Origin of the sequence: Parabacteroides sp. CH2-D42-20, from assembly GCF_003670185.1 — a bacterium.
Lineage (GTDB): Bacteria > Bacteroidota > Bacteroidia > Bacteroidales > Tannerellaceae > Parabacteroides > Parabacteroides distasonis.
Map to the genome: position 1 here is coordinate 1 of NZ_RAYG01000010.1, position 215100 is coordinate 215100.

The following is a 215100-nucleotide window of genomic DNA, read 5'->3' on the forward strand; positions in this document are numbered from 1 at the left end:
ATTGGTTTGGATGTTGGTAGCATATTCAACTTGCGATTGCAAGAAGTAAAAAGGTGATTCATTGAGTTTGGAGAAGGCCGGAAGAGATTCCGGCTTTTTTTACTGGAACCATTTCCTCATAATTCCATATAATTTGTCTATCTCGATCGGTTTTGCGATATGTTCGTTCATGCCGGCTTCCAGACTTAGCCGTACATCTTCGGCGAAAGCATTGGCAGACATGGCTATAATGGGCATATCTTTGATATCTTGACGGTCGAGATGACGAATTTGCCTTGTCGCTTCGAGTCCATCCATTACAGGCATCTGTATATCCATGATTATAAAATCGTAATAACCTTCGGGTGAAGCGGCGACTTTATCAACGGCTTCTTGTCCGTCGCAAGCTGTCTCGACTTCTGCATGGGTTTCTTGCAGCAATTCATACGCTATCTCGCGGTTTAGGTCATTGTCTTCCACGACCAGTATCCGTTTGCCGGGAAAAGATATGATATGAGTCGGTGTGATAAGGACTTGCTCGTCTTCCTTTTTGTCTGAGGCAAATTTTTTCATTAAATGGAATAGCTTGGATTTCATGATAGGCTTGCTTATGAAGCCGTTGACGCCAGCTTTTACTGCCTCAAATTCGTAACCGGAATAATCGTATGCTGATATGATGATGATCGGAGTATCTGGTTCCACGTATTCCCTTATTTTTATGGTGGTTTCGATGCCGTTCATGCCGGGCATCATTAAATCTATGATAATAGCAAAGTAAGTGTCTCCGTCGATTACTTTTTGTACGGCCTTTTCACCGGAAAGAACCCATTCCGGTTTCATCCCTAATTCTTGGAGGTTTTCATAAGCGATCTCGCAGGATACCTCATCGTCATCTACTACCAGTACTGGTAGGTCTACCAATATATTATTGTCGTATTCATTCGTACTTCCCAGTTTGACATGAAACCTCATGGTGAATTTGGAGCCTTTTCCATATTCACTTTCCACAAGAATGTCTCCGTTCATTATCTGGGCGATATGGCGGCTGATAGCCATGCCGAGACCAGTCCCTTGGATATTGCGAATGGCCTTGTCATCCGACCGCTCGAAAGGTTCGAATACTTTTTCCAGAAATTCTGGTTTCATTCCTATACCGTTATCCGTTACGGTTATTTCAAACTGGCCGTAACCGTTATAGACAGAAGGTTTCTCTTCTACCGTTAGTTGTATTTGCCCGTCTTCCGGAGTATATTTGATCGCATTTGTAAGCATGTTCAACAATGCTTGCTGTATACGTTGCACGTCACCTATAAGGCATTCGTGTTTTATCTTGGTGACATGTATCTGAAACTTTTGCTTTTTCGCTTCAAAGGCCGGTTGCACCATGACGAATAAACTCTCTAATAGCTCGTTGATCTTGAATGCCTCTTCTGTCAGCATGATCTTATCACTTTCCAGTTTAGACATATCCAGTACCTCATTGATCAGATTTAATAAGAGTTTGGAGGAAATGGTTATTTTCTTTAAGCAATCAGCTATACGCATCTGGTCATCCATGTGCAGGCCAGCTATCGCTGTCATACCGACGATGGCGTTGATAGGAGTGCGGATGTCATGGCTCATCCGGGATAGGAAATCAGTTTTGGCACGGTTGGCGGCATTAGCGCTCTGTAAAGCTTCCTGCAACAGTTTTTTTTGTTTTCTTTCTTCTTTGATTTCCGTTATATCAGTTCGAGTCATTAACCATATGTTCTTTTCCCTGTCGTAATAGCTGAATCGCATTTTCTTTTCCCGGTTTACGCCATTCTCTATCATGGTGCCATATACGATATATTCTCCATGTTTCCGTAGTATCGGTTCTATATGAGCGATCTGTAGTTTCTCAGTCATTTCTTCGTGAAGCTCAGGTGCCATATATTGCCGGTTATATGAGGCGACTACTCCATCATAGTCATAGCTGGCGATAGGAGGGGGACTATAGCTCTCCGAGCCGGAGGTATACATGACATAGCTATTTTTCGAAGCTTCAATATAGATTACGTAATCATATTCTGATCTTACGGCGGTTTCTATAATTTGCGCTTTTCTGAAATCGTTGATATTACGGCTAGATAAAAGGATTCTATCAGGGATACCTTCGTTGTTAACAAGAATATCGATAAAAGTTTCGTGCCATTCAAAACCGAAGTGATCGTTGCAGAAACGTAAGTCAAATGTTTTATGAAAACATCCTTCGGCTATCATTCTAAAGAAAGCTTCAAGCGAAACCGTTTCATCCCATAAACTACGGTCTGGAGAATAGATGTCGTTTCTTAGAATGTTGGCAAGGCTGGTATAATCTTGTTTTGTATTAATTAATTCCGGATTCATTGAATATTTAAGTATATCGACGCTTCCGTCTTCCAAATAGATAGTCCAGATCGTATCCATGAGATATTGATAATTAGCTAATAGCTCGTTTTTATTTAACTTTTCTTTTTTGCTTTCGCTTGTCATGTTTGTATTCTTGCTCGTTTATGAATGCACTTATATCCTTGTGCTTTCAAGGATATTCCGCGAAAGTAGGTAAATAATATGTATATAAGAGATAAAATCATTGTAAATCAAAAAGAATTGATCATTTTCCTTTAAGGATTTATATGCTCTGCAACATACTTAACACCTTTTTACATATTTCGTGTCTTGTTTAAATTCATCACTGCTATATTTGGTTCAAATCTGAAATGCAATTTCAAATATGGAAAACACGCTGCCAAATATGGAAAAAGTGGATGAGAGCTACAAAGTGCCTAATTTAGAGAAGGGCATAGCGGTTCTTGAGTACCTTTCCTTGCGGTCGGCGGGAGAAACATTGCAAGATATTAAGTCGGCGCTCGATATATCTCAGACTACGGCTTACCGTATTTTGAATACATTGGTGCGGCTGGAATATCTTAATTTTAGTGAAGACACGAAACGCTATAAACTTTCCCGAAAATTATTGACCCTTGGTTTCAGATCCTTGAATGAACACAATCTCTTAGAGACCGTCTTGCCACATTTGCGTGATTTACGTGATCAAGTGAAAGAGACCGCTTGCTTTGGTGTCTTGGGAGATGAGAAAGGGATTTTTATCGAACAAGCGCAAGGACATCATACGTTCCGCTTCGTCCTGTCGCCGGGAAAGCCGTTTGAGTTGCATTGTTCGGCTCCCGGAAAGGCGATTATGGCTTATTTGCCGAAGACGGTGCGAGATCGTTACCTGTCCTACATGACGTTTACACGGTATAATTCCCGGACGATCACTTCTCGTGAGGCCTATCTGGAGGAATTGGAGAAGGTTGGTAAGCTGGGATATGCCATGGATAATGAGGAGGAGCTGAGCGGCGTGATCTGCGTAGGCGCCCCGATCTTTAATTATACGGGATATCCTTGTGGAGCGATTTGGATCTCCGGCCCGAAAGACCGCTTATCGAAAGAGGTGGTGAAAAATACGGTGAAGGTGATCAAGGAGATTGCCGGGGTGATCTCGAACGAACTAGGATTTAGAAAATAAGGAATACAAAATATACCATGAACACACGAAAATACTTGATAAAAAACTCATTGGTGGCTTGTCTTGTCGGCTGTTGCGTTTCTCTCGCTTCAGCCGGCAACCCACCTTTCTTTACTACGGATGCCGTATTGAATGCGAAGGGGGAGCTATTAATGACACAGAAAGGAACGAGACATCTGGATATTTTTTCAGCGGACGGTAAGAGCTTACTTCATTCGTTTCCGTTTGATGAGATCCCGACCGGGTTGCTTCCGGATGGGGATAAGGTGTATGTGACGACCTTCGAGAAGACCGGCCGTTTACAAGTGCTTTCCTTGGAATCGGGTAGGGTGGAAGCGGCTATACCGACGGGATCGGGAGCCTGTCATCCGATGTTCGGGCCGGATAAGAAACATATATATGTATGTAATCAGTTCGATAATTCGGTGGTCGAGATAGATCCGGTGATGCGTAAGGTAGTCCGGAGCGTGAAAGTGTTGCGTGAGCCTAAATCGGCGGTATTCAGCAAGGATGGCAAGTATATGTTTGTTACGAATTTCCTGCCCGCACAACGGGCGGACGTGGATGTGGTGGCCGCTTGCGTATCAGTAATCGAGATGGAGGGGTTTACGAAAGTGAAAGATATCCAATTGGCGAATGGTAGCAATGCCTTACGGGGGATGTGTATCACGCCGGACGGGAAATATATATACGTGTCTCATAACTTGGGACGATTCACGGTGCCTACTTCCCAACTTCAACAAGGTTGGATGAACACGAGCGCTTTCAGCGTGATCGATGTGGCGAAGCAGGAATTCGTTGGGGCGGTATTGGTGGACGAGCCGGATCGTGGCGCTGCCGGTATCTGGAGTATCGCTTGCGATGACAAGCATATCTTTATCACGCATAGCGGAACGCATGAGGTGAGCGTGATCGATCATCCGGCGATGTTGGCGAAGTTTGAGTCTTATAAGGATAAGAGCCGTCTGGATTACGACTTGAATTTCTTGTATGGACTTCGTGAGCGAGTTACCTTACAAGGAAACGGTCCCCGAAATTTTATATTTTCGGGAGATAAGTTGATAATCCCTACTTATTTCGCCGATATCTTGAATACCGTCGATATAAATACATTGGAGGTGACGGCTACCGACATGAATCCGGGGCGTACGGAAACGCCGGAGAACAAGGGCGAGAAATACTTTAACGACGCAAATCATTGCTATCAAGGCTGGCAGAGTTGTAACGGTTGCCATCCGGGGGATGCCCGTACGGACGGGATGAACTGGGACTTGATGAATGATGGAGTTGGTAACTCGAAGAATTGTAAGAGCATGTTGTATTCGCATGTGACTCCCCCAAGCATGATCTCGGGTGTTCGTGAGAGCGCAGAATATGCGGTACGTGCCGGTTTTAAGTTCATTCAGTTTTTTGAGCCAGAAGAGGAAATGGCGAAATGTGTGGACGCTTATATGAAATCCTTGCGTCCGGTGCCTAGCCCGTATTTAGTAAATGGGGAATTATCGGATAAGGCGAAAGAGGGAAGAAAGGTGTTTGAGAAACTGAAATGTGGCGAGTGTCATAGCGGTCCTTATTATACGGATATGAAGATGCACCGTATCGGCGAGGATATAGAATTTGAGAAAGGGTGGGATACACCTACTTTGATCGAGGTCTGGCGTACGGCTCCTTATCTGTTTGATGGGCGTGCGGCTACCATGGAAGAGGTGTTCGAGGTCCATAAGCATGGCATCGATAAAAAGGTTTCCAAGAAAGATATCGAGGCGTTAACGGAATATGTAAACTCCCTGTAAAATAAAAGGATATGAATTATTGTGAGAAGATACATTATACGATATTAAGCACCAAGCGGGCCGAGTTCGCCGTTATGGTGGACGATCTATTGTCTCAATTGCCTCAAAACGAGGTGATCATGAGGCTGGCCTTTTTCGGTACTCCGGGTACAAATGAGGAATACGTGGCACGCCGGGTTTTGCTGCGGGAGAAGATCCGTCGGTATTATGGGGATTGCGAACCGGCTTTGAGCTATGTCTCCCAACCGCCGCTGAACGCTCCTTTGCTGATGGAGGTACATAGCTATGTGCCCGATGCGCAGGATCGGATTACTTTCCGTCATTATCAAGGTGTTCCTTATGTCTTGTTGGAGAATGCCTCGGGACGTTTCCTTTTTGCCGGCGGTTTTCAAGGGGATGTACTCCATTTTGGTATAGAGCCTCAGTCGGTGGAAGCTTTCCGGTTATTGGGGGATGTGCTTCGTCGGGAGGGTTTTCCGTTGAATAGCATTATCCGTCAGTGGAATTATATCGAGCGTATAACCGCTTTCGACGGTCCGGATCAGCATTATCAAGCGTTTAATAACGCCCGATCTGATTTTTATAGTAAAACGGAATGGGCGAATGGTTATCCTGCCGCTACGGGTATCGGGGCGAATCTGGGAGGTATCTTGATCGATGTGGATGCCGCCGTGTTTACTACGCCGGATGCTTTCGCTACGCCGATCGATAATAAGTTGCAGGTGGCTGCCCATGCGTATTCGGAACAAGTACTGGAAGTTGCCCGACAAAAGAAGACGACCCCTAAGTTCGAGCGTGCCAAGAGCATGACTTTTCAGGATCGTAAATTGATTTATATTTCCGGTACAGCCGCTATCCGTGGTGAGGAGAGCTTGACGGGAGTAGGTCTGGAACGTCAGCTACGGATCACGATGGAAAATATAGCGGAACTGATCGCTGACGCTAAATTGGTTAAGTTACGAGTCTACTTGAAGAATAAATCCGACTATAAGGAGGCTGAGCGTTTGATGAATACCTACGGATTAAATATCCCGATCTCTTATATGTGGGCCGACGTTTGCCGGGATGAGTTATTGATCGAGATCGAGGGAATAGCGATACGTTGAAACAAATAGTACTAACAAATATACACAAAAACAAATGAGAAAAGGTTTGAACATGAAAATGGCGGCTATGGGATTGGTGTTGGTATCTATGGTCGCATGTACGGGAAAGACAACGACAGACGCTACTTGTTGCGCCGCTAACGGGGAGGGCAATTGTCCGGAAGGAACTTGCCGCAAAGAATGCACGAACGCATGTAATACTAACAATCAAAAAAATAAAACAATGGCTTATTCAAAGAAGTACACGAACGCCGATTTTTATAAAGACGGCAAGTTTCAACAAGATGTCGCTATGGAAGCGATGAAAGATATGTTTGCTTTCTACGATGTTCCTTTCACGGAGTTGATGGCGAAAGATATGTGGGTGACAGACTTTGGCTTGGGCGATTTCGAAAATGTAGGTATGGGTGGTATTTTCTGGATCAACGATCCGGAGTATAAGTATTTCGCTCACGCTATCTATTTGTTGCCGGGCCAGATGATTCCGGAACACGCTCACGTAAAGACTGACTTTCCTGCTAAACATGAGTCTTGGATGGTAGAGAAGGGTTGGGTATACAACTTCTCTGAGGTAGGTGACGAGACCCCGAACGCCCCGGCTATCCCTGCTGGACACGGACCGATCAAGAGCAAGAATTTCGTGGTTCAGAAGGTCGGCGACGTATTACGTCTGAAGAAATTGGAGACATTCCACTTTATGATGGCAGGTCCGGAAGGCGCTATCGTAGATGAGTGGGCATGCTATCACGACAACGCTGGCTTACGTTTCACGAACCAGAAGGCCGCTTTATAAAAACCTCTAGGGTTATGCTTCGTAATTCTAAGGGTTGCCGATCGTGATCCTTAGGGTTTCAATAAACAACCTTCTAAATTTAAATTTAATACATGAATAAATACTATATAATGGTATCACTCTTGTTGTCGACCTCTCTTCTTGTTTCGGCAGGTCCGAAGCAAAAGAAGGTGGATAACTGGATTGACGCCTCAGTAAAACAAAAGTCTGAGCTTCGTGCCTCTTTGGTGAAGGCGAACATGCCGATCATGTCCGCTTGGATTAAAGCGAAGCAGAAGGCTGTCCCGATGTCCGCCGATTTGACGGGTCAGGATCAGTTGGTACTTGTTACGGCCGCCGGACCGGACGGTACGGATTGGGATTGGGGTACATGGGCGAATGCCCGTTTAATCAAGGCGGACGGTAGTTCGGTTTGGTTGGATGAGTTAGACCCGGATTATTGGGTTTCCGGTTCGAACAGTATCCGCAAGAATACGGATTTATACGGGAATCCATTGTTGATCGGTGGTAAGAAATACGACCATAGCGTATTATGCCATGCCAATGGCGTGATGGTGTACAATATCAATAAGGAATATGTACGCTTTGAGGCTGAGGTGGGTTTGGCCGATCAGTCAACGGTAGGTAGTGTATTCTTCCGTATCATGAATGTTTTCCCGAAGGAGGAGGCCGCACGCTTGCTAGCCGCTTATCCGAAGGAATTAGGAGCCTTAAACGCTAATATCGATGGGTTGGAGAATTGGTTGACTACTAGTGACGCTTCCGCTGAGCGTGATATTGTCTTGAATCTGGCTTCTCGTCTGAAAGACGCTGCGTATGTAAAGAACGCTGTTAAGCAGATCGAGACAGAAAAAGATATTGATACTCAGATCCGTGAGTATTTGAAACTTTATGAGAAAACTCAACGTATCTGTAATTTGCAGAGCGACTTGAGTTGGTTGAATATGGAGGCGATTCGTCTGGCTTTCAATGATATGAAAAAACTGAAAGGTTTCGATGCCACTAAGTATCAACCGGTTTTGGATGAGCTGGAACAGCAGGTAAAGAAAGGTTTCGATGGCATTTATAGTGGTGATGAGGCCGCTTTGGTTAACGCGGAGAAAGCGATTGCGAATAAACGTACGATCTTGCTGGCGAACCCGTTCTTGGATGGTGATAAAGTCTTGGCTGCCCGCTTTAAATTAGGTGTAAACGCTCATAAGGCAATGGCTCCGGATTTGGGTACGCAGGGTAATAACTGGAGCAACCAAGAGTCCGCCCGCCGTATGGGATTCGACGCTGATATTGTGGAGTTGAGTAATCTACGTGGGGAGGATGTACAGGTACGGTCGATTTATAAACCGGAAAACGGTTCCTCTATCGCTGACTTGCGGATGCATTGGGATGGCGATCGTGCTATGTTTACCCAGACGATGCCCGATAAGCGTTGGAACGTATTCGAGGTGAAATTGGATGGCTCGGGCTTTAAGCAATTAATACATAACGAGGAACCGGATCTGGAGTTTTATGATGGAACCTACTTACCGGACGGACGTATCATCGCCAACTCGAATATCGGTTATCAAGGCGTGCCTTGTGTAAGCGGTGATGACCCTGTCGGTAATATGGTACTTTATACGCCGGATACGAAGAACTTGCGCCGTCTGACTTTCGATCAAGACGCGAACTGGAACCCGGTAGTGATGAATAACGGTCGTGTGATGTATACCCGTTGGGAGTACACGGACTTGACGCACTATTATTCCCGTATCGTGATGAACATGAATCCGGATGGTACGGAGCAGAAAGCGCTGTATGGTAGCGGATCGATGTTCCCGAACAGTACGTTTGATATCCAGCCGTTGCCGGGCCACGGTTCCGCTTTCGTGGGAATTATCTCCGGTCACCATGGTATCGCCCGTTCCGGCCGTTTGATCGTGTTCGATCCGGCAAAAGCCCGTAAAGGCGCCGCCGGTATGGTACAGGAGATCCCGTATCGTAACCGGCCGATCGTGGAGGAGATTAAGGATGAGCTGGTGAATGGCGTATGGCCGCAGTTTATCAAACCGACTCCGCTGAATGATAAATATTTCTTGGTGGCCGCTAAATTAGACCCGCAGGATTTATGGGGTATCTATTTGGTGGACGTCTTCGATAACGTGACTTGTTTGCGTAAGGTAGAGGGTGAGGGCTATATCAGTCCGGTTGCCGTACGTAAGACACAGACTCCTCCGGCTATTCCGGACCGTGTGAAATTGAATGACAAAGAGGCTACGGTCTTTATTCAGGATATTTACGAGGGAGAGGGTTTGAGAGGCATTCCCCGGGGTACGGTTAAGTCTCTTCGTCTGCACGCTTATGAGTATGCTTACGTGAAGACTACCTCCGATCATAACTGGCATGGAATCCAGTCCGGTTGGGACATCAAGCGTATGTTGGGTACGGTACCGGTAGAAGAGGATGGCTCCGCTATCTTCAAGATCCCGGCGAATACGCCGATTTCTATCCAGCCGTTAGACAAAGACGGTGTGGCTATCCAGTGGATGCGTAGCTGGTTGACCGGTCAGCCGGGCGAGGTGGTATCTTGTATCGGTTGCCATGAGGACCAGAACCAGATTCCTATTCCGAAACGTGTGATGGCTTCGCAGAAAGCCCCGCATGCGTTGACTCCGCCGGAAGGGGGGACCCGTTCGTTCACGTTCGATCTGGAGATCCAACCGATCTTGGATCGTGCCTGTATCGCTTGCCATAATGGTGAGGGTAAGGCTTTCGACTTGCGTGGGGGCAAGAAGGATAAATTAGGTTATGGCACTTCTTACTTGAATCTGCATCCGTATGTACACCGTCAAGGTGGCGAGGGTGATATGGTGGTTCTTCAACCGTATGAATATCATCCGAACACGAGTGAACTGGTTCGTATGTTGAAGAAAGGGCACTTTAACGTGCAACTGACGGATAAAGAGTGGAAAACCCTTTATAACTGGATTGATTACAACGCTCCGGATAAGGGTTATTTCAATGCGAATGTGCTTTCGAAGGATATCATCCCGTATCAAGGCTTCGACCAGATCAAGCGTCGTAAAGAGTTGACGGATAAGTATGCGAATGGCGCAGGCGTGGATTGGAAGAAAGAGATCTCCGATTATGCCGCTTACTTGAAGGGTAAAGGTGAGATCAAACCGGAGATGCCGGAGAAATTGGCTCCTGTCAAGGAAAAAGAGTTGAAGGTGAAAGGCTGGCCTTTCGATGCGGACCGGATCAAGGCTATGTTGGCTGACGAGAAGGAAACCCGTAAGGAGATCGAGTTGGCTCCGGGTATCAAGATGACATTTGTTCGCATTCCGGCCGGACAATTCGTGATGGGCAGCTATCGTGGGCAATCCGATACTCGTCCGACGGCGAAAGTGAAGATTGACAAAGCTTTCTGGATGGGTGAGTTGGAGGTTACGAACCAGCAATTCAACGTGATTTTCCCGGATCACGACAGCCGTTTCGTGGATCAGCAATGGAAAGATCACGTGGTTCAAGGATATCCCGCTAATAAACCGGAGCAACCGGTAATCCGTGTAAGTTACAATGACGCTATGGATTATTGTAAGAAGCTGAGTGAGAAAACAGGCTTGAACATCACGCTTCCGACCGAGGCGCAATGGGAATGGGCTTGTCGTGCCGGTAGCGATCAAGATTTCTGGTATGGCGATATGAATGCGGACTTCGGCAAAAAGGATAACCTAGCCGACGTAACCACGCTCCTGCTTGCCGTAAGCGGTATCGACCCGCAACCGATGCCTAAGACTTCTTATTGGTACAAATACTATACTTACTTACCGAAAGAGGAAGGCGTGGATGATGGCAATTTGGTTCAGGTGGGTGGTAAGCAATATGAAGCGAATCCGTTCGGTTTGTATTGCATGCACGGTAACGTGGCGGAATGGACTCGTTCAGATTACTTGCCTTATCCTTACAACGAGAAATCGAAAGAGGTCTCCGAGTATAAGGTGGTTCGTGGCGGTTCTTATATCGAGCGACCGAAATTCTCGACGGCTTATACCCGTAAAGGATATTATCCGTACCAACGTGTGTTCAACGTAGGCTTCCGGGTAATTATTGAGGATTAATAGACAAGGTCTATTTATAGATAGATAACATGGATGCGGCAAATTAATCGCCGATTCTTTCAAAAATGATTAATCTGCGTACATTTGTCGCATCAGTGTTATTAATAAATGAGCAAATGAAAACTCTAGAAAGATTTATCTCTTCTTCCGTGACGACTATCGTCCTTCTATTGATCTACGCCTTTGGCTTGGCTATCGCTACTTTTATAGAGAAGTATCATGGTACTGCCGTCGCTAAAGCGCTGATTTACTATTCTCCTGTATTTTTCTTACTCCAATTCTTATTGGTAGCCAATTTCGTGGCTATCGTTATCAAGCACCAGTTACTTAAGCGGCGTAAATGGGGATTGATGGTCACCCATGCCGCCTTTATTGTCATCCTTCTGGGTGCCCTTATTTCCCACCTTTTCGGCGAGGAAGGAATCCTTCACCTGCGTGAGGGAGAGGCTAGCGATCGTATCATGATCCGTACCTCGGACCAGACTCTCTATCATACGCTTCCTTTTAGCGTAGAACTCGTGAAATTTACCTTAACCCGCTATCCCGGCTCTGCCAGTCCCTCTGCTTATGAGAGTGAGTTGCTGGTACATGTAGATGGACAGACTCGCCATACCCGGGTATATATGAATAATGTATTAGACGTGAAAGGCTATCGCTTCTTCCAAGCCTCCTATGATCCGGATGAGCAAGGAACGGTACTTTCCGTGAACCGAGATGTGGCCGGAAGGAATATTACGTATACCGGCTACGTGATTTTAGTGATCGGCTTTATACTTTGCTTGGTAGGCAAGAACTCCCGTTTCATGAAATTAAGCCGTCAGTTGAAAGATTTAAGAGGGGGCGCTCGTAAAACGACCCTGTTAGTAGCGGTTCTTCTTTCCGTAGGGGGCTTGCGGGCGCAAGGTGCTGCCGCTCCCGAGATGAAGGAGGTTATACAGAAATATGCGATAAGTCCGGAACATGCCGCTAAGTTCGGTGCGTTGCCGATCCAATCGGTAAGCGGACGTATGTTGCCGATCAATACATTCTCTTCCGAGGTACTGCGAAAGTTGCATAAATCGGATCAGTTCGGTTCCTTGAACTCGGATCAGTTCTTGTTGAGTGTCTTGGCTATGCCGGATATGTGGGTCCGGGTGCCGTTTATCGCCTTGTCTAATAGTGAGCTGGCCAATTATTACGACCTTACGGATAAGGAGTGTGCCTATATAGAGGTATTCGATAGCCACGGACGCTATAAATTGCAAGAGAAGCTGGAAGAGGCCTACAATAAAATGCCGGCGGAGCGTACCCGCTTCGATAAAGACTTGATCAAGCTGGACGAGCAGGTGAATATCTTCCATCAATTGATCAATTACCAGATGTTGAACCTTTTCCCGAAAGAGGACGATCCGGATCACAAATGGTATGCGCCGGGCGATGATTTGTCGGCGTTTTCCGGAAAGGACTCCATGTTCGTTACCCACATTATGGGCTGGTATTTATCGGAGGTACAGGAAGGATTGAAGAGTGGTGATTGGGAGAAAGCGGACGAGGTAATCGGAATGATCCATACGTATCAGCAAGCCAAGAATAAGACGGTAGACATTCGCCCTGAGAAAATACAGGCCGAGATTAAATATAATCAAATGGATGTATTCCGGCAATGTAAGAAAGGGTACTTGATTTTGGGAGGCTTGTTGCTGATCTTCGCTTTCGTGGCCTTATTCAAGAAGAAAAAATGGGTTACCTATACGACTTGGTTATTGAGTCTGGGCATTTTGGCCGTATTCGTTTTCCATATGTATGGGATGGGAATGCGGTGGTATATCGCAGGTTACGCCCCTTGGAGCAATTCGTACGAGACGATGGTTTATGTGGCTTGGGCTACGGTGTTCGCCGGGTTGTTGTTCGTACGCAAGAGTACGCTTACGTTTGCGTTGGCTACTTTATTCGGGGGGATCATCTTATTCGTGTCCGGCTTGAGTTGGATGGACCCGCAGATCAATCCGCTGGTTCCGGTCTTGAAATCCCCATGGTTGATGTTCCATGTGGCGGTTATCGTGGGAGCTTATGGTTTCTTCGGTATTAGCTGTCTGATCGGCTTGACGAATTTGGTGATGATGAGCGTAAGCGGGGAGAAGAACAGCGTGATGCTCAAAGAACGGGTACGAGAATTGAGTATCGTGAACGAGATGTCACTTTGGATCGGATTGGCCCTGATGACGATCGGTACTTTCTTGGGAGCGGTCTGGGCGAATGAGTCGTGGGGACGTTATTGGGGCTGGGACCCGAAGGAGACGTGGGCGTTGATTACGATGGTGATATATGCGATCGTGACGCATCTCCGCTTGATACCGAAATGCAATAACCTGTGGTTGTTTAATTTTACGTCTATCTTGGCCTTCTATTCGGTGTTGATGACCTTCTTCGGCGTGAATTATTTCTTGAGTGGCATGCACTCTTATGGCCAGAATGACAACGTGAACGGGATATTTATTTATCTTTATCTATCGATCATCCTAGTATTGGGGGCTGGCTTTATATCCTATCGGAAGAGAACGAATTTTAATAATATAATTGTCTAACTATAAATTGAATAGATCATGAGAACATTTAATCACGTAGGAATTGTCACTACAGAAAGTAAAGAAGGGGCGGTTTATAACGAAGGCCTGAGTGTATGGTTGACGGATTACAGCAAGAGTCCGAACCGGATCGAGTTCTTGAAATTCGAGAAAGGCAGCTGCCTACCGGAGTTGGTACAGACCAATGGCCATATCGCTTATACGGTTCCTTGTTTGGAAAAAGAGTTGGAAGGTAAGAAGGTAATCTTCGGCCCGGCTGTTTGCGACGAGCACTTGACGATCGCTTTCATCGAGGAAGAAGGTATCGCTATCGAGATCATGGAACTAAAATAATTCGTAAATCAAAATTCATAAATCTAAAGGAGGATAATACCATGTCAGACATCAAGACAAAATTCATAAATGATCCTGAGAATATTACGGCTGAGTTATTGGAAGGTTATGCGTTAGCGTATCCGAATCAAGTAAAGTTGGCGGCTGAGAATATCGTCGTACGTGCTAACCCGAAAGGCAATGATAAGGTAGCGATCGTTACCTTAGGCGGTTCCGGTCATGAGCCTGCCTTGAGCGGTTTCGTAGGAGAGGGCATGTTGGATTGCTCCGTCGTGGGTGACGTATTCGCCGCTCCGGGTGCCCAACGTTTGTTTCAGGCACTGCAATTGATGGATCGTGAGGCCGGGATCTTGCTGGTCGTATTGAACCATTCCGGCGACGTGATGAGCGCTAATATGGCTTGCCAGTTGGCTGCTCGTAAGGGTATCAAGGTGATGAAATTACTTACGCATGATGATATCAGCGCAGGTATCGGGGCGAATGTAGATGATCGCCGTGGCTTGGCCGGTTGTGTTCCTTTGTATAAGATATTAGGTGCCGCCGCCGAGGAAGGGAAGTCTTTAGACGAGTTGATTGAGATAGGTGAACGCTATAATAAGAACGTGGCTACCTTGGCTGTCGCTATGCGTTCTTGTACGCATCCCCAGAACGGAGGTACGATCACGAATCTTCCCGATGGAATCATGGAGATCGGTATGGGCCAGCATGGCGAAGGCGGTGGTGGACAGAAACCGTTGGTATCCGCCGATGATACGGCAGCGGAGATGGTAGACCTACTTTGCCAGCAGTTACAGCCAAAAGCCGGTGATAAGATGTTGTTGATCATTAACGGCGTAGGCGCTACTACCCATATGGAATTGAATATCATCTTCCGCAAGGCTTATAAGGAATTAGAGGCTCGTGGCTTGCAGGTGGTGGTAAGCCGTATCCAAGAGATCTTGACCGTACAGGAGCAAGCTGGATTCCAGATGATCATGGCGATCTTGGATGAGGACCATATCGATTATTTGAATAACAAACGTGCGGACGCACCTTATTGGACAACCCTAGGTAAATAAATAATATACATGAAACAACTTACTATCGAGGCCTTCAAGGCCATGTTAGACAATGCGCTGAAACAGATCAAGGCACGTGAGGAGGAATTTTCTAAATTGGATGCCGTAATCGGGGATGGAGATCATGGTACCGCTATCGTTGCCGCTATGACTGCCGTGAATAAAAGCGCTCAGTCTGGAACGGAGTTCAAGCAAATGCTTGGTGATATGGGTATGGACGTGATGATGGAAGTGAGCGGATCGACAAGTACCTTGCTCGGCGCTTTCTTCTTGGGTATGAGCGATCATGCAGAGGGAACCGAGTTGGATGCCGCAGGCGTGAAAGCTATGTTCGCCGGTGGCTTGGCGAATGTGCAACAACAAACCCAAGCGAAACGAGGCGACAAGACGATGATGGATGCCTTGATCCCGGCGGTGGAGGCTATGCAGGCTTGTACGTCGGATGATATCAAGGTGGTCTTGAACGCCGGCGCTAAAGCGGCGCTTGAGGGAGCGGAGGCTACGGTACCGATGAAAGCTAACTTTGGCCGTGCCCGTAACTATGGCGAGCGTTCGATTGGTTTCGCTGATAGCGGGGCTACTTCTTGGAGCTGTATGTTCGCTTCTTTTGCTGAGGCGCTATAAAATAATACACAGCGTGAGACGGGGCGTGCCCCGTCTCTATAAAATATAATAATATAACGAATAATAAATATGGCAGATTTAGATGATTTAAGAGAAGGTGCGGACTTCGGTTTAGGCATCAATTGTGAGAACCAGAGTTTCCATGTGAAGGGAGCCGAGAACTTACCTTGGGGTATGAAAGACCGTTTATCCCGTATCTTCAACCCGAAGACAGGCAAGGCGGTTATGCTTGCTTTTGACCATGGTTTCATCATGGGGCCGACTTCCGGTCTGGAGCGTATCGACTTGAATATCGTTCCTTTGATTGAATATGCGGATTGCTTGATGTGTACCCGTGGTATCCTGCAATCTACGATCCCTGCGAATACGACGAAACCGATTTGTCTTCGTTCGGACGCTGGAACGTCTATCCTTACGGATTTGAATGATAATGTATTGATCGATATAGAGGACGCTATCCGTATGAACGTCTCCGCCATGGCGGTTATGTTGGCTATCGGCGACGAGGCGCATGAGGCTAAGACTGTGGCTAACTTATATAAGGCGGTCGATAAGGCTAGCCGCTACAATATCCCGGTAATGGGTGTTACCGCCGTTGGTAAGCAAATGGCTCGAGACGCTCGTTATTTCGGTCTGGCTTCCCGTATCTGTGCGGAGAATGGCGCTAATATCGTGAAGACCTACTATTGTGAGGGCTTCGAGAAGGTAGCCGCCGCTTGCCCGGTTCCCGTGGTAATCGCCGGTGGTAAGAAATTACCGGAGAAGGAGGCGTTGGAATTATGTTATAATGCGATTAACGACGGTGCGGCCGGCGTGGATATGGGACGTAATGTATTCCAGAGTACTTCTCCTGTCGCCATGATCCAGGCGGTTCATGCGGTCGTGCATCAAGGTATCACGCCAGATCAGGGATATGAGTTGTTCCGTGACTTAGCGAAATAAAGAAGAATGAACCAATGTGTCGTTTCGCTAAATGTGTCAATATGCCAATGCGAATACAACACACATGATCTTTTTTTGCAGGGTGGATCCCATGTGTCCATCCTGCTATAATTGGCATATTATCTAATTAGTACATTATTATATACCATGAAAATCTATACTTTTATATTATCCGCATGCCTGCTACTCGTATGTTCCGCATGTCATGAGGCGTCGCATCATCTTTTATTAGGCGGTTCCGGCTGGGACAAGATCGCCATCGTAAACAAGAACACGAAAGAAATTGAATGGGAGCATCCCTTGGAAAAAGGATGGGAATGTAATTCCGTAGCTGTTACTCCCGATCGGAATATCCTTTTTTCCTATTCGAAAGGGGCGAAGCTAATCACACGGGATCATGAGGAGGTCTGGAATATCTCCGCACCGGAAGGGTGTGAGATGCAGACAGCCCGTGTACTTTCCAACGGTAATTATTTATTGGCGTGGTGTGGAAACCCGGCTACGATCATGGAAGTGAACGCAAAAGGAGAGATCCTGTCGAAAACAGATTTCGATACCCGAATTGAGCAACCCCATGCACAATTCCGTCAAGTAAACAAGAATAAGCGGGGCAATTATCTAGTGCCCTTGTTCGCTACCTCCGAGATCCGGGAAATATCCCCGTCCGGTCAATTGCTGAAAAGCGTGAAAGTAGACGGTAACCCGTTTAGCGTGGCTGCGTTGGATAACGGTAATTATCTGGTCGCTTGCGGTGATGCCCATTGCTTCATAGAGCTGAATTTCGAGACAGGAGATATCGTTCGCAAGATGAATGCGAACGATATCGAGGGAGCCCAGCTTTTCTTTGTTGCCCAGTTGCTCCCTAAACGGGACGGTGGTTTGTATATCTGTAACTGGCAAGGCCATGACGGAGAGGCTGCGAAAGGACATTACCCGCAGTTGATTGAGATAAACGGAGCCGGAAAGATGGTCTGGGATTTGAATGATAACGCTACCTTCGGGATGATCTCCTCTATTTGTCCGATCGATTAAAGATATATCCGGATTATTAATTATATTTGTACACCTAAATTCTAAATAAAGCATGGAAGAGAAAAACACGAATGCTACTAAACGTCGAAACCCTGTAACTTGGGTCCCTAGTGTCTATTTTGCTATGGGATTGCCTTTTGTAGTGCTGAACATGGTTACCGTACTCATGTTTAAGGGATTGGATATATCGGATGCCCAGATTGCGTTATGGACCTCGGTTGTCATGTTACCTTGGACCTTAAAGCCTTTATGGAGCCCGTTTTTGGAAATGTATCGTACTAAGAAATTCTTTGTCGTATTGACCCAGTTGTTATCCGGTTGCTTATTCGGTTTAGTGGCTTTGGCGTTAAACTTGCCGAGTTTCTTTGCTCTATCTATCGCATTATTAGGTATTATAGCGCTTAGCGGGGCTACGCATGACGTGGCAACGGATGGCGTTTATATGAAAGAGCTCTCACCGGAGGATCAAGCCAAATATATCGGTTGGCAAGGTGCGTTTTACAATTTGGCGAAGATCGTAGCCACGGGTGGTCTGGTTTATCTGGCGGGTTATATGATGCAATATTTTACCGGGATAGGATTGGAGAAAGAGGCCGTGATATACGCTTGGATGATCGTTATGTTGCTTTGCGGTACGATCATGATCCTGCTTGGTTTTTATCATATGAAGATGTTGCCTTCGGGTGGGAAAGCCGCTACCAGAGAACATTCGTTGAAGGAAAGTATGGCTGAGCTATGGCTGGTCTTCAAGGAGTTCTTCACGAAGAAGTATATCGTGTGGTATATCTGTTTCATCATATTGTATCGTTTTGCCGAGGGTTTCGTGATAAAGATCGTACCTTTGTTCTTGAAAGCTCCGATAGCTGATCAAGGATTAGGACTAACGGAGCAAGAAATCGGTTTGTATTATGGTACGTTTGGGGCGGCGGCGTTCGTGCTGGGTTCTTTGCTTGGTGGATATTATATCTCGGCCAAGGGGTTGCGAAAGGTATTGTTTACGCTTTGTTGTTGTTTCAATATACCGTTTTTGGTATACACGTTCTTGGCGTGTTTCCAGCCTGATAATGGTCTCATTATCGCTTCCGCCATCGTATTCGAGTATTTTGGCTATGGATTCGGTTTCGTGGGCTTGATGCTGTTTATGATGCAACAGGTAGCTCCGGGCAAGCATCAGATGGCGCATTATGCGTTCGCTTCAGGTATCATGAACCTTGGCGTAATGCTTCCGGGAATGATGAGCGGTTTCGTGAGCGACTGGCTAGGTTATAAGTATTTCTTTATCGTGACCTTGCTGGCGATGATCCCTTCATTCTTGGTAGCCTATTTCGTACCGTTCACGTATGACGATAAAGGTAATAAGTTAGTACAGTAATATTTTAATAGGATTAGTTATGGATAATTTGAAAATCGTAGGCGCTCTGCTGCCTGATATGCCTTGGGAAGATCGTCCCGAGGGTAGCAAAGAAGTATTGTGGAGATATTCGAAGAACCCGGTGATTCCTCGTGATATCCTTCCGACATCGAACAGCGTGTTCAACAGTGCTGTTGTCCCTTTCAAAGGTGGTTATGCCGGTGTGTTCCGTTGCGACGATACGAATCGCCGGATGCGTTTGCACGTAGGTTTTAGCGCAGATGCCATTCATTGGAGTATCTCCGAGACAAAACTCGAGTTTGAGTGCGACGACAAGGAGATCGGCGAGTTTGTTTACGCCTACGACCCCCGTGTATGTTTTATCGAGGATCGTTATTATGTGACTTGGTGTAACGGTTATCATGGCCCGACGATCGGCGTGGCTTACACGTTCGATTTCGAGACCTTCCATCAGCTGGAGAACGCTTATCTGCCTTTCAACCGTAATGGCGTGATGTTCCCTCGTAAGATTAACGGAAACTTCGCCATGTTAAGCCGTCCGAGCGACAACGGTCATACTCCGTTCGGCGATATATTCTATAGCGAGTCTCCGGATATGTGTTTCTGGGGTAAACATCGCCACGTGATGTCTCCGGCTGCGTTCGAGGATAGCGCTTGGCAGTGTACGAAGATCGGTGCGGGCCCTATCCCTATCGAGACTTCCGAGGGCTGGTTATTGATTTACCACGGCGTGCTTCGTTCTTGCAACGGGTATGTGTATAGCTTCGGTTCCGCTATCTTGGATTTGGAGCAACCTTGGAAAGTGAAATTCCGCTCCGGACCTTATTTGTTATCCCCGCAAAAGGATTACGAGTGCATGGGAGACGTTCCGAACGTAGTCTTTCCCTGTGCCGCCTTGCATGATCCGGAGACGAAACGTATCGCTATCTATTACGGCTGCGCGGATACGGTAACAGGATTGGCTTTTGGCTATATTGATGAGATTTTGGACTTTACGAAGAAGAATTCTATCATTTAACAGACTCGAGAAGAACAATATACTTTTTGTTAGGTAAAAGAGTAAGAGTTATGACAAAGATACAACAGTTTTTGGCAGATCTGCCCGAGGAGAAGAAAGCCTTGTTTGTCCCTGTTTTCGGGAGCATGGAGAAATTTTATACGGTAGTTTACTTGATCGCCCGGAATGAGCACGTCACTGATCAGGAGAAGCCAGATCGTTATGAGGATCGTTTACAGGTGATTCGCCAGATACGTAACCGGGTGGAGAAACTAGTTTCCTCGTATGGCTTGGACGGAGGGGAGATCGTAGCCGATATCGCCAGCGACTATTTTGAGGATTATGTCAATTACAAAGAGCCGGAGCTAGACATTACGAATGATGAGTTTATCGCTATCCTCCAGAAAATATAGGAGATAAATATAATTTTATTGTGTGATAGTATCTTTTTGATTGTGAAAAAGCAATCTTGTAAGTCTAAAATGAAAAACAAAAGCTTGTAAGGTTGCTTTTTGTTTTATTATTCTTAACTTGCGGCATCATTATTTAAAAATGTAGGCAGATGATGCAAGAGTTGAATAACTTACTATCCCTTATTGACGCTCATTTTGGAGGATCACAATGGTTTGTTTTTCTATTACTGGGAACCGGATTGTTCTTTACGGTCTATCTTCGGTTTCCGCAATTGCGCTTTTTCGGGCATGCGATCAAGGTCGTGCGGGGGAAGTACGACAATAAGCAAGACATAGGAGATACCTCCCATTTCCAAGCGTTGGCAACTGCTCTTTCGGGTACGGTGGGGACCGGTAATATCGCCGGTGTCGCTCTGGCCATACATCTAGGTGGTCCTTCTGCCTTGTTTTGGATGTTGATGACGGCGTTCTTGGGTATGACTACCAAGATGGTAGAGGTCACCCTTTCCCATAAGTATCGTGAGCAGACGGAAGATGGTACGATTTCCGGCGGTCCGATGTATTATATGAAGCATCGTTTGCATATGCGTTGGTTGGCAGGACTTTTTGCGGTCGCTACTATTTTCTCCTCTTTCGGTACGGGTAGTCTGCCACAGGTAAATAGCATCTCGAACGCTATGTTTTCGGCATTCGGTATTCAGCAATATATTACAGGGGCGGTTTTATCGGTCTTGCTGGGATTGATCGTGATCGGGGGAATCAAGCGTATAGCGCAGGTTACCGAGAAGTTGGTGCCTTTTATGGCGGTCGTCTATCTACTCGGTGCCTTCAGCATATTGGCCTATAATTACCAACATATCCTACCTTCGTTTATCTCTGTTTTCTCGAATATCTTTTCCGGTACGGCGGCTACGGGTGGTTTCTTGGGAGCGACGGTTGTCTGGGCTTTTAACCGAGGTGTGAACCGTGGATTATTCTCGAATGAGGCGGGGCAAGGTTCCGCTCCGATCGCTCATGCGGCAGCCAAGACGGAAGAGCCGGTATCCGAGGGTATGGTCGCTTTATTGGAGCCGTTCATCGATACGATCGTGATTTGTTCGATAACCGGCTTGGTTCTATTGTCATCCGGTACTTGGCTGAAAAAGTTTGAGAATAAGTTTCAGCAGGCGGATACGGTAGTCTTGTCCGGTGCTTATCATGAATTGGACCCGGACGGTAAATCCGCAGTGTCGGAGCATGTACTAGGGAATAAGCCCCTGCCTTTTTATACAGGCTCCTTGGAGGTCCGGAACGGACAGATCCTAAATACGGATATAACGTTACTACACGCACGCTCCTTTGCGGATAGCGTGCGGGTCAAGGAAGGGAAGTCGTTGTTTAGCGGTACGCTCCCAGTACGTGACGGACGTATCGAGTTGCCTATGAATAAAGAGCGTGCGGTGTATTTAACCGGTAAGTCGCTGCTTCATTCCGCCCCCTTGTCTACGGAGGCGTTTAAGAAAGGTTTTTTAGGGGATTGGGGGCAGTTTATTATTCCGTTTTCCCTGTTGTTGTTTGCGTTTTCTACAACGATAGCATGGTCTTACTACGGTGATCGGGCGGTGACCTACCTTTGGGGAACGAAATATGTCCGTGTCTACCACGTAATCTATATTGTCGGATTTTTCTTGGCCTCGTTCACGGATACTACTATTGTTTGGACATTATCCGGTATCACCGTGGCTTTGATGACGCTCCCGAACTTGATTGGTATCTTGCTGTTACATAAGGAAGTGAAAAACTCTGTCAATAAGTATTGGCGACGGATGAAAGAGAAGTTATGAATGTCAATAACATTTTTTGTGTATAATACGCTTTGTATGTGTTTAATAACACCTATCTTTGCTAATTGCCGGAATTTTAGGTTCTGGGTATTCGTTGAGAAGAGTAATGATTGAGAGTTGGCAAAGTTTTATTGAATGAAGTATTTTACAAAGTTAATACGCTGGATATCCTCACAGGAGCATTTATATTTCTTATTTGCCCTGTTATTTATCATCCCAAACTGTGTGTTCTTTTTTACGGAACCGCTTCCCGTTACGGTCGGTATCGCCTCGTTGCTGATACCTTTGGCCTTTTGGATGGGTGTTTTGTTAGTGGCCCGTAAACCGGGGATCGTGGTTTGGTGCCTGTTGCCGAAGGTTATATTAGACGGAGGGCAGTTGGTGCTTCTTTACCTTTTCGGGCAGTCCGTGATAGCGGTTGATATGTATTTGAACCTTACCAGCTCGAACGCTTCCGAGGCTAGCGAATTATTGGGGAATATCATTCTGGTGATCGGTTGCGTATTCTTTTTCTATACATTGCCTACGCTGGTGCTCGCTTATCGTTCGATACGGCAGAAAGAGAAATTGCGAAATTCTTTCCGGAAGAAATGGGCCAAGATCAGCCTAGGCATGTTTGTCATGGGCTTGATCCTTTGCTTCCTGTCTCCTTTGCAAGATCACCGGTTCTCATGGAAGGACGATGTGTATCCGGCTAACGCCCTATACAATTTATATTTCGCCATAAATAAGGCGGAGAGGAACCGTAAGTATCATATTACTTCCGCCGACTTTAAGTTCGACGCCACTAAGCCGGAACAAGCTGAGGGAAAACGGGAGATCTACGTCTTGGTAGTGGGAGAGACCTCCCGTGCTATGGAATGGAGCCTTTACGGATACGAGCGCAAGACGACTCCCCGTATGGAGGCTTTAGACGGATTGGTGCATTTCACGGATGTGGTGACGCAATCGAATAATACGCATAAAAGTGTCCCCATTATCCTGTCCGCTGCCAGCGCCGAGAATTATGGAGTCCTTTACGACGAGAAAAGTATCGTAACCGCTTTCAAAGAGTCTGGTTTCCGTACGCTCGTGATCGCCAACCAGAAACTAACGACCTCGATGATCGGCGCTTTTTACCGGGAGGCAGATACCTTTATCGATATGAGCGCATTTAATACGGGTTCTACGCTAACCTCCTTGCACGATGCGGCGATCCTGCCTTATCTAAAGAAGGAACTGGATAAAGAGGACGGTAATCTTTTCGTAGTACTGCATACTTATGGCTCGCATTTTAATTACCATGAACGTTATCCGAAGGAGTTCCGTTTCTATAGGCCGGATAAGGCGGAGGGAATTCGTGCCTCGTATAAAAAGGAGTTACGGAACGCTTATGATAATTCCATCCACTATACAGATTACGTGCTGGGGGAAATCGTGGATATGTTGGCGAAGACAAATGCTCCGGCATCCATGCTTTACTTAAGCGATCATGGAGAGGATATCTTCGATGATTCCAGAGCCCGTTATCTGCATGCTTCTCCGATACCGACCTATTACCAGTTGCATATCCCGTATGTGATCTGGTTCTCGAAGGCTTACCGGGAGTCATATCCCCAGAAATATCTGGAAGCGCAGGCACACGAGACTTATCCGGTTAGCACGAACAGCGTATTCCATACGATGCTTGATATAGCCGGTGTGCGGACTCCGGTGGCCGATTCCACGTTTGCCTTAACGAATCGTGCCTTCAAGGTACGTGACCGTATGTATCTGGGAGACCATGACGACCCGATCCCATTTTGGAAAGTCGGCTTAAAAAAGCAGGATTTTGAGATGATGGATAAATGGGATATCGCTTATGATAGGAATTAGACTGATCTCAACCGTATATGAAAGAACAAAGCGGACATATTACTAGCAAGGTGATATTAGGCTATATTTTGCTGATTACCATTGCGGTCTGCTCGGTCGCTTACATTTATAATATAGTAGAGAAAGTGGCCGAGGAGGACGAGCCGGATCATCAGGCACGCCGGAAGGTGTACTTGGTCACCAATACGCTCTCCTTGCTCTATGAAAGCGAGGCGTTGGGGCAGTTGGTAGGCATGCCCCAGAACGAGTTCCGCCACTTCAATCGTACGTTGAATAAGGCCCATAATAACATGGATTCGTTGAGGACCTTGGTGACGGACTCCATGCAACTCCTGAAAATAGATACGATCGACATACTGCTGGAGCGTAAGCGATGGAATACCCGTCGTTTGCTTGAGACTTGGCAGGAAGCGAACACGGAGCGTCTTTATACGGAGAATATTGAGAAAATAATTGCCGTCCGGGATACGATCGTAAACGAGGTGCAGGTACAAGAGCGGGTAGAGGTCAAGCAAGATACGGTGGTAGTTCCCCGTAAGAAGCGGGGATTCTTCAAGCGTTTGGCCGACGTGTTCTCTCCCGGCAAGGAAGATACCAGCATCGTGGTGAACACGACCCGGGAGATCGTTACCGATACGTTGGTGAACGCTTATAATCCGACCGATACGATTGTCAGCGTGCTGAAAAGCATCCAAGACAGTGTGGCTTGGCAACGGCAACAACTGATGGATCAGTTGTTGGAAAGGGCTTCTAACTTACGGTATAACAATAGCGTGATTACCCGGGAGATCAACCAGATGCTCCGTAATATCGAGGAGGAGGAGATGGAGGCGTCGCTGGAAAGGGTCTATAAGAAGCAGGTACTATTAAGGGAGACCTCCCATTTGATCGCCGGAATCGCGATCGTCTCCGTGGTAATCGCCTTTCTGTTCCTCTTCTTTATCTCACGGGATATCTCACGAAGTAAATATTACCGTATGCAACTGGAAAAGGCGAAACAGGTCGCCGAGAGCTTATTGCGAAGCCGTGAGAAGCTGATGTTGACGATCAGCCACGATATACGGGCTCCGCTCTCTTCCATCATCGGATATATCGAGCTTTTGCTGCGCCGCCATCCGGACGAGCGTCAGCGATATTATCTGGAGAACATGAAAGGTTCCTCGGATCATATCCTTTCCTTGGTGAACGACCTGTTGGATTTCCAGCGGTTGGAGTCCGGCGAGATGGAGGTGCATAGCGTTCCCTTCCGTGTCCCGGCCTTGTTCGACGAGATCTATACCAGCTTCCGGCCGATAGCGGAGGCGAAAGGCTTGCGGTTTGTCTTGAACCTGAAACCGGAGGAGACCGGGCAAGTCTATATGGGCGACCCGATCCGTATCCGGCAGGTCGTAGGAAACCTCTTATCCAACGCTATCAAGTTCACGGAAGCGGGGCGAGTCGTTCTCCTCGTCTCCCTCCAAAAACTTTCAATTATCAATTATCAATTATCAATTACCGTCAGCGATTCCGGTCCGGGCATCCCGAAAGAGGAACAAGAGCGGGTATTCGGGGAGTTTACTCGCCTTGCCGATACGGAAGAGGCGGAAGGTTTCGGTCTGGGCCTCTCCATCACCCGTAAGCTTCTGTCCTTGATGAACGGTACGCTTGCTTTGGATAGTACCCCGGGGAAAGGCAGTGATTTCACGATCTTGCTACCTCTTCCCTTGGCTGATAACCAATCTTTGCCGGACGTAACGGCGGAGGCTCCGGATGCCGGTGGGGCCGAGGCTTTACCCTTGTTTAGGGGGCAAGATGTCTATTGCCTTCTGGTTGATGACGATCCTCTACAACTGGCCTTGACGGAGGAACTCTTGAAGCAGAGTCACGTGCAGGTGGTAGGTTGTACGAATCCGCATAACGTCCTCGAGCTATTGCGGAACACCGTATTCAACGCCATTATCACCGATATACAGATGCCGACGCTGGATGGCTATCATTTACTGGAGCGGATACGTACGTCCGGTATCCCCGGAACGGATGAGATCCCGGTGATCGCCCTATCTGCCAGTATCGCCAAGGAGCACGAGCATTATCTGGAGGCTGGTTTCACGGGTTTCTTGAACAAGCCGTTTACCGCCGCCCAATTAATCTCCTTGCTGAATGAGTTGCTGACACTTCATCTGGAGGCAAAGAGCGAGTTGAATTTCTCTTCGTTGACCGCTTTTGCCGGAGAGGATCCGGAGGCCTCAGCCTCTATACTGAAAACCTTCTCGGAGGAAACCCGCAAGAGCATCGACTTACTTCGGGATGCGTTAGAGGGAAAAGACCGGGAGGAAGCCTCCCGGATATCTCATAAGTTGATTCCCCTGTTCACGATGCTGGGGGCCAATTCATTGGTACAACACCTGCGGATCTTGGAGAAGAATGATGAGGAACTGACCGATTCCGGCTGGTACCACCTGCTGGGCGAGGTAATCGAGCAAGCGCTTGCTATCGTGAAGGATGCGGAGTCCGCCATCGGGTAATCTTGTGGAATCCGGTGTGGAATAAATACCCATCCGTGGAATGCCTTTCCCCATGCTTTTGAAATAAAATTCCACTTTATAGAAACAAAATTTATCTATTACTTGTTAAAGGATAAGTAGTTAGATATTCATTATCGTGCGTTTCGCTGGCTTTGGCATGATATTCGCTATCTATTTAATGAAATCGCAAGTGGGCGTTTCTACATTTAAACCGTTAAAAACAAAAGTCATGAATTTATTCATGGCGAAAGATTAAGTCCTGAGTATTCAATTTAAGTCTGCAAAAGAAAAAGGCATCCTTTCGAGGATGCTTTTTCTATTTAGTTTCGTTACTTTTGCCACGAAATAATAAAATCTACTGAATCATATCATGGAACACGCACTACAATCCCGACCTCGTATCGAGGTGGTCGACGCATTACGAGGATTTGCCGTTATGGCTATTATCCTATTGCATAATATCGAGCATTTTAACTTGTATAATTTTCCGGAGGCTACTACCGATTTTATGAAAGCCTTGGATAAAGGGGTATGGGATACCTTGTTCTTCCTCTTTTCCGGGAAGGCGTACGCTATTTTCGCCCTGCTGTTCGGTTTTAGCTTCTTTATCCAGTTTGATAACCAAGCGAGGAAAGGGAAGGACTTCCGGCTTCGTTTTTTCTGGCGGTTGGTGCTCCTATTCTTTATCGGTTGCTTCAACGCATCGTTCTTCCCGGGGGAGATCTTGGTGCTTTATTCGATCTTGGGTATTGTGTTGATACCGGTTTGCAAGTTGAGTAATAAGGTGGTATTGGCGATCGCCGTGTTTTTGATGCTACAGCCTATGGAATGGGGTAAATTCATGTATGCCTTGATGCATCAGGAATATGTGGCATCCAAGGAACAATGGCTGGTGCACTGTATGCGGATCTATCCGTATATGGAAGGTACCAGCTTTTGGGAAATGGTCAAGTCCAATCTGTGGGACGGGCAGCTGTATAGCCTTCTCTGGGCTTGGAGCTATGGACGTTTCTTCCAGACATCGGCTCTCTTTATGCTGGGCATGTTGTTGGGACGCAAGGGATTGTTTGTCGATCCGGAGAAGCACCGGACGTTTTGGACAAGGACCTTTGTTATCGGGGTAGTTTGTTTCATTCCCCTCTATTATCTGTCCCTTTCCCTACCCGGTTTGCTGGAGCGTACCGAAGAGCTTCGCCCGATGAGCACGATCGTGTCTTCCTTGCGTAATTTCTCGTTCATGTGCGTATTGGTATCCTCCTTTATCTTCTTGTGGCAGTGGAAGGCGCCGCATAAGGTGCTTCACGGGCTTGTGCCTTACGGGAAAATGAGCTTGACGAATTACCTCACGCAATCGATGGTAGGCTCTTTCATCTATTTCGGATACGGTTTATCCCTGTATGACGATCTGGGGACGACCGCCAGCTTCGCCGTAGGAATCCTTCTTTTCATTCTCCAGCTAGGTTTTTGCCACTGGTGGTTAGCCCATCATAAACAAGGTCCTTTCGAGGGAGTATGGCGTAAAGCTACGTGGATGTTTTCTTGATTCGTTTTATTTATTTACCTTTGTGGTTACTATAAATAATCTGAGTGGGTATGTTGTCGATTCTAATCGTTGAAGATGATATAACTTTTTCCTTGATGCTTACCACATGGCTGGGTAAGAAAGGGTTTGTCGTAAGATCCTCGTCCTCTGTTTCCGATGCTAAACGGAGGCTGGGGGAGGAAGCGTTCGATTTGGTTATATCGGATTTACGCCTGCCGGATAGTGACGGGATCGACTTATTGAAATGGCTGAAGAATACCCATCCTTCCTTACCCCTTATCATGATGACCAGTTATGCGGAGATACAAACGGCGGTTCAGGCGATGAAGCTGGGGGCGGCGGATTATATTGCCAAGCCGCTGAACCCGGATGAGTTGCTGGGAAAGATCAAGGAACTTGTGTACGTGGAGGAGAAGGCTCCGGCGAGAGTCCCGGTTTCTTCGGCCCCGGATCTTTATATCGAGGGGCAGAGCCAAGCGGCCCGCCAGCTTTATGAGCATGTGCGTTTGGTGGCTCCGACGGATATGTCGGTATTGGTGACCGGCGCTAGCGGTACCGGTAAGGAGTATATCGCCCGTCGGATCCACGAGCAAAGTAATCGTAGCAAGGCTCCGTTTGTCGCCGTGGATTGCGGCGCTATCCCCAAGGAATTGGCGGCTTCCGAGTTCTTCGGCCACGTGAAAGGTTCTTTTACGGGGGCGATCGAGAACAAGACCGGGGCGTTTGTGGCGGCTCAAGGCGGTACGATATTTTTGGATGAGATCGGGAACCTGACGTATGAGGTACAGGTTCAGCTATTGCGTGCCCTACAGGAGCGCAAGGTAAAGCCGATCGGGAGCAATCAGGAGATCGCTATCAACGTGCGCTTGATATCCGCGACGAACGAGAACTTGCGGCAGGCGATCGAGAAAGGAGATTTCCGTGAGGACCTGTACCATCGTATCAATGAGTTCACGATCCGTATCCCGGACTTGAAAGAGCGAAAAGAGGATTTGCTCTTGTTCGCCAATCATTTTCTCGATCTGGCGAATAGCGAGCTCCAGAAAGATATCATCGGTTTCGACAACGATACCATGCAATTGTTCCAATCCTATTCTTGGCCGGGTAACCTGCGGCAGATGAAGAACGTTATCAAGTACGCTACCTTATTGGCGACCGGTCGATACATCACCCGCAAGGAACTCCCGGAGGAACTGACGGAGAACCTCTCTTCGCACCCCAACATCCAGCTTAAGAACGTGGAGCATGAACGTGACCTTATCCGTAAGGCCCTCCAAGAGTGCGGCAATAATAAGACCCGTGCGGCCCAGTTATTGGGCATCGACCGGAAGACGCTTTACAATAAGTTGAAGATTTATCAGTTGGATTGAAAATCCCGTGTTTTATGTGAGTGCTTAAGGCCTATTGGAAGCCTCTGGCTTGTATGATGGGTCTGTTGCGAAATAGAAGCTTATTCTGACTATTTGCTTCATATTATACGAATATGTTGACATACCCTTCGTGCGAAAGTGACAAGATAATGAGATAGGCGTGGTAATAAACACGCTTTTTCTTGAAAAAGGGGCCGATTTTGTACACGATAGGTGGCGAAACCTGTTGCGATAGGTCGTATTGCCCAATGCCGATACTCGCATTAGGCATTATGAGCGGCCGTGCATAGGGTTATGAGTACTCATGAATGGGCATTCTTACCGTGTTATACCCCTATTGTAACATCGCTTTTTCCCTTTTCTTGCCTCAAAATATGAGATACGATGAATTGATTTCGCTGGAGCGAGAGGCTGTTTTTCTGTATTCGTCTGTCAACGAGACAAATGCTGCTTTTTCTTCTCGTACTTGGAAACGAGCCGTACCTTTGCCCGAAAAAATCGATTCTCCGAGACTTTAGTTTTCATTTTGTCAAATTGCCAGATGGTATGTTATTGCCAAGAGAAGATCATTAGGGGCCTTCTCCACATCGACACCAACTGCCCTTGCCGGGAACAGGAGCTTTGGCTGATAAGCTGATTGAATGGTTGGAGTAGGGTGAATAGTCTTTTGTTATTCTTTTTTAACATGATGTAAAATAAATATGTCCTATTTATCAAGGATATTTTCTTTAGATTATTATTAATTATAGTTAATTGATGTAATAGTATTTGTGTGTTTAAGAACTTCGCATTATAATAAAACCTACCTTTGTTGTCAACAATGTTCAATAAGTTGATTAAAATATACAACTTCTTTTTTCAAAACGGTGTTATAGGGTAATATTTAATGTTTAAGCATATGAAGAGATGTATTTTTACGAAAGTAAAGTTTATGGCACTGTTCCTGTTTGCGGTGCTGATGACCGCATGTACAGCGGACGTGTACGAGCCGAAGCCGGATCCCGATCCAAAGCCGGGACCGGACGAGAGTACAAATGGTATTCCGAATGATTTTGATTATTCAACAAAGGCTAGCCATAAATTGACTGTTAAAGTCTTGGATGAATATGAGGGGAAACGTTATTATACGATAGAAGTATTTGGTTCGGACCCTATCACTGATCCTAATTCTGTTTTCTATGTTGGAGGTAAAACAAACTCAAGGAATCCATTTATTGTTGATTTGGCTTTACCTAAGACTCAAGAATATATTTATATTAAGAAAACGGATGCGCAAGGGTATAGTACTGTTGTAAGCTTAAAGGTGAAAGAAGGCGATTTATTATTGGATTATACGGATCCAGTTATTACAAAATCTTTTTTGCGTAGTGACAGTGGGGTTAGTGATCAAGAAATAACACGTTGGCTCACCCCGCTTTCGGAGAAGGAAATTGAGAAGTTGGATAAAAAAGCTGAGATGAAAGATGTAATAGAGCTACGGAGTGGTATGACTCTTGATAAAAATAAGAGTTATAAAATTACGAGCGGAAAGGTCAACAATGTCGTTTTCCCTGATAACGAGAACTACACTCTTTATATTTTTAGCGGCGCTACCTTGGATTTAGCTTCTTCAGCCTCACCATTGACAAAAAACAGTCAAATTGTAGTTTTTCATGGAGGTCAGATAATTGGCTCTAAGGCTGTTCTGAAAATTGATGGAAATTCTCAATTGGTTAATATGGGTAAAGTAGATATTAATAGAATAGAAACTCTACCTTCGCCACATAGTTCAATTTATAATCATACGAATTCGGAAATTACTGTAAACTCAATGCATTTGAATGGAGGTGAACTTCATAATCATTGTTTGGTAAAGGTTGGTACTTTCTCTTTTGATGGATCTGCTTCCGGATTATATTTAAATCGGGGTTCTTCTGTAATTTCCGGGAATTTTATATATGGTTATGATACGAAAATATCGATGGCGGAACATTCCTTGTTTGAGACAGATGCGTTGAATCCAGCTCAAACAGGTCCTGTATCCTTAGTTGTAGAGGATGCGGATGCCAATCAATATGGAGATGGGAATAGTGCCAAATTGTTTAAGGTGAATGGTGTATTGGATTATACATCTGTTCAGATAACAGGCTTTTTCTGGAGTGATTTATATACTTATGCGCAAAGTGAAGTAAATTATTCAGCTAATAAGAATGGTGCGTTAAGAGTGGTTGGCAATAAATGCCCTGTAAATATATCCGGTGATTGTTTTGGTGATATCAATTACAGTAAAGATGAGCCTTTTACAGACGAATCCGAGACGCCTGAGTATAAACCTGAATATGATAAGACAGAAGCTTATGTCTATTTATTTGAAGACAATTGGCCTAATTTTGGTGACTATGATATGAATGACTTGGTTATGATTGTCAGCATCATAAATACGACAGAGGCTAGCAGTGAAGGTATTAATGCAAAAACTGTATATTTATCAACAAGTGTTAGGGCTGTAGGTGCAACGAAATCTTTATATGCTTTTGCGAAGATCCAAGGAACAGACAAGGTTATTAATTTATTGGAAGGAAAAGAGGCGCATGAGTTCATGAATAGCGATTTAGGTCAAATAATAAATACATATAATAATACTTGTGAAGCACGTGAAAGCTTGATAGAAGTAGATGTGAATGGCATGAGCGGAGTTGTGAATGCTAACAACTTAAACGTTTTTATTGTTTGGGGTGATCCTAATAAGAATAAAAAGAACGAGGTCCATATAGCTGGTTTTTTAGGGACGGAACAAGCAGCCACGGCCTTAACAAGTGATGAATATTATCGATATAAGTATAATGAGAATATTGATAATTCAACAGAGGAATTTAATAATATGATGTGGGGATTGATGATCCCTAAATCATCTTTTGATTCATATCCTAGAGAAGGTATTTCTATTATGGATGCATATCCTCAATTTATGAATTGGGCCAAGTCTGGAGGAAAAGATGTTTTGGATTGGTATACTTTAGGTGTCAATGATCTTCTTTACCAAGGAGATTCTGCTAAAGATAAGTGATCATAGCATCTAAATGATAATTTTATTTGTCGTAAACAGTAAATAGATTTAAGAATAAAAACGGATTGCGGGAACTTTATCCTTAGCAATCCGTTTTTCATTTCTATTAATCCAGCATCAAACTCATATAAGCCATTCTCCCCTGATAATCCATCAGCTGTCGTGTGAGCGTTTGGTTATCCATTTGTTCCAAGTCTTTTTTGGAGACGGGGCTTTCGTGTTGTTTGGATAGCCAGAGGTGGATCATGCGCTTCGTGTCGATGATGCGGGCCATACCCATAGGTAAGGTACCCGGAGGGGTGGGAGGGGTATTGACCGTCGCTTGCGATATGTTATTTTGCAGGGTAAGCTCTTGCAATAGTAATTCCTTGATCTCTTCCGAGTCGTAAAGAAGTTCCTTGATAAAAAGCATTTTGTCGGACGGCGCTGTACCCGCCTCAAGAGGCAACGCGAAAGCCATGCCAACCACCTTCTCGTTCTCGTCCAAGGCTGTGTACATTCCTCCGTTATCTAATTGCAGATCCCGGAGTATCGTGATGAAATCATCCTGCGAGTGCAAGATACAGGAAGGGCGTTCACGTAATTTGCGGTTGAAATAAGCGAACAATTCGTCGGTTGTCGGTACCTCCGGTTGGATAACCGTTATCTTCGGGAGTTGAACCGGCGTATTCGGGCGGATATACGTCTCCACGGAATAATCGAATGCCTCGGTATAACCCTGTTCCCGGTAATAGTCGAATAGCCAAGGATCGGCAGGGATCAAGGCGGAGATAGCGATCTCACGCCGTTCCATTTCCTCGAATGTCTCTTGCAAGAGTTGTCGCATAAGCCCTTGCCCCCTTTCTTCCGGAGCTGTGCACGCCCCGGAGATATAGCCTACCGAGATCTCGGTACCCAAATAAGTCATCGTATAAGGAACTATCTGCAAGGCAGATACTATTTTACCGTCCTTCTCGATGGTCATTGCGTTCTCGTCCTTGTAAACACGATCAAAATAAAGGCTGATAAATGCCTCAGAATCCCCGAAGCAGGTACGCCATAAGTTTACGATTTGTTGTTTCTTGTCCATAATTTATTTAGTTTGCGTAAGTTGCTTTTTTATTGCGGCACTCTTCTCTAATAGTATGGTAGGCTGATAAGAAAGCTTCGCTTGGCGCAACCCCGGTATGCCGAGATCCTCCTCCCGGTTCACGTATGTATACTGTTCCGGAAGGTGAGAAGCAAACTCTTGGTTAATCACCGTATAGGCACCATCGAAATTCACGTCCGCTTTCTCCACGTGAACCCCGAATGTATTATGATTGATGGGTGCCCCGAAAGAAAAAGCGATAATCTCGTTATCAACCCGGAGAGCGCCACCGATCAGGCCTAGGCTGTCAAAATAATGTAAGGCATAGGTAAGGGAGCGACGTTCGTCATTAAGCTCTTCCTCGTCATTATCTCCATTGTTCGCCTTATACCATTTACATTCCAGTTTCAGGCATTGGGGGACGATATCCGGCGTGATAGGGACATACTCGTACGAATATTGTTTCTTGAAATTATTGATATGATTACGTTTGGATTGGTATTTCTTACCCCGTAAGGTCGCTAAATCCTCCCGTAAATAAATGTAATCGAAATAATCTCGTTCTGGGATATAAAAAAAGCTTCCGGGAAGTGCGCTTTCCAGTTGCTCCTTGGCGTCGGGGGTGATACCCAGCATACAGAGTGGATGTCCATATTTTAAGGAATCCTCTTCCAACAAGCGAACGGCACCCGTTAGATCTCCACTCCCGACAGGCATCATATAGGCGAAACGGCTCTTGTCCTCGATCATGAAACGGATTAATAAATAGCCATCCACGATAGCGAATTCGCTGTCATATAAGAAACGCCAACTGCACATGTTCGCGAATGAGAAATCACAATTGCGATAATCGCTGGGAAATGTAAATGAGGTTATGATCTCTTTGTCTTCTAACCTAATCGGTTTAAACGGTATATCCATAAATTTTCTTGTACTGTTTTACAAACTGCAAATATAAAACTAAAATGCGTGTGCGAATGTTTAGAATGGGAATAATAAAGGTAATATAAATACCATAATGATTCCCATCACGATTTGTAAAGGCAATCCCACCTTTACATAGTCCATAAATGTATATTTTCCGGTGGACTTAACGAGTGCGTTGGGTGGGCGTAGAGAAGGGGGAGGCGAAGCATATTGTTCGTTGTTTTCTTGTTTCGGGAAAAATGGCTAAACTTATAGGTTGAACAGCCATTTTGTAAAATAGGGGCTGGAGCTATTTTTGCAATATGAAATTCGCAACAATTAGGTTAAAACGAATGTTGTTTTAATGTCTAACGAAAAGAAGATAAATCAGAGATGAAAAAGTACGATGCGATTATTATTGGTTTTGGGAAAGGTGGAAAAACCTTGGCGGCGGATTTGGCCAACCATGGATGGAATGTAGCTGTGGTGGAGCGTTCGACGGGTATGTACGGAGGTACTTGTATCAATATCGGCTGTATACCGACGAAAGCGCTTGTACATTACGCTCAAGTGACAGGGTATCGCAGACCTTCTACCTTCGAGCAATATGCGGAGGAGTTTAAACAGGCGATCCTCGCCAAGGAGAAACTGACCTCTTTGCTTCGTGAGAAGAATTTCAAGAATCTGGATGATCGGGAGACCGTAACGGTCTATACCGGAGAGGCTTCTTTTCGTTCCCCTTATGAGATTGTCGTGAAAACGGATACGGACTCTTTCTTGCTGGAAAGCGAGAAGATATTCATCAATACCGGAGCCACGACGATTATTCCTACGATAAGCGGTATCGAGGATAATCCTTACGTATATACAAGTACTTCCATTATGGAACTGGAGAAACTGCCACGGCATCTGGTTATTGTCGGAGGCGGATATATCGGGCTGGAATTCGCTTCCATGTTCGCCGGTTTTGGGTCGAAGGTAACGATCTTGGAGGCAGGGGAGGTATTCATCCCTCGTGAGGACCGGGACATCGCCGATTCGGTGAAGTCTACGCTAGAGAAAAAAGGGATCGCCATTCATTTGAATACGGTCGTGCAGACGATCGAGCAGGATGCCGAGCGGGCTGCGGTGATCTGCCGTAACGCTATCTCGGGAGATACCTTGCGGCTGGATGCTGAGGCGGTGCTTTTGGCTACCGGCCGTAAACCGAATACGGAAAGCCTAAATCTGCAGGCCGCCGGAATACAGACGACTAATCGTGGCGCTATCGAGGTGGATAGTAAGTTGCGTACCAATATCCCTAATATCTGGGCGATCGGGGATGTACATGGCGGATTACAATTCACCTATCTGTCTTTGGATGATTACCGTATTATCCGGGAAGAGCTGTTTGGTAATGGTTTCCGGAGCTTGGACGATCGGGAAGCAGTGGCTTATTCCGTATTCATCGATCCTCCGTTGGCCCATGTCGGGTTGAACGAGACGCAAGCCCGTAAGATGGAGAAAAATATAAAGGTGGCCAGCCTGCCCGCCGCCGCCATGCCTCGTACCCGTACCATCGAGCAGACGGATGGCTTACTGAAAGCCGTGGTAGATGCGGATACCGGGAAGATCCTAGGATGTACCTTATTCTGCGCCGAGTCCAGCGAAGTCATAAATACGGTTAGCTTGGCGATGCGTCTCGGGCAAGATTACACATTCCTTCGGGATTCGATATTCACCCATCCGTCGATGAGTGAGGCTTTAAATGATCTATTTGGATTAATAAAATAAAAACATAAATATGAAAACATCAAATATTGGATTAATCGGCTTGGCCGTGATGGGCGAGAACCTTGCGTTGAATATGGAAAGTAAGGGGTTCGCCGTATCCGTTTATAATCGTACAGCGCCGGGAGAGGAAGGCGTGGTAGACCGCTTCATGAGCGGTCGTGGAAAAGGAAAGAATTTTATAGGAACCCATACGATACAGGAATTTGTTGAGTCTATCGAGCGTCCTCGCAAGATTATGCTGATGGTAAAAGCGGGTGCCCCGGTGGATGAGCTGATGGCTCAATTGATTCCTTACTTATCACCCGGCGACGTGATTATTGATGGTGGTAACTCGGATTTCCATGATACGGAACGCCGGGTGAAGGAGATGGAGGCGCATGGGATGTACTTCGTAGGTACCGGAATCTCCGGAGGCGAGATCGGTGCCTTGTACGGACCTTCCGTGATGCCGGGTGGTTCGCCTGCTGCTTGGCCTTTGGTGAAGGATGTCTTGCAAAGCATCGCCGCCAAGTTGGACGACGGGACGCCTTGTTGCCAATGGATTGGTCCGGGTGGAGCCGGCCATTTCGTGAAAATGGTACACAATGGTATCGAGTATGGAGATATGCAGTTGATTTCCGAGGCGTATTCCTTATTGAAGAATCGTCTGGATCTGGACAATGAGGCCTTGGCTCGTATCTTTGAGGATTGGAACACGGGAGAGCTGGATAGCTACCTGATCGGTATTACGGCCGATATTCTCCGCTTCAAGGACGAGGCGGGGGAGGGCTACCTGCTAGATAAGATATTGGATGCCGCCGGCCAGAAGGGTACCGGTAAATGGAGCGCTATCGCCGCTATGGACGAGAATGATCCGCTGACATTGATTACCGAGGCTGTTTATGCCCGTATGCTTTCTTCCATGCAGGAAGAACGGAAAAAAGCGTCCTCGCTTTATCCGAAGAGTGGCGTGCTGGGGCAGACTTTGATCTCGGAGAAAGAGATCAAGCAGGCTTTGTATGCCGCCAAGTTGGTTTCCTACGCACAGGGATTCTCTTTGTTGTGCCAAGCCTCCAAGCGATATGATTGGCAGTTGGATTACGGTACGATCGCCAAGATTTGGCGGAAGGGATGTATCATACGCTCTGTCTTTTTGGAGAAAATTACGCAGGCTTATGAGAAGAACCGGAATCTGGAGAACCTCTTATTCGATGAGTTCTTTATTCAAAAGATCGAGTCTTCCTTGTTGGCTTGGCGGCAAGTGGTAGCCGAGGGTGCCTTGCATGGAGTGGCTTTGCCGGCGATGAGCTCGGGGTTGAGCTATTTCGATGGACTGTCTACCCCGCATTCCGCCGCTAACTTGATTCAGGCCCAGCGGGATTATTTCGGGGCTCATACTTATGAGCGGGTCGATTGGGAGCGTGGTAAGTTTTTCCATACCAACTGGACGGGTGAGGGAGGAAAGACGGTTTCTGGAACTTATAACGTATAAAGACATGAAGAAAGCAGATAATCAATTATTAGTTATATTCGGGGCGTCGGGCGATCTTACCAGTCGCAAGTTGCTTCCCTCTTTGTTCGAGTTATATGTTCGTGGCTTGCTACCCGACCGCTTCTGCATCTTGGGAGCCGCCCGTACCGCTTATGGCGATGAGGAGTTCCGTGCGGAGCAACATACGCATATCTTGGAGGCACAGAAGGGAAAGACCTACGACGAGGGCTTGATCGATGACTTCTTGGAGAATGTTTATTACCTCGCCTTCGATTCCACCAACGCCGATGAATACTACAAATTGCGTGAGCGCATCGAGTTCTTGCAAGAGAAACATGACTTGCCGGATAAGATCATCTATTACTTGGCTACCCCGCCGGTGATGTACGAGATCGTCCCGCAATGTTTGCTGGAGAGTGGTTTGAACAAGACCGAGTCTCCGGACGGTTTCAGGCGGATCATCGTAGAGAAGCCGTTCGGTACCAGCTTGGAGTCTGCCCGCCAGTTGAATGATCATTTACGACATATCTTCCATGAGGAGGAGATTTATCGTATCGACCATTATCTGGGGAAAGAGACCGTGCAGAATATCTTGGTATTGCGTTTCTCGAACGGTATTTTCGAGCCATTGTGGAATCATAATTATATCGATTCCATCGAGATCAGCGCTACTGAGACCTTGGGGGTGGAGAATCGAGGGAAATATTATGATGGAGCCGGGGCGATGCGGGATATGATCCAGAATCACTTAATGCAATTGATGTCGTTTATCGCCATGGAATCTCCCTCTATATTCGAGCCGGAACCGATTCGTGACGAGATCGTGAAAGTATTCCGCTCCATACGCCCGTATACGGTGTTGGATATGGATAAGATGGTTGTCCGTGGACAATATATCGGTTATCGGGAAGAGAAGAACGTAGTTCCCGACTCGAATACCGAGACGTATGTGGCGATGAAGTTCTTTATCGATAACTGGCGCTGGAGCGGTGTGCCTTTCTATTTCTATACGGGAAAGAAGTTGCCGGAGAAGTCATCGGAGGTAGTGATCCACTTCAAGTCTACGCCCCATCAACTGTTTGTCGGTCAATGTTCGGGAGGTTCCTGCAATAAATTGACCATCCGTATCCAACCGAACGAGAGTATATCCTTGAAGTTCGGGCTGAAAATGCCGGGAGCCGGTTTCGAGGTGAAGCAAGTCAGCATGGACTTCCGCTACGATTCCCTCTCGAAGAGCTATCTTCCTGACGCTTACGAGCGTCTGTTGCTGGATGCCATGCTGGGCGATTCTACCTTGTATGCTCGTAGCGACGCTTTGGAGGCTAGCTGGAAATTTATCGATCCGATCTTGCTCCATTGGAAAGAGGAGGGTTCGAAGAACTTATTCTTCTATGAGCCGGGCGAGGACGGACCGGAGGAAACTGTTATTTTAGGTGCGGAAAAGAAAGTCTGCGCCTGCCAAAGAAGATAATTTTATGGAAATAAAGAGATATAATGAGATGAAAGAGGCGCTTCGGTCGATGACGGAGGACATGATGGCGATGATTCGCCGAAAAGACTTCGCTCCGTTTAACCTAGCGCTCTCGGGAGGGGAGACGGCGAAGCATATGTTTTCCCTCTGGGTAGATGAGTATAAGGATAAGATTGACTGGAATAACATCCGTTTCTTCTGGGTGGACGAGCGTTGCGTTCCTCCAACGAGTCCGGATAGTAATTACGGTCATGCGAATCATTTGCTTTTTAAGCCTTTGTGTATCCCGGCGGATCATATCCACCAGATCAAGGGCGAGAACGAACCGGGTACTGAGGCGATGCGTTATTCATGGGTCGTAAAGGAATTCTTGCCGTTGTTCAATCAAATGCCTACGTTCGATTGCATCATCCTCGGCGTAGGTGAGGATTCCCATACGGCATCCATTTTCCCTACCACCATGGAGCTATTGTCGGATAGCCGTAACTATGCGGTATCCCAGCAACCTTCTACCGGTCAATACCGGATCACCATGACGGGACCGCTTATCTTGAACGGCGCCCCCTTATTGGTCCCGATACTGGGCACGAACAAGGAACCCGTAATCCAGAGGCTCTCCAAGGGTTATTCTCCTTCAAACGACACGCCTGCCGCTTATATCTTATCGCATGCCGTACAAGCTACGATTTATGGGCTGAACCCATGATTTTGCGACATGCCGAGCCCTTCCCAAAAACATGTACGTGTTTTCGAAAAAACACGTACATATACTCCTCTCCTTGGAGAAGATATACTGCAAGTACCCTAGGAGATATACTTCACCGTCCAAGTAAGTACTACTTCTCGTGATATCCTATTAGTATATACAAGACTGTTGCCCACATTTAAAGTGAATGTATTTGTTGGATTCATGTTTTTTTGCGAAGTTTGTTGCTTGAAAAGTAAGCTTTGAGACATGAATACGAGAAATATTGTACTGTGTATATTATATTTGTTTTTGGTGCCGATGGGAGGGTTTGCCCAATCTGAGGTCGTTGTCTTGTATCCCGATACTGAAAATAAGGATTTGGATGAAGCAGTATACCAAAAAATCTTTTTGGCCGGCACGATCGATATGGGGAAAAGTGTGGGTTGGCAGAAGGCTACCTGCGACTGGTTCCGAGCGCTTCCGGAGGGACGGTATCTCTTGTTCAATCCTCGTAGGGATAAAGGGTTGAGCGGGGAGATGTCCGATTTTGAGCATCAAGTGAATTGGGAACTGGAGCATCTGGAGAAAGCCGATCTGATTATCATGAACATTCTGGCGAGCAGCAAATCCCCGATAACTTTATTGGAGATGGGGCTGTTTATGCGCTCCGGAAAGTTGCGGGTGATTTGCGAGCCCGGCTTTTACCGGTATGATAATGTGCGCTTAACTTGTGCGCGCTATGGCGTTCCATTGTATCAGAATATGGACGATTTTTTGAAAACCATGCGCTAATCTATTATTATTTGTTTAACTTTGTATAGTTTTAGGGACGGTGTGGAATCGATCCTAAGCGAGTATTGTCGAACAAAATGGAAAGAATATGAAAGGTATAGTTTTAGCCGGTGGATCGGGTACCCGCTTGTATCCGATCACTAAAGGAGTTTCCAAGCAACTTCTACCTATTTATGATAAGCCGATGATTTTTTATCCGGTATCCGTGCTCATGTTGGCGGGGATACGGGAGATTCTTATTATATCGACCCCTCAGGATTTGCCGGGCTTTCGTCGTTTACTGGGCGATGGCTCCGATTATGGCGTTCGTTTTGAATATGCCGAGCAGCCTTCGCCGGACGGATTGGCGCAAGCTTTCATCATTGGAGAGCGTTTTATCGGCGATGACTCCGTTTGCTTGGTACTTGGCGATAATATCTTTTACGGACAGAGCTTTACCCGTATGTTAAAAGAGGCCGTTGACAAGGCGGAGAACGAACAAAAAGCGACCGTGTTCGGTTACTACGTAAACGATCCGGAACGCTATGGCGTGGCCGAGTTCGATGCGGATGGGAACGTCCTCAGTATCGAGGAAAAACCGAAGGAACCGAAGTCGAATTACGCCGTGGTAGGATTGTATTTCTATCCGAACAAGGTGGTGGGCGTGGCCAAGAATATCAAGCCATCCGCCCGTGGAGAGCTGGAGATCACTACCGTGAACCAGTGGTTCTTGAAGGATGGGGAGTTGAAAGTGCAGCTATTGGGACGTGGATTCGCTTGGTTGGATACCGGGACTCACGACTCGTTGTCTGAGGCATCTACTTTCGTGGAGGTGATCGAGAAGAGACAGGGACTGAAGGTGGCTTGTCTGGAGGAGATCGCTTTCAAGCAAGGATGGATTGATGAGAAGCGACTTGAGCAAGTGGCTTTGCCGATGATTAAGAATCAGTACGGCCAGTATTTGATGAGGTTGATTAATAAGTAGAAGTAGTTCAGAATACGAGATATCGATGGAAAAAGACAGTAAAATATTTGTTGCCGGTCACCGGGGCTTGGTAGGCTCCGCCATTCTGAATAATTTGCGTAGCAAAGGGTATACGAACTTCCTGCTTCGTACGCATGCGGAACTGGATCTGACGGATCAAGCCGCTGTGAACGAGTTTTTTGCCGCTGAACGGCCGGACTATGTGTTCTTGTCGGCGGCGCACGTCGGCGGTATCATGGCGAACAGTCTGTACCGTGCCGATTTTATCTACAATAATTTGATGATCCAGAATAATGTCATTCATGCCTCTTGGAAAAACAATGTAAAGAAATTATTATTCTTGGGAAGCACCTGCATCTATCCCCGTGAGGCTCCGCAGCCGATGCCGGAGGATTGCTTGCTGACATCTCCCTTGGAATATTCCAACGAGCCTTATGCGATCGCCAAGATAGCGGGTATCAAGATGTGCGAGAGTTACAACCTGCAATACGGTACGAACTATATCGCCGTGATGCCTACGAACCTCTACGGGCCGAATGATAATTTCAATCTGGAGACCTCGCATGTGTTGCCAGCCATGATCCGTAAGATCCATCTGGCGAAATGCCTGCATATGGGAGATTGGGAGGCCTTGCGTAAGGATATGGACATTCGTCCGGTAGAGGGCGTGTCTGGGAAGGCCTCCGAGCCGGAGATACTCTCCGTATTGGATAAACAGGGTATCCGTCCGGGCGAGGTGGAGCTGTGGGGAACCGGCAAGCCGCTTCGTGAGTTTTTATGGAGCGAGGAGATGGCCGACGCTTCTGTTTATATCATGGAACACGTGGATTTCGAGGATGTCCGCCAGAAGGAGGGCGAGGTCCGGAATACACATATTAATATAGGTACGGGTATCGAGCTTTCGATCCGTGAGGTCGCCGAACTGATCCGGCGAGAGATCGGGTTCGAGGGCGAGTTGAGGTTTAACTCGTCCAAGCCGGACGGTACGCTTCGTAAGCTGACGGATGTAAGCAAGTTGCATGCCTTGGGTTGGCGCCATACGATCGAGATCGAGGAGGGCGTGAAGCGACTCTATGAATGGTACTTGGAAATTGAAAAATGAGAATTGAAAATTGAAAATTAGAGAAATGGGCAAAGTAGCGTTAATAACGGGTATTACGGGACAGGATGGGGCTTATCTTACTGAGTTCTTGATTAAGAAAGGATATACGGTACATGGTATCAAGCGTCGTTCTTCCATGTTCAATACGGACCGTATCGATCATTTGTATCAAGACCCGCATGTGGAAAACCGTAATTTGATTCTGCATTATGGCGATTTAACGGATAGTTTGAATCTTACACGTATCATTGGCGAGGTTCAACCGGACGAGATCTATAATCTGGCCGCCATGAGCCATGTAAAAGTAAGTTTCGACACTCCCGAATATACTGCGAATGCGGATGGTTTGGGCGTATTGCGTATCCTAGAGGCGGTCCGTTTGCTGAACTTGATCCCGAAGACGCGTATTTATCAGGCATCTACATCTGAACTGTATGGCTTGGTGCAAGAGGTGCCGCAGAGGGAGACTACTCCTTTCTATCCGAGAAGCCCTTATGCGGTAGCAAAACTATACGGTTACTGGATTACGGTGAATTACAGGGAGGCCTATCATATGCACGCTTCCAATGGCATCTTGTTTAATCACGAGTCTCCGTTAAGGGGAGAGACATTCGTGACCCGTAAGGTAACCCGGGCGGTTTCACGTATCGTTTTGGGTATGCAAAAAAAGGTTTATATGGGTAATCTTTCCTCCAAACGGGATTGGGGACACGCAAAAGATTACGTGCGTGCCATGTACGCTATTTTGCAACAAGATGAACCCTCGGATTATGTCATAGCTACCGGGATTACTACCACGATTCGGGACTTTATCCGTATGGCTTTTGAGGAAATTGGCGTGGGAATCCACTTTAAAGGAGAAGGGATAGACGAGGTCGCTATCATAGAGTCGATAGACGAGGGATTGTTCGTCAAGAAGGTTGGTGATGCCTATCTGGAAAACTTTAAGAAACGTGTGGGTGAGGAAGTTGTAGGAGTAGATCCGCAGTATTTCCGCCCTACGGAAGTAGAGTTGCTGATCGGTGACGCTACGAAGGCACGTACTCGTTTAGGGTGGGAACCGGAGTATTCATTAGTGGCTTTAATTGAGGATATGATGAAGAACGATATAAAACTAATGAAGAAGGAGTCTTATCTGAAAGAGGGGGGCTATAAAATTTTGAACTATTTCGAGTGAGTTCAAAACAATTTGAAGATTTTATTTGTTGTAATTACAAAAAGAGTTAATTTTGTGCCAATTTTAAGATATTAGGTAATTGATTGTTTAATTAAAATGTTGAAAATATGAAGACTAAGGTTTTACTTTTAGCTTTGTTATCAGGTTTTGTATTCTCTGTGACAGCACAGGAATATCAACCGCAGGTGGGGTTCAGCAATGAGGCTGGTTATAAGACTAATTTCAAGAAGAATAAAGCTCGCGACAATTGGTTTATTTCAATTGCGGGTGGAGCCAGCGTATTGTTAGGGGACCAAAATGGAGAGGCTGATTTCAAGAATCGTTTAAACTTCGCTCCACAAGTATCTTTTGGTAAGTGGTTTAATCCGTATTTAGGATTCCGTACCCAGTTAAATGGTGGTATTATCCACGGTTTTGAAGGTGATGGCGCACAGTTTATGCAACATAATAAATATGTAGCCGCTCACGTAGATTTGTTGTGGGATGTTACTAACTTCTGGGCTCCTTACAGAGAATCTAAAGTGTTCCGCTTGATTCCTTGGGTCGGTTTTGGTTATGCGCAGCGTTTCAAGACTACAGAGTCTTATGATCGTCCAAGAACGGAGTCTCCTACGTTGAACGCTGGTATCTTAACCGCTTTCCGTTTGAGCAAACGTGTTGATTTGAATGTTGAGATCCAAGGTTCTTTGTTGAACGAGCAGTTTAACCGTGTCGAGATGAATCACCTGACAGATGGTATCGTTCAGTTGAGCGCTGGTTTGACATTCAAATTGGGTAAGACTGACTTCGAGGTATTGGAGCCGATGGATTACGCTTTGTTGAACGACTTGAACGGCCAGATCAACTCTTTGCGTGCTGCTAACGATGAGTTGAGCAAACGTCCGGTTTCTTGCCCTGAGTGCCAAGAGACAGTTACTGAAGTTGTAAATAACTACGTTGACAATGTGGTTTATTTCCGCATCAACAGCGCTAAGATCGACAAGAACCAGCAGATCAATATCTATAACACAGCTGAGTTCATGAAGAACAACAACGCTCCGATCAAGGTAGTTGGTTACGCTGACAAGAAGACGGGTACTTCTGATTATAACATGGGTCTTTCTGAGAAACGTGCTAGAGCGGTCGCTAAGGAACTTATCGATAAATACGGTATCTCTTCTAGCCAGATCACTATCGAGTGGAGAGGTTCGGACGAACAACCTTATGGCGAAAATAGCTGGAACCGTGTAGTAATTATGAGCGCTAATAATTAATTTACGAATTAATACTTTAAAAAGGCCGTACTTCTAAGTGCGGCCTTTTTTTTGCGCCGAAAAATACTTACTTTTGTGAGAATTTATCGAATTGCTATGATATTGAACAAAAAACATGGTTATTTAATCCAATGGCTGATTGGTGTAGGAGATTTGATCGTATTGAATCTCTTGTTTATGGCCGTTTTTCATCTGCTTGGCCCGAAATACACGGAAGCGATATCCTATAATTTGAGAGAGGTTATTTTGTTATTGAATTTCTGTTATTTCTTCTCTTTATATTTTATCCCGATTCAATTGCATCAGGCGGTCGTGTTTATCGACAAGATTGTGCAACGGGCGTTCGGATTGGTTACCGTACTTATCTTTTTATTCGCTACTTGCTTGATCTTCTTGAATGTAGGGGATATTCTGGCTACCTTCCTCTTGGTCTATTACGGGGTTTCTATCATCTTGTTTTCGCTTTGGCGGGTTTTTGTGCGCTTATCCTTAAAGTTTTATAGGCGAAAAGGCTATAACTTTAAGAAGGTGGTGATTGTGGGTGCGGGAAAGAATGGTATGGAGCTTTACCAAGTTATGAAAGATGATTTGAGCTATGGGTTTAGTGTAAAGGGGTTCTTTGATGACAATGACTCGTTGAAAGACGTTTTACCTAATTATTTGGGTAAGACGAGTGAGGTGGAAGCGTATGTGCTGGAGCATGATATCGATGAGATTTATTGTACCTTGCCGGGTACGAACAACGGAAAGATCGTACGGCTTCTGAATTTCGCCGAGAAGAAGATGGTGCGTTTCTATATCGTGCCCGAGTTTTACCGGGATGTAAAGAAGAGTATGGTGATGGAGGTGATGGAATCGATCCCATTGCTGACGGTCCGCCGGGAGCCTTTGCAATCCGCCTATAACCGGTTCTTGAAACGGACGTTCGATATATTTTTCTCTTTGGTGATTTTGCTCACGATTTATCCGATCCTGTACATCGTGGTCGGTATAATGATCAAGTTAAGCTCACCCGGCCCGATCTTGTTTAAGCAGAAACGTACGGGATTGTATGGGCATGACTTCGAATGTTTCAAATTTCGTACGATGAAGGTGAATGCGCAGGCTGATACCTTGCAGGCCGTTAAGAACGATCCTCGGAAGACCCGGATCGGCGATTTCTTGCGCCGGACGAATCTGGATGAGTTCCCTCAGTTCGTGAACGTCTTGCTGGGCGATATGTCCGTGGTAGGCCCTCGTCCGCATATGTTGAAGCATACCGAGCAGTACTCGGCGTTGATCGATAAGTATATGGTGCGGCATTTGGTGAAACCGGGAGTAACGGGGTGGGCGCAAGTCACCGGTTACCGGGGTGAGACCAAGACGCTGGAGCAGATGGAAGGACGTGTGAAGAGAGATGTGTGGTATATAGAGAATTGGACGTTTTTCCTTGATTTAAAGATTATTGTGGTTACGGTACTGAATATGTTCAAGGGAGAGAAGAATGCGTATTAATCCGATTTGTTGCACACTTTTTGCGGATTTGTGTAATCTGTATTTATATTTATGCTATATTCGCGCTCGATGGGAAGAATAATTGCAATAGATTACGGCCGGAAACGTACGGGGATAGCCGCTACGGATATTTTACAAATGATCGCTAACGGCGTGGCGACAGTCCCAAGTGGAGAGGTTGTGAAATACCTGTCGGATTACATATCGCGGGAACCGGTGGATTTATTTGTGGTCGGGCTTCCGAAGCAAATGAACAATGAGCCTTCTGAGAACATGAAGTATGTGGAGGCGTTCGTGACCCATCTGAAAAGGACGATACCAAGTATCCCGGTAACTTATTACGACGAGCGGTTCACGTCGGTCTTAGCTCATAAGGCCATGTTGGAAGGCGGTTTAAAGAAAAAGAAACGGCAAGATAAAGGATTGGTCGATGAGATTAGCGCCGTTATTATTTTGCAAGCTTATTTAGAAAGTAAAAAATATCAGTTATAACTTATGATTTTACCCGTATTTTTATATGGTCAGCCCGTACTAAGAAAAGAGGCTGAGGATGTACCTAAAGATTATCCCGACTTGAAACAGTTGGTTGCCAATATGTTTGAAACGATGTATAATGCCGATGGGGTAGGACTTGCCGCTCCTCAGGTGGGCTTGTCTATCCGTTTGGTGGTTATAGACGGTGATGTGATGGGAGATGACTTCCCTGAATGCAAGGGTTTCAAGCGTGCGTTGATTAATCCCGAGTTCTTGGAACGTAGCGAGGAGGAAATAGCTATGGAGGAAGGCTGCTTGAGCCTGCCGGGTATACACGAGAAAGTGTCTCGCTCGAAAACGGTTCGTGTGAGATATTGGGATGAGAATTGGGAGGAGCACGAGGAAGTGGTGGAAGGTTTCGCCGCCCGTATCGTGCAGCATGAGTGCGAGCATCTGACGGGGCATGTCTTTATCGACAATGTCTCCGCTATTCGCCGTCAATTGAACAAAGGCAAATTAAATAGTATTATTAAAGGGACGGTTCGTTGCTCTTACCGGGCAAAAGCCGTTGGTAAATAATAAATCTATAAATAATCAATATGACAGATTTAAGTAAAAACATTGAGGCCCTCAGGGAAAAGAAAGCCGTTATCGAGATGGGCGGTGGTGAGGCTGCTATCGAAAAGCAAGTGGCGATGGGTAAGCTTACTGCCCGGGAGCGTATCTTGGCTTTGTTGGATAAGAACTCTTTCCATGAGTATGACATGTTCGTGAAACACGATGGCCGTGATTTCGGTATGGAGAAGAAGGTTCTGCCGGGTGATGGTGTGGTTACCGGTACGGGTACGATCTTTGGTGCCCCGGTTTGCATCTATGCGCAGGACTTTACGGTTGCCGGTGGTTCGTTAGGTTTGCAGCATGCTCGTAAGATCACCAAGATCATGGACCATGCGTTGAAGATGAAATGTCCGATCATCGGAATCAATGACTCGGGTGGCGCACGTATCCAAGAAGGTGTTGGTGCTTTGGCTGGTTATGGTGAAATATTCTATCGCAATACGATCGCCTCGGGCGTGATCCCTCAGATTTCCTTGATCCTCGGTCCTTGTGCCGGTGGTGCCGTTTATTCTCCGGCGTTGACGGACTTCGTGTTTGTGGTTGAGAACATCTCTAAGATGTTTATCACGGGACCGAACGTTATCAAGACCGTGCTGGGTGAGGATATCTCTATGGAAGACCTTGGTGGCGCACGTGTTCATGCGGAGACTACAGGTAACGCTCATTTCTATGCCTTGAGCGAGCAAGAATGTTTCGATCAGGTGAAACGTTTGGTTAGCTTCATCCCTTGGAATAATCAGGAGCGTGCGAAAGTGGTTGAGCCGAAAGAGCCGTCCGCTATGCTGAATATCGAGCAAGTAGTTCCGGCGGACCCGAAACAACCGTATGATGTGCGAGACGTTATCAGATGTATCGTCGATGACTCGGACTTCTTGGAGATTCAAGAGTTGTGGGCCGCTAATATTGTGATCGGTTTTGGCCGTATGGCAGGAGAAACGGTAGGTTTCGTTGCCAATCAACCGATGGTTCTGGCTGGCGTGCTTGATTGTGATAGCGCTGACAAGGCCGCTCGTTTCATCCGTTTCTGCGACTCATTCAATATTCCTATCATCACGTTGGAGGATATGCCGGGTTATCTGCCGGGCGTAGATCAAGAGCATGCGGGTGTGATTCGTCATGGGGCTAAGGTTCTGTATGCGTATTCGGAAGCTACTGTTCCTAAGATCACGGTTATCTTGCGCAAGGCGTACGGTGGAGGTTATATAGCTATGAACTCCCGTCACTTGGGCGCTGACTTCATGTTCGCTTGGCCGAGCGCGGAGATCGCTGTTATGGGTCCGGAAGGCGCAGCTAACATCATATTCCGCAAGGAGATCATGGAGGCGGAAGATCAGAACGCTATGCGTCAGGAGAAGGTGAAAGAATATATCGAGAAATTCGCGAACCCGTACGTGGCGGCTTCCAAGGGATTTATCGACTCTGTGATCGAACCGAAAGAAACCCGTTCATTATTGCTACACGCACTGAAGCTTTCCATTCTAAAAGAGGAATACAGACCGGCCAAGAAGCACGGTTTGCCTCCGTTCTAAATTGATGAGAGTATGGAAAAGAAACACCAGCAAGAAGAATATGTAGACTTTGTGGTGACGGCACGTAAATATAAGACGTTGCTGACAGCGAAGTATAAGAGCCGACCGATGTGGCATAAGCCGTCGGCTGGTGACGTGGTTTCTCATCTTCCCGGAACGATTATCAAGATTATGGTAGAAGAAGGACAGGCTGTGGAGGCCGGGCAACTTCTGCTAATCCATGAGGCGATGAAAATGCAGAACCGGGTGGTCGCTCCCATATCGGGAGTCGTTGTCGAGCTCAATGTAAAAGAGGGCGATAAGATAACGAAGAATCATTTAATGGTAAAAATAGAGTCTAAGTAAGATAATTTACTTATTTTTGCCTCTCAATCATTTTTAATAGGATGAAGAAGGCAACACTCTTTTTGATATTACAGATATTTACGATTTCGCTTTTTGCGCAGATTAATACGGACCGTGTATTGGCCATTGGCAGGAACGCCCTTTATTTTGAGGATTATGTTCTTTCCATTCAGTACTTCAATCAAGTTATTAAATCCAAACCTTGGTTGGCGGAACCCTATTTTTACCGTGCGGTGGCGAAGATAAATTTGGACGATTTTAAGGGGGCCGAGGAAGACTGTACTTTATGTCTTCAGCGGAACCCTTTTTTAACACAAGCGTATTACGCTCGCGGCATCGCCCGTCAAAGTCAGGAGAAATACGACGAGGCGATCGACGATTACCAGAAAGGACTTGAGTTCAAACCCGAGGACCGGCAGATGCTGGTGAATATGGCGGTGGCTTTTATCCAGAAAAAAGACTACAACGGGGCGGAGAAGACATTTGATGATTTAATGACCGCCCATCCGAAATATTCCATGAATTATATGACACGGGGCGCTATGTATCTGGAGAAAGGGGATACGTTGAAAGCCTTGGCCGATTATAATAAGGCGATCGAGATGGATCCTTATTATGCGCCGGCGTATGGCAATCGTGCGATCCTTCATTATCAAATGGATGATTACAAGGACGCTTTGGCCGATTTGAACGAGGCTCTACGTCTGGATACCCGTGAGAGCGGATATTATATTAACCGGGGGCTAGTTCGTTATCAGATGAATGACTTGAGAGGTGCGATGGCCGATTACGATCAGGTGATCAGCATGGATAGCCGGAACTTGATCGCACGGTTCAACCGAGGTTTGCTTCGGTTCCAAGTCGGGGATAATAACCGGGCTATCGAGGACTTTGATGTCGTTATCCAGCAAGAGCCAGATAACTATATGGCTTATTACAACCGTGCGTTGCTCCGTTTCGAGACGGGCGACTACCGGGGGGCCGTGCAGGATTACGACGTGGTCTTGAAGCAATATCCTACTTTCCTGCCGGGCTTTGTGAGCCGTTCGGAAGCAAAGCGTAAGCTGGGGGATAACGTGGGGGCAGACCGTGATTATTGGGCAGCCATAAAGATGGAGGAGCAGGCCAAGAACGGACAGCTCCCGAAGACATCGTCTTCTGGCTCCAATACGGCGGTGAACGGAGATGCCAAGGCGGACGATTCGGAGGAGAATACTCGTGAGCAATCCGATAAGAATATCAATAAGTTCAACCGCTTGGTGGTATACGATAAGGAGCAGGAGCGTAAAAGTAAATACCAAAGTGAGGTCCGTGGGCGTGTACAAGACCGGAATGTCCATGTGGATCTGGAACCCCAGTTTGTCTTGACCTATTACGAGAAGGCGGATCCCGTAAAGAAACTTGTTTATTACGACAAGATGGTGGAGGATTACAATGGCCAGATGGTCTTGAAGCGTAAATTGCGTATCACGAACGAGGAGGCCGCTTTGACTGAGGACCAAATCGCCGTGCATTTCGCCTCCATCGACGAGTATTCGGCGGAGATCGAGCGTGATCCGAACAACGCTAACGCTTATTTTGGCCGTGCGATGGACTTCATGTTGGTGCAGGATTTCTCGGAGGCGATCAAGAATTTCTCGGAAGCGATCGAGCGAGACCCGTCGTTCACGATGGCTTATTTCAATCGTGCCGTGGAACGTTATAAGCAATTGATGTACACCCAATCCCAGCAGGCTAGCAAGGATACGTACGACTTGAGTGGCTCGGGAATGAACTTGAATATTGGTAAGTCCGCACAGCCGCAGGTAAACGCCAACACCTCGGTGGACCTCCGGAGCGCTATGCTGAAGGATAATAAGCGAGCCTATGAGCATGAGCAGATCATGAGGGATTACGATATGGTGATCAAGCTGAACCCGGGTTTTGTGTACGCTTACTTTAACCGTGCGAATCTGCGTTGCGCCCAGCGTGATTTCCGTGCCGCTATCGTTGATTACAACGAGGCGATCGAGCGGGACCCTGAATTTGCCGAGGCTTACTACAACCGTGGGTTAGCCCGTCTGTCGCAAGGTGACGTGAACCGGGGCATCGCCGACTTGAGCAAGGCAGGGGAATTGGGTATCTACAACGCCTATAGTATCATCAAGCGAATGACAAGCCGGTGATAACGCAAATTATTCGAGTTAAATGTTTCGCTGATAGAAAAGAAATATTAACTTTGTGGGCTGAATATAAAGAATTTTAGAGAATAGAATATGATAAAGATTACATTTCCGGACAATTCCGTAAGAGAATATGCAAAGGGAACGACTGCTATGCAGATAGCGGAAAGCATTAGTTCTCGTTTGGCACAGGAAGTCCTAGCCGCAAGCGTGAATGGGGAGGTTTGGGACTTAAGCCGTCCTATCAACGACGACGCTACGGTGAAACTTTTGAAGTGGGAAGACGAGGAAGGTAAACATGCGTTCTGGCATTCCAGCGCTCACCTTATGGCAGAGGCTTTGCAGGAATTATATCCGGGTATTAAATTCGGTATAGGTCCGGCGATCGAGAACGGTTTCTATTATGACGTGGATCCGGGCGAGGCCGTGATCAAAGAGGGTGATTTCGCTGCTATCGAGGCTAAGATGCTTGAGCTGGTAGCCAAGAAAGAAGAGATCAAACGTCAGGACATTACCAAGGCGGATGCCATGAAGATGTTCGGCGATAGAGGTGAAGAGTATAAAACAGAGCTTATCAGTGAGTTGGAAGACGGTACGATCACTACCTATACACAGGGTTCTTTTACGGACTTGTGTAGAGGGCCGCACTTACCGAATACCTCTTATCTGAAAGCTGTCAAGATATTGAGCGTAGCCGGCGCTTATTGGCGTGGCGATGAGAAACGCAAGCAATTGGTTCGTTTGTATGGTATCACTTTCCCGAAAAAGAAGATGTTGGATGAGTATCTGACATTGTTGGAGGAGGCCAAGAAACGTGACCACCGTAAGATCGGTAAGGAAATGGACTTGTTCATGTTCTCCGATACGGTAGGTAAGGGCTTACCGATGTGGTTGCCGAAAGGTAGCGCCTTGCGTTTGCGTCTGCAAGAGTTCTTGCGTCGTATCCAAGCTCGTTATAATTATCAAGAGGTAATGTGTCCGCCGATCGGTAATAAATTATTGTATATTACCTCCGGCCACTACGCTAAATACGGAAAGGATTCTTTCCAACCGATCCATACACCTGAGGAGGGTGAGGAATACTTCTTGAAACCGATGAACTGTCCTCATCACTGTATGATCTATAAAAACTCTCCTCGTTCGTATAAGGACCTGCCGTTGCGTCTCGCTGAGTTCGGTACGGTTTGCCGGTATGAGCAGAGCGGAGAGTTGCACGGATTGACCCGTGTACGTAGCTTTACACAGGATGATGCTCATATTTTCTGCCGCCCCGATCAAGTAAAGCAGGAATTCTTGAACGTGATGGACATCATCTCGATCGTATTCAAGACGATGAATTTCGAGAACTTCGAGGCTCAGATCTCCTTGCGTGACAAGGTGAACCGTGAGAAATATATCGGTAGCGACGAGAATTGGGAGAAGGCTGAGCAAGCGATTGTAGAGGCTTGTGAGGAAAAAGGCTTGAAAGCTAAGATCGAATATGGAGAGGCCGCTTTCTACGGTCCGAAACTCGACTTCATGGTGAAAGACGCTATCGGCCGCCGTTGGCAGTTAGGTACGATTCAGGTAGACTATAACTTACCGGAACGTTTCCAATTGGAATATACGGGTGCCGACAACCAGAAGCACCGTCCGGTTATGATCCACCGTGCGCCGTTCGGTTCCATGGAACGGTTCGTTGCCGTATTGATCGAGCACACCGCCGGAAAGTTCCCGTTGTGGTTGACTCCGGAGCAGGTATGTATCATGCCGATCAGCGAGAAGTTTAATGATTACGCTTGGCAAATCGCGCGTGAGTTGGGTAATCAGGAAATCCGTGCTATCGTAGATGACCGAAATGAGAAGATCGGTCGTAAAATTCGTGACAATGAATTGAAAAGAATCCCTTATATGCTCATCGTTGGAGAAAAAGAAGCAGAAAATAGTGAAGTTTCTGTAAGAAAACAGGGCGAAGGTGATAAAGGTTCGATGAAAATTGCTACCTTTGCAGCGCTTTTGAATGGCGAGGTAGAGGAAATGATGAATCGCTGGCAAAAAAGTAATGATTAAATAACTAATAACGAGGAGAATAAATCTTTTTGAATGAAGAATGACAATCTGAAAGAACAGTATAGAATCAACGAACGTATTCGTGTTCGTGAAGTTCGTTTAGTAGGTGACAATATTGAGACGGGTGTTTATCCGATCGCTCAAGCGCTGAAAATAGCGGAAGAGCAGGGGATGGATCTAGTCGAGATTTCACCAAATGCTGCGCCCCCCGTTTGTAGAGTAATCGACTACCAAAAATTCCTCTATCAGCAAAAAAAGCGTCAGAAAGAGCAAAAAGCGAAATCTGTGAAAGTGGTCGTGAAGGAGATTCGTTTCGGGCCTCAAACAGATGATCATGATTACAATTTTAAATTGAAGCACGCTAAGGGATTTTTGGAGGAAGGTTCGAAGGTCAAAGCCTACGTGTTCTTTAAAGGCCGTTCTATCCTTTTCAAGGAACAGGGAGAAGTCTTGCTGCTTCGTTTTGCCAACGATTTGGAGGACTATGGAAAAGTAGAGCAGTTGCCGGTTCTGGAGGGAAAACGTATGATTATCATGCTTACTCCGAAGAAAGCGGGCACTGGTTCAGCCCCGGCTGCGGCCGCAGCTCCGAAAGTTGTAAAGAAAGTGATTACGACACCTAAGCCTAAAAGTGAGGGTGATAAGAAAACAGAAGAATAAAATCCGTCCCTGATAGAAGGGAGGTTAAGTTTAATAATTAAAATATAATTGGAAAATGCCTAAGATGAAGACTAATTCCGGTGCCAAAAAGAGGTTCGCCCTTACCGGATCAGGAAAGATCAAAAGAAAACACGCTTTTAAGAGTCATATCTTAACAAAGAAGACTAAGAAGCAAAAGAGAAATCTTACTCACACGGGTTTGGTAGCTAGTGTTGACGTAAGCAACGTAAAGCAGATGCTTTGCATGAAGTAATCTTTATTCATTAAGCGAGTTTTATAACGATTTTTATTAACCGAATGCATTAGCAATCAAGTTCATCCTACGAGATGACGCTAACATTCAAAACAGATTAGAATTATGCCTAGATCAGTAAATCATGTTGCTTCAAGAGCAAAAAGAAAACGGATTTTAAAACTAACCCGTGGTTATTATGGTGCACGTAAGAACGTTTGGACCGTAGCGAAGAATACATGGGAAAAAGGTTTGACTTATGCTTTCCGCGACCGTCGTAACAAGAAACGTAATTTCCGTGCTTTGTGGATTCAGCGTATCAACGCTGCCGCTCGTATGGAAGGTTTGTCTTACTCTCGCCTAATGGGTGCTTTGCACGCTGCCGGTATCGAGATCAACCGTAAGGTTTTGGCAGACTTGGCCGTTAACCATCCGGAAGCATTCAAGGCTATCGTAGCTAAAGTAAAATAAGATTTTTGCTATATAGTTAATAAAGAGCCTCCCCGAAAAGGAGGCTCTTTTTTTGTTGTTTTTGTTTGGTTATGTCGATACGATTACATATCTTTGTAACAAGAAAAAGATAAACAGGGAATGAGTTAAGCCGCACTTGTTCGATTGGGAAACTCATCAGTTTATTTTAATTCCGAGACATAGCTCTTGTCGCCAATGGCGGGCCGCACCCTTCGGGGTATGCTTAGCACGGCGGATTACAAAGGTGGCAAAGCACTCAAATCCTGTCATACGGAGTTTGTTCATATCTACAGTGCGGCTTTTTCAAATAGGGAAGAGGATCTTTAATTAGATTCTCTTCTTTTTTATGCGGTTCACGCAGATAGTCTCGTTAGCTCATATAAGTAGTCTTCTGAAGATAAAGTGAATTATTTTGAAAATAAATTAGGTTTTATAGTTGGTAATCCAAAAAGAATGCTTTCCTTTGTAGCAACAAACAAAAGATAGTTTGTCTTGCTCTTTATCTTCGAGTTTCTATTCTCAGTAATGATAATATATTCTTCTAGAAATCGATCTTCACTAACATCACTTGTTTTATTATTAATTTATTTTTAATTTTTTTCGTATGAATATTTACATTGGAAACTTGAGTTATCGAGTAAGAGAATCTGATTTGCAACAAGTATTAGAAGAGTATGGTATTGTTGATTCAGTAAAGTTAATTGTTGATCGTGATACTAGACGTTCTAAGGGTTTCGCTTTCGCTGAAATGCCTAACGTTGATGAGGCTCAAAAAGCTATCGAGGAATTAAACCAAGCTGAGTACGAAGGTCGTCAGATGGTTGTAAAAGAAGCAATTCCTAGACGTTAATTTTAGAAGATATACATCTTAAAATAACTCTGAAGCGGGGAGACGATAGTCTTTCCGCTTTTTTGATATTGTCTATTATTGTTGTATATTTACGCACCAAGAATAACACAACTAAAAAATAAGTATTATGACGTTGCCAAAACGGTCTTGCATGAAAGTAACCGGACTTGCTCTCGCTTGTTCCTCACTACTTTTTTCCTGTGCTCCCAAGGAGGTTCCGCAGGTGAATTTAATCCCTAAGCCGGCCCATATCGAGGTGACTGGCGGTTATTTCAAAGTAGATAGTAATCTCATATTCGGGAATGATCAATCGGGTACGATCCGTTACGTGGTCGATGAGTCTTTTAATGGCGGGAATCCGGAAGGATATGCGTTGGACGTGACCGAGAAGGGGATCGAGTTGAGAGCCGCCTCTAAATCCGGATTGTTTTACGGGGAACAAACGTTGCGTCAGCTGTATACGTCGAAAGGGATTCCTTGCGTATCGATCCAAGATAATCCCCGTTTCCCGTATCGTGGCTTGCATCTGGATGTCTCCCGTCATTTCTTCCCGAAAGAGGAGGTGATGAAGTTATTGAACGTCATGTCTTATTATAAATTGAATACGCTTCATATGCATTTGACGGATGCCGGTGGTTGGCGTATCCAGATGGATAAATATCCGAAACTGACTACGGACGTGGCTTTCCGTACGGAATCTGATTGGCAGAAATGGTGGGATGGAAAGGATCGCAAGTATCTGCCGGAAGGAACTCCGGGGGCATATGGCGGTTATTTTACGAAAGAAGATATCCGTGAGATCGTGGATTACGCTACGGCCCGGCATATTAATATAATACCGGAAATCGAATTCCCGGGGCATTCGGACGAGGTGTTCGTGGCGTACCCGGAGTTGAGTTGTGCCGGCAAACCTTATACGACGGGTGATTTCTGCATCGGCAACGAGAAATCGTTTACGTTCATGGAGAATGTATTGTCCGAGGTGATCGAGTTGTTCCCTTCCGAATATATCCATATCGGGGGAGACGAGGCCGGGAAGGGAGCTTGGAAGACCTGCCCGAAATGTCAAGGTTTGATGCGCCGGAACGGGATGAAGGACGTGGATGAGTTGCAGAGCTATATGATTCATCGTGCCGAGGAATTCCTGATTTCCAAAGGCCGCAAATTGATCGGTTGGGATGAGATTCTGGAAGGGGGCTTGGCTCCGGAGGCTACCGTCATGTCTTGGCGGGGCGAGGAAGGGGGAATCAAGTCCGCCCGCATGGGACACGACGTGGTTATGACACCGGGTGGTTATATGTATTTCGATTTCTATCAAGCTGATCCGAAGACACAGCCGTATGCCATCGGTGGTTATACGCCGATTAAGCGGGCGTACAGTTATAATCCGGTGCCTGTGGATTCGTTAACTGCCGAGGAAAGTAAGCATATCCTAGGGGTACAGGCGAATACATGGACGGAGTATATCAAGGATGAGAAACATTTGGAGTATATGATGTTCCCTCGTGCCTTGGCGGTCGCCGAGATCGGATGGACTCCGCAAGAGGATCGTAGTTGGGAGGATTTTAAGCCTCGTATGAATGCGAATATCCCGGTTCTGCAACGGATGGGTATCCATACGTTCACGCTCTCGGACGAGATCGAGACCACGATGGAGGTAGATACCTTGCGGCGAGAGATCAAGGTCATGTTGGATGCGGAGAAATATCCGGCGGAGATACGTTACACGACAGACGGCTCTATTCCCGCCGCCTCTTCCCGGGTCTATAACGGCCCGATCGTGGTGAAAGACTCCGCTGATATCAAGGCCGCTATCTTCCGTGACGGGCAGCTTCAAGGAACGCCTACCGAGAAGAAGGTGGATTATCACCGGGGTATCAATAAGCCTATACATTATAATAGTAAGCTGTATAGCGGTTATATGGCGGGTGGCATGAACGCCTTGCTGGACGGCTACAGGGGAGGCTTGACTTATCTGGACGGTCGTTGGCAGGGTTATTTGAATGACTTGGATTGCGTGGTGGACATGGGCGAGGTGACGGATATCCATAAGGTATCGTCCCGCTTTATGCAATTGATCGGCCCGGGCGTGTACCAACCGGGAGAGGTGGAGTTGCTGACATCGGAAGACGGGGAGAGCTATATCTCGCAGGGAGTTATCCCTACTACGATATCCAATACGGATAAAGACCTGTCTTTTCAGGAATATACGTTTAACGGCGATTGGAAAGCCCGTTATATCCGTATCAAGGCAAAAGAGGCAAATAAGGGTTTCATCTTCACGGATGAGATCGTGATCTGGTAAGTATGAATCAATTAATTATCAACTAAAATACATTTATCAAATGAAGAAACAGTTAATGACCTTCCTGTTGTGTGGCAGTCTGTTCGCTACGGCGCAGCAACCGGTAGATTATGTGAACCCCTTCATCGGTACGAGCAATTACGGTACGACGAATCCCGGCGCGGTTTGTCCACAGGGTATGATGAGCGTGGTTCCTTTCAACGTCATGGGGTCGGAGAAGAACCGTTTTGACAAGGATAGTCAATGGTGGTCTACTCCTTACTCGGCAGACAATAAATTCTTTACGGGATTCGCCCACGGCAGCTTGAGCGGCGTGGGATGCCCGGAGCTGGGAGGTTTGCTATTGATGCCGACGACGGGCGAGTTGAACGTGGACTATAAGGCTTACGGCAGTGAGTACAAGGACGAGGTGGCTCACCCCGGTTATTATAGCAATACCTTGACCAAGTATAATATCAAGGCGGAGGCTACTGCCAGCATGCGTACGGGCTTGAGCCGTTTTACCTTCCCGAAAGGGGAGAGCCATATCCTCTTGAACCTAGGCGAGGGCTTGACGAACGAGACCGGTGCTACGGTACGTATCGTGAATGATACGGAGATCGAGGGGAGTAAGCTTTTAGGTACGTTCTGCTATAATCCACAGGCCGTATTCCCGGTTTACTTCGTGATGAAGGTAAACAAGGCCCCGAAGAAGATGGGTTATTGGAAGAAACAACGTGAGATGAAGGGGGTAGAGGCCGAATGGGATATCTACTCCGGCAAGTATAAGTTATATACCAGTTATACCCGTGAGATGAGCGGAGACGACATCGGCGTATGGTTCGATTACGATACGGACGAGGGCGAGGCTATCGAGGTGAAGATGGGTATCTCGTACGTGAGCATCGAGAACGCCCGCCTGAACATGAATACGGAGCAGCCCGGCTTCGATTTCGACAAGGTCCGTACGGCGGCTAGCACGATGTGGAACAAGGATCTTTCCAAGGTACAAGTGGAAGGAGGTACGAAAGACGAGAAAACGATATTCTATACCGGTATGTATCATTTGCTGATCCATCCGAATATCCTGCAAGACGTGAACGGCGAGTACCCGATGATGGAGAGCCTGAAAGTAGGCCATACCGCCGGAAACCGTTATACGGTCTTCTCCTTGTGGGATACGTACCGCAACGTAAGTACCCTGATGACCTTGCTCTATCCGGAGCGTCAATTGGATATTATCCGTACGATGCTGGATATGTACCGGGAAAACGGTTGGTTACCGAAATGGGAGCTTTACGGACGTGAGACCTTTACGATGGAGGGCGATCCCTCGATCCCGTATATCGTAGACGCATGGATGCGCGGCTTGCGTGACTTTGATGAGCAAACCGCTTATGAGGCGATGCGTAAAGGCGCTACTACCCCGGGAGAGTTCAACCTGCTTCGTCCGGATGCGAACGATTATTTCAGCAAGGGCTATGTTCCTTTGCGTGAGCAATACGATAACTCCGTATCTCATGCGCTGGAATATTATATCGCCGACTGGAACTTGGCTAATTTCGCTCAAGCCTTGGGTAAGAAAGAGGATGCCAAGTTATTCCGTGATCGTTCTTTAGGTTACAAACATTATTATAGCAAGGAGTTTGGAACACTGCGTCCTATCTTGCCGGACGGCACTTTCTACTCTCCGTTCGATCCGAAACAAGGCGAGAACTTCGAGCCTAGTCCCGGTTTCCATGAAGGCAACGCATGGAATTATACGTTTTATGTTCCTCACGATATCAAGGGACTGGCCAAATTGATGGGAGGCGATAAGAAATTTGTCGATCATTTGCAGAAGGTATTCGATGACGGCAATTATGATCCCGCCAACGAGCCGGATATCGCTTATCCTTATTTGTTTAGTTATTTCAAGGGAGAGGCTTGGCGTACTCAGAAGTTGGTCCGTCAGTTGTTGAAGGATTGCTATCATAACGCCCCGAACGGTGTCCCGGGTAACGAGGATACAGGCACGATGTCCGCTTGGGCTATTTTCTCCATGATGGGCTTCTACCCAGCTTGTCCGGGCGACGTGAACTATGTATTGACTTCCCCGACTTTCGATAAGGTTACGATCCAGCTCGACAAGAAATTCTATCCTAAAGGCGAATTGGTAATCGAGTCTAAGCATAGTAATCCGGAAGCGATCTATATCAAGGACGTTTTCGCCGGCGATAAAAAGCTAAAGGGCTACACCATCTCGCAAGAGGACTTGGTAAATGCCGGAACCTTGCGTTATATCCTCGAGGATACGCATAAGTAAGCCAAGATAAAGATATACCGAATTTGATATTTACCGGACGCAGATGACACCGACAAGCACGGGTGATCTGCGTCCGGTTTATTTTTTGATATCCTAAAACCATTTGATCTTCCTGAATATAAAAAAGGCCGTAGCGGATAGCAAGATCGAGAGCAAGATGATAACCACGAAACCATGCGGCATATCCTCCATGTAGATCGGGACGTTCATCCCGTAGAAGCTAGCGATTAATGTCGGAACCATTAAGATAATGGAAAGTGATGTCATACGTTTCATGATCGTGTTCACGTTGTTGGAGATGATAGAGGCGAAAGCGTCCATCGTACCCGTAAGAATATCGCTATAGATATTTACCGTGTTATGGGCCTGCTTCAACTCGATCTCCACGTCCTCCACCAAATCCTTGTCGATATATTCCGGCTCTTGGAAAATATTCTGGAGCTTGGCCAGCATCACCTCATTCCCGCGGATGGAGGTGTTGAAGAATACCATGCTCTTCTCCAGCTTCATCAACGCTAGCAGATCCTCGTTGCGGATGCTTTTCTCCAACGCCTTTTCCGCCTCGGTGACGGCGTAATTGATTTGTTTCAGGTATTTAAGGAACCATACGGCCGATGAGTGGATCAGCCGGAGGATCAACTCATACTTGTTTTTAATCTGGAGTTCCTTCCGTTGGGTATAACGGATGAAATCGGGGATCAAGTCCGTCTTATGGTAACATACGCTTACGATGATCTCATTGTTCGTGATGATACCGATCGGCACCGTATTGAACGGGATGTCATGATCTTGGTTCTGCAACGGGATACGTAAGATGGTAAGCAACCAATTCCCCTCGTACTCGATACGGGGACGCTCGTCCGTATCGGCTATATCGCTCAAGAATGATTCGGGTACGTTAAATCGATCCATCAAGAATTGAAGATCTTCGGGAGTCGGGCACTCTACGTTTACCCAACTGTTAGGAAGCCATTGGTTCTTCTCCACATAACCGGCCTCACAATAAAGAAATTGTCTCATTATTGCCTCCTTTCGTGTTTAATCCGAGCAGAGGATCAATGAAACCCTCCGCCTCGTTAGTTCATACTCTGTTCTGTTTCTAGCGGGATACTGTCGTCCATAATTTGAAAATTACTTTTTACGGGTGCAAAGATAATACTTTTTTACGTAAGTAAAGTTATGTCGCTGTATGCTGACAGCAATATTGTTGCCAGTTTACGTTAGCATAGGCTTACTTCTCTGAGAGTATTGCGATACTTCTGGTAATAGTACTGGAGTACTTTCATGGAAGTACCCGAGTACTGCCTAAGAAGTACTCCAATACTTCTTAGGCAGTACTGGCCGTCTATTCAATCCCGCATTTTCCCTCTTCGTTGAAGTAGAAGAAGAGCCCGGTATCTATGCTGGCCGGGCCATGGATACGGTTTACGGCGGGTTCCCATGCGGGCATCAACTGGAGTACCCGTAAGGCTTCATCGCGGAACTCATCATAGGTTTTCCCCGTATCGCGAGGATACAGTATATTCTCGGGTAGGCTTATGGGATTCTGTAACATTCCTAAGGAATCGATCGTGAAGGAGTAGAAGAGTCGTACCTTCGTGCCCGTACCTTTATAAGATTCGGGATAACGCAGGTTCTGTTCGAAGAAACGGATCATGGCTTCTCTTCCTCCCTTGAACTCGGCCATGGGGCGAGGCTCGTGGAGCCGGCTGGCGAAGCGTGTGTATTCCTCATAATCTTCCGGGTTATCGGATAGGTAGAATGTGGCGGTTAAAGGGTAATGGACGAGGCCGGCGCCATGTCCGGTGCTGACGGTCTTATGCACCCGGTACAATCCCGGTGGATTTTCCTTGAGCTCAGGCATCAAGGTGGCCGAGAAATCGTCTCTTGTCTGGTTAGGAAAGATCGGATAGCCGAGATCGACGAAGGCGTTGGGTTGCGGGACCCCTTTCCATGCCCTCCCGTCGAAATGCTCGATGAAATAACTTTCGCCTCCCATCCCTTCTTGGTTGGTGTGGTTGGTGATGGCGATCTCGATCCGTTCGATGTTGGTTGGGTAGACATTCGGGCTTACTCGCATGGAGAAGTGGGTGGTGTCCTCGCAAAGAGATTCCTCGGGCGACCGGTCGTAAGGGCCTCCGCCGATCCGGATGAGGGGCGAGTCGAATACGTACGTCTTAAATGCTTTTACATACGGGGTTTCCGCTATGATAAGCTGTAGGAAGACGGAGTCGTCCGTGTTCCAGAGGGAGGCCATGTTTCTGCGGATCTTCCGTAGATGCGGGGGAAGGGTATCGTATTCCTTGCCGAAGAACAATTCTATGCTGTCCCGTATCTGCTTGGCGGTCCATCCTTCCGTGGAAACTGAAGATGCGGCATGGGTATCAGTCGGTAACGGTAGGGTATCTTGCCGTGCTATGGATTGGGAGTCGGCTGAGTAGTCGCTACTGTTTTCCCCTTTCTTTTGTTTGGTATGGCAGCCGTATAATAGGCAACCTCCCATGATAACTAATCCGATAAAATACGCTTTCATGATTCGACAGGTTTTAATTCCTAAATATAAAGAATCTTTTTCAGAAATGGGTAAAAGATATTACCTTTGACTCCCCAAATAGAAAGAATGATGGCAGAAGGAACAAGAAATACAGGAAGAGGAAGGAAAAAGCCTGTGGAGATGCTCCCCGATATGGGGCGTCTTCAGCCACAGGCCCGTGAGTTAGAGGAGGCTGTGTTGGGTGCGTTGATGCTGGAGAAAGACGCGTACTCGATCGTCAGCGAGATCTTGAAGCCGGAGTGTTTCTATGAGAAAGCGCATGAGAAGATTTATGCCGCTATCGTAGACTTGGCGTTGAGCCAGCGTCCCGTGGATATGCTTACCGTAACGGAGCAATTGAAAAAACGGGGAGAATTGGAGGATGTAGGCGGACCGTTCTATATCTCTCAACTTACCAGCAAGGTGGCCAGTAGCGCCCATATCGAGTATCACGCCCGGATCATTGCCCAGAAATATCTGGCGAGGGAGTTGATCTCTTTCACGGCGATGATCCAAGGAAAGGCATTTGATGAGACGCTCGATGTAGAGGACTTGATGCAAGAGGCGGAGGGTAAGTTGTTCGAGATCTCTCAACGTAACGTAAAGAAGGATGTCACCCAGATCAACCCCGTCATCAAGGACGCTATGGAGATGTTGCAAAAGGCGGCTCTCCAGAAGGAAGGTCTGAGCGGATTGCGTACGGGCTTCGAGGGGTTGGATAAGATGACTTCCGGTTGGCAGAATTCAGACCTTATCATTATCGCTGCCCGTCCGGCCATGGGTAAGACGGCTTTCGTGCTTTCCATGGCGAAGAATATGGCGGTGAATTTCAATACGCCTGTCGCCCTGTTCTCGCTCGAGATGAGTAACGTACAGTTGGTAAACCGTCTGATCGTGAATGTCTGCGAGATACCGGGCGAGAAGATCAAGAGCGGACGCTTGGAGAGCTACGAGTGGGAGCAGTTGGACTTTAAGATTAAGGAGCTTTACGACGCCCCGATCTTCGTGGACGATACCCCGAGCTTGTCCGTCTTCGAGCTGCGAACGAAAGCCCGTCGCTTGGTGCGCGAGCATGGCATCAAATGTATCATTATCGACTACCTTCAGTTGATGAACGCTAGCGGTATGAACTTCGGTAGCCGTGAGCAGGAGGTGAGTACGATCTCCCGCTCGTTGAAGGGATTGGCGAAGGAGTTGAATATCCCGATTATCGCCTTGTCGCAGTTGAACCGTGGTGTGGAAGCTCGTCAAGGCGTGGAAGGTAAGCGTCCGCAGCTAGCCGACTTGCGTGAGTCCGGAGCTATCGAGCAGGATGCCGATATGGTATGTTTCATCCACCGTCCCGAATATTATAAGATTACGGAAGACGAGCGGGGAAATTCCCTGATCGGTCTTGCCGAGATCATTATCGCCAAGCATCGTAACGGTGCCGTGGGGGATGTCCGGCTGCGCTTTAAGAGCGAGTTCGCCAAGTTTATGAACGTAGAGGAAGATATAGCGGTAAGGGAATTCTCCTCGACCATGAACGGTGGAGACCCGATGCCCCCGATCCCATCGGCGGGAGCTGACTTCTTGAGTCAAGGTAGCAGTAACGAGGTTCCGTTCTAATATAGCATGAATGAGCGAAAGAGGCGAAAACGTTTGCGGTAGATTTTTCGCCTCTTCTTTTCTGTTTCGTTGGCGAATCCGATTCGAAACTTCTATCTTTGTGATTGAAAACAAATTACTGAATCAGCCATGACGAGACACTTAGTTCCGGTATCTATATACCTGTCGCTGTTGCTTAGCTGCAACTCACCGAAAGAATACAAATCCTTTGATGAATACCCTTCCTATGAGGGAGACGATCTGGAGTTGTTCTATTCCCCCACGAAATCCGTGTTCACCCTTTGGGCCCCGACGGCGGAAGAAGTCCGCTTGAATCTTTACGCCTCCGGTGAGGGAGGGGAGCCTATCCGCCAGTTGCCGATGAAATCCTCGGATAAGGGTACGTGGCGTATCTCCGTGAGCGAGGATCTGAAAGGTTCCTTCTATACCTTCCAGATCCGTATCGGCGATAAATGGCTGGATGAGACTCCCGGTATCTGGGCGAAAGCCGTCGGGGTGAATGGAAACCGTGCGGCTGTGATCGATTGGGCGGCTACCGATCCGGAGGGCTGGGAGGCGGATAAATCTCCCGAGTTGAAAAGCTTCTCCGATATTATCATCTACGAGATGCATCATCGGGATTTCTCGATCGCCGCGAACTCCGGCGTGACGCATAAAGGTAAGTTTCTCGCCTTGGCGGAGAACGGCACGAAAGGTCCGGGCGGCGTGGCTACCGGCGTGGATCATCTGAAGGAGTTGGGCGTTACCCATGTCCACATCCTTCCTTCCTATGACTATGGCTCGGTGGACGAGACCCGCTTGCAAGATAATGTGTACAATTGGGGATATGATCCCAAGAACTATAACGCCCCCGAGGGGAGCTATTCCACCGATCCTTACAATCCCGAGGCTCGTATTCGTGAGTTCAAGGAGATGGTGCGGGGGTTGCACCGGAATGGTATCCGTGTGATCATGGACGTGGTTTACAATCATACCTTTGTGGGTGACGGGTCGAATTTCAGCTTGACCGTCCCCGGTTACTTCTACCGTCATAAACCGGACGGAAGCTATTCGGATGCCTCCGGCTGTGGTAATGAGACCGCTTCGGAGCGGGCGATGGTACGCCGCTATATCGTGGAGTCCGTGAAATATTGGGCCGAGGAATACCATGTGGATGGTTTCCGTTTCGACTTGATGGGCATCCATGACGTAGAGACCATGAACGAGGTAAAAGCCGAGTTAGCTAAACTAGATCCTTCCATCTTCGTATACGGCGAGGGCTGGACCGCCAGCGATTCCCCGCTACCGGAGGACCAGAGGGCGATCAAGGTAAACGCCCCGAAACTGAATGATGTGGCCGTATTTAGCGATGACCTGCGGGATGCTTTAAAAGGAAGCGTATTCGAGACTACACAGGCCGGTTTCGCCTCCGGAAAGCCGGAAGGTAACGAGGAGTCTATTAAGTTCGGTATTGTAGGCGCTATCCGCCATCCGCAAATCGACTATAACCAAATATTATATTGCAAAGCGCCTTATGCGAACAAGCCTACGCAAGTGATCAACTATGTCTCTTGCCACGATGATCTTTGTTTGATGGATAAGTTGAAGCTCTCGGCCCCGAAAGACGCTACCCCGGATGAGTTGATACGATTCGGCAAGTTGGCCCAGACCATCATCTTCACCTCGCAAGGAGTTCCCTTCATGCGGGCAGGAGAGGAGTTGCTGCACGATAAGAAGGGCGTACATAACAGCTATCAATCGCCCGATTCAATCAATGAGATCGACTGGTCTTTGAAGGCAAAAAACAAGGATGTTTTCAACTATTACAAGGATTTGATCGCCCTTCGTAAGTCGCACCCGGCTTTCCGTATCGCCACGGCCGAGGGAGTGAGGGAGGCCCTTCAATTCCAAGAAGTGAACCAGCCCGGTGTCGTAGCGTATACCTTAGGGGAACATGCGAACGGGGATAGTTGGAAGAAGATTATGGTTATCTTTAACGGGAACCGGAAGGCGGTAACGGTTTCTCTGCTGGAAGGAACATGGGTTCCGGTTTGTAAGGACGGTCGGATTTATCTGGACGGTAAAGGTTCCGTACAGGGTAAAACTACCGTAAGCGCCTCTTCCGCCTTGATCTTGAAACAAGATTAATACGGAACTAAATCAAAGAAAATCCCCCGGGACATCTCGATGAATACCGAGCGTCCCGGGGGATTTTTTATTAAATCACTTACTTATCTGATTATTTGTAAGCCTCGCCTTTTACAGCTGCGATACCCGGAAGAACCTTACCTTCGATAGCCTCAAGAAGAGCGCCACCACCTGTAGAAACGTAAGATACGCCGTTAGCCAAACCGAATTTGTTAACGCAAGCAACAGAGTCACCACCACCTACTAAAGAGAAAGCGCCGTTCTTCGTAGCCTCAACGATAGCCTCGCCAACCGTGCGAGATCCGTGCGTAAAGTTCTCGAACTCGAATACACCCGTAGGACCGTTCCAAAGGATCGTCTTAGAGTTCTTGATAACGTCAGCGTAGATAGCCTCGGTCTTCGGACCTATGTCAAGACCTTCCCAACCATCAGGAATCTGATCTACCGGAGCGAAATCAGTCTTAGCGTCGTTGCTGAAATCGTCAGCGATCTTAGCGTCAACAGCCAATACCAAGTTTACGCCTTTTTCTTTCGCTTTCTTGATCAAATCAAGAGCAAGATCCAGCTTATCGTCCTCGCAGATAGACTTACCGATCTTACCGCCTTGCGCTTTCGTGAAAGTATAAGTCATACCACCCGTGATGATCAAGTTGTCTACCTTGTTCAACAAGTTCTCGATGATCTCGATCTTGGAGGAAACCTTAGAACCACCCATGATAGCGGTGAACGGACGTTGGATGTCGTTCATAACCTTATCGACAGCCTTCACTTCTTTCTCCATCAAATAACCGAACATCTTGTTGTCCGTATCGAAGTAGTCAGCGATCAAAGCCGTAGAAGCGTGAGCACGGTGAGCGGTACCGAACGCGTCGTTTACATAGCAGTCAGCGTAAGAGGCCAATCTCTTCGTGAACTCTTTCTGGCTTTCTTTAACGGCTTTCTTGGCAGCCTTCTTCTCCTCGTCGGAAGCGTCTTCAGCCAAACCTCTTGGTTTGCCTTCTTCCTCAGCGTAGAAACGAAGGTTCTCAAGCAACAAAGCTTCGCCCGGTTGCAAAGCGGCAGCCTTAGCGCCGGCTTCTTCGCCAATACAGTCGTTTGCAAACTGAACATCTACGCCTAACAACTCAGAAAGGTGCTTCAATATGTGCTTTAAGGAGAACTTATCAGTAGCGCCTTTCGGACGACCTAGGTGAGAACCGATAATTACGCTACCACCATCCGCTAAGATCTTCTTTAATGTAGGAAGAGCGGCACGCATACGAGTGTCGTCGGTGATGTTGAAGTTTTCGTCCAATGGAACGTTAAAGTCAACTCTTACAAATGCCTTTTTGCCGGCAAAATTGAAATTGTCAATTGTTTGCATAACTATTGTATTTAATGTCTGTATTAAAATGTTCCTTTAATCGCTTGCAAACTTACATAAAATATTTTTATTTGACCGTTTGCGCTTGCTTTAAATTTTATACCAATTTGAAACGTAGCCGTAATCTCCCGTCGGCATAGTCGTAATTCAACAGCTTGAAATGTCCTATCTCGGATGTATTCGCCACGTGCGATCCGATACATGCGCAGGCATCGTAATCGCCTATGCGTACGATACGTAATGTATCGCTGGCATCATCGGGCAATTTACTTAAATCCACGATACCGCCGGCCTTTTCTTTTGGCATGAACTCGATGGTTACGGGTAGGTGCCGGTCGATCACCTCGTTTATCTTCTTCTCGACCTCAGCCATGACTTCCGCGCTGGGCTCTTCCGCCAATAGATAATCGCATTTAGACTTCTTCCTCTCTATGTGCGCATTCTTGGATCTGGGACATCCGAACATCCGTACCATTGTCTGGTTTAAGATATGTTCCGCCGTGTGCATAGGAGGATACTCTTGCTTGTTGTGTTCGTTTAATTGGATTTCTTGTTCCATATTAATTATTTTGATTGATTAAATTTACTACTACTTTTACTATGATGTCTTTCTCATGTGCGAAAAGTTCGCTTTCTCCGAATTTATCTTTTAGGCTTCGAATGGCTTCCATCGCATTCTCGTAGGTCGCTTGGAAACGGTCTCCTTTGATTGTCTCCTCTATCGTCAGTTGCTGATAATCATACTTATCCAAAGTATCAAGGGCATAGACATAATCGGTCACGACGGCTAATAAGCCTTTGGACTGATCGGAGGTCAACTGTTCTTGGTTCTTGAGCATATTACCGAGTATACGAACGATATCTTTTAGCTCTTGATAATGTTCTAGTTTTATCTTCTGGTTGATGGCATACCCCTTGATAAGATAGTCTTTCAATATTTTGTTGGCCCAGATACGGAATTGGATACCACGTTGGGATTTTACACGATAACCAACAGATATGATGACATCAAGATTGTAAAGTGTTGTTTCATACTTTTGGTCACCCTCAGAACCCATGTGTGCAAATTTTGCACATGTGATATGTTTTTCTAATTCTCCTTCTTTATATATATTATTAATATGTCGGCCAATGACAGCCCTGTCTTTTTGGAACAACTCACCCATCTGCGCTTGTGTCAACCAAACGGTTTCCTTCTCCATCTTTACATCCAGCTTGATTTCCCCATCTTCCGTTTGGTAAATGATGATATCGTTTAAGGCTGGGTTAAAATCTGCCGTATGCATGGGCGGATACTTTTGCTTGTTGTGCTTGTTCAGTTGGATTTCTTGTTCCATTATTTTATATGTTTTGATTATATTTCTTGAAATCAGGCCAAATGTACGAAATAAAATAGTATCATGCGTGAAAAACGACTTATGAGCATGATATACGGGTACATTAGAGTAAGCAGTGACAAGCAAACGGTAGAAAATCAACGTTTCGAGATCAATAAGTTTTGTGAGCGGGAAAATCTGAAAATTGATGGTTGGATAGAGGAGACCATTAGTGAAACAAAATCGTACAACAAACGTGAGTTGGGTAAGCTTTTAAACCAAGTGAAGAAAGATGACTTAATCATCTGCGCCGAACTATCCCGCTTGGGGCGTAACCTTTTCATGATAATGGAAATCCTGAACATCTGTATGACCAAAGAATGCCGTGTATGGACTATAAAAGATAATTACCGCCTTGGTGATGACATTCAAAGCAAGGTGCTTGCTTTTGCCTTCGGTTTGTCGGCAGAGATTGAGCGTAACTTGATTTCGCAACGGACAAAAGAGGCTTTGGCCCGATTGAAAGCAGAAGGAAAACATATCGGGAGAATAAAGGGGAGCAAGAATAAACGAAACAAGTTGACAGGGAAAGAACTATTACAGAGATGTTGGGCGAGGGATTAAGCAAGAGCCAAATCGCAAAAAAATTAGGAATCAGCCGAAACACACTTTATTTGTATCTAAATGCTGTTCCATAATAAGGGAGGTTTGATAATGACAGGTGGTTTATGTTTGGACGTTTGCAAGGGATAAACTTTGGAGACATACCAAAACTGCTTGCTCCCGAAATCTCATTGGGTGGTAATTTTGTGTTCGATACAAACTGTGGATATTATATCACAAATGTACGCGGAATATCTTTTTCCTTATAATAAATCCGGTATTATCTATATGAATTCTTGCTCGATAGCCTATGGATTCTTGTTCGCATACTGCAGAGAAAACGCGTGAATGCCAATTAAAATATACGATGGATAAATAAATAGTTGTTTAAGCTCTTTTTGAAAGCATATCTCGTTTACCTCAATTATCTTTGCTTTCAAAAAGACATACATGGATAAAGCGGGGAAAGACTTTTTGATAAACGACGAGTTGGAAAGACATCTTGAAAGCATGTACAATGCTCTGGGAGAGATAGACTCACGGCAGGAATCCAAGGTGGTACACCGGGCAGGAGTGATCATGATGTCGGCATTAATCGGTGTGTTTGCCAACTGCCAGAGTTGGAATGAGGTTGCGGACTTCTCGGCGGAACATATCGATTTCATTCGAAAGTTCTTTCCTGACATCCAAAAGGCCCCGTCGCATGACACGCTCAGGCGTTTCTTTTGCCTGGTCTGTCCCAACGCCCTTGAGCGGCGTTACCGTGCGTGGGCCTTGAACATGCGAGAAAATCTTGCCACCTCAAAGGAAGAGGGATTAGTGGAGGAGGGAATCGCCGAGGAGAGGGAAAAGAAGCCGTTCCGCCAGATAGCCATAGACGGGAAGACCATAAAAAAGGCCATGAATGAAAGACGGAGACGGGATGAGGATGGTTTCTTCATGACACAGGAAGAGCGCTCCAATGATAAGCTCCACATCGTCAGCGCGTTTTCTGTTGACGACTGCCTCTCGTTGGGACAAGAGCGGGTGGATAAGAAGGAGAACGAGATAGTTGCCATCCCAAGGCTCTTGGACGATTTGGATATCTCGGAGGGAGACGTGGTGACCATCGACGCCATGGGAACCCAAAAAGATATCGTCTCGAGAATAGCCAAGAAGAGAGCCGGTTATCTGCTAGAGGTTAAAAAGAACCAAGCCACATTGTGGGAAACCATCGCCGGTAACATGAGAGACTTCGAACGTATCCCACTTCCCAATGAGGTGTATAAAGTCCACAAGGAGGGAGAGAATGGGCATGGGTTTGTCTTCCTTCGTGAATGCCGTGTATGCTCCTCACTACATTCCTTAGGAAAAATATACAAGGATTGGGAGAACTTGAGATCCTACGGCCTCATCCGCACGGAACGTGTAGACGAGGCGACAGGGGAAAGTGCCGTGGAGACGCATTACTTCATATCCTCATTGGAGAACGATCCCGAGAAAATCATGCGGGTCAAAAGAAAGCACTGGGGGATAGAGAACGGTTTGCATTGGCAACTGGATATCACATTCAAAGAGGATGATGGCCGCATGGAATGAAGATTGCCTATATGATTTAATAACACGGTGGATTTATGCGTTTTAATTCACGCGTTTTCTCTGCACATATGTGATTATCTTTGTGTATAGGGGAAAATGGTTTTCTTACTAGTAAAACAACATTATATATAGCGATTATGGCGAGATACATCAAGCAAGAGATGAACGATCTTGACGGGACGGGCGAGAAACGAGTGTACTATCGGATGAAGATAGAGCAAAACGTGGATATGGTGCATTTCGTGGAGCAGATCACCTATCCCGGCTCGGGACTGAGCAAGGGCAACGTGTTGTAGGTGATGACGATGGTGGCGGAGCGTCTGGCTTATTGCATGGCAGATGGGCATTCTGTTACGCTTGAAGGGATCGGTACGTTCACGCCTAAGTTGGGAGTGGTGAAAGATAAGGAGAGCGATACCTTGGATGGGGATGATCCGAAGCGGAACGTTCGTAGTCTGGAGGTCAATGGTGTCGGGTTTAGGGCGGATAAGGAACTGGTGCTGGAAACCAAGCTGCGTTGCGATTTGAGTCGGGGCGGTATCGTCCGAGTACGGAAATCCCCTTTCAGCGAGGAGGAGCGGCGGGAGAGGGCTTTGGGCTTTTTGGCGGAGCATCCTTGCATGTGCTTGCAAGATTATATGTTTATCACGGGCTTGAAGCGTACGACCGCTTCCTTGGAATTGCGCCGCCTTGGCGCTGACCCGGAAAGTGGAATAACGATATCGGGCAGGGGAAACCATCGGGTATATATATTGAGGAAAGCAGGAGAGCGGTAAGGGAAAATGAAAAATCCTTTTCTCGTAACCTTTGATAAGAAGATCGACGGGAGAAAGATTTTCAAGTGACTCGCATAGGATTCAAACCTATAACCTTCTGATCCGTAGTCAGATGCTCTATTCAGTTGAGCTAGCGAGCCAATCTATAAATGAATTTGAATATTCAAGTGACTCCTAAAGGATTCAAACCTTTAACCTTCTGATCCGTAGTCAGATGCTCTATTCAGTTGAGCTAAGGAGCCAAGATATATTCTATTGCTATCTTCGAATGGTGACCGCGACAGGATTCAAACCTGTAACCGGCTGATCCGTAGTCAGCTACTCTATTCAGTTGAGCTACGCGGCCATTGTTTCGTGATTGCGAGTGCAAAGGTACGTTTTTGTTTTAAATATGCAAACGTTTCGACTACTTTTTTGCGAATTTAATCTAACATTTTTGGATTGAAGATCAGATAACCAATGTTTAAGCCAAAGTTGAAATTCTCCTTCGGATAACTGTATCCGTTGGCGTACAGACTGATACATAAGAATGGCAATTGCAATACGACCGCCGCTTCACCCATATAATTAAACGAGTGCAAAAACTTACCATAATGCGGGATTCCGACATACGGGTTGTTTTCCGGCACCGTCTTTTGTATTTCATAGAGTGGAGCGAAGCCATACATATCCAACCGGAAGTGCAGAAGCTTGCTTAACTTCAAGATCGGGGAAAGCCCAAAAGCCACATATTGGTTCGCCCGGAACGCCTCGTTGAATACAATCTCGCTATGGGGTGTCGGGGTAAACGCCGGGGCCTGTAATACGCTAGCCGTATAGTTATTCATGAGGTTCTTGCTGGATATGACCATTTCCGCCAAATAACCTAAGTTGAAACGGTTGCTCAGCGTCTGGTATTGGTTCCAGCGCCCTTTCAGTTGCAGCCAGCTATGCACTTTGCGACCAATCGGGGCTTCCGTCGTGGCGGAAGTGGGGGATGGGGTATACTTCTCCGTACCGGTTACGTATTGGGCGATTAGGAATTGCTGTTTTCCGCTTATCGGGTATTGTTTGGTGTTGAGTGAGTTTTGCTCGATACTTAACGAGCCGCTGAATAAATCGTACCAGCTATGGTCGAAAGAGGCGTTCGGGAAAGGTATCGTGGTGCTCTGCAAATAGAAATCGTTCAACCGTCCGTAGGCGAACCCGATCTCCGCTTTCGCGTGGTTGAGGAAGGGGAAGCCTAATTTTAGTTTCATGTACAGTTCTTTCTGCTTAATCATGGCGGGCACTATATCCTCATAAAAGAGGGATTGGCTTTCCGTGTATTTCTTGTCCGAGAAGACTCCTTGCCAATTTAAATAAGTGGGGATTTGCGTTTGCAGGTACATCCGGCCACTCAACATGACACCACTAAAGGAGTTACCCACTTGAAAGTTCGAGTTTACGTCGGCGGCGAACCGTCCCAGATATTGATACCCCAATCCTAGGTATAATTGATTCGCTTGATGAGACGATACGTTTCCACCGAAGCCAACCGTGATCTCTTCTTTCATCTTCACGTCCAGGTAAAGATCGAATTTCTTCTCTTTCCGGTTATAAACGGCATGCGGCATGATTTCCCTAATCTTGGAATAGGTCAGCATCTTGAAATAAGCCCGCTTGAACTCTTCCATGGAGAACTCGTTATTGATATCCCTGTGTAATTGGGCCTCTATGTATTTACGCTGGGCCTCGGATACGCCCGTCACGTAAATATTGCGGAAGATCAGCGGGGGAAGGTTCTCTTTATAGGCTTTTCTTCTTTCGGTAACCTCATTTAAAGGCACTTCCCGGGGAACCCGTTGCTTGATGGAGTCGATCATGGAAAGGGTACGTTTATACCCGATGTCCATAAGCTCCTTACCTTTCTGGAAATCCAATAAGGAGACGGTGGGAAAACTGAATTTAATCATCATGCCATCTTCCTCCGGTACCTCGTAATCGGTCTTTTGCATGATCATGGTCTCGATCTGGTTATAAGGATTCTCCGAAGGCTTTTTATTCCCTCCCGATACCGTTGATCCGAAAATGAAATCCGGGTGGAACGCGTCTTTCATCGGGCCTACCGGGAAATTATCGTAGATACCTCCATCGAATAAAGGAATACTGTCTTTCCATATGGGCTGGAAGAAAAACGGGAAAGTCATGGAGGCACGTACGGCGTCTCCCAGATCCCCATTCTTAAAGATGATCGGCTTTTTAGTATATATATCCGAGGCCACGCAACGGAAAGGGACAAACAGGTTGTCGAAATTCCACCCCGCCTTTGCCGTCGCCTGCGAGAACAAGGCCATGAACGCCTGATTCATCTGTATGGGATTGATCAAGCTTTGCGGTAAGAAGCTAGCCTTGATCTGTAGGGAATCGGACATATCGATGGAGAAATGCGCGAATTCCGGGGTCGGGTAAGGCTCCTTGAAATAATAGGTATATTGCTCCTCCACCGTACCTGTTTGCCAATAGGCGAACTCCTTGGAAAGCATCAGCTCCAGCATCTCCTCGGGGGAATATCCCATGGCGTATAAACTACCGATAATCGCCCCGATGGAGGTGCCGGTAATGTAATCGATCGGTATATTATTTTCTTCCAGCGCCTTGATCACTCCGATATGTGCCGCTCCTTTGGCACCGCCGCCACTGAGTACCAACCCTACTTTCTGGGCGGAAACAATCTGAATGGCAGCAAGGAATAAGGCTATGATAACTGTTATTTTCCTCATATGAACCCAATCTGTTTTTCTTCTCCAAATGTAAGAAGTATTTCTTTAGAAACATAAACATTTTGTTTTTTCGTATTGTTGAGTTATCAATACAATTAAAACAGATGATGTTATGAAAGAGAAAGAATTGAATAGGGAAGAGCGGAATAAGACCGTTATGGAGACCGGTGCTTTGGTCATGGCTGAGTTTTATGCGGATTGGTGCCCTCATTGCCAGAAAATGATGCCGATCGTGAAGGAGTTCAAGGAATTGGAGAAAGGAAAATTAGAAGTGGTACAAATCAATATCGAGGAGGAGAGCGCTCTTGCCGATTTGTATACGGTGGAATCGATTCCTACTTTTATCCTGCTACGGAAAGGGGAGGCTTTGTGGAGACAATCCGGCGAGATGAGCTTGGATAGGTTACGGAAAGTGGTCGAGGATGTCGTGGGCTGAAACTAAAAAAACCGTTCCCCCGAGAAGGAACGGTTTTTTATATATGTGAGGATTGGTTTATCCGATCAGTTCTACGCTACGTTTGATGAATTGGCTTAATGCCTCTCCCTTCAGCATACCGTTTCCTAACAAAGCAAGGTCGATCAACTGACTAACTGTCTTGTTCGTGCCGGCGTATTCGGCGAGAACTTGGTTGCGTTGCTCACGAAGCTCATCCAGCTTATGGTCGGTGTTGGTCATATCCTCTTTCTCTTGCGCCGTGATCTCATCTTCTTTCTTTTTGCTTTGAGCCTCACGTAAGTCGGCTTGACGAGCCTCCCATCCTTTGATATCGCTAAGGATCGGTTTTAACTTCTCGTCGCAAGCTTGCTCCTCTTCAGTTAATACTTTCTTGATCAACGGATGATCCGTATTCAATACGAAGTTGAAGCTATCCGGCATCTCGCCATAGAAAGACATACCCGGTTGCATAGCGGACATCTCACGCATTCTTCGCATATACTCGCTTTGTGTCAACATGACAGGGTTCGCGTTTTCGCCCAATGCCTCGAATGTTACGTAGAACTCGGTCTTGTTCAATTTCGGCATCTGACTCTTGAATACTTCCTGCATGGCCGTTTTCTGCTCCTCGCTCAAGGTTACCTTATTCGAGTCTTCCTTGCGGATCAGGTTATCGATCGTATCGCTATCCACACGAACGAAGCGGCTCTTCTCGAACTTCTGCTCCAATTGTCCGATCAAGTGTACATCCAATTGTCCGTCCATTTCCAAGACGCTGTAACCTTTGTCCTTTGCGGCTTGTATATAGCTGTATTGCTCGTCTTTATTGGTGGTATACAGATAGATTAAGTTACCCTCTTTGTCTGTCTGGTTGTCCTTGATTAAGTTCTTGTATTCCTCGAAAGTGAAGTATTTGCCTTCGACGTCCTTGAATAAGGCGAACTTAACCGCGCGGTCGTAGAATTTCTCATCAGTCAACATACCATATTGGATGAATAGTTTCAAGCTATCCCATTTCTCCTCGAACTGCGGGCGGTCGTTCTTGAAGATCTCTTCCAAGCGGTCTGCCACCTTCTTCGTGATGTGGTTGGAGATCTTCTTCACGTTCTGATCGCTTTGCAAATAGGAACGGGATACGTTCAACGGGATATCCGGCGAATCCAATACACCATGCAATAATGTCAAGAACTCAGGAACGATACCCTCTACGGAATCCGTAACGAATACTTGGTTGCAATATAACTGGATCTTGTTACGATGCAAGTCGATATTGCTCTTGATGCGAGGGAAATATAAGATACCGGTCAAGTTGAACGGATAGTCTACGTTCAAGTGAATCCAGAACAACGGCTCATCCGTCATAGGATATAAGTCACGATAGAACTTCTTGTAATCCTCGTCGGTCATATCGGCCGGTTTGCGAACCCATGCCGGTTTGGTGTCGTTGATTACGTTATCTTCGTCCGTATCTACATATTTGCCATCCTTCCACTCTTGCTTCTTGCCGAATGCGATAGGAACCGGTAAGAAACGGCAGTATTTTGTCAATAAGCCATTGATCTTATCCTTGTTCAAGAAATCTTTATTCTCGTCGTCTATATACAGGATGATATCGGTACCACGATCCTCTTTCGTCGTTTCCTCCAAGGAGTATTCCGGTGTACCGTCGCAGCTCCATTTCATGGGAACAGCGCCTTCTTTGTATGATTTCGTCACGATCTCTACTTTCTTGGAAACCATGAAAGAGGAGTAGAAACCAAGACCGAAGTGACCGATGATAGAAGCGGCGTCGTTCTTGTATTTCTCAACGAACTCCTCGGCGCCGGAGAAAGCGATCTGGTTGATGTACTTATCGATCTCCTCGGCCGTCATACCGATACCCCGGTCAGAGATCGTGATCGTTTTGTCATCGAACTTAACCTGTACGGTCAAATCGCCGAGTTCGCCTTTAAACTCGCCTACGGAAGAAAGCGTTTTTAACTTCTGGGTAGCGTCTACCGCATTAGAAACAAGTTCACGAAGGAAGATTTCGTGATCACTGTATAAGAACTTCTTGATAATCGGAAAGATGTTTTCCGATGTTACTCCGATGTTACCTTGTTTACTGCTCATAGTCTGAATATCTTATTATTTTTATTGTTATTTTGTGCGTATTCCTGATCTTGATCATTCTCAAGATCCGCCTATTCCTATACAAAACGAATGCCAAAATGTTTCGGATAAACTATAAATGACAAAAAGGCAGATACCGGCTGATAGATTTGCAGCCGGGCATAGTTTGATCAAACCATATCATCACCTGTCTTGGCGAATGTAACACGGACGGTTTTATGGAATGGAATAAAACGGGATACGATCGCTATGCATAAGGAGATGACTAATAAATACCCCAGTATCTCTTTTAACGCCAATAATAAGCTTTGTTGCTGTAACGTATTATAGAGTGTATTGGTAGCCATTTGCGCTGCCTCGTCGTAGGGATGCCCTTGGGTCAAGGCATTGCCAAGCGCTTGGTTATAGCGTGAGGCGGCTAGAGGATCGGCCAGCGTAACGGTTTCTGATAAGGAATACATATATTTTTGTTCCAAGCGATATAGTATATTACTGTAAAAAGAAGTCGCCATGATGGGGGATAATACTGAACGGAAAATGATGAGAAAGAAAGCGTTTGACAATAAATATTTAGGATTTAAATCTTCCACGGCAAATAAGGCGAAAGCTATGATAAGAACCATCATGCCCAATCCCCTGAGGAATATAGGAAAGTAGAGCATCTCGTATCTGCTATCCGGTGAGATCCCGAAATAAAGGCTCCCGAAGAACAGGACGAAACAACTCATTCCTCCCGCTATCAAGAAACGAAACCGCCAACGTTGCCACCGGAACCACCAAAAACAGATGAACGCCCCCAAGACATATCCCGGAAGCAAATAAGTATAGAGGGAATAGGTATGGGTACTGTCTACCTTTAAGATACTGGTCAGGTAGCTGGTCAACAAGGTAGTCGAAGTACTGAAAAACATGACAAGCATCATATAGAAATAACCGATAATGGCTTTCGGCTGGTATAAAGGCGCCAGATTCACGTACGGACGTTCCGAATGATATTGATACCAAATAAATAAAGCGATCAATATCGGGGCGATCATGATATAAAGGCAAATCTTGGGGGATGCCATCCAGTCGAGTACTTTCCCGTAATTAATGACATACATAAGCATTAACAATCCGGTGGATATGATGAACATTTCCCGGATGTGTAGATCGGCCAAGGGGATGGACTTGATCGGCCGGTTATGGCGGAAGCAGATGATTACCATTACTATGGCCAATAAAATCATTAGCATCATGAAGTAATACATATATTTCCAGTCGTAATGGTAGGCTAACTGTGCGGTAACAAGCATGGACGCTTGTCCCCCTCCGAAAACAAAAGGATAGAAGTAGGAATAGAATTGGCTACGTATATTTTTAGGGCTGAATATCTTTTGTGCGTACCGGATAAACCACAGCATGAGAAACCCTTTCAGGAAACCGATCGCGAAACTACAGACGATCAATATGTCGGCGTTCTGGGAGCGGGCACAGATCCAGCTTAAGAAGAACTGGGCGACTAAATCCGCTAACAATAAGAATTTTATAGAGAAGGCTTCTAATATCTTCGGAATAATCGGATAGGATACCGCCATTCCCGCCGCTGCTGCGTAATATCCCATGGTTATATCCTCGGTGTTCGTGCCTAGCGTGTTTGATACCTCCAGCATACTGCCGGTGTACGAACCGTTTAGCATCGTAACCGGAAGGATAACGATGAAGATGCAAATCAATCCTAACCAGTCCGGCACCCATTGGCGGATCGGTGCCCCAAGCTCTTTCATCGTGATCATTTGCGTAAGGCTTCTGTTTCAACCATCATGCCTGCTCTTAAGTATTGCGTATCTTCTTGCGATAGATTTTCCAAGTCTATCCGTACCGGGATACGTTGTTGTACCTTGACGAAGTTTCCGGCGGAATTGTCGGTCGGGACCAATGAGTATTTGGAGCCTGTGGCGTCGGAGATTGCGGTTACCTCCCCGTTGAATATCTTTCCCGGCAACGCGTCTACCTTGATACGTACTTTTTGCCCGATATAGATGTGGGGGATCTGGGTCTCCTTGTAATTGGCCGTGATCCATTTGTCTTTATCTCGTACGAGGTAGGATATCGTTTGTCCGGCTTGCACGTATTGTCCGGGCTCTAAGGTCCGTCTGCCTACATGACCGTCGTAAGGGGCGGTTATAACGGTATAGGAAAGGTTTAACCTCGCTAAATCCAGATCCGCTTCTTTTCGTAAGATCGCCGCCTCGGCTCCTGTTGTCTTCTTGCTGGTTTCGGTGAATTGGGAGAAAGCGGCTTTCTTTTGTTCCACCAACGCCTGATATCGGGCTTGCGCCGCCTCGAAAGCGGCTTTGGATTGCTCGTATTGTTGCTCGGGGACCGATTCTTCTTTCAGCAGCCGCTCAAATCGGTGATAATCCTGTTCCAGTTGCCAAAGCTTGGCTTTAGCTTCGGCGATGTTGGCGTCTTGTACGGCGATGTTCGTATGGGAGGTCTCGATACCGGAACGAAGTACGTCTTGTGATCCTTGGGCATCGATCAACGCGGCCTCTGCCTCTTTTACCTTGATCCGATATTCCCGATCGTCCAGTATGAGAAGTGTGTCCCCTTGGTGAACGTACTGGTGTTCCTTGAAACGGACCTCTTTTATGTAGCCGGAGGCACGTATATTTAGTGGGGCGATATATTGGTCCACAAAGGCATCGTTTGTCACCTCATAATTGATGTAACGCCAGAAATAATTGGCTGTCCACCAAATGCCGGAACCGGCTAAAAGGATACATATGGAGTTTAATACTATATTCCGTGTCCTTACTTTCTTTAGTCTTTGATGTTTCTCTTTTAATTCGTTTGCCATAGTCGTTGTTTCTTTTTAGAGACGGCCGCAAGCCTTCTGTAGTTGATAGTAAGTGTAAATCACGTGGGTACGGGCATTCGTGAGCTGTAGCTCCGCGTTGAGGAGAACCGAGTTCGCGTCGAGTAAGTCGGTTAGGATCGCCAATTGGTTTAAATACCGGTTTTGCATGATCCTGTAGTTCTCTTGAGCTTGCCGTACGGATAACTTCAAGGCTTCCACTTCTTGTAGGGCCTCCTTATGACGTAAGAACGCGGTGCGTACTTCCATGCGGATTTTCTGCTTTTTCTGTTCCTCCTCGTTTTTATGTAACGAGACCATCCATTTGCTTTCCTTTATTTTATGGTTGTTTTTATATAAAGAGGATAAAGGGTAGGAGAGCGACAGTCCTATGTTCCAGTTGTTATTGTACATATCCGCTAATGTTCGGGAGACCGGACGTGCCAATGTGTTCGAGGCATATAGCGATAGGCTGGGTAGCGAGGAGGCTTTAGTCAAACGTATATCGTTTTGGGCTAACTCTGTTTGTTTCCGGAGTAGACGTATCGCCGGATCATTGGAATAGGCTTGGGCTACATAATCTTCGTAAGTTTCTAAAGATACGGTTTGGTCCAGTAACGTGGTATCTGGTTTGAGCAATAGATTCTCATCGAGACCGATCAGGATATCCAATTGCTGTGATACCAGTATGAGGCTATTATCCGTTTCTTGCAAGGATAGGCGGTCGTTGGTTAATTGCATCTCGCTTCTTAATACGTCGTTATTGGTTATCAGTCCCTCTTTTTTCATACGCCGGATATCTTGCAGGCGGCGTTCCGATTCCTCGATATTACGGGAAAGCACCTCACGTTGTTTAAACAGGCTGAAAAGACCGATGTATTGGTTTAATAGACCGAGCTTGATCTCACTCTGGTCTGTGAGCGTTTGTAAAGAGGCGACTTCTTTCTCCAGATCCGCTTTCCGGATGGAATACCGGATTTTACCGCCTTGGTATATCGGTTGGGTAAGGTCGATGGCATAGTTCTGGGACCAATCGGGCGCTTCCGGGCGAGTCGGATGGGCGAGTCCTTGCTCAAAGAGGATCGGTTGCCCTACATATCCACCTTTCAAGCCGATTTGCAGGTCTGGCAATTGTGCGGAACGTGCCGTATGGGTTCTCTCTTGCGCTATCGATTCTTTTAAGACGTCTGCTTGGATCTGCAGACTATGCCGTACGCCTCTCTCGAAAAGCTGGTCGATGGTCAAGAAGAGCGAATCGGTTTGGGCGATTGCCGGAAATGTAGCGACCGTCATACAAAAGAGGCTCAATACGTGCTTTTTATATATTCTCAAGGACATTATGTACTGCTTTTAATTCGGATAACATGGTTTCTACGTTCTCTATTCCGATAATATGCTCCGCATGTACATAAACCTGATCAAGGATCGGGCGAATTTGCTTTTTGAATTCTTCTCCTTCCGGGGTTAGGAAAACCAGTTTGTTCCTCCGGTCCTCGGGATCTTCTTTCCGATGGACGTAGCCTTTCTTCTCTAAATTGTTCATTAGGTTTGTCAGACAAGCCTTATCCTTTGCCGTTCTCTCTGCCAAGACCTGTTGGGTGATACCTTGTTCGTGCCATAGGCAACTCAAGATTTGAAGCATCTCAAATGTTATACCGGCGTTGTTCTTTTTCAGCGTTCGTTGCATAGACCGACGAAATGCCATGCGTGTGCGGACAACTTGTAACATAAGTTCCCGGAATTCTTTACCTTCTACCATTACTTATAATTCTTTTAAACTTGCTGGGCGCGAAGATAGCGTTTTTTCTCGGATTAGTCAAATGTTTAACTAATTAGTGTCTCGCTAATAAAGTATGTTTGCCATCTAGGTGGCACAGCTGTGCCATCGGCGTGGCACGGGCTTGCCATCACTATGGCACGGGTATGCCATCAGCGTGGCACAGCTGTGCCAAGGCGATGGCAGATGTTGGCACAGTATGTGCATGAAAGACAGGTGTATAGAATGAAGGCGTAACAAACCCGTGGAGTGATTCGTTACGCTTTCTGTTTAGTTCTCGTTTACGAGTTTAAGATGCATTCTTCTTTATCCAAACGCCTCCTTCAATTGCTTCACCCATCGCTCGATTCGTTTGTCGGTTTGATCCGGTTGGTTTTCCAAATCGAGGACTAAGCCTAGTAATTTGCCATTTTTCAAGGCTTTGGAGGCATTAAAGAAATAATCATCCGAAGAGGTCTCGCCTACTAAAGTCGCTCCACAGGAGGTGAAAGCGTCCGCCAGTATGCCGACTCCATCGGCGAAATTATCCGGATAATTCGTTTGATCTCCAAGACCGAAAATAGCGACCTTCTTATTTTTAAGGTCTAAAGTGACCAGTTCCGGGATGATCTCGTCCCAATAGGTGGGAAGCTCGCCATCGAACCAAGTAGAGGTTCCTGCGATTATATGGTCGTAAGCCTCGAAATCTCTTTTCCATGCGCTTTCAATAGGGATGATATCGATCTGATCCTCCCCGAAAGCTTTTCTTATTTTATTGGCGACAAAGGTTGTTTTCTCTGTGCCCGTTCCGTAAAATAATCCTGTTTTCATTGTGATGCTTTTAAAGATTTAACGAATGTGGATCTAATAAAGCAGCAGTTCTTTTGCCGCATGATAGATGGTCTCCTCGTTGGGGAGGATGGCCCGTTCCAAGACCGGATGGAAACCAACCGGAGTGAATAGGGAACCTACCCGTTGGATCGGAGCATCCAAGTACTGGAATAGTTCCGAGCCGATGATACCGGCAATTTCCGCTCCGAAGCCAGAGAAGACCTTGTCCTCATGTACGATCAATACTTTACTGGTTTTCTTCACCGAGTTGAAGATCGCCTCTTTATCCAATGGTATCAAGGTACGAAGATCGATAACCTCCAGTTCCCAGCCTTTTTCTTTGTAAAGAAGCTCGGCTACGTTGAGGCAAAGGTGGGTCGTATTGCCATAAGTGATGATTGTCAGATCTTTTCCCGGACGGCGTATACGGGCTTTCCCAAACGGAACCTCGAAATCCTCGGGGACAAAGGTGGAGGCTTCTACCGCGTTGTAGAGCGCTTTCGGTTCCAGATAGAGCGTAAAGCCTTTAGAACGCATACTCGTCCGCAACAGTCCGGCGGCATCATCTGCGAAAGAGGGATAAACAATCCGGGCACCGGGTAATGAGGTCAATGCACCCTCAATGGTCTGGGAATGATAAAGCCCTCCTCCGATATAGCCTCCGGAGGCTAGGCGCAAAGTGATGTTTGGGGTAAATTGCCCGTTGCTGCGCCAATACTCATGCGTACATTCCACGTATTGCTCGACGGCCGGCCAGAAGTAATCGGCGAATTCCGCACCCTCGATCACTACATGGATCTTCGGGTCAAAGCGGCACATACCGTTCGCTGTCCCTACGATATAATCCTCGGCGATAGGGGCGTTGAAGACTCGCTCGATACCGAATTCTTGCTGCATGCCTTTGGTGATGTTGAATACGCCACCCTTTTCTTTATTGGCTACATCCTGTCCCCAGATAAATGTATCCGGGTTGTGCCGGAACTCCGCTTTCAACGTCTTGTTGATCGCCGTAACTAGCGTTTCTTTCTCTCCTTCCTCGTTTTGAACACCTTCTTTGTATTTCAGAGGTTGATAAGGTTCCGGGAGGACGTAATCCTTGACGGTAGACGGATCGGGATCGGGGGCGGCCATCGCTTTCCGATTGGCGGCTTTCAGGTCTTTAGCCGCTAGATCCGCGATCTCTTTCAATTCTTCCTCGGTGAAACGTCCGTAACGAATCAGCATGCGATGGAATTTGTATAAAGGATCGGCGGATTTTACATAGGTAAGCTCGTTCTCATCACGATACAAGGTATGTTTATCGGAGTTTGAGTGGGAGCCTATCCGTACGCAATTGGCCTGAACGATCACGGGAGTCCGGTTGGCGATCGCGTACTCTTTGGCCTCGGTCATGGCATTCATGGAATCGAACACGTCTTTTCCATTGCAATGGATAATACGTAAATTCTTGAAGCCAGAGAAGTTATCGGCAACTTTACGATTGGCCGTCTGGTCCTTTTTGGGGACAGAGATACCATATCCATTGTCTTGGAAGACAAAGATAACCGGCAGTCGCTCATTGCTGGCGCCATTGATTGCCTCATACACATAGCCTTCGGAAGCGGCCGATTCACCGTGCGAGGTAATCGCTACGCCTTTCTGTCCATAGTAAACCATCGCCCGTGCCACGCCGGCGGCATGGAGATCGTGAGTCGCCGTAGCGGAAGAAACGTTCTCGATATGCCATTCCATCTTAGAGAAGTGGTTAGACATGTGGCGGCCGCCACTGGTCAGATCGGTCGCCTTGGAGATACCGTTCAGGATGATCTCCTCGGCGGTCATTCCCGCCGAGAGAACCGTCAACATATCCCGGTAATAGGGGAAGAGAAAGTCCGTGTCCTTATCGAATACTTGTCCCATGGCGAGTTGTATCCCGTCGTGCCCGGCATACGGGGCATGATAAGACCAGCCGAGAGATTGCAATAAATAGGAGGGAGCCTTCTCATCGATCGCCCTTCCGAGCGTCATAAGGTAAAACCATTTCCTGAGAGTCTCCTTATCTGTTGTTTTTATATCATACTTTTTCATGTTGTTCTATTATATATAATGTATTAAGCGTTCCAATTCTCTAGTTCGTCGGCGATGGAACGTAAAAAGGCTCCCGCCAAAGCTCCGTCCACGATACGATGATCGTAGGAGAGTGAGAGGTACATCTTGTGACGGATAGCGATCGTATCTCCCTCGGGCGTCTCTACTACCGCAGGCTTCTTCTCGATATAACCGACGGCTAGGATCGCTACTTGAGGCTGATTGATGATCGGGGTGCCGAACAGACTCTTGAAGGTTCCGAAATTCGTAATCGTGAACGTTCCGCCTTGGATGCTATCCGGGGCGAGCTTATTCTCACGGGCTTTAGCCGCCAAGGTATCTATTTGTGAGGCGAGGCCACTTAGGTTCAGCTTATCGGCATCGTGTATAACCGGGACAATTAAATTTCCGTCGTTTAAGGAAACCGCTATACCTATATTAATAGGCTTCTTTAGGATGATATTGTAACCGTCCACGGATGAATTTACTAATGGATAGGCTTTCAACGCTTTGGCGGTCGCTTCGGTAATAGCCGGCATATAAGTTAGGTTGATGCCTTCTTGCTTGAAGAATTGATCCTTCACTTTTTTACGCCAGTTAACCAGTCGGGTCACGTCTACCTCGATAACCGACGTCACATGCGGAGATACTTTTTTCGATAATACCATATGGTCCGCAATGATCTTACGTACACGATCCATTTCTCTCACCTCGTCTCCTTGAGCGAGTGGAGCGGATGGAGTGGCCGCTGTCATAGGCATGGAAGGAGCGGTCGGCGGCGCTACCGTAATTGTTGGCGTGCTCGTAGCCGTTTGCTGCATGGAAGAAACAGGAGCCTGTTTCGGCTTCGGCATTTCCGTACCTTTATTTTTGTGATCGATATACGTTTGAATATCTTTCTTACTGAGACGTCCCAGATATCCGGTACCCGGAATATGATCCAGTTCATCTTGCGACACACCGGCAGCTTTCGCTAATTGCAATACGACGGGAGAATACCAACGATCTTCCTCTTGGGAATTCTTTGATAATTCCTCTGGGACGGGAGCGGGGACTTGTTCTTTCGGTTGAGTAGCCTCCGAGGTTTCCGGCTGAGCTCCGTTATCCTCTCCTTCACCTTCGATCTCAAGGATCGCTACGACTGTACCGACCGCTACGGTGTCTCCCTCATTAAAAAGAAGTTGTTTTACTTTTCCCTCAACGGGAGATGGAATCTCAGCGCTTACTTTCGCTGTGCTTACTTCGAAAAGGACATCATCTTCCTCTACGGTATCACCTACCTTTACCGACCATGAGATGATGGTTCCTTCTGTAATACTTTCGCCCAACTTAGGCATCTTTATCTCAAATGTAGCCATATTTTGATTTTTTAATTACTGTTATATAGTGGGAGACGGGGCGTGCCCCGTCTCTACAAACGGTATATAATAAGAACAAAGATCAAGAAGGTAAGTTTCTGTATTATAGTGTATAAGTGTTAAAGTTCCAGCTGGCTGTAGCATATTTCTGCTCTTTAAGCCGATAGATGGCTTCCAAGTCTGCTTGCGTGAAATAATAATCTTGAATGCCGGGATTATTGATCGTGAAATAGTAAAGAAGCGCTTTCTTAAAATGCTGGATGGAGATAGAAGCCGGAAGATGGGCGCTGATATTCGTGACCGGACTCCGTACAGATTTAACGAATGTCGATCGTTTACCTCCTGTTTTCTCTGGTGCTTGACGGGATGTACTTTTCAAGGAGGTGACGAGCCTATCCAGATCGGTGGAAAACAATAAGGTAGCATGGTGCATATACCGATTCTTATGGATACTCTGTGCGCTACCCGATATTTTAAATCCTCCGATAGTTAATCCTTTCCGTTCATCCACCTCGACATGTACTCCCAATGTCTTGAGAAAATTCATGATCTGGATGGTATATTTATCAGTCTGCATAATCTGGCCGGTCTCTATAAATGTAAGATTCAGGTTTCCCGGATCATGGTAAACGGCACCACCACCGGAAAACCTGCGCGCTATCTTGATTTGTTGGTCTTGTACGAATTTGAGATTTACCTCGGCCCATACATCCTGATGCTTACCGATCACGATTGATGGTTCATTCTGCCAAAGCATGAAAATATTCTCTTTGAAATTCTTGAGCAGATACTCTTCGGCGGCCAAATTGAAGTATGGATCCGTTTGTGTATTGTGAATGCAAAGCATCAGGAAACTGTTTTAGTTAGGCGTTTTATTAGATATATAAACTTTCGTGGAGGATCTCACTGACTGTCGGATGCGGGAAAATATTTTTCTTAAATTCATCGACTGTATAACCATTCTCGACAGCGATTCCGGCGGTGACGATAATCTCGGATGCCGGATTCCCTAGTAGATGGCAACCGATGATACGATCCTCGTCGTCCGTGATCAGTTTACATAAACCATTACCATTCTCGTTCTCTGCGACGAAACGTCCGGAATAGGTCATCGGGATCTTTTGAACACGAAAACTTTCCCCATTCGCTACCAATTCCTCTTCTGTCTTACCCACGCTCGCCAATTCCGGATTCGTATAAACTACCGCCGGAATGGCTTTATAGCTCATCTCGTCCGGTATGCCTAGGATATGGTGTATGGCAACTTCCGCTTCCCGGTAAGCCGTATGTGCCAGCAGGGAAAAACCGGTAATATCTCCAGCCGCATATACATGTGGATGGGAAGTCAGCATATGTTCGTTTACCTTTACACCGGCCCCTTGTATTTCGATCGCTAGATTTTCTAGTCCCAGACTCTTTGTAATCGGACGGCGGCCCACGCTCACCAATATTTTATCGGCTTCAATCGTGTCTGCCTTGCCGTTTTTCTCAACAAAGACTTTCTCTGCCGATACCTCTGTAACTTTGGTATTCAAGAAAAACTCTACGCCTTTTTTCTTATACTCGGATCGAAGCATCGCTGAGGTTTCTTTATCCATATTCCCTAATATCTCGGGTAGCATCTCGATTACCTTCACTTTTACGCCCATACTGTTAAAGAATGAGGCGAACTCCATTCCGATCACGCCACCACCGATAATCGCTAACGATTTTGGCAAATCGTTGAGATCAAGGGCTTCCCGGGAAGTCCAATACTTGACCTCTGATAACCCTTTGATAGGAGGGATCACGGTTTCAGAGCCTGTGCATACTAACACATTCTTCACTAAATACTCTTTTCCATCGCAGTGAATCCGTATATTTCCAAACTCCTCTCCGGTGATTCGTGCCTCTCCTTCTACAATGGTGACGCCGTTACCCGTAAGCCGGGCTTTTACCCCGAGCGTAAGTTTACGGACGGTCTTGTTCTTCCGGTCGATAATCTTTGCCAAGTCGAAACTTGGGTCTTTCATCGCCACTATACCATATTTGGAGGCACTTTTGATACTGTCTAGTATCTTGGCGGAGTATAAAAGAGTTTTTGTCGGGATACATCCCTCGTTTAGGCAGACGCCACCGATAGCGTTCTTCTCGAAAAGGATCGTTTTTAATCCATTCTCCGAAGCCCTTTCGGCGGCGGTGTAACCCGCAGGTCCACCGCCTATGATTGCTATGTCATATTCCATATACATTATTATAATTATTTGAATACTAAAATTCGTTCCTCTAATGGAGCGAATTGTTTTTCTCCCGGTTCCTGGGTAGAGGTTCCGAACGGCATCTCGGCGATCAGTTTCCAGTTCGGATTGATATGCCATTGTTTAGCGACCGCCTCGTCGATCAACGGGTTGTAATGTTGCAAAGAAGCGCCGAAGCCGGCGTCTTCCAGCATAGTCCATACTGCGAATTGATGCATAGCCGATGTCTGTTGGGACCATACCGGGAAATTCTCTTTATAAGAAGGAAATTGCTTCTGTAAGCCTTCTACTACCGCTGTATCCTCGAAAAAGAGGACCGTGCCATAGCCAGCCTCGAAAGAATTATCTATCTTTGCCTCGGTAGCCTTATAGGCTTCGGCGGGGACGATTTTACGAAGCGTGTCTTTTACGATTTCCCAAAGCTTCTTGTGGCTTTCACCCAGTAGCAGTACGATTCTCGTAGACTGCGAATTGAATGCGGAGGGAACGTGAGTGACCGCTGTCTTAATAATCTCATGAATCTCGTTGTCGGAAATGGGAGAGTTGTTACCTATTCCATAATGTGTCCGGCGATGCTGGATCGCTTCTTTAAAACTTCTTGCCATAATGAATATCATGTTATGTTGTTATATACCTATAACTAATTTAAGACATGATTTGTTGAGGAAAAAATATTTGAGAATTCTTGCGGATAAATCAAAATAATTCTTACCTTTGCACCCTGTAAAGATAAGACTCTATTAGAATCTTCGTTTTTGTTCATGATGCTAGTTCAGAAAGGGAAGACACATAGCAGGAGTTGACTTAAATTTCGTATAATTTAAAAGAACAGATTAGAAATGTCTAAAATTTGTCAAATTACTGGAAAGAGAGCAATGGTTGGAAACAACGTTTCTCACTCAAAGAGAAGAACGAAGCGTAAGTTCAATGTCAACCTGTTTACGAAGAAGTTCTACTGGGTAGAGCAGGATTGCTGGGTTAGCTTGAATATATCTGCGGCTGGCTTACGTACAATCAATAAGTTAGGTTTGGATGCGGCTATCAAGATGGCGGCTGAAAAAGGTTATTTGAACGCATAATTTGTGGAGGATATAGAAAATGGCAAAAAAAGCAAAAGGAAATAGAGTACAGGTAATCCTTGAGTGTACAGAGCACAAGGAAAGTGGAATGCCGGGTATGTCTCGCTATATCACTACGAAGAATAGAAAGAATACTACTCAGAGATTGGAATTGATGAAATACAATCCGGTTTTGAAGAAGATGACGTTACACAAAGAAATTAAGTAATAGGAGATTTTAAACGATGGCAAAAAAAGCAGTTGCAACATTTAAGAAAGGTGACGGTCGTACTTATTCCAAAGTGATTAAAATGGTTAAGTCTCCGAAAACAGGTGCATACATCTTCCAAGAAGAAATGATCCCTAACGAAGCAGTAAAAGATTATTTCGCTAAATAATTAAGTAGCGAATAATAAAGAATATAAGAGGCTTCTCTCCGATAAAGCGGAGGGAAGCTTTTTTTGTACCCTAAACTTTTGAAAGTATAGTTGGTTACAAATAAAATATTTTCTTAATTTTGTTGGGTTAATTTGTAGAGATGTGGCATGCCGTGTCTCTTCCCATCCAAATGGTAGTTTGTGTGAAATAATAATATAACAAGATAAAATATTAAAGCTATGAGATTCGATGTATCCAGCACTGCGCTATTATCACGTTTACAGTCTATAAGCAAGGTTATCGCTTCCAAGAACTCTTTACCGATTCTGGACAGCTTCCTTTTTAACCTAGAAGGAAATACGCTTACGGTGACAGCTTCCGATGCCGAGACCCGGTTGGTGACTTCCGTAGACGTCATGAATGCCCAAGGTGCCGGACTCTTTGCGGTTTCCGCCAAGATACTGCTCGATCCGCTGAAAGAGCTTCCCGAACAACCGCTTACTTTTGATATCAATGATGAGAATTTGGAGATTTTCATTCATTTCCAGAATGGTAAGTATAATTTTATCGGTCAGAAAGGGGACACATATCCGCAGCAGAAGCCGTTGAATGATAACGCTATCTCTATCTCGATGGATGCCCAGATGCTGTTAAACGGCATCAGTCGTTCCTTGTTCGCCACGGCCGATGATGAGCTTCGCCCTGTAATGAATGGTGTCTATTTCGATATCCATACGGATGATTTGACGTTCGTGGCATCAGACGGACATAAATTGGTTCGCTTGCGTAACTTGGCGGTGAAATCCCCGGAACGGGCTTCTTTCATTTTGCCGAAGAAGCCGGCTAATTTATTGAAGAATTTGTTGGCGAAGGAGTCGGAGCAAGTATTGATTAAGTTTGATGATAACAATGCGTATATTACTTGCACGAACTTCGAGATGGTTTGTCGTTTGATCGAGGGGCGTTACCCGAACTATAATAGTGTGATTCCTCAAGAAAACCCGTTTAAGGTAACGATCGATCGTATCTCTTTCTTGAATGCTTTAAAGCGTGTTTCTGTCTTTTCTAATCCGGCGAGCAGCTTGGTGAAGTTGCACTTGAAGGATAGCTTGATTACGGTTTCCGCCCAAGATATCGATTTCTCCACTTCTGCGGAAGAGCGTATTGTTTGTCAGTTTGACGGGACGGAGTTAAGCATCGGTTTTAAGGCTACATATCTGATCGAGATCCTTGGAAATATCAGCTCGGAAGAGGTTGTATTAGAATTAGCGGACCCTTCACGTGCCGGCTTGATCGTTCCTTCTGAGAATGATGAGGACGAGGACTTGCTCATGTTGCTGATGCCGATGATGTTGAATGACTAATAAATAAATAATGCAGTTAAACTTAAGGAACCCGCTGGTCTTTTTTGATTTAGAGACCACGGGTATAAATATCGTAAAGGACCGTATCGTAGAGATTTCCTACGTGAAGGTCTTCCCAAATGGGAAAGAAGAAACGAAGACACGCCGGATAAATCCCGGTATGCCTATTCCCCCCGAATCTACCGCTATTCATGGCATAACCGATGAAGATGTAAAAGATTGTCCGACCTTTAAGGAGATCGCTAAATCTTTGGCAACCCAGATCGAGGGTTGTGATTTGGCCGGATATAATTCCAACCGTTTTGATATACCCATGCTTGCCGAGGAGTTTCTGCGTGCGGGTGTGGATATCGATTTGAACCGGCGCAAATTTATCGATGTACAGACGATTTTCCATAAGATGGAGCAACGTACGTTATCTGCCGCTTATAAATTCTATTGCAATAAAAGCTTGGAGAACGCTCATACGGCTGAGGCTGATACGTTGGCTACATATGAGGTGTTGAAAGCGCAGCTGGATCGCTATCCGGATTTGAAGAATGACGTTGCTTTCCTTTCCCAATATTCCTGCTACTCGAATAATGTGGATTTCGCCGGACGTATGGTTTACAACGATAAAGGCGAGGAGGTTATTAACTTCGGTAAGTATAAAGGCCGTTTGGTAACGGAGATCTTGAAGTCGGATCCGGGTTATTATTCTTGGATCATGAATGGCGATTTCCCGTTGAATACGAAGAAAATGTTGACAGAGATCCGTTTGAGAGACTTTAATTCAAAATAAGGCGATGAATAATTTTGAGTTTTGCAATCCTGTAAAGGTTGTGTTCGGCAAAGGAAGTATTGCCCGTTTGTCTGCGTTACTTCCAGAAGGAAGTAAGGTTCTGGTGGTATACGGTGGCGGTAGCATTAAGAAAAATGGCATTTATGAGCAGGTGACGGCAGCTTTGAAAGACTTCCATACCTATGAGTTTGGTGGTATTGAGGCGAATCCCCGTTATGAGACTTGTATGAAGGCTGTTGAGTTGGTGAAGGGGGAGAATATCGATTTCTTGCTGGCGGTAGGCGGCGGATCAGTGATCGACGCTACGAAATTTATCGCTTCGGCTACGTTTTTCGAGGGAGATCCTTGGGATATCTTATCGAAAGGTGGCGTGATAAAGAAAGCGCTTCCTTTAGGAGTAGTGCTGACTTTGGCCGCTACCGGTTCGGAAATGAATGAACGGGCGGTAATTTCCCGGGAATCTGTCCATGAGAAATTGAATTTCATGTCTCCGTTGGTGTTCCCTAAGTTCGCTATCTTAGATCCGCAGGTAACTTATTCTTTACCAGAGCGACAGGTGGCTAACGGTGTCGTTGACTCGTTTATCCATGTGGTCGAGCAATACCTGACTTATCCGGTGAACGCTAAGGTTCAAGATTATTTTGCCGAGGGATTGATGAAGACAATCGTGGAAGAAGGCCGCAAGGTCTTGCAAAAACCGAATGATTATGATATTCGTGCTAATTTGATGTGGGCGGCTACGAATGCCTTGAACTGTTGGATCGGCCAAGGAGTACCCCAAGACTGGTCCTCACACCGTATGGGATATGCATTGACGGCGCAGTTCGGCTTGGATCATGCCCAGACTTTAGCGGTTATCTTGCCGGGTGTCATGACCTATATGCGTAAGGAGAAAGCGGCGAAACTGATCCGGATGGGAGAGGTCGTATTTGGTATTACCGAAGGATCTGCCGATGAAAAGGCGCAAAAGTCAATAGAGGCTACGGAAGATTTTTTCCATTTCATGGGATTAAAGACCCGTCTTTCCGACTATGGGATCAAGGAGTCCGACTTGGATGCTTTGGTGGAACCTATCGATCGAATGGGATGGAAACTTGGCGAATATGGCAATATAAACTCAAAAGTAGCCAAAGAGATTCTTTTGTTGAGGTTGTAGAGACGCAACGTGCTACGTCTCTACTGGCAAAGATAAATTGATTCGATATATGACATTGAAAGATAAACATATTATATTAGGGATTACGGGGAGTATAGCCGCATACAAAGCCGCTTATATCATCCGGGGATTGGTGAAAAAAGGAGCCGAGGTACAAGTGGTTATCACGCCGGCGGGAAAAGAGTTTATCACTCCGCTTACGTTATCGACGTTGAGTAGCCACCCTGTAATCAGCGAGTTTTTTTCCAATAGGGATGGTACATGGAATAGCCATGTGGATCTGGGGCTTTGGGCGGATGCCATGTTGATTGCTCCGGCTACCGCTTCCACGATCGGTAAGATGGCGAACGGAATCGCCGATAATATGCTAATAACTACTTATCTTTCTTGCAAATCCCCTGTATTCGTGGCTCCGGCCATGGATTTGGATATGTTCGCTCATCCGAGTACCCAACAGAATCTGGAGCGCTTGCGTTCATTCGGTAACCGGATTATCGAACCTGCCGAGGGGGAATTGGCGAGCCATTTGGTTGGTAAAGGCCGGATGGAAGAACCCGATAAGATTATCGAGGTTTTGGAAGACTTCTTTTTCGCTCAAAAAGATCTTGAAAAAAAAAAGATCTTAATAACAGCAGGTCCGACATATGAAAAGATAGATCCCGTACGTTTTATAGGTAATTACTCTTCCGGTAAGATGGGGTTCGCTTTAGCGGAAGCTTGTGCGGAGAGAGGGGCGGAGGTGACTTTGGTCGCTGGTCCAGTCTCTTTAAAAACACATCATCCGGCTATTAAACGAATCGATGTTGAGTCTGCCGGGGAAATGTACCAAGCGGCGATAACCGCATTCCCGAGTAGCGATGCTGCCATATTATGTGCCGCTGTCGCCGATTACCGTCCGGAGAATGCTTCCGGGCAGAAGATCAAACGGGAAACAGAGGGAGAGATGACGCTTCATTTGGTTCCGAACCCGGATATCGCCGCCTCTTTGGGTGCGATCAAGCGGGAAGGACAGGTCATGGTGGGGTTCGCCCTGGAGACGAACGACGAGGCCACTCATGCCGAAGGTAAACTGAAGCGGAAGAATCTCGATTTCATCGTCTTGAATTCTTTACGAGACCAAGGTGCCGGTTTCCGTTGCGATACCAATAAGATCACGATTATCGACAATGCCGGAGGAGTAACGAGCTATCCGCTCAAAACGAAGCGGGAGGTAGCCTCTGATATCGTAAATAAGTTGGTAACATTATTGAAATGAGAAAAGTAAGAAGACTGTTTTATCTATTCATGCTTTGCGCCGCTCCTTTTTGTGGGAAGGCGCAAGAGTTGAACGCCCGTATCACGGTAAACGGAGACAAGATCGCGACCGCTAACAAGCAAATCTTCACGACCTTGCAGAACTCCTTGACTGAGTTCGTGAATAACCGGAAATGGACGGATGCCACGTTTGCTGTCAATGAGAAGATCGATTGTACGATGACGATTATCGTGAATGAATTGGATGAGACGAACTTCAAGAGCGAGATCCAGATACAAGCCCGCCGTCCGGTCTATAATTCCAGTTATACGACCACTCTTTTGAATTTCCGGGACCAACAGTTGGATTTTGAATATACGGAGGGAGAGCCATTGGACTATAACTCAAATACGCTGACCAGCAATCTTACGGCCACTATCGTGTTTTACGTCTATGTGATCTTGGGGCTTGATTTCGATAGTTTCGCCCCGAAAGGTGGAACTACCTATATACAGCAGGCCCAACAAATCGTGAACATGGCCCAGTCTGAGATGTCGTGGACGGGCTGGAAAGCTTTTGATAGCAACCAGAACCGCCATGCCGTAGCGACGGCTTTGCAAGATAACGCATCCGACGCTTTCCGGGAAATGTGGTACACGTATCACCGGAAAGGACTCGATGAAATGGCGGCAAATCCGGATCGCGGACGTACGACGATCATCGGTGCGCTTCCCGCCTTGCAGGAAGTAAAGAAAGCCCGGCCTACTTCTGTGCTTCTACAAATGTTCGCCGACGCTAAATTAGATGAGATTATCGCGATTTATTCGAAAGCGACCACACAAGAGCGGCAAGAGGGCTATAAGATGCTGTTCGAGATCTATCCGGCACAATCCACTCGCTTGGAAGAGCTTCAAAAACCAGTAAGGTAAAATAGTTATGTTGAAATCCTTATTTATACAGAACTTTGTCTTGATAGACAATTTGGATATCCGCTTTGATAAAGGCTTCTCGGTGATAACGGGTGAGACCGGAGCGGGAAAATCTATTATATTAGGAGCCTTGTCATTGGTGCTGGGACAACGTGCGGATGGTAAGAGTATAAAGAAAGGTTCGGATAAATGTGTGATCGAGGCCGTATTTGATGTCTCAAAATATCAGTTGGAGCCTTTCTTCCTAAGTAACGACCTTGAGTACGACGCGGATAGCTGTATCTTGCGTCGGGAGCTTTATGCCTCCGGCAAATCCCGTGCCTTCGTCAATGATTCTCCGGTTTCCCTTACGATCTTAAAAGAGTTGGGAAGCCGCTTGATCGATATCCATTCGCAGCATCAGAACCTATTGTTGGGCGATAACCGTTTCCAGCTGAAAGTGATCGATGTAATGGCCGAAAATGAGATCTTGCTCATTCTTTATAAGAAGGAATTTACCCGTTATCAGGCGTTGCGAAGGGAACTGAAAGATTTGAGGGACAAAGCGGCTCAAAGCAAGCAGGAGGAAGACTATATCCGTTTTCAATTGGAACAACTGGACGAAGCCAACCTTCAACCGGATGAGCAGGATGAGTTGGAGCAAGAGCAAGAAACTCTCTCGCATGCGGAGGAGATCAAAAGCTCTTTATATAAGGTAACCGAACTCTTGGACGGCGAGGAGCAAGGAGCCATCCAAATACTCAAGGAAGCCCTTTCCACCGTGGATTCCTTAGAAAGATATTTCCCGAAAGCCAAGGAAATCTCCGAGCGAATCCGCTCGGCTTATATCGACTTGAATGATCTGGCTTCCGAGACAGACGTTTTAAAGGAAGATGTAGAGTTCAACCCAGAACGATTGGAATGGGTGAATGAACGCTTGGATACCCTTTATACGCTCCAGCAAAAACACCGTGTCTCCACCGTGGATGAATTGATCGCTATACGGGATCAATACCAAGAGCAATTGCGTGCGATCGATTCTTTCGATGAGCAAATCGGTTTGTTAGAGAGTCAATTGGATGCCTCGTATAAAGAGTTGCTTCAACAGGCCTCCGTGCTTAGCGAGCAGCGTAAAGTCGCTTCCACGGCGATGGCCTCGCAATTGGTCAAGATGATTATTCCGTTGGGGATGCCGAATACCCGTTTCCGTGTGGACATCCTTCCTCGCAAAGAGCCGGAGAGCGATGGAATGGACGATATCCGATTTATGTTCTCCGCCAATAAGAGCGCGGAATTGCAGCCGGTAGCCCAAACCGCTTCCGGAGGTGAGATCTCCCGGTTGATGCTCTGCATTAAGGCTATGATTGCCGGGTTCACCGCTTTACCTACTATTATCTTTGATGAGGTAGATACGGGGGTATCGGGTGATATCGCCGATAAAATGGGGGATATCATGCAAGAACTCGGAACAAAGATGCAAGTTTTCGCTATCACTCACTTACCTCAGATAGCGGCGAAGGGGCAAGCTCATTATTTTGTTTATAAGAAGGATACCAAAGACCGTACGCTGACCCGTATCAAGCAATTAGAGGGGGAGGAACGTGTGAACGAGGTGGCCCGTATGTTGAGCGGAGCCTCGTTGACAGAGGCTTCTCTTGCCAATGCGAAAGATTTGTTGGGTATCAAGGATTAAACCTTTCTGAAGTAGGGCAGTCTTAGATAAAAGAACAAACGATTCGCTTTATTATTAACTTAAAATTGAAAAGACATGAAACGATTCAGCTTACTATGTGTGTTGGCTATATTGTGCAGTTTACCCGCTTACAGCCAGTTTTGGATCAGTTTTGGGTGGAATGAACCGCATTGTCAAAATTGTCTTTGGATGGAGCAAGCGATGCATTTGCCCGCTCGCCAAGCAGCGGAATACCATAAGATCATCCATAAGTACGGACAGAAAATAGAGAAGGAGGCCCGCCGTGACTATCGGTATTGGGACCGGGCAGCTCGTCGTATTTACGATTTGCGCATGGAAAGGGATCGTAAGATCCAACGTATATTGACTCCAGCCCAGTTCAATCTATATGTCCGTTTTGTAAGGGAGCATCCGCAACGTATCCATGATTATCGGGGATGGTATGCGAATCCGAGATATCCGGATCGCCGCCCGTCCCATGACTGCCGTCGCTATGAGGATAACTATTGGAATTACCGCTGGGGTACCATTCACCATGACAATCATTGGAGAGACGACCGGCATGACTCAGATAGACATTGGGATCGTGACAATCATCGTCATGACTATCGGAAACCAGCGAAACCGGATAAGCCCAAACCTAAAAAGAATAAGAAGGATCGGGACGATAGAAAAGAACGGTATTATAGCAATGGGCGAAAGGTCTAATAATTCAACCATAGCTTGAAAGAGGCCCATTTTTCTTTGCTGACCAATATTTTCTCTTTATGTTCCGGCTTTATGTGGACAATGACCTTATTCTGAAAATAGGGCTCTATTTTCACGATGGATTCGATATTTATGATCGTCTGCCGGTTCGTCCGGAAAAATTTATCGGGATCTAATTGTTCCATGAGTTTATCCAGCGGGAAATCGATTATGTACTCCTTGTTTTGGCGTGTGACAGCGAAGGTGATCTTGTTTAATGAATAAAAGTAGGCGATATCCTCCACCTGTAAAGTGATCAGTTTCTCGTTGCCGGAAATAAGGAAACGGGTCCTGTATTTCTTGCCGGGATACGTGAGGGAATGGAGTACTTCCAATAAATCATTTTGCTCTAAGAGCTTCTGGTTGTACTTAGACGTGACATGCTCGAATTTTTGGATGGCTTCCTCCAATCTCTCTTGTCGTATCGGTTTGAGTAGATAATCAATACTGTTTACCGTAAAGGCCCGGACTGCATATTCATCGTAAGCGGTCGTAAAGATAATGAGACTTGTAGGACAAGCCTGTTCTATAAATAAAAAAGAATTTCCATCCGACAACTGGATATCCAGAAAAACGATATCCGGATGCGGATGGGAAGCGAACCAAGCCACGGATGATTCGATGCTTCCGGGTATCTTGATGATATCCCATTGCGGGCGTAATTTCTTTATCATACCTTCCAGTAACCGGGCGGCCGGTTTCTCATCTTCGATAATGGCTACTTGAATATTATTCATAAATAAGTGGGATTGATACGGTGAATTGGTGATCATTTTTACGGATTTGGATATCCTGCTTACATAGTAATTGATAACGCTCCGACAAATTCTTTAATCCTTTACCGGATGCGTTTGAGACTTTTTTAGGTCGTAATGTATTGCTGACGCATAGATATCGACCGTTCTTTTCAGTATATACTCGTATGGTCATCGGGTTAAAATCGTCGATATAATTATGTTTCACGACATTCTCGGCTAGCAGTTGCAGTGTCAGTGGGGGCAATTGATGGTCAATGACGTTGTCGGGAAGATCGCGTTCCAACGACAAACAATCTCCCAGCCGGACTTGATGGAGGAATATATAAGAATCCAGAAAATCAAGCTCCTCTTTTAAAGAGACGATCTGGCACTGTTGCTGGCGGAGCACGTAACGGTATACCTCGGATAGATGCTGCGTAAACTTGACCGCCGTAGATGGATCATACTCTATCTCCGCTATCAATGTATTCAAGCTATTAAACAGGAAATGAGGATTTAGCTGGCTTTGGAGAGCGGTATATTTAGCTTGTATAGATTCTGCTTCCAATCTTTGTTTCTCCTTATATAAATTCAATGTATAACGCATCGAATAATTAATCAAGAGAAGGCTGAAAATGATCATCTCCACGAACCAGACGGCTATTACTAAACCGGCCCCTTTTGCCCGGATCACGAAAGGATCGCCAATGCTTGTGATCCATTTCAACGAGATAAACAGGGTACAATTCATAAGTAGCAATAGGATCGCTACCAGCAGATAATGCCATAACATCCGGCTCTTATCGATATAATACAATGGGTAATTGGTAGCCATCCAATTACTGCTGACCAGTAAACTGAAACCGAACAGGTTGAATACCGCTATCGTGATGGACAAAGCGATCAATGAAATTTTTATATCGGGGATGCGCTCTTGTAGCTCCGTATGATATAACAGCAAGAAATAGGAAAAGACCCCTAATGCCGAAAACAAAAGGATACATGCCGATTTCCCGTATGATATTTCTTTCATGACCTATTCTTTTTCGCGAAGATAATAAATTGCCCGTTCGAAATCCGTCTTCGCCATCTGTGCGTTTAGTTTGGATTGTATATAATTAACCTGAGCTTGCTGATGATATAGTTGAGCGTTGATAACCTCGACGATGGAAACATTCCCCTCCTTATAACGCTCCATGGCCATTTGTTCACTTTCGGATGCTTTTGATAATGAGCTCTCGGTTAGTTTGACTTTATCGATAGCTTGCTTATAGTTGTAATGGGCGGTTTGTATTTCCAGCCGGATCTTATCTTGCGCCTTGCTGAGATTCTGTTGAGCCATATTGATGGCGTACGAGGAAGCGTTGCGGGTACTCTTACGTTTTCCCCATTCGAAGAGCGGGATACTGAGCTTGGCGTAGATCGCATAGTTCGGATCTAGGTCGGATTTGAAGTTATAGCCCGGTGAGGAATAACTTCCATCTACTCCAATATGGAATTGGGGTAAGAAACGGGCATCTGCTATTTTCCGGGATGATTCCTGTAACTCGATCTTGTTTTGGGCGATCCGGTATTCCGGCCTGCTGGTTATTGCGTTATCTATCGCATCCGATAAAGGGATAAATTGTTTGAGGGCGATTACGGAATGATCGATCGGCAAGGTATCGCTCGGGTTTACACCAGCGAAAGAATTAAGGGCTAAACGTGCGATCTCGGCGTTATCACGAGTTTGCAATAACTGGAAATCTGCGTCGTTTAGTTTTACCTCTGCCATAAGAAGATCGTTTCGATCGATATATTCGACTTCTACCCGGTGGTGTACGACATCCACTAGTTGCTGTATAGATGTACGAAATGCCTGTGCCACGAAAACCAGCTCGTGTTGGGCTACCGCATTCCAATAGTAGATATCGGCGTCGTGTAGGGTATTGCTTTTTATACGATTGGATTCATTGGATGCCAACTCTTTTTCCTTCCGTGCTTTTTGGTAGTTGGCACGAATGCCGCCTCCGGTATAAATCGGTTGTGATAGGGAGAGAGTCGCCCCATATTTCAGATCTTTACCTTGAAAATAAAGGGGGGAACTCATAGATGGCAAATCAATCGATAATTCTAGCGGATTACCGGTATAATTGAAATTACCTCCCGCCGAGAGTTTCGGTTTGAAATCCGCACGGGCCGATTTGATCATTTCCTGTTTCATGGCCTCGTTGTATCCCGCTGCTTTCAAGTCTTGGTTGTATTCCAAGACTTTTTCCCTATATTGCGCTTGATAATCGCTGTTTTGTGCGATTAACGGGAAGGATAGGAAGGATAAGAGACCGCTGATAATATATACTTTGTCCATTTTTATCGTTTATTTGTGAGGTGAATGAATCCGGTAAAACAATGCGTATAACGTCGGGGTTACGAATAACGTAAGTAAGGTGGCGAAGGTGAGTCCGAAGATAATAGTCGCCGCCATTCCACCGAACGCTACGTCTAAAAGTAAAGGCACCATTCCTAGAATAGTCGTGGTGGCTGCCATCAAGACCGGGCGAGTCCTTGAGATGGTTGCCTCTATGATCGAGTCGTATGGAGAGATACCGTTACGACGTTGCGTGTTAATCTCGTCTAATAATACGATTACGTTTTTGATAATCATACCCAAGAGTCCCAACCATCCGGCGATCGGGAAAAAGCCGAAATCGAACCCGGTAAGTAACATACCGATCGCTACCCCGATTAAGGAGAGAGGGAGCACGCAAAGGATGATTATCGGTTGACGGAAATTGGAGAATAAAGCGACCAATATAACAACCAACATCAAGAATGCCAACGGAAAGAATTTGACAAGGGCTTGTAATCCCTCTGTCTGGTCTTTATATTGTGAATCCCAGAAGAAGCTATATCCTTGGGGCAGGTTCATTTTCTCGATCTCTTCCCGAATCTCACCATGTACCTCAGACATGGTGTAACTGTTTTTCACGCCACACATCGCTGCCATAGACAATTGCCGGTTGTAGGTCTTGATCTGCGGATATTCCCATGTAGAGGTTACTTGTTGGGTTACTTGCGACAAAGGAGCGGATTTCTCTCCATTCCAGACCGAGAAATCGCCTAATGAATGGGGATCATTGATTCCGCTCGTCTCCGATTTCAATAAGACCGGGACTTTCTTTTCCTCATCCCGGTAAATCCCGATAACCGTACCTTCCTCGATGGATTTGACGGATTCCATCAAATTGGCCTTGGTGATACCTAAGGAACCGGCTTTTACCGGATCATATACCGGGCGTATCATATAGGTCATATTACCCCATTCATTCCGGGCATCGGCTACTTTCGGGTTCCTTCGCATAATGTCGATAGCTACTCCAGCCAAAGAGTCCAATACCGCCGGGTCCGGCCCGAGGAAACGGGCTTCTATCAAGGCTTCCGTAAGCGGGCTTAACTCAAACTTGTTCACCTTGATGAGCGGTTCCGGATATTTTAAGCGAATAGAGTCTTGTAGCAAGGCATGCAATTCCCGGGCCTCTCCGGATGTCTTACATTTTACCAATAATTGGGCATAGTTTGGTTGGGGACCGAAGCTAACGTTCGATAGATAATAACGGGGCGGTGTCCGTCCGATATAAGAGGAAACCATTTCCGTCTGCGAATATTCTTGGATGGATTCGGCCATATCAGTAGCGTATCGATCAGTTTCCTTGATGGCTGTACCTTCCGGTAGCCACATATCTAAAGTGAAATACTGCTTATCGAGCGAGGGCACGAACACTTTCGGGATAAACTGGAAACTCCATGCGGAGATAACCAATAGAACGGTTAAGATACCTACTGTAGCGTATCGGTATTTGATGACAAGGCGTAGGGAAGACCGAAAATAATCATAGTATTTTCCGGAGAATAATTCCCCTGTTAACTCGTCCGGTCTGGGGCGCCGTACAAACTCTTGGATGAAGAATGGGGTTTGCGTAAGCGCGAACACCCAGCTGAACATCAAGGATACTCCGATCACGATCACTAAGGATGAAAGTAATTCGCCCGTGATATGCGGTGAATAGTAAATGGGCAAGAACGTGAGGATCGCGATAGCCGTAGCCGCCAGTAGAGGCAGGGCGGTGGATGAGCAAGCCCTCATGATCGCGATACGTTTGCGCATGCCTCGTTGCATATTTACCAAGGCAGAGTCCGATACTACGATGGCGTTATCTACCAACATACCCATCGCGATGATGATAGCGGCAAGAGACATTCGTTGCAAGGCGATCCCGTTGGCGAACATGACAATTAAAGTGGCGAAGATAGAGAAAACCAATCCGCTACCGATCAAAAGGCCGTTTTTGAAACCGATAAAGAACAATAAGATTGCTACTACGGTCACGACGGAGATGATCAAGTTCAAGATAAATCCTTGGTTGGCCACGGCGGACTCATATCCTTGGTCGTATATGGAGGTGAGCTCAAAACCCTTGGGCATGGTCTCCGAAAATGATTGAATACGCTTTTTCACGGCTTTGGCCATATCGACCACGTTCCCGGTCGGTATGGTAGAGATAGCGATACCGACCGCTTGCTTGTTATTGATGCGCATGAAGTTTTGGGGCGGAGTCTGGTAACCCTCTTCGATACGGGCGATATCGCCTAGCCGGAAATGCTCGCCGGAATGAGATACGATCGTAAGGTTACGGATATCATCCAAGGAGTAAAAATTACCGGTGGATTCGATACGTATGCGAGTCTCCCCGTTGCGAATACTCCCGGCGTCTACCACTTTATTCTGTCCGTCGAACGCCCGTTTGATATCAGCTGTCGTAATACCCCGATTGGATAAGATCGTGGGGTTTATCCGGATATCGATTACGGGAGTTTGTATGCCGTAGATCTCTACCTTTGCCACGTCTTTTACTTTCAGTAAATCGTCTTTGATCAGTTTGGCTTGATCCTCCAGTTCCCGGTAGGTATAAGATTCTCCGGTCAATCCGTAGAAAACACCCAATACATCGCCAAAATCATCATTGACGATGGAGGTTCCCGCTCCGGAAGGTAATTTGCCTTGTACGTCGTTTACCTTTCGGCGTAGTTTATCCCATAACTGCTGCATCTCGTCGGCCCGGATTTCCTTTTTCACGTAGACCGTGATCTTGGAAAGTCCAGCCCGGTTCTCTGTCTTCAGATAGTATAACTCGCCTAAGGATTGAATGGCTTCTTCCAGCACATCCGTCACTTGGGACTGAACTTCCGAGGGGGAGGCGCCGGGATAAGGGGTAAGTACCAAGGCTTGCTTGATCGTAAACGGGGCATCTTCCAGTTTTCCCATCTTTGCGTAAGAGAACAGCCCCCCTGCCAAGATCAGGACTAGCAGGAGCCATGTAACCGCTTTGTTTTTCAGGAAATATTTGATGAATTTTTGCATCTTACTTATTTTTGGATGGTTACGGTACTATTTTCGGAAAGGAAACGTTGCCTTGTCAATACGACAAGGTCATTTTCCGTGATTCCTTCCACGATCTCTATCTGGTTATTTCTTTGCTCACCGAGTTTGACGGGAACGGAGTTTACCTTGTCTCCTTTGACCACCCATACATAATCTCCTTTTTGGGGGCGATGGCAGATAGCCGTTAAGGGAAGCCATAGATTTTGAGACCGCTCTTCTTTGGGTAGGTCGATCGAGAGGATTCCACTCATTCCACCCAGCCATTCCATATCTGGATTAGGGACAATGGCAGTCAGCAGATAAGAGAGGTTATTGTTTGTCGTACTTTTAGACACATATAAATCGGAAGGGGTGATTGTCCGTTCGGGAGCCGTATCGAAATGGATTCCTATTTGACATAGCTTCTGTTTTTCTTTATCATATAAGTGTAAGGCGACTTCCTCTGGTATATAGGTCTCGATCTTGAGCCTGTCCAGTTCTATGAAGGTAAGGATTGGCTCGGTCGCTTTCACGTCTTGGAAAGGTTCGATATGGATATTTTGGATATATCCGTCGTAAGGGGCGGACAGATGGGTATCGCTTAGGGCGTTGACGGCGGTCTCGTAATTGGATTTGGCAACAAGGAAATCCGCTTTCGCCTTCTCATAATTACTTCCGGAGATGTTATTCTTTTTGTAAAGGGCCTCGATCCGTTTATACTCTTGGTTGGTTTGCGAATAGAGCGCCTCTGTTTGCTGCTTGCGAATCAAGAAGTCACGGTTATCGATCGAGAGGATCGTGCTGCCTTTGGAGAACGCTTGTCCGGGCCGTAAGTCGAAATTCAAGACGGGGCCATTGATGCGGAAAGATAGGACCGTCTCATTGTAGGGCCTTGATAAAAAGGTGTATTCACGACTTCTGCCGATCTCTGTCTTTTTTATTGGAGAGATCACCTCGACAGGTAAGTTCGTGCCTTCGGACTTTGTGTTCTTTTGGCATGCCGATAAAAGGATGCCCAGAAGCAGGATGTATGAAATTCTTCTCATAAGATATACCTAGTTATTTGTTACCGGGCAAAAATAGAGGCAATGGATGAAGGAATAAGGCGGATTTTTACTGAACCGGAAGATACCGTCGCTCAACTGGAAAATAGACCGGCCCAACCTTAATTTATAACGAGGCGGACGATGGATGCCTTATACCGTGTATCACTATAGGCAATGCCCACTGCAACGCCTGTGCAGTGACAATTAGAACCGGTGATACGGTGAGTAAGCTTCCGCGGTTCCGCTTTTTTATGTACTTTTGCCGGCAAAAAAGGAGAAAGTAATGACATTGCCTTCAGAAGAACATATATTCCAGTATCCGGGACAAGGGCGGATCGAGGTGATTTGCGGTTCCATGTTTTCCGGTAAGACGGAGGAGCTTATCCGCCGTTTGAAACGGGCTAAATTCGCCAAGCAGCGGGTGGAGATTTTCAAGCCTGCGATCGATACCCGTTATTCGCAGGATAACGTGGTCTCGCACGATAGTAATTCGATTCCTTCTACTCCGGTGGATTCTTCCTCCAGTATCCTATTGTTCACTTCCGAGATCGATGTGGTGGGGATAGACGAGGCCCAGTTTTTCGATGAGGGATTGGTAAACGTGTGCAATCAATTGGCCGCTAACGGTATCCGGGTGATCGTGGCTGGGTTGGACATGGACTATAAGGGAGTTCCTTTCGGTCCTATGCCGGAGCTATGCGCTATCGCCGATGAGGTGACGAAAGTGCATGCCATCTGCGTGAAATGCGGACGTTTGGCTTACGTATCCCATCGTATCGTGGGAAATGATAAACGGGTCTTCTTAGGGGAACAATCCGAATACGAGCCTTTATGCCGGGAATGCTATGCGAAGGCTGAAGGTTTGAAGAATTGATTATTTATCCCTACATTTGTGAAATTAATAGTTTTGCGTTATATAAAGTATGAAAGAAAACGAGATGGTGTTCGGCATTCGTGCCGTGATTGAGGCTATACAGGCTGATAAGGATGTAGATAAGATCCTTGTGAAAAGGGATTTACAAGGGGATCTATCCAAAGAGTTATTTGAGGTACTGAGAGGCCGTGAGATACCGGTACAACGTGTTCCGGCTGAACGCTTGGATCGTTTGACTCGAAAGAATCATCAGGGGGTGATCGCTTTTATGTCGGCGGTTACCTACCAGAGCTTGGAAGATATCATTCCTTTTGTGTATGAGCAAGGAAAAGATCCTTTCATCGTATTGCTGGATGGGGTTACGGACGTGCGTAATTTCGGCGCTATTGCCCGTACCTGCGAGTGTGCGGGAGTCGATGCGATCGTGATTCCGGCAAAAGGAAGCGTTTCGGTAAACGCCGATGCGATCAAGACCTCTGCCGGCGCCTTGCATGTATTGCCGGTTTGTAAGGAGAAGAGTATCAACCAAGCGATCCGTTTCTTGCAGCAAAGCGGGGTGAAGGTATTTGCCGCCAGCGAGAAAGCGGCGGAGAATTATACGGCGGTGAAGTATGAAGGACCGGTAGCGATCGTGATGGGAGCGGAAGATACGGGTGTGTCTCAGGAGAACTTGCGCATCTGCGATAATATGGTAAAGATTCCGCAATTCGGAACGATCGGCTCCTTGAATGTATCTGTAGCCACTTCCATTCTGGTGTACGAAGTGGTTCGCCAACGTATGAACGAGCAACAATAATAATATGTATATAAACTAAAGAAGAAAATGAAGAAAGTTATCGCTACAAAAAACGCTCCCGCCGCTATCGGTCCGTATAGCCAAGCGGTGCAAGTAGGCAATATGCTGTTCGCTTCCGGACAGCTGGGTATCGATCCTGCTACGGGACTTTTCGTTGAGGGATCCGTAAAGGAACAAACCGCCCAAGCGTTCAAGAATGTTCACGCTATCTTGGCAGAGGCAGGTTATAGCATCAATGATGTCGTAAAAACAACCGTATTTTTAGCGGATATGGGCGACTTCGCCGTTATGAACGAGGTATACGCCTCTCAGTTCGAAGGTGCGTTTCCCGCACGTTCGGCGGTAGCCGTTAAGACACTGCCGAAGAATGGTTTGGTAGAGATCGAGGTGATCGCCGTGAAAGAATAATCATAAGGAATAACGAGAGTAGTCTCATCACTTGTCGAGACTACTCTCGTTATCCATCAATACTCCCGTGATACGATGCGACTACTCTCGTAATTCATCGATACAGCTAATCTCAAAAGCCTATTATCTTCTTTTTCTGGGAGCGGGATTCATGTCACCCCTCTGTCCGAATAATTTCTCAATCAAATCCTTTCGTCCCATCTTTTGCAATACTTGCATGATCTGACGGCGTGACTCGGGTTTATACCAGAAGAAGAACTGGCGTTGTGCCAACTTTTGTTCTTTTGAGCGGGCCGTATATACTTTCTCCAACGTATAAGGATGATATCCGGTATAATACATCTCCGTAGCCAATGTCATCGGCGTAGGCGTGAAGTCTTGTACTTGCTCCAACTGGAAATGCAAGCTCTTGGTGATCACCGCCAGCTCCGCCATATCCGCCTCGGTACATCCCGGATGGCTGGAAATGAAATAGGGGATGAGTTGCTGGTTCAACCCGTATTGCCGGTTTACCTTATCGAATATCTTCTTGAACTGTCCGAATTGCGAGAAAGACGGTTTACGCATTTGTTTCAACACATCGTCTTGCGTATGCTCCGGGGCCACTTTCAAACGGCCGGATACGTGGCGGGCGATTAATTCCTCGGTATAGGTTTGAGCTGCCTTGTTTAAAGACTCATCCGCATAACGGTGCAATAACAGGTCATAGCGTACACCGCTTCCGATAAACGACTTCTTGATCCCGGGAAGTCTATCTACCGCTTTGTAGATATCCAGTAGCGGCGTATGGTCCGCGTTCAAGTTCTTGCAAACGACGGGGGAGATACAAGACGGTTTCTTGCATTTGGCGCAAATCCGCTCATCTTTCCCTTTCATACGGTACATATTGGCGGAAGGGCCTCCCAGATCGCTTAGATATCCCTTGAAATCCGGCATTTCGGTAATCGCTTTCACTTCCTTCAAGATCGATTCCTTGCTTCGGGAGGCGATGAACTTCCCTTGATGCGCCGATATGGTACAGAACGCGCATCCTCCGAAACAACCCCGGTGGATATTCACCGAGAACTTGATCATCTCGAAAGCCGGTATCACTTTCCCTTTATATTTGGGATGCGGCAAGCGGGTGTAGGGAAGGTCGTAGGAGGCATCTATCTCCGCTTCCGTCATTGGAGGGAAGGGAGGATTCACCACAATCACTTGCTTTCCTACCTTTTGCAAGATACGTGAGGCATTGTATTTGTTGGATTCCTCTTCGATATGCCGGAAATTCTTCGCTTGTTTCAATTTATCTTTTAGGCATTCCTCGTGTGAGAAGAGCACGATATCATCGTCTTTCGCATCCTCTTTGTCTGCCAGATAAACCGTTTGGCGGATGTCCTTGATCTCGTTGAAAGGAATGCCGGACTTTAGGCGGCGCACCAATTCCTTGATCGGCTTCTCGCCCATGCCGTAAATCAATAAATCGGCCGGGCTACTGGCAAGGATTCCCGGTAATAGCTTATCTTGCCAATAATCGTAATGCGTAAGCCGGCGTAATGAGGCCTCGATGCTACCCAATACGACGGGGACATCCGGATACAATTCTTTCAGTATTTTAGTATAGACAATACTCGGATAATCCGGGCGCATTCCCGGACGTTGGTCCGGCGTATAGGCGTCGTCGCTGCGTAATCGCTTATTGGCAGTATAATGGTTGATCATTGAATCCATGGCACCGGCGGATACACCGAAGAAAAGCCGGGGAACGCCGAGCTTCTTGAAATCCCGGTAATCTCCCCGCCAATCCGGTTGCGGTACGATCGCTACCCGTAATCCTTCCGCTTCCAATACACGACCGATCACGGCCGCCCCGAAAGAGGGGTGATCCACATAGGCGTCTCCCGAGAAAAGGATCACGTCGAGGTAATCCCATCCCCGTGCCTCGACTTCTTTCTTCGTTGTGGGCAACCAATTGTCTAGTTTAAATGTTTTCATAATACAAAGGTACGTGATAATCTTGGAATAATCATAGAGACGCTATTCATAACTTTTATTTATGGGGGATTCGTTTTTATGATTAGGACAAGAGTTCTCAATCTCGTATCTTTGTGTCGAAAAGAAAAATAAACATTTAAAAACAAGGTTTCTTATGAAAACACTCACAGACGAGAAGCTGACGATTGTCGGCGCAGCAGGTATGATCGGTTCTAATATGGCACAGACCGCTATTATGATGGGACTAACTTCCAACATTTGTTTGTACGACCCTTACGCACTGGGTTTGGAGGGAGTTGCCGAGGAATTATTCCATTGTGGTTTCGAGGGTGTAAACATCACTTTTACCTCAGACATCAAGGAGGCTTTGACTGGCGCTAAATATATCGTTAACTCCGGTGGTGCCGCAAGAAAGGCAGGTATGACCCGTGAGGATCTCCTAAAAGGAAACGCCGCTATCGCCGAGGAGTTCGGCAAGAACGTAAAGGCTTATTGCCCGGACGTAAAGCATATCGTGGTTATCTTTAACCCGGCGGATATTACCGGTTTGATTACCTTATTGTATTCCGGCTTGAAACCTTCTCAGGTTACGACGTTGGCCGCATTGGATTCTACTCGTTTACGCAGTGAGTTGGCAAAACATTTCGGTATCTCTATGGATCAGGTTGAGAATTGCCGTACGTATGGTGGCCATGGCGAGCAAATGGCTGTTTTCGCCTCTACCGCTAAAGTGGATGGTAAACCTTTAACTGAGCTTATCGGTACGGATGCCTTGACGAAAGATCAATGGGCGGAGATACAGACAAAGGTTACGAAGGGTGGCGCGAACATTATCGCCTTGCGTGGCCGTTCTTCCTTCCAAAGCCCATCGTATGTATCTATCGAGATGATCGCTGCGGCAATGGGTGGTAAACCGTTCCGTTGGCCGGCTGGCGCTTATGTATCAAACGGTAAGTTCGATCATATCATGATGGCTTGGGAGACCTCGATTACGAAAGACGGCGTAACGTTGAAAGAGGTGCATGGTACACCGGAAGAAGAGGCTGCATTGGAGAAGAGCTACAAGCACCTTTGCGCTTTACGTGACGAGGTGATCGCTATGGGCGTGCTTCCCGCTATTTCCGAATGGCATAAATTGAATCCGAATATCAAATGATCGAATAACAAGTAATTTAGATTTTCATGGATATATGGAATCCCCGCTTAGATGGCTTCGTGCCGGAAAGCGGGGATTCTTGTTTTATTTTATCTTTAGTCCGGGGATCAGGGGCGTGCTATCTACCAGTTCCAACTCTTGCACCATCTGTAATGTTCCTTGTTTGTATTTCTGGAAATGGGGCGTTTGGATATGGCTTTTATAAGCGTCTTGATCCGCGTAAATCTCTAGGATGGTTACTTTATGCGGATCTTCTTTCTCCGATACGGCATACAGTGTAAGAACACCCGGCTCTAGACGCATGGAAGCCTCGATCTCTTCTTTCAGAAAGGCGTTATAACGTTCCAACTGGGCGGGATCGACCGTGATCTTGGATAGGCGGACTAAGTTCTTCTCAGGGGCGGGCTGAGAGGACTCCTTAATGATCTTCAACGCTTTGATAGCGGAAGGGAAGCCGATATAAGGAAGACATTGTATAACCGCCGCCGTTAAGGTCTCCTTGCTATTGCCGGCCAGTAAGTTCCCTTCGAGATGCGAGTGTAGTTGGCTTTCGGCTTCAAGGGTCGTTAGTATGCAATAAGCCAGTAACTCCCGGGTTTTGAGGTCTAGCCCGTTGCGAGTATAGATATCTCCGAAGCAGAATTCGGTGAGGAATCGCTCTACTTCCGGACCCATATTTCCCGGGACGTTCCTCATGGCCTCTTTGATTCCCTCGCCGTAAAGCCGGCTTTGTATGGCTTGTCCTTTCTCGTGGCGATCTTCTTCCGTAACGGTAGCTTGTCTCTCCAGAGGCAAAGCGATGCCTTGTTGCTTAAAGACTTCATTGATGGTATTTAAGGCATTCAATGTCTTCGGGAAACCGATGAACGGGGCACATAGATATATTGCCTCCCGTAGCTCGATGGGAGTGACGCCTACGTTTAGCGCCGCTTTGGCGTGGGCGTTCAGTTGGGGCAAGGTTTGCATCGTGGCTAATATGGTGCAAGTGATAAGCTCCCGGGTCTTTTTATCAAGATCTCCTGTGCGGAATACCTCCCCGAAGATGAATTTCTGGAGAATGTCCATCATTTCCGGATCTGTTCCTTGTCCGGTCAATGCCTCGCCTCCGAATAGCTCGGTGTAATTCTTTTTACAGCGTTCGATTCTGTCCATATTTTGTTCTGTTTTAGAAGTTGGGATATCTTGTGCGAAGGCTGGTATGAAGCCTAGCAGGAAGAGTGCGATTGCTTTTGTTTTCATGAGGATATCGTTATTGTTTGACATCACAAAGATATTCGGATTTATCTCAAGTATATGTATATATATTACGGATCTTTGTATCAAAATTACCGTTCGTAAACGGAGCTGATCCGGATGACAGCCGGGGTTGAGCAAACGAATAAAGCGCCTGCGATTCCCTTGCGGGAGACACAGACGCTTTCGTTCAAATAAATATTCTTATAAAGTACGATCCGGATATAAGGCTTTCCACCATTCCGGCTCGTCTTTCAGCCATTTGGCGAACCATGCGTAGATGGTATTTTGCCAGCCTATACGTTTCTGATAGCCTACGATACCATGATTCTCGCCATCCACCTGCACGAACTCCACGGTTTTCCCTAGGATCTTCAAGGCGGCGAACATCTGGATACTTTCCCCGATGGGTACGTTCGTATCGGCGTTGCCGTGAAGCAACAGGAGCGGGGTCTTGATCTTATCGGCGTTGAACAACGGGCTTTGCTTGGTAAAGAACTCCGGGGCGTTCCAAGGATAAGTGCCGGCATTCGCTACGGAGCAATAGCCATATCCCCAATAACCTTCTCCCCAATAGCTACTCAACGCGCTAATACCGGCATGGCTGATAGCGGCGGCGAAAATGTCCGTACGGGTTTGTAGGTATTGTGTCATGAATCCGCCGTAGCTGGCACCGATGCAACCGATCTTCTTCTCGTTCACGAAAGAATGCTCCTTGCAGAACAGCTTGGTACCTTGGATGATCTCATCGGCGGTCTTCAGGCCCCATGCGTTCACATGGCGGGCGGCGAATTCCTGTCCGAAGCCCGTCGTTCCGCTAGGGTTCAAGGTGTAGACCACGTATCCGAGAGCGGCGTACATATGCATGGAATAACGCATCTCCAGCGCACGGTTCGTCGGAGAAGTACCGCCATAGTAATAAACGATCATCGGATATTTCTTATTCGGATCGAAATGAGGCGGCAGGTAATAACGGCCTTGGATAGTCGTACCCTCATCCGACTTGAAGTTCCAGTCGTGTACCTCGCCCAAGGCGATATCTTTTAATTTATCTTGCGAGAGATCATACACCAAGCGGTTCTTTCCACCTTTCAGGTCGTAAGCGTAAAGGCGGTTGGCGTTGGACGCGCTCTGTCCGTAATAGAAGAGAACCGGAGCGTTGTCGGCCAACGCATACGACATGATAATATCCTCGGAGGCGGCTACTTGCTTGATCTTCCCGTTTGCCGGATCGCACGTATAGATCCGTTGGTAATCCTCATCCTCACAGAGGATATAGATTTGCCCGTTGAAGCGGTTCCATACGGCATCGATCACGTTCGGATTGAAATCCTTGGTGAGAGGGGAGGCTTTACGGCTTGCCAGATCGTATAGGAATAACTGCCCGTCGTATGAGTTGGAGATCTGTCCTTGCTTGATATTTCGTCCGATCCCGTCGAAAGCGTCGCCTGCCCCGGCTACCAATAACTGTTTACCGTCGGGCGAGAAGGCGGCTTGGTTTACGTACGGGGCTTTCTCCCAGATCGTATCGATCGCCATGGTCTGCAAATCCAATTTATAAAGGGAGTTGCGGGAGTGCGGTAAGGAGGTGTACACCCGGTCGCTGGTGCTGAACAATAGATAGCGGCTATCAGCGCTGATATCATTGATATAAGTGTCCGTATGCCCGAAAGTAAGTTGCTCGTACAAACCTGTTTTTAAGTCATACCGCCAGATAAAGGAGCGGTCACGGAAACCCGGGATACGGTCTGCCGGCTCTAATACACGGATCAAGTCCGTCCCTTCCTTGGGACCTTCCTCTTCTACGGTATAGAGAAGCGTGGACTCATCGGGGGTGAATACGAACCGCCCTTTCGGAAGGTTCGGGACTAATACCGTTTGTTGGTAGGTCGCCGGATCTACGGTTACCAACTCCGTACCGTCCAGACCGGTGCGGGTGTAATACAATCGATTGCTTTTAGGCATCCATTTGGCGGTTGTCAAGAAACTTCCGTCTTGCAATAAGACCCGTCCCGTAGCGGCATCCATCAATTGCCCGTACGATTCGCTCTTGCCCTCCGGGAATCGATTGACGTATTTTACCAAGGCATACTTCCCGTTCGGGGAGACACTTACGCCTTGGAAATCCTTTCCTTCTAGGATATTCAGAAGGGTGTAGCGTTTCTCCGGGTTCAAGGAAGCTACGACTTTCGCTTCCGCCTCGCTCTTGAAGGTAGCCTTTAGGCTGGGAGGACAAGTGTCTGTTTCCGCTGTCAGGTATTTAACGACTACTTGATAGCGGCGGGGTTCCATCACCAACTCGGAAGAGGCTCCGACCGGTTTATCATTGACGAATACTTCGAACGCCCCGGGACCCGATATATCGAGCGTGCCTTTTACGTACCGGTCGCTGTTCAAGAAGAAAGAGAATAGATGCAGGGCATATCCCTTTTGCGGGGCGGCGAAGGTGATCGCAACTGCCGTGTCAGCGTCGAGTACCGTGGCGTTCGCAAGCGTTTGCTCGAACGGTAAGGTCGCTTTTAATAGATTCTTCGCCTCGAAAGGCTTGCCGTTTACGTTGAGGCTGTCCGCTAGGATCGGCTTGTTGACCGTGAACGGGCCTGCGTGCAGGAATTGCGTTACTTTCACGTCTTCCATGGCGTAAAGCGAAAGGGCGGAAAGAAGCAATGCCGGAATTAAGTTAGTTTTTCTGTTCATATATAATTAGTTTAGGATAAACGTTTTCCGCAAACGATGTAAAGCTGTTCGGTATCCTCTACGACGAGCGGAAGAAGATAAGGCTCCATCAATGCCGCCACCTCTCGGGCCGGGGGCAAGGGCAGCGATAATCGATCGGCGTGCCGATGGTGGTGCGTATTGATCTTTTCCTTGCTCTCGCTGTGGCAGATAACCAATTTACCGCCGGGCACGAGCAAGTCGCTCATATGCTCGATCAACCGTTCCGGCCGCATGAAATGCGGGTAAGCGCTATATAGGATAATATAGTCGAATCCTTTCCCCTCGTAGCTCATAGCGTCCTCTTGGAGGAACTCGATGAGCGGATGATCCGGATATTTCACGCGTGCTTTCTCGATCATTTGGCCCGCTATATCGATAGCTACGATTTGGCGGGGTTCGTACGGCAGCAGGTAACTTTCCAATATCCCCGTGCCGCAACCGACATCGAGGATGCGAGCGTTCCGCCGCAGGTTGGTACGATCCAATATCGTCCGGATTTTTTCCGGATCATGTACGCAGACAGCGTCCCAGCGTTCCGCCATCGTATCAAAAAAAGTCTCTATTTGATTCATGACAATTGTCCTTCCCATAGAAAACAATCGCTGAACAGGGATTGTTCCTTGAAATGGGTTGGTTTTTCGAACAAACCGAACACGGACGATCCGGAGCCGGACATGGCGGCATATAAGGCGCCTCCCTCGTATAAGGTATCCTTGATCCGCTCGATCACGGGATGTTTCGGGAATACGCTCCGCTCGAAATCGTTCACCATCCGCTCTTTCCATTCGGATACCGGTAGCCGGATGATCTCTTTCAAGGAGGTCTCGGGCGTGGCGGGTGTTACCATCGAATAGGCTTCGGGGGTGGAGACGGCTACATCCGGTTTAATTAAGCATAGATAATAATCCTTTAAGGACAAGTCCACGGGCTCGAATTGGTTTCCCGTGCCGGTCGCGAATACCGGCGTGTTACGGATAAAGAACGGGCAATCGGCTCCGATGGTGGACGCTATCGCCTCCAACTCATCCGGGTGAATATCCAAACCGCAGAAATCATTGACCAGCTTCAACATAAAAGCGGCATCGGCGGAACCTCCTCCAAGCCCGGCGCCAAAAGGTATCGCTTTCAACAAATGGATCTCTAGCGGGGGAATCTCGTATCTCGTCTTTAGGGCGTTCAGCGCTTTTATGACGAGGTTCTTCTCTTGGGGAGCGTCTACCGGGATTCCGGTCCCGGTGAAACTGGGCTGATCCGAGGCGACGATCTCGAGGGCATCCTTCACGGGGATCGGATAGAAGATGGTCTCTATATTATGATAACCGTCCGGACGTTTGCTTACCACGTTCAGACCTAGGTTTATCTTGGCATTCGGGAAACAGATCATAGTATTTAATGTTTGTTTTATATGATACGCGAAGATAATGTTTACCGATCAGAATTACCTTAATCTGATGGGCAAATAGGATAATCACACCAAAATTTCTCCATAAGTGTCATACCGCCAGCGACCTGTTTCTCCATATCCATTAGGATGCCCATAATTAAATGCCTGCTTAAAAGAAAATCCCTCCGACCCGCCCTCATTCTCTTTATAGTCAGTATGCGGTAGTAACAATGCAACCTGTGGCTTGAGCTTGTAACAATACTGAGCATTACGATTCTTTTTGCGCTATGCTCCGCTCTCGCTTCCATTCGCAGTAAGTTCGACAATTCATTCTCAATTGCCAGAGATATACTCGCCCTATTTAAAAAGAACTACCTGAATTATGCTTTATATCAGTTCCGTCAACCAATTTAGCTGTTGGATCTTCACGTCCAATTCACGTAATTGCTTGGAATATGAATCTATTTCTTTTTGTAAATCTGCCACATTTATTGTGCGGACATAACGGATTTCATTTGCCGAATAACGTTCTAAACTGCCCGTTGCCGATTGTGTGACGGAACGAAGGACGGAGATGCGCAATGCTAAGATATCTTTCTTTGCGATCATTTCCGTAAGGCTTGTACCTTCTGCAAGGGTAGCCATGTTGGTTCGGTTGATTCTGAAAATCAGTGTCTCCAAATCATTCAGATTATTATTCAACTCATCCATAAGCCCCCGTGGATCTTCTGCGGGCTCTTCACCTTCTTGAATCCGGGCATTGTTTTTTAGCCGGACTTCCAGTTGTGATATTCTTTTTTGTAAATCAGCTCGTAAGCTGAGAGCTTCTGCTAATTTCATAATTCGGTATGTTTTTAATGTTTGCTGTTCTTGCTCTTTTGGAATTGCATACCCGATCATGAAGAGGGCTGCTTCCAGAGAACGCATGTCTTTAAATTGGCATTCTGGGAAGTTTAATACTTCTTTTAATAGCCAATTGGCTTTAAGGTTGCATTCAATATGGATTTTTCCTCGATCAAGTTTAGAGAATTTGTAAATGTCGCTGTTAGGATTCCGATTAACCTCCGGATTTCGGGCATCACCATAGGCGAATTTTAATAAAGAAGGGACACCGCCTTGTTTCTGCTCTATACAATATAGTTTCACCAAATAGCATAAAGCGGCTCCTACACGACTATCGTAGATGATAAAATCATTTATATATAAAGAATAAATCTTGGTGAATCCTGAGTTCATAATAATTATCTCATCCTTTATATCTAAAGAGTCACGGGTTAAGACCCCTTCTGCCTTCATTAGATAATTCACAAGGTTGGTTTGTGCCTTGATCCTTTCTTGATTTTCCCGTATAACGCCTCCCCATTTTAATATATCGAGGCAAGCATCTTGGCAAGCTTCGTTGTCATTATTTCGGATACTCGCTTTAAGTCGTTTGGCATAACTTTCCAATAAGGCATTGTTTTCCTCCCAATTTAGACCTCCCCATTTATATTTGTGGCAAGCATCATAAAAAGAGGTACATTGCCATTCCTCCTTCTCTTTCTGATTGTAATATGAATGGGTGAAATTAGATAGTTTATCACGAAGCCACTGGATAAATCCAGATACATACTGATCGTTTAGGAATTGTTCTTTTGTCATAACAACAGATTTTGTGTAAAAATAAATATTTTATTGTATATAATAATGTTGTAAGTATATTTTTGAGTTTAATTTTAGTTTTCTTCTTGCGGGCATAGCTGTAGGCATCACGCGTAAAAGAGTAGGTTTGACGTTTTGACATTCTGTAATCTAAACTTCCGGAGAAGCGTTTTTTCCGGGCTAAGGTACGCCTTGCTTCCGAAAATGGCATAGAATAATAGCATCTGGTTGTCTTGTAGTGTTTTATGGAAATAGGCCTTTTTATTCTAGCGAGATTAATTCATCGTATCTCATATTTTTAGGTGAAAATAGCCATTTTATACGGGTGTATCGATCAATTCTATAGGATGCGAGGGCTGTTTCTTCCGTATGTATCGCCTAATACATACGGTTGCGTTACCTAATACATACGGTCGTGTTGCCTAATACAGCCTTTTGTGTTACCTAACTCTATTACTTTTGAGTCCAAACAGGGGTATTTAGGCAAGAAAAAGGTCTTGACATCGTTATTCTGTTATTTCGATCATAATGTCAAGATTATCTCATTTTCGCTTACGGTCTCTATAATCGATACTTATTTATCCTTTATGATTTCATGGAGCATGGCAACCTTTTCTTGCTCGGCCTTTAATAATCGTTCGTAAAGCTCGACTATTTTATCGATGGGATTGAAAGTTTGATTTTGAATGCTTCCGGCTGCAGTTGCGTTATCTTGCCATGTGCCAGAATAAATATTGATAAGCGCTCCTTCATTAAGCTCCGTGATCGCCTCTGTCGGAATATCCAAAGCTTTAGTTATCTTTTCCAATACTTCAGGTTCCAATTCGTCTTTTTTCTCGTAGCCGGATAAGGTGGCTTGTGATACCCCTATTTTGTCGGCGAGCACTTCTTGTTTGATGCCTCTCCATTCTCTCCAACGTTTTAAGTTGGCTCCATGACTATTTCTTCTGGTAAATGTTGTTTCCATGTCAGTTCTTATTGATCCTGTCACAAAAATAAGTATTAAATCTGAGTTATCTTACTATTGTATCAGATATCCAGAGCAACCGCACCTAATTTTATTTATAACTACAAATTACGATGGGCATTGTTACCGACCGTAAATACGTAGTCAGATATATCATTTATCTCTGTCATCTGATAATATTAGTCGTGACATTGATATTTTATCAAGGGGATTGATGGTATATCAGCAGGCGGTAAGCTTATTTTGTCTGCGAATGATAAACACAGAAATCAATGGAAACTCAAAATCAATATCCTCAAAAAGATTATTCCGAGATGATTAGCTTAGCCCATCAAGTAATTGATCTGCCGGTAAGAAAGGCGCAGATGTTATTGAAGGATCTGGATTTATGTACGATCACTTATACGTGGAATGACGTAAGTCAGATTACATTGGAAGTCCTATTCAAGACCTCCACGCTCACTTGCCTTTTTAATCAAAACGACATTTGTGAAGCTGTATATCTATTCTTAACTGATAATAAGGATCTAATGAAATATATAAGCCACTGCGTTAAGACCTATACATATGATTTCCTTTTGGATGGCTGGACCACGGATAAATGCCACATTTCAATATGCCGTTCCGAAAATCAAGGGTGTTTTTTATTAATATTACCGCTAAAAAAGAAATTATGAATAAGGCATATCCGTGTTGCATATCCTTGGTTGTCTTGTGTAATAATAATAAAACCAAGAATAGTCTGCGAATAATTTCCATACGATTTCTTTTCTAACCGAATTCCAGCGATCCGAATTATCGCTTATATCATCAATTATGTCATTACGCCTTGTCGTGTCTGTTCTGGCATTCAATATATCATCTACTGTATATTCGGACTGGGCGATTATTCTCCAAAAACGTCTGATTTGACAAAAAGAATAAGTCATTAAATTTAAGGCACGCTCATCTAGATAGCGGACATATTTTTCGTCGCAATCGATATTTCCTTTTGAATCGTATCGAATTAGATCCTCCACATTCTCCTTGTAAAATAACGGAGCAACAAATCTATCTTCCCTATAATTGTTGCAGCAATGGTGGGGAGTAATTATATCTAAGTTATTCAATGTTCTTCCATCGCAAGAAGCCACCAGATTATCATAGGCTACAAAATGTGGAAAGGGAGGTGGTTTAAGTTGTTTCTTTTTGTCTTCCAATACTCCATGAACAAAGACTTTGATGTGTTTCTTGTCAAATTTGAAATAGTCAGAATATCTTGCTTTGTCTCTTTCAAAATCAGATTCGGAAATATGATTTGGAATAATATGTTCAAGAGTTACATTCCTTTCACTGCCATCTATTTCCGACTGCCTGAGCGTGCGCATACAATAACAGCAATATCCTTCTTGTTCTTTTACAAGAATATTCTCCAATTCCGATACATCCAAATCTTCGTAAGTCAAATTATAATATTCTCCATCTATCCACTGATTTTGGATAAGCTTGAGGATGATAGTAAGAGCTTCTTTCCTTATTTTGGGATTATTTTTGTTTATGTGCCGCATAGCTTTTATCCCTCCTGAACACTTTGTTCCAATTCTGTTTTCAATTGTTCAAATCGCTCAGAAGATACCAGAGATCGTAATGTTTCTAATACCAGTGTCTGTGAGGTCTTTTTTCCTCTGCGGGCAAGACGGATGTACTTTTCTTTCAAAGAATTAAGATAACTGTTGCGTGGCTCCGTACCCATAACTTCCGACAATGTGTAGTTATAGTCCATACCATAGATATCAGGTAAAACATAGTGTTTATAATTAGCGGCATTACGTTCCATCTGTATCACAATATTATTCTCATCTTGACGAAAATTACTTATTACCAATGGAGAATGGGTTGCGATAATAAACTGGATGTGTGGAAAAGTTTTCTTTAGTCTTTGCAATACATCTTGTTCTAAACTTGGATGCAAATGTAAGTCCACTTCATCTATGATAACTAACCCCTCTGGCTCACCCGTACTTCCATTCAATATATACGAACGATAGGCTATATCAAAGATTATAGAAAATAATCTTTCATAACCAGCAGGCAACTCATCCCAACGCCGGATTACCCCATCCTCAAAAATGCATTTGATAAAGAACTCATCGATCCCGTCAATAACCAAATCCACTACTTTAATATCATCTGATCGATCTGATAGCTCTTCATAACAGTTGTCAGTGAACAGCCTTATATATTTTGTTACATAATCTATCTCTGATTTAAGAGTCTTCACCTGTTGCGTGATAGAAGTTACGGCAGATGATTTCTCCTTTTTTAATTTTTCCAATGAACGGGTAAAACTCATCAATAGATTATTGGCTTTAATAAATCTTTTTTGCCAAATTTCCGTACATGAAGTGAAGTCATTCCATTGATAATATCCCCAGTTTTGAGCGAAAATGTCATCTTTCTCCAGATATTCTTTTACGGTTTTCCCCATCTTTGTGTTAATATGCGGATAACGGTCGGAATAATATGATAACACAGGAAGCTTACCCGTTTCCTTGAATTTTTTCATGAAAGCTATGTAAGCGTCTTTGTATAAGGAACTTTGTACATAGGAGTTTGTCTTGCTCATTTTACAAAATTTCCAATTCAACTCAATTCCTTGAAATAAAGCGAGACCATGTAATGTTACATTGTCTGCCACTTCCATTCTCTCATTGTGATAAATTTCTCGAAGTTGGATATTGGCTACCCCAAGTTCAGAGATACCATTGGCTAATGAAGAAAATCCCCAACTTTTTTCACTGCTATTGAATATAAAGCTTAGTGAGTCACATATCGCTTTAAGCAAAGAAGATTTACCAGTACCGTTTTTGCCAATAAGTACTGTTACTTCTTTCGCAAAATCAAAACCGGTCTCCTTATAACAATGATACCCGTTTATATCAAGATGCCTTAAAATCATGTTATTGAATATTTTACAATATGCAAATATAGTGTTTTTTCATGAAAGGCATAAATATATTGTGAGATAATTAGTCTTTCCAACTGGCTACAATTTGTAGTTGTTTCGCTACTTCTCTTTTTCAAACGAACTTTTTGTGTGTTCCAATGACGATGGTTTTCAGTCATCAAAAAGAAAGGCGCGGTAAATCAAGTTTACAGCGCCTTCCATTTATTTAGGGTTATGAGCTTTATTAAGGCTCCGCGATCATCTCTTTAGCGATTATCTCGGCCTCGGCTTTATCGGCGTCCTTTTGGATGTTCGGCAATTCAAGGCCGTAGCCTTTGATCCGGTCCTCACGTTTCAACATCAAGGCGATGAAGAGGGCGAGTACACCGAAGCAGGTGAAGACTGCCATCGGTATCGTATAGTCGTAAGCCGGTTTGCCCGTACCATTGTCTATTTTGCAATACGTATCCAATATCCAGCCGATTAATAAGGGAACCATACTCAGACCGATATTCTGTACCCAGAAAATCAAGGCATAAGCCGTGCCTAATTGCTTCTCCGGGATAATCTTCGGAACAGATGGCCACATCGCCGATGGAACCAAGGAGAAAGCGATACCCAATACGATCATCACGATTGTCGCGAACCACCACTGATTCAAGATCGGAAGCGTGAATAATAAATGCACGCCGATCAACATCAAGGCACCATAGATCATGATCGTCGCCCCTTTACCCTTGCGGTCGTATAAGTTACCGAAGAACGGAGTCAGAAGAATCGTGCCGAAAGGTAAGATAGCCGGGATGTTTCCCGCCAACTCCGGATCTACGTTATATTTATTGACCATCAAGTCCGTAGCGTATTTCAAGAAGGGGAATACGGCCGAATAGAATAATACGCAAAGCAGAGCGATCAACCAGAAACCCTTATTGGTAACGATCAATAAGATATCTTTCAAACGGAAAGGCTCTTCCTCCTCGGCTTGCTCGATAGCGTCCATCGAAGCGTCCAGCTTGCGATCCATCACGCAAAATACGAGGAAGGCGATCAAACCGATACACAACATGCAAAGACAAAGCAAGATAGGAGCGGAGATGCTACCGAAGTACTTGGCGGCGGGAACCGTGATAGATAAAGCCAAGGCCGTACCCAAACGAGCCGTAGCCATCTCCAAGCCCATAGCCAACGCCATCTCTTTTCCCTTGAACCACCGTACGATAATCTTAGATACCGTGATACCGGCGGTCTCCACGCCGACACCGAAGATTGCGTATCCGAGGGCGGCCACCATCACTTGCGCTTTCCATCCGAAAAGCTCTCCTTCCATCGTAAACGCGTCCGAGATGGCGTAATATTTAATGGAACAACCGATAATCATCAAGATACAGGAAGCGACACCCGTGAAACGGACACCCATCTTATCCAGAACGATACCACCAATAATCAACATGAAGAGAAATACGTTGAACCAGCCGTAAGCGCTGGTGAACCAACCATATTCCGTACTCGTCCAGCTTAGCTGTTCTTCCAACATCGGTTTAAGCGGAGCCATTACATCCGTAAGGAAGTATCCGCAAAGCATCGTGAATGCCGCCAAAGCGAGTACACTCCAGCGTGCGACTTTCGAGTCACTTAGTTTCTGATGAATTTTTTCTATCATGATATTTGTTTTATAGAGTTATATTATTTGTATTCGTCTTCTTTCATGAACAAGGGGAGAGCGTCCGCTACGATAAAGGTGCTTCCGCCGATAAAGATCAAGTCATCCTTATCGGCACTTTTTAACGCTTTCTCGACCGCCTCTTTCACCGTTTCGCAAAGGACTCCGGGCAGTCCCTTCCGCATGGCTTTCATGGCGAAATCCTTTACGGGCATCGCTCTCTCCACGGAGGCTTGCGTGAAGAAATAAGAAGCATCTGGTGGCATCAAGGATAATACGCCGTCGATATCCTTGTCGTTCACCATACCGACGATCATATAAATTTCGCGGAAACGGCTTCTCATGGCATTCAGGTGTTCCGCTATGTGTTTCCATCCACCCACGTTGTGCCCGGTGTCGCAAATGACGGTCGGTTTTGTCCGCAAGGTTTGCCAGCGGCCCATTAAACCCGTCAGTTGGGTCACGTGCCCGAACCCTTCATGGACGGCCTCGGGCAGGATGTCAACGCCGCACTTCTCGCGGAGCAGGTGCAGGGCGGAGAACACCGTGATGGCGTTGGCTTGTTGTACCTCTCCGGCAAGCTCGCCGATCACCTCGCCGTATTCTACGGAGGGGAACTTCCAGTGTACCATCGACAACCCTCCGGTCCCCTCCAGCATTCCCATGCTCAAGGCGTAGTGGAAGGGTGCTCCTGCCTTTCTCGCCTCGTTCTGGAAGAGGTCGAAAACGGAGCGTTTCTCAGCCTCCCCCAGAAGGACGGGTACGCCTTTTTTGATAATGCCGGCTTTCTCCGCCGCTATCTTCTCCTCCGTATTTCCCAAGAATTGCGTATGATCCAGACTGATATTCGTGATGATACTCAAGATCGGAGTGATAATGTTCGTACTGTCCAAACGACCGCCAAGCCCGACCTCGATAACCGCGTAATCTACCTGCTGGTCGCGGAAATACTCAAAAGCCATACTGGACGTCAGCTCGAAGAAAGAAGGATGGAGAGGCTCGAAGAAAGAACGATGACGCTCGACGAAATCGACCACGTAATCTTGGGAGATCTTTTTCCCGTTCACCCGGATGCGTTCCCGGAAGTCCACTAAGTGGGGAGAGGTATAAAGCCCGACCTTGAAACCGGATTGCCGGAGAATGGCCGCCAATAGATGGCTGACCGAGCCTTTGCCGTTTGTCCCGGCTACATGGATGGTCTTATAGGCTTTATGGGGATTTCCCAGATAATCATCTAGGGCGATACTTGTACCAAGACCGGGTTTGTAAGCGGAAGCTCCGCTGTGTTGGAAGACCGGGATGCTGGTATATAGATAGTGTAGCGTTTCCTCGTATGTCATGTTTTTGTAAATTAGATGCTACAAATGTAGTTAAATTTATTTATACCTTTGCGACTCGTTTATAAAAAGGAGAGAAAAAGAAAATGGAAACACGGCGTATAACCTATACGCCTCAAGGAGGCGTTTGTTCTAAGTTGATGGTGATCGATGCGAAGGAGGACGTGATCGAGAATGTGCAGATTGTAGGAGGTTGCCACGGTAACAGGCAAGGCATGTGCGCCTTATTGAAAGGTATGCGCATCGAAGACGCTATCGGCCGTTTGTCTGGCATCGATTGTCATGGAAGGGGAACTTCATGCCCGGACCAGATGGCACAGGCATTGAAGCAATTCAATCGATGATCAGCTTATATCCGATTCCCCGGATATTCAAAATCTTGATAGACTCGTCTTTCGATAACTTATGACGTAGCTTGGTGATAAAGACATGCAGGCTGCGTGCGTTGAAGAAAGAATCATCTCCCCAAAGGTCTATCAAGATCTCTTTCATCGGTAATACTTGGTCCTTATTGTCGCAAAGGCGCTTCAATATCTCGGATTCCCGGTTGCTGAGGAGTTGTTTCTCTCCCCGGTAGACCAATGTCTGCGTGATGGAATCGAACGTATAAAGCCCGATACGGAAAGAGGTGGCTTCCGGTCTTTGGACGGACACCTTATGCAGTAACGCCTTGATGCGTACGATCAATTCCGCCATGCCGAAAGGCTTTTTCAGGTAATCGTTGCCGCCTGTCTCGAAGCCCTCTACCACGTCGTTGGCCGCGGAACGGGCCGATAGGAATAGGACAGGGGTGTGCGTATCCGTCTTACGGATCAATTTGACCATCGTGAAACCATCCATCTTGGGCATCATGATATCCGCTACGATAATGTCCGGGTTGATCTCCGCATAACGGGAGAGGCCCTCCTCGCCATTCGCCGCTAGGGTGATATCGAACTCGTTCCCATCCAGCGTATCCTTGATGATCATGGCCAATGTAGGCTCGTCTTCTACTAGTAGTACTTTTATCTTTTCCATATTTGATACTTGATTTTCGGATTATTATTTAAAATGCAGGGTAAAGGTGGAGCCTTTGCCGGGGACGCTTTCCACACGGGCTGTTCCTCCATGTTTACCCATCATGTCTTTTACGTAATATAATCCTAGGCCATAACCTTTTACGTTGTGGATATTCCCGCTGGGAACCCGGAAGAACTTGTCGAATATCTGCCGCTGGTTGGCTTCGCTGATACCCGGGCCGTTATCGGTTATGGAGATTGTCGTTTCGTGATCGTCTTGCCGGGCTGTCGCTTCGATGCGGCAAGGTTCCTTGTCGGCGTATTTGATTGCGTTATCGATAAGGTTGCTCAACATATTATATAGGTGGGTACGATCGGCCACCAATTCTATATCCTCGGGGATGGAGCAAGTAAACTCCACGGGTTTGCTCGCTTTCAGTTTGTATTGCTCGATGAGGGAGTTCACCAACTCGTTTAATGAGATGGTTTCGGGGCGCAAGCGGAAGGTACTGCGGTTCTCTACGGCGAGTGTCAAGATTTGTTCCACCAATCCGGTAAGATGGATAAGTTGGTCTTTAACGATCGTCAGGTATTTCTTCTGTTTCTCGTTGACGGGATCGCTAAAGTTCAATAATGCGTCTACGGCGGCATAGCTGACGCTGATCGGGGTTTTCAGCTCATGCGTCATATTGTTGGTGAAATCGGTCTTCAATTCTTCCACGGTCTTTTGCTTTAAGATGGTGCGGAGTAAGTATATGAAAGCGCAAATGATCAGCAAAAGTAATAGGAAGGAGGAGATCAGGATGCCTTTCATCTGGGTGAGTATCACGCTGGCCGGCGATTTGAGGAACAGGCGATATTGTAACGTGCTCTCGTTATGGAGCGGGTAATCGAAATGCACGGGGTTTTTCCACGTAGTGAATCGTTCCGGCTTGTCCAGATGCATCCAACCCTTCTCGTCCCCGTTGTTTGGTTTATAAATCGTTACCAGCTCATGTTCCGTTACGATATTTCTTGCCTCCAGTTCCGAGGTTAATAATTTGTTGTAGGTCTTGAAATCAATTGGTTTTATAGAATCTATATTCGCGTGCATCGCTTGCTGCACCATGTCCTCCACCTCGCCGATTACATATAGGTAATCCGTTAGGGTAGAGTCTATCGAGCTAAAGTCCTCCTCATCCCCGTAATCGATATGTAGTTTCATATGTGAGTCGGGATTTGCCGTCTTGAAGATATCTTCCCGGTTAAGGTCAGGATCTTCTTTCTGCGGATGGATCGAAGCTTTTGCGTCCATCTTCTGCTTATTAGACGGATCTAGCTCTGAGCTGAAGTACACATCTTGGGTTTGAGGTCCCAGCGCTCCCTGTTCTTTTTTGATAGATCGGATGCGCAGGAACAACTCCTTATAGTCGGCGATCTTCATCGCTTCCTCTATATTGATCTCCATCTGTTTATATAATGTATCATATAAACCTTTCAGCCAGTATCCTTGGAAAACCAAAAGCCCGGCCAGCGATAGGACGATCAACAAAGCGATTAACTTAAAACGAAGTCTGATGTTCATGAAGTCTCTTTATGCTTATAATCGAATTGATCGCTAAAAATAGACAATTTTATTACATGAACTTTTAATACGCAAGATAAACTTTATGCGGGCGCTTGTAAATATTTACTAAGGATGCCCATCAACGCCCCAATATCAATCGGTTTAGCCAAATGATAATTCATGCCCGCTTTGATAGCGTTTGTCACGTCTTCGGAAAAAGCGTTGGCGGTCATGGCTATAATTGGCATGTGTGCGATATCCCTTCGTTGGAGGGAACGAATCTGCCGGGTCGCCTCATAACCGTCCATGATAGGCATCTGGATATCCATCAGTATTATCTGGTAAAATCCTTCTTCCGATTGGGCGACTTTATGTACGGCGTCGAGCCCATTTATCGCCGTATCGATAGTGATACCGGTGCTGCCGATGATCTCTACGGCGATCTCACGATTTAACTCGTTATCCTCCACCAGCAAGATGCGCTTGCCGGAATAATCGACGTTTGATAACTTGAATGGGCGGATCGGTTCCGGCTGGTCTCCTTCGTCAAGGAAAGATCTCAATACTTGGAGTAGCTTGGACTTATAGAGAGGCTTGGTGATGAATCCATTGGCCTTAACCTCCTTAGCCTCTGCCTCATATTCCTCAAGATCGTATGCGGAGAGAATGATGATCGGTACGTCCGCTCCCACGAAACGTCTGGAAACTCAAATATTGTAAAAGGAAATATGGAACATATTATCCCCAAAAATAGTTAGCCAAGACTAAATAAGATCCTTTACACCCATAAACTTGAATGGTTGCGCCGGCTTAAAGTCTTTTGAAGCGTTGCCATGATAGGTCTCACCGTTGGCGATGGATAGTTTAAGTACCGGTGCACCCTCCGATAAGTCCATGTCTCTCAGTCGTACCCAGAAAGTGTTCGGGGTCAGGCTCGACTCAAAGAAATAAATCAGGTTCTTGCTTTCGGATACTGTTCTCCATTGCGTGGTGGATATCTCCGGACTCTCGGGAGTCGATATGCCATAAGGGACAGAGGCGTTACGGATCACGCTGAATACACAGGCGATAGCTATCTTCTCATCGTCCGTCTTAGGTACGGCATCTATATAAAAACTAGCTCTGGCAAAACGGTCGGATGCACGGTTGGTACCCGGAAGGAAACTCAGCCCTCCGATCGATTTCCAATATTCACAAAGAGCCAACTGTTTATTATAAGTAGGGGAGTTAGTCATCACCTTGTATTCCTTACTGTGATAAACGGTCAGTTTACCTCCTATGTATTCGAAGATAGCGCAATCACCGGTTGCGTCGGAAATCGATAAATGTAAGGTCGCCAAGCGGGAACCGTCCGGCATCTTATCCGATACTACTTGAAACGTATCTTCGTTGATAAAAGAGACCGCTTCTTCCACCGTAGCGAAATTATCCAACATATATTGTACCCATATCGTTATGGCAAGGCCCGGCTTATTCTTATCTCTGGCCGGATATTGGGCTTCGGGTAACCAGAGCAAATTAGCTACCAAACCTTTCTCGTTCATTCCGTCCGTACTGGCTATCTCGAAAGCGGAGGTGATGATGCTGCCGTATTTGGATTTCCACTTTAAAGAATCCTTTCCTGTCTCCCCGTTTCTCTCCATCCCCCTAGGAAACACCCATAGGTTACTATGCATATCGGTCTTCCAGTCCATCGTGCGACCAGTCGCTACCATCCCGTTTGTTCCCGAATAAACTACTCTTGTACACATGATTTTCAACTTTTAATAGGTTATCTTCAAATATTTGATTGATATATCAACAGTTAGAACCTCTTAATGTTCAGTTTACGTTTTCGCGTCAAAGAGTACGGCGGCCTTGAAACCTTTTTCCTGCAATTCCCTTAGGTGAGATTTAGCACAAAGGATACCACTCGTACTACTTTTCCGAAGGTGTTTTCTAGATTACCTTGTTCCTCTTTGTTGGGGTTGATAAATGGCGATAAGACTAAATAACATTCCTGATAAGACAAGGTAAGACTTCGTAAGTGAGTGGTAACATAGTTTCTTTTAAGAATACGTTTCTTTTGTATGAACGAAAAATGATAAAAACAAACCGATATGAAACGTACTATTTACTACATGATTTTATGCTTGCTGATGAGTCTCGGTGAGATGATGGCACAAGGTATTTCCGGGAAGGTGATGGATGGCAAGGAACAGCCGGTAGATGGAGTGGCGGTGATTTTACAGACCCTCGACTCTGTATATGTGGATGCCGTGGTTACCGATACGCTTGGGGATTTTCGATTGAATCATCCGCTAGACCAGTCGTATCGACTTATTTTCCAACACATCTTATATAATATGGTAGAGAAAGAGATAACTACCGCCAACGTAGGTACGGTGGTGCTGGAGGAGAAAGATTATCAGTTGGCCGAGATTACCGTAAAGGGAGAACGCCCGCAAGTGAAACTGGAGGGAGGCAAGCTGACGTATGATGTCCCTCAACTGATGAAGGATAAGACTGCCACGAACGCTTTTGAGATCATCAAGGACTTACCGGGGCTTATCGAGCGGAATGATAATCTGGAACTGGTAGGGGTCAGTCGTTTGAATATAATCTTGAATGGGCAGTTGACGACAATGTCGGCAGATCAATTAATCCAGTTACTGAAAACTATGCCGGCCTCAAGGGTCGAAAAGGCTGAGGTGATGTATAACGCTCCAGCTAAATATAATGTCAAGGGGGCGTTACTCAATGTCGTATTGAGTAAGAATGAGTCCGAGATTCCTTCTTGGCAAGGTGAAACGGGTGTGGATTACACCCAATATCGCCATGCGGGGGGAGATGCGCATGTGAATTTACTTTATACGAATAAGGGCTTTAGCATAGATTTCCTGTTGAATGGTAATAAGAGACGGGATGTGATGGGGGAGGATATGTTGGCCCGCCATACATTAAATAGTGGTATGACGGAAATAAGCCAACATAATCGGGCCCTTGTCCATGTAAATAGAGGAACGGTTCGTCTGGGAATGGATTATACGTTCGCGAATGAGGATAAACTCTCTTTGGCATATTATCTGAAGGGAGATAAAGTCTTATCGGACCGTGATGCCTTTACCTCATATCTGGATCTGTCGAAGCCGGAAAATAAAAGTGAGAGTACGAGCTTGGTCCGTGATGACGGGCACTCCGCTATTCATAATATACGTTTACAATATGACGGACATGCCGGGATATCGGCAGGAGCGGATTTCACCCGTTATCATTCGCCCTCGGTACTTGATTACCAGGATACGAATACGAATGGTTCCCGGACTGATATGATAAATAATACGAGACAGGATGTATCCCGCTGGTCCGTATTCCTAAATAAGACACATAGTTTCGCTTCCGGGTGGGGATTGAATTACGGCGTGCATGGAGGTTACGCTTCGTCGAAAAACTATTCGGAGTATTTATATGATCAAGGTGCTGGCTATGAGATGGACGAGGAAGCGTTGGAGGATAATACACAAAAGGAATACATCGCTGATATTTTCGCCGAGGTATCGAAAAGCTTCGGAGAGCGTTTCTCTGCTACGGTCGGGCTGAAAGGGGAGTATTTTAAGTCTGACTACGCCTCTAGCCGGGAAAATATGAACCTATGGAATGAGGGGGCGTTGTTTCCCACCGTATCCCTGAGCTATACGTTTTCTCCCCGACATATTTTACAGTTCGATATAAGTAGCGATAAGACCTATCCCGGTTATTGGCAAGTCTCCCCGCAAGTAACGCCTCTAAACTCTTACTCGGAGGTGGCGGGAAATCCCTTGTTGAAACCTTATCGCACGTATGAGGGGCAGATGGTCTATATCTTCCGCCAAAAGTATATGCTGGTAGCGTTCTGTGAATACACGCCGGATTATTTCGTCCAACTTCCTTATCAAAGCGATACGGAACTGAAGACCGTTTTTCGTTTCGAGAATATGGATTATAGTCTGGAAGCGGGATTGGCGGTGATCATTCCTTTTAATGTGGGTCGTTTTTGGAATAGCCGCATCACACTGCGAGGTTGGAGGATGCAAGAGAAGAATGATAACTTCCACGGCATCTCATATAACCGTGAGGCTTATCTCGGGTTAGCGCATATGAGTAACACATTTAACCTATGTGATAAACCGAATTTAAAAATGACGATAGACGGCCAATACGTGACTCCCGGTGCCATCCAAGGTATATACGACTTGGGTTCCATGTATGAGATATCCGCTGGATTAAAATGGACTTTCTTGAATGACCGTGCCAGCTTGACACTTAAAGGAGACGATATTTTCGCCAGCAGCATTCCACGTACCATCAAGATAAACCAAGGCAATCAATGGAGCCGGATGAGGAAATTGAATGATGAGAGATGTCTGAAATTATCTTTTGTCTGGAAGTTTGGTGGTTACAAGGAGAGGGAACATGATTCGATAGACACATCCCGTTTCGGAAAATAATAGATGCCTTGTAGTTTCATCCTAATGAACTCTTTGTTTCAATAGGATGAAACTGGATGCTCTTCTAAAGGAAATCCTATATTGCTTTCGTACTCGCTTCTATCTGTTCCATTAGCAGGGTGATATTGCTCATGAATAGCTTGACGGAGATCGCCAGCAGGATGATACCGAAGAATTTACGGATCAGGTATATGCCGCCTTTCCCCAAGACTTTCTCTACCTTGCGTGTCATGCGGACAACAAAGTAGACCCATAGCATATTCAGTACCAAGGCTACGATAATATTCACGCTGGCATATTCCGCACGGAGCGACAACAAAGTGGTGAATGATCCTGCTCCGGCTAGCAACGGGAATACCAGCGGCACCAACGTAGCCTCCTTGATTGGCCCTTGATTCTTGAAAATCTCTATGTCGAGAATCATCTCTAAAGATAGGAGGAAGATCACGAAAGCGCCGGCCACGGCAAACGACTCGATGTCCACATGGAAAAGCCTGAGTAATATATCCCCGGCGTAGAAGAACCCTAATAACAATAGAAAGGAGATTAGGGTTGCCTTCAACGCATTGACATCCTTGCCTTTATCCTTTAGGTCTATGATGATGGGAATAGCTCCGATTATATCGATAACAGCGAATAATACGATGAATGCGCTAAGTATTTGTTGGAAATTGAAATTTGTGAACATGACGTTATCCTCCTCTATTTTTTAATCCTCGTAAAGATACATATTTTTCCTTGAATTGGTCAATATGACGAAATTATTGGTGTGTGTAACTAATTTTAGCAGGCCTGAACTATCAACGTGTCAGAATTGTTCTTATATTAGAAGCAATAATCATTAAATCGAAAGGCCATGGGAGCAAAGAAGAATTTTGTGTTGGACACGAATGTCATATTACATGACTATAAGTGCATCGAGAACTTTCAGGAAAATGATATCTATCTACCCATTGTGGTATTAGAAGAGTTGGACAAGTTCAAGAAGGGGAGTGAGCAGATCAATTATAATGCCCGTGAGTTTGTTCGGGAGCTAGACTTATTGACCAGTAATGACCTGTTCTTGAAAGGCGCCTCACTAGGACCGGGAAAAGGTACACTCTATATCGTGACCGGTGATAAGTACCAGGAGAAAATAGCGCATTCTTTTCCGGATAAAACGCCAGATCACCGTATTTTGTCTTGTGCGTTGACGATCGCCGAGAAGAATCCGAAGATCAAGACAACCTTGGTCAGCAAGGATGTGAACCTTCGTATGAAGGCTCGTTCTTTGGGTATTCCCGTTGAGGATTATATCACGGATAAGGTCGTGAATGTAGATATTTTCGAGCGTGCGCAAGAGACCTATGAGAATATAGACCCCGATTTGATCGACAAGATCTACAGCTCTCCGGAAGGCGTGGACGCAGATTCGTTGGATATCAAGTCTAAGCTCGACCCGAACGAATGCTTTATCTTGAAAAGCGTACGTAATAGTGTATTGGCTCGCTACAATCCGTTTACGGATAAGATCAAGAAGGTGGATAAAGGCACGAACTTTGGTATCCAGCCCCGTAATGCCGAGCAGAGTTTCGCTTTCGAGGTGTTGAACGATCCGAATATCAAGCTGGTGGGGCTGACCGGAAAGGCCGGTACCGGAAAGACGTTGTTGGCGTTGGCCTCTGCCTTGAAACAAGCCGGCACGTATAAACAGATACTTTTGGCCCGTCCGATCGTCGCTTTGGCGAATAAGGATCTCGGTTTCCTTCCGGGTGACGAGAAGCAAAAGGTCGCTCCTTATATGCAACCTCTATTCGATAACCTGAACGTGATCAAGACTCAGTTTGCCCCGGGTAATCCCGATGTCCGTAAGATCGACGATATGCAGAAGAACAACCAGTTGGTGATCGAGGCGTTGGCCTTTATCCGGGGTCGTAGCTTGTCCGAGACTTATTGTATCATCGATGAGGCCCAGAACCTCACGCCGCATGAGATCAAGACGATTATCACCCGTGCGGGAGAGGGAACGAAGATGGTCTTCACGGGAGATATCCAACAGATTGACTCCCCATATCTAGACGCCCAAAGTAATGGCTTGGCCTATATGATCGACAAGATGAAAGGACAGGACTTGTTCGCCCATATCAACTTGATAAAAGGCGAGCGAAGCGAGTTATCTGAGTTAGCGTCAGATCTTTTGTAATTAAATATAGGGAATTGAAGATTGAAAATAAACGCTTATGTGAAGCTTGATTTTTAATCTTCAATTCTTAATGATTAGTCATTTACACTCGGGCAGACATAAATCTTCCGGAAACTACCTTTATAGGAAGGGTCTCCCATATCTTTGATCTCATTCAGATGTTGTTTAAGATGGGCGGTTTCGCCGTGCTTTTGTAATTCCCCGTCGTTTTTCCAAGTCTCGGCGATAAAGAATTCGGTGCTATCGGTGAGGGACTGGTACATGCCGTAGTCGATACATCCCGGTTCTAGCAACGTGCTTTCCTTGCATTTCAAGAATGATTCCTTTAAGGCGGAGACACATTCGGGTTTTACTTTCCGTTTGATATTCAGTACGACTTCCATGGATTCTTTATTGCTTCCTCCATTCGTGCAACCGGATAGAGCGATTAATACGCAGGCCATTGAGATAAACACTTTCTTCATGATAGATTGTTTTTAAGTATTTGATACGACAAAAGTAGTGAATTTTTGATCTAAACACAGGAATCGAACATCTGATATTAAATTATTGTTGTTAGTGGAAGTTGGAATGGATATATTTGTGATAATATTAATAGCTATTTATGTTAAATTTAAAACAAGAGTCATGAGAAAGAGTTTGTTGTATGTATTTGCCGTGATTTGCACGATGGGTTTTTTTACGGCATGTGGTGATGATGACGATTCAAGTTCTTCCGGTAACTGGCAAGATCTGTCGAAAACGTACGAGGGTAAGAGCGTTAATCTGGTAATGGGTGAAGTGACAATCCCTGTTGACGGTAAATCGGTCGTGATTGCCGCTTCCTCTGCGGAGAAGGCATCCGTAACCTTGAACAATATCATCCCCGAAAATAAGTCGGTCGCTATCGATGCCGCGTTGAAGGAAGCGGATGGCACTTATACGTTTACCGGCGAGAGTACGGTTGGCGATTGCGTGGTATCAGTAAATGGTACGGTGAAAGAGGGCGTAGCTTCTGTTGTTTATACTCGTAAATTAACTTCTTCTATCGTAGGTAATTGGAGCTTGAAAGCGGGCGTGGAAGCTATCTATGCGAATATCGTTACCGGAAATTCTACGATCGATGATCTCGTGCGTATGATAAAGCCAGCTATCAGTAACTTGATTTGGGGCAAAGTAAGCGCTGTAAATGTTAACTTACCGGAAGATGGAATCTTCGATGTTTCTTGGAGACCTATGGGGGCTTCTGAGGATAAAGGAATCGGTGAGATCACAAAAATGGCAAGTATCCAATATTGTGTGGTAGACGGGAAATTTATGGTGGCTGTGGATAAAAATTATGTGACAGTCTTGACTACTTTATTACAACAGGCTGCTGGTGACAAATTGGAGGCCGCTGGTATCTCTATTGACGAGATCATGAAGCTTTTGGTTGATTTAGGAGGTTATTATGGTCTACCTCTTAACATGAAGGTGGATGGAAGTGAGGCTACTTTTTATGCGGATAAGGATTTAATCGTACCGGTTTTGACCATGATAGCTCCTATCTTGAAACCGATGGTTCCGGAGAATTATCAGCAAATGGTAGATATGGTATTGCAACTACTTCCGAACGCAAAAACGTTAGAGTTTGGACTTAATTTCACGAAATAATTGAAAATCCTAGGTTGTAGAGACGGAGTACACCCGTCTCTACAACTGGATGAAATTTGGCAGAGTTATACCAATATAGGAGTTAATCAATTACCTTGGTGCTTTCTGATATAAGAATATCGCTATAAATGTATAAACTATATTCGGTATCCAAGCTGCTACGGCAGGACTCACATAACCATTAATAGCGAAGGTGGAAGTAACCGTCATAAACAGGATGTAAGAAAAACTCAACGCCAATCCGATACCAATATTCATACCCATACCTCCCTTTATTTTCCGGGAAGACAACGACGCTCCGATAGAAGTCAAGATAAACGCCGCCATGATCGTGGCGAAGCGCTTATGATACTCGATCTGGAAGGTCTGTATATTCCCGATACCTCTTTTTTTCTGCCGGTTGATATACGTATTCAGCTCGGGCGTTGTCATCGTCTCGCAATCATTCACGGAAATCAGGAAGTCCGAGGGCACGATGGTCAAGGTCGTATCCTTACGGGAGCCTTCGGTGATATGTTCCCGCATGCCATCAAAATCACGGATCATATAATCGATAACGGTCCATTGATAAAGCGAGTCGTATTTGATTGACTTGGCGGTCAGACGGGAGATCAATTTCTTATCCTCGAAATGCTCCAGAGAGAAACGGTATCCCATGTTCGAGCGAGCGTCATAGCTATCGAAATAAGCGATAATACCCGGCTCGATCTCCAATTGGGCGTTCTTTACGTAGTCCACCTTCTTGTTGCGGATATACTTGTTCTGGAAATCGATACGAGTCTCATTCGCCGGGGGAATGATGTAAGCGTTCAGGATAAACGTCACGATAGCGATAATCGTAGCCGAGACCGCGTAAGGAAGCATTAACCTACGGAAACTCATACCGCTGGCAAGCATCGCTATGATCTCCGAACGATCCGCTAGCTTCGACGTGAAGAAGATCACGGCGATAAATGTGAACAACGGACTGAACAAATTGGCGAAGTAGGGGATAAAGTTCAAGTAATAATCCACGATGATCGCCTTCAAGGGGACATCCGGATTCAAGAACTTATCGATCTTCTCGTTTATATCGAAAACGACGGAGATAGAGATAATCAAGGCGATAGCGAACACGTACGTGCCCAGAAACTGCTTGATGATATACCAATCGATCCGTTTTAGTTTAAATTTCATCTGTCTCGTTTTTTATAACCGGTTCGCTAATTGACGGACCATACCACTTTTCCATGTAGTAAAATCGCCAGCGATGATATGTGCCCTCGCTTCTTTCACCAACCATAGGTAGAAAGCGAGGTTATGGATAGAAGCGATCTGTAAGCCAAGCATTTCTTTCGCCTTGATCAAGTGGTGCAGATAAGCCTTGCTATATAAGGTATCCACGTAGGAATGTCCGTCCGGATCGACTGGCGAGAAATCGTTCTCCCATTTCTTGTTACGCATATTGATAGTACCGAAGCGGGTGAAGAGTTGGCCGTTGCGTCCGTTACGGGTCGGCATGATGCAGTCGAACATATCGATGCCTCGTTCGATCCCTTCCAGCAGATTGATCGGGGTTCCTACGCCCATCAAGTAACGAGGCTTATCTTTCGGCAAGATCTCGTTCACGACCTCGATCATCTCGTACATCTTATCGGTAGGCTCACCAACGGCCAATCCCCCGATAGCGTTTCCATCGGCGCCTTTTCGGGCCACGTTCTCCGCCGCCCTCTGCCGCAAGTCCGTATAGACGCATCCCTGTACGATCGGGAAGAGACTTTGCCGGTAGCCGTATTTCGGCTCCGTGCTGTTGAAGCGGGCGAAACAACGATCCAGCCAACGCTCGGTCAGGCCCAGTGATTGCTTGGCGTAATTGTAGTCGGCATCTCCCGGGCAACACTCATCGAAGGCCATGATGATATCCGCACCGATAGAGCGTTCGATATCCATCACCTTCTCCGGCGTGAACATATGCTTGGAGCCGTCGAGATGCGAGCGGAACTCGGCTCCCTCTTCATGCAGCTTACGATTGTCGGAAAGGGAGAATACCTGAAACCCCCCGCTATCGGTCAATATCGGGCGATCCCATGTATTAAACTTATGCAAGCCTCCGGCCTGCTCCAAGATCTGGATACCGGGACGAAGATACAGATGGTACGTATTCCCCAAGATGATTTGTGCTTTGGTATCTTCCTTTAGCTCGGTCATATGTACACCCTTTACCGTACCTTGCGTACCCACGGGCATAAAAATAGGCGTCTCGATTACCCCGTGATCGGTGGTAATCAAGCCCGCCCTAGCGTTCGATTTCGTATCGTTATACTGTAATTCAAATGTCATGTATCAAAAATTTGTGACAAAGGTAGCATTTTTCTCTTAGAATCCGAAGTCATCTATTTCTACCTTTTTCACCTCTTCCTCTTTGGGCTTCTCCACGAACTTGTGAACCTCGTTCGCCTTAATGATGATCGCTCTCATCGGGCGTACGGGACAGATCGATTCGCAGCCGCCACAACCGATGCAAAGATCCGGGTTTACTTGCGGGATGGTAAGCGTGCCCTCGTAAGGAACCATATGCACGGCTTGGGTAGGGCAGTGCTCCGAGCAGGCCCCGCAGTCCGTCCCCTCCGTCTTTACGATACAGCGGTTGATGAAGAAGGTGGCGATGCCCACTTGCGTAGTAGCTTTCTCTTCCTTAGTAAGCGGTTTTATAGCGTGCGTGGGGCAAACCTCCGAGCAGACCGTGCATTCGTAGTTGCAATAACTGTCGATGTAAGCGATACGGGGTTTCAACATATAATCAAAGCCGTACTCCAGTCCCGTGGGACGTAGTACATGACTCGGGCATTGAGTCACGCAAATCTGGCATCCGGTACATACATCCTTGAAACGCTCTAAGCTGATCGCTCCCGGCGGTACGATAGGGGGCCATTTCTTGCCGTGCTTACCTTGCCCGTGCTGCCCTTTGCCATGCCCTTTTTCCATTCCTTGGGCAATGGTGGATACGATCGGGAGGGAGGCCGCGGCGGTAGCCCCTGCCGAGAGAAATGTACGGCGGCTGTTCGGAGCGGTAGCCTGTTGGATCACGTCCGTTTGTATGCGAGCTGTTTCGGCTTCTTTCTTGAAGGAAGGCTTGAAACGATATTGCAATCCTCCTTTAGCGCACGAGGACACGCAGTTGAAGCAATTTACGCAACGGGAGGTATCTACGGTGAGGTTCTTGCTGTCGATCGCCTCCGCCTTACAAGTATGCTCGCAATTACCACAATGCGTACAGGCTTCTTTGTCAAAGGAGATCCGGAAAAACGAATACCGGGAGATCAGGCTCAACAGCGTTCCTACCGGGCAAAGCGTATTGCAGAACAACCTTCCCCGGAATACGACCATGATGATGAATACGAGTAGCGCAACCAAAGCGGATATCACGCCGAATACCGTCACGTTGCTAATCGTGACGTGATAAAGCGTATAGTTATCCATCCGTGCCAATCCGTCGGCCAGCAGGTTATTGACCCACATGACGACCGGACGGAACAGGTTGTTCGCTATACGGCCGAAGTTACTGTACGGATCTAGCAACGTACATAATTCGATCATCCCGAAAACAGCCAGTACGAATGTAAGCCCGAGAATAGAGTACCGTAAGATATTTATGGGCTTATGATAGCTGAACCTGCGTACTCCTTTCTTTTTCTTCTTTCCGATACAGAAAACCCGGTTGATAATATCTTGCAATACGCCCGCCGGGCAAATAACCGAGCAATAGATCCGGCCGAACAATAAAGCCAATACGAATTGGAAGACTACCAACCCCGCCATTCCCCCTAAAATAGCGGGCATGATCTGGAGATGCAACAACGTGTGCAGGTTGTCCGGCAATACATCGGCGAAATCAACGAAGAATAAAAGTATGGGTACGAAAATGAGGATCGCGAGTACGACCCGCAATCCTTTTAAGTAATTAGGCTTCTTCATCCTCGATTATATCTTAATACGTTTGATCGTGACATTATCCAGATTCGTTGTACCCAGCTTTAAAGCCTCGCCTTTACCGATATGACCTACGGCGGCCATATCCAGCTTCTTCACTTGGTTGAACAGGCGAAGGGCGGCGGTGTCTATAGCGACGATATTGGTGGAGGCGATCAAGGATTTCAAGGTAGCCACATCGGCCGCGCTCTTTCCTTGCGGGCCGTTTTGGTGCATGATGCGATAAGCGTCCACGATGTTCAATACCGGTTTCTTTTGCCAAGTGCAAATATCGGCGATACATTGTTGCAAATCATTTTGATGGAAGAAACGGCGATCCCATACGATTCCCATATAGTTCTTCATGGCGCAAGTCATCTTCGCCCCACCATGGTTCTTCAATACGGGGACGTTGATCCATGCGTCCGCCTCGATCAGGGCCTCATGGATCTTGGCGCTTTTCAGGTTCACGCCACCCGGAATGGATACTTCCTTAAAATATTTCTCATCGTTGGCAGGCATGATGATACCTCCGGCCTCTTTTACGGCCTCGGCGATCCCGCTCGTCTCATAGCATTTCTGCCAGTTATCGCAGGTGTGGTCGAATACGGTCACTTTAGAGGCGCCGGCCTCCAAGCATTTCTTGACCAAGGCTTTCACTAATTTGGGGTTCGTATTACCGGCCAATTCAGGAGAGCGGTCCCAACCGATATTCGGCTTGATTACGATCTTTTGTCCTTTCTTTACGAAGTTTCCGATACCGCCAAGGGCTTCCAAGGCTTTATCTAGCATCACCTCCGGCTCTCCACCCATAACGGCTACCATATCGGGAGCCTTCTCTACGGCTACGGTGTTCGTGGAAAGGGCCGCTTGCAGACCTTCAAAATTTAAGGATAGAGCCGCGCTAGCGATGACACTGGTCTTTAAAAAATCACGACGTTTCATAATTGTATACTATATTGGTTTATACTTGATTTACGGTACGGTCTTTTTTTACTCGCTTGTTATTCCGAACAAAGATAATGATTATTTTGATATGCGAGTCAACTCCTTTTACAAAGTAGAACTGCTTTTTACTGCAACCCGGGTTGCAGTGATCTTGCGTAATAAGATAAATTCTTGTCGGAAGGCATATCGGTTCTGATAATATTTTTCTACCTTGCGAGGCAAAAAACAGATTGTATGGTTTTATATTGTAGAGTATCATTGAACGCTTTTGTCGAAAGCTTTCGGACTACCTCGGGGCCTGATTCCTTTTTCACGCTTCCGGCGAAGGGGTTGATGCATATCGTGCCGCAAGAGGAGATCGAGTATGGGCTTTCCTTGCTTAGGGAGTCTATCGGCTTGTATGAGGAACGCAAAGGGATACCTGTGGAAAAGAGCAAGAAAGCGATGCCCTTTTTCAGACAGGACAGCCGGATGCTGGTGGGGCCGGAGATAGGCATGTACGTGATCCCTTTGTATGAGGAACCCGGTGAGCCGGCCCAGTCTGCCGAGCCTTCTCTGGTCCTTGAGCTGGACTATCAGTCGTTGGGCGAGCTTTGCCTGTTCGAGAATTATTCCCTGTTGTCCTGCAAGTATGAGAAGGAGCCTATCTTGAACCATTTTACGGCACAATTGGAAAAGGAATACGATACCTTCTTTTTTGATGAGGAGCACACGGGCTTTACGCCTGATTCCCGCTTTTTCTCGATGCTGTGTAACGCCTGTCTGGAGGTGAAGCAGCCTTCCTCGGTGGGGGATAAGGAATGGCGGTTGGCCTCGCTGCAAGCTACGGATGAGGTGCTCTATCGTTATGAGCATGGAAACTTGATCCCATACGTTCCGATATCGATGCCGGTAGACTGCCTGAAACGGGTTTATCTGGAAGATTTCCGGCGACAGCCCTTATTATTCGGGACTTTGAACGGTTTCTTGAAAAGCAAGGGACTTCCCGCCGAACAATTACTAAACTTATCATAAGGAATGAAGACAGTATCAAATCAAGAACTAACGATCCGTGTCTCCGAACATGGAGCGGAGTTGAGTAGTATCGTAGCGAACGCTACGGGAAAGGAGTATCTCTGGCAAGCGGACCCCGCTTTCTGGAAACGTCATTCCCCGGTATTGTTCCCGATCGTCGGGAGCGTATGGAAGGCCGAGTATCGGAACGAGGGAACCGTGTATCCGCTGTCGCAGCACGGCTTTGCACGGGATATGGATTTTACGTTGATCGATGAGGCGGAGAACGAGTTGCGTTTCGCGCTGGAAAGTACCCCGGACACGCTGAGAGCCTATCCGTTCCCTTTCCTTCTGGAGATCGGGTATCGTTTGGAGGGCAATAAGGTGGAGGTGCTTTGGCGTGTGAAGAATACGGGAGATAAGACGATGCATTTCCAGATCGGCGCTCATCCGGCTTTCCTGTACCCGAATTATGAGGTGGATCAACCGGATCGAGGGTATTTCGCTTTCGATGTGAAAAAAGATCTCGTATACCGTGCGCTGGTGGAGAAAGGGTGCGTAGGGGACGTGGTTCGTCCGGTACCTTTGGATGCGGACGGCTTGCTGCCGTTGAATATCCATACGTTCGATATCGATACGTTTATCTTGGAGGACAGCCAGATTAAGCGGGTGGACTTATTGGATGTGGAGAAACGTCCGTACCTTTCGCTCACCTTTACGGCTCCGGTGGTAGGCTTATGGTCTCCGCCTACGAAAAACGCTCCGTTTGTCTGTATCGAACCTTGGTATGGGCGTTGCGACCGGGTGGATTATACGGGTGAGTATAAAGACCGGGATTGGGCATGGCATTTGGAACCGGGAGAGGTCTTCGATGCCTCCTATACGATAGAGATAGCGGGGGCTTGATCGCTTCGTTGATATTAGCCGTAGGCAGACGACGCTGATTATATCGTGATCGTCTGCCTATGTTTTGTTTTAGATGTTGGCTATTTTATTTAATAGCTCCATCTTCCCGAATAAGATCAGTAGATCATCAGCCTCGATCACCAATTCCTCGCTGATGCGGCTGATAACCTTGTATTCTGTTTGTGTGAGTCCGATCAGGTTCTTTTTCTCGTAAGGACGTTCGATCGCTACCAGATGGATGCCGAAATTCTCCTCGAAATCAATATTTTTGATCGTTTGCCCGACAAGAGTGGCCGGTGTCTTGATCTTATAGAGATGTTCCGTATCGGTTACTTTATACCAATGCCTGAACAGGCCGCCTAAAGACGCTTGGGAGGTATACATCGTAGAGAAATCCTCTTCCGGTGTGATAATCTCGCTTACCCCGATCGCACGGATCACAGTCTCATGGATCGATGAGATCGCCCGCACGATCAGTTTGCCCGCATCCAGACTCTTCAATAAAGCGACGGTCTGAACGGAAGTCCCGAAATCCTTACCGAATGTTACGATAATGGCATCCATCTCGCTCAATGGCAGGGTGCTCAATGCCTCTTTGTCCGTGGAGTCCAAGGCGATCGCCCCCGCTATGTCGTTCTTTAGCATATCGACACGATGCAGATCCATGTCTACGCCGATCACCTCATTGCCGACACATGTCAAGTCCTTCGCTATCGCACGTCCTAAATTCCCTAATCCGATTACTAAATATTTCATGCTATCTTATTTTTACATTAATATATTTTCTTGTGGATATGTATAGTCCTTTTTCGTGTATTCCTTGCAGAAACTTACGAGGAAGGCCAATACCCCGATACGTCCGACCAGCATCGTGCTGATAATGATGATTTTCCCGATAGGGGTGAGGTGAGGGGTATAATCGATACTCAAGCCTACGGTACTCAAGGCGGAAACAACCTCGAACAATAGGGAGAACAGCGGCGCCCCTTTTTCCGTATAGGATAATACCCACGTAGCGATCGCCACCCACATGAAGTACATCATGATGATAGCGAATGCCCGGCGGATAGCGAATGGGGCGATCTCCCGTTTTCTCACTTCCACTTTATCTTTCTCACGTGCGGCGTTCAAGGTCGTAACCAGAGCTACGAAAACGGTGGTCACTTTCAAGCCGCCGCCGGTGGACATAGGGGCGGCTCCGATTACCATAAGGATCAACGTCAGCATTAAGGTCGGAGGGGCCAATGTAGCCATATCCGCTACGTTGAATCCTGCCGTTCTAGGCGTGACGGCGCCTAAGAACGCATTTGCCAGTTTCCCCCGCAGGGGAAGGTCGCCCAAGGTATTGTCATACTCGAAAAAGAGGTAGAAAGCCGTTCCGGTAATTAACAGGATCAAGGTAGATATAACAACAATGTACGTATGTACATTAATAATACGGGGCGTATGGATATAATGCTTTTGCTTACCGATCAATATCTTGATACCATTCATCAGCAAGTGATGCAAGAGTTTCAGGTAATTGAAGACGATCGGGAAGCCCAAGCCTCCGAATATAATCAGCATGGCTATCCAGAAATGGAGGTTGTACTTATCCGCCACTAACGGATCGTACATATTGCCGCTCAAGGTAGAGATCCCTGCGTTACAAAAAGCGGACACGGCATGAAACATTGCGTAGAATAATTCCTGCTGCGTACCTCCCGGCAGGCTTCCCCGTACGTCCATATAAATAAAATAGGCGCCGATCCCCTCGATAAACAAGGTCACGAAAAAAATGTTTAAGATGACCCGGAACAACCCTCCCGTCCGATCCTCGTTCAACATATCTTTCAGCATCATCTTGCTCGTAAAAGAGGATTTCCCCATAAAGGAGAGGGCGAAGAAAGAGGTAAATGTCATGACCCCGATACCGCCGATCTGTATCAAAATCAGGATGATAATATGTCCGATATGCGTGAAACTGGTGGCTACGTCGACGGTGGTTAGTCCGGTTACGCATACCGAGGTCGTGGAGATAAACAAAGCGTCGATAAACGGAATCCGGTGCGTAGTGGCGTTCGGCAACGATAACAACCCGGCCCCGACCAATATCACGAACACGAAACTGAGCAAGAAAAGCAACGAGGGCTTGATCCGTGTCTGCATCAGCGTGAACGTCTGCCGGGATAAGTGAATCGTGCTAAGCAGCAATAATAAGACATATACGAAGAGAGGTTTCGTAAGGAAAGACAAATAAGGCAAAGAGTGCGCTATGGCATCCTTGAAAAATATCTTGCTGGATAATACGGCGAATAAAAGGAAATAGATGCTGATATCGAGATACAACATTTTCTCCTGTATGATTTCTTGGAACCTCACCACGTACCGGAGTGTTATGCCCGTGAAAAAAGCTAGCAGGATGAATGGGCGGGAGCGCTCTAGGATATGGACGGAATCGGGTGTCTGTACAAAGCCAAATTGGTAGATCAATACGAAGAAAGAGGCTAAGGAGGCGAGTAGGATAATCGCTTCCGCTATCCCGTTCAATAATCCCTTCATTTTACCCCAATAAATCAGCCAAGAGAAGTATATGTTTTTTAGATTCATGTCCGATGTTTTATAAATATAACAAATGTAGGAAATAAAAGTTAGAGGTACGTGAAAGCGCCTTCATTATTTGTTCTCATACTAATTGTTTTACTTACATTATGTGTTGTATAGCATATTGTATGATGTACGATACTGAAATATCAGAAAAATAATCAATTAGGAGATGCAAAAAAGACCTTTTGTAATTGCTTTGTTTAGAAAAATACTTATATTTGCGCAAATCTAATTACTGATATCATGGATACACAAAACGAGAATAGAGAGATGCTTTCCCCCTATGTTTCCGTAGACTGCGTTCTTCTCGGCATCAATGATGACAAGCTCACCGTGCTGTTGGCGGAGCGGAAAAGTGAGGAAGGCGAGTTGATCGGCTATAAATTACCCGGCAGCCTGATCTATGAGAACGAGGATTTAGATGACGCCGCCTATCGGATACTGAATGATTCGACCGGCTTGAAGCGTGTCCAATTGAAACAATTCCGTTGTTTCGGTTCCCCCGCCCGTACCTCGAACCGGTTGGACGTGATGTGGCTGGAGGCGACTTCCAAGGTGAAGATCGGACGGTTGATCACGGTCGCTTATCTCGCCTTGTGCAAAAATAGCAGGAAGACGTGTCCGGCCGATAAATCCGACTCGATCCGTTGGTGCCCTATCGACGATCTTCCTCGCTTGCCATTCGATCATAAAGAGATTATCGAGGCTGCCATACAGGAGATCCGTAATTGGGTAGAGAAGGAGCCCGCCATCATTTTCGACTATATGCCGATGAAGTTCACGGCGTTCCAGCTTAGGCGCACGTACGAGGTGATCTATAACCGTGAGATGGACGTGCGCAATTTTCATAAGAAGATGAATTCCTTGGATTACGTGGTGCCCACGGAGGATATGCAAGATGGGGTCGCCCATCGTGCCGCCCGGTATTATCGGTTTGATAAGGTGAAATATAATCAACAACGTTCGAAGTTTAATAAGATATAAAACCATAAGATTATGTGTCTGTTAGGATGTGACATTGGAAGTTCTTCCATCAAGGTCTCTATTGTCGATGAGGAGACCGGGTTAACAATAGGTGCGGATTTTTATCCCAAAGAAGAGGCCCCGATCAAGGCGTCGCGCCCGGGGTGGGCGGAGCAAAATCCGGAGGATTGGTGGTCGTACGTGAAGATCGCTATGAAAGGTGCCATGAGCAAGGCGAAGGTGAAAGGCGAGGATATCAAGGCGATCGGTATCTCGTACCAGATGCATGGCTTGGTGGTGGTGGACAAGAAGATGGAGGTGCTTCGTCCATCTATTATCTGGTGCGATAGCCGTGCCGTTCCTTATGGCGAGCGTGCGTTTAAGAATATAGGCGAGAAGCGATGCCTTTCCCACCTATTGAACTCGCCGGGTAATTTTACCGCTTCCAAGCTGGCTTGGATCAAGGAGTACGAGCCGGATATTTACGACCGCATTCATAAGATTATGTTGCCGGGAGATTTCATCGCTATGCGCCTGACGGGGGATATCGTGACTACGGTTTCCGGTTTGTCGGAGGGGATTTTCTGGGACTTCAAGAATAATGCCTTATCGGAGGATTTGATGAATTATTATGGATTCAGTAAGGATCTGATCGCCGATATCCGTCCGACGTTCGGTTTGCAGGGCGAGGTTACCGCCTCGGTTGCGGCCGAGTTGGGACTGAAGAAAGGTACGCCGGTTACCTATCGTGCGGGTGATCAGCCGAATAACGCTTTATCATTGAATGTATTGAATCCGGGCGAGATAGCGGCTACCGGCGGGACTTCCGGAGTGGTGTATGGCGTGAACGGCAAGGTGAATTACGATACGCTTTCCCGTGTGAATACGTTCGCCCACGTGAACCATACGACGGAGCAGACCCGCTTGGGTGTCTTGTTGTGCATCAACGGGGTCGGTATCCTTAATTCTTGGATCAAACGGAATATAGCGCCGGAAGGTATCAACTATAATGAGTTGAATGATTTGGCGGCTACGGTTCCCATCGGCTGCGATGGTCTTTCGATCTTGCCGTTCGGAAACGGGGCGGAGCGTATGTTGCAGAATAAGCAGATCGATTGCTCGGTTCATGGATTGAACTTCAACATACATACCAAGGCGCATATGGCTAGGGCGGCGCAAGAAGGTATCGTGTTCGCCTTTAAATACGGTATGGATATTATGAATGAGATGGGGATCGATATTCAGGTAATCCGTGCGGGGAACGCGAACTTGTTCTTAAGCCCGATCTTCCGGGATGCTTTGGCGGGCGTGACGGGTACGGTGATCGAACTGTATGATACGAACGGTGCGGTAGGGGCGGCCAAGGGTGCCGGTATGGGTGCCGGTATCTACAAGAACGCGGAAGAAGCGTTCGCTTCCTTGAAGAAGATCAACGTGATCGAGCCGGACGGTTTCAAGGCGAATGCTTATTGCGGGGCGTTCGAGATTTGGAAGGAACGATTGGAACAATCTATTTAACGGCTGAATTATTTACATTTTTAATACATATTATTATGAGTTACTTTAAAGGAGAGAAAGAATTTTTCCCGGGAATCGGACAGATTCAGTTTGAGGGACGTGAGTCAAAAAATCCGTTGGCATTTCATTATTATGACGCGGATAAGGTAGTTATGGGTAAGACACTAAAGGATCATTTGCGCTTCGCTATGGCTTATTGGCATACCTTATGTGCTGAGGGAGGTGATCAGTTTGGTGGTGGAACAAAATCATTCCCTTGGAATGACAGCACGGACGCTATCACCCGTGCGAAGTACAAGATGGACGCCGCTTTCGAGTTTATGACCAAATGTAATATTCCTTACTATTGCTTCCACGACGTGGACGTGGTGGACGAGGCTCCTACGCTGGGCGAGTTCGAGAAACGTTTGCAGACGATGGTGGAACATGCCAAGGAGCATCAAGCCGCTACCGGAAAGAAGCTTCTATGGTCTACCGCGAACGTCTTCAGCAATAAGCGTTATATGAACGGCGCCGCTACGAACCCTTATTTCCCGACCGTGGCATGCGCTGGCACGCAGATCAAGAACGCTATCGACGCTTGTATCGCTTTAGGGGGCGAGAACTATGTATTCTGGGGCGGCCGTGAGGGTTATATGAGCCTATTGAACACGAACATGAAACGAGAGAAGGATCATTTAGCCATGATGTTGACGATGGCCCGTGATTATGGCCGTAAGAACGGTTTCAAGGGTACGTTCCTGATCGAGCCGAAACCGATGGAACCGACGAAACATCAATATGACGTGGATTCGGAGACCGTGATCGGCTTCCTTCGCCATTATGGATTGGACAAGGATTTCGCCTTGAATATCGAGGTGAACCACGCTACCTTGGCCGGACATACATTCGAGCATGAGTTGCAAGCCGCCGCCGACGCCGGCATGTTGTGCAGTATCGACGCAAACCGTGGCGATTACCAGAATGGTTGGGATACGGATCAATTCCCGATGGATATCTATGAGCTGGCACAGGCTTGGCTGGTCATCCTTGAGGGAGGTGGCTTGACTACCGGAGGTACGAACTTCGACGCCAAGACCCGCCGTAATTCTACGGACTTGGAGGATATCTTCATCGCTCATATCGGTGGTATGGACGCTTTCGCCCGTGCCTTGATGATCGCCGCCGATATCCTTGAGCACTCAGATTACCGCAAGATGCGTGCCGAGCGCTACGCTAGTTTCGATGCCGGTGAGGGCAAGGCATTCGAGGATGGCAAGCTTACGCTGGAAGATCTTCGTACGATCGCTTTGCGTGACGGCGAGCCGAAACAGATCAGCGGTAAGCAGGAATTATACGAGATGATTGTAAATCTGCATATCTAAATAATTGAAAATCGAGAATTGGGAATTGAAAATTATCGTGCGTAAGCCCTAGTTTTCAGCTCTCAATTCTCAGTTTTTAATTAATAAATCTATTCCATGAAAAGTAACAACACTTATATTTTCGCTCTTACCTTGGTCGCTACCTTGGGAGGTCTGCTGTTTGGGTATGACACGGCGGTGATCTCCGGTACGGTGGAGTCTTTGCGTAAGTTCTTCATCGAGCCGCAAGGGCTTCCGTTGGATCAGGCGAACGCTTTGGAGGGCTTCGTGGTAAGTAGCGCGTTGATCGGATGTATTCTCGGCGCCTCGTTTGCGGGGTGGATCAGCCAGCGTTACGGCAGGAAGCCTACATTGATACTGGCCGCTATCCTTTTCTTGCTTTCCGCTATCGGCTCAGCTTGGCCGGAGTTGTTTATCGGCATGCCCGGGAGTGGGGATCATACGTTTATGTACGCGTTCGTGGCTTATCGTATCTTGGGAGGTATCGGCGTGGGACTGGCCTCCATGGTATCGCCGATGTATATCGCCGAGGTGGCTCCGGCCGATCGCCGGGGGAATCTGGTGGCATGGAACCAGTTCGCCATTATCTTTGGTATGCTGGTGGTCTATTTCGTGAATTATACGATCGCCCTTCAGGGAGATGCCGCTTGGCTGCATACGATTGGTTGGCGCTGGATGTTCGCCTCCGAGACGATCCCGGCGATATTGTTCCTCTCGTTCCTGATGTTCGTGCCCGAGACGCCTCGTTACCTCGTGATGCGTGGGCGTACGGAGAAGGCGTTGGCTATCTTGAACCGTTTGTCGGATTCGGAGACCGCCGGGTATGAGCTGGAGGAGATACAGGAGAGTTTCAAGGAGAAAGCTCCGTCGATGAAGCCTTACTTCCAGTTTATGGGGACTTGGTTGGCGTTGTTCTTGGCGGGCTACGGGTTGTTGTCGTGGGCAGGTAATACGAGCGCATTGGAGATCGCCTTGCTGGGCAGTTTCTGTATCGCCTTGCTGTTCCCGATCCGGTCGTTCGGCGTGCTGATCATCTTGGTGGGCGTGTTGCTCTCCGGTTTCCAGCAATTCGTGGGGATCAACGTGGTGCTTTACTATGCCCCGGAGATCTTCAAGACGATGGGAGCGGCCACGGACGCCGCCCTTTTGCAACAGATCGTGGTAGGGGCGGTGAACCTGTCGTTTACCGTATTGGCTATTTTCACGGTGGATAAGTTCGGACGCCGTCCGTTGATGATTATCGGGGCGCTCGTCATGGCGGTATCTATGTTGATCTTGGGAACTACTTTCTATACGCGTTCGGTGGGTATGGGATCATTGGTCTGCATGCTGGTTTATACGGCGGGATTCGCTATGTCGTGGGGCCCGGTCTGCTGGGTGTTACTGGCCGAGATCTTCCCGAACTCGATTCGCTCCACAGTAATGAGTATCGCCGTGGCGGGGCAGTGGATTGCCAACTTCTTGGTATCATGGACTTTCCCGATGCTGGATAAGAATCAATACTTGACCGATACGTTCAATCACGGTATGGCCTATTGGATCTATGGCGTGATGGGTATATTGGCGGCGTTGTTCATCTGGAAATTTGTTCCCGAGACGAAAGGAAAGACGCTGGAGGAGATGGAAGGTTATTGGAAACGGTAACCAAACCTGAGACAAGATAATATATGAGTAAAAAAGGACGGATCAATCTACCCGTCCTTTTTTCGTAATGAACCTTAATGCCCCAATTTAGACGCCGGATTTGCCATCGCCGCCCGATAACTCTGGAAAGTAACCGTAGATACGGTCAGTGTCATTATGATTACCAAAGCCACTAAAAATACCCATACGTAGATCGGCGTTTTATAAGCGAAGCTTCGTAACCAAATATGCACCCCATAGTAAGCAAGCGGGATCGAGATAATAAAACAGACGAGCGTGATCCGGAGGAAAGACGAGTTCAGCATCCAAAGGATTTGCCGGACCGTGGACCCATGTACTTTCCGCACGGCTATCTCCTTTCCCCGTCCTTGTAACTCAAAGATAACCAGTCCGAATACTCCCACGAGGGATAAAAAGACGGCCATCAGGCAAAGGGCGGTAATCAGCGCTCCCTGCCGCCCACTTTTACTGTAAAGCTCCTCCAGCGCCGTATCAAAGAAATGGATATCGGCCGGATAACCCGGGATCAATTCATCCGTTACCTTCCGGATATGCTCGATAGCCGTCCGGGGATTTCCGCCGGCGATCTTGACATAAGCGTATCTTTCCGGCACCGAACGGCGGTAATGATTCTTAGCCGAGGTCCAAAGTCCCATCGGGCGTAACTCTTTATACAGGGATTCATAATGGACATCCTCAAAGATACCGACAATCCGTACCGGTATATCATTATCCGTGATGCTTGTCCCTACCAAGTCCGATAGGTCGTCCGGTTTCTCGGGGGAAAGACCCGAGGCGATCTCCCTCGCTGCCGTCTCGCTAAGGAGGCAAACGACCTGCGTGTTATCCGCCGCCTCATCCGTCGGCCGGAACTTCCTTCCGGCGATCATCTTTACATCCATTAGCTCCGGGAAATTGGCGGATACTCCCAGCCAGCTCATATAATAATGTTGGCCTTTGTAATTATACCCGATGAAAGAACGTGATTCGTCCGAGACAAATTTGAACTCACTAAAGGAAACATCACGGATAGCGGGGCTTTCCAAGAGACGTGCCTTGAACAATTCGCCCTTTTTCAAGGCCGCCCCCATGCTTAGTCTTACCTCCAGTACGTTTTCTTTGTTAAACCCCAAGTCCACGTTCCCTATATATCTGTTTTGCAAGGAGACGAACAACGCTCCGACAATCAGCGTGATCGAGATAACGAACTGGAACCCTATAAGTAACTTGCGAGTGTTCTTGGCCCGGTCGCTAAGGGTAAAAGACTTATTCAGCGCCATGACAGGAGGAAACGAGGTGATATAGAAAGCAGGATACAAACCGGCCAGTATACCGCCGCCTGCGACAAGGAAGAATGTGTACGCCGGAATCTTCCAGTTGGCATACAGGTTCAACGGATGCCCCACCATATTCGTGACCCATTGCACGTTATTCAAAAATAACAGGAAAAGCAAGGCGAGGAAGAAGGCGACAACCGAGATTCCCAAGGACTCCAAGACCAGATACTTCCGTAGCGTGGCGTCCGAGCTTCCCAGCACTTTCTGGATGGTGATCGACTTGGTGCGTATCGGCGCCAAGGCTATCGACAGGTTGATATAATTGACCAAGGCAATACCTATGATCAGGATGGCGATAAAGAATAACATATTCGTCCGTAGCTTATTACCGATGGGAGCGGCGTCCGCTCGGACCGGCTGGCCGAAATAGAGATCAGACAAGGGCCGGAGGCGCATATCCTCGATCGTGAAACTTTTCAGGAAAGCCCGGCTATCGGCCATATAGGTCTCGGTAGTGACAGAGGCGGATTCCGGCGTCGACATCAGCAGATAACAATAGTAAAGGCCGGTATGCCAGTTTTCCATCATCTCTTTCTCCATGATCGGGATATACAGGGCATTCTTCACCCGGGTGTTTTCCGGGAAATCGCGAAAGACGCCTCCCACGATATATGCCGGCTCAAAACTAAGCCCATATATAATCGAGCCTTCGGCCCCGGCGAACTCCGACAGATAAACCGGCTTCCCGATAGGATTTTCCTCGCCGAAGAGTTTCCGGGCCATGCTCTCTGGGATCAGCGTCCCTTCCGGACGTTTCAGGCAATCCGTATCGCCGGCCACCAGTTCGAAGCCAAAGACCTTGGTATATCCCGGGGTGATCCGTTCCACCTGCTCCATATAGCTCCGTGCGTCGGGCCCTTCACTGGCTGATATCCCAAAACGTACGGAGGAGTAAACAAGGTTGTTTGTGATAGCGGCCGCTTCTATATAAGGGGAGGCGGCGATGAAACGCTCGAGTTGTGGACGTGCGAAATTAGCCTCCCATATCCCGTCATCCCGCTTGTTTTCTAACTGAAAGATCCTTTCCCTGTTCAAGAGGGAAGCGTCGAAGCTATATTCATGACCGACATGTATGCTTATCAGCATGAATAACAGGAAAGCGAAGCTAAGTCCTAAAAGATTAGTGACCGTCGCTAATTTATAATGTCTCAAGACATAAAGCAGGTTCTTGAATGTACTTTGCATGGTATAAGTTCTTTTAATTTTAAACCCTTTGATCTGGAAATACAAAGCAAAGCTATTCCTTTATTTACGTTCCTGTGTTATTTTTTTGACAAACGGTTACTTTCTGTTGATGAATTGTGATATTATCAATAATTTCCTTATTTTTGCCATCATACTTCAAAAAGAAACAAGCGCTATGTTACACAAAGGCTATCGGATGCTTTTCAACTGCCTGATGTTTTATCTCTAGCAGATACTCTCCCTATATAAACTCATGGGGGCGGGGATGCCCGTCCTGTGTAACAATAAAAAATAACCTTGATGAGGGCGGATAGATCCTACCTCTACGATAAAACATATAATTTTATGAATACGACCCATCACACACATTCATGCGTACATGATACCGTCTCTTCCGTAGGAGCGAACAATTTCGGGATGAACGACCGTATCAAACGTTTGCGCCGGCAGACCTTTGAGGCCCAACCTTCCCTATCGATCGAGCGGGCCTTGATCGAGACCCGTTTTTATCGGGAGAATTACGGAAAGTATCCGATCCCTATCCTGCGTGCCTTGAACTTCCTTGAGATCTGCAAGCAGAAGACGATCTATATCGGCGAGGACGAGTTGATCGTTGGCGAGCGGGGGCCCCGCCCCAAGGCCGTGCCTACCTTCCCGGAACTTACCTGCCATAGCGTGGAGGACCTGCATATATTGAATACCCGGGAGCTGCAACGTTACACAATCTCCCAAGAAGATATCGATACTTACGAGCGGGAGGTGATCCCGTACTGGAAAGGCCGTACCCAGCGGGAGCGCATCTTCAGCCACGTCCCCAAGGAATGGAAAGAGGCGTACGAGGTGGGTATGTTCACCGAGTTCATGGAGCAACGTGCCCCCGGGCATACCGCTTTGGACGGCAAGGTCTACCAATATGGCCTGCTGGACTTGAAGAAACGTATCGAGGGGGAACTAAGCGCTTTGGATTTCATGAACGACCCCGAGGCCACGGACAAGCAGGAGGAGCTGACGGCCATGTCTATCTCCTGCGACGCCGCTATCCTGCTTGCCGAGCGACACGCGGACTTGGCCGACGAGATGTCTCTCACCGAAAAAGATCCTCGTCGTGCCGCCGAGCTGAGGAAGATCGCCGAGGTATGCCGCTGGGTTCCCGCCCACGCTCCCCGTACCTATTGGGAAGCGATCCAGATGTACTGGTTTGTCCATCTAGGTACGATCATGGAGCTGAATGGTTGGGATGCCATGAACCCTGGCCATTTCGACCAGCATCTGGCGCCTTTTTACGAGAAAGAGATCGCCGCCGGAACCTTGACCCGTGACGAGGCGAAAGAGTTGATGTCTTGCTTCTTCATCAAGGTAAACAATCATACCGCCCCGCCGAAAGTGGGTATCACGGCGAAGGAGAGCGGGACCTATAACGATTTCACGAACCTGAACATCGGCGGCATCCGGGCGGACGGCAGCGACGGCGTAAGCGAGGTCTCCTATATCATGTTGGAGACGATCGAGGAGCTGCATATCCTCCAGCCCGGCAGCGCCATCCATGTCAGTGCCCGTACGCCGGAGCGTTTCCTCCGTGCCGGATGCAAGGTGATCCGCCAAGGCCACGGCTGTCCGTCGGTATTCAACCCGGATGTGTACGTGCAGGAGTTGATGCGGCAAGGCAAGTCGCTGCGTGATGCCCGCGAGGGAGGTTGCAGCGGTTGCATCGAGGTGGGCGCTTTTGGGAAGGAGGCGTACGTGCTGACCGGTTACCTGAACGTGCCGAAGATATTGGAGGTGACGCTGCATAACGGCGTAGATCCGGTAAGCGGCCGCAAGGTCGGTCTGGAGACCGGCGATCCCCGTGGTTTCCGGACGTATGAGGAGCTTTACGCGGCGTTCATGCGCCAGATCCATTATTTCGTGGACATGAAGGTGCGGGTCAGCAACTATATCGACCGCATGTTCGCCAAGTACGCCCCCGCCACGTTCCTCTCCCTGTTTATCGATGATTGTATCGCGAAGGGTAAGGATTATTACGATCGCGGGCCTCGTTACAACACCACTTATATCCAGTGTACCGGATTAGGCACGATAACCGATAGCCTTTCCTCTTTACGGAAACACGTCTTCGAGGATAAGACCTTCACGATGGAAGCCTTGTTGGACGCGATGGCGGATAATTTCGAGGGACATGAGCCGATGCGCCAAATGATCCTGAACCGTACGCCTTTCTTTGGCAACGATGATCCGTACGCCGACCAGATCGCCGTCCGTGTCTTCGACGATTTATATGATGCGATCGAGGGCAAGCCGAATACGAAAGGGGAGTGTTTCCATTTGAATATGTTATCCACCACTTGCCATGTCTACTTCGGCAAGGTGATGGGAGCCACCCCGAACGGCCGCTTGGCCGGGCGTGCCATCTCCGACGGTACCTCGCCCTCGCACGGAGCCGATACCCACGGGCCGTCCGCCGTTGTCAAGTCCCTCGGTAAGCTGGATCAGGTGAAGAGCGGCGGCACGTTGCTGAACCAACGCTTCCTGCCCAGCCTGCTCCGGCGGGAGGAGGATATCTCGAAACTGGCCTCCTTGATTCGTAGCTACTTCGCCTTGGGTGGCCATCATATCCAATTCAACATCGTGGATACGGAAACGCTTTACGCCGCCCAGAAGTGCCCGGAGGACTACCGGGATCTGCTGGTCCGTGTAGCGGGCTATAGCGACTATTTCAACGATATGAACGCCGATTTGCAAGCGGACGTGATCGCACGTACGGAGCAAGAGACTTTCTGAGCCATGCTGTTATTCGATATCAAACGATACGCCATAAACGACGGGCCGGGCATCCGTGTCACGATCTTCATGAAAGGATGCCCGCTTGCCTGCGTATGGTGCCATAACCCGGAAGGCATCTCGCCCCGGGCGGAGAAGCTGTATACGAGAAAGAAGTGCATAGGTTGCGGGGCCTGCGTGAATGCCTGCCCCGTCGGGGCGTTGACCTTGACGCAAGCGGGCATCGTCACGGATCGCTCTCTGTGCCGCACATGCGGTAGATGCGCCGAGGTTTGTCCCACCTTGGCGATGGAGATGTCCGGCCGTGAGTATTCTATCGACGAGGTCATGCGTGAGATCGAGAAAGAGACGGTCTTTATGGATCGCTCCGAGGGAGGTGTTACCTTCTGCGGGGGAGAGCCGTTGTCGCATCCGTCGGACTTGGTTGCCCTGCTGGATCGTTGCGGAGAGTTGGGAATCCATCGTGCGGTGGATACGACCTTGTTCGCCTCGCCGGATACCGTCCGGAGCGTAATGGAGCGCACGGATCTTTTTCTGGTGGATTTAAAGCATATGGATTCCGGTAGCCATCATCGTTTCACGGGTGTCCCGAACGAGCGTATCCTCTCCAATCTTCGGATGATCGCCGAGGCCGGGATGGACTTCCTCATTCGCATCCCCTTGATCGAGGGTGTCAATGCGGACGAGGAGAATATATCCCGTTCCGCCATCTTCTTGGCCTCCTTGCCGTGGGAGCGGAAAGTCGTCAATCTCCTCCCGTATCACGACATCGGAAAAGGTAAGCACGATAAGCGAGGAACCCTCTACAATCCCGGGCACCTTCCGCTATCCACCCCTTCCGAAGCAGTCCTGCAAAGGTGTATCGATCAATTCGCCTCCTGCGGGATAACCGCGTTGATCGGAGGATAGTTCTCTTTGGGAACTATTCTTCTTTCAATAATTGGTTGATTGTATGAATGAATAATTCAGCTTGCGGATATAAGTTATCCAACATTTCCTTATCACAATAAACAAAATCGTCATAATCTCCACTATGTCTTTTCTCAAATAAAGTCGAGAATATTTTCCCGATTTTTATAGGAAGCTTTCCGGTAGAGATAAAATGTAATCCAAGCATAGTCTTAACTCCATTATGTGTTTGTGGTTGGTGATCATATTTTAATAGCAGGGAAACCGCTGCGTAATAGCATGCATAATAGAGGCGATTAACAGCAGCATTATAGAAAGACTCACGCATCATCACTTGAGCTTCTTTCAATGTCTCATAAGCACGTTGGATTCGATAGTTAATCAATGCGTTCTTACTTTCTTCATCTAGGATCTCTTTCATAATATAATACCTTCGTTTATAACATTAATATAGAAAGGAGTTTTAAAGGGACGGTTTTCCCAGAGTTTTCTTAACATGACGATGGGGCTGATATTTACGCCAGTCTTTAGTTCCAGCTCATACAAGGGTAAAGTAATTTCTTCCTCTCGTTCCAAAGTCATTTTCTCTCCGTCTATCAAGATGAGTAAGTCGATATCGCTATCAATCCGAGCGTCTCCACGTGCTTCCGAACCGAATAAGATAGTTTGTGCCGTGGGAGCTATCCGGCGCATGATATCTTTTATCTGATTTATAATTTCTGTTCGTTTCATTTTATCTTTTCATTAAATGACTTATGTCGTGAGACAAAGATAATTATTTTTCTGATTATTACCATTTCTTCCGATACTCCGTAGGCGATATCCCGGCGTGTTGCTTGAAGTATTTACCGAAGAAGGATTGGTTGGCGAAGTTTAGCCGGTCTGATATCTCTTGGATGGAAAGGGTGGAGGAGGATAATAACGCCTTCGCCTCCAAGACAACGTAATTATCGATCCATTCCCCGGCCGTACGGTTGCTAACGTTCTTTACCAAAAGAGATAAATATTTTGGAGTGACACATAATTTCCCGGCGTAGAAAGCTACCGATCGTTCCTGCTTATGATGTAAGGCGAGCGTTTGTATGAACGCCGCGAACAACTCCTCTTGCCGGCTCTTCTTCACCTCGATCGGCATATGATTCTTAAACATGCCGTAAACCTCGTGGAATACCGCCAACAATAAGCTCTGGGCAATCTCTTTCCGGTAAGGATGCCCTTTCGCTTTCACTTTCTTCCAGAGAAAAGAATGATATTCCTTGATACAACCTATCTCCTCGGCATTCAACTCGGTGACCGGATGCTCCTTGATGTAGAAGAACGCCGGCAAGGTATTCTGTATATGAGGAATGATCTCCTCCATGAAATTCTTGGAGATGACGATGAAGATCCCGGCCACGTCCTCGCTACGTTCCACGTGTTGGATGATCTGATCAGGCAAGGACAATACGAGATGGTTTTCCCCTACGACATATTCCTCCATATTGATCCGTATACGCATGAAGCCTTTCGTGCAAAGCGCGAATACGACGGCGTCTATTCGCATCGGATGGTCGAGCGAGGGAATATCGTCGATGTTATCGAATATGGCGAAATCCTCGTCGATAAAGTCTATGCCGGGTACGTTCTCGATAAGAGAGATACAAGCTTGAGGTAGATCTGTTACGTTCATAATTTATTCTTGTTTGGGCGATAAAATTAGTGAAATAATAGAATAATCCAATTGAAATGTGTCAAATAGGACAATTTGGTTGCAAAACGGAACTTCTTTGGAGTGGATAAACTCATCATCTTCGCGGTATAATAAATCATAGGATATGAAAAGGATGAAAGGCATTGTTTATGGAGGATTATTATCCGTCGTGTTCGTGATGTCCGGATGCTCGGGCAGTCAAAAAGAGGGACGGGATAGCAAAGAGATCCCGGTGGAGATCGTGAAGATAGCGAAGACCGTTCCGGCGGATACAAGGAATTACGTGGGAACGGTAGAGGAGGTCGTATCCTCCTCGATTAGTTTTCAGGTGATGGGTAATGTAGAGCGAGTATTGGTGGGCGAGGGGCAGAAGGTCCGTGAGGGCCAACTACTAGCGGTGTTAGACAAGGCGACGCTGGAAAACGCCTATAATGCCTCGGCCGCTTCCTTGCGACAAGCGGAGGATGCCTATGCCCGCATGAGAACCTTGCACGAGAATAAGAGCCTGCCGGATATGAAATGGGTAGAGGTGGAGAGCAAATTGGAACAGGCCCGTTCCATGGAGCGAATCTCGAGGAAAAACCTTGAGGACCGGAACCTGTATGCCCCGTTCGGCGGCGTTATCGGCAAGCGCATGGTTGAGGCGGGAGAGAACGTGCAGCCCGGGCAACCGGTTTTCTCCTTGTTAAGGATAGAGACGGTAAACGTGAAGATCGCCGTCCCGGAGAATGAGGTCGCCACGCTCGGCGATCAAGCCGCTATGATAAAGGTAGCCGCTCTGGGCGGACAATGTTTTGAGGGGAAAGTGACGGAGAAAGGCATCGTGGCCAACCCTATCTCCCATACTTACGAGGCGAAGATCCGGCTGGAGAACCCGTCCGGCGCTTTGTTGCCCGGCATGGTTTGCGATGTACGCCTGTCGGGAGAGGAATCCGTGCCGGCTATCGCCTTGCCGAACAACGCCGTGTTGATAGCGAACGACGGGGGGCGTTTCGTCTGGAAGGTCGTAGACGGAGAGGCGAAAGCTACGCCCGTACGGACGGGCGACTTGACGGAGCAGGGCTTGTTTATTCTGGAAGGGTTGAACGAGGGGGATATCGTCGTGATAGGCGGTTACCAGAAAATCAGTGAGGGCATGAGAGTGCGTGCGTTATGAGAGAACGTAAAAACGGAGTGATCGAATGGACCATGCGTCATTACCAGATCACGTTGCTGGTGATTACCGTGCTGGTCGGGTTGGGTATTTTGGGCTTGGTGGACATGCCGAAACAGGAATTCCCGGAGTTCACCATCCGCCAAGGCGTGGTCGTGGGTGTTTACCCCGGGGCGACTTCCGGAGAGGTGGAGGAGCAGTTGGCCAAGCCTTTGGAGAGATACCTGTTTACCTTCAAGGAGGTAAAGAAGAAAAAGACGTACTCCATGTCAAGGGATGGAATGGTGTACGTGATGGTGGAGCTGAACGACGACGTGAACAATAAAGACGAGGTCTGGTCGAAGATCAAGCTCGGCTTGCAGAACTTCAAGTCGCAACTGCCCTCGGGCGTACTCGCCGTCATCGCGAATGATGATTTCGGCGATACTTCCGCCTTATTGATCACCTTGGAATCGGAAGACAAGACCTACCGGGAATTGCAGCGATACATGGAGACGCTGGAAGACCGCCTGCGCCGGATCGAGTCCGTATCCAACCTGCGCCGTTACGGGGTACAAAACGAGCAGATCTCGGTCTACTTGGATCCAGACAAGCTAGCCGCTTACGGCCTAGACACCCGTATGCTGATGACAACCTTGTTCACCCAAGGCTTTACCACCGCCTCCGGCTCCTTGGAGAATGGCGGCTTGGACATTCCCATCCACCTTTCCGTGACCTATCCCTCGGAGCGGGAAGTAGGCGAGCAGATCCTGCTGGCCGATGCCGACGGGCATATGATCCGCTTGAAAGACGTGGCCCGTATCGTACGGGAATATCCCGAGCCGGATAGCTATATAACGAACAACGGCAAGAAAGCGATCATCCTTTCCATGGAGATGCGTGAGGGCCATAATATCGTACGATACGGAAAGGAGGTAGACGAGGTATTGCACGCTTTCGAGCGGGATCTTCCCGAGAGTGTCTCGATCCGCCGGATCGCCGACCAGCCGAAGGTGGTGGGAGACTCGGTAAGTTCCTTCGTGCGGGATTTGTTCGTGTCCATCGTGGTCGTGATCTTGGTGATGATGGTATTGTTCCCGTTCCGCTCGGCATTGGTGGCGGCTACCTCCATCCCGATCAGTGTCTTTATCTCGATCGGTGTCATGTACGCTTGCGGCATCCCGCTGAATACGGTGACGCTGGCCGCCTTGATCGTGGTATTGGGCATGATCGTGGATAACTCCATCATCGTGATAGACGCCTATCTGGAATATCTGGACAAGGGCTATTCCCGTTGGTACGCCGCCGTCTATAGCGCCAAGAACTATTTCAGCTCGATCTTGTTGGCTACGCTGTGTATCTGCGTGATCTTTTTCCCGTTGCTTTTCACGATGACGGGGCAGATGTTGGATTTCGTGACCTTCTTCCCTTGGACGCTTTCCATCTCCCTCATGGTGTCGCTGGCGGTGGCGATGGTCTTTATCCCGCTGCTGGAGCGGGTCTTGATCAAGAAGGGATTGAAGTCCGGGCGGGAGAATACGGGCAAGAAGAGGTTCAATCTGCTGGATACCGTACAGGCCGTCTATACGAGGGCACTGACGTGGACTTTCCGTTTCCCGAAAACCACGATCGGTCTGGGCGTCTTGACGGTTGCCTTGGCGATCCTGATGATCACCCAACTGAGCCAGCGTATGATGCCGATAGCCGACCGGGATCAGTTCGCCGTCGAGATCTATCTCCCGCAGGGAACCTCGCTGGACCGTACCGCCGCCGTGAGCGATAGCCTCTATAAGCTGTTGTCGGAAGATGAGCGCATCCTGTCCGTCACCTCCTTTATCGGAACTTCCTCGCCCCGTTTCCAAGCTACCTACGCCCCGAACTTGGCCGGGAAGAATTACGCCCAGTTCATTGTCAACACCGCCTCGATAGAGGCCACCCGTAGCGTGTTGGATGATTATACGGACCGGTACGCCGATTATTTCCCCGACGCCTACGTGAAGTTTAAGCAACTGGATTACCAAAACGTATCCTCTCCTTTAGAGATCCGTTTCATGGGAGACGATATCGCCCGGTTGAAGCAGGCTGGGGATTCCTTGATGGCCGTGTTGCGTGAGATGGACGGCTTGGTCTGGGTACACACCAATTACGAGGAGGCCTTACCCGACGTACGGGTTCGATTGGACCCAGTGGAAGCCTCCCGCCTCGGGATCACGAAGGCGATGGCCTCGGCCGATCTGGCGATCCGTTACGACGGCCTCTCGGTTGGCTCCCTCTGGGAAGGCGATTACGCTTTGCCGATCCAGCTGAGATCCGATAAGAAAGGGGAGGGTGACGCGTTCGATAAGGTCGGCGACCAGTATCTTCCCACCATCGTCCCCGGCGTGAGCGTCCCGCTCCGGCAAGTCTCCACGATCGAGGGAGGCTGGAATGAGGGGCAGATCGTCCGTCGCAACGGCGTGCGTACCTTGAGCGTCTTCGCCGAGGTAACCCGGGGGACCAACCAGAACGCTATGCAGAAACGGATCGAGCGAGTCATGGAAAGCCGTATTATCCCGACCTTGCCCGAGGGCGTGACGTACGAGTACGGTGGAGCCAAGGAGCTGGATTTCGAGACGATGAACCCGCTGATGCAGGGCTTGGCGATCGCCGTGATCATTGTTTTCTTCTTCCTGTTGGTCAATTTCAAGAAGATCGGCTTGGCGTTGGCGGCCCTGTCCTCGTTGCTGCTCACCTTGTTCGGGGCGGCGCTGGGCTTGTGGGCGTTCCATATCGATTTCAGCTTGACGTGCGTCTTGGGCGTTATTAGCTTGATCGGTATCGTGGTGCGAAACGCTATCTTGATATTCGAGCATGCGCAAGACCTGCGGCTCCATAAGCATTATAGCCCGAGGGATGCCGCCTTCGACGCCGGCCGGCGACGCATGCTCCCGATCTTCCTGACCTCGGCTACAACGGCCGTGGGCGTGGTGCCCATGATCATCAGCGGCAGTTCCCTTTGGATGCCGATGGGTGTGGTGATCTGCTCGGGAACGGTCTTCTCGATGATCTTGGCGGTCATCATCCTGCCTGTTTTCTATTGGAAGATATTCGGGAATAAATGAATGATACGGATGTGGATTAGGATATAATATAGGAATGAATATATGCGGAAAAAAGAGATGATAAAAAGATGGATATATGGCATCGTCGGTTCCCTCGTCTTATGCGTGGGGACCGTGAGCGCCCAGCGGACATTATCGCTGGAAGAATGCCGGGAAATGGCTTTGGAGAATAACGCGAAGATGAAGAACGCCCGTTTGGACGTAGAAGGGGCGAGGGAAGGAAAAAAGGAGGCCTTTACGAAATACTTCCCGAATGTCAGCGCCGTGGGAACAGCTTTTAAGGCGAACCACGGGATGATGGATATGAGCGTGATACCGGGCCTTCTCGAGTTGTCGATGATGGATGACGGCTTGCTGGGTGGGGTGACCGCTATCCAGCCCGTGTTCGCCGGCGGACAGATCGTGAACGGCAATAAGCTGGCCGACTTGGCGCTCGAGGTGAGCCGTTACCAGATGCGCCAATCCGAGGATGAGGTAGCCCTGACGGTGGAGCGGTATTACTGGCAATGGATCTCCCTTCACGAGAAATTAAGGACGATCGAGATCGTGGAATCCTTGGTGGGGAGTCTTTATAAGGATGTGGAGGTAGCGGTCGGCGCCGGCGTGACGACTCGTAATGACCTACTGCAAGTCCAGTTGAAAAAGAACGGCGTGGCGAGCGACCGCCTGCGGGTGGAGAACGGCTTGCGCCTTTCCAAGATGGTGCTGGCTCAATATATCGGTATCGGGGAAGATGATTTCGAGATCGATTTCACGCTGCCCGCCGAGGTGCCCTCCCCGGAGCTTTACCGGGTGAGCCATGAGGAGGCGCTCCCTACGACACTCTCTTATAAATTGCTGGAGAAGAACGTGGAGGCCGCCCGTCTTCAACAAAAGCTGAAGGTTGGGCAATACTTGCCCACCGTGGGGATCGGAGCCGGGTATATGTATCACAACTTACTGGATAAGGACCGTCCGTTCGGCATGGTTTTCGCTACCGTAGCGATTCCGATCAGTGATTGGTGGGGCGGCTCGCACGCCATCCGGAAGCAAAAGCTTCAGGTGAAGGCGGCCGAGTATTCCCGCCAAAACGCCAATGAGCTTCTGTTGGTGCAAATGCGGAAGCTCTGGAACGAGCTGGAGGAGTCTTATAAGCAAGTCAAGCTCTCGGAGGAATCCATAGCGACGGCCGAGGAGAATGTCCGCCTTAATACGGACTATTATAAGGCGGGCACGGTAACGCTGAGCGATCTTCTGGACGCCCAATCGCTCCTCCAGCAAAGCCGTGACCAGTATACGGGCGATTATACGGCTTATTTGATCAAACGTACGGAATATTTACAGGCGACAGGGCGTTAATTTGTTTTTTTTCCATATATTTGCTTATTAACAAATAATAAAACGAGAAGTGATGATGAGCTACGCCAATTATCTTTACATAGCGATCCATGCCGCGGTAGACGCAGGCAAGTCGATCATGGATATCTATAACGACCCCGAATCAGACTTCGGGATAGAGAGAAAAGCAGACAACTCGCCGTTGACAAAGGCGGATAAGGCGGCCCATCGATTGATAACAAACGCTTTGTCCGTTACCCCGTTTCCGGTCTTAAGCGAGGAAGGAAAGGAGATCCCGTTCAAGGAGCGCTCCAAATGGGAGACGCTGTGGATCGTGGACCCGCTGGACGGTACCAAGGAGTTTATCAAGAAAAACGGGGAGTTTACCGTGAATATCGCCTTGGTGGAGAAGGGTGTGCCCGTGTTGGGCGTCATTTATGTGCCCGTCCGGAAGGAGTTGTATTTCGCCTCCTCCTCCGTGGGCGCTTATAAGTTCGCGGGAATCGATAGCAGCAGCCAGCCCTCGATGGACGAGATGAAGCAGCGGGCGATACATTTGCCGATGGCGCTGGCACATCAAGGAGTCGTGGTAGTGGCGTCCCGGTCTCACCAAACGGAGGAGACCACCGCTTTCATCGATAATCTCCGCAAGCAGGGAAAGCCCGTTACGTTGATCAGTAGCGGCAGCAGCCTGAAGATTTGTCTGGTAGCGGAAGGCTCGGCCGATATCTATCCCCGTTTCGCCCCGACGATGGAGTGGGATACCGCCGCCGGCCACGCCATCGCCAAGTCTGCCGGTTGCGACATATATCATATCGACGGCAAGACCCCGCTTCGCTATAACAAGGAAGATTTGCATAATCCGTGGTTTATCGTGAAGTGAGGGGGATGTGTATTTTAAGTTATTGTCAGCGGTGGGAGACGGAGCATGCTCCGTCTCTACAAGCCGTACAATGCATTCTTGTTTATTTGGTTATGAACGAAATTTAGAAGACTACCTTGTAAGAATATAAGTTGGCCCAGAATCAATCATTATTGGTCTATATCCCATATAATCCTAAAAATAGGTTAGCGAAAGGAGTGTACACTTGAGTATTCTTATTATTTTTGCGCTTTTAAAAGTAAGTACATGAATTTTGATATAGTGTTTGTGTTGCTGGCCCTAATCGGCATGATCGCAGCCTTGGTATGGGATAAGATGCGGCCGGGAATGGTTCTTCTGACAGTGGTCGTGTTTTTTCTCTGCGTAGGCATTCTTACTCCCAAGGAGATGCTGGAGGGCTTTAGCAATAAAGGGATGATAACCGTAGCCATGCTCTTCCTTGTCAGTGAGGGAGTGCGGCAGAGCGGGGCTTTAGGCCAATTGATCAAGAAACTGCTTCCCGAGGGGAAGACCACCGTCTTCAAGGCGCAGGCGAGGATGCTCCCGCCCGTAGCTTTCGTGTCGGCGTTCCTGAATAATACGCCGGTGGTGGTTATTTTCGCCCCGATCATCAAGCGATGGGCAGAGGCGGTGAAGCTTCCGGCCACGAAATTCTTGATCCCTCTCTCGTATGTCACGATATTGGGCGGTATATGTACCTTGATCGGTACTTCTACGAATCTGGTGGTGCACGGCATGATTCTGGAGGCGGGATATGAGGGCTTTACGATGTTTGAGCTGGGGAAAGTCGGTATTTTTATCGCTATCGCCGGTATTTTATATTTGTTCGCTTTCTCGAACAAGCTGCTTCCGGACTCGAGGACGGATACGGTATCCGAAGACGGGGAGGATGAGAATCCCGGGAATTTCCACCGGGTGGAGGCCGTGCTGGGCGCACGCTTCCCGGGTATCAACAAGACCTTGGGAGAGTTTAACTTTACCCGCCATTACGGGGCGATCGTGAAAGAGGTGAAAAGCGGCGGACAGCGTTTTACCCGTAATCTGGATACGGTGGTATTGCATGAGGGCGATACCTTGGTGTTGTGGGCGGACGATTCTTTTATCCCTACATGGGGTGAGTCTAGTGTCTTCTTGATGTTGGCGAATGGTAATGAGGCAACGGAGCCGGTATCGAAGAAGAAACGTTGGCTGGCTTTAGGACTGTTGATCTTTATGATTACGGGGGCGACGGTAGGAGAGTTGCCAGTCGTGAAAGAGGCCGTTCCAAGTATGCGCTTGGATATGTTCTTCTTTGTCTGTATTACGACAATCATCATGGCGTGGACGAAGCTTTTCCCGCCTAAAAAATACACGAAATACATTTCTTGGGATATCTTGATAACGATCGCTTGCGCTTTCGCTATCAGCAAGGCCATGGAGAATTCCGGCTTTGCCTCCATGATAGCCCGCCATATAATCGGTATGGCCGACAATTTGGGGCCGTATGCGTTGCTGGCGATTCTATTTATTATTACCAATATATTTACGGAGTTGATCACGAATAACGCTGCGGCGGCATTGAGCTTCCCGATCGCTTTGTCGGTAGCTACGCAATTAGGCGTTGATCCGACCCCATTCTTTGTCGTGATCTGTATGGCGGCGTCGGCTAGTTTCAGTACGCCGATCGGCTACCAGACCAACCTGATCGTACAAGGCGTGGGAGGCTATAAGTTCACGGATTTCGTGAAGGTGGGCTTGCCCTTGAACTTGATCACGTTCTTGATCTCCGTGTTTGTAATACCTATGATATGGAAGTTTTAGAAAATAATATCTATCCGATTTTCGACCGTATGCTGGGTCGTGAGGATAAAGAGGCGCTTTTGGGGCAAAGGGGCGTGATGGTGTGGTTCACGGGTTTGAGTGGCTCGGGGAAAAGCACGATCGCTATCGCTTTGGAGCGTGAGTTGCATAAACGGGGATTGCTTTGCCGCATCCTCGACGGGGATAATATCCGTAGTGGTATCAACAATAATCTCGGGTTCTCGCCGGAGGACCGGGTGGAGAATATACGCCGGATCGCCGAGGTGGGTAAACTGTTTGTCGATACGGGTGTTATAACCATAGCGGCTTTTATCAGCCCGAACAACGAGTTGAGAGAGATGGCGTCCGCTATCATCGGTAAAGCGGATTTCTTGGAGGTTTACGTAAGTACGCCGCTCGCCGAGTGCGAACGCCGTGACGTGAAAGGCCTGTATGCCAAGGCCCGGAAAGGCGAGATCAAGGAGTTTACCGGGGTTTCCGCCCCGTTCGAGGCGCCGGAGCGTCCGGACCTGTCCTTGGATACCTCCGTATTGAGCGTGGAGCAATCCGTGAGCCGGTTGTTGGAGTTGATCGTACCGAAAGTAGAAATTAAACACTGAAAAAAGATATGTCTGATTACAAGTTAAGTCATTTACAGGAGCTGGAGGCCGAGTCTATCCACATCATCCGTGAGGTAGCCGCCGAGTTCGAGAATCCTGTTATGCTTTATTCCATCGGGAAGGATTCTTCCGTGATGGTCCGTCTGGCCGAGAAGGCTTTCGCTCCGGGTAAGGTTCCTTTCCCGTTGATGCACATCGATTCGAAATGGAAGTTTAAGGAGATGATAGAGTTCCGTGATTCTTATGCGAAGAAATTCGGCTGGAACTTGATCGTGGAGTCTAATATGGAGGCTTTCCACGCGGGCGTGGGCCCGTTCACGCATGGAAGCAAGGTGCATACGGACTTGATGAAGACGCAGGCCTTGCTTCATGCCTTGGATAAATATAAGTTCGACGCCGCTTTCGGCGGCGCCCGCCGTGACGAGGAGAAGAGCCGTGCGAAGGAACGTATCTTCTCGTTCCGCGATAAGTTCCATCAATGGGACCCGAAGAACCAGCGCCCGGAGTTGTGGGATATCTATAACGCCCGTGTGCATAAGGGCGAGAGCATCCGTGTATTTCCGCTATCGAACTGGACGGAGCTGGATATCTGGCAATATATCCGTCTGGAGAATATCCCGATCGTTCCCCTGTATTTCGCCAAGGAGCGTCCGTGCGTGGAGATCGACGGTAATTTGATCATGGCGGACGACGACCGCTTGCCGGAGCAATACCGGGACCAGATCCGTATGCGTATGGTCCGTTTCCGTACGTTGGGCTGCTGGCCGCTGACCGGCGCCGTGGAGAGCGAGGCGGATACGATCGAGAAAATCGTGGAGGAGATGATGACCACGACGAAGAGCGAGCGTACGACCCGTGTGATCGACTTCGATCAAGACGCTAGTATGGAGCAGAAGAAACGGGAAGGGTATTTTTAACACAGAAGAGACATGGCAGATACAAAATTAAATATAAAGGAATTCCTAGATAAGGACGAGCAGAAGGACCTGCTGAGATTCTTGACCGCCGGCTCGGTGGATGATGGCAAATCGACCTTGATAGGCCGATTGCTGTTTGATAGTAAGAAAATATACGAGGATCAGTTGGATGCCTTGGAGCGTGACAGCAAGCGTATGGGCAACGCCGGCGAGCATATCGACTACGCTTTGTTGCTGGATGGCTTGAAGGCCGAGCGTGAGCAAGGTATCACGATCGATGTGGCTTATCGTTATTTCAGCACGAACAACCGTAAGTTCATCATCGCCGACACCCCGGGGCACGAGCAGTACACCCGGAATATGATCACGGGTGGTTCCACGGCGAATCTGGCGATCATCTTGGTGGATGCCCGCACGGGCGTGATCACGCAAACCTGCCGTCACACCTATCTGGTATCTTTGCTGGGGATCAAGCATGTGGTGCTGGCCGTGAATAAGATGGACTTGGTGGACTTCGACAAGGATACGTTCGACCGGATCGTGGCGGATTATAAACGTTTCGTGGAGCCGCTGGATATCCCGGATATCACGTATATCCCCTTGTCGGCCTTGGATGGCGATAACGTGGTGGAGAAGAGTGATCGCACGCCTTGGTACGAGGGTACATCTTTATTGGATTATCTGGAGAACGTGCCTATCGACTTGGATCGTAACTACGAGGACTTCCGTTATCCGGTGCAATACGTGTTGCGCCCGAATCTGGATTTCCGTGGGTTTAGCGGCAAGGTGGCCAGCGGTATCGTGCGTAAGGGAGATACGGTGATGGCGTTGCCTTCCGGGAAGACCTCGAAGGTAAAGAGCATCGTCACCTACGAGGGTGAGTTGGAGCAGGCTTTCCCGCCTCAATGTATCACGATCACCTTGGAGGACGAGATCGATATCTCCCGTGGGGAGATGCTGGTGCACCCGGATAACTTGCCGATCCGCGACCGTAATTTCGAGGCCATGCTGGTGTGGATGGATGAGGAAGCCATGGACGTGAACAAGCAGTTCTACATCAAGCAGACCACTCATACGACACGTGCCCGTGTGGATAGTATCCGCTATAAGGTGAACGTGAACACGATGGAGCAATCTTCCGTGGATCATCTGGAGCTGAACGAGATCGGCCGTGTGGTATTTACTACCGGCAAGGAGTTGTTCTTCGATCCGTATAGGAGGAATAAGCAGACCGGCTCGTTTATCTTGATCGATCCGATTACGAATAATACGTCCGCCGTGGGTATGATCATCGACCGTGTGGACGCTAAAGATATGGTGACGGAAGACGCTTTGGCTACCTTGAACCTCCCGGAGATGGGAATCGGAGAGGAGCATTATGAGGCGATCCGTAAGGTTTGTGAGGAGTTGGGCCGGCAGGGCGTATCTGTGAAATGTATAACGGAAAAACGATAGGATATGGGATTGTTGGAGTTTGATAAGCTGCCGATCAATACGTTGGTCGGGGCGGATTGGGATACGTTCAGGAAGGTGACGGCCCGGCAGCAGATAGACAAGGGCTTTAAGGGTAAGTATCGCCTTACGACCGGTGTTTGCCGCCTGTTGAGCGCCTTGAAGCCGATCGAGGATAGCCGGTTCAAGAAATTGGCCGATAAGCCGCTGGAGATGGACCCCTTGTTTATCTTGGGGCATTGGCGGAGTGGTACGACCTTTGTACATAACATCTTCGCCTGCGATAAGCATTTCGGTTATACCACGACGTACCAGACGGTATTCCCGCACCTGATGCTCTGGGGGCAGCCTTTCTTCAAGAAGAACATGGCTTTCTTGATGCCGGATAAGCGTCCGACCGATAATATGGAGTTGAAGGTGGATCTTCCGCAAGAGGAGGAGTTCGCCTTGTCGAACATGATGCCTTATACATATTATAATTTCTGGTTCTTCCCGAAACGCTGGATGGAGTATTGCGATCGTTACTTATTGTTTAACGATATCACGGAGGAGGAGCGGCGGATCTTCATGGATACTTTCATGCGTCTGGTTAAGGTTTCCCTCTGGAATACGAACGGTACGCAGTATTTGAGCAAGAACCCACCGCATACGGGGCGTGTGAAGACATTGCTGGAGATGTTCCCGAACGCTAAGTTCATCTACTTGAAGCGAAATCCGTATACGGTATTCGAGAGTACCCGCAGTTTCTTTACGAATACGATCCAGCCATTGCGTTTGCAGGATATCACGAACGAGCAGATCGAGGCGAACTTCATCGAGGTATATCGCCGTCTTTTCTATAAGTACGAGGAAGAGAAGCACCTGATACCGGAAGGCAATCTGGTGGAAGTGAAGTTCGAGGATTTCGAGAAAGACGCTTTCGCCATGACGGAAAATATTTACGGGTCATTAAACTTACCCGGCTTTAAGGAGTCTAAGGCGGATATAGAGAAGTATCTGGGCAAGAAGAAGGGCTACAAGAAGAACCAATACAAGTACGAGGATCGTACGGTGCGGCTTGTAGAGGAAAATTGGGGCATGGCCTTGAAGGAATGGGGCTATAGCTTATAAATAAAGGGTTAGATAGGTATTAAATTGATAGAGGGATGGGTTTGAGTTTAAGAAAGAAAGCGTTATTTTTGGCAATCGCTTGTATGCCTCTGTCCGTGGTTCTCGCGGACGGGGATGGGGTGACATCGGAGAATGTGGTGCCCTTCGCTTATGGAGACATGGATAATTGGATTGTCCGTGAGATTCATGAGTCTGGCATTATCGGGGGAAATACGAAATGGCTTTATGAGCTGGGGCCCTCGGATACGATTGTCGGTAATACGGCGTTTCGTAATATGGGCGGTTCTCCGTGGGCTACTTCCAACGTGATGGCGAAAGTGGCGGGAGTGGTGAAAACCAATACGTCTGTTTTCCCGGAGAAACGGGGGGATGGGATGTGCGCCCGCATGGAGACCCGTTATGAGAGCGTGAAGGTTTTCGGTTTGGTGGATATCGAGGTGATCGCCGCCGGCTCCGTTTTCTTGGGTACGGTGCATGAGCCGATCAAGGGAACAAAAAACCCCCAAGCGATGTTACAATCAGGAGTGCCTTTCTCCAAGAAGCCGAAAGCGTTGCGGTTTGATTATAAGGTGAAAGCCGCTCCCGAGAAGAATCGGGTACGTAGTACGGGGTTCAGCCGTAAGAGTACGGTGGCCGGGCAGGATTCCTTGGCGGTGATCTTGTTGTTGCAGAAACGATGGGAAGACGCGGAAGGGAATGTTTATTCCAAGCGGGTCGGTACGATGGTGCAACGCTATACGGAATCTACCCCTGATTGGGTAAATGACGCTACTTACCCGATCCTTTATGGAAATATAACATCCAAGCCCGAATATAAACCGTATATGCGTATACAAGTAGAGGAACGTTATACGTTAAATAGTAAAGGAAAAAGCGTTCCTATCCAAGAGGTAGGCTGGGCGGAGCCGGGCGAGGCACCTACGCATATGGTGTTGCAGTTCACCTCCAGCCACGGAGGGGCCTATATCGGCTCTCCGGGAAATACGTTTTGGATAGACAACGTAGAATTAATATACTAATATGGTCGAAGCAAAGATAAAAGCCCTGCGTGATGAGCTGGAGCGGCATAATTATAATTATTATGTGCTTTCGGCACCGACAATATCAGACTTTGAGTTTGATAAGATGATGAAAGAGTTGCAGGAACTGGAGGCGGCGCATCCCGAGTTCGCCGATCCGGATTCCCCGACTCGGCGAGTGGGGAGCGACCTCTCGAAAGAGTTTGAGCAAGTAGTACATAAATATCCGATGCTTTCGTTGGGTAATACGTACTCCGAGGATGAGATCCGAGATTTTTATGATCGTACGGTCCGCTCCTTGAATGAGCCTTTCGAGATTGTGGCGGAGCTTAAATATGATGGCACTTCTATCTCTTTGACCTATGAGAAAGGACGCTTGACGCATGCCGTGACCCGTGGCGACGGTACTCGTGGTGATGACGTGACGGCGAATATCAAGACCATCCGTTCGGTTCCATTAAGACTCCGGGGTTCTGATTTTCCGGAGGAGTTCGAGATCCGTGGCGAGGTATTGCTGCCTTGGGCGGAGTTCGATCGCTTGAATAAGGAGCGGGAGGAGCAGGAGGAACCCTTGTTCGCCAATCCTCGCAATGCCGCTTCCGGTACGTTGAAACAGCAGAACCCGGCTATCGTGGCCTCCCGTAAGCTGGATGCTTATTTCTATTATTTATTGGGTGAGAACCTGCCGGCCGAAGGGCATTATGAGAATTTGCAGGCGGCTCGCGCATGGGGTTTTAAGATTCCGGACGTGATCCGTAAATGCCAGAGCCTACAGGATATATTCGATTATATCGCATATTGGGATGTGGAACGTAAGAACCTGCCCGTGGCGACGGATGGAATCGTGTTGAAGGTAAACTCGCTTCGTCAGCAGAGGAACTTAGGTTTTACGTCGAAAAGCCCTCGCTGGGCGATCGCTTATAAGTTTCAGGCGGAGCGTGCCGAGACTCGCTTGAACTCGGTCTCTTTCCAAGTGGGACGGACGGGGACGGTTACTCCGGTGGCGAATCTCGAGCCCGTATTGTTGGCGGGGACGGTGGTGAAGCGGGCTTCCTTGCATAACGCCGATATTATCGAGGGGCTTGACTTGCATATCGGCGACCAAGTGTATGTGGAGAAAGGCGGGGAGATCATCCCGAAGATCGTGGGAGTGAACGTGGAGGCTCGTTCGATGCTGATGGGGGATAAGGTCCGCTTTATCCGTGTGTGTCCGGAGTGCGGGACTCCTTTGGTGCGTCCGGAGGGAGAGGCGGCGCATTACTGTCCGAACGAGTCGGGCTGTCCTCCTCAGATCAAGGGGCGTATAGAGCATTTCGTGACCCGGAAGGCGATGAATATCAATATAGGACCGGAAACGGTGGAGGATTTGTACAACGCCGGTTATGTAAAAGACTCGGCGGACTTATATACGTTGACGGTTGCCGATTTATTGCGTCTGGAACGGTGGGCGGAGAAGAGCGCCCAGAATCTGATGTCGAGTCTGGAGGAATCCAAGCAAGTTCCTTTTGAGAGGGTCTTGTTCGGTCTGGGGATTCGTTTCGTGGGAGAGACGGTCGCTAAACGCTTGGCCTCGGCTTTCCACTCGATCGAGGCATTGGAGCAGGCGTCCTTAGAGGATTTGGTAGCCGTGGACGAGATTGGCGAGCGGATCGCCCAGAGTGTATTGAGTTATTTCTCGGACGAGAAGAACCGTACGTTGGTGAACCGATTAAAGGAACAGGGCTTGCGGATGGCGGTTTCCGAAGAGCAATTGGCGAACCGTTCCGAGAAGTTGAAAGGATTGACGATCGTGATCAGCGGGACATTTTCCAAGCATTCACGTGACGAGTATAAGGCGATGATTGAGCAACATGGCGGCAAGAATAGCGGCTCCGTCTCGGGGAAGACCGATTATATCCTTGCCGGCGAGAATATGGGACCGGCCAAGCTGGAGAAAGCGGCGAAGCTGGGTGTGAAGATTATCAACGAGGATGCGTTCTTAAATATGCTGGAATAATGTTTACGAATTATTTTATCAAGAAGAAGATACAGGCTTTAGTGTCGGACGCTGGGGGGCGTCCGCGTCGTTCCCTTTCCTTGGATGAGGCACGTTCGCTTTTGGTCTTGTATAATATGGAGGATCACGAGGACGTCATGAGGGCCTTGGAGCCTTTGCGCAAGGCGAAGAAGGACATCAAGACGTGTGTGTATGTGCCGTCCGAAGGAGCGGATATTCCTTTCGACGATTCCAATATTCCTGTACATATAAAGAACGATCTCAACGCGTGGGGATTCCCTTCAGATAGTGTCTTGGAAAAGGTGGGCGCTCTCAAGGCGGATATCTTGATCGATATCACCCGGCCGGGTTGTTATGCCTTGCAATACATCGCTCTCCGGCATCCATCCGCCTTCAAGGTCGGGATTAAGTATCCGGGCCAAGAATGGTACGACTTAGGCTTGACTGTAACAGATAAGGACGATATTCAGTATTTATTCGGACAGATATTATTTTATTTGCGTTCCATCCGTGCTAAATGATATAATTTCCTTATTTTTGCAGTGCTAAATAACAAAAAGGAATATTTTCCCCATGGCAGACATAAATTTAAAAGGAATGGGTGTGGCGTTGATCACGCCATTCAAGGAAGATGAGAGTGTAGATTACGAGGCGTTAGGCAAGCTGGTGGATTATCAGGTGCAGAACGGTACGGATTATTTGGTAGTGCTGGGAACTACAGCGGAAACCCCTACACTTACGGAAGAAGAAAAGAAAAACATTATAAGCTTGGTAGTGACTCGTGTACGGGGCCGTATCCCTATCGTATTAGGCGTGGGAGGTAATTGTACACGGTCGGTTGTCGAGAAGTTGAAGACCGATAATTTCGAGGGTATCGACGCTATCCTCTCGGTCGTACCTTATTATAATAAGCCTTCCCAAGAAGGGATTTACCAGCATTACAAGGCGATCGCCAACGCTACTCATTTACCGATCGTACTCTATAACGTGCCGGGGCGTACGGGCGTGAACATGACGGCCGAGACTACGCTTCGCATCGCCCGTGAGTTCGATAACGTGATCGCCGTGAAAGAGGCTTCCGGCAATATCACCCAGATGGATGATATCATCAAGAACAAGCCGGCCCGTTTCAACGTGATCTCCGGTGACGATGGTATTACTTTCCCTTTAATGACATTAGGTGCGGTGGGAGTGATCTCCGTGATCGGTAACGCCTTCCCTCGTGAGTTTAGCCGTATGGTACGTCTGGCCTTGGCGGGTGATTATGATAGCGCACGTACGATCCATCACAGCTTCACGGAGCTGTTCAGCCTGTTGTTCGTGGATGGAAATCCTGCCGGAGCGAAGAGTATGTTAAATATGATGGGCTTTATCGAGAATAAGCTTCGTTTGCCTTTGGTTCCTACACGTATCGTCACGTATGAGAAGATCCGTGAGGTGTTGCGACAGTTGAGCATTAAGTGCTGATCCGCTTTTAACGGTAACGATTCTTATTATTTATATAGGATAACAAAAGGGGCTTCATGTGTCATAGAGGGCATGTGAAGCCTTTTTCTATAGATATGCTCCAACTCCTCATACCGATACTTCAACCTTGATTTCGGTCACTTCATTATTTTATGTCGGGCAGACAAACGCTTACCTTTTATTTTTGTAACCATTATATTAAATAAATGAAGTGATGTTTAAAGCGATTGTCCATTTTTCTATTCAGAAGAAACTATTCGTTGGGTTGACAACCTTGTTTCTGCTTCTGGGAGGGATCTATGCCATGATGACTTTACCGATAGATGCCGTACCGGATATAACGAACAATCAAGTGCAAATCGTGACGGTATCGCCAACCTTGGCCCCGCAAGAGGTAGAGCAATTGATCACCATGCCTATCGAGATAGCGATGAGTAATATCATGAACGTGGAAGAGATCCGCTCCGTTTCCCGCTTTGGCCTGTCATTGGTAACGGTCGTGTTTAAGGAAAGCGTGCCTACCTTGGATGCCCGCCAACTTATAAACGAGCAGATACAGACCGTGGCGGGAGAAATCCCCACGGAACTGGGTACGCCGGAGCTGATGCCTATCACGACCGGCTTGGGTGAGATTTATCAATATGTATTGAGCGTGAAGCCCGGTTATGAGGAGAAATACGACGCCATGGAACTCCGTACCATTCAGGATTGGATCGTGAAACGGCAACTGAGCGGTATACCGGGTATCGTGGAGATCAATAGCTTTGGCGGCTATCTGAAACAGTATGAGGTGGCGGTAGATCCGGATGCCCTTTATTCCTTGAATATTACGATCGGCGAGGTGTTCGAGGCGCTCAACCGGAATAACCAGAATACGGGTGGCAGTTATATCGAGAAAATCAATAAGGCTTACTACATCCGTAGCGAGGGAATGATCGGTAAGATAAAGGACATCGAGCGCATTGTGATCACGAACCGTGGAGGGATACCGATTCATATAAGCGATGTCGGCTCGGTTCGCTTTGGTTCCGCCAAGCGTTTTGGAGCCATGACAAAGGATGGCGAGGGAGAGTGCGTGGGCGGTATCGCCATGATGTTGAAGGGTGCGAACGCCAATGTCGTGACCAAGGAACTGGAGGCACGGGTCGAAAGGGTACAGAAAATGTTGCCGGAAGGTGTTCGTGTAGAACCTTATTTGAATCGTTCCGAATTGGTAGACCGAAATATATCCACCGTGATCCGTAACTTGATGGAGGGAGCGTTGATCGTCTTTATCGTATTGATCATCTTCTTGGGGAATGTGCGGGCCGGCTTGATCGTGGCTTCCGTGATCCCGTTGGCGATGCTTTTCGCTTTTATCTTGATGCGTGTTTTCGGGGTCTCCGCCAACCTGATGAGTTTGGGGGCCATCGATTTCGGTATCGTGGTCGATGGATCGATCGTTATATTGGAGGGGATGTTGGCGCATATCTATTCGAGGCGGTTGATGGGGCGTACGCTCTCTGCCGAGGAGATGGACCGGGAGGTTGAGGCCGGAGCCGGTCATGTCGCCCGGAGCGCTACCTTTGCCGTATTGATCATTTTGATCGTCTTCTTCCCGCTACTTACGCTGACCGGGATAGAGGGCAAGTATTTTACCCCCATGGCGAAGACCTTGGTATTTTGTATTATCGGGGCTTTGATCCTTTCGCTCACCTACGTGCCGATGATGGCCTCCCTGTTCCTAAAGCGTACGATCTCTTCGAAGCCTACATTCGCCGATCGTTTCTTCGGGAAATTAAACGGGGTTTACAGGCGTACGCTTCATTTCTGTCTGCGTCATATCTGGGGAACGATCGCTTGTTCTTTCGCGGCTCTGGCTGTGTCCCTTTTCTTATTCACGAGGTTAGGGGCGGAGTTTATCCCTACGCTGGATGAGGGGGATTTCGCCATGCAGATGACGCTTCCCGCCGGTAGTTCCCTGACGCATAGTATCGAGCTATCGAAGCAAGCGGAAGAGACCTTGATGAAGAATTTCCCGGAGATCAAGCATGTGGTAGCCAAGATCGGAACGGCCGAGGTTCCGACCGACCCGATGGCGGTGGAAGATGCGGATATCATGATCGTGATGAAACCTTTCAAGGAATGGACCTCGGCCTCCAGCCGTGCGGAGATGGTGGAGAAGATGAAGGCTTCCTTGGAACCGATTACGGGGGCGGAGTTTAACTTCAGCCAGCCGATCCAGCTTCGCTTCAATGAATTGATGACGGGAGCTAAGGCGGATATCGCGATCAAGCTATATGGAGAGGATATGGCGGAGCTTTATAAGAAGGCGAAGGAAGCCTCTCTTTTCGTGGAGCAAGTACCGGGAGCCGCCGATGTGATCGTGGAGCAGGCGATGGGGCTACCGCAATTGGTCGTACACTACGATCGTGCCAAGATCGCCCGTTACGGGATGAATATAGAGGAGTTGAACACGATCATCCGTACGGCTTATGCGGGAGAGGCGGCGGGTGTCGTTTTCGAGAATGAGCGACGTTTCGACTTGGTGCTTCGTCTGGATAACGATAAAGTGGCGGATCTGAATTTGGATAAGCTCTTTGTACGGACTGCCGAGGGAATCCAGATCCCGGTTAGCGAGGTCGCTACGATCGAGCTGGTCAACGGGCCTCTACAGATTAACCGGGATGCCACGAAACGCCGTATCGTGATCGGGGTGAATGTCCGTGACGCTGATATCCAGAAAGTCGTGCGTACTATCCAAGAAACCCTTGACAAGCATATCAAGCTGGAACCGGGATACTACTTTGAGTATGGCGGCCAGTTCGAGAACTTGCAGAATGCGATCGATACGCTTACGATCGTGATACCGGTCGCCTTGTCATTGATCTTATTGCTATTGTTCTTTGCCTTTAAGAGTGTTACCTACTCGCTGGTGGTATTTTCTACCGTCCCGTTATCCTTGATCGGGGGTATTCTGGCACTTTGGTTACGAGGGTTGCCTTTCAGTATATCGGCGGGGGTCGGCTTTATCGCCTTGTTTGGCGTAGCGGTTTTGAATGGTATATTAATGATTAATCATTTTAATAACTTACGAAAACAAACTAAATATCAAATGACAACGAATCGTATCCTCGCGAAAGGATGTCCGCATCTACTTCGCCCCGTATTCTTGACCGGCTTGGTAGCTTCTCTAGGATTCGTGCCGATGGCGATAGCGAAGTCCGCGGGTGCGGAGGTGCAACGTCCGTTAGCGACGGTCGTGATCGGAGGCTTGATTGTCTCCACGATCTTGACGTTGATTATTATCCCGGTATTTTATCGGTTGGTAAATAGCTCGGCCGCTTGGAAGCGCCAACGCTGGTTGAAGCGCCTATTGCCGTTTCTTCTTTTTTTAGGTATCTTATTCCCCACGCATGCCCAACAGACGGTGTCGTTGGAAGAAGCCGTGACGATCGCCTTGGAGAATCATCCTCGCCTGAAGACTGCCACGGCATCCATTGAACGTAGTCGTGCTTCACGGGGAGAGAGCTGGGAGGTGTCACCGACCACCTTTAATTATTCATGGGGACAGATCAACGGTGAGACACGAAACGACAATCAGATGGAGATCACGCAATCCTTAGGCTCTCTATTGACCCCATTTTATAAGAACGCCTTGGTGAACCGTCAAGTCGCCACGGGAGAATATTACCGGGACTTGGTGAAGAAGGAGATTACGGCCGAGGTAAAACGGGCATGGGCTTATTATCAATATGCCTTTCATCTATGTGCCTTGTATAAAGAGCAGATCGAGTGGGCCGGACGTTTGCGAAAGGCAAGTCAGTTGCGTTATGAGCAAGGGGATATCACGCTATTGGAGCGGAATATGTCATCTACCTTGGTCGCCGATCTGCAAACCCGTTTGTCGCAGGCGGAGGAGGAGTTGCAATTGGCTGCCCGTCGTTTCTCATGGACTTGTTATTCGGATTCCCCATTGCTGCCTATGGATACGACATTGGTTTTATTCCCCGCTCGCGTAGCCGAGATCGCTCCGTCCGATATCCATCTGAATTACTTCCGGAGCGTGGCCGATGAGAAGAAAGCCATGCTTCGTATCGAACGGAGCCGTTTCTTCCCGGAACTATCGGTAGGATATGTGCGTCAGAAAATAGCCCCGTTGAGCGGTCTGGACTCTTGGATGGTCGGGATCTCGTTCCCGGTATTGTTCTTCCCGCAGCATAGCCGGGTAAGGCAAGCGAAGATCGATTCCTATATCGCCCGTACGGAAGCGGAGAGCAACATCCGTCAATTGAACAATAAGGTGGAGGAGTTGAGCGTCGCGCTTCGTAAGGAAGGAGAGCATATCCGCTATTATACGACCGGCGCTTTACCGGAAGCGGATGCTTTGTTGAAGAGCGCGACGGTACAGTTCAAAGAGAGCGAGACAGATATCACGCAGTTTGTTCAAAGCCTGAACGCCGCCCGGGAGATCCGGCGGGGATATATCGAAGCCGTATATGCCTATAATATATCGGCGCTTGAGTTGGAGTTGTATAGTAGATAACCAGAAAAATAGTATAAGATGAAAAAGATATGGATTCCTGCGGTTCTTATGGCATTGGCCGCATGCAGTATGACAAACAACGCGGAGAAAGGACAGGGCGATTCGCAAGACATAACTACCCGGCCCGCTATTACTCAAGTAGCAGAAAACGTACCGTCCGAACCATCCGTGGATAGCGTAGAGGTGGATGGGATTTCCTCGGCAACGGCCCTTCCGAATCACTCCTCTTTCAACGGGATCATGGTAGTTCCCCCGCAGCGGCAGGCTACGGTTACGTTGACGATGGGAGGCACGGTTCATGCTACTACGCTGCTTCCGGGCGATTATGTGAAGAAGGGCTCGGTGATCGTCAGCTTGGAGAATCCGGATTTTATCACGTTGCAACAGACCTATTTGGATGCCCATGCCCAAACGGAATACTTAGAGGCTGAGTATAAAAGGCAACAGCGTTTGAGCGAGCAAGAAGCGGCCTCGCAAAAACGTTTCCAGCAAAGCAAGGCGGATTATCTTTCCATGAAGAGCCGTCAAGATGCCGCCGCCGCGCAACTTGCTATCCTAGGTGTCTCCGCCGGCGATCTTCTGGAAGACGGTATCCAACCTTATTTGGAGGTAAAAGCGCCATTAAGCGGTTATGTCGCCGGGCTGTCCATTAATCTCGGTAAATACGTGAACGCGGGCGAACCGATCTGTGATGTGATCGATAAAGGCGAGACTCTCCTTTGCCTAACCGCTTATGAGAAGGATTTAGCGGACTTATCCATTGGGAACCAAGTACAGTTCCGGGTGAATGGAATGGGGAAGGAGACCTTCCACGCGGTCTTGATCTCGATCGGACAGGAGGTGGACGAGACGAGCCGTTCCTTGGAAATGTACGCTCGGGTGAAAGAGACGAATCCCCGTTTTCGTCCCGGTATGTATGTTTCCGCACGGGTAGAGAAGAAATGACTATCTTTGCCTTCATGAAGAAAATGAATATAAAGAATAAATATGTGTTCTCGTTGGTCATCATATCGATCATGGTGGCCTTCTTGATCCATTTCCCGGAATTGGTGTCGTTGTTTGACGTTACCGGGCAGAACGCTCTTTTTCCGGATATGTCGGTATTGGATGTAGCGAATGAGGTCTTTTTCACCTTCGTGTCCCTCTTACTGTTGTTTGCGATGAACACGTATGTCTTTGGTTTCAATCGGCAGAAAGCGCGTATCTCTTGGCAGAAGGTCCTTATCTCGTTCGTAATGACTTGGTGCGTGAATAATTTATTAGGAAAAGGTTTCGTGTTCTTGCACCATCAGTTTGATATTCCGGCGATCGACGCCTTGGTGCATCATTATCTGCATCCGTTGAGGGATTTTATCATGTCGTGTGTCGTTACGGGGAGTTGCTATATGATTTACCTGATTCGTCAAAGCCAGCAAGTACAGGTCGAGAACCAGCAATTGCGGGCGGAGAATCTATTGAACCAATATGAGGCCTTGAAGAGCCAGCTTAATCCTCATATGTTATTTAATTCCTTGAATACGCTCCGTTCCTTGATCCGGGAGACTCCCGGGAAGGCACAAGAATATTTGCAGGAGTTATCCCGTGTCTTACGTTATACCTTGCAAGAGAATGAGTGCCGTAGTGTTACTTTACGGGAGGAGATGGATTTCGTGAACGCTTATATCTTCCTTTTGAAAATGCGCTATGAGGATAATCTAGTCTTCGATATAGACTTAGGGAAGGAGCACGAGTCTAAGCAACTGCCTCCTATGTCGGTGCAGCTTTTGATCGAGAACGCCGTGAAGCATAACGAGATTAGCAACCGTCATTCATTGACCATTTCCGTTCGTTCGGACCATGATTCCTTGACGGTTAGCAATCCCATCCAACCGAAATTGACACATAGCGGAGGCACCGGTATTGGCTTGGTGAACCTGAGTAAACGTTATAACCTCTTGTATAAGAAAGATATTTCCATAAAAGAAGATGCTAGTATATTCAGCGTAACAATCCCTTTGGTATGAAAGCTTTGATAATAGAAGACGAGAAAGCGGCTGTCCGTAATTTGATGGCATTGCTGGGAGAGGTTGATCCGGATATCGAGGTGATCGATGTCCTAGATAGTATTACGGATAGTGTCGAATGGTTTCAATCGCATCCAATGCCGGAACTTATCTTTCTGGATATCCATTTGGCGGATGGCTCGGCTTTCGAGATCTTCGGCCATGTAGATATCTCTTGCCCGGTCATTTTCACGACAGCCTATGATGAATATGCGCTGAAGGCGTTTAAAGTGAATAGCGTAGATTATCTGCTGAAACCGATCGATGCGGATGATATACGGAAAGCTTTGGATAAGCTGTCACGGTTACAATCGACGGCTGTGGAGAAAGAAGCGATCGATTATTCCGCTGTCATGCAAGCCTTGAAGCGGGTGGAAGGATATAAAACGCATTTCTTGATCCCTATGAAAGGGGATAAGCTGCTACCTGTTTCCGTGGATATGATCTTATTTTTCTATATAGCGGATGGAAATGTAAAGGCGGTGATGACGGACGGGAAAGAATACCTTTTCACGCAGACCTTGGATGAGCTCGCCGATAGCCTTGATCCCGCCTTGTTCTTCCGGATCAATCGTCAGTACTTGATATCCAGAAAGGCGGTGCAAGATATCGATCTCTGGTTTAACGGACGCCTTGCGATCAATTTGATCGTACCGACCTTGGACCGTATATTGGTTAGCAAGGCGAGAGTGCCGGATTTCAAGACGTGGTTTACGTCATGATGGATTATCAAGAGGGTTGTAGGGATGGAGTACGATGAACCGGGCTCCATGCTTATACGTCGGGTCTAATTGAATGGAGCCACCTAAATGCTCGATAATTGTTTGGCTGATGGATAACCCTAAGCCTGTACCCTGTGCATATTCATCTACCTTTTCGAAACGCTCGAATATGGCTTTCTGCTTATCCTCCGGTATTCCACATCCGGTATCGGTTACGGTGATACGTACATGCTGCTTGTCCTCATCTATTTGATAAGATAGGTTGATCTCTCCTTCTTTCGTGAACTTGCAGGCATTGGTCAATAAGTTTATCAATAATTGTTGGAGACGTATCGAATCTGTCTGGATATGTAAGGGGTCTTCAGAAGGTGTATAGGTCAATTGAACACCCGGAAAGACCCGGTGCTCTACACTTGCCAAAGCGTTCCGGCAACAATCTGATAAGCTTGTCTTCTCTATAATGAACTTCATATTCCCGGATTCTAGGCGAGAAAGGTCAAGAATGTCATTTATCAGATTAAGTAATAAATAAGAGTTATTGTTGATAATGGAGAAAAACTCTTTCTTTTCGCCAGCGGAAATAGATTCATCGGATATTAATTCCGAAAAGCCGACAATTGCGTTAAGTGGCGTACGGATCTCATGGCTGATATTGGCGATAAACGTGCTTTTCATCTGGTTGGCGTGTTCCGCTATCTCTTTGGCTGTACGAAGTTGACGCTCGGACTCTACTAAGGCTTCCTTGTCTTTCATAAGTTCTCGTTGGTAGCGGCGTGCGGAGCGATAGGACTTGTATACGATGTATAGCATCACTAAAAGAACGATCGATACTACGAGTAGAATAATCATTAACAACCTTTGGGTATGCAGTTGTTGTTCACGTAGCTGTAGCTCGTATGCCTGCATCTCTTGATTGTTTAGATCATGTAATGTCCGGAGCTGATTGATCTGCCGGTTGAAGGCCTCGTCATGCAACATTTTGGTATGTTCTACAACTTCTCTACTAAATGCGAGCGCTTCTTTATAACGTCCCAATGCTTCAAGTATCTCGACTTTCAGCTCCGAGGTTCGTATATCTTCTTCTGTTAATTTATTTGTGTCTATGATATTCAGCGCCTTTCCATACTTACCTATTAAATAATAATACTTGGCGAAAACGAAGTTGTAGCAGAATTCCGTATAATCATCTCCGGTTTTCTCTACGATCGGTGTCGCCTTCAACAAGGTCTCCAATGCCTGCTTGGGCTTGTCTTGAAGGACATACATATCCGCATAAAAAACATACATTAGCGCACGGCAACGATCCACGGGGAATGCGGTGCCTTGTTCTTCATTCTCTCTTTCCCTATCTTGGATCATTTCATCGTAACGGGTTAATAATTCCTCGGCCTCGGTGAAATGGTCGGTTCGTAGATAAGATTCGATGAGGTTTCCCATGTATTGCATCTCGAATTTCGGATTGTCACCTCGTTTCTGTAATAAATCGAGACCTTCCCGATAAGCTACTATCGCGTCACTATCCCGATGTATTTCTTGATAGATTAAACCTAAGTTCTCATTGCAACAAATCAATCCATATTCACTCTTTGTATCACGGGCATAGTTGTATAGGCTGATCGCCCCGTTCATCGCTAACTCATAATTGCCGTCCCATAGATCCATTTGGCAAATGAATCCTCGCGCATCGAATAATGCGTCCGGAACCTCATTCTTGGCCGCGGCCAATGAATCTATCTTATGCGACCAGTAAATCAGGCTATCCCTGTTTTGTATATTGTAATAATGGCGGGATAAATTGGCCCATGCGTAATATAAGGAAGCATGACCTTTCGAAGTGGAGCTTGCCACATCTGCCATTTTGTTTAGGTAAACAATCTCCTTGGGCATTTGCCTGTACATTGTCGCTAAATCCTTATATAACTCGATCTGTTCATTTATGGCTGGCGAGGACTTTAATAGGGATAAAAGGCTGTCTTCCCTTTGTTGGGTAGTATAGGTGTTTTCCCCTAAAGAAAACATTGGGATCATTAAATAGATAAATAATACTAAATAGGTATTTCTCATGATATTGTATGATGTTCAATACAAAAATACATTTTAATATTAAATATCAAGCGTATGTTATGGAATTTTAGAGGTCTGCCTTATAGTTTCTTTTTCAAAGTGAAGAAAAAAGTAACCCCTTTTCCCGGACTGCTCTTCGCCGATATTTGTCCTTTATGGAAATTAACCCCGTTTTTAACGATGGATAATCCTAATCCGGTTCCTCCGATCTTACGACTGCGTCCCTTGTCTACCCGGTAGAAGCGCTCGAATATGCGATTGATATGTTCTTCCGGGATACCCACTCCATTATCGGAGAAGCTAAAGTAATAATATTTAGGATCTTCTTTATAGCAGTTGACGGTAATCCTTATGTTTTCTCCCGCATAAGCGATCGCGTTGTCATATAGATTCCGGAATATGGAATAGAGTAGGGAGTTATTCCCGAACACGGTCGGATCTCCCGGGAGGATAATTTCCGACGTGATGTGTTTTTCTTCCATATCTTGGGAGCATTCTTTTTGTATCTCGGCGATAAGCTTCGTGATATTTACTTCCGTGAGGTCGAACATCTCGGATGCCTCGTCAAGTCTGTTTAATACGGAAATATCTCGTAATAATCCTGTAAGGCGGGTACTTTGGGAATAACAACGTTCCAAGAAAAATTGACGTTTGTCCGGACTCAAATCTGGGTTGGATAGGATTGTTTCCAAATACCCTTGAATGCTGCTGACCGGTGTTTTCAGCTCGTGAGAGACGTTCTGCGTAAGCTGTCGTTTCATCCGGCTTTCTTCTTCTTGACGGGATATATCATTAATAGAGATCTCATAACTATTATCGAGGAATAAAATACATTCGATCAAGAATATTTTACCGTTCTTGTCAATAGTCACGGACTCTCTTAATACTTTCTTTTTCCGATTCAGATTCCGGATATTCTTATTCAAGAAGGTACGGATTGGTTCTAATTCGGCTATATCAGTAACGTCTTCCACTTGGTGGATCTGGGTGTCGGATATGACATTTATGAATTGAATGAATAGGATGTTAGAAAGAATCTCCCGCCCTTCACTCGTAAACATAGCGAATCCTTCCTTGGAATATTGGAAATGTTTGATAAGCTTTTCCCGTTCCATGGATAACTCGTTTTTCGCTTTCTGCTGCCGATGGTATAAGGTTACGATATTCTGTGAGATATCACCTAGTTCATCATTCGGGAAAACATAATCGACCGCAGGCATTCGATCTTTCTCTACGTTTAAGGCGAAATCCCTTAGTTTGGATATCGTTTTACCTATGCTGAAAGTAAAACGGGAAAGGACAAAGAAGAAAATCAAGGTCATCAATGCCATGAAATAAATGAAGTCCTTGTTTACCGTCAATATCCCTCTTACATATGGATCATAGGGCAGGGCTGAGCGGTAAATATAACCTCCTATATTTGATGCCGAATAGAAATACCTTTTTCCCGTAGATTCCGAGGAACGGATAGCGAACCCTTCATTATATAATCGGGCTTTGCGTACCTCGCTCCGGTCGTTATGGTTATTAAACTCGTCCGTCCCGCTATTATCAAACAATACGTCGCCAGATGGATCTATAATGGTTACCCGCAAATCCTTTTGAGGGATGTCGTCCATGAAACTTATTACGGTCTTGTTGATGTCCGTACTTTGTTGGCATTTGCGGAATAATTGGTAATTATAGTTACTCAACACATTGTTCAACTTTTCTTGTGCGAACTCCCTTTCCCGCTGATATTGGAATAGCAGGAAACAGACCGTAAAGCCCAAGAACATAAAAAAGACCGACCAGAAAAGCCGTTGGCTAAACGGTATCCGGTGTCTTTTCTCACCATCTATCTTTACCATGATTCAGCGACAATATTAGCATTCAAAACAATAACCGAAACCTAAGCGAGTTACGATGTTCTTTCCATAAGGACCTATTTTCTTACGTAACCGGGTGATGTTGACATCGATGGTACGGTCTAGAACATATACCTCGTCTTTCCAGATGCGAGACAGTATTTCCTCTCTGGAGAAGACGTTCCCTTTATTTTCCAATAGAAGTTTTAGTATCTCAAACTCTTTTTTGGTCAATGGAACTTCCACCCCGTCTACCGTAGCCTTGATGCGTTTCGTATCAAGAGCTAATGTCTCATACTCGAGTTTCTCAATCTCTTTTTCTTTTGATTTCTCGGAAGTTCTTCTTAGTACGGCCTTAACACGCGCTATCACTTGGCGGATGGAGAAAGGCTTGGAGATATAGTCGTCCGCCCCGAGATTGAACCCTGTGAGCATATCGTTCTCCGTATCTTTGGCCGTGAGGAAGATGATAGGGGTATTGGCCGTCTTCTCATCTTGTCGCAGGATACGTGCCATCTTGAAACCGGAGATTTCTCCCATCATGACATCCAACAACAATAAATTGTAAACGGTCAGATCCTTTTTCAATGCCTCTTCCGCACTATAGGCGGTATCTACTTCATAACCTTCTATTTCTAAGTTGAATTTAAGGATCTCACACAAATCCTCTTCATCATCCACTACAAGAATACGAGTTGTTGCCATAAGCTGTTCTGTTTTTAAAAGAGTGCCTTACGGCTCTCCATATACAAATATAATTATTTTTGGCAAAGAACGGATATTCTTATTTCGGAGAAATGAAATATATGTTACATTGCTGTTAAGATCGCTCATATGACATTTCTGCCGCAGGATATGTGTTAGTATAATAGATCATTAGGGATGCTACTTCCTATAATAATTATAATCCGTGACAAAACCCTCGCAAAGCCAGTTGGCCAAGGCTTGCCGATTGTTGCTGAGGATGATCCGTTGTTGGTCGTATTGGTTTTGTATGTTGCCCAATTCGACGAATACGGAGGTCGGGGTCGTGTGACGTAATACATATAAGTTACGATCGTCTACCGTGCCCGAGAATCCCCGGCCCGGCTGGTGGCGGTTGTATTTGCGCGAGAAAGTGGATTTCATCGTTTTAGCCAAGCGCTTGCTCGCTTGATCCTTGGGCTTATGATAGAAAAAGACATCGGTCCTTTGATGTCGGCTCCGGCTGTCCACATGGATGAATATCGCTCTCTTATAAGTTTCTTTATCTTTCCGGCTCAAGCTGTTTATCTTGGCGCAACGCTGATCCAGACGGCTTACTTGGCTGAGGGGGATCGGACTACCCATACAAGTTTCCCGTTTGCTGTTATTGAGGAATTGCTGGTCACGTATTCCGTCCTTTGCGTCTTGGATGATAATATGTACCTTTGCGCCTCGCGTTAAAAGATTGCGTGCCAGACGTAGCATGATGTCGTAAGCGTATTCATCCTCATGCAATTCATGGGAGCCCATTTTACCGATCGCCCCGGGGTCCGGACCGCCATGACCGCTGACCAGATAAAAGCAAGCTCCCTTTAAATCGGAAGAGGTTACTTTGTAACTGGCTAGCGACTTGCCGAATAGGGGCTGATAATTCTTCTTCTGAGGGGCGGAGGCGAGCGGAGGCAAGGTATATTTTACGCCCATGCGCAGAGTGTTATTTTTACCCAACTTCCCTTTATTAAGCTCGATAAACTCTTTCTGATACGTCCCGCCGGTACGGTTGAAGCGTTTGAGAAAAAGAGTGATGCCCTCTCCGTTTTTCGGATACGCCTTTTCTTGGGCAGTCAAGGAACCTGTATATACGAGAGCGATAATAAAGAAGAAAATACGGATACTATGTTTCACAGACATCTTAAAAATTGATTCTACGCCGTAAAGATAATTAAATCAACCTATAGTCAAAAACGATAATTTATAAAAAGAATCAATCAACCCATAAATGAGAGGGAGGATATCCTATTATAAATTTCTTTGGTTAATTGAATATCATAGGATGCGTCATGCAATTTAGCGGAATCTATTTGTATACCTAAAGCCCTTGCCACCGTTTCCTGCTTGAAATCTGTCATCTCATGCCGTTTGCGCATCAAATGCTGGGTAGACAATACCATTACGTCGATCGAGTTCACCCAGAACCATGAGTAGAAATAATTATCTCCGTTCTGTACGAAGAAGGCTTTCAAGAAGTGATTATCGAAAGAGGCGTTGTTGTATCCTACGAGGAAGAACTTGTCTTTTTTATCAAATTTGTCCACGTATTTGGACAGCATGTTCACGAATTTAACGTACACCTCTCGCATGGGAGGATAAGCTTGTATCTGTTCCTTGGACACGTTGCAAATGCGAAGCGCTTCTTCCTCTATCTCACATTGGGGATGTGGGCAGACATTGAAATTAAAAGATTCCTTCGTAACCCCATCAATTACGATCTCCCCACTTATTTGGTGGACGCCATTTCTCCAGTATTTTATGCCGGTAGTCTCTAAATCAAAAAAAAGTAGTTTCATAAATGCTTTTTGGTATAGGATGCAAAAGTAAGTTTTTTTATTCTTAAATGAGAGGATCTATAAGGTTTTCTCCGTTTATTTTATTATCTTTGCGAAAGTTTGAGTCTAGAATCATTATCGACATAGTTCTTCTTTTTATATTATTATTAAGCGGATCTCTCCTTTAATCATCAATTCTCACGCTAAGTTAGTATAAACAACGCTTCACGGAACGTGAGGCCCTAGTATAAATTAAAATCGACTGTATGGCAAAATACGCATCATTTGGTAAACGTGAAAACGAGAAAAAGAAACAAGCCCGCCGAGTAGAGAAACAGAACAGGAAAGAGGAAAGAAAATCGTCCGGCAAGGCGACTAGCTTTGAGGATATGATCGCTTATGTGGATGAAAATGGGATGATCACCTCTGTCCCTCCCGAACTTCGTCAAAAAGAAGAGATAAATCAGGAAGATATCTTGATCTCGACTCCTAAGAAAGAGGATGTGGCTCCCGTTATCTTAAGGGGCAGGGTAGACTATTTTAATGAGGCAAAAGGGTTCGGGTTTATCCGTGACTTGTCGGGGACGGAAAAGTATTTCTTTCACGTGAACAATGTTGTGGATGATATCTCCGTGAACGATATCGTGACGTTCGACCTTGAACGTGGCGACAGAGGCTTAAGTGCCGTGAATGTTTGTCTTGAAAATAAATAATAATACTTACCTTTGCGGCCGAAACAATTAATAAAAATATAATATGTCTGTCGCAAAAGTAGATGATAATAGAAAGGTGACCACACATCGCCTGATAGAGATGAAGCAGCGTGGCGAGAAAATATCCATGCTTACCGCCTATGATTATTCGATGGCGAAATTGATCGATCAAGCAGGAATGGATGTGATCTTGGTGGGAGACTCCGCTTCTAACGTAATGGCTGGAAACGTGACCACTTTGCCGATTACGCTCGACCAGATGATTTACCATGGTAAATCGGTCATGAAAGCGGTGAATCGTGCGCTGGTGGTGGTAGACCTGCCTTTCGGTACGTACCAAGGAAACTCTAAAGAAGCCTTGGCCTCCGCTATCCGGGTGATGAAAGAGACGCATGCCGATTGTATCAAGTTGGAAGGCGGGGCTGAGGTTCGGGAATCTATCGAACGTATCTTGTGTGCCGGTATTCCAATTATGGGACATTTAGGATTGACGCCGCAATCGATCAATAAATTCGGTACGTATACGGTACGTGCCCGTGAAGAGGCCGAGGCTAATAAACTGATCGAGGATGCCCATTTGCTAGAGGAGATAGGTTGTTTCGCCTTGGTGTTGGAGAAGATCCCGGCGGAGTTGGCGGCTCGTGTCGCTTCGGAGCTTACGATCCCGGTTATCGGCATTGGCGCCGGTGGAGGCGTAGATGGTCAAGTGTTGGTTATGCATGATATGCTCGGTATCAATCAAGGCTTTTCTCCCCGTTTCTTACGTCGCTACGCTAATTTAGGGGAGGAGATTACCCGTGCCGTACAAGCGTACATCGAGGACGTGAAATCTCAAGACTTCCCGAACGAGAAGGAGCAATATTAGAAACAGAATACATGAGATCTCATTTGCTAATAGGTGCCGCTTCGTCGGGAAGCGGGAAGACTACTTTTTCCTTAGGATTGCTTCGTGCCTTGAGAAATCGCTCTTTACGGGTGCAGCCTTTTAAGTGTGGGCCGGATTATATAGATACTCGTCATCATAAAATGGCGGCTGGTTGCGCTTCCGTGAATTTGGATGGTTTCATGATGTCGGAAGGGCATATCAAGGATTTATATGCCCGGTATACCTCGAATGCGGATGTAGCCGTGACCGAAGGGGTGATGGGGCTGTTCGATGGCTACGATGCCATGCGAGGGAGTAGTGCGGAGATCTCCGGTTTATTGCGGATACCGATCGTATTGGTGGTGAACGCTAAAAGTACGGCTTATTCGGTAGCTCCCTTGCTTTATGGCTTCCGGAATTTTCGGAAAGATCTGAATGTCGTGGGGGCGGTATTTAATTTCGTGGCGTCGGAGAGTCATTATTCTTTCTTGAGACAAGCGTGTGAGGATGCGGGTGTGGAAGCGTTAGGCTATCTACCGAAGTGTGCGGATGTAGAGATCCCGAGCCGGCATTTGGGGTTGTCGTTGGATGAGGATTTTTGCTTTGAGGAGTTTGCGGACCGGGTTGCTTGCTTGGTGGAGGAGCATGTGGATATTGACCGCCTGTTGGCAATCACGGCTTTGCCAGAGCGACAGCCAGTTCCTCGGGTTAAGGAAGTCATGAGGACTGTTTCAAAGGCAAACTTAAATATAGCCATTGCCCGTGATCCCGCTTTTAATTTCTCATATGAGGAAAATATACATTTCTTATCTACTCTAGGCAAGATTACCTATTTCAGTCCATTGAGGGATGATTGTTTACCGGAGGCCGATTTTGTCTATTTGCCGGGTGGATATCCCGAGTTGTATTTATCGGAGTTGAGTATGAATTCCGGGATGCGTGAATCGATTCATTCCTTTGTGGAAGTGGGGGGCAAGTTGCTGGCGGAATGTGGGGGGATGATGTATCTCTGTAAAGAGATTATCGGTACGGATGGGAATGCCTATCCAATGGCCGGTGTATTACCACAATCCGCCACGATGGAGAACATGAAGTTACGTTTAGGGTATCGGACTTTATGCTATAAGAATGATGTCTTACGAGGGCATGAGTTCCATTATTCCCGGATCGTGCCTATGGAAAGCCCGCTGCCTTCGGTAGCGAAAGCCTTTACGGCGAAAGGAGGTCAAACGGATACCCCGCTATATCGCTACAAGAACGTATTGGCGGGGTACACGCATTTATATTGGGGAGATCCCTGTCAGAACGATTGGTTTATTGATTTTCTGTATGGGGAAGCCCCAGATTGTTCTCGATAAACATTTTCAATATATTGATGGCGATCTGGTTGCTTCCTCCTTCGGGTATAATTAGGTCGGCATATCGTTTGCTAGGCTCTATAAATTGCAGGTGCATAGGCTTTAGTACCCGGGTATAGCGTTCCATTACCGCTTCCGCCGTGCGTCCTCTCTCGATCATATCCCGTTGGATCACACGGATAAGACGTTCGTCCGAATCTGTATCGACAAATACTTTCAAGTCCATCAAGTCTCGTAATTGAGGGTCGCATAAAGCGAGGATCCCTTCGATGATGACAACATCACGAGGCTCGATATGAATGGTCTCGGGCAATCGGCAGCAGGTAAGATAAGAATAAGTCGGCTGCTCGATGCATTTCCCCTCTTTCAGCAAGGTGACTTGCTCTGAGAGGAGCGGCCAATCAAATGCGTCGGGATGGTCGAAATTAATATATTGACGTTTCTCTACCGGCACATGGCTGTTATCTTTGTAATAAGAATCTTGAGGGAGTAATACGACCTCACCGGGAGGTAAACTTTCTATGATCTTTTTTACCACTGTAGTTTTCCCGGAACCAGTCCCGCCCGCTATACCTATAATTAGCATGATTTCTTATATTAATCCATATTTATGTTTATAAATGCAAAGGTACTAAATATTTATAGTGGTAGTATTTCGCTATTAATAGAAAAAACGAGATAAAAAGAGCTGAATTCTATGTTGTATAGCATGTTTATCTTAAATAAGGTTAATGGGTGAGCTTTTCTTGTTGGAAAATTATGCTGCATAACATAAAGTCTCTATATTTGCACTGTGTTTTTCATGGTATTAGATTTAAGGTTAACAATGAGATTGGCTGTCCGTGACGGATGGCCTTTTCTTTTATAGTAGGTCACCTCAACAATAATGATAGTTAGATGCGTTCCCCATTGTATTCATGATTTATTACTGTAGAACCTTCCTGTTGGATAAAGGTATTATCGGAAGTAGCTTGTACGCCTGTATCCAAAGATCATTTCACGGATGTGAAATGATCTTTTCACAAGGGTGAAACGATCGTATCACGAGCGTGAAAAGATCTCTTCACATCCGTGAAAAGATCAGATCGTTCGGAGCTTGGCTATATTATCCACCGTTCTTATCCCGTGAGTGGGATTACTTGCGGCACAGATCTTCAATTGATTGTTACGATATCACGAGTCCATCCCCTTTATTTACTAAAGATGGGAATCAGATAGGTTAGTTTCGCGGATATTATTTGGCTGGAAGATTTAGAGAAAGTGTCTCCTTTACGGCTATTGAACATATCGCCCAGCGCATAGTAATAACGACCTTCCAACAGGAAAGAGCCTATTCCGGTGCGGAGCTCGATTCCCGGTCCGCCGCAAAGCCCCCAATCGAACTTCTTTTGGACTTCCAATGTATGTTGTTTGTCCGGGCGGTTCGCGTTCGGGTTCTCGCCATTAAGGTTCGACTCCGTGCTTTCGCTCAGCGCATAACCGATTTTAGGCCCTAGATTGACGAATACACGCACTCGCTTGCTTCCGAAATGGATGTGCGTCAAGAACGGAAGCTCCATATAGTTTACCGTACGGCTATATTTATATTGAGGTTTCTCCTCAAACTTCTCTTCCCATCCATGTTGGGTAAAGTTCAATTCCGCCTGTATGCCTAAATTGGGTTCCGTATTCCAACGTATCGTCGCTCCCCCGTTAAACCCAAGTTTCATCTTCGTAGGGACTTTTGGGGCAAAACTTACGCTAGAGAAATTTAATCCGAAGGACGCTCCAACCGCAAGCTCTTGCTTAAAAGTACTTTTCTGCGCATGGCAAATCGATAAGCTTGCCATGCACAGAAATATCGCTACAAATATCTTTTTCGTCATCATATCAATTATCTTACCTCACTGCGGGTTACCGTATAATCATTCTTGTAATGTACAATAAACAAGTTCGTATTGATAAAACCGCCCCAATTATTCACTCTATGGAAATCGAATCCGGTCTGGATGCTCTTATAATGGATCTTGTCTAAATTATTCTCGAAGTTCGAGCCATATTTATTGATGGCGCCTAGGAAATACATACCCGTGTCAAAGCCTAGGATTCCATATTTCGGGAATGTGTTGATTAAATTCTTGCTATACCAGTTTTTATAATCGGAATAAAAGCTATGGACTTCCGGAGATAAGTTGTCCGCATAGAAATTACTATAGATATAGGTGTTCAATGCGTAGAAGTCCTCCAGACACTCTCTTGTATAGGTCTGCCATTCCGGATAACCGAATAGGTTGACCATATAAGGCTCTTTCTCATCCTCTTTCAACTCGGAAAGCATACGGAGCGGTGCCTTGATCTTATTCACCGCATCTAAGGAGGCGGAGGTTGGCAATACCACATTCCGCTTGTCCCTTACCATGGCTGCCTCTATATCCGTGGCGAAAGTATCCCCTTTATAAGTTACTTCCTTGAACGGGATATCGCGTTGCTGCATCTCCGTCTTGAAGGCTTTGATAAATTCCGGCTTTTCTTCTTTATCCTTTATATTGACAAGTATGATATTGTAATCCGAGAATAAATCGCATCCGGCTTGTGCCGCCTTGGAGTATAAATAGGAATGAGGTGTGTTTACTTGATAAACATTCGCGTTTGACAAGACATCATCATTCTTGGAGGTGAAAGGGATCACGTATTTGATATTATGCTTTTGGGCAAAATCAGCGATCAATCCGATTTGGTCGTTCTGTACGGCGCCAATGATCAAATTAGCGTTTGATAACGCATCTTCTTTCAATATCTCCTTGACTTTCTTCGTACCGTTTCCAGTATCATATACCGATAGCTCGATAGAGGTTCCCATATTTCGTAAGCTGTCGACCGCCAATAGCAATCCCTCGTAATATTCCACGAAACGGGAGGTTGCGGATGATTGCGTTGTCTCGTTCGTCATGAACGGCAACAATAAGGCGACTTGGATACGGTTCACCTTCTTTATATCTTTAGGAGTAGAGAGGAGGGCGTTCACCTCACGCTCTTCCGGCTGTCTTATGTTTTGGGTGATCACTTCTTCACTGGCTACCGGTATCTTGATAACCATGCCCGCTTTTACTCCGTTTTTCAGCTCGGGGTTGAGTCTTAAAAGCTCCACGCTGGAAATATCGAACTTCCGGCAGATACGGTACATGGTCTCTTTTTTCTGTATGGTATATTCCATTTCCTTCTGTACGGTCTTTTTTTCCGTAGTAGGCAAGGTTTCCAGTCGTGTCGGCGGGATCCGGATATTCTTGCCAATCGTAAAGGTCGATGTGGAGAGACCCGGATTGGCGGCGATAATATCCGTGGCGGGCACTGAATATTTAATGGATAAAGAGTACAAGGTCTCTTTCGGCTGGATCGTATGGTATGTATAGTTATCTGCTTTGCCGGAAGGTGCGATAGCGGAGTCCTTCTGCGGGATTCTTAACGTAGAACCGGCCTTGATCCCTTCTTTACTTTCCGGATTCAACCGATAAATATCCTCTACGCTTACGCCATACATGGTCGCTATGGCGTATACGGTTTGTCCGCGTTCGATGGTATGATAAAATATATCGCTCCCTTGTTCGTTAGTAAAAATAACTTGCTTATTATTCTTTTGGGAATAAACGGTTACGCTCGATAAACTTAAAAAGAACGTCAATGCGTATATACTAATCTTGTTCATTTGCTGTTCGGAGTATTTTGTGACAAAGATAGTGAATTTTGCTTATCATGCTACGTATGTCCTTTTATTTCCCTAATTTTGGAACCGTAATTTTTAGACTATATATGCTAAAGAAGGAATTAAGAAAGATACTGTTATCGCTAAGTTTTGTGTTTGTAGTGGCTGTCTCGTATGCCCAATATGTGGTGACGGGAGGAAGTGGTAGCCCGATGAAAGCCACGCAGAGTTCCGGCGATTCCGCCGAGCGGCTTGAGGTCTACTTGGTGTATGGAATGGATAATGTGACGATTAGTTATACTTCATCCTCTTCTTCTTCGCATCAATGGTACCGTTATAAAACCAAACGATTGGAGGCAGAGAAAGTCGCTTCCACCCAAAATGGAACTACTTCCACCATTCGGAATGTAGAGGAGGGATATGGCTATTTTGTCGAGGAAGGAGCCGTATCTCGTTACATCTGGATCGTTGATTACAGCAAATACACCTTAAACATATCCAACCTGCATGTCTCTGATAATAGCGATCCATGTAGCGGATTGGTCTTGGCTGGGACAGGTACGATCCAACCTATTTATTATTATTGGCCGAATACGGGAACAAGACGTGAACTGTCTCGCCAATTTGATGTTATTTATAATACATTGGAATATAATTCGGATAAAAAAGAATATACCTCTAAACAAGAGACGGCGGTCATCGAGGGTAATTTGTTCGGTAAATCCATTCCCGCTCCTTGGTGTGATACGGAGATCTGTGTGAAAGGCGATTATTTCGCTCGTCATTTTGGAAAGGAGGTCACGCTTTGTATCGATGAATATCAGGCCGCTGCGGCAGATGCTCATATAGACACGTTGCTGATTGAGCAAGAGGCCCCGAATATGAATACGACGAAGAGCGGTTATTGCGCTCCCGCCACTGTTCAATTCTCGGCTATCGCGAATACGCCGACAGCCGCCCTGTTTAATTGGAAAATCTATCGGCAAGGGGAAGAAGATAATCCGGTCGTTCGTTTTACGGGTGAGGAAGTGGATTATACGTTCAACCAATCCGGGACTTTTATCATCAAGTTGGAAGTAAGCGACCAAAGCACTACTTGCAGCACGGAAGATGAGGTTCAGATTGATATCTCGGAGTCTTATCTGATGATACCGAACGCATTCTCCCCGGGTACCACGCCCGGAATTAATGATGAGTTCCGGGTTGCCTATAAGTCGTTGGTGAAATTTAAGGCATGGATATTTAATCGCTGGGGCCTACAGATGTATTACTGGACAGATCCGGCCCAAGGATGGGATGGTAAGAAAGGTGGTAAATACGTTCAGCCGGGTGTGTATTTTTATGTGATAGAAGCCGAAGGTTCCGATGGTATTAAGTACAAGGAAAAAGGCGATATAAACATTCTTAGACCTAAAACAATTCAAGATGAAAATGAGAATATCCAAGAATAATTTAGCTAGTTTTTTATGTGGAGGCGTCGTTTGCTTGACCGCATGTATCTCGATGGGTTCGAATGACGTGGAAAAAGTGATAGAGAGCCGTCCGGTTGTCTCATCCATGACCCTGTCGCCGGATGTTCCGTCCTCGGTTCCTTTTTGTGGGAAACTAATCGATATTACCCGCTATGATATGCGGGAAGCCTATGACCGTGAATTGAGTAGCTTTACTTATTTCCATTCTACGACGATGCTTCTGATCAAGCGGGCGAACCGTTATTTCCCGGTGATCGAGCCGATCTTGAAGGCGAACGGCATTCCCGATGATTTCAAATATCTAGCGGTGATAGAAAGCCATTTGGACCCCCGTGTATCCTCTCCGGCTCGTGCTGTCGGGATGTGGCAATTACTGGAGGGCACGGCAAGGGAGTATGGTTTGACAATCACCCCGACGGTCGACGAGCGTTGCCATGTGGAGAAAGCGACCGGGGCGGCTTGCCGCTATTTGAAGGCCGCCTATAAGAAATATGGAGATTGGGCGGCGGTAGCCGCTTCTTATAATGGCGGCATGGGACGTATATCCGGTGAGCTGGTCAAACAAGATGCGGATTCCTCCTTTGATCTCTGGCTGGTGGAGGAGACTACCCGTTATATTTATCGAATCATGGCGATCAAGCAAATTTTCGAGAATTCGTCGAAGTACGGTTTTGTGCTTCGTGCCCGTGACCTGTATAAGCCGATCCCTACCGTAGACGTGGCTGTAAGCCAAGATATACAGAATCTGTCGGCTTTCGCTAAAGAGCATGGGATCACTTATGCGGACTTGAAACGTTTTAATCCTTGGCTCCGTGATCGGAAGTTGGTGACAGGTGGGAAGACCTATAAATTAAGCATTCCTCAAGAAAAGGATATGTATTATAAGACCCCGAATACGGAAGTATACGATTCGGCTTGGGTCGTGTCGGAGAATTGATCCGATTTTTATTGATACAAAAAATAAAGTGTTTCATTTAGATGGTATAACTGCCCATCGTAATGAAACACTTTTTCTATACTATTTCTCGTTTAAACTGATTCAGTCTATTAGTCAACGATCGTCACACGGTGACCGTTGAACACGTTCAATCCGAGTTTATTCATTACATACTTAATAGCAAGCTGTGCCTTTACAGAGTTACCAGCTTGGTCAATAGGAGGAGCGAATGCGGAAATACCGAATTGTCCGGGAAGTACACCCATGACACCACCGCCTACGCCAGTTTTTGCGGGAATACCGGAAGTGTACAACCAATCACCGGTGTGTTCATAAAAACCTACGGTAGAGATCATGGAAGTGATCTTCGGAGATAATTCTGCATCGAATACTTGTTTCTTTGTCACAGGATTGAGACCTAAATTTGCGACCGTAGCGGCAGCGACAGATAGTTGCTTAGCCGTGATACCCAAAGAACATTGACGGGTATACAGATCCAAAGACATATCCGGATCGTCATAAATGCGATTGTAATTCTTTAGCAACCAAGCGATGGAGCGGTTATTGAAGTTTGTTGCGGACTCGGATTTATAGAGTTCGTCGATCAACTGCGGTGCGCTTCCGCACAAATCCGTGATATTGGCTACGATAGCATCCCACTTCTGTTTGGAATCACCGACAGGCTTCACCATACTACAAGCCGTGATAGCGCCGGCATTTACCAATGGGGTAGAAGGATGGTCGTTTTCCAATAAGATAGCGATGATGGAGTTAAATGGCAATCCGGTAGCGTCGGCACCAATCTTCTCCAATAATTCTTTCGCTCCGTATTGGCGCAGTACCAAGATAGCGGTGTGTACTTTCGATACGGATTCAATACCGAAACGATATTCGGAATCTCCCACCTCGATGGTTTGTCCGTTTAAAAGGCAAATACTGATTCCGAATAGATTTTTATTGATATTCGCCAGATAAGGAATGTAATCGGCATTCTTACCATCCGTATTTGTCTTGTAAAGATCGTAAGCCTGTTGAGCTACTTCCTTAATTTGGGCGATCGTTATTTTTTTGTCCATATATGAATTGGATTAAAGAAGGCGTGTATGAAAACACTGATAGCCCTTTCATGCACGCCTTGATGAATTTTGTTTTTATTTCTTAGCGTTGCTCATTGCGGTGTGAGTAAATACCTTACCCTTAACCGGAACGTTCTTGTCTTGAGCGATGCGAGTAGGAGTCGGATATTCAAGTTTCTCCAATGCCTCTACAGCGTTCTTGATATCACCTAATAACATATCGGCCATATCACGGCTGAAACCTTGACGAACTACGACACGCATAACCACGTAGTTATCCAGCTTCTTCGGTAGTGTATACGCTGGAACCATCCAACCGCTTTGTTGCAATTTATCTTGCAAATCGTAAAGTGTCCATTTGGCGTTCTTAGCGTAATCCGGTTTCATGTACCAAATAAACAATGGATTCACAACCTCGTTGCTGTAATTAACGAATGGGGCCATCTTACCGATTTCTTGGTGGATGTATTTCGTGATTTCCATACTGTTATATTGGATTTGTTTGTAGCCCTCGAATCCGAGACGAATAAACTGATAGTATTGTCCGAGGATTTGTGCGGCAGGACGAGAGAAGTTCAAACCAACCTGAGTGATATTCGCTCCAAGATAGTTTACGCTGAATGCCATTTCTTCCGGCAAATATTTCTTGTCTTTCCAAACAACCCAACCCAATCCCGGGTAAACCAATCCGAATTTATGTCCGGATGTGCTGATAGAAAGAACCCATTTCAAACGGAAGTCCCATTTTGTCTCCGGGCTTAAGAACGGAAGGATAAAACCACCGCTGGCGGCATCTACGTGGATAGGTATATCATAACCGGTCTTGGCATTGTATGCGTCGAGCGCTTTGTCCAAGGCTTCTACGTCATCGTTCAGTCCTGTCCATGTTACACCTTGGATAGGAACGATACAAATCGTGTTCTCGTCACACATCTTAAGCGCTTCTTCCGGATCAAGTGTCGTCTTGTCTAAAGTCAAGGGAACTTCACGCATTTCGATTTGCCATAGCTGGGCGAATTTCTCCCATACGACTTGGAAGCCAGTAGAGATCACGAAATTAGGCTTGTCAGTTGGTTTACCTTGTGCTTGTCTCTTTTTGCGCCAACGTAACCAAGCGGCTACACCACCTAGCATACAAGCCTCTGAAGAACCGATAGCCAAGGCTCCGGTTTTCCATTTTTCTTGCTCGGGAGAATTCCAAAGACTCGCCATGATATTAATACATTTGGCGTTCATAACAGCGATTCTCGGATACTCTGTTTCGTCAATATAGTTGATGTTGATAGCTTCGTTCATCAATTTTGTCGCGTACTCGTCCATATACGTAGTAACGAATGTAGCTAGGTTCAAGCGAGGCTGTGTTTGTGCGAAAGTCTCGTCTTTAACCATTTGATAAGCGATCTCCGGGGTTGTAGGGCCATCAGGAATCTTATCTACTGGAGAGGGTGTCAACATCACTTCTGAGCCAAAAATCGCTGTTTTGGCATCGCCATTTCTGAAATTTGAGTCTTTCATTTTTCTTTAGTTTTTTTGTTAATAAAATGATTTGAGTCAATGGAATACTGCTTCCACTGAGCGTTTATGCCAAAACAGATTATGGATTGGAATGTTTTTTGGATTTACATTATTTGGGGTTTATTAGCGATACAAGTCCAGTCCTCTTGGAAAGAGCGAAAATGATGAACTTTCACATAAAATGTTTGTTTTGATTAGATAAAAACGTAAAACTAAATCTTTATGAGAATACAGACAGGCCGGGGCACAATTCCCCTTATAACTCTGGTAGGGATATGGTCTATCTCCGCTTTAAATGCATTACCGGGTTTAGCGGTTTCTCCGATATTAGGGAAACTTTCCGTTATTTTTCCTCATTCTACGGAACTGGATATTCAGATGCTTTCCTCTTTGCCATCGTTATTGATAATTCCATTTATTATATTGTCGGGTAAATTAACGGAGAAAGTAAATGAGATACGTCTATTGCAATTAGGCTTGGTGATCTTTGCCCTAAGTGGTATTCTATACTTACTCTCTAATAAGATGTGGCAGTTGATAGCGGTGAGCGCCTTAATGGGAATCGGATCTGGCTTGATCGTACCCTTATCGACCGGTTTGATTTCTCGTTTCTTTATCGGGAAATACCGGACGAAGCAATTTGGTTTAAGTTCTGCTATTACAAATGTAACGTTGGTATTAGCCACGATCTTAACGGGATATCTGGCGGAGGTGAATTGGCATTTACCGTTTGCCGTTTATCTATTACCCTTGATTTCCATCGTACTTTCCGTATACTTGAAAAGGAGTATGGAGAATGAGCCGGCGATCGTATCGAAATCAGAAGTGAAAGCCCCTGTCGCAGCAGATCCCGTCACGGTTCGGGGTAAATATGGTGTGGATATAAAGCATCTGGTACAAATCATGTGTTTTTATGGATTGGCTACGTATTTAGTGATTATTGTCAGCTTTAACTTACCGTTTTTAATGAAGGAATATAAGTTTACAAGCGGTAATTCCGGATTAATGATATCATTGTTTTTCTTGGCTATTATGGCTCCCGGTTTTATCTTGAATCAGATCGTTGATTTATTTAAGCAAAAGACAAAATTTGTCAGTCTATTGGCGATCGCTTTAGGGATGGCTTTGATTTTGATATCTCGTACGGAATGGCTAATTGGATTGGGATGTATTTTTATCGGTTTCGGATATGGTGTTATCCAGCCAATCGCTTATGATAAAACGACTCGTACGGCCATTCCTGAGAAAGTTACATTGGCATTAGCTTTCGTGATGGCGATGAATTATTTGGCGATATTACTTTGTCCGTTTATTATCGATTTCTTCCAGTCTATGTTCCATGTCAAAAGCCAGCAATTCGCGTTTATTTTTAATCTCTGTATTGCGCTGGTCGCTACGATCTGGGCTTATGTAAAACGAGACTCGTTCCTTTTCAACGATAAAATATGATTTACGAATATAAAACTAAAAAACGATAGACAGTGAAAAATAAGAAAACAGAAGCTAATATTAGCATGGTGGTCTCAAAAACTTTCAGTGGATTGAATATGAACGCCTTGAAATACTTGCTTCCCTTATGGATGAGCCCGTTGACGGGCGCTTCTTTCCGATGCGTGTTTGCGGCCGTGGCGTTTTGGGTGATCGGCTGGTTTATGAAACCGGAGGTTTCTACGACGAAAGATAAGGTGTGGCTATTCTTACTAGGCGCTATCGGTATCTATGGTTTTATGTTTCTTTATTTAGTGGGGCTTAGTAAGACAACGCCGGTCTCGAGTTCTATTTTCACGAGCTTGCAACCGATCTGGGTATTTTTGATTATGGTATTCTTTTATAAGGAAAAGGCTACTTGGATGAAAATACTCGGTATCTTGATTGGTTTATCCGGGGCCTTGGTTTGCATCTTGACCCAGCAAAGCGACGATTTAGCGGCGGACGCTTTTAATGGAAATATGCTATGTCTGGCTAGCTCCGTGTTTTATGCCGTGTATCTGGTATTAAGCCAGCGGATCTTACAAAAAGTAGGGACGATGACGATGCTTCGATATACATTCACGGGCGCCGCTTTTTCCAGTCTATTGATTTTGCCGATAGAGGGCTTTCATGCTCCTTTATTCTCGGAGCCATTTCATTGGTGGCCTTTTGCCGTATTGATGTTTGTGCTTATTTTCCCTACGGTAATTAGTTATCTGTTGATTCCTATCGGATTGAAGTATTTGAAAACTACGTTGGTGGCTATTTATGGCTATCTGATCTTGATCGTGGCAACGATTACATCCCTATTGATCGGGCAAGACCGTTTCAGTTGGACACAGACGTTCGCCATTATCTGTATTTGCGCCGGGGTTTATCTGGTTGAGATAGCGGAAGGAAAAGAGAAAAAGACAGTCAAGGTTTGACTTATTAAATATGAACTATTAAATTGTAGCGTTATGGATAAAAAACAAGAAAAGAAAATCTGGAACTCTCAACTTGCGATTGAGAATCCGAAGAATGATAGGATCGCTGTTATTTACTCTGTAAAAGTTAGTAGTGTACGAATCCTAGAGAAACCTCGTAATCCGAAAAGAGGGAAGACCCGTTGACAATCATCATCCCCTATTCTATATATAAATATATGAATAGGGGATGACTGTCTATTTATTCTCCACTTCCATGCCCATGATATAATCGTTCATGAAATAGCCGTTTCCTATATGATGGTCCCGTGTGCCTATTTCCCGTAATCCCATATGTTTGTAGAAGCCTATGGCGGGATTGTAACGGTTTACGTATAATTCTATAGTGAAAGGCCCGGTATGTACCTCCTTCAAATAGTTAATACCTTGCTCGATGATAAAACGCCCGATTCCCGTGCCATGCATTTCCGGTAGGGAATAGATCTTTTGAAAATTGTACGTGTTTTCACCTGTTTTCTCTATGGATAAATAGCCTGCCGGCATATCGTCCGCCAATATAATAAAATATTGATGATGTAACTCTTCCATTTGTTTAAGAATGTTATCCGGAGCATACATCATATCGAACATATAATCCAATTGCTCTTTAGAAAGTATCTTTCCATACGTGTTCTCCCAAATGCGTGAGGCAAGGTCATGAATAAGAGAACGATCATCAATAGTCGCTTTTCTAATCGTAAACATGTTAATTTTGTATTTTGACTCACAAAGATACAAATAGACGAACAAAAATACAATATAGACGAATGTAAATAGAATTTTACTTGACTAGTGTTATTTTTTAGCTTGATTTCACACTTATTTTGATGTTAATCCGCGAAAAATAATAACTTTGTGGGCGTTTACTATTGAAAAATACAATTCAAATACATAATAGGAAATGGATACAAAGATTCAGGAACTAACAGACAAGATCTACAAGGAAGGTGTAGAGAAGGGGAACGAAGAAGCGGGGCGTATAATCGCCGAGGCCAATGCTCAAAAGGATACGATTCTTAAAGATGCGGAAGCGGAAGCGAAACGTATCGTAGCGGCTGCCGAGAAACAAGCTGCCGAGTTGAAGAAGAATACGGAAGCCGAATTGAAATTGTTCGCCACCCAGTCTGTCGAGGCATTAAAGAGCGAGGTGACAAACCTTATCACTGGTGATATCGCTAGTTCGAATGTGAAAGCGGCGTTGATGGATCCCGCCTATATGCAGAAAGTGATCCTTGAGCTTGTGAAAAGCTGGCCCGCTAATGAGTTCTTGACTATCCAAGCTTCTGATTCCGATGGCTTGAAGGCGTATTTTGAGGCCAATGCCAAAGGCTTGCTAGAGAAAAGGTATAAGATCGAGAAGGTAAGCGGAAAGAAAGCGTCTTTCTCTATTATCCCGGCGGGTGGGTCTTATAAAGTGACGTTTGGCGAAGACGAGTTCATCGAGTTCTTTAAAGAGTTCTTGCGTCCGCAATTAGTAGAAATGCTGTTCTGATATGAGTAAGTATTACTACTTAATCTCCGGACTTCCTAACATAGCGTTGGATGATAGTAAACTAGCCTATTCGGTCTGTGAGTTCCGGACGGAAATAGAGGATATGCTATCTTCTAAGGATAAAAAGCTGATTGATTTATTTTATTTGAAATATGATAATATAAATCTGCTGGCTCACGCTAAAAGACCGGACTCCGATCCGGATCAAAGAGGAAGAATAACGTATGATGAGTTCAATACTTTATATAAAGCGTTGAAGGATGAGGAAAAAATTCCCAAAAATGATAATCTCCCGCCTTATTTCGTGGACTTTTTTAAACTGTATCTAGCCGAAGAGGCTAAGGACACCAAAAGTGAGAAAGAATATATATCATGGGAAGACCGCTTGGCTGCGTTATATTATGAATATGCCATGAAATGTGGGAATAAGTTCGTGGCCGATTGGTTCGAGCTTAACTTGAATATCAACAATGTTCTTACTGCGATCACTTGCCGTAAATATGGATTTGATAAGGCCAATTATATCGTGGGGCATAATGAGATAGCGGAAAATATCCGTACGTCGAACGCCCGTGATTTCGGCTTGGGCGATTCCGTGGAATATTTGCCCGAGTTACAACGCATCGCCGAAGAGACCGATCTGATCGTTCGTGAGAAGAAAATCGATCTTTTGAAATGGAAATGGCTGGACGATAATACCTTCTTCAAGACGTTCGACATAGAGAGTGTATTCGCTTATTTATTGAAATTGGAGATGATAGAGCGCTGGGTAACCTTGGATAAGGCGAGAGGCGAGAAGACTTTCCGTGAATTGGTAGGCGCCATGAAGATGGGTAGTGAGAATGCGTTGGAAGAATTTAAAAGAAACAATATAAAATAAATTATGGCTACGAAAGGAATTGTAAAAGGAATCGTATCCAACCTAGTAACCGTAGAGGTGGATGGTCCGGTTTCTCAGAATGAGATCTGTTACATTTCTGTCGGAGGCGTGAAGCTGATGTCGGAAGTAATCAAGGTGATAGGTAAGAATGCCTTTGTACAAGTATTTGAGAGCACACGTGGTATGCGTGTCGGTGACGAGGCTGAATTCCAAGGGCATATGTTGGAAGTTACGCTGGGTCCGGGTATGTTGTCCCGCAACTATGACGGTTTGCAGAATGACTTGGACAAGATGGAAGGTGTATTCTTGAAACGTGGCGATTATACGTTTGCGTTGGACAATGATAAGAAGTGGGATTTCAAGCCTCTGGCTAAAGCGGGCGATACCGTGAGCGCCGGTGATTGGCTGGGAGAGGTGGACGAGAATTTCCAACCTCATAAGATTATGGTCCCCTTTAAGTTCGAGGGATCTTATACTGTGAAATCGGTGGTTCCAGCCGGACAATATACCATCAATGATACGATGGCTGTCCTTACGGACGAAAATGGCACGGACGTAAACGTGACGATGATCCAGAAATGGCCGGTAAAGAAAGCCATCACTTGTTATAAGGAAAAGCCCCGTCCATTCAAATTGCTGGAGACGGGCGTTCGTACGATCGATACCGTGAACCCGATCGTTGAGGGTGGTACCGGATTTATCCCCGGTCCGTTCGGTACGGGCAAGACGGTGCTTCAGCACGCTATCTCTAAACAAGCGGAAGCGGATATCGTGATTATCGCCGCCTGCGGTGAGCGTGCGAATGAAGTAGTGGAGGTCTTTACGGAGTTTCCGGAATTGGTAGACCCGCATACGGGACGTAAATTGATGGAACGTACGATCATTATCGCCAATACATCCAACATGCCGGTAGCCGCTCGTGAGGCATCCGTATATACGGCGATGACCATCGCCGAGTATTATCGCAGCATGGGCTTGAAGGTTCTGTTGATGGCCGACTCTACTTCCCGCTGGGCACAGGCTTTGCGTGAGATGTCCAACCGTTTGGAGGAGTTGCCCGGACCGGATGCCTTCCCGATGGACTTGTCCGCTATCGTGGCGAACTTCTACGCTCGTGCGGGATTCGTCCATTTGAAAAACAACGCTACAGGTTCCGTCACTTTCATCGGTACGGTATCGCCGGCCGGTGGTAACTTGAAGGAGCCGGTGACCGAGAATACGAAGAAGGTGGCCCGTTGTTTCTATGCCTTGGAGCAGGAGCGTGCCGACCGTAAACGTTATCCGGCCGTAAACCCGATCGAGAGTTATTCCAAGTATATCGAGTATCCGGAGTTTCAGGAATACATCGCTAAACATATCTCCCCGGAATGGATCGAGAAAGTAAACGAGATCAAGACCCGTATGTTGCGTGGTAAGGAGATCTCCGAGCAAATCAATATCTTGGGTGATGATGGTGTGCCTGTCGAGTATCACGTTACATTCTGGAAGTCCGAGTTGATCGACTTCGTGATCTTGCAACAGGATGCTTTCGATGCCATCGATGCGGTTACTCCGTTGCAACGTCAGGAATTCATGCTGGATAGAGTCGTAAATGTTTGCCGTTCAGAGTTTAAGTTTGATAACTTCCTTGAGGTTATGGACTACTTCAAGAAGATGATCAACATCTTTAAGCAGATGAACTATTCGGAATATGAGAGTGACCAATTCAAGAAGTTTAATACGGAACTGGATGAACTTTTGAAGGAGAGAATCGAAAATTAAAAGAGTTATGGCAACAAAAGCATTTCAAAAAATATATACGAAGATTACCCAGATCACAAAAGCTACCTGTTCGCTGAAAGCAACGGGAGTTGGGTATGATGAGTTGGCCTCTGTAGACGGAAAGCTGGCTCAGGTGGTAAAGATTATCGGCGACGAGGTGACGTTGCAGGTATTCTCCGGAACGGAAGGTATCCGTACGAATGCCGAGGTGGTATTCATGGGGAAGGCCCCTTCCTTGAAAGTAGGTGACCAGTTAGCCGGACGTTTCTTCAACGCTTATGGCGAGCCTATCGATGGCGGTCCGATCCCCGAGGGACGTGAGGTCGAGATCGGTGGTCCGTCCGTGAACCCGGTACGTCGTAAACAACCCTCTGAATTAATCGCTACGGGTATCGCCGGTATCGACTTGAATAATACCTTGGTAACCGGTCAGAAGATCCCGTTCTTCGCCGACCCCGACCAGCCTTTCAACCAAGTTATGGCGATGGTAGCCTTGCGTGCGAAGTCCGATAAGATTATCTTGGGAGGTATGGGTATGACGAACGACGACTACCTGTTCTTTAAGAATACATTTAGTAACGCCGGTGCCCTAGACCGTATCGTTAGTTTTATCAACACGACCGAGGACCCGTCCGTAGAGCGTATCTTGATCCCGGATATGGCGTTGAGCGCCGCTGAGTATTTCGCCGTGGAGAAGAACGAGAAGGTCTTGGTATTGCTTACCGATATGACCAACTACGCCGATGCCTTGGCGATCGTATCAAACCGTATGGACCAGATCCCGTCTAAGGACTCTATGCCGGGTTCCTTGTATTCGGATTTGGCGAAGATTTACGAGAAAGCCGTTCAATTCCCGGCGGGAGGTTCCATCACGATTATCGCCGTAACGACCTTATCCGGTGGTGATATCACGCATGCCGTACCTGATAATACGGGTTATATCACGGAAGGTCAGTTGTATTTGCGTCGTGATAGCGATGTGGGTAAGGTCATCGTCGATCCGTTCCGAAGCTTGTCTCGTTTGAAACAGCTGGTAACCGGAAAGAAGACCCGTGAGGATCATCCACAGGTAATGAACGCCGCCGTACGTTTGTATGCCGATGCCGCCAACGCTAAGACCAAGCTGGAGAATGGTTTCGACTTGACCGACTACGACAACCGTACCTTGTCTTTCGCCAAGGATTATTCTTCTAAGCTGTTGGCTATCGACGTAAACTTGGATACGACGGAGATGCTGGACGTAGCTTGGGGATTGTTCGCTAGATATTTCAGCCCGGAGGAGGTAAATATCAAACAAGGATTGGTTGATAAGTACTGGAAGTAAATTAAATAAACATGGCAATAAAGTTTCAATATAATAAAACCTCTCTTCAGCAATTGGAAAAGCAACTGAAGATGCGTGAACGCTCCCTGCCTACGATCAAGAGCAAGGAGAGCGCCCTGCGTATCGAGGTGAAGCGGACCAAGGACGAAGTGAATAAATTGGAACTTCAGCTAGAACGAGAGATTCAGAGTTACGAGAATATGGTGGCTTTGTGGAACGAGTTCAATCCGGAGCTGATCTCCGTGAAGGACGTTACGCTCTCCACGAAGAAGATCGCCGGCGTGATCGTCCCGTTATTGGACGAGATCAAGTTCGAGATCGGACACTATAGTCTCTTTAATGCCCCCGCATGGTATACGGATGGTATCGAGTTGCTGAAAAAGCTGGCTCGTACCGGTATCGAGGCGGAGTTCTCGGGCATGAAGCTGGAGTTGTTGGAGCATGCTAGGAAAAAGACCACTCAGAAGGTGAACCTGTTTGAGAAGGTACAGATTCCGGGTTATAAGGATGCGATCCGTAAGGTGAAACGGTTTATGGAAGACGAGGAGAGTCTTTCTAAGTCCTCACAGAAGATCATGAGAGCCAATCAGGAGAAACGTAAGGCAAAAGAAGAAAAAGAGGAGGCCGAGGTATGATAGTAAAGATGAGTAAATATGCCTTTATGGTGTACCATAAGGAGTATGATACGTTCCTTTCTACGCTTCGTGACTTAGGTGTCGTCCATATCAAGGAGACAAACTCCGTGATGGATAACGAGAGGTTGCAAGAGCTTCTGGCTGAGCGTAAACAGATCAATACGCTGATGCGTTACTTTAAGAACCTCCATGCGGCGGAGAAAGACGTTAAGTTTGCCCCGGCCCGTGAGTTGACGAAAGAGGAAGGCTTGAAGTTGGTGCGTAAGATAGAGGAATTGCAAGATAAGAAAGCGCAATTGATCGCTTCCAAGCAATCGATCGAGAAGGATCTGGCTTATATGGAAATATGGGGTGAGTTCAGTTATCAGAATATCAACCGTCTGAAAAGAGCGGGATACGATGTTACGTTCTTTACCTGTCCTACTGCTAAGTACGAGCCGGAATGGGGCGTGCTGTATAACGCCATTCTGATCAATAACTTCCAATCGGTAACGTATTTTATCACGATTACCAAGGAAGGTACCTTGATCGATATAGACGCTGAACGTCCGAAGATGCCGGTTCAAGGATTGGCGAAGTTGCGTGCCCGTCTGGATCAACGTACCAAGGATATCCAGAATGTGGAGGATGAGCTGAAACATCGTGCCGTGGGGGATTATAAAACGTTGGAGGAATTCGATAAGAACCTGCAGGACGAGTTTAATCTTTCTAATGCGTTAGTGCAGACAGATCGGCAAGCGGGTGATAAGCTCATGTTGTTGGAAGGTTGGGTGCCGACGGAAAACGCTCCGGCCTTGGAGCACGAGCTGGATAAGCAAGGTTATTTCTTCCAGCAATTAGAGATCGAGGATGGGGATAAGGTGCCTATCAAGCTACGGAATAATAAATTCAGTAAGCTGTACGAGCCTATCACGAAGATGTTCTCCTTGCCTAATTACGGTGAACTTGATCCGACCCCGTTGTTCGCCCCGTTCTTTATGCTGTTCTTCGGACTTTGTTTCGGCGATGGCGGATATGGTTTGCTGGTCATGATCGCTTGTACGATCTTGAAGAAGAAGGTGAACCCGGATTTCAAGCCTTATTTGACCTTGTTCCAGTATTTAGGCTTTGCCGCCTTATTGGTGGGTACTTGTACGGGATCTTTCTTCGGAGTGGCCTTGGCGGATATCCCGGCTTTGTCAAAGATCAAGAACTACTTTGTGAATAGCGACAACTTGATGACATTCTCTATTGTCATCGGTTTGGTACAGATCATATTCGGTAAATGTGTCGCTGCTTACAAGATCAAGATACAGAAAGGAACGAAACACAGTATCGCTCCGTTCGCTTGGGTGTTCGTGATCATATCCTTGGCATTGGCGTTCGGACTTCCGATGTTGAACGTTCACTTGCCGAACGCTGTCGTTATGGTATGTTACGGAATCGCCATCTTGGGTCTGGTTGTCGCTTATTTGTACAATACACCGGGCAAGAACGTATTCTTGAACTTTGGTACCGGACTTTGGAACACGTACAATATGGCCTCCGGATTGCTGGGGGATACGTTATCATACATTCGTTTGTTCGCTATCGGTCTGACCGGTTCCATCTTGGGTGGCGTATTTAATACGTTGGCGGTTACGATGACAGACGGTATGAATATCATGGCACGTGCGATCTGTATGTTATTGATCTTGTTAGTGGGTCACTCCATCAATATCGCTCTTTGTACGATCAGCTCCTTGGTACACCCGCTTCGTTTGATCTTCGTGGAATATTACAAGAACGCGGAGTTCGAAGGTGGAGGTAAGGCCTATGAGCCATTCAGAAAAGCATAACAATTAAACGAGAAAATAAAACAATAAAAGAATAATTTAAAAACACATTTTATTATGGAACCAATTTTATTAGCTTATGTAGGTATTGCGTTGATGACAGGTTTAACTTTTATCGGCAGTAGTTATGGTGTTACGATCGCAGGTAATGCGGTGGTAGGTGCGATGAAGAAAAATCCGGATGCTCTGGGTACGTACATCGCTTTAAGTGCGTTGCCTTCTTCACAGGGTTTGTATGGATTCGTGGGCTACTTTATGATGCAGAAGTTCTTGGTCGCTGATATTTCCATGTTGGCCGCTACGGCTGTTTTCGGCGCTGGTTTAGTGTTAGGTTTCGCTGGTTTTTACTCTTCAATCCGCCAAGCTCAAGTTTGCGCGAATGGTATCGCTGGTGTTGGTGCCGGACACAACGTATTCGGTGCTACGATGGTAATGGCCGTATTCCCAGAGTTGTACGCTATCTTGGCCTTATTGGTTGTGATCTTGATTGGCGGAACGATTCCTGTCGCCTAATCATTCAAACATCTGGATATAATAGAGGCCGTCCCGGACATTCCCGGGGCGGTTTTTTTGATTGGATCAATGAATAAACTATCTCTTTTAGTTTATTAACTATACAAATTAGTTTGGTAACTAAAAGTTTTAGTTACTTTGTCGCAAACAAGATAAGGTTATGAAACGACTTACGGTGAAAGAAGAAGAAATCATGGGCTGGTTCTGGCAGAAAGGCCCATTGTTCGTGAAGGAGCTACTTGAATATTACGAGGAGCCTAAACCTCATTTCAATACCCTTTCTACGATTGTCCGAGGCTTGGAGGAGAAAGGTTTCCTCGCCCATAAGAATTTCGGGAATAGCTATCAATATTATGCGGTCTTAACAGAAAAGGAGTATAGCAACGGTACGTTGAAAAATGTGATCGCTAAGTATTTCAATAATTCTTATCTGGGGGTTGTCTCTACGCTGATCAAGGAAGAGGATATCTCTGTGGATGATCTACGAAAACTAATAGATGATGTAGAACAAGGGAATCGTAAATAAGAACGAATATGGGAATCTTCTTTGTATATATCCTTAAATCATCCGTGTGCTTGACGATATTTTATCTGTTTTATAAGCTATTGTTGAGCCGTGATACCTTCCATCGTTTCAACCGGATCGCTTTATTAAGCTTGATCATGCTTTCGGTTATCATCCCATTTTGTGAGATTACTTTGGAGGAAGCGACGGCCATTCAGCGTCCGGTCATGGATTTGGAGAATTTGCTAGCGGCGGTTTCCATGAGAACGTCGGCAGAATCCGCTAGCCAACCTGTATGGTTACGAGTTATGGTGATAGCCTATATAATCGGAGGGATATTAACGCTTTGTCAATTCGCATATTCATTTTATGCCTTGTTTCGGTTGATGAGACAAGGTACACCGAAGCTGGTGGACGGAATCCATCTGATTCTTACGGACCAACCAGTCGTCCCGTTCAGTTGGATGCGAACGATCGTAATAAGCCGGAAGGATTTTGAGGAAAGTGGGATAGAGATCATGACGCATGAGATGGCGCATATAAAAGCCCGTCATTCCATTGATCTGCTGATCTCCGAGATTTGTATCCTGTTCCATTGGTTCAACCCATCTGTCTGGTTGTTGAGGCAGGAATTACAAAATATCCATGAATACGAGGCCGACGAGAGCGTATTAAATCAAGGCGTCGACGCAAAAAGATATCAATTATTATTAATCAAAAAAGCTGTTGGTGCACAGCGCTTCACTTCTATGGCCAACAGCTTTAATCACAGTTCACTTAAAAAGCGAATAGCTATGATGTTAAAACAAAAATCAAGTCCATGGGCACGGTTGAAGTATCTGTATGTACTCCCGTTGGCAGCCTTAACGGTGGTAGCCTTTGCCCGTCCGGAAATCTCTCACGAATTGGAGAAGATTTCGAGTGTCAAAATTAGCGAAATTATTCCGGTTCAGGAAAAAAAAGAGCCTAAAAGAAATGTAGAGGTTGAGACCCTCGCTAGGGATTCGGTCGTTTTTGAAAAAGATATGCAAGCGATACAGGAAAAGGTCTCGGCCGTGATGGAGAAATACCAGCCGGAGATTGACAAGGCGGTCGAAGAGGCTGTGAAAGCGGCGAATATCGACGAGATCGTTTCTGCGGAAATGGCGAAACACCAAGCTGAGATCGATAAGGCTGTGCAAGCGGCGATAGAGGCAGCCAAGATAAATGAGACTATTGCCGCCGAGATGGAGAAGATCCAACCGGAGATCAACCGAACCATAGAGGAGGCCATGAAAGCCATAGACATCAATGAGAAGGTTGCTAAGGAGGCATCAAAGGTAAAATCCTCTTTCTCCGGTATTGTTTATATCGATGGAGTGGAATCATCTAAAGAGAGGATGGACAATTTGAATCCCGATCATATTGCGTCTATGAATGTGTACAAAGGAAACGAGGCGATCGCTAAATTCGGAGAGAAAGGTCGTAATGGTGTTATCGAGATAAAATTGAAGAAATAACTTTAGTCTTCCCCCTTTACTATTCTCATTCGTGAGATAGGGTAAAGGGGATCTCTTTTTAAATACATTTGTTCATTCATTTACAAAACAGTATTTAAAATAGGGATATGGATGAGAAAGGATTTGTAGAAGGTATGAGGGAGTATATAGCCCAGTTGAATCGAGAAAAGCGATATTCCTCGGCTAAGAGTTATCAAGACGCATTAAACTCCTTTATAAGGTATAGCGGAACCGACTGTATAGCTTACTCGGCTATTAATAAGGATAATCTTCGCCGGTACGAGGCTTATTTATTGGAGAACGGCTGTATGCGCAATACGATTTCCACTTATATGCGGCGTTTGCGTTGTATCTATAACAAAGCGGTGGAGAACGGTAAGGCGGAATTTATTCCCACTTTATTCAAGGGGATTTTTACGGGTGTGGAAAGTAAGCGTAAGAAGTCCTTGCCTATCGAGGATTTACACCGTCTGATGACAGTCCCGGTGGAGGATGGGAAGCAGAGAAAGACACAGTTGGCGCTTTGCTTGATGTTTCTGTTTGGGGGTATGTCTTTCGTTGACTTTGCCCACTTGAAGACCGGTAATATCAAAAACGGTATATTAGATTACAACCGTCAGAAGACCGGGACACCGATGAGACTGGAGATCTTGGAGACAGCCGAGACAATGTATAAGGAATTGTCAGGAGAGAAAGTGCAAGATTCCGGATATTTATTTCCCTTTCTGAGTGGCACCAGAGAGGGGCGTGAGGAATACCTCGAATACAATGCGGCACTATTTCGATTTAACCGGAATTTAAAAGCGTTGAAAGAATTTGCGGGAATTACCTCGGATGTCACCTCTTATACGATTCGCCATTCTTTCGCCACGACATTAAAAGAACAAAATGTCCCGATTGAAATGATCAGCGAACTATTGGGGCATAAATCTATCAAGACAACACAAATTTATTTAAGGAGTTTCTCTTTAGGGAAAATGACGGAGGTTAATAGCGCCTGCTTTGGCGGTGTCTATAATTATGAATCTCAAGCGGGGTGAGGCTACTTGGAGAGTAGCGTATTCTTTCACGGCGCAAATGTAATAAAAAATAGCTAAAAACAAGCGAATAGATCCGCTTGTTTGTTCATTATTGGTGTTTGACCCTCTCTATTCTTTGATTTTTCCATTTTTTCCTAGACGTATAGACACGGTGATGCGGGCGAAACGACTCCTTGTTTTCGGTATCATTCCGCCATGTCTCATAATCTGTGTGTATCCCTGTAGAGATGGGGCGTGCCCCGTCTCATCCCTTCAAAATGGTATTTAAAATTACTCCCAGACGGTGGGAGACGGAGCACGCTCCGTCTCTACAACCGGGTAATAACCATTCTCCTACCTTTTTACGCTACTCTCCAAGTAGCCTAAGATTTCGAGAGATGGTAATTTTCAGTAATGCCATATTTGAAAATATAAAACGCTGTTTATCAAGATGATATAAATGATTCTTGGTAGGGCTCTGAATTGCCATGGGGTCTGTTTTCGGGCCATGGGATAACCACTAGAAAAGATAATCATAGAGATGGATATATTGACAAGCAAGTGCTCGGATAGGTTCATGACGCATGTTCGTAAGCGACGTGATCAAGAGGCTGTCCGCTGGTACGTGCTCACGCTTCCTACCGCCGGTGGCGGGCGTGACAAGATCAGCCCCTCGAAGGGACTGGACGTTGAGCTTTCCCGCCGCGAGCGTCGTGGGGAGGCCTTGTTCGAGTATTTCT

At 46.6% G+C, this 215100-nt stretch carries 171 protein-coding genes, 3 tRNA genes and 4 pseudogenes; 111 read left to right on the forward strand and 67 right to left on the reverse strand.

Translation table 11 applies throughout. The features are described from left to right. Window positions 1–99: 99 nt before the first annotated feature. Window positions 100–2475, reverse strand: coding sequence for a hybrid sensor histidine kinase/response regulator (locus D7V92_RS07205; protein WP_005857761.1), 2376 nt, complete (start codon window positions 2473–2475; stop codon window positions 100–102). A gap of 241 nt (window positions 2476–2716) precedes the next feature. On the opposite strand from D7V92_RS07205, the gene D7V92_RS07210 reads away from it, so the two are divergent. The 20 genes from D7V92_RS07210 to D7V92_RS07310 all read left to right on the forward strand — a co-directional run bounded on the left by D7V92_RS07210 (window position 2717) and on the right by D7V92_RS07310 (window position 32778). Next, window positions 2717–3514 carry an IclR family transcriptional regulator gene (locus tag D7V92_RS07210; RefSeq protein ID WP_029257197.1) on the forward strand — a complete coding sequence of 266 codons (798 nt, stop codon included), beginning with the start codon at window positions 2717–2719 and terminating at the stop codon, window positions 3512–3514. Between the two features lie 17 nt (window positions 3515–3531). After that, a complete protein-coding gene (locus tag D7V92_RS07215; RefSeq protein ID WP_005857757.1) occupies window positions 3532–5307 on the forward strand; it encodes a YncE family protein in 1776 nt (591 codons plus the stop codon). A gap of 11 nt (window positions 5308–5318) precedes the next feature. Continuing rightward, window positions 5319–6413, forward strand: a complete 1095-nt coding sequence (locus D7V92_RS07220; protein ID WP_005857755.1) for a hypothetical protein — start codon at window positions 5319–5321, stop codon at window positions 6411–6413. A gap of 34 nt (window positions 6414–6447) precedes the next feature. Then, complete coding sequence (locus tag D7V92_RS07225; RefSeq protein WP_005857754.1) at window positions 6448–7206, forward strand: hypothetical protein; 759 nt, start codon at window positions 6448–6450, stop codon at window positions 7204–7206. Window positions 7207–7316: 110 nt separating this feature from the next. Beyond that, on the forward strand, window positions 7317–11303 hold the full coding sequence (locus tag D7V92_RS07230) for an SUMF1/EgtB/PvdO family nonheme iron enzyme (protein WP_233572813.1): 3987 nt from the start codon (window positions 7317–7319) through the stop codon (window positions 11301–11303). A gap of 116 nt (window positions 11304–11419) precedes the next feature. After that, window positions 11420–13867 carry a cytochrome c biogenesis protein CcsA gene (gene ccsA, locus D7V92_RS07235; RefSeq protein ID WP_011966097.1) on the forward strand — a complete coding sequence of 816 codons (2448 nt, stop codon included), beginning with the start codon at window positions 11420–11422 and terminating at the stop codon, window positions 13865–13867. Between the two features lie 18 nt (window positions 13868–13885). Continuing rightward, entirely contained in the window at window positions 13886–14200 is a 315-nt protein-coding gene (locus D7V92_RS07240; RefSeq protein WP_005857750.1) for a hypothetical protein, read from the forward strand. 41 nt (window positions 14201–14241) lie between these two features. Continuing rightward, complete coding sequence (locus D7V92_RS07245; RefSeq protein WP_121772596.1) at window positions 14242–15258, forward strand: dihydroxyacetone kinase subunit DhaK; 1017 nt, start codon at window positions 14242–14244, stop codon at window positions 15256–15258. A 9-nt stretch (window positions 15259–15267) separates the two neighbouring features. Then, complete coding sequence (locus D7V92_RS07250; protein ID WP_008772437.1) at window positions 15268–15882, forward strand: DAK2 domain-containing protein; 615 nt, start codon at window positions 15268–15270, stop codon at window positions 15880–15882. A 69-nt stretch (window positions 15883–15951) separates the two neighbouring features. Continuing rightward, window positions 15952–16824, forward strand: coding sequence for a 3-hydroxy-5-phosphonooxypentane-2,4-dione thiolase (lsrF, locus tag D7V92_RS07255; RefSeq protein WP_005863031.1), 873 nt, complete (start codon window positions 15952–15954; stop codon window positions 16822–16824). A gap of 147 nt (window positions 16825–16971) precedes the next feature. Next, complete coding sequence (locus D7V92_RS07260; RefSeq protein ID WP_005863029.1) at window positions 16972–17856, forward strand: WD40 repeat domain-containing protein; 885 nt, start codon at window positions 16972–16974, stop codon at window positions 17854–17856. Between the two features lie 52 nt (window positions 17857–17908). Then, window positions 17909–19228: an MFS transporter gene (locus tag D7V92_RS07265; RefSeq protein WP_121772597.1), complete on the forward strand. Its 1320-nt coding sequence runs from the start codon at window positions 17909–17911 to the stop codon at window positions 19226–19228. Window positions 19229–19247: 19 nt separating this feature from the next. Then, a complete protein-coding gene (locus D7V92_RS07270; RefSeq protein ID WP_121772598.1) occupies window positions 19248–20246 on the forward strand; it encodes a glycoside hydrolase family 130 protein in 999 nt (332 codons plus the stop codon). Window positions 20247–20296: 50 nt separating this feature from the next. Then, window positions 20297–20638, forward strand: a complete 342-nt coding sequence (locus tag D7V92_RS07275; protein ID WP_044544864.1) for a hypothetical protein — start codon at window positions 20297–20299, stop codon at window positions 20636–20638. 149 nt (window positions 20639–20787) lie between these two features. Further along, complete coding sequence (locus D7V92_RS07280) at window positions 20788–22461, forward strand: sodium:alanine symporter family protein (RefSeq protein WP_233572814.1); 1674 nt, start codon at window positions 20788–20790, stop codon at window positions 22459–22461. A gap of 135 nt (window positions 22462–22596) precedes the next feature. Next, a complete protein-coding gene (locus tag D7V92_RS07285) occupies window positions 22597–24315 on the forward strand; it encodes a phosphoethanolamine transferase (RefSeq protein WP_121772599.1) in 1719 nt (572 codons plus the stop codon). A gap of 17 nt (window positions 24316–24332) precedes the next feature. Continuing rightward, entirely contained in the window at window positions 24333–26819 is a 2487-nt protein-coding gene (locus D7V92_RS07290; RefSeq protein ID WP_121772600.1) for an ATP-binding protein, read from the forward strand. A 370-nt stretch (window positions 26820–27189) separates the two neighbouring features. Then, window positions 27190–28362: a DUF418 domain-containing protein gene (locus D7V92_RS07295; RefSeq protein ID WP_121772601.1), complete on the forward strand. Its 1173-nt coding sequence runs from the start codon at window positions 27190–27192 to the stop codon at window positions 28360–28362. 50 nt (window positions 28363–28412) lie between these two features. Beyond that, a complete protein-coding gene (locus D7V92_RS07300; protein WP_034531321.1) occupies window positions 28413–29732 on the forward strand; it encodes a sigma-54 dependent transcriptional regulator in 1320 nt (439 codons plus the stop codon). A gap of 898 nt (window positions 29733–30630) precedes the next feature. Then, window positions 30631–32778: an LruC domain-containing protein gene (locus D7V92_RS07310; RefSeq protein WP_121772651.1), complete on the forward strand. Its 2148-nt coding sequence runs from the start codon at window positions 30631–30633 to the stop codon at window positions 32776–32778. Window positions 32779–32884: 106 nt separating this feature from the next. On the opposite strand, the gene D7V92_RS07315 is transcribed toward D7V92_RS07310, so the two are convergent. Next, window positions 32885–33847: a GNAT family N-acetyltransferase gene (locus D7V92_RS07315; RefSeq protein WP_121772603.1), complete on the reverse strand. Its 963-nt coding sequence runs from the start codon at window positions 33845–33847 to the stop codon at window positions 32885–32887. A gap of 3 nt (window positions 33848–33850) precedes the next feature. Then, window positions 33851–34768 carry a DUF2156 domain-containing protein gene (locus D7V92_RS07320; RefSeq protein WP_121772604.1) on the reverse strand — a complete coding sequence of 306 codons (918 nt, stop codon included), beginning with the start codon at window positions 34766–34768 and terminating at the stop codon, window positions 33851–33853. Window positions 34769–35146: 378 nt separating this feature from the next. Here D7V92_RS07320 and D7V92_RS07325 point away from each other — a divergent pair, with 378 nt between their 5' ends. The 22 genes from D7V92_RS07325 (at window position 35147) to D7V92_RS07435 (ending at window position 60917) form a co-directional block, all read left to right on the forward strand. Next, window positions 35147–36526: an FAD-dependent oxidoreductase gene (locus D7V92_RS07325; RefSeq protein WP_121772605.1), complete on the forward strand. Its 1380-nt coding sequence runs from the start codon at window positions 35147–35149 to the stop codon at window positions 36524–36526. Between the two features lie 10 nt (window positions 36527–36536). Then, a complete protein-coding gene (gene gnd, locus D7V92_RS07330) occupies window positions 36537–37997 on the forward strand; it encodes a decarboxylating NADP(+)-dependent phosphogluconate dehydrogenase (RefSeq protein WP_057328373.1) in 1461 nt (486 codons plus the stop codon). Between the two features lie 4 nt (window positions 37998–38001). Continuing rightward, a complete protein-coding gene (gene zwf, locus D7V92_RS07335; protein WP_057328372.1) occupies window positions 38002–39468 on the forward strand; it encodes a glucose-6-phosphate dehydrogenase in 1467 nt (488 codons plus the stop codon). Window positions 39469–39472: 4 nt separating this feature from the next. Beyond that, entirely contained in the window at window positions 39473–40174 is a 702-nt protein-coding gene (gene pgl / locus D7V92_RS07340) for a 6-phosphogluconolactonase (RefSeq protein ID WP_057328371.1), read from the forward strand. Between the two features lie 249 nt (window positions 40175–40423). Next, window positions 40424–40948 carry a nucleoside 2-deoxyribosyltransferase domain-containing protein gene (locus tag D7V92_RS07345; protein WP_121772606.1) on the forward strand — a complete coding sequence of 175 codons (525 nt, stop codon included), beginning with the start codon at window positions 40424–40426 and terminating at the stop codon, window positions 40946–40948. 88 nt (window positions 40949–41036) lie between these two features. After that, window positions 41037–41912, forward strand: coding sequence for a glucose-1-phosphate thymidylyltransferase RfbA (gene rfbA, locus D7V92_RS07350; RefSeq protein ID WP_008772418.1), 876 nt, complete (start codon window positions 41037–41039; stop codon window positions 41910–41912). A 25-nt stretch (window positions 41913–41937) separates the two neighbouring features. After that, window positions 41938–43014 (forward strand): GDP-L-fucose synthase, encoded by a 1077-nt coding sequence (locus tag D7V92_RS07355; RefSeq protein ID WP_121772607.1) that lies wholly within the window; start codon window positions 41938–41940, stop codon window positions 43012–43014. Window positions 43015–43039: 25 nt separating this feature from the next. Next, the gene (gmd, locus tag D7V92_RS07360) at window positions 43040–44191 is read left to right on the forward strand and encodes a GDP-mannose 4,6-dehydratase (RefSeq protein WP_121772608.1); all 1152 of its coding nucleotides are present in this window, start codon (window positions 43040–43042) and stop codon (window positions 44189–44191) included. Window positions 44192–44298: 107 nt separating this feature from the next. Then, on the forward strand, window positions 44299–45444 hold the full coding sequence (locus tag D7V92_RS07365) for an OmpA family protein (RefSeq protein ID WP_008772416.1): 1146 nt from the start codon (window positions 44299–44301) through the stop codon (window positions 45442–45444). 96 nt (window positions 45445–45540) lie between these two features. Continuing rightward, the gene (locus D7V92_RS07370; protein WP_005862993.1) at window positions 45541–46938 is read left to right on the forward strand and encodes an undecaprenyl-phosphate glucose phosphotransferase; all 1398 of its coding nucleotides are present in this window, start codon (window positions 45541–45543) and stop codon (window positions 46936–46938) included. A gap of 69 nt (window positions 46939–47007) precedes the next feature. Continuing rightward, window positions 47008–47430 (forward strand): Holliday junction resolvase RuvX, encoded by a 423-nt coding sequence (ruvX, locus tag D7V92_RS07375; RefSeq protein ID WP_008772415.1) that lies wholly within the window; start codon window positions 47008–47010, stop codon window positions 47428–47430. Window positions 47431–47433: 3 nt separating this feature from the next. Further along, window positions 47434–47991, forward strand: a complete 558-nt coding sequence (gene def, locus D7V92_RS07380; protein ID WP_005857695.1) for a peptide deformylase — start codon at window positions 47434–47436, stop codon at window positions 47989–47991. Between the two features lie 20 nt (window positions 47992–48011). Then, on the forward strand, window positions 48012–49559 hold the full coding sequence (locus D7V92_RS07385; protein ID WP_005857693.1) for an acyl-CoA carboxylase subunit beta: 1548 nt from the start codon (window positions 48012–48014) through the stop codon (window positions 49557–49559). Window positions 49560–49571: 12 nt separating this feature from the next. Continuing rightward, on the forward strand, window positions 49572–49904 hold the full coding sequence (locus tag D7V92_RS07390; protein WP_005857691.1) for an acetyl-CoA carboxylase biotin carboxyl carrier protein subunit: 333 nt from the start codon (window positions 49572–49574) through the stop codon (window positions 49902–49904). Between the two features lie 41 nt (window positions 49905–49945). Next, window positions 49946–52069 carry a tetratricopeptide repeat protein gene (locus tag D7V92_RS07395; RefSeq protein WP_121772609.1) on the forward strand — a complete coding sequence of 708 codons (2124 nt, stop codon included), beginning with the start codon at window positions 49946–49948 and terminating at the stop codon, window positions 52067–52069. A gap of 90 nt (window positions 52070–52159) precedes the next feature. Next, entirely contained in the window at window positions 52160–54115 is a 1956-nt protein-coding gene (gene thrS / locus D7V92_RS07400) for a threonine--tRNA ligase (RefSeq protein ID WP_121772610.1), read from the forward strand. Between the two features lie 33 nt (window positions 54116–54148). Then, a complete protein-coding gene (infC, locus tag D7V92_RS07405; RefSeq protein WP_008779711.1) occupies window positions 54149–54775 on the forward strand; it encodes a translation initiation factor IF-3 in 627 nt (208 codons plus the stop codon). Between the two features lie 55 nt (window positions 54776–54830). Next, the gene (gene rpmI / locus D7V92_RS07410) at window positions 54831–55028 is read left to right on the forward strand and encodes a 50S ribosomal protein L35 (protein ID WP_005857684.1); all 198 of its coding nucleotides are present in this window, start codon (window positions 54831–54833) and stop codon (window positions 55026–55028) included. A gap of 105 nt (window positions 55029–55133) precedes the next feature. Further along, window positions 55134–55478: a 50S ribosomal protein L20 gene (rplT, locus tag D7V92_RS07415; protein WP_005857682.1), complete on the forward strand. Its 345-nt coding sequence runs from the start codon at window positions 55134–55136 to the stop codon at window positions 55476–55478. A gap of 604 nt (window positions 55479–56082) precedes the next feature. Continuing rightward, the gene (locus tag D7V92_RS07425) at window positions 56083–56328 is read left to right on the forward strand and encodes an RNA-binding protein (protein WP_005857680.1); all 246 of its coding nucleotides are present in this window, start codon (window positions 56083–56085) and stop codon (window positions 56326–56328) included. Window positions 56329–56455: 127 nt separating this feature from the next. Beyond that, window positions 56456–58633, forward strand: coding sequence for a family 20 glycosylhydrolase (locus tag D7V92_RS07430; RefSeq protein ID WP_121772611.1), 2178 nt, complete (start codon window positions 56456–56458; stop codon window positions 58631–58633). A 40-nt stretch (window positions 58634–58673) separates the two neighbouring features. After that, window positions 58674–60917, forward strand: coding sequence for a GH92 family glycosyl hydrolase (locus tag D7V92_RS07435; protein ID WP_121772612.1), 2244 nt, complete (start codon window positions 58674–58676; stop codon window positions 60915–60917). A gap of 93 nt (window positions 60918–61010) precedes the next feature. On the opposite strand, the gene D7V92_RS07440 is transcribed toward D7V92_RS07435, so the two are convergent. Together D7V92_RS07440 and D7V92_RS07445 are read right to left on the reverse strand one after the other, a co-directional pair. Next, window positions 61011–61937, reverse strand: a complete 927-nt coding sequence (locus tag D7V92_RS07440; protein ID WP_005862977.1) for a magnesium transporter CorA family protein — start codon at window positions 61935–61937, stop codon at window positions 61011–61013. Between the two features lie 325 nt (window positions 61938–62262). Further along, on the reverse strand, window positions 62263–63450 hold the full coding sequence (locus D7V92_RS07445; RefSeq protein WP_121772613.1) for an immunoglobulin-like domain-containing protein: 1188 nt from the start codon (window positions 63448–63450) through the stop codon (window positions 62263–62265). 90 nt (window positions 63451–63540) lie between these two features. Between D7V92_RS07445 and dnaB the strand changes: the two genes are divergently transcribed. Both dnaB and pulA read left to right on the forward strand, forming a co-directional pair. Further along, window positions 63541–65058, forward strand: a complete 1518-nt coding sequence (dnaB, locus tag D7V92_RS07450; protein WP_008772408.1) for a replicative DNA helicase — start codon at window positions 63541–63543, stop codon at window positions 65056–65058. A 129-nt stretch (window positions 65059–65187) separates the two neighbouring features. Further along, the gene (gene pulA, locus D7V92_RS07455; protein WP_121772614.1) at window positions 65188–67185 is read left to right on the forward strand and encodes a type I pullulanase; all 1998 of its coding nucleotides are present in this window, start codon (window positions 65188–65190) and stop codon (window positions 67183–67185) included. 91 nt (window positions 67186–67276) lie between these two features. Here the strand turns inward: pulA and pgk are convergent, their stop codons facing one another. The 3 genes from pgk to D7V92_RS07470 form a co-directional block, all read right to left on the reverse strand. After that, a complete protein-coding gene (gene pgk, locus D7V92_RS07460; RefSeq protein ID WP_005862970.1) occupies window positions 67277–68548 on the reverse strand; it encodes a phosphoglycerate kinase in 1272 nt (423 codons plus the stop codon). Between the two features lie 97 nt (window positions 68549–68645). Continuing rightward, window positions 68646–69107 carry a hypothetical protein gene (locus tag D7V92_RS07465; protein WP_121772615.1) on the reverse strand — a complete coding sequence of 154 codons (462 nt, stop codon included), beginning with the start codon at window positions 69105–69107 and terminating at the stop codon, window positions 68646–68648. A 1-nt stretch (window position 69108) separates the two neighbouring features. Beyond that, complete coding sequence (locus D7V92_RS07470; RefSeq protein WP_121772616.1) at window positions 69109–69885, reverse strand: virulence RhuM family protein; 777 nt, start codon at window positions 69883–69885, stop codon at window positions 69109–69111. A gap of 87 nt (window positions 69886–69972) precedes the next feature. On the opposite strand from D7V92_RS07470, the pseudogene D7V92_RS07475 reads away from it, so the two are divergent. From D7V92_RS07475 to D7V92_RS07485, 3 genes and pseudogenes are all read left to right on the forward strand, one after another. Next, a pseudogene (locus D7V92_RS07475) lies at window positions 69973–70562 on the forward strand (master DNA invertase Mpi family serine-type recombinase). A gap of 355 nt (window positions 70563–70917) precedes the next feature. Continuing rightward, window positions 70918–72045, forward strand: a complete 1128-nt coding sequence (locus D7V92_RS07480) for an ISAs1 family transposase (protein WP_121772617.1) — start codon at window positions 70918–70920, stop codon at window positions 72043–72045. Between the two features lie 137 nt (window positions 72046–72182). Then, window positions 72183–72821, forward strand: a pseudogene (locus tag D7V92_RS07485) (DNA-binding protein). A gap of 66 nt (window positions 72822–72887) precedes the next feature. Here D7V92_RS07485 and D7V92_RS07490 read toward each other — a convergent pair. The 4 genes from D7V92_RS07490 to D7V92_RS07505 form a co-directional block, all read right to left on the reverse strand. Then, window positions 72888–72961: transfer RNA gene (locus D7V92_RS07490), tRNA-Arg, on the reverse strand. A 28-nt stretch (window positions 72962–72989) separates the two neighbouring features. Further along, window positions 72990–73063, reverse strand: a tRNA-Arg gene (locus D7V92_RS07495). A gap of 27 nt (window positions 73064–73090) precedes the next feature. Further along, window positions 73091–73167, reverse strand: a tRNA-Arg gene (locus D7V92_RS07500). Window positions 73168–73243: 76 nt separating this feature from the next. Beyond that, window positions 73244–75562, reverse strand: a complete 2319-nt coding sequence (locus D7V92_RS07505) for a patatin-like phospholipase family protein (protein WP_008772403.1) — start codon at window positions 75560–75562, stop codon at window positions 73244–73246. 112 nt (window positions 75563–75674) lie between these two features. On the opposite strand from D7V92_RS07505, the gene D7V92_RS07510 reads away from it, so the two are divergent. Further along, a complete protein-coding gene (locus tag D7V92_RS07510) occupies window positions 75675–75998 on the forward strand; it encodes a co-chaperone YbbN (protein ID WP_005862963.1) in 324 nt (107 codons plus the stop codon). 57 nt (window positions 75999–76055) lie between these two features. Here D7V92_RS07510 and htpG read toward each other — a convergent pair whose 3' ends face one another. The 11 genes from htpG to D7V92_RS07565 all read right to left on the reverse strand — a co-directional run bounded on the left by htpG (window position 76056) and on the right by D7V92_RS07565 (window position 89803). Beyond that, on the reverse strand, window positions 76056–78110 hold the full coding sequence (gene htpG, locus D7V92_RS07515) for a molecular chaperone HtpG (RefSeq protein ID WP_008779719.1): 2055 nt from the start codon (window positions 78108–78110) through the stop codon (window positions 76056–76058). Between the two features lie 170 nt (window positions 78111–78280). Beyond that, window positions 78281–79885 (reverse strand): MFS transporter, encoded by a 1605-nt coding sequence (locus D7V92_RS07520; protein ID WP_199718901.1) that lies wholly within the window; start codon window positions 79883–79885, stop codon window positions 78281–78283. Next, the gene (locus tag D7V92_RS07525) at window positions 79882–80952 is read right to left on the reverse strand and encodes an HlyD family secretion protein (RefSeq protein ID WP_005862960.1); all 1071 of its coding nucleotides are present in this window, start codon (window positions 80950–80952) and stop codon (window positions 79882–79884) included. Before D7V92_RS07525 ends, D7V92_RS07520 begins: the two co-directional genes overlap by 4 nt. A gap of 15 nt (window positions 80953–80967) precedes the next feature. Continuing rightward, on the reverse strand, window positions 80968–82287 hold the full coding sequence (locus D7V92_RS07530) for a TolC family protein (RefSeq protein WP_008772398.1): 1320 nt from the start codon (window positions 82285–82287) through the stop codon (window positions 80968–80970). Continuing rightward, on the reverse strand, window positions 82268–82708 hold the full coding sequence (locus D7V92_RS07535; protein WP_005857644.1) for a MarR family winged helix-turn-helix transcriptional regulator: 441 nt from the start codon (window positions 82706–82708) through the stop codon (window positions 82268–82270). Before D7V92_RS07535 ends, D7V92_RS07530 begins: the two co-directional genes overlap by 20 nt. Before the next feature lie 324 nt (window positions 82709–83032). Then, on the reverse strand, window positions 83033–83536 hold the full coding sequence (locus D7V92_RS07540; protein ID WP_005857641.1) for a flavodoxin: 504 nt from the start codon (window positions 83534–83536) through the stop codon (window positions 83033–83035). A 33-nt stretch (window positions 83537–83569) separates the two neighbouring features. Further along, window positions 83570–85603 carry a thiamine pyrophosphate-dependent enzyme gene (locus D7V92_RS07545; protein WP_121772618.1) on the reverse strand — a complete coding sequence of 678 codons (2034 nt, stop codon included), beginning with the start codon at window positions 85601–85603 and terminating at the stop codon, window positions 83570–83572. Window positions 85604–85626: 23 nt separating this feature from the next. Then, window positions 85627–86961, reverse strand: a complete 1335-nt coding sequence (locus D7V92_RS07550; RefSeq protein ID WP_036630459.1) for a dihydrolipoamide acetyltransferase family protein — start codon at window positions 86959–86961, stop codon at window positions 85627–85629. Window positions 86962–87064: 103 nt separating this feature from the next. Further along, window positions 87065–87808, reverse strand: coding sequence for a lipoate--protein ligase family protein (locus D7V92_RS07555; protein ID WP_005862951.1), 744 nt, complete (start codon window positions 87806–87808; stop codon window positions 87065–87067). Window positions 87809–87836: 28 nt separating this feature from the next. Beyond that, a complete protein-coding gene (gene lpdA / locus D7V92_RS07560) occupies window positions 87837–89186 on the reverse strand; it encodes a dihydrolipoyl dehydrogenase (RefSeq protein WP_010183358.1) in 1350 nt (449 codons plus the stop codon). A 14-nt stretch (window positions 89187–89200) separates the two neighbouring features. Further along, window positions 89201–89803 (reverse strand): nitroreductase family protein, encoded by a 603-nt coding sequence (locus tag D7V92_RS07565; RefSeq protein WP_036615787.1) that lies wholly within the window; start codon window positions 89801–89803, stop codon window positions 89201–89203. Window positions 89804–90037: 234 nt separating this feature from the next. On the opposite strand from D7V92_RS07565, the gene rpmB reads away from it, so the two are divergent. From rpmB to D7V92_RS07615, 10 genes are all read left to right on the forward strand, one after another. Further along, a complete protein-coding gene (gene rpmB / locus D7V92_RS07570; protein WP_005857630.1) occupies window positions 90038–90277 on the forward strand; it encodes a 50S ribosomal protein L28 in 240 nt (79 codons plus the stop codon). A gap of 19 nt (window positions 90278–90296) precedes the next feature. After that, entirely contained in the window at window positions 90297–90485 is a 189-nt protein-coding gene (gene rpmG, locus D7V92_RS07575; protein ID WP_005857628.1) for a 50S ribosomal protein L33, read from the forward strand. Window positions 90486–90501: 16 nt separating this feature from the next. Beyond that, complete coding sequence (locus tag D7V92_RS07580) at window positions 90502–90654, forward strand: DUF4295 domain-containing protein (RefSeq protein ID WP_005638125.1); 153 nt, start codon at window positions 90502–90504, stop codon at window positions 90652–90654. 219 nt (window positions 90655–90873) lie between these two features. Then, window positions 90874–91998 carry a DNA polymerase III subunit beta gene (dnaN, locus tag D7V92_RS07585; protein ID WP_005857626.1) on the forward strand — a complete coding sequence of 375 codons (1125 nt, stop codon included), beginning with the start codon at window positions 90874–90876 and terminating at the stop codon, window positions 91996–91998. A gap of 10 nt (window positions 91999–92008) precedes the next feature. Beyond that, entirely contained in the window at window positions 92009–92779 is a 771-nt protein-coding gene (locus D7V92_RS07590) for a 3'-5' exonuclease (RefSeq protein ID WP_005857624.1), read from the forward strand. Window positions 92780–92783: 4 nt separating this feature from the next. Continuing rightward, a complete protein-coding gene (locus D7V92_RS07595) occupies window positions 92784–93935 on the forward strand; it encodes an iron-containing alcohol dehydrogenase (protein ID WP_087344867.1) in 1152 nt (383 codons plus the stop codon). A 49-nt stretch (window positions 93936–93984) separates the two neighbouring features. Continuing rightward, the gene (gene coaBC, locus D7V92_RS07600; protein ID WP_087344873.1) at window positions 93985–95190 is read left to right on the forward strand and encodes a bifunctional phosphopantothenoylcysteine decarboxylase/phosphopantothenate--cysteine ligase CoaBC; all 1206 of its coding nucleotides are present in this window, start codon (window positions 93985–93987) and stop codon (window positions 95188–95190) included. Beyond that, entirely contained in the window at window positions 95187–96098 is a 912-nt protein-coding gene (locus D7V92_RS07605) for a DUF4835 family protein (protein ID WP_008772391.1), read from the forward strand. The genes coaBC and D7V92_RS07605 overlap by 4 nt, the downstream gene beginning before the upstream one ends. Window positions 96099–96105: 7 nt before the next feature. Next, complete coding sequence (recN, locus tag D7V92_RS07610) at window positions 96106–97770, forward strand: DNA repair protein RecN (RefSeq protein WP_087344876.1); 1665 nt, start codon at window positions 96106–96108, stop codon at window positions 97768–97770. Window positions 97771–97845: 75 nt separating this feature from the next. Beyond that, complete coding sequence (locus D7V92_RS07615; RefSeq protein ID WP_005857615.1) at window positions 97846–98478, forward strand: hypothetical protein; 633 nt, start codon at window positions 97846–97848, stop codon at window positions 98476–98478. Here D7V92_RS07615 and D7V92_RS07620 read toward each other — a convergent pair. The 5 genes from D7V92_RS07620 to D7V92_RS07640 are packed head-to-tail and all read right to left on the reverse strand — an operon-like array spanning window position 98475 to window position 105698. After that, window positions 98475–99254, reverse strand: coding sequence for a LytTR family DNA-binding domain-containing protein (locus D7V92_RS07620; RefSeq protein WP_008778407.1), 780 nt, complete (start codon window positions 99252–99254; stop codon window positions 98475–98477). The genes D7V92_RS07615 and D7V92_RS07620 overlap by 4 nt on opposite strands. After that, window positions 99247–100287, reverse strand: a complete 1041-nt coding sequence (locus tag D7V92_RS07625; protein ID WP_005862913.1) for a sensor histidine kinase — start codon at window positions 100285–100287, stop codon at window positions 99247–99249. Before D7V92_RS07625 ends, D7V92_RS07620 begins: the two co-directional genes overlap by 8 nt. Before the next feature lie 3 nt (window positions 100288–100290). After that, complete coding sequence (locus tag D7V92_RS07630; RefSeq protein ID WP_005862911.1) at window positions 100291–101601, reverse strand: TolC family protein; 1311 nt, start codon at window positions 101599–101601, stop codon at window positions 100291–100293. 9 nt (window positions 101602–101610) lie between these two features. Beyond that, entirely contained in the window at window positions 101611–104652 is a 3042-nt protein-coding gene (locus D7V92_RS07635) for an efflux RND transporter permease subunit (RefSeq protein ID WP_057328346.1), read from the reverse strand. Between the two features lie 5 nt (window positions 104653–104657). Then, window positions 104658–105698, reverse strand: a complete 1041-nt coding sequence (locus D7V92_RS07640) for an efflux RND transporter periplasmic adaptor subunit (RefSeq protein WP_008772386.1) — start codon at window positions 105696–105698, stop codon at window positions 104658–104660. Between the two features lie 283 nt (window positions 105699–105981). On the opposite strand from D7V92_RS07640, the gene D7V92_RS07645 reads away from it, so the two are divergent. The 3 genes from D7V92_RS07645 to D7V92_RS07655 are packed head-to-tail and all read left to right on the forward strand — an operon-like array spanning window position 105982 to window position 107776. Then, complete coding sequence (locus tag D7V92_RS07645) at window positions 105982–106572, forward strand: thymidine kinase (RefSeq protein WP_005857603.1); 591 nt, start codon at window positions 105982–105984, stop codon at window positions 106570–106572. A gap of 49 nt (window positions 106573–106621) precedes the next feature. Beyond that, a complete protein-coding gene (rlmB, locus tag D7V92_RS07650; RefSeq protein WP_087344891.1) occupies window positions 106622–107368 on the forward strand; it encodes a 23S rRNA (guanosine(2251)-2'-O)-methyltransferase RlmB in 747 nt (248 codons plus the stop codon). A 27-nt stretch (window positions 107369–107395) separates the two neighbouring features. After that, window positions 107396–107776 carry a RidA family protein gene (locus D7V92_RS07655; RefSeq protein ID WP_005862903.1) on the forward strand — a complete coding sequence of 127 codons (381 nt, stop codon included), beginning with the start codon at window positions 107396–107398 and terminating at the stop codon, window positions 107774–107776. A gap of 123 nt (window positions 107777–107899) precedes the next feature. Here D7V92_RS07655 and D7V92_RS07660 read toward each other — a convergent pair whose 3' ends face one another. Then, a complete protein-coding gene (locus D7V92_RS07660) occupies window positions 107900–109750 on the reverse strand; it encodes a YgiQ family radical SAM protein (RefSeq protein WP_087344894.1) in 1851 nt (616 codons plus the stop codon). A 154-nt stretch (window positions 109751–109904) separates the two neighbouring features. Between D7V92_RS07660 and D7V92_RS07665 the strand changes: the two genes are divergently transcribed. Continuing rightward, a complete protein-coding gene (locus tag D7V92_RS07665; RefSeq protein WP_121772619.1) occupies window positions 109905–110906 on the forward strand; it encodes a malate dehydrogenase in 1002 nt (333 codons plus the stop codon). 84 nt (window positions 110907–110990) lie between these two features. Here D7V92_RS07665 and D7V92_RS07670 read toward each other — a convergent pair whose 3' ends face one another. The 6 genes from D7V92_RS07670 to D7V92_RS07700 form a co-directional block, all read right to left on the reverse strand. Beyond that, a complete protein-coding gene (locus D7V92_RS07670; RefSeq protein ID WP_087345009.1) occupies window positions 110991–112145 on the reverse strand; it encodes a carboxymuconolactone decarboxylase family protein in 1155 nt (384 codons plus the stop codon). A gap of 198 nt (window positions 112146–112343) precedes the next feature. Next, window positions 112344–114836, reverse strand: a complete 2493-nt coding sequence (locus tag D7V92_RS07675) for a prolyl oligopeptidase family serine peptidase (protein ID WP_087344897.1) — start codon at window positions 114834–114836, stop codon at window positions 112344–112346. A gap of 11 nt (window positions 114837–114847) precedes the next feature. Further along, the gene (locus tag D7V92_RS07680; RefSeq protein WP_057328342.1) at window positions 114848–115429 is read right to left on the reverse strand and encodes a class I SAM-dependent methyltransferase; all 582 of its coding nucleotides are present in this window, start codon (window positions 115427–115429) and stop codon (window positions 114848–114850) included. After that, window positions 115426–116241: a 4-(cytidine 5'-diphospho)-2-C-methyl-D-erythritol kinase gene (gene ispE / locus D7V92_RS07685; RefSeq protein ID WP_005862891.1), complete on the reverse strand. Its 816-nt coding sequence runs from the start codon at window positions 116239–116241 to the stop codon at window positions 115426–115428. The genes D7V92_RS07680 and ispE overlap by 4 nt, the downstream gene beginning before the upstream one ends. Window positions 116242–116628: 387 nt before the next feature. Then, window positions 116629–117882, reverse strand: coding sequence for a DIP1984 family protein (locus tag D7V92_RS22715; protein WP_005862889.1), 1254 nt, complete (start codon window positions 117880–117882; stop codon window positions 116629–116631). Window positions 117883–118456: 574 nt separating this feature from the next. Continuing rightward, window positions 118457–118849: a helix-turn-helix domain-containing protein gene (locus D7V92_RS07700; RefSeq protein ID WP_005862887.1), complete on the reverse strand. Its 393-nt coding sequence runs from the start codon at window positions 118847–118849 to the stop codon at window positions 118457–118459. Window positions 118850–119121: 272 nt separating this feature from the next. Between D7V92_RS07700 and D7V92_RS07705 the strand changes: the two genes are divergently transcribed. Beyond that, a complete protein-coding gene (locus D7V92_RS07705; RefSeq protein WP_036612589.1) occupies window positions 119122–119526 on the forward strand; it encodes a hypothetical protein in 405 nt (134 codons plus the stop codon). Here the strand turns inward: D7V92_RS07705 and D7V92_RS07710 are convergent. The 4 genes from D7V92_RS07710 to D7V92_RS07725 form a co-directional block, all read right to left on the reverse strand. Next, entirely contained in the window at window positions 119521–120396 is an 876-nt protein-coding gene (locus D7V92_RS07710) for a hypothetical protein (RefSeq protein ID WP_121772620.1), read from the reverse strand. The genes D7V92_RS07705 and D7V92_RS07710 overlap by 6 nt on opposite strands. A gap of 5 nt (window positions 120397–120401) precedes the next feature. Continuing rightward, window positions 120402–121787: an AAA family ATPase gene (locus D7V92_RS07715; RefSeq protein ID WP_036612593.1), complete on the reverse strand. Its 1386-nt coding sequence runs from the start codon at window positions 121785–121787 to the stop codon at window positions 120402–120404. Between the two features lie 232 nt (window positions 121788–122019). Continuing rightward, window positions 122020–123435, reverse strand: coding sequence for an MFS transporter (locus D7V92_RS07720; protein ID WP_005862883.1), 1416 nt, complete (start codon window positions 123433–123435; stop codon window positions 122020–122022). 23 nt (window positions 123436–123458) lie between these two features. Then, window positions 123459–124775, reverse strand: a complete 1317-nt coding sequence (locus D7V92_RS07725) for a folylpolyglutamate synthase/dihydrofolate synthase family protein (protein WP_121772621.1) — start codon at window positions 124773–124775, stop codon at window positions 123459–123461. Window positions 124776–124858: 83 nt separating this feature from the next. On the opposite strand from D7V92_RS07725, the gene D7V92_RS07730 reads away from it, so the two are divergent. After that, the gene (locus tag D7V92_RS07730; RefSeq protein WP_121772622.1) at window positions 124859–125116 is read left to right on the forward strand and encodes a TIGR03905 family TSCPD domain-containing protein; all 258 of its coding nucleotides are present in this window, start codon (window positions 124859–124861) and stop codon (window positions 125114–125116) included. Here D7V92_RS07730 and D7V92_RS07735 read toward each other — a convergent pair. From D7V92_RS07735 to D7V92_RS22720, 5 genes and pseudogenes are all read right to left on the reverse strand, one after another. Further along, entirely contained in the window at window positions 125106–125789 is a 684-nt protein-coding gene (locus tag D7V92_RS07735; protein ID WP_005862877.1) for a response regulator transcription factor, read from the reverse strand. The genes D7V92_RS07730 and D7V92_RS07735 overlap by 11 nt on opposite strands. A gap of 24 nt (window positions 125790–125813) precedes the next feature. Further along, window positions 125814–127334 carry a sensor histidine kinase KdpD gene (locus D7V92_RS07740; protein WP_008779740.1) on the reverse strand — a complete coding sequence of 507 codons (1521 nt, stop codon included), beginning with the start codon at window positions 127332–127334 and terminating at the stop codon, window positions 125814–125816. An 83-nt stretch (window positions 127335–127417) separates the two neighbouring features. Next, window positions 127418–128008 carry a response regulator gene (locus D7V92_RS07745; protein ID WP_233572816.1) on the reverse strand — a complete coding sequence of 197 codons (591 nt, stop codon included), beginning with the start codon at window positions 128006–128008 and terminating at the stop codon, window positions 127418–127420. 72 nt (window positions 128009–128080) lie between these two features. After that, window positions 128081–129067, reverse strand: coding sequence for a linear amide C-N hydrolase (locus D7V92_RS07750; protein WP_121772623.1), 987 nt, complete (start codon window positions 129065–129067; stop codon window positions 128081–128083). Between the two features lie 84 nt (window positions 129068–129151). After that, window positions 129152–129229 (reverse strand): annotated as a pseudogene (locus D7V92_RS22720) (cysteine hydrolase); the annotation flags it as partial. Window positions 129230–129415: 186 nt separating this feature from the next. Here D7V92_RS22720 and D7V92_RS07760 point away from each other — a divergent pair. After that, complete coding sequence (locus D7V92_RS07760; RefSeq protein WP_121772624.1) at window positions 129416–131782, forward strand: outer membrane beta-barrel family protein; 2367 nt, start codon at window positions 129416–129418, stop codon at window positions 131780–131782. A 76-nt stretch (window positions 131783–131858) separates the two neighbouring features. On the opposite strand, the gene D7V92_RS07765 is transcribed toward D7V92_RS07760, so the two are convergent. Next, complete coding sequence (locus D7V92_RS07765) at window positions 131859–132470, reverse strand: MarC family protein (protein WP_005862832.1); 612 nt, start codon at window positions 132468–132470, stop codon at window positions 131859–131861. Window positions 132471–132638: 168 nt separating this feature from the next. On the opposite strand from D7V92_RS07765, the gene D7V92_RS07770 reads away from it, so the two are divergent. Continuing rightward, complete coding sequence (locus D7V92_RS07770) at window positions 132639–133964, forward strand: PhoH family protein (RefSeq protein ID WP_005857480.1); 1326 nt, start codon at window positions 132639–132641, stop codon at window positions 133962–133964. A 74-nt stretch (window positions 133965–134038) separates the two neighbouring features. Here the strand turns inward: D7V92_RS07770 and D7V92_RS07775 are convergent, their stop codons facing one another. After that, a complete protein-coding gene (locus D7V92_RS07775; protein ID WP_005857478.1) occupies window positions 134039–134428 on the reverse strand; it encodes a putative quinol monooxygenase in 390 nt (129 codons plus the stop codon). A gap of 163 nt (window positions 134429–134591) precedes the next feature. On the opposite strand from D7V92_RS07775, the gene D7V92_RS07780 reads away from it, so the two are divergent. Further along, entirely contained in the window at window positions 134592–135596 is a 1005-nt protein-coding gene (locus D7V92_RS07780; RefSeq protein WP_087344930.1) for a DUF4925 domain-containing protein, read from the forward strand. A 90-nt stretch (window positions 135597–135686) separates the two neighbouring features. Here the strand turns inward: D7V92_RS07780 and D7V92_RS07785 are convergent, their stop codons facing one another. The 4 genes from D7V92_RS07785 to D7V92_RS07800 are packed head-to-tail and all read right to left on the reverse strand — an operon-like array spanning window position 135687 to window position 140489. Further along, complete coding sequence (locus D7V92_RS07785; protein ID WP_008772367.1) at window positions 135687–136772, reverse strand: LptF/LptG family permease; 1086 nt, start codon at window positions 136770–136772, stop codon at window positions 135687–135689. A 12-nt stretch (window positions 136773–136784) separates the two neighbouring features. Continuing rightward, window positions 136785–137915 carry a tRNA guanosine(34) transglycosylase Tgt gene (gene tgt, locus D7V92_RS07790; RefSeq protein WP_005862826.1) on the reverse strand — a complete coding sequence of 377 codons (1131 nt, stop codon included), beginning with the start codon at window positions 137913–137915 and terminating at the stop codon, window positions 136785–136787. A 36-nt stretch (window positions 137916–137951) separates the two neighbouring features. After that, window positions 137952–139550: a 4Fe-4S dicluster domain-containing protein gene (locus tag D7V92_RS07795; protein WP_121772625.1), complete on the reverse strand. Its 1599-nt coding sequence runs from the start codon at window positions 139548–139550 to the stop codon at window positions 137952–137954. 6 nt (window positions 139551–139556) lie between these two features. After that, on the reverse strand, window positions 139557–140489 hold the full coding sequence (locus tag D7V92_RS07800; RefSeq protein WP_005862822.1) for a DUF362 domain-containing protein: 933 nt from the start codon (window positions 140487–140489) through the stop codon (window positions 139557–139559). Window positions 140490–140726: 237 nt separating this feature from the next. Between D7V92_RS07800 and D7V92_RS07805 the strand changes: the two genes are divergently transcribed. Together D7V92_RS07805 and D7V92_RS07810 are read left to right on the forward strand one after the other, a co-directional pair. Further along, complete coding sequence (locus D7V92_RS07805; RefSeq protein WP_005862821.1) at window positions 140727–141506, forward strand: hypothetical protein; 780 nt, start codon at window positions 140727–140729, stop codon at window positions 141504–141506. A gap of 3 nt (window positions 141507–141509) precedes the next feature. Then, entirely contained in the window at window positions 141510–142391 is an 882-nt protein-coding gene (locus D7V92_RS07810) for an aldose 1-epimerase family protein (protein ID WP_121772626.1), read from the forward strand. Window positions 142392–142460: 69 nt separating this feature from the next. Here the strand turns inward: D7V92_RS07810 and D7V92_RS07815 are convergent, their stop codons facing one another. Next, complete coding sequence (locus tag D7V92_RS07815; protein ID WP_121772627.1) at window positions 142461–143147, reverse strand: TrkA family potassium uptake protein; 687 nt, start codon at window positions 143145–143147, stop codon at window positions 142461–142463. A 12-nt stretch (window positions 143148–143159) separates the two neighbouring features. After that, window positions 143160–144980 carry a TrkH family potassium uptake protein gene (locus D7V92_RS07820; protein WP_121772628.1) on the reverse strand — a complete coding sequence of 607 codons (1821 nt, stop codon included), beginning with the start codon at window positions 144978–144980 and terminating at the stop codon, window positions 143160–143162. Between the two features lie 240 nt (window positions 144981–145220). Between D7V92_RS07820 and D7V92_RS07825 the strand changes: the two genes are divergently transcribed. The 4 genes from D7V92_RS07825 to xylE all read left to right on the forward strand — a co-directional run bounded on the left by D7V92_RS07825 (window position 145221) and on the right by xylE (window position 150466). Then, window positions 145221–145961, forward strand: coding sequence for an NUDIX domain-containing protein (locus D7V92_RS07825; RefSeq protein ID WP_005862814.1), 741 nt, complete (start codon window positions 145221–145223; stop codon window positions 145959–145961). Window positions 145962–145973: 12 nt separating this feature from the next. Continuing rightward, entirely contained in the window at window positions 145974–147458 is a 1485-nt protein-coding gene (locus D7V92_RS07830) for a xylulokinase (protein ID WP_121772629.1), read from the forward strand. 35 nt (window positions 147459–147493) lie between these two features. After that, window positions 147494–148822, forward strand: a complete 1329-nt coding sequence (gene xylA, locus D7V92_RS07835; RefSeq protein WP_009275085.1) for a xylose isomerase — start codon at window positions 147494–147496, stop codon at window positions 148820–148822. A 96-nt stretch (window positions 148823–148918) separates the two neighbouring features. Continuing rightward, window positions 148919–150466 carry a D-xylose transporter XylE gene (gene xylE, locus D7V92_RS07840; protein ID WP_121772630.1) on the forward strand — a complete coding sequence of 516 codons (1548 nt, stop codon included), beginning with the start codon at window positions 148919–148921 and terminating at the stop codon, window positions 150464–150466. Between the two features lie 74 nt (window positions 150467–150540). Here xylE and D7V92_RS07845 read toward each other — a convergent pair whose 3' ends face one another. Next, a complete protein-coding gene (locus tag D7V92_RS07845; RefSeq protein ID WP_121772631.1) occupies window positions 150541–152988 on the reverse strand; it encodes an ABC transporter permease in 2448 nt (815 codons plus the stop codon). Between the two features lie 345 nt (window positions 152989–153333). On the opposite strand from D7V92_RS07845, the gene hypD reads away from it, so the two are divergent. Beyond that, on the forward strand, window positions 153334–155766 hold the full coding sequence (gene hypD / locus D7V92_RS07850) for a trans-4-hydroxy-L-proline dehydratase (RefSeq protein WP_121772653.1): 2433 nt from the start codon (window positions 153334–153336) through the stop codon (window positions 155764–155766). A gap of 3 nt (window positions 155767–155769) precedes the next feature. Further along, window positions 155770–156675, forward strand: coding sequence for a glycyl-radical enzyme activating protein (locus tag D7V92_RS07855; RefSeq protein ID WP_121772632.1), 906 nt, complete (start codon window positions 155770–155772; stop codon window positions 156673–156675). A 13-nt stretch (window positions 156676–156688) separates the two neighbouring features. Here D7V92_RS07855 and D7V92_RS07860 read toward each other — a convergent pair whose 3' ends face one another. Genes D7V92_RS07860 through D7V92_RS07870 form a run of 3 tightly spaced genes read right to left on the reverse strand, consistent with a single transcriptional unit; the run spans window position 156689 to window position 158344 of the window. Beyond that, window positions 156689–157096: a HEPN domain-containing protein gene (locus tag D7V92_RS07860; RefSeq protein ID WP_005862800.1), complete on the reverse strand. Its 408-nt coding sequence runs from the start codon at window positions 157094–157096 to the stop codon at window positions 156689–156691. Further along, on the reverse strand, window positions 157093–157407 hold the full coding sequence (locus D7V92_RS07865; RefSeq protein ID WP_121772633.1) for a nucleotidyltransferase domain-containing protein: 315 nt from the start codon (window positions 157405–157407) through the stop codon (window positions 157093–157095). Before D7V92_RS07865 ends, D7V92_RS07860 begins: the two co-directional genes overlap by 4 nt. Before the next feature lie 58 nt (window positions 157408–157465). After that, on the reverse strand, window positions 157466–158344 hold the full coding sequence (locus tag D7V92_RS07870) for an AraC family transcriptional regulator (protein WP_022191976.1): 879 nt from the start codon (window positions 158342–158344) through the stop codon (window positions 157466–157468). 145 nt (window positions 158345–158489) lie between these two features. Between D7V92_RS07870 and D7V92_RS07875 the strand changes: the two genes are divergently transcribed. The 17 genes from D7V92_RS07875 (at window position 158490) to D7V92_RS07955 (ending at window position 182447) form a co-directional block, all read left to right on the forward strand. Further along, complete coding sequence (locus tag D7V92_RS07875) at window positions 158490–159521, forward strand: efflux RND transporter periplasmic adaptor subunit (protein ID WP_022191975.1); 1032 nt, start codon at window positions 158490–158492, stop codon at window positions 159519–159521. After that, window positions 159518–162598 (forward strand): efflux RND transporter permease subunit, encoded by a 3081-nt coding sequence (locus D7V92_RS07880; protein ID WP_121772634.1) that lies wholly within the window; start codon window positions 159518–159520, stop codon window positions 162596–162598. Before D7V92_RS07875 ends, D7V92_RS07880 begins: the two co-directional genes overlap by 4 nt. A 42-nt stretch (window positions 162599–162640) precedes the next feature. Next, on the forward strand, window positions 162641–163936 hold the full coding sequence (locus D7V92_RS07885; protein WP_005857439.1) for a TolC family protein: 1296 nt from the start codon (window positions 162641–162643) through the stop codon (window positions 163934–163936). Between the two features lie 52 nt (window positions 163937–163988). Then, window positions 163989–164798, forward strand: a complete 810-nt coding sequence (gene cysQ, locus D7V92_RS07890) for a 3'(2'),5'-bisphosphate nucleotidase CysQ (RefSeq protein ID WP_121772635.1) — start codon at window positions 163989–163991, stop codon at window positions 164796–164798. A gap of 246 nt (window positions 164799–165044) precedes the next feature. Further along, a complete protein-coding gene (locus D7V92_RS07895; protein WP_005857436.1) occupies window positions 165045–166598 on the forward strand; it encodes an SLC13 family permease in 1554 nt (517 codons plus the stop codon). Beyond that, window positions 166586–167197, forward strand: a complete 612-nt coding sequence (gene cysC, locus D7V92_RS07900) for an adenylyl-sulfate kinase (protein WP_057316959.1) — start codon at window positions 166586–166588, stop codon at window positions 167195–167197. Before D7V92_RS07895 ends, cysC begins: the two co-directional genes overlap by 13 nt. An 8-nt stretch (window positions 167198–167205) precedes the next feature. Beyond that, window positions 167206–168114, forward strand: coding sequence for a sulfate adenylyltransferase subunit CysD (gene cysD / locus D7V92_RS07905; RefSeq protein ID WP_005857432.1), 909 nt, complete (start codon window positions 167206–167208; stop codon window positions 168112–168114). A gap of 12 nt (window positions 168115–168126) precedes the next feature. Further along, window positions 168127–169569, forward strand: a complete 1443-nt coding sequence (cysN, locus tag D7V92_RS07910; protein WP_005857430.1) for a sulfate adenylyltransferase subunit CysN — start codon at window positions 168127–168129, stop codon at window positions 169567–169569. 3 nt (window positions 169570–169572) lie between these two features. After that, entirely contained in the window at window positions 169573–170676 is a 1104-nt protein-coding gene (locus D7V92_RS07915) for a sulfotransferase (protein ID WP_005857428.1), read from the forward strand. Window positions 170677–170711: 35 nt separating this feature from the next. Then, window positions 170712–171695: a PCMD domain-containing protein gene (locus tag D7V92_RS07920; protein ID WP_008772341.1), complete on the forward strand. Its 984-nt coding sequence runs from the start codon at window positions 170712–170714 to the stop codon at window positions 171693–171695. Between the two features lies 1 nt (window position 171696). Then, window positions 171697–173691 carry an NAD-dependent DNA ligase LigA gene (gene ligA / locus D7V92_RS07925; protein WP_121772636.1) on the forward strand — a complete coding sequence of 665 codons (1995 nt, stop codon included), beginning with the start codon at window positions 171697–171699 and terminating at the stop codon, window positions 173689–173691. Next, on the forward strand, window positions 173691–174212 hold the full coding sequence (locus D7V92_RS07930; protein ID WP_121772637.1) for a hypothetical protein: 522 nt from the start codon (window positions 173691–173693) through the stop codon (window positions 174210–174212). Before ligA ends, D7V92_RS07930 begins: the two co-directional genes overlap by 1 nt. A gap of 52 nt (window positions 174213–174264) precedes the next feature. Beyond that, complete coding sequence (gene dapA / locus D7V92_RS07935) at window positions 174265–175158, forward strand: 4-hydroxy-tetrahydrodipicolinate synthase (RefSeq protein WP_005857419.1); 894 nt, start codon at window positions 174265–174267, stop codon at window positions 175156–175158. A 214-nt stretch (window positions 175159–175372) separates the two neighbouring features. Continuing rightward, window positions 175373–179683, forward strand: coding sequence for a CusA/CzcA family heavy metal efflux RND transporter (locus D7V92_RS07940; RefSeq protein ID WP_121772638.1), 4311 nt, complete (start codon window positions 175373–175375; stop codon window positions 179681–179683). An 18-nt stretch (window positions 179684–179701) separates the two neighbouring features. Next, window positions 179702–180628: an efflux RND transporter periplasmic adaptor subunit gene (locus D7V92_RS07945; protein WP_121772639.1), complete on the forward strand. Its 927-nt coding sequence runs from the start codon at window positions 179702–179704 to the stop codon at window positions 180626–180628. Then, window positions 180625–181686, forward strand: a complete 1062-nt coding sequence (locus tag D7V92_RS07950; protein ID WP_121772640.1) for a sensor histidine kinase — start codon at window positions 180625–180627, stop codon at window positions 181684–181686. Before D7V92_RS07945 ends, D7V92_RS07950 begins: the two co-directional genes overlap by 4 nt. After that, window positions 181683–182447 (forward strand): LytTR family DNA-binding domain-containing protein, encoded by a 765-nt coding sequence (locus D7V92_RS07955; protein ID WP_057316961.1) that lies wholly within the window; start codon window positions 181683–181685, stop codon window positions 182445–182447. Before D7V92_RS07950 ends, D7V92_RS07955 begins: the two co-directional genes overlap by 4 nt. On the opposite strand, the gene D7V92_RS07960 is transcribed toward D7V92_RS07955, so the two are convergent. The 5 genes from D7V92_RS07960 to D7V92_RS07980 all read right to left on the reverse strand — a co-directional run bounded on the left by D7V92_RS07960 (window position 182442) and on the right by D7V92_RS07980 (window position 188889). Then, window positions 182442–184511: a sensor histidine kinase gene (locus D7V92_RS07960; RefSeq protein ID WP_121772641.1), complete on the reverse strand. Its 2070-nt coding sequence runs from the start codon at window positions 184509–184511 to the stop codon at window positions 182442–182444. The two genes, D7V92_RS07955 and D7V92_RS07960, sit on opposite strands and share 6 nt — an antisense overlap. 80 nt (window positions 184512–184591) lie before the next feature. Continuing rightward, window positions 184592–186361: an ATP-binding protein gene (locus D7V92_RS07965; protein ID WP_005862780.1), complete on the reverse strand. Its 1770-nt coding sequence runs from the start codon at window positions 186359–186361 to the stop codon at window positions 184592–184594. Window positions 186362–186376: 15 nt separating this feature from the next. Continuing rightward, entirely contained in the window at window positions 186377–187063 is a 687-nt protein-coding gene (locus tag D7V92_RS07970; protein WP_005857410.1) for a response regulator transcription factor, read from the reverse strand. Window positions 187064–187243: 180 nt separating this feature from the next. Further along, window positions 187244–188233 (reverse strand): N-acetylmuramoyl-L-alanine amidase, encoded by a 990-nt coding sequence (locus tag D7V92_RS07975; protein ID WP_008779768.1) that lies wholly within the window; start codon window positions 188231–188233, stop codon window positions 187244–187246. 77 nt (window positions 188234–188310) lie between these two features. Then, window positions 188311–188889 carry a 3'-5' exonuclease gene (locus D7V92_RS07980; protein WP_005857406.1) on the reverse strand — a complete coding sequence of 193 codons (579 nt, stop codon included), beginning with the start codon at window positions 188887–188889 and terminating at the stop codon, window positions 188311–188313. A gap of 245 nt (window positions 188890–189134) precedes the next feature. Between D7V92_RS07980 and D7V92_RS07985 the strand changes: the two genes are divergently transcribed. The 3 genes from D7V92_RS07985 to D7V92_RS07995 are packed head-to-tail and all read left to right on the forward strand — an operon-like array spanning window position 189135 to window position 191804. After that, the gene (locus tag D7V92_RS07985; RefSeq protein WP_005857403.1) at window positions 189135–189581 is read left to right on the forward strand and encodes a cold-shock protein; all 447 of its coding nucleotides are present in this window, start codon (window positions 189135–189137) and stop codon (window positions 189579–189581) included. A gap of 43 nt (window positions 189582–189624) precedes the next feature. After that, window positions 189625–190446: a 3-methyl-2-oxobutanoate hydroxymethyltransferase gene (panB, locus tag D7V92_RS07990; RefSeq protein WP_005857401.1), complete on the forward strand. Its 822-nt coding sequence runs from the start codon at window positions 189625–189627 to the stop codon at window positions 190444–190446. Between the two features lie 11 nt (window positions 190447–190457). Then, window positions 190458–191804 (forward strand): cobyrinate a,c-diamide synthase, encoded by a 1347-nt coding sequence (locus D7V92_RS07995; protein ID WP_121772642.1) that lies wholly within the window; start codon window positions 190458–190460, stop codon window positions 191802–191804. Here D7V92_RS07995 and udk read toward each other — a convergent pair. The 3 genes from udk to D7V92_RS08010 all read right to left on the reverse strand — a co-directional run bounded on the left by udk (window position 191761) and on the right by D7V92_RS08010 (window position 195486). Continuing rightward, window positions 191761–192390, reverse strand: a complete 630-nt coding sequence (gene udk, locus D7V92_RS08000) for a uridine kinase (RefSeq protein WP_005857397.1) — start codon at window positions 192388–192390, stop codon at window positions 191761–191763. The two genes, D7V92_RS07995 and udk, sit on opposite strands and share 44 nt — an antisense overlap. Window positions 192391–192994: 604 nt before the next feature. Then, window positions 192995–193669, reverse strand: a complete 675-nt coding sequence (locus D7V92_RS08005; protein WP_121772643.1) for a porin family protein — start codon at window positions 193667–193669, stop codon at window positions 192995–192997. A gap of 8 nt (window positions 193670–193677) precedes the next feature. Beyond that, window positions 193678–195486 (reverse strand): LysM peptidoglycan-binding domain-containing protein, encoded by a 1809-nt coding sequence (locus D7V92_RS08010; protein ID WP_121772644.1) that lies wholly within the window; start codon window positions 195484–195486, stop codon window positions 193678–193680. Between the two features lie 104 nt (window positions 195487–195590). Between D7V92_RS08010 and D7V92_RS08015 the strand changes: the two genes are divergently transcribed. Together D7V92_RS08015 and D7V92_RS08020 are read left to right on the forward strand one after the other, a co-directional pair. Beyond that, complete coding sequence (locus tag D7V92_RS08015; protein ID WP_121772654.1) at window positions 195591–196934, forward strand: gliding motility-associated C-terminal domain-containing protein; 1344 nt, start codon at window positions 195591–195593, stop codon at window positions 196932–196934. Beyond that, complete coding sequence (locus D7V92_RS08020; protein WP_121772645.1) at window positions 196909–197892, forward strand: lytic transglycosylase domain-containing protein; 984 nt, start codon at window positions 196909–196911, stop codon at window positions 197890–197892. The genes D7V92_RS08015 and D7V92_RS08020 overlap by 26 nt, the downstream gene beginning before the upstream one ends. A 110-nt stretch (window positions 197893–198002) precedes the next feature. Here the strand turns inward: D7V92_RS08020 and glsA are convergent, their stop codons facing one another. Both glsA and D7V92_RS08030 read right to left on the reverse strand, forming a co-directional pair. Then, complete coding sequence (gene glsA / locus D7V92_RS08025) at window positions 198003–198968, reverse strand: glutaminase A (protein ID WP_005857387.1); 966 nt, start codon at window positions 198966–198968, stop codon at window positions 198003–198005. Between the two features lie 75 nt (window positions 198969–199043). Next, window positions 199044–200483: a glutamate decarboxylase gene (locus tag D7V92_RS08030; RefSeq protein WP_005857385.1), complete on the reverse strand. Its 1440-nt coding sequence runs from the start codon at window positions 200481–200483 to the stop codon at window positions 199044–199046. Window positions 200484–200705: 222 nt separating this feature from the next. Here D7V92_RS08030 and D7V92_RS08035 point away from each other — a divergent pair, with 222 nt between their 5' ends. Genes D7V92_RS08035 through D7V92_RS22215 form a run of 3 tightly spaced genes read left to right on the forward strand, consistent with a single transcriptional unit; the run spans window position 200706 to window position 203065 of the window. Then, entirely contained in the window at window positions 200706–201932 is a 1227-nt protein-coding gene (locus tag D7V92_RS08035; protein WP_121772646.1) for an MFS transporter, read from the forward strand. 32 nt (window positions 201933–201964) lie between these two features. Further along, window positions 201965–202879, forward strand: coding sequence for a DMT family transporter (locus D7V92_RS08040; protein WP_005857381.1), 915 nt, complete (start codon window positions 201965–201967; stop codon window positions 202877–202879). A gap of 33 nt (window positions 202880–202912) precedes the next feature. Beyond that, a complete protein-coding gene (locus D7V92_RS22215; protein ID WP_005857379.1) occupies window positions 202913–203065 on the forward strand; it encodes a hypothetical protein in 153 nt (50 codons plus the stop codon). Window positions 203066–203116: 51 nt separating this feature from the next. Here D7V92_RS22215 and D7V92_RS08045 read toward each other — a convergent pair whose 3' ends face one another. Continuing rightward, window positions 203117–203623, reverse strand: a complete 507-nt coding sequence (locus D7V92_RS08045; RefSeq protein WP_008779776.1) for a GNAT family N-acetyltransferase — start codon at window positions 203621–203623, stop codon at window positions 203117–203119. Window positions 203624–203819: 196 nt separating this feature from the next. Between D7V92_RS08045 and D7V92_RS08050 the strand changes: the two genes are divergently transcribed. From D7V92_RS08050 to D7V92_RS08100, 11 genes and pseudogenes are all read left to right on the forward strand, one after another. Beyond that, entirely contained in the window at window positions 203820–204410 is a 591-nt protein-coding gene (locus tag D7V92_RS08050; RefSeq protein ID WP_121772647.1) for a hypothetical protein, read from the forward strand. A 1-nt stretch (window position 204411) separates the two neighbouring features. Beyond that, window positions 204412–205290 (forward strand): DUF2764 domain-containing protein, encoded by an 879-nt coding sequence (locus tag D7V92_RS08055; protein WP_005862767.1) that lies wholly within the window; start codon window positions 204412–204414, stop codon window positions 205288–205290. Between the two features lie 3 nt (window positions 205291–205293). Continuing rightward, a complete protein-coding gene (locus D7V92_RS08060) occupies window positions 205294–207051 on the forward strand; it encodes a V-type ATP synthase subunit A (protein ID WP_008772320.1) in 1758 nt (585 codons plus the stop codon). A gap of 7 nt (window positions 207052–207058) precedes the next feature. Then, the gene (locus D7V92_RS08065) at window positions 207059–208375 is read left to right on the forward strand and encodes a V-type ATP synthase subunit B (protein ID WP_005857368.1); all 1317 of its coding nucleotides are present in this window, start codon (window positions 207059–207061) and stop codon (window positions 208373–208375) included. An 11-nt stretch (window positions 208376–208386) separates the two neighbouring features. Continuing rightward, window positions 208387–209010 carry a V-type ATP synthase subunit D gene (locus D7V92_RS08070; RefSeq protein ID WP_005857366.1) on the forward strand — a complete coding sequence of 208 codons (624 nt, stop codon included), beginning with the start codon at window positions 208387–208389 and terminating at the stop codon, window positions 209008–209010. Continuing rightward, on the forward strand, window positions 209007–210827 hold the full coding sequence (locus D7V92_RS08075) for a V-type ATP synthase subunit I (RefSeq protein WP_022191955.1): 1821 nt from the start codon (window positions 209007–209009) through the stop codon (window positions 210825–210827). Before D7V92_RS08070 ends, D7V92_RS08075 begins: the two co-directional genes overlap by 4 nt. 54 nt (window positions 210828–210881) lie before the next feature. Then, a complete protein-coding gene (locus tag D7V92_RS08080) occupies window positions 210882–211337 on the forward strand; it encodes a hypothetical protein (RefSeq protein WP_005857362.1) in 456 nt (151 codons plus the stop codon). Between the two features lie 160 nt (window positions 211338–211497). Continuing rightward, window positions 211498–211863, forward strand: a complete 366-nt coding sequence (locus tag D7V92_RS08085) for a BlaI/MecI/CopY family transcriptional regulator (protein ID WP_008772319.1) — start codon at window positions 211498–211500, stop codon at window positions 211861–211863. An 8-nt stretch (window positions 211864–211871) separates the two neighbouring features. Further along, window positions 211872–213341, forward strand: a complete 1470-nt coding sequence (locus D7V92_RS08090) for a M56 family metallopeptidase (RefSeq protein WP_121772648.1) — start codon at window positions 211872–211874, stop codon at window positions 213339–213341. A 107-nt stretch (window positions 213342–213448) separates the two neighbouring features. Beyond that, window positions 213449–214381, forward strand: coding sequence for a site-specific integrase (locus D7V92_RS08095; RefSeq protein ID WP_121772649.1), 933 nt, complete (start codon window positions 213449–213451; stop codon window positions 214379–214381). A gap of 520 nt (window positions 214382–214901) precedes the next feature. Beyond that, a pseudogene (locus D7V92_RS08100) lies at window positions 214902–215100 on the forward strand (transcriptional regulator); the annotation flags it as partial.

Excerpts from the sequence above, each read along its gene's own strand:
- D7V92_RS07435 (WP_121772612.1), top strand. The coding sequence starts at position 58,674 with ATGAAGAAACAGTTAATGACCTTCCTGTTGTGTGGCAGTCTGTTCGCT.
- cysC (WP_057316959.1), top strand. The coding sequence starts at position 166,586 with ATGGAAGTTTTAGAAAATAATATCTATCCGATTTTCGACCGTATGCTG.
- ligA (WP_121772636.1), top strand. The coding sequence starts at position 171,697 with ATGGTCGAAGCAAAGATAAAAGCCCTGCGTGATGAGCTGGAGCGGCAT.
- D7V92_RS08075 (WP_022191955.1), top strand. The coding sequence starts at position 209,007 with ATGATAGTAAAGATGAGTAAATATGCCTTTATGGTGTACCATAAGGAG.
- cysQ (WP_121772635.1), top strand. The coding sequence starts at position 163,989 with ATGATGAGCTACGCCAATTATCTTTACATAGCGATCCATGCCGCGGTA.
- cysN (WP_005857430.1), top strand. The coding sequence starts at position 168,127 with ATGGCAGATACAAAATTAAATATAAAGGAATTCCTAGATAAGGACGAG.
- D7V92_RS07295 (WP_121772601.1), top strand. The coding sequence starts at position 27,190 with ATGGAACACGCACTACAATCCCGACCTCGTATCGAGGTGGTCGACGCA.
- D7V92_RS07580 (WP_005638125.1), top strand. The coding sequence starts at position 90,502 with ATGGCAAAAAAAGCAGTTGCAACATTTAAGAAAGGTGACGGTCGTACT.
- D7V92_RS07875 (WP_022191975.1), top strand. The coding sequence starts at position 158,490 with ATGAAAAGGATGAAAGGCATTGTTTATGGAGGATTATTATCCGTCGTG.
- D7V92_RS07800 (WP_005862822.1), bottom strand. The coding sequence starts at position 140,489 with ATGAAACGTCGTGATTTTTTAAAGACCAGTGTCATCGCTAGCGCGGCT.
- D7V92_RS07215 (WP_005857757.1), top strand. The coding sequence starts at position 3,532 with ATGAACACACGAAAATACTTGATAAAAAACTCATTGGTGGCTTGTCTT.
- D7V92_RS07395 (WP_121772609.1), top strand. The coding sequence starts at position 49,946 with ATGAAGAAGGCAACACTCTTTTTGATATTACAGATATTTACGATTTCG.
- D7V92_RS07345 (WP_121772606.1), top strand. The coding sequence starts at position 40,424 with ATGAATACGAGAAATATTGTACTGTGTATATTATATTTGTTTTTGGTG.
- cysD (WP_005857432.1), top strand. The coding sequence starts at position 167,206 with ATGTCTGATTACAAGTTAAGTCATTTACAGGAGCTGGAGGCCGAGTCT.
- D7V92_RS07725 (WP_121772621.1), bottom strand. The coding sequence starts at position 124,775 with ATGACATACGAGGAAACGCTACACTATCTATATACCAGCATCCCGGTC.
- D7V92_RS07540 (WP_005857641.1), bottom strand. The coding sequence starts at position 83,536 with ATGAAAACAGGATTATTTTACGGAACGGGCACAGAGAAAACAACCTTT.
- hypD (WP_121772653.1), top strand. The coding sequence starts at position 153,334 with ATGAATACGACCCATCACACACATTCATGCGTACATGATACCGTCTCT.
- D7V92_RS07465 (WP_121772615.1), bottom strand. The coding sequence starts at position 69,107 with ATGGAACAAGAAATCCAATTAAACGAACACAACAAGCAAGAGTATCCT.
- D7V92_RS07920 (WP_008772341.1), top strand. The coding sequence starts at position 170,712 with ATGGGTTTGAGTTTAAGAAAGAAAGCGTTATTTTTGGCAATCGCTTGT.
- rplT (WP_005857682.1), top strand. The coding sequence starts at position 55,134 with ATGCCTAGATCAGTAAATCATGTTGCTTCAAGAGCAAAAAGAAAACGG.
- D7V92_RS07310 (WP_121772651.1), top strand. The coding sequence starts at position 30,631 with ATGAAGAGATGTATTTTTACGAAAGTAAAGTTTATGGCACTGTTCCTG.
- rpmG (WP_005857628.1), top strand. The coding sequence starts at position 90,297 with ATGGCAAAAAAAGCAAAAGGAAATAGAGTACAGGTAATCCTTGAGTGT.
- D7V92_RS07785 (WP_008772367.1), bottom strand. The coding sequence starts at position 136,772 with ATGAAATTTAAACTAAAACGGATCGATTGGTATATCATCAAGCAGTTT.
- udk (WP_005857397.1), bottom strand. The coding sequence starts at position 192,390 with ATGCTAATTATAGGTATAGCGGGCGGGACTGGTTCCGGGAAAACTACA.
- D7V92_RS07440 (WP_005862977.1), bottom strand. The coding sequence starts at position 61,937 with ATGAGACAATTTCTTTATTGTGAGGCCGGTTATGTGGAGAAGAACCAA.
- D7V92_RS07780 (WP_087344930.1), top strand. The coding sequence starts at position 134,592 with ATGAGAAAGAGTTTGTTGTATGTATTTGCCGTGATTTGCACGATGGGT.
- D7V92_RS08060 (WP_008772320.1), top strand. The coding sequence starts at position 205,294 with ATGGCTACGAAAGGAATTGTAAAAGGAATCGTATCCAACCTAGTAACC.
- D7V92_RS07880 (WP_121772634.1), top strand. The coding sequence starts at position 159,518 with ATGAGAGAACGTAAAAACGGAGTGATCGAATGGACCATGCGTCATTAC.
- D7V92_RS07810 (WP_121772626.1), top strand. The coding sequence starts at position 141,510 with ATGAAGACAGTATCAAATCAAGAACTAACGATCCGTGTCTCCGAACAT.
- D7V92_RS07615 (WP_005857615.1), top strand. The coding sequence starts at position 97,846 with ATGAAACGATTCAGCTTACTATGTGTGTTGGCTATATTGTGCAGTTTA.
- D7V92_RS07730 (WP_121772622.1), top strand. The coding sequence starts at position 124,859 with ATGGAAACACGGCGTATAACCTATACGCCTCAAGGAGGCGTTTGTTCT.
- D7V92_RS07635 (WP_057328346.1), bottom strand. The coding sequence starts at position 104,652 with ATGCAAAAATTCATCAAATATTTCCTGAAAAACAAAGCGGTTACATGG.
- D7V92_RS07520 (WP_199718901.1), bottom strand. The coding sequence starts at position 79,885 with ATGATCACGATGAAAGAGCTTGGGGCACCGATCCGCCAATGGGTGCCG.
- D7V92_RS07915 (WP_005857428.1), top strand. The coding sequence starts at position 169,573 with ATGGGATTGTTGGAGTTTGATAAGCTGCCGATCAATACGTTGGTCGGG.
- D7V92_RS08010 (WP_121772644.1), bottom strand. The coding sequence starts at position 195,486 with ATGAACAAGATTAGTATATACGCATTGACGTTCTTTTTAAGTTTATCG.
- D7V92_RS07210 (WP_029257197.1), top strand. The coding sequence starts at position 2,717 with ATGGAAAACACGCTGCCAAATATGGAAAAAGTGGATGAGAGCTACAAA.
- D7V92_RS07930 (WP_121772637.1), top strand. The coding sequence starts at position 173,691 with ATGTTTACGAATTATTTTATCAAGAAGAAGATACAGGCTTTAGTGTCG.
- D7V92_RS07815 (WP_121772627.1), bottom strand. The coding sequence starts at position 143,147 with ATGAAATATTTAGTAATCGGATTAGGGAATTTAGGACGTGCGATAGCG.
- D7V92_RS07665 (WP_121772619.1), top strand. The coding sequence starts at position 109,905 with ATGAAAACACTCACAGACGAGAAGCTGACGATTGTCGGCGCAGCAGGT.
- D7V92_RS07940 (WP_121772638.1), top strand. The coding sequence starts at position 175,373 with ATGTTTAAAGCGATTGTCCATTTTTCTATTCAGAAGAAACTATTCGTT.
- D7V92_RS07955 (WP_057316961.1), top strand. The coding sequence starts at position 181,683 with ATGAAAGCTTTGATAATAGAAGACGAGAAAGCGGCTGTCCGTAATTTG.
- pulA (WP_121772614.1), top strand. The coding sequence starts at position 65,188 with ATGACGAGACACTTAGTTCCGGTATCTATATACCTGTCGCTGTTGCTT.
- D7V92_RS08055 (WP_005862767.1), top strand. The coding sequence starts at position 204,412 with ATGAGTAAGTATTACTACTTAATCTCCGGACTTCCTAACATAGCGTTG.
- D7V92_RS07980 (WP_005857406.1), bottom strand. The coding sequence starts at position 188,889 with ATGAAACTACTTTTTTTTGATTTAGAGACTACCGGCATAAAATACTGG.
- dnaN (WP_005857626.1), top strand. The coding sequence starts at position 90,874 with ATGAGATTCGATGTATCCAGCACTGCGCTATTATCACGTTTACAGTCT.
- D7V92_RS08005 (WP_121772643.1), bottom strand. The coding sequence starts at position 193,669 with ATGACGAAAAAGATATTTGTAGCGATATTTCTGTGCATGGCAAGCTTA.
- D7V92_RS07605 (WP_008772391.1), top strand. The coding sequence starts at position 95,187 with ATGAGAAAAGTAAGAAGACTGTTTTATCTATTCATGCTTTGCGCCGCT.
- D7V92_RS07795 (WP_121772625.1), bottom strand. The coding sequence starts at position 139,550 with ATGAAGAAGCCTAATTACTTAAAAGGATTGCGGGTCGTACTCGCGATC.
- D7V92_RS07675 (WP_087344897.1), bottom strand. The coding sequence starts at position 114,836 with ATGAACAGAAAAACTAACTTAATTCCGGCATTGCTTCTTTCCGCCCTT.
- D7V92_RS07975 (WP_008779768.1), bottom strand. The coding sequence starts at position 188,233 with ATGTCTGTGAAACATAGTATCCGTATTTTCTTCTTTATTATCGCTCTC.
- D7V92_RS07325 (WP_121772605.1), top strand. The coding sequence starts at position 35,147 with ATGAAAAAGTACGATGCGATTATTATTGGTTTTGGGAAAGGTGGAAAA.
- D7V92_RS07680 (WP_057328342.1), bottom strand. The coding sequence starts at position 115,429 with ATGAATCAAATAGAGACTTTTTTTGATACGATGGCGGAACGCTGGGAC.
- xylA (WP_009275085.1), top strand. The coding sequence starts at position 147,494 with ATGAGTTACTTTAAAGGAGAGAAAGAATTTTTCCCGGGAATCGGACAG.
- D7V92_RS07860 (WP_005862800.1), bottom strand. The coding sequence starts at position 157,096 with ATGAAAGAGATCCTAGATGAAGAAAGTAAGAACGCATTGATTAACTAT.
- gmd (WP_121772608.1), top strand. The coding sequence starts at position 43,040 with ATGGGCAAAGTAGCGTTAATAACGGGTATTACGGGACAGGATGGGGCT.
- D7V92_RS07315 (WP_121772603.1), bottom strand. The coding sequence starts at position 33,847 with ATGGACAAGAAACAACAAATCGTAAACTTATGGCGTACCTGCTTCGGG.
- zwf (WP_057328372.1), top strand. The coding sequence starts at position 38,002 with ATGAAGAAAGCAGATAATCAATTATTAGTTATATTCGGGGCGTCGGGC.
- rpmB (WP_005857630.1), top strand. The coding sequence starts at position 90,038 with ATGTCTAAAATTTGTCAAATTACTGGAAAGAGAGCAATGGTTGGAAAC.
- D7V92_RS07230 (WP_233572813.1), top strand. The coding sequence starts at position 7,317 with ATGGTATCACTCTTGTTGTCGACCTCTCTTCTTGTTTCGGCAGGTCCG.
- D7V92_RS07970 (WP_005857410.1), bottom strand. The coding sequence starts at position 187,063 with ATGGCAACAACTCGTATTCTTGTAGTGGATGATGAAGAGGATTTGTGT.
- D7V92_RS07445 (WP_121772613.1), bottom strand. The coding sequence starts at position 63,450 with ATGAAAGCGTATTTTATCGGATTAGTTATCATGGGAGGTTGCCTATTA.
- D7V92_RS07205 (WP_005857761.1), bottom strand. The coding sequence starts at position 2,475 with ATGACAAGCGAAAGCAAAAAAGAAAAGTTAAATAAAAACGAGCTATTA.
- tgt (WP_005862826.1), bottom strand. The coding sequence starts at position 137,915 with ATGACATTTGAATTACAGTATAACGATACGAAATCGAACGCTAGGGCG.
- pgl (WP_057328371.1), top strand. The coding sequence starts at position 39,473 with ATGGAAATAAAGAGATATAATGAGATGAAAGAGGCGCTTCGGTCGATG.
- ispE (WP_005862891.1), bottom strand. The coding sequence starts at position 116,241 with ATGATCTGTTTCCCGAATGCCAAGATAAACCTAGGTCTGAACGTGGTA.
- D7V92_RS08085 (WP_008772319.1), top strand. The coding sequence starts at position 211,498 with ATGAAACGACTTACGGTGAAAGAAGAAGAAATCATGGGCTGGTTCTGG.
- D7V92_RS07385 (WP_005857693.1), top strand. The coding sequence starts at position 48,012 with ATGACAGATTTAAGTAAAAACATTGAGGCCCTCAGGGAAAAGAAAGCC.
- D7V92_RS07865 (WP_121772633.1), bottom strand. The coding sequence starts at position 157,407 with ATGAAACGAACAGAAATTATAAATCAGATAAAAGATATCATGCGCCGG.
- D7V92_RS07705 (WP_036612589.1), top strand. The coding sequence starts at position 119,122 with ATGGAAACTCAAAATCAATATCCTCAAAAAGATTATTCCGAGATGATT.
- glsA (WP_005857387.1), bottom strand. The coding sequence starts at position 198,968 with ATGGACAAAAAAATAACGATCGCCCAAATTAAGGAAGTAGCTCAACAG.
- D7V92_RS07590 (WP_005857624.1), top strand. The coding sequence starts at position 92,009 with ATGCAGTTAAACTTAAGGAACCCGCTGGTCTTTTTTGATTTAGAGACC.
- D7V92_RS07430 (WP_121772611.1), top strand. The coding sequence starts at position 56,456 with ATGACGTTGCCAAAACGGTCTTGCATGAAAGTAACCGGACTTGCTCTC.
- D7V92_RS07535 (WP_005857644.1), bottom strand. The coding sequence starts at position 82,708 with ATGGTAGAAGGTAAAGAATTCCGGGAACTTATGTTACAAGTTGTCCGC.
- rpmI (WP_005857684.1), top strand. The coding sequence starts at position 54,831 with ATGCCTAAGATGAAGACTAATTCCGGTGCCAAAAAGAGGTTCGCCCTT.
- dnaB (WP_008772408.1), top strand. The coding sequence starts at position 63,541 with ATGGCAGAAGGAACAAGAAATACAGGAAGAGGAAGGAAAAAGCCTGTG.
- D7V92_RS07770 (WP_005857480.1), top strand. The coding sequence starts at position 132,639 with ATGGGAGCAAAGAAGAATTTTGTGTTGGACACGAATGTCATATTACAT.
- D7V92_RS07735 (WP_005862877.1), bottom strand. The coding sequence starts at position 125,789 with ATGGAAAAGATAAAAGTACTACTAGTAGAAGACGAGCCTACATTGGCC.
- D7V92_RS07710 (WP_121772620.1), bottom strand. The coding sequence starts at position 120,396 with ATGCGGCACATAAACAAAAATAATCCCAAAATAAGGAAAGAAGCTCTT.
- D7V92_RS07720 (WP_005862883.1), bottom strand. The coding sequence starts at position 123,435 with ATGATAGAAAAAATTCATCAGAAACTAAGTGACTCGAAAGTCGCACGC.
- D7V92_RS08080 (WP_005857362.1), top strand. The coding sequence starts at position 210,882 with ATGGAACCAATTTTATTAGCTTATGTAGGTATTGCGTTGATGACAGGT.
- D7V92_RS07245 (WP_121772596.1), top strand. The coding sequence starts at position 14,242 with ATGTCAGACATCAAGACAAAATTCATAAATGATCCTGAGAATATTACG.
- thrS (WP_121772610.1), top strand. The coding sequence starts at position 52,160 with ATGATAAAGATTACATTTCCGGACAATTCCGTAAGAGAATATGCAAAG.
- D7V92_RS07550 (WP_036630459.1), bottom strand. The coding sequence starts at position 86,961 with ATGGCTACATTTGAGATAAAGATGCCTAAGTTGGGCGAAAGTATTACA.
- D7V92_RS07995 (WP_121772642.1), top strand. The coding sequence starts at position 190,458 with ATGAGATCTCATTTGCTAATAGGTGCCGCTTCGTCGGGAAGCGGGAAG.
- D7V92_RS08045 (WP_008779776.1), bottom strand. The coding sequence starts at position 203,623 with ATGTTTACGATTAGAAAAGCGACTATTGATGATCGTTCTCTTATTCAT.
- D7V92_RS08070 (WP_005857366.1), top strand. The coding sequence starts at position 208,387 with ATGGCAATAAAGTTTCAATATAATAAAACCTCTCTTCAGCAATTGGAA.
- D7V92_RS07365 (WP_008772416.1), top strand. The coding sequence starts at position 44,299 with ATGAAGACTAAGGTTTTACTTTTAGCTTTGTTATCAGGTTTTGTATTC.
- lpdA (WP_010183358.1), bottom strand. The coding sequence starts at position 89,186 with ATGGAATATGACATAGCAATCATAGGCGGTGGACCTGCGGGTTACACC.
- recN (WP_087344876.1), top strand. The coding sequence starts at position 96,106 with ATGTTGAAATCCTTATTTATACAGAACTTTGTCTTGATAGACAATTTG.
- D7V92_RS07545 (WP_121772618.1), bottom strand. The coding sequence starts at position 85,603 with ATGAAAAAGTATGATATAAAAACAACAGATAAGGAGACTCTCAGGAAA.
- D7V92_RS07320 (WP_121772604.1), bottom strand. The coding sequence starts at position 34,768 with ATGGATATACCGTTTAAACCGATTAGGTTAGAAGACAAAGAGATCATA.
- D7V92_RS07765 (WP_005862832.1), bottom strand. The coding sequence starts at position 132,470 with ATGTTCACAAATTTCAATTTCCAACAAATACTTAGCGCATTCATCGTA.
- def (WP_005857695.1), top strand. The coding sequence starts at position 47,434 with ATGATTTTACCCGTATTTTTATATGGTCAGCCCGTACTAAGAAAAGAG.
- dapA (WP_005857419.1), top strand. The coding sequence starts at position 174,265 with ATGGCAGACATAAATTTAAAAGGAATGGGTGTGGCGTTGATCACGCCA.
- D7V92_RS07470 (WP_121772616.1), bottom strand. The coding sequence starts at position 69,885 with ATGGAACAAGAAATCCAACTGAACAAGCACAACAAGCAAAAGTATCCG.
- rfbA (WP_008772418.1), top strand. The coding sequence starts at position 41,037 with ATGAAAGGTATAGTTTTAGCCGGTGGATCGGGTACCCGCTTGTATCCG.
- D7V92_RS07655 (WP_005862903.1), top strand. The coding sequence starts at position 107,396 with ATGAAGAAAGTTATCGCTACAAAAAACGCTCCCGCCGCTATCGGTCCG.
- D7V92_RS07260 (WP_005863029.1), top strand. The coding sequence starts at position 16,972 with ATGAAAATCTATACTTTTATATTATCCGCATGCCTGCTACTCGTATGT.
- D7V92_RS07280 (WP_233572814.1), top strand. The coding sequence starts at position 20,788 with ATGATGCAAGAGTTGAATAACTTACTATCCCTTATTGACGCTCATTTT.
- D7V92_RS08090 (WP_121772648.1), top strand. The coding sequence starts at position 211,872 with ATGGGAATCTTCTTTGTATATATCCTTAAATCATCCGTGTGCTTGACG.
- D7V92_RS07300 (WP_034531321.1), top strand. The coding sequence starts at position 28,413 with ATGTTGTCGATTCTAATCGTTGAAGATGATATAACTTTTTCCTTGATG.
- D7V92_RS08020 (WP_121772645.1), top strand. The coding sequence starts at position 196,909 with ATGAAAATGAGAATATCCAAGAATAATTTAGCTAGTTTTTTATGTGGA.
- D7V92_RS07775 (WP_005857478.1), bottom strand. The coding sequence starts at position 134,428 with ATGAAGAAAGTGTTTATCTCAATGGCCTGCGTATTAATCGCTCTATCC.
- D7V92_RS07645 (WP_005857603.1), top strand. The coding sequence starts at position 105,982 with ATGACATTGCCTTCAGAAGAACATATATTCCAGTATCCGGGACAAGGG.
- D7V92_RS07640 (WP_008772386.1), bottom strand. The coding sequence starts at position 105,698 with ATGAGAAGAATTTCATACATCCTGCTTCTGGGCATCCTTTTATCGGCA.
- D7V92_RS07760 (WP_121772624.1), top strand. The coding sequence starts at position 129,416 with ATGAAACGTACTATTTACTACATGATTTTATGCTTGCTGATGAGTCTC.
- rlmB (WP_087344891.1), top strand. The coding sequence starts at position 106,622 with ATGAAAGAAAACGAGATGGTGTTCGGCATTCGTGCCGTGATTGAGGCT.
- D7V92_RS07595 (WP_087344867.1), top strand. The coding sequence starts at position 92,784 with ATGAATAATTTTGAGTTTTGCAATCCTGTAAAGGTTGTGTTCGGCAAA.
- D7V92_RS07885 (WP_005857439.1), top strand. The coding sequence starts at position 162,641 with ATGCGGAAAAAAGAGATGATAAAAAGATGGATATATGGCATCGTCGGT.
- xylE (WP_121772630.1), top strand. The coding sequence starts at position 148,919 with ATGAAAAGTAACAACACTTATATTTTCGCTCTTACCTTGGTCGCTACC.
- D7V92_RS07510 (WP_005862963.1), top strand. The coding sequence starts at position 75,675 with ATGAAAGAGAAAGAATTGAATAGGGAAGAGCGGAATAAGACCGTTATG.
- D7V92_RS07715 (WP_036612593.1), bottom strand. The coding sequence starts at position 121,787 with ATGATTTTAAGGCATCTTGATATAAACGGGTATCATTGTTATAAGGAG.
- D7V92_RS07660 (WP_087344894.1), bottom strand. The coding sequence starts at position 109,750 with ATGAAAACATTTAAACTAGACAATTGGTTGCCCACAACGAAGAAAGAA.
- D7V92_RS07985 (WP_005857403.1), top strand. The coding sequence starts at position 189,135 with ATGGCAAAATACGCATCATTTGGTAAACGTGAAAACGAGAAAAAGAAA.
- D7V92_RS08095 (WP_121772649.1), top strand. The coding sequence starts at position 213,449 with ATGGATGAGAAAGGATTTGTAGAAGGTATGAGGGAGTATATAGCCCAG.
- D7V92_RS07480 (WP_121772617.1), top strand. The coding sequence starts at position 70,918 with ATGGATAAAGCGGGGAAAGACTTTTTGATAAACGACGAGTTGGAAAGA.
- pgk (WP_005862970.1), bottom strand. The coding sequence starts at position 68,548 with ATGCAAACAATTGACAATTTCAATTTTGCCGGCAAAAAGGCATTTGTA.
- D7V92_RS07630 (WP_005862911.1), bottom strand. The coding sequence starts at position 101,601 with ATGGACAAAGTATATATTATCAGCGGTCTCTTATCCTTCCTATCCTTC.
- D7V92_RS08030 (WP_005857385.1), bottom strand. The coding sequence starts at position 200,483 with ATGAAAGACTCAAATTTCAGAAATGGCGATGCCAAAACAGCGATTTTT.
- D7V92_RS07370 (WP_005862993.1), top strand. The coding sequence starts at position 45,541 with ATGATATTGAACAAAAAACATGGTTATTTAATCCAATGGCTGATTGGT.
- D7V92_RS07555 (WP_005862951.1), bottom strand. The coding sequence starts at position 87,808 with ATGCTTTGCATTCACAATACACAAACGGATCCATACTTCAATTTGGCC.
- D7V92_RS07265 (WP_121772597.1), top strand. The coding sequence starts at position 17,909 with ATGGAAGAGAAAAACACGAATGCTACTAAACGTCGAAACCCTGTAACT.
- D7V92_RS08035 (WP_121772646.1), top strand. The coding sequence starts at position 200,706 with ATGAGAATACAGACAGGCCGGGGCACAATTCCCCTTATAACTCTGGTA.
- D7V92_RS07700 (WP_005862887.1), bottom strand. The coding sequence starts at position 118,849 with ATGGAAACAACATTTACCAGAAGAAATAGTCATGGAGCCAACTTAAAA.
- D7V92_RS07275 (WP_044544864.1), top strand. The coding sequence starts at position 20,297 with ATGACAAAGATACAACAGTTTTTGGCAGATCTGCCCGAGGAGAAGAAA.
- D7V92_RS07855 (WP_121772632.1), top strand. The coding sequence starts at position 155,770 with ATGCTGTTATTCGATATCAAACGATACGCCATAAACGACGGGCCGGGC.
- D7V92_RS07355 (WP_121772607.1), top strand. The coding sequence starts at position 41,938 with ATGGAAAAAGACAGTAAAATATTTGTTGCCGGTCACCGGGGCTTGGTA.
- D7V92_RS08015 (WP_121772654.1), top strand. The coding sequence starts at position 195,591 with ATGCTAAAGAAGGAATTAAGAAAGATACTGTTATCGCTAAGTTTTGTG.
- D7V92_RS22715 (WP_005862889.1), bottom strand. The coding sequence starts at position 117,882 with ATGACAAAAGAACAATTCCTAAACGATCAGTATGTATCTGGATTTATC.
- D7V92_RS07240 (WP_005857750.1), top strand. The coding sequence starts at position 13,886 with ATGAGAACATTTAATCACGTAGGAATTGTCACTACAGAAAGTAAAGAA.
- D7V92_RS07270 (WP_121772598.1), top strand. The coding sequence starts at position 19,248 with ATGGATAATTTGAAAATCGTAGGCGCTCTGCTGCCTGATATGCCTTGG.
- D7V92_RS07220 (WP_005857755.1), top strand. The coding sequence starts at position 5,319 with ATGAATTATTGTGAGAAGATACATTATACGATATTAAGCACCAAGCGG.
- D7V92_RS07945 (WP_121772639.1), top strand. The coding sequence starts at position 179,702 with ATGAAAAAGATATGGATTCCTGCGGTTCTTATGGCATTGGCCGCATGC.
- D7V92_RS07285 (WP_121772599.1), top strand. The coding sequence starts at position 22,597 with ATGAAGTATTTTACAAAGTTAATACGCTGGATATCCTCACAGGAGCAT.
- D7V92_RS07965 (WP_005862780.1), bottom strand. The coding sequence starts at position 186,361 with ATGGTAAAGATAGATGGTGAGAAAAGACACCGGATACCGTTTAGCCAA.
- D7V92_RS07625 (WP_005862913.1), bottom strand. The coding sequence starts at position 100,287 with ATGAAAGAAATATCATACGGGAAATCGGCATGTATCCTTTTGTTTTCG.
- D7V92_RS07960 (WP_121772641.1), bottom strand. The coding sequence starts at position 184,511 with ATGAGAAATACCTATTTAGTATTATTTATCTATTTAATGATCCCAATG.
- ccsA (WP_011966097.1), top strand. The coding sequence starts at position 11,420 with ATGAAAACTCTAGAAAGATTTATCTCTTCTTCCGTGACGACTATCGTC.
- D7V92_RS07390 (WP_005857691.1), top strand. The coding sequence starts at position 49,572 with ATGGAAAAGAAACACCAGCAAGAAGAATATGTAGACTTTGTGGTGACG.
- infC (WP_008779711.1), top strand. The coding sequence starts at position 54,149 with ATGAAGAATGACAATCTGAAAGAACAGTATAGAATCAACGAACGTATT.
- D7V92_RS07740 (WP_008779740.1), bottom strand. The coding sequence starts at position 127,334 with ATGAACATCAGACTTCGTTTTAAGTTAATCGCTTTGTTGATCGTCCTA.
- D7V92_RS07820 (WP_121772628.1), bottom strand. The coding sequence starts at position 144,980 with ATGAATCTAAAAAACATATACTTCTCTTGGCTGATTTATTGGGGTAAA.
- D7V92_RS07620 (WP_008778407.1), bottom strand. The coding sequence starts at position 99,254 with ATGAATAATATTCAAGTAGCCATTATCGAAGATGAGAAACCGGCCGCC.
- D7V92_RS07870 (WP_022191976.1), bottom strand. The coding sequence starts at position 158,344 with ATGAACGTAACAGATCTACCTCAAGCTTGTATCTCTCTTATCGAGAAC.
- D7V92_RS07225 (WP_005857754.1), top strand. The coding sequence starts at position 6,448 with ATGAGAAAAGGTTTGAACATGAAAATGGCGGCTATGGGATTGGTGTTG.
- D7V92_RS07565 (WP_036615787.1), bottom strand. The coding sequence starts at position 89,803 with ATGGCAAGAAGTTTTAAAGAAGCGATCCAGCATCGCCGGACACATTAT.
- D7V92_RS22215 (WP_005857379.1), top strand. The coding sequence starts at position 202,913 with ATGGATAAAAAACAAGAAAAGAAAATCTGGAACTCTCAACTTGCGATT.
- gnd (WP_057328373.1), top strand. The coding sequence starts at position 36,537 with ATGAAAACATCAAATATTGGATTAATCGGCTTGGCCGTGATGGGCGAG.
- D7V92_RS07525 (WP_005862960.1), bottom strand. The coding sequence starts at position 80,952 with ATGGCAAACGAATTAAAAGAGAAACATCAAAGACTAAAGAAAGTAAGG.
- coaBC (WP_087344873.1), top strand. The coding sequence starts at position 93,985 with ATGACATTGAAAGATAAACATATTATATTAGGGATTACGGGGAGTATA.
- D7V92_RS07895 (WP_005857436.1), top strand. The coding sequence starts at position 165,045 with ATGAATTTTGATATAGTGTTTGTGTTGCTGGCCCTAATCGGCATGATC.
- htpG (WP_008779719.1), bottom strand. The coding sequence starts at position 78,110 with ATGAGCAGTAAACAAGGTAACATCGGAGTAACATCGGAAAACATCTTT.
- D7V92_RS07750 (WP_121772623.1), bottom strand. The coding sequence starts at position 129,067 with ATGTGTACAAGAGTAGTTTATTCGGGAACAAACGGGATGGTAGCGACT.
- D7V92_RS07805 (WP_005862821.1), top strand. The coding sequence starts at position 140,727 with ATGGTTTTATATTGTAGAGTATCATTGAACGCTTTTGTCGAAAGCTTT.
- D7V92_RS07950 (WP_121772640.1), top strand. The coding sequence starts at position 180,625 with ATGACTATCTTTGCCTTCATGAAGAAAATGAATATAAAGAATAAATAT.
- D7V92_RS07670 (WP_087345009.1), bottom strand. The coding sequence starts at position 112,145 with ATGAAAACAAAAGCAATCGCACTCTTCCTGCTAGGCTTCATACCAGCC.
- panB (WP_005857401.1), top strand. The coding sequence starts at position 189,625 with ATGTCTGTCGCAAAAGTAGATGATAATAGAAAGGTGACCACACATCGC.
- D7V92_RS07290 (WP_121772600.1), top strand. The coding sequence starts at position 24,333 with ATGAAAGAACAAAGCGGACATATTACTAGCAAGGTGATATTAGGCTAT.
- D7V92_RS07250 (WP_008772437.1), top strand. The coding sequence starts at position 15,268 with ATGAAACAACTTACTATCGAGGCCTTCAAGGCCATGTTAGACAATGCG.
- D7V92_RS08065 (WP_005857368.1), top strand. The coding sequence starts at position 207,059 with ATGGCAACAAAAGCATTTCAAAAAATATATACGAAGATTACCCAGATC.
- lsrF (WP_005863031.1), top strand. The coding sequence starts at position 15,952 with ATGGCAGATTTAGATGATTTAAGAGAAGGTGCGGACTTCGGTTTAGGC.
- D7V92_RS07830 (WP_121772629.1), top strand. The coding sequence starts at position 145,974 with ATGTGTCTGTTAGGATGTGACATTGGAAGTTCTTCCATCAAGGTCTCT.
- D7V92_RS07845 (WP_121772631.1), bottom strand. The coding sequence starts at position 152,988 with ATGCAAAGTACATTCAAGAACCTGCTTTATGTCTTGAGACATTATAAA.
- D7V92_RS07825 (WP_005862814.1), top strand. The coding sequence starts at position 145,221 with ATGGATACACAAAACGAGAATAGAGAGATGCTTTCCCCCTATGTTTCC.
- ruvX (WP_008772415.1), top strand. The coding sequence starts at position 47,008 with ATGGGAAGAATAATTGCAATAGATTACGGCCGGAAACGTACGGGGATA.
- D7V92_RS07505 (WP_008772403.1), bottom strand. The coding sequence starts at position 75,562 with ATGAGGAAAATAACAGTTATCATAGCCTTATTCCTTGCTGCCATTCAG.
- D7V92_RS07530 (WP_008772398.1), bottom strand. The coding sequence starts at position 82,287 with ATGTCCTTGAGAATATATAAAAAGCACGTATTGAGCCTCTTTTGTATG.
- D7V92_RS07425 (WP_005857680.1), top strand. The coding sequence starts at position 56,083 with ATGAATATTTACATTGGAAACTTGAGTTATCGAGTAAGAGAATCTGAT.
- D7V92_RS08050 (WP_121772647.1), top strand. The coding sequence starts at position 203,820 with ATGGATACAAAGATTCAGGAACTAACAGACAAGATCTACAAGGAAGGT.